General features: G+C 62.4%; 211 protein-coding genes, 1 tRNA gene, 4 pseudogenes and 2 riboswitches (2 of these 218 running past the window's edge). Of the genes and pseudogenes, 99 read left to right on the top strand and 117 right to left on the bottom strand.

Annotation, left to right across the window (positions count from 1 at the left end; all coding sequences use genetic code 11):
* The 3 genes from AB4Y40_RS23755 to gltP form a co-directional block, all read right to left on the bottom strand.
* A protein-coding gene (locus AB4Y40_RS23755) for a methyl-accepting chemotaxis protein (RefSeq protein ID WP_368689853.1) crosses the window boundary here: on the bottom strand, nt 1-994 show its 5' portion. Its footprint begins 533 nt before the window's first position; the window shows 994 of its 1527 coding nt (coding positions 1-994); it begins with the start codon at nt 992-994; the stop codon falls past the left edge of the window.
* A gap of 1596 nt (nt 995-2590) precedes the next feature.
* A complete protein-coding gene (locus AB4Y40_RS23750) occupies nt 2591-3874 on the bottom strand; it encodes an aminotransferase class V-fold PLP-dependent enzyme (protein WP_368689852.1) in 1284 nt (427 codons plus the stop codon).
* 48 nt (nt 3875-3922) lie between these two features.
* Complete coding sequence (gene gltP / locus AB4Y40_RS23745) at nt 3923-5248, bottom strand: glutamate/aspartate:proton symporter GltP (protein WP_368689851.1); 1326 nt, start codon at nt 5246-5248, stop codon at nt 3923-3925.
* A 171-nt stretch (nt 5249-5419) separates the two neighbouring features.
* Here gltP and AB4Y40_RS23740 point away from each other — a divergent pair, with 171 nt between their 5' ends.
* On the top strand, nt 5420-6328 hold the full coding sequence (locus tag AB4Y40_RS23740) for a LysR family transcriptional regulator (RefSeq protein WP_368689850.1): 909 nt from the start codon (nt 5420-5422) through the stop codon (nt 6326-6328).
* Between the two features lie 698 nt (nt 6329-7026).
* A complete protein-coding gene (locus AB4Y40_RS23735; protein ID WP_368689849.1) occupies nt 7027-8256 on the top strand; it encodes a porin in 1230 nt (409 codons plus the stop codon).
* A 4-nt stretch (nt 8257-8260) separates the two neighbouring features.
* Here AB4Y40_RS23735 and AB4Y40_RS23730 read toward each other — a convergent pair whose 3' ends face one another.
* Complete coding sequence (locus tag AB4Y40_RS23730; protein WP_368689848.1) at nt 8261-9085, bottom strand: TetR/AcrR family transcriptional regulator; 825 nt, start codon at nt 9083-9085, stop codon at nt 8261-8263.
* Between the two features lie 183 nt (nt 9086-9268).
* On the opposite strand from AB4Y40_RS23730, the gene AB4Y40_RS23725 reads away from it, so the two are divergent.
* From AB4Y40_RS23725 to AB4Y40_RS23665, 13 genes are all read left to right on the top strand, one after another.
* Nucleotides 9269-10462, top strand: a complete 1194-nt coding sequence (locus AB4Y40_RS23725) for an alpha/beta hydrolase (protein ID WP_368689872.1) — start codon at nt 9269-9271, stop codon at nt 10460-10462.
* Nucleotides 10463-10494: 32 nt separating this feature from the next.
* Nucleotides 10495-12189 carry an AMP-binding protein gene (locus AB4Y40_RS23720; RefSeq protein WP_368689847.1) on the top strand — a complete coding sequence of 565 codons (1695 nt, stop codon included), beginning with the start codon at nt 10495-10497 and terminating at the stop codon, nt 12187-12189.
* A gap of 3 nt (nt 12190-12192) precedes the next feature.
* Entirely contained in the window at nt 12193-13062 is an 870-nt protein-coding gene (locus tag AB4Y40_RS23715; RefSeq protein WP_368689846.1) for a VOC family protein, read from the top strand.
* Nucleotides 13059-14216, top strand: a complete 1158-nt coding sequence (locus AB4Y40_RS23710) for an FAD-dependent monooxygenase (RefSeq protein ID WP_368689845.1) — start codon at nt 13059-13061, stop codon at nt 14214-14216. The genes AB4Y40_RS23715 and AB4Y40_RS23710 overlap by 4 nt, the downstream gene beginning before the upstream one ends.
* Nucleotides 14213-14671 carry an acyl-CoA thioesterase gene (locus AB4Y40_RS23705; RefSeq protein WP_368689844.1) on the top strand — a complete coding sequence of 153 codons (459 nt, stop codon included), beginning with the start codon at nt 14213-14215 and terminating at the stop codon, nt 14669-14671. The genes AB4Y40_RS23710 and AB4Y40_RS23705 overlap by 4 nt, the downstream gene beginning before the upstream one ends.
* Nucleotides 14672-14678: 7 nt before the next feature.
* Nucleotides 14679-15437 (top strand): Asp/Glu racemase, encoded by a 759-nt coding sequence (locus tag AB4Y40_RS23700; protein WP_368689843.1) that lies wholly within the window; start codon nt 14679-14681, stop codon nt 15435-15437.
* A gap of 90 nt (nt 15438-15527) precedes the next feature.
* On the top strand, nt 15528-16808 hold the full coding sequence (locus AB4Y40_RS23695; protein ID WP_368689842.1) for an MFS transporter: 1281 nt from the start codon (nt 15528-15530) through the stop codon (nt 16806-16808).
* Between the two features lie 29 nt (nt 16809-16837).
* Nucleotides 16838-17002: a hypothetical protein gene (locus AB4Y40_RS23690; RefSeq protein ID WP_368689841.1), complete on the top strand. Its 165-nt coding sequence runs from the start codon at nt 16838-16840 to the stop codon at nt 17000-17002.
* A 450-nt stretch (nt 17003-17452) separates the two neighbouring features.
* Nucleotides 17453-18025, top strand: coding sequence for a TIGR01841 family phasin (gene phaP / locus AB4Y40_RS23685; RefSeq protein ID WP_368689840.1), 573 nt, complete (start codon nt 17453-17455; stop codon nt 18023-18025).
* A 917-nt stretch (nt 18026-18942) separates the two neighbouring features.
* Nucleotides 18943-19248: a hypothetical protein gene (locus AB4Y40_RS23680; RefSeq protein ID WP_368689839.1), complete on the top strand. Its 306-nt coding sequence runs from the start codon at nt 18943-18945 to the stop codon at nt 19246-19248.
* 302 nt (nt 19249-19550) lie between these two features.
* A complete protein-coding gene (locus AB4Y40_RS23675) occupies nt 19551-19916 on the top strand; it encodes a hypothetical protein (RefSeq protein ID WP_368689838.1) in 366 nt (121 codons plus the stop codon).
* 1186 nt (nt 19917-21102) lie between these two features.
* Nucleotides 21103-22533, top strand: a complete 1431-nt coding sequence (locus AB4Y40_RS23670; RefSeq protein WP_368689837.1) for a sensor histidine kinase — start codon at nt 21103-21105, stop codon at nt 22531-22533.
* A 257-nt stretch (nt 22534-22790) separates the two neighbouring features.
* Complete coding sequence (locus AB4Y40_RS23665) at nt 22791-23462, top strand: response regulator transcription factor (RefSeq protein WP_368689836.1); 672 nt, start codon at nt 22791-22793, stop codon at nt 23460-23462.
* Between the two features lie 722 nt (nt 23463-24184).
* Here AB4Y40_RS23665 and AB4Y40_RS23660 read toward each other — a convergent pair.
* Both AB4Y40_RS23660 and AB4Y40_RS23655 read right to left on the bottom strand, forming a co-directional pair.
* On the bottom strand, nt 24185-24406 hold the full coding sequence (locus AB4Y40_RS23660) for a hypothetical protein (protein ID WP_368689835.1): 222 nt from the start codon (nt 24404-24406) through the stop codon (nt 24185-24187).
* Nucleotides 24407-24871: 465 nt separating this feature from the next.
* Nucleotides 24872-25282, bottom strand: a complete 411-nt coding sequence (locus tag AB4Y40_RS23655; protein WP_368689834.1) for a response regulator transcription factor — start codon at nt 25280-25282, stop codon at nt 24872-24874.
* A 473-nt stretch (nt 25283-25755) separates the two neighbouring features.
* On the opposite strand from AB4Y40_RS23655, the gene AB4Y40_RS23650 reads away from it, so the two are divergent.
* The 5 genes from AB4Y40_RS23650 to AB4Y40_RS23630 all read left to right on the top strand — a co-directional run bounded on the left by AB4Y40_RS23650 (nt 25756) and on the right by AB4Y40_RS23630 (nt 30213).
* Nucleotides 25756-26271, top strand: coding sequence for a hypothetical protein (locus AB4Y40_RS23650; RefSeq protein ID WP_368689833.1), 516 nt, complete (start codon nt 25756-25758; stop codon nt 26269-26271).
* A gap of 1 nt (nt 26272) precedes the next feature.
* Nucleotides 26273-26401, top strand: coding sequence for a hypothetical protein (locus AB4Y40_RS23645; protein WP_302057933.1), 129 nt, complete (start codon nt 26273-26275; stop codon nt 26399-26401).
* A 161-nt stretch (nt 26402-26562) separates the two neighbouring features.
* Nucleotides 26563-27027: a cytochrome ubiquinol oxidase subunit I gene (locus AB4Y40_RS23640; RefSeq protein WP_368689832.1), complete on the top strand. Its 465-nt coding sequence runs from the start codon at nt 26563-26565 to the stop codon at nt 27025-27027.
* Nucleotides 26933-28078 carry a substrate-binding domain-containing protein gene (locus AB4Y40_RS23635; RefSeq protein WP_368689831.1) on the top strand — a complete coding sequence of 382 codons (1146 nt, stop codon included), beginning with the start codon at nt 26933-26935 and terminating at the stop codon, nt 28076-28078. The genes AB4Y40_RS23640 and AB4Y40_RS23635 overlap by 95 nt, the downstream gene beginning before the upstream one ends.
* On the top strand, nt 28075-30213 hold the full coding sequence (locus AB4Y40_RS23630; RefSeq protein WP_368689830.1) for an ATP-binding protein: 2139 nt from the start codon (nt 28075-28077) through the stop codon (nt 30211-30213). Before AB4Y40_RS23635 ends, AB4Y40_RS23630 begins: the two co-directional genes overlap by 4 nt.
* Before the next feature lie 105 nt (nt 30214-30318).
* Here AB4Y40_RS23630 and AB4Y40_RS23625 read toward each other — a convergent pair whose 3' ends face one another.
* The 8 genes from AB4Y40_RS23625 to AB4Y40_RS23590 all read right to left on the bottom strand — a co-directional run bounded on the left by AB4Y40_RS23625 (nt 30319) and on the right by AB4Y40_RS23590 (nt 41884).
* On the bottom strand, nt 30319-31278 hold the full coding sequence (locus tag AB4Y40_RS23625; RefSeq protein ID WP_368689829.1) for a LysR family transcriptional regulator: 960 nt from the start codon (nt 31276-31278) through the stop codon (nt 30319-30321).
* Nucleotides 31279-31509: 231 nt separating this feature from the next.
* Entirely contained in the window at nt 31510-32145 is a 636-nt protein-coding gene (locus tag AB4Y40_RS23620; protein WP_368689828.1) for a TetR/AcrR family transcriptional regulator, read from the bottom strand.
* Between the two features lie 286 nt (nt 32146-32431).
* Nucleotides 32432-33295: a 4Fe-4S dicluster domain-containing protein gene (locus AB4Y40_RS23615; RefSeq protein ID WP_368689827.1), complete on the bottom strand. Its 864-nt coding sequence runs from the start codon at nt 33293-33295 to the stop codon at nt 32432-32434.
* 10 nt (nt 33296-33305) lie between these two features.
* The gene (locus tag AB4Y40_RS23610; RefSeq protein ID WP_368689826.1) at nt 33306-36284 is read right to left on the bottom strand and encodes a molybdopterin-dependent oxidoreductase; all 2979 of its coding nucleotides are present in this window, start codon (nt 36282-36284) and stop codon (nt 33306-33308) included.
* Between the two features lie 172 nt (nt 36285-36456).
* Nucleotides 36457-37161 (bottom strand): OmpW family protein, encoded by a 705-nt coding sequence (locus tag AB4Y40_RS23605; protein WP_368689871.1) that lies wholly within the window; start codon nt 37159-37161, stop codon nt 36457-36459.
* A gap of 677 nt (nt 37162-37838) precedes the next feature.
* Nucleotides 37839-39827, bottom strand: a complete 1989-nt coding sequence (locus tag AB4Y40_RS23600) for an acyl-CoA synthetase (protein WP_368689825.1) — start codon at nt 39825-39827, stop codon at nt 37839-37841.
* Entirely contained in the window at nt 39824-40780 is a 957-nt protein-coding gene (locus AB4Y40_RS23595) for a fumarylacetoacetate hydrolase family protein (RefSeq protein ID WP_368689824.1), read from the bottom strand. The genes AB4Y40_RS23600 and AB4Y40_RS23595 overlap by 4 nt, the downstream gene beginning before the upstream one ends.
* Before the next feature lie 33 nt (nt 40781-40813).
* Nucleotides 40814-41884: a VOC family protein gene (locus tag AB4Y40_RS23590; RefSeq protein ID WP_368689823.1), complete on the bottom strand. Its 1071-nt coding sequence runs from the start codon at nt 41882-41884 to the stop codon at nt 40814-40816.
* Nucleotides 41885-42219: 335 nt separating this feature from the next.
* Here AB4Y40_RS23590 and AB4Y40_RS23585 point away from each other — a divergent pair, with 335 nt between their 5' ends.
* The gene (locus AB4Y40_RS23585) at nt 42220-42975 is read left to right on the top strand and encodes a TetR/AcrR family transcriptional regulator (protein ID WP_368689822.1); all 756 of its coding nucleotides are present in this window, start codon (nt 42220-42222) and stop codon (nt 42973-42975) included.
* Nucleotides 42976-43043: 68 nt separating this feature from the next.
* Here AB4Y40_RS23585 and AB4Y40_RS23580 read toward each other — a convergent pair whose 3' ends face one another.
* The 6 genes from AB4Y40_RS23580 to AB4Y40_RS23555 form a co-directional block, all read right to left on the bottom strand.
* A complete protein-coding gene (locus AB4Y40_RS23580; RefSeq protein ID WP_368689821.1) occupies nt 43044-43784 on the bottom strand; it encodes a membrane integrity-associated transporter subunit PqiC in 741 nt (246 codons plus the stop codon).
* Nucleotides 43781-45376, bottom strand: a complete 1596-nt coding sequence (locus AB4Y40_RS23575; RefSeq protein ID WP_368689820.1) for an intermembrane transport protein PqiB — start codon at nt 45374-45376, stop codon at nt 43781-43783. Before AB4Y40_RS23575 ends, AB4Y40_RS23580 begins: the two co-directional genes overlap by 4 nt.
* 8 nt (nt 45377-45384) lie before the next feature.
* On the bottom strand, nt 45385-46770 hold the full coding sequence (locus tag AB4Y40_RS23570; protein WP_368689870.1) for a paraquat-inducible protein A: 1386 nt from the start codon (nt 46768-46770) through the stop codon (nt 45385-45387).
* Nucleotides 46771-46943: 173 nt separating this feature from the next.
* Nucleotides 46944-48419 (bottom strand): efflux transporter outer membrane subunit, encoded by a 1476-nt coding sequence (locus AB4Y40_RS23565; protein WP_368689819.1) that lies wholly within the window; start codon nt 48417-48419, stop codon nt 46944-46946.
* Nucleotides 48420-48421: 2 nt separating this feature from the next.
* Nucleotides 48422-51589 (bottom strand): efflux RND transporter permease subunit, encoded by a 3168-nt coding sequence (locus tag AB4Y40_RS23560; RefSeq protein WP_368689818.1) that lies wholly within the window; start codon nt 51587-51589, stop codon nt 48422-48424.
* Complete coding sequence (locus AB4Y40_RS23555; protein ID WP_368689869.1) at nt 51586-52674, bottom strand: efflux RND transporter periplasmic adaptor subunit; 1089 nt, start codon at nt 52672-52674, stop codon at nt 51586-51588. The genes AB4Y40_RS23560 and AB4Y40_RS23555 overlap by 4 nt, the downstream gene beginning before the upstream one ends.
* A 514-nt stretch (nt 52675-53188) precedes the next feature.
* Between AB4Y40_RS23555 and AB4Y40_RS23550 the strand changes: the two genes are divergently transcribed.
* Complete coding sequence (locus tag AB4Y40_RS23550) at nt 53189-53959, top strand: TetR/AcrR family transcriptional regulator (RefSeq protein WP_368689817.1); 771 nt, start codon at nt 53189-53191, stop codon at nt 53957-53959.
* Between the two features lie 106 nt (nt 53960-54065).
* Here AB4Y40_RS23550 and AB4Y40_RS23545 read toward each other — a convergent pair whose 3' ends face one another.
* Nucleotides 54066-54248: a hypothetical protein gene (locus AB4Y40_RS23545; RefSeq protein WP_368689816.1), complete on the bottom strand. Its 183-nt coding sequence runs from the start codon at nt 54246-54248 to the stop codon at nt 54066-54068.
* A 531-nt stretch (nt 54249-54779) separates the two neighbouring features.
* On the opposite strand from AB4Y40_RS23545, the gene AB4Y40_RS23540 reads away from it, so the two are divergent.
* Nucleotides 54780-57320 carry a DUF3772 domain-containing protein gene (locus tag AB4Y40_RS23540; protein WP_368689815.1) on the top strand — a complete coding sequence of 847 codons (2541 nt, stop codon included), beginning with the start codon at nt 54780-54782 and terminating at the stop codon, nt 57318-57320.
* Nucleotides 57321-57381: 61 nt separating this feature from the next.
* Here AB4Y40_RS23540 and AB4Y40_RS23535 read toward each other — a convergent pair whose 3' ends face one another.
* On the bottom strand, nt 57382-57621 hold the full coding sequence (locus tag AB4Y40_RS23535; protein WP_368689814.1) for a hypothetical protein: 240 nt from the start codon (nt 57619-57621) through the stop codon (nt 57382-57384).
* A 343-nt stretch (nt 57622-57964) separates the two neighbouring features.
* On the opposite strand from AB4Y40_RS23535, the gene AB4Y40_RS23530 reads away from it, so the two are divergent.
* The 8 genes from AB4Y40_RS23530 (at nt 57965) to AB4Y40_RS23495 (ending at nt 67680) form a co-directional block, all read left to right on the top strand.
* Entirely contained in the window at nt 57965-59386 is a 1422-nt protein-coding gene (locus AB4Y40_RS23530) for a cytochrome ubiquinol oxidase subunit I (protein ID WP_368689813.1), read from the top strand.
* Nucleotides 59387-59399: 13 nt separating this feature from the next.
* On the top strand, nt 59400-60389 hold the full coding sequence (cydB, locus tag AB4Y40_RS23525; RefSeq protein ID WP_368689812.1) for a cytochrome d ubiquinol oxidase subunit II: 990 nt from the start codon (nt 59400-59402) through the stop codon (nt 60387-60389).
* A 30-nt stretch (nt 60390-60419) separates the two neighbouring features.
* Nucleotides 60420-61163 carry a (Fe-S)-binding protein gene (locus AB4Y40_RS23520; RefSeq protein ID WP_368689811.1) on the top strand — a complete coding sequence of 248 codons (744 nt, stop codon included), beginning with the start codon at nt 60420-60422 and terminating at the stop codon, nt 61161-61163.
* Entirely contained in the window at nt 61160-62533 is a 1374-nt protein-coding gene (locus AB4Y40_RS23515) for a lactate utilization protein B (protein WP_254317433.1), read from the top strand. Before AB4Y40_RS23520 ends, AB4Y40_RS23515 begins: the two co-directional genes overlap by 4 nt.
* The gene (locus tag AB4Y40_RS23510; RefSeq protein WP_368689810.1) at nt 62530-63129 is read left to right on the top strand and encodes a lactate utilization protein C; all 600 of its coding nucleotides are present in this window, start codon (nt 62530-62532) and stop codon (nt 63127-63129) included. The genes AB4Y40_RS23515 and AB4Y40_RS23510 overlap by 4 nt, the downstream gene beginning before the upstream one ends.
* 13 nt (nt 63130-63142) lie before the next feature.
* Entirely contained in the window at nt 63143-65239 is a 2097-nt protein-coding gene (locus AB4Y40_RS23505) for an FUSC family protein (protein WP_368689809.1), read from the top strand.
* 65 nt (nt 65240-65304) lie between these two features.
* The gene (locus AB4Y40_RS23500) at nt 65305-66507 is read left to right on the top strand and encodes a porin (protein ID WP_368689808.1); all 1203 of its coding nucleotides are present in this window, start codon (nt 65305-65307) and stop codon (nt 66505-66507) included.
* 171 nt (nt 66508-66678) lie between these two features.
* Nucleotides 66679-67680, top strand: coding sequence for a LysR substrate-binding domain-containing protein (locus AB4Y40_RS23495; RefSeq protein WP_368689807.1), 1002 nt, complete (start codon nt 66679-66681; stop codon nt 67678-67680).
* A gap of 87 nt (nt 67681-67767) precedes the next feature.
* Here AB4Y40_RS23495 and AB4Y40_RS23490 read toward each other — a convergent pair whose 3' ends face one another.
* The 5 genes from AB4Y40_RS23490 to AB4Y40_RS23470 form a co-directional block, all read right to left on the bottom strand.
* Nucleotides 67768-68535, bottom strand: coding sequence for a response regulator (locus tag AB4Y40_RS23490; protein ID WP_368689806.1), 768 nt, complete (start codon nt 68533-68535; stop codon nt 67768-67770).
* A gap of 219 nt (nt 68536-68754) precedes the next feature.
* The gene (locus AB4Y40_RS23485; protein WP_368689805.1) at nt 68755-71184 is read right to left on the bottom strand and encodes an ATP-binding protein; all 2430 of its coding nucleotides are present in this window, start codon (nt 71182-71184) and stop codon (nt 68755-68757) included.
* 23 nt (nt 71185-71207) lie between these two features.
* The gene (locus AB4Y40_RS23480) at nt 71208-71576 is read right to left on the bottom strand and encodes a response regulator (RefSeq protein ID WP_368689804.1); all 369 of its coding nucleotides are present in this window, start codon (nt 71574-71576) and stop codon (nt 71208-71210) included.
* A gap of 221 nt (nt 71577-71797) precedes the next feature.
* Nucleotides 71798-72025: a hypothetical protein gene (locus AB4Y40_RS23475; RefSeq protein ID WP_368689803.1), complete on the bottom strand. Its 228-nt coding sequence runs from the start codon at nt 72023-72025 to the stop codon at nt 71798-71800.
* A 221-nt stretch (nt 72026-72246) separates the two neighbouring features.
* Nucleotides 72247-74346 carry an FUSC family protein gene (locus AB4Y40_RS23470; RefSeq protein WP_368689802.1) on the bottom strand — a complete coding sequence of 700 codons (2100 nt, stop codon included), beginning with the start codon at nt 74344-74346 and terminating at the stop codon, nt 72247-72249.
* Between the two features lie 493 nt (nt 74347-74839).
* Between AB4Y40_RS23470 and AB4Y40_RS23465 the strand changes: the two genes are divergently transcribed.
* A complete protein-coding gene (locus AB4Y40_RS23465; protein ID WP_368689801.1) occupies nt 74840-75802 on the top strand; it encodes a LysR family transcriptional regulator in 963 nt (320 codons plus the stop codon).
* A gap of 40 nt (nt 75803-75842) precedes the next feature.
* On the opposite strand, the gene AB4Y40_RS23460 is transcribed toward AB4Y40_RS23465, so the two are convergent.
* Entirely contained in the window at nt 75843-76763 is a 921-nt protein-coding gene (locus AB4Y40_RS23460; RefSeq protein WP_368689800.1) for a LysR family transcriptional regulator, read from the bottom strand.
* Between AB4Y40_RS23460 and budA the strand changes: the two genes are divergently transcribed.
* The 3 genes from budA to AB4Y40_RS23445 all read left to right on the top strand — a co-directional run bounded on the left by budA (nt 76749) and on the right by AB4Y40_RS23445 (nt 80083).
* Entirely contained in the window at nt 76749-77642 is an 894-nt protein-coding gene (gene budA, locus AB4Y40_RS23455) for an acetolactate decarboxylase (protein ID WP_368689799.1), read from the top strand. The genes AB4Y40_RS23460 and budA overlap by 15 nt on opposite strands.
* 71 nt (nt 77643-77713) lie before the next feature.
* Nucleotides 77714-79399, top strand: coding sequence for an acetolactate synthase AlsS (alsS, locus tag AB4Y40_RS23450; protein ID WP_368689798.1), 1686 nt, complete (start codon nt 77714-77716; stop codon nt 79397-79399).
* 90 nt (nt 79400-79489) lie between these two features.
* Nucleotides 79490-80083 carry an NAD(P)-dependent oxidoreductase gene (locus AB4Y40_RS23445; protein ID WP_368689797.1) on the top strand — a complete coding sequence of 198 codons (594 nt, stop codon included), beginning with the start codon at nt 79490-79492 and terminating at the stop codon, nt 80081-80083.
* 194 nt (nt 80084-80277) lie between these two features.
* On the opposite strand, the gene AB4Y40_RS23440 is transcribed toward AB4Y40_RS23445, so the two are convergent.
* Nucleotides 80278-81153: an FUSC family protein gene (locus AB4Y40_RS23440; RefSeq protein ID WP_368689796.1), complete on the bottom strand. Its 876-nt coding sequence runs from the start codon at nt 81151-81153 to the stop codon at nt 80278-80280.
* Between the two features lie 534 nt (nt 81154-81687).
* Nucleotides 81688-82152, bottom strand: coding sequence for an SDR family NAD(P)-dependent oxidoreductase (locus AB4Y40_RS23435; protein WP_368689795.1), 465 nt, complete (start codon nt 82150-82152; stop codon nt 81688-81690).
* Between the two features lie 137 nt (nt 82153-82289).
* Here AB4Y40_RS23435 and AB4Y40_RS23430 point away from each other — a divergent pair, with 137 nt between their 5' ends.
* Both AB4Y40_RS23430 and AB4Y40_RS23425 read left to right on the top strand, forming a co-directional pair.
* Nucleotides 82290-82619, top strand: a complete 330-nt coding sequence (locus tag AB4Y40_RS23430) for a hypothetical protein (RefSeq protein ID WP_368689794.1) — start codon at nt 82290-82292, stop codon at nt 82617-82619.
* A gap of 268 nt (nt 82620-82887) precedes the next feature.
* The gene (locus AB4Y40_RS23425) at nt 82888-83460 is read left to right on the top strand and encodes a cupin domain-containing protein (protein WP_254339465.1); all 573 of its coding nucleotides are present in this window, start codon (nt 82888-82890) and stop codon (nt 83458-83460) included.
* A 34-nt stretch (nt 83461-83494) separates the two neighbouring features.
* On the opposite strand, the gene AB4Y40_RS23420 is transcribed toward AB4Y40_RS23425, so the two are convergent.
* The 16 genes from AB4Y40_RS23420 to AB4Y40_RS23345 all read right to left on the bottom strand — a co-directional run bounded on the left by AB4Y40_RS23420 (nt 83495) and on the right by AB4Y40_RS23345 (nt 104473).
* On the bottom strand, nt 83495-86650 hold the full coding sequence (locus tag AB4Y40_RS23420; protein ID WP_368689793.1) for a multidrug efflux RND transporter permease subunit: 3156 nt from the start codon (nt 86648-86650) through the stop codon (nt 83495-83497).
* A 16-nt stretch (nt 86651-86666) separates the two neighbouring features.
* Nucleotides 86667-87224 (bottom strand): GNAT family N-acetyltransferase, encoded by a 558-nt coding sequence (locus AB4Y40_RS23415; protein ID WP_368689792.1) that lies wholly within the window; start codon nt 87222-87224, stop codon nt 86667-86669.
* 5 nt (nt 87225-87229) lie between these two features.
* Nucleotides 87230-87757, bottom strand: coding sequence for a GNAT family N-acetyltransferase (locus AB4Y40_RS23410; RefSeq protein WP_368689791.1), 528 nt, complete (start codon nt 87755-87757; stop codon nt 87230-87232).
* Between the two features lie 44 nt (nt 87758-87801).
* Nucleotides 87802-89163 carry a metallopeptidase TldD-related protein gene (locus AB4Y40_RS23405; protein WP_368689790.1) on the bottom strand — a complete coding sequence of 454 codons (1362 nt, stop codon included), beginning with the start codon at nt 89161-89163 and terminating at the stop codon, nt 87802-87804.
* Nucleotides 89163-90599, bottom strand: a complete 1437-nt coding sequence (locus tag AB4Y40_RS23400) for a TldD/PmbA family protein (RefSeq protein WP_368689789.1) — start codon at nt 90597-90599, stop codon at nt 89163-89165. The genes AB4Y40_RS23405 and AB4Y40_RS23400 overlap by 1 nt, the downstream gene beginning before the upstream one ends.
* Nucleotides 90596-92227 (bottom strand): ABC transporter ATP-binding protein, encoded by a 1632-nt coding sequence (locus AB4Y40_RS23395; protein WP_368689788.1) that lies wholly within the window; start codon nt 92225-92227, stop codon nt 90596-90598. Before AB4Y40_RS23395 ends, AB4Y40_RS23400 begins: the two co-directional genes overlap by 4 nt.
* Nucleotides 92227-93339: an ABC transporter permease gene (locus AB4Y40_RS23390; protein ID WP_368689787.1), complete on the bottom strand. Its 1113-nt coding sequence runs from the start codon at nt 93337-93339 to the stop codon at nt 92227-92229. The genes AB4Y40_RS23395 and AB4Y40_RS23390 overlap by 1 nt, the downstream gene beginning before the upstream one ends.
* Nucleotides 93293-94348 carry a microcin C ABC transporter permease YejB gene (locus tag AB4Y40_RS23385; protein ID WP_368689786.1) on the bottom strand — a complete coding sequence of 352 codons (1056 nt, stop codon included), beginning with the start codon at nt 94346-94348 and terminating at the stop codon, nt 93293-93295. The genes AB4Y40_RS23390 and AB4Y40_RS23385 overlap by 47 nt, the downstream gene beginning before the upstream one ends.
* An 8-nt stretch (nt 94349-94356) precedes the next feature.
* Entirely contained in the window at nt 94357-96255 is a 1899-nt protein-coding gene (locus tag AB4Y40_RS23380) for an extracellular solute-binding protein (protein ID WP_368689785.1), read from the bottom strand.
* Between the two features lie 163 nt (nt 96256-96418).
* On the bottom strand, nt 96419-99175 hold the full coding sequence (locus AB4Y40_RS23375; protein WP_368689784.1) for a TonB-dependent receptor: 2757 nt from the start codon (nt 99173-99175) through the stop codon (nt 96419-96421).
* A gap of 292 nt (nt 99176-99467) precedes the next feature.
* Nucleotides 99468-100673, bottom strand: coding sequence for a tetratricopeptide repeat protein (locus AB4Y40_RS23370; protein WP_368689783.1), 1206 nt, complete (start codon nt 100671-100673; stop codon nt 99468-99470).
* Nucleotides 100674-100687: 14 nt separating this feature from the next.
* The gene (locus AB4Y40_RS23365) at nt 100688-101119 is read right to left on the bottom strand and encodes an ExbD/TolR family protein (protein ID WP_368689782.1); all 432 of its coding nucleotides are present in this window, start codon (nt 101117-101119) and stop codon (nt 100688-100690) included.
* Nucleotides 101120-101128: 9 nt separating this feature from the next.
* Nucleotides 101129-101554: a biopolymer transporter ExbD gene (locus AB4Y40_RS23360; RefSeq protein ID WP_254339487.1), complete on the bottom strand. Its 426-nt coding sequence runs from the start codon at nt 101552-101554 to the stop codon at nt 101129-101131.
* A gap of 14 nt (nt 101555-101568) precedes the next feature.
* A complete protein-coding gene (locus tag AB4Y40_RS23355; protein ID WP_368689781.1) occupies nt 101569-102480 on the bottom strand; it encodes a MotA/TolQ/ExbB proton channel family protein in 912 nt (303 codons plus the stop codon).
* 75 nt (nt 102481-102555) lie between these two features.
* Nucleotides 102556-103263 (bottom strand): energy transducer TonB, encoded by a 708-nt coding sequence (locus AB4Y40_RS23350; protein ID WP_368689780.1) that lies wholly within the window; start codon nt 103261-103263, stop codon nt 102556-102558.
* Between the two features lie 988 nt (nt 103264-104251).
* Nucleotides 104252-104473 (bottom strand): hypothetical protein, encoded by a 222-nt coding sequence (locus AB4Y40_RS23345; protein WP_368689779.1) that lies wholly within the window; start codon nt 104471-104473, stop codon nt 104252-104254.
* A gap of 458 nt (nt 104474-104931) precedes the next feature.
* Here AB4Y40_RS23345 and AB4Y40_RS23340 point away from each other — a divergent pair, with 458 nt between their 5' ends.
* Nucleotides 104932-105744 carry a helix-turn-helix transcriptional regulator gene (locus AB4Y40_RS23340; protein WP_368689778.1) on the top strand — a complete coding sequence of 271 codons (813 nt, stop codon included), beginning with the start codon at nt 104932-104934 and terminating at the stop codon, nt 105742-105744.
* 433 nt (nt 105745-106177) lie between these two features.
* Nucleotides 106178-106918, top strand: a complete 741-nt coding sequence (gene phbB, locus AB4Y40_RS23335) for an acetoacetyl-CoA reductase (RefSeq protein WP_368689777.1) — start codon at nt 106178-106180, stop codon at nt 106916-106918.
* A gap of 211 nt (nt 106919-107129) precedes the next feature.
* On the opposite strand, the gene AB4Y40_RS23330 is transcribed toward phbB, so the two are convergent.
* Complete coding sequence (locus AB4Y40_RS23330) at nt 107130-107513, bottom strand: winged helix-turn-helix transcriptional regulator (protein ID WP_368689868.1); 384 nt, start codon at nt 107511-107513, stop codon at nt 107130-107132.
* A 218-nt stretch (nt 107514-107731) separates the two neighbouring features.
* Between AB4Y40_RS23330 and AB4Y40_RS23325 the strand changes: the two genes are divergently transcribed.
* The 6 genes from AB4Y40_RS23325 (at nt 107732) to AB4Y40_RS23300 (ending at nt 114092) form a co-directional block, all read left to right on the top strand.
* Nucleotides 107732-108907 (top strand): NAD(P)/FAD-dependent oxidoreductase, encoded by a 1176-nt coding sequence (locus tag AB4Y40_RS23325; RefSeq protein ID WP_368689776.1) that lies wholly within the window; start codon nt 107732-107734, stop codon nt 108905-108907.
* A gap of 3 nt (nt 108908-108910) precedes the next feature.
* Entirely contained in the window at nt 108911-109738 is an 828-nt protein-coding gene (locus AB4Y40_RS23320) for a pirin family protein (RefSeq protein ID WP_368689775.1), read from the top strand.
* A 414-nt stretch (nt 109739-110152) separates the two neighbouring features.
* Nucleotides 110153-110560, top strand: a complete 408-nt coding sequence (locus tag AB4Y40_RS23315; protein WP_368689774.1) for a hypothetical protein — start codon at nt 110153-110155, stop codon at nt 110558-110560.
* A 1359-nt stretch (nt 110561-111919) separates the two neighbouring features.
* A complete protein-coding gene (locus AB4Y40_RS23310; RefSeq protein ID WP_368689773.1) occupies nt 111920-112345 on the top strand; it encodes a PRC-barrel domain-containing protein in 426 nt (141 codons plus the stop codon).
* Between the two features lie 231 nt (nt 112346-112576).
* Nucleotides 112577-113392: a hypothetical protein gene (locus AB4Y40_RS23305; protein WP_368689772.1), complete on the top strand. Its 816-nt coding sequence runs from the start codon at nt 112577-112579 to the stop codon at nt 113390-113392.
* Between the two features lie 127 nt (nt 113393-113519).
* The gene (locus AB4Y40_RS23300) at nt 113520-114092 is read left to right on the top strand and encodes a hypothetical protein (RefSeq protein ID WP_368689873.1); all 573 of its coding nucleotides are present in this window, start codon (nt 113520-113522) and stop codon (nt 114090-114092) included.
* Nucleotides 114093-114268: 176 nt separating this feature from the next.
* Here the strand turns inward: AB4Y40_RS23300 and AB4Y40_RS23295 are convergent.
* The 3 genes and pseudogenes from AB4Y40_RS23295 to AB4Y40_RS23285 all read right to left on the bottom strand — a co-directional run.
* A pseudogene (locus AB4Y40_RS23295) lies at nt 114269-114388 on the bottom strand (AI-2E family transporter); the annotation flags it as partial.
* Nucleotides 114389-114576: 188 nt separating this feature from the next.
* Complete coding sequence (locus tag AB4Y40_RS23290; protein ID WP_368689771.1) at nt 114577-114987, bottom strand: hypothetical protein; 411 nt, start codon at nt 114985-114987, stop codon at nt 114577-114579.
* A gap of 57 nt (nt 114988-115044) precedes the next feature.
* Nucleotides 115045-115227, bottom strand: coding sequence for a hypothetical protein (locus AB4Y40_RS23285; protein WP_368689770.1), 183 nt, complete (start codon nt 115225-115227; stop codon nt 115045-115047).
* Nucleotides 115228-115548: 321 nt separating this feature from the next.
* Between AB4Y40_RS23285 and AB4Y40_RS23280 the strand changes: the two genes are divergently transcribed.
* The 4 genes and pseudogenes from AB4Y40_RS23280 to AB4Y40_RS23265 all read left to right on the top strand — a co-directional run bounded on the left by AB4Y40_RS23280 (nt 115549) and on the right by AB4Y40_RS23265 (nt 118640).
* Nucleotides 115549-115860, top strand: coding sequence for a hypothetical protein (locus AB4Y40_RS23280; protein WP_176369011.1), 312 nt, complete (start codon nt 115549-115551; stop codon nt 115858-115860).
* Nucleotides 115861-116460: 600 nt separating this feature from the next.
* Nucleotides 116461-116813 (top strand): annotated as a pseudogene (locus AB4Y40_RS23275) (DUF3772 domain-containing protein); the annotation flags it as partial.
* A gap of 387 nt (nt 116814-117200) precedes the next feature.
* The gene (locus AB4Y40_RS23270; RefSeq protein ID WP_368689769.1) at nt 117201-117515 is read left to right on the top strand and encodes a hypothetical protein; all 315 of its coding nucleotides are present in this window, start codon (nt 117201-117203) and stop codon (nt 117513-117515) included.
* Nucleotides 117516-118058: 543 nt separating this feature from the next.
* Nucleotides 118059-118640, top strand: coding sequence for a YMGG-like glycine zipper-containing protein (locus tag AB4Y40_RS23265; protein WP_368689768.1), 582 nt, complete (start codon nt 118059-118061; stop codon nt 118638-118640).
* A gap of 355 nt (nt 118641-118995) precedes the next feature.
* Here AB4Y40_RS23265 and AB4Y40_RS23260 read toward each other — a convergent pair.
* From AB4Y40_RS23260 to fdnG, 7 genes are all read right to left on the bottom strand, one after another.
* A tRNA-Sec gene (locus AB4Y40_RS23260) sits at nt 118996-119091 on the bottom strand.
* A 46-nt stretch (nt 119092-119137) separates the two neighbouring features.
* Nucleotides 119138-121066: a selenocysteine-specific translation elongation factor gene (gene selB, locus AB4Y40_RS23255; protein WP_368689767.1), complete on the bottom strand. Its 1929-nt coding sequence runs from the start codon at nt 121064-121066 to the stop codon at nt 119138-119140.
* A complete protein-coding gene (selA, locus tag AB4Y40_RS23250; RefSeq protein WP_368689766.1) occupies nt 121063-122529 on the bottom strand; it encodes an L-seryl-tRNA(Sec) selenium transferase in 1467 nt (488 codons plus the stop codon). Before selA ends, selB begins: the two co-directional genes overlap by 4 nt.
* A gap of 15 nt (nt 122530-122544) precedes the next feature.
* Nucleotides 122545-123477: a formate dehydrogenase accessory protein FdhE gene (gene fdhE, locus AB4Y40_RS23245; protein ID WP_368689765.1), complete on the bottom strand. Its 933-nt coding sequence runs from the start codon at nt 123475-123477 to the stop codon at nt 122545-122547.
* Nucleotides 123478-123604: 127 nt separating this feature from the next.
* Complete coding sequence (locus AB4Y40_RS23240; protein WP_368689764.1) at nt 123605-124231, bottom strand: formate dehydrogenase subunit gamma; 627 nt, start codon at nt 124229-124231, stop codon at nt 123605-123607.
* Nucleotides 124218-125153 carry a formate dehydrogenase subunit beta gene (gene fdxH, locus AB4Y40_RS23235; RefSeq protein WP_368689763.1) on the bottom strand — a complete coding sequence of 312 codons (936 nt, stop codon included), beginning with the start codon at nt 125151-125153 and terminating at the stop codon, nt 124218-124220. The genes AB4Y40_RS23240 and fdxH overlap by 14 nt, the downstream gene beginning before the upstream one ends.
* A 13-nt stretch (nt 125154-125166) precedes the next feature.
* Nucleotides 125167-128238 (bottom strand): formate dehydrogenase-N subunit alpha, encoded by a 3072-nt coding sequence (gene fdnG, locus AB4Y40_RS23230; protein ID WP_368689762.1) that lies wholly within the window; start codon nt 128236-128238, stop codon nt 125167-125169.
* 195 nt (nt 128239-128433) lie between these two features.
* Here fdnG and AB4Y40_RS23225 point away from each other — a divergent pair, with 195 nt between their 5' ends.
* Together AB4Y40_RS23225 and AB4Y40_RS23220 are read left to right on the top strand one after the other, a co-directional pair.
* Entirely contained in the window at nt 128434-129843 is a 1410-nt protein-coding gene (locus tag AB4Y40_RS23225) for a YihY/virulence factor BrkB family protein (protein ID WP_368689761.1), read from the top strand.
* A 220-nt stretch (nt 129844-130063) separates the two neighbouring features.
* Nucleotides 130064-131242, top strand: a complete 1179-nt coding sequence (locus AB4Y40_RS23220; protein ID WP_368689760.1) for a porin — start codon at nt 130064-130066, stop codon at nt 131240-131242.
* A gap of 230 nt (nt 131243-131472) precedes the next feature.
* Here the strand turns inward: AB4Y40_RS23220 and AB4Y40_RS23215 are convergent, their stop codons facing one another.
* The 3 genes and pseudogenes from AB4Y40_RS23215 to AB4Y40_RS23205 all read right to left on the bottom strand — a co-directional run bounded on the left by AB4Y40_RS23215 (nt 131473) and on the right by AB4Y40_RS23205 (nt 134348).
* Nucleotides 131473-132372: a LysR substrate-binding domain-containing protein gene (locus AB4Y40_RS23215; RefSeq protein WP_368689759.1), complete on the bottom strand. Its 900-nt coding sequence runs from the start codon at nt 132370-132372 to the stop codon at nt 131473-131475.
* Between the two features lie 245 nt (nt 132373-132617).
* Entirely contained in the window at nt 132618-133067 is a 450-nt protein-coding gene (locus tag AB4Y40_RS23210; protein WP_368689758.1) for an HU family DNA-binding protein, read from the bottom strand.
* A 323-nt stretch (nt 133068-133390) separates the two neighbouring features.
* Nucleotides 133391-134348: pseudogene (locus AB4Y40_RS23205) on the bottom strand (PLP-dependent aminotransferase family protein).
* Nucleotides 134349-134539: 191 nt separating this feature from the next.
* On the opposite strand from AB4Y40_RS23205, the gene AB4Y40_RS23200 reads away from it, so the two are divergent.
* From AB4Y40_RS23200 to AB4Y40_RS23180, 5 genes are all read left to right on the top strand, one after another.
* Nucleotides 134540-134977: a carboxymuconolactone decarboxylase family protein gene (locus AB4Y40_RS23200; protein ID WP_368689757.1), complete on the top strand. Its 438-nt coding sequence runs from the start codon at nt 134540-134542 to the stop codon at nt 134975-134977.
* 227 nt (nt 134978-135204) lie between these two features.
* Complete coding sequence (locus AB4Y40_RS23195) at nt 135205-135888, top strand: DJ-1/PfpI family protein (protein WP_368689756.1); 684 nt, start codon at nt 135205-135207, stop codon at nt 135886-135888.
* 172 nt (nt 135889-136060) lie between these two features.
* Nucleotides 136061-136393, top strand: coding sequence for a DUF4148 domain-containing protein (locus tag AB4Y40_RS23190; protein WP_254318105.1), 333 nt, complete (start codon nt 136061-136063; stop codon nt 136391-136393).
* A 292-nt stretch (nt 136394-136685) separates the two neighbouring features.
* A complete protein-coding gene (locus tag AB4Y40_RS23185; RefSeq protein WP_368689755.1) occupies nt 136686-138182 on the top strand; it encodes a DASS family sodium-coupled anion symporter in 1497 nt (498 codons plus the stop codon).
* A gap of 41 nt (nt 138183-138223) precedes the next feature.
* Nucleotides 138224-139276, top strand: coding sequence for an Ldh family oxidoreductase (locus tag AB4Y40_RS23180; RefSeq protein ID WP_368689754.1), 1053 nt, complete (start codon nt 138224-138226; stop codon nt 139274-139276).
* A gap of 83 nt (nt 139277-139359) precedes the next feature.
* On the opposite strand, the gene AB4Y40_RS23175 is transcribed toward AB4Y40_RS23180, so the two are convergent.
* On the bottom strand, nt 139360-140532 hold the full coding sequence (locus tag AB4Y40_RS23175; RefSeq protein ID WP_368689753.1) for a 4-hydroxybenzoate 3-monooxygenase: 1173 nt from the start codon (nt 140530-140532) through the stop codon (nt 139360-139362).
* Between the two features lie 234 nt (nt 140533-140766).
* On the opposite strand from AB4Y40_RS23175, the gene treF reads away from it, so the two are divergent.
* From treF to AB4Y40_RS23150, 5 genes are all read left to right on the top strand, one after another.
* On the top strand, nt 140767-142680 hold the full coding sequence (gene treF / locus AB4Y40_RS23170; protein ID WP_368689867.1) for an alpha,alpha-trehalase TreF: 1914 nt from the start codon (nt 140767-140769) through the stop codon (nt 142678-142680).
* A gap of 374 nt (nt 142681-143054) precedes the next feature.
* Nucleotides 143055-144377: a hypothetical protein gene (locus tag AB4Y40_RS23165; protein WP_368689752.1), complete on the top strand. Its 1323-nt coding sequence runs from the start codon at nt 143055-143057 to the stop codon at nt 144375-144377.
* Nucleotides 144378-144388: 11 nt separating this feature from the next.
* The gene (locus AB4Y40_RS23160) at nt 144389-144931 is read left to right on the top strand and encodes a Pycsar system effector family protein (RefSeq protein WP_368689751.1); all 543 of its coding nucleotides are present in this window, start codon (nt 144389-144391) and stop codon (nt 144929-144931) included.
* Nucleotides 144932-144940: 9 nt separating this feature from the next.
* The gene (locus AB4Y40_RS23155) at nt 144941-145915 is read left to right on the top strand and encodes an adenylate/guanylate cyclase domain-containing protein (protein ID WP_368689750.1); all 975 of its coding nucleotides are present in this window, start codon (nt 144941-144943) and stop codon (nt 145913-145915) included.
* A gap of 127 nt (nt 145916-146042) precedes the next feature.
* The gene (locus tag AB4Y40_RS23150; protein ID WP_368689749.1) at nt 146043-147692 is read left to right on the top strand and encodes a HEPN domain-containing protein; all 1650 of its coding nucleotides are present in this window, start codon (nt 146043-146045) and stop codon (nt 147690-147692) included.
* A gap of 94 nt (nt 147693-147786) precedes the next feature.
* Here the strand turns inward: AB4Y40_RS23150 and AB4Y40_RS23145 are convergent, their stop codons facing one another.
* Complete coding sequence (locus AB4Y40_RS23145) at nt 147787-148305, bottom strand: hypothetical protein (protein WP_368689748.1); 519 nt, start codon at nt 148303-148305, stop codon at nt 147787-147789.
* 391 nt (nt 148306-148696) lie between these two features.
* Between AB4Y40_RS23145 and AB4Y40_RS23140 the strand changes: the two genes are divergently transcribed.
* From AB4Y40_RS23140 to AB4Y40_RS23115, 6 genes are all read left to right on the top strand, one after another.
* Entirely contained in the window at nt 148697-148903 is a 207-nt protein-coding gene (locus AB4Y40_RS23140) for a ribbon-helix-helix protein, CopG family (RefSeq protein ID WP_368689747.1), read from the top strand.
* 142 nt (nt 148904-149045) lie between these two features.
* Complete coding sequence (locus AB4Y40_RS23135; protein WP_368689746.1) at nt 149046-150473, top strand: P-loop NTPase fold protein; 1428 nt, start codon at nt 149046-149048, stop codon at nt 150471-150473.
* 230 nt (nt 150474-150703) lie between these two features.
* The gene (locus AB4Y40_RS23130; protein ID WP_368689745.1) at nt 150704-151942 is read left to right on the top strand and encodes a Shedu immune nuclease family protein; all 1239 of its coding nucleotides are present in this window, start codon (nt 150704-150706) and stop codon (nt 151940-151942) included.
* 610 nt (nt 151943-152552) lie between these two features.
* Complete coding sequence (locus AB4Y40_RS23125) at nt 152553-152852, top strand: hypothetical protein (protein ID WP_368689744.1); 300 nt, start codon at nt 152553-152555, stop codon at nt 152850-152852.
* A gap of 3 nt (nt 152853-152855) precedes the next feature.
* Entirely contained in the window at nt 152856-153116 is a 261-nt protein-coding gene (locus AB4Y40_RS23120) for a hypothetical protein (protein ID WP_368689743.1), read from the top strand.
* A 13-nt stretch (nt 153117-153129) separates the two neighbouring features.
* On the top strand, nt 153130-153345 hold the full coding sequence (locus AB4Y40_RS23115) for a hypothetical protein (protein WP_368689742.1): 216 nt from the start codon (nt 153130-153132) through the stop codon (nt 153343-153345).
* A gap of 882 nt (nt 153346-154227) precedes the next feature.
* Here AB4Y40_RS23115 and AB4Y40_RS23110 read toward each other — a convergent pair.
* The 6 genes from AB4Y40_RS23110 to AB4Y40_RS23085 form a co-directional block, all read right to left on the bottom strand.
* The gene (locus AB4Y40_RS23110; RefSeq protein WP_368689741.1) at nt 154228-154914 is read right to left on the bottom strand and encodes an aspartate/glutamate racemase family protein; all 687 of its coding nucleotides are present in this window, start codon (nt 154912-154914) and stop codon (nt 154228-154230) included.
* 61 nt (nt 154915-154975) lie between these two features.
* Nucleotides 154976-155731, bottom strand: coding sequence for a gamma-glutamyl-gamma-aminobutyrate hydrolase family protein (locus AB4Y40_RS23105; protein ID WP_368689740.1), 756 nt, complete (start codon nt 155729-155731; stop codon nt 154976-154978).
* Between the two features lie 45 nt (nt 155732-155776).
* Entirely contained in the window at nt 155777-156910 is a 1134-nt protein-coding gene (locus tag AB4Y40_RS23100) for a M24 family metallopeptidase (protein WP_368689739.1), read from the bottom strand.
* Nucleotides 156911-156953: 43 nt separating this feature from the next.
* A complete protein-coding gene (locus AB4Y40_RS23095) occupies nt 156954-158714 on the bottom strand; it encodes an ABC transporter permease subunit (protein ID WP_368689738.1) in 1761 nt (586 codons plus the stop codon).
* 39 nt (nt 158715-158753) lie between these two features.
* Entirely contained in the window at nt 158754-159830 is a 1077-nt protein-coding gene (locus AB4Y40_RS23090) for an ABC transporter substrate-binding protein (protein ID WP_368689737.1), read from the bottom strand.
* A 45-nt stretch (nt 159831-159875) separates the two neighbouring features.
* Nucleotides 159876-160955: an ABC transporter ATP-binding protein gene (locus AB4Y40_RS23085; protein WP_368689736.1), complete on the bottom strand. Its 1080-nt coding sequence runs from the start codon at nt 160953-160955 to the stop codon at nt 159876-159878.
* Nucleotides 160956-161265: 310 nt separating this feature from the next.
* On the opposite strand from AB4Y40_RS23085, the gene AB4Y40_RS23080 reads away from it, so the two are divergent.
* On the top strand, nt 161266-162162 hold the full coding sequence (locus tag AB4Y40_RS23080; RefSeq protein ID WP_368689866.1) for a LysR substrate-binding domain-containing protein: 897 nt from the start codon (nt 161266-161268) through the stop codon (nt 162160-162162).
* 231 nt (nt 162163-162393) lie between these two features.
* Here AB4Y40_RS23080 and AB4Y40_RS23075 read toward each other — a convergent pair whose 3' ends face one another.
* The 35 genes from AB4Y40_RS23075 to AB4Y40_RS22905 all read right to left on the bottom strand — a co-directional run bounded on the left by AB4Y40_RS23075 (nt 162394) and on the right by AB4Y40_RS22905 (nt 190578).
* Nucleotides 162394-162846 (bottom strand): D-Ala-D-Ala carboxypeptidase family metallohydrolase, encoded by a 453-nt coding sequence (locus AB4Y40_RS23075; protein WP_368689735.1) that lies wholly within the window; start codon nt 162844-162846, stop codon nt 162394-162396.
* Nucleotides 162843-163361, bottom strand: a complete 519-nt coding sequence (locus tag AB4Y40_RS23070; RefSeq protein WP_368689734.1) for a hypothetical protein — start codon at nt 163359-163361, stop codon at nt 162843-162845. Before AB4Y40_RS23070 ends, AB4Y40_RS23075 begins: the two co-directional genes overlap by 4 nt.
* 4 nt (nt 163362-163365) lie before the next feature.
* A complete protein-coding gene (locus tag AB4Y40_RS23065; protein WP_368689733.1) occupies nt 163366-163848 on the bottom strand; it encodes a hypothetical protein in 483 nt (160 codons plus the stop codon).
* Complete coding sequence (locus tag AB4Y40_RS23060) at nt 163845-164342, bottom strand: phage tail assembly chaperone (protein ID WP_368689732.1); 498 nt, start codon at nt 164340-164342, stop codon at nt 163845-163847. The genes AB4Y40_RS23065 and AB4Y40_RS23060 overlap by 4 nt, the downstream gene beginning before the upstream one ends.
* Before the next feature lie 11 nt (nt 164343-164353).
* Entirely contained in the window at nt 164354-165376 is a 1023-nt protein-coding gene (locus AB4Y40_RS23055; RefSeq protein ID WP_368689731.1) for a hypothetical protein, read from the bottom strand.
* Nucleotides 165377-165378: 2 nt separating this feature from the next.
* Nucleotides 165379-168714, bottom strand: a complete 3336-nt coding sequence (locus tag AB4Y40_RS23050; RefSeq protein ID WP_368689730.1) for a host specificity protein J — start codon at nt 168712-168714, stop codon at nt 165379-165381.
* A gap of 3 nt (nt 168715-168717) precedes the next feature.
* Entirely contained in the window at nt 168718-169275 is a 558-nt protein-coding gene (locus tag AB4Y40_RS23045) for a tail assembly protein (protein ID WP_342923179.1), read from the bottom strand.
* A gap of 3 nt (nt 169276-169278) precedes the next feature.
* Nucleotides 169279-170037 carry a C40 family peptidase gene (locus AB4Y40_RS23040; RefSeq protein WP_368689729.1) on the bottom strand — a complete coding sequence of 253 codons (759 nt, stop codon included), beginning with the start codon at nt 170035-170037 and terminating at the stop codon, nt 169279-169281.
* Entirely contained in the window at nt 170034-170696 is a 663-nt protein-coding gene (locus tag AB4Y40_RS23035; RefSeq protein WP_368689728.1) for a phage minor tail protein L, read from the bottom strand. Before AB4Y40_RS23035 ends, AB4Y40_RS23040 begins: the two co-directional genes overlap by 4 nt.
* Nucleotides 170697-170706: 10 nt before the next feature.
* Nucleotides 170707-171159: a phage tail protein gene (locus tag AB4Y40_RS23030; protein ID WP_368689727.1), complete on the bottom strand. Its 453-nt coding sequence runs from the start codon at nt 171157-171159 to the stop codon at nt 170707-170709.
* Nucleotides 171156-173249 (bottom strand): hypothetical protein, encoded by a 2094-nt coding sequence (locus AB4Y40_RS23025; RefSeq protein ID WP_368689726.1) that lies wholly within the window; start codon nt 173247-173249, stop codon nt 171156-171158. The genes AB4Y40_RS23030 and AB4Y40_RS23025 overlap by 4 nt, the downstream gene beginning before the upstream one ends.
* Before the next feature lie 255 nt (nt 173250-173504).
* Complete coding sequence (locus AB4Y40_RS23020; protein ID WP_368689725.1) at nt 173505-173834, bottom strand: hypothetical protein; 330 nt, start codon at nt 173832-173834, stop codon at nt 173505-173507.
* A complete protein-coding gene (locus AB4Y40_RS23015) occupies nt 173835-175289 on the bottom strand; it encodes a hypothetical protein (protein WP_368689724.1) in 1455 nt (484 codons plus the stop codon).
* A complete protein-coding gene (locus AB4Y40_RS23010) occupies nt 175286-175645 on the bottom strand; it encodes a DUF3168 domain-containing protein (protein WP_368689723.1) in 360 nt (119 codons plus the stop codon). The genes AB4Y40_RS23015 and AB4Y40_RS23010 overlap by 4 nt, the downstream gene beginning before the upstream one ends.
* 16 nt (nt 175646-175661) lie before the next feature.
* On the bottom strand, nt 175662-176165 hold the full coding sequence (locus AB4Y40_RS23005; RefSeq protein WP_368689722.1) for an HK97-gp10 family putative phage morphogenesis protein: 504 nt from the start codon (nt 176163-176165) through the stop codon (nt 175662-175664).
* Nucleotides 176162-176527, bottom strand: coding sequence for a phage head closure protein (locus AB4Y40_RS23000; RefSeq protein ID WP_368689721.1), 366 nt, complete (start codon nt 176525-176527; stop codon nt 176162-176164). Before AB4Y40_RS23000 ends, AB4Y40_RS23005 begins: the two co-directional genes overlap by 4 nt.
* Nucleotides 176528-176537: 10 nt before the next feature.
* A complete protein-coding gene (locus tag AB4Y40_RS22995; RefSeq protein WP_368689720.1) occupies nt 176538-176987 on the bottom strand; it encodes a head-tail connector protein in 450 nt (149 codons plus the stop codon).
* Nucleotides 176984-178027 (bottom strand): hypothetical protein, encoded by a 1044-nt coding sequence (locus tag AB4Y40_RS22990; protein ID WP_368689719.1) that lies wholly within the window; start codon nt 178025-178027, stop codon nt 176984-176986. The genes AB4Y40_RS22995 and AB4Y40_RS22990 overlap by 4 nt, the downstream gene beginning before the upstream one ends.
* Nucleotides 178014-179498 carry a phage portal protein gene (locus AB4Y40_RS22985; protein WP_368689718.1) on the bottom strand — a complete coding sequence of 495 codons (1485 nt, stop codon included), beginning with the start codon at nt 179496-179498 and terminating at the stop codon, nt 178014-178016. The genes AB4Y40_RS22990 and AB4Y40_RS22985 overlap by 14 nt, the downstream gene beginning before the upstream one ends.
* 3 nt (nt 179499-179501) lie before the next feature.
* Complete coding sequence (locus AB4Y40_RS22980) at nt 179502-179648, bottom strand: hypothetical protein (RefSeq protein WP_368689717.1); 147 nt, start codon at nt 179646-179648, stop codon at nt 179502-179504.
* Between the two features lie 73 nt (nt 179649-179721).
* Nucleotides 179722-181218, bottom strand: coding sequence for a phage major capsid protein (locus AB4Y40_RS22975; protein ID WP_368689716.1), 1497 nt, complete (start codon nt 181216-181218; stop codon nt 179722-179724).
* 2 nt (nt 181219-181220) lie between these two features.
* Nucleotides 181221-181799 carry an HK97 family phage prohead protease gene (locus AB4Y40_RS22970; protein ID WP_368689715.1) on the bottom strand — a complete coding sequence of 193 codons (579 nt, stop codon included), beginning with the start codon at nt 181797-181799 and terminating at the stop codon, nt 181221-181223.
* 11 nt (nt 181800-181810) lie between these two features.
* Complete coding sequence (locus tag AB4Y40_RS22965) at nt 181811-183481, bottom strand: terminase large subunit (protein ID WP_368689714.1); 1671 nt, start codon at nt 183479-183481, stop codon at nt 181811-181813.
* A gap of 25 nt (nt 183482-183506) precedes the next feature.
* Nucleotides 183507-183986 carry a phage terminase small subunit P27 family gene (locus tag AB4Y40_RS22960; RefSeq protein WP_368689713.1) on the bottom strand — a complete coding sequence of 160 codons (480 nt, stop codon included), beginning with the start codon at nt 183984-183986 and terminating at the stop codon, nt 183507-183509.
* A 30-nt stretch (nt 183987-184016) separates the two neighbouring features.
* The gene (locus AB4Y40_RS22955; protein ID WP_368689712.1) at nt 184017-184685 is read right to left on the bottom strand and encodes a hypothetical protein; all 669 of its coding nucleotides are present in this window, start codon (nt 184683-184685) and stop codon (nt 184017-184019) included.
* The gene (locus tag AB4Y40_RS22950) at nt 184669-185193 is read right to left on the bottom strand and encodes a ParB/Srx family N-terminal domain-containing protein (protein ID WP_368689711.1); all 525 of its coding nucleotides are present in this window, start codon (nt 185191-185193) and stop codon (nt 184669-184671) included. The genes AB4Y40_RS22955 and AB4Y40_RS22950 overlap by 17 nt, the downstream gene beginning before the upstream one ends.
* Before the next feature lie 216 nt (nt 185194-185409).
* Nucleotides 185410-185703: an HNH endonuclease gene (locus AB4Y40_RS22945; RefSeq protein WP_368689710.1), complete on the bottom strand. Its 294-nt coding sequence runs from the start codon at nt 185701-185703 to the stop codon at nt 185410-185412.
* 198 nt (nt 185704-185901) lie between these two features.
* On the bottom strand, nt 185902-186486 hold the full coding sequence (locus AB4Y40_RS22940; RefSeq protein WP_368689709.1) for a hypothetical protein: 585 nt from the start codon (nt 186484-186486) through the stop codon (nt 185902-185904).
* A 249-nt stretch (nt 186487-186735) separates the two neighbouring features.
* Nucleotides 186736-186960, bottom strand: a complete 225-nt coding sequence (locus AB4Y40_RS22935; RefSeq protein WP_368689708.1) for a hypothetical protein — start codon at nt 186958-186960, stop codon at nt 186736-186738.
* On the bottom strand, nt 186957-187457 hold the full coding sequence (locus AB4Y40_RS22930; protein WP_368689707.1) for a hypothetical protein: 501 nt from the start codon (nt 187455-187457) through the stop codon (nt 186957-186959). The genes AB4Y40_RS22935 and AB4Y40_RS22930 overlap by 4 nt, the downstream gene beginning before the upstream one ends.
* Complete coding sequence (locus AB4Y40_RS22925; RefSeq protein ID WP_368689706.1) at nt 187454-188005, bottom strand: hypothetical protein; 552 nt, start codon at nt 188003-188005, stop codon at nt 187454-187456. The genes AB4Y40_RS22930 and AB4Y40_RS22925 overlap by 4 nt, the downstream gene beginning before the upstream one ends.
* Nucleotides 187986-189047 (bottom strand): hypothetical protein, encoded by a 1062-nt coding sequence (locus AB4Y40_RS22920; RefSeq protein ID WP_368689705.1) that lies wholly within the window; start codon nt 189045-189047, stop codon nt 187986-187988. The genes AB4Y40_RS22925 and AB4Y40_RS22920 overlap by 20 nt, the downstream gene beginning before the upstream one ends.
* A 19-nt stretch (nt 189048-189066) precedes the next feature.
* Complete coding sequence (locus AB4Y40_RS22915) at nt 189067-189291, bottom strand: hypothetical protein (RefSeq protein ID WP_368689704.1); 225 nt, start codon at nt 189289-189291, stop codon at nt 189067-189069.
* Nucleotides 189292-189351: 60 nt separating this feature from the next.
* Nucleotides 189352-189906 carry a hypothetical protein gene (locus tag AB4Y40_RS22910; RefSeq protein WP_368689703.1) on the bottom strand — a complete coding sequence of 185 codons (555 nt, stop codon included), beginning with the start codon at nt 189904-189906 and terminating at the stop codon, nt 189352-189354.
* A 357-nt stretch (nt 189907-190263) separates the two neighbouring features.
* A complete protein-coding gene (locus AB4Y40_RS22905; RefSeq protein ID WP_368689702.1) occupies nt 190264-190578 on the bottom strand; it encodes a hypothetical protein in 315 nt (104 codons plus the stop codon).
* Between the two features lie 501 nt (nt 190579-191079).
* Between AB4Y40_RS22905 and AB4Y40_RS22900 the strand changes: the two genes are divergently transcribed.
* From AB4Y40_RS22900 to AB4Y40_RS22845, 12 genes are all read left to right on the top strand, one after another.
* On the top strand, nt 191080-191301 hold the full coding sequence (locus tag AB4Y40_RS22900; RefSeq protein ID WP_368689701.1) for a hypothetical protein: 222 nt from the start codon (nt 191080-191082) through the stop codon (nt 191299-191301).
* On the top strand, nt 191298-191531 hold the full coding sequence (locus AB4Y40_RS22895; RefSeq protein WP_368689700.1) for a DNA-directed RNA polymerase subunit alpha C-terminal domain-containing protein: 234 nt from the start codon (nt 191298-191300) through the stop codon (nt 191529-191531). Before AB4Y40_RS22900 ends, AB4Y40_RS22895 begins: the two co-directional genes overlap by 4 nt.
* Nucleotides 191528-191737, top strand: a complete 210-nt coding sequence (locus tag AB4Y40_RS22890) for a hypothetical protein (protein ID WP_368689699.1) — start codon at nt 191528-191530, stop codon at nt 191735-191737. The genes AB4Y40_RS22895 and AB4Y40_RS22890 overlap by 4 nt, the downstream gene beginning before the upstream one ends.
* Entirely contained in the window at nt 191734-192120 is a 387-nt protein-coding gene (locus AB4Y40_RS22885) for a hypothetical protein (RefSeq protein WP_368689698.1), read from the top strand. The genes AB4Y40_RS22890 and AB4Y40_RS22885 overlap by 4 nt, the downstream gene beginning before the upstream one ends.
* A gap of 1167 nt (nt 192121-193287) precedes the next feature.
* Entirely contained in the window at nt 193288-193956 is a 669-nt protein-coding gene (locus AB4Y40_RS22880; protein WP_368689697.1) for a hypothetical protein, read from the top strand.
* Nucleotides 193953-194432 carry a hypothetical protein gene (locus AB4Y40_RS22875; protein ID WP_368689696.1) on the top strand — a complete coding sequence of 160 codons (480 nt, stop codon included), beginning with the start codon at nt 193953-193955 and terminating at the stop codon, nt 194430-194432. The genes AB4Y40_RS22880 and AB4Y40_RS22875 overlap by 4 nt, the downstream gene beginning before the upstream one ends.
* Before the next feature lie 833 nt (nt 194433-195265).
* Entirely contained in the window at nt 195266-196177 is a 912-nt protein-coding gene (locus tag AB4Y40_RS22870) for a YqaJ viral recombinase family protein (protein WP_368689695.1), read from the top strand.
* Between the two features lie 83 nt (nt 196178-196260).
* Nucleotides 196261-197238 (top strand): hypothetical protein, encoded by a 978-nt coding sequence (locus AB4Y40_RS22865; protein ID WP_368689694.1) that lies wholly within the window; start codon nt 196261-196263, stop codon nt 197236-197238.
* Between the two features lie 4 nt (nt 197239-197242).
* The gene (locus tag AB4Y40_RS22860) at nt 197243-197464 is read left to right on the top strand and encodes a hypothetical protein (protein WP_368689693.1); all 222 of its coding nucleotides are present in this window, start codon (nt 197243-197245) and stop codon (nt 197462-197464) included.
* 18 nt (nt 197465-197482) lie between these two features.
* Entirely contained in the window at nt 197483-198037 is a 555-nt protein-coding gene (locus AB4Y40_RS22855; protein ID WP_368689692.1) for a hypothetical protein, read from the top strand.
* Nucleotides 198038-198040: 3 nt separating this feature from the next.
* The gene (locus tag AB4Y40_RS22850; RefSeq protein WP_368689691.1) at nt 198041-198511 is read left to right on the top strand and encodes a hypothetical protein; all 471 of its coding nucleotides are present in this window, start codon (nt 198041-198043) and stop codon (nt 198509-198511) included.
* Nucleotides 198505-198990: a hypothetical protein gene (locus tag AB4Y40_RS22845; protein WP_368689690.1), complete on the top strand. Its 486-nt coding sequence runs from the start codon at nt 198505-198507 to the stop codon at nt 198988-198990. The genes AB4Y40_RS22850 and AB4Y40_RS22845 overlap by 7 nt, the downstream gene beginning before the upstream one ends.
* Nucleotides 198991-199074: 84 nt before the next feature.
* Here AB4Y40_RS22845 and AB4Y40_RS22840 read toward each other — a convergent pair whose 3' ends face one another.
* A complete protein-coding gene (locus tag AB4Y40_RS22840; protein WP_368689689.1) occupies nt 199075-199413 on the bottom strand; it encodes a hypothetical protein in 339 nt (112 codons plus the stop codon).
* On the opposite strand from AB4Y40_RS22840, the gene AB4Y40_RS22835 reads away from it, so the two are divergent.
* From AB4Y40_RS22835 to AB4Y40_RS22820, 4 genes are read left to right on the top strand one after another with little or no spacing between them, the layout of a single operon-like run.
* Nucleotides 199403-199636 carry a hypothetical protein gene (locus AB4Y40_RS22835; protein ID WP_368689688.1) on the top strand — a complete coding sequence of 78 codons (234 nt, stop codon included), beginning with the start codon at nt 199403-199405 and terminating at the stop codon, nt 199634-199636. The two genes, AB4Y40_RS22840 and AB4Y40_RS22835, sit on opposite strands and share 11 nt — an antisense overlap.
* Nucleotides 199636-199851: a hypothetical protein gene (locus tag AB4Y40_RS22830; protein WP_368689687.1), complete on the top strand. Its 216-nt coding sequence runs from the start codon at nt 199636-199638 to the stop codon at nt 199849-199851. Before AB4Y40_RS22835 ends, AB4Y40_RS22830 begins: the two co-directional genes overlap by 1 nt.
* Nucleotides 199844-200110, top strand: coding sequence for a hypothetical protein (locus AB4Y40_RS22825; protein ID WP_368689686.1), 267 nt, complete (start codon nt 199844-199846; stop codon nt 200108-200110). Before AB4Y40_RS22830 ends, AB4Y40_RS22825 begins: the two co-directional genes overlap by 8 nt.
* Nucleotides 200111-200123: 13 nt before the next feature.
* Nucleotides 200124-200405, top strand: coding sequence for a hypothetical protein (locus AB4Y40_RS22820; RefSeq protein ID WP_368689685.1), 282 nt, complete (start codon nt 200124-200126; stop codon nt 200403-200405).
* 48 nt (nt 200406-200453) lie between these two features.
* On the opposite strand, the gene AB4Y40_RS22815 is transcribed toward AB4Y40_RS22820, so the two are convergent.
* Entirely contained in the window at nt 200454-202196 is a 1743-nt protein-coding gene (locus tag AB4Y40_RS22815) for a recombinase family protein (RefSeq protein WP_368689684.1), read from the bottom strand.
* A gap of 37 nt (nt 202197-202233) precedes the next feature.
* Here AB4Y40_RS22815 and AB4Y40_RS22810 point away from each other — a divergent pair.
* The 4 genes and pseudogenes from AB4Y40_RS22810 to AB4Y40_RS22795 form a co-directional block, all read left to right on the top strand.
* Nucleotides 202234-202452, top strand: a pseudogene (locus AB4Y40_RS22810) (trehalase family glycosidase); the annotation flags it as partial.
* Nucleotides 202453-202551: 99 nt separating this feature from the next.
* Nucleotides 202552-203235 (top strand): HAD family hydrolase, encoded by a 684-nt coding sequence (locus tag AB4Y40_RS22805; RefSeq protein WP_368689683.1) that lies wholly within the window; start codon nt 202552-202554, stop codon nt 203233-203235.
* A gap of 252 nt (nt 203236-203487) precedes the next feature.
* The gene (locus tag AB4Y40_RS22800) at nt 203488-204402 is read left to right on the top strand and encodes a glycosyltransferase family 2 protein (RefSeq protein WP_368689682.1); all 915 of its coding nucleotides are present in this window, start codon (nt 203488-203490) and stop codon (nt 204400-204402) included.
* An 89-nt stretch (nt 204403-204491) separates the two neighbouring features.
* Entirely contained in the window at nt 204492-206462 is a 1971-nt protein-coding gene (locus AB4Y40_RS22795) for a PAS domain S-box protein (protein WP_368689681.1), read from the top strand.
* 33 nt (nt 206463-206495) lie between these two features.
* On the opposite strand, the gene AB4Y40_RS22790 is transcribed toward AB4Y40_RS22795, so the two are convergent.
* On the bottom strand, nt 206496-207329 hold the full coding sequence (locus AB4Y40_RS22790) for a class II glutamine amidotransferase (protein WP_368689680.1): 834 nt from the start codon (nt 207327-207329) through the stop codon (nt 206496-206498).
* 55 nt (nt 207330-207384) lie between these two features.
* A complete protein-coding gene (locus AB4Y40_RS22785; protein WP_069266235.1) occupies nt 207385-208062 on the bottom strand; it encodes a MarC family protein in 678 nt (225 codons plus the stop codon).
* A gap of 245 nt (nt 208063-208307) precedes the next feature.
* Here AB4Y40_RS22785 and AB4Y40_RS22780 point away from each other — a divergent pair, with 245 nt between their 5' ends.
* Together AB4Y40_RS22780 and AB4Y40_RS22775 are read left to right on the top strand one after the other, a co-directional pair.
* The gene (locus AB4Y40_RS22780) at nt 208308-208523 is read left to right on the top strand and encodes a DUF3311 domain-containing protein (protein ID WP_368689679.1); all 216 of its coding nucleotides are present in this window, start codon (nt 208308-208310) and stop codon (nt 208521-208523) included.
* Nucleotides 208520-209995, top strand: a complete 1476-nt coding sequence (locus AB4Y40_RS22775) for a sodium:solute symporter (RefSeq protein ID WP_368689678.1) — start codon at nt 208520-208522, stop codon at nt 209993-209995. The genes AB4Y40_RS22780 and AB4Y40_RS22775 overlap by 4 nt, the downstream gene beginning before the upstream one ends.
* Nucleotides 209996-210056: 61 nt before the next feature.
* On the opposite strand, the gene AB4Y40_RS22770 is transcribed toward AB4Y40_RS22775, so the two are convergent.
* Both AB4Y40_RS22770 and AB4Y40_RS22765 read right to left on the bottom strand, forming a co-directional pair.
* Nucleotides 210057-210674 (bottom strand): glutathione S-transferase family protein, encoded by a 618-nt coding sequence (locus AB4Y40_RS22770; protein ID WP_342922571.1) that lies wholly within the window; start codon nt 210672-210674, stop codon nt 210057-210059.
* A gap of 13 nt (nt 210675-210687) precedes the next feature.
* Complete coding sequence (locus tag AB4Y40_RS22765; RefSeq protein WP_368689677.1) at nt 210688-211053, bottom strand: hypothetical protein; 366 nt, start codon at nt 211051-211053, stop codon at nt 210688-210690.
* A 103-nt stretch (nt 211054-211156) separates the two neighbouring features.
* On the opposite strand from AB4Y40_RS22765, the gene AB4Y40_RS22760 reads away from it, so the two are divergent.
* Complete coding sequence (locus AB4Y40_RS22760; RefSeq protein ID WP_342922569.1) at nt 211157-211603, top strand: MarR family transcriptional regulator; 447 nt, start codon at nt 211157-211159, stop codon at nt 211601-211603.
* Between the two features lie 2 nt (nt 211604-211605).
* Here the strand turns inward: AB4Y40_RS22760 and cobM are convergent, their stop codons facing one another.
* From cobM to cbiE, 3 genes are read right to left on the bottom strand one after another with little or no spacing between them, the layout of a single operon-like run.
* Nucleotides 211606-212337 carry a precorrin-4 C(11)-methyltransferase gene (gene cobM / locus AB4Y40_RS22755; RefSeq protein WP_368689676.1) on the bottom strand — a complete coding sequence of 244 codons (732 nt, stop codon included), beginning with the start codon at nt 212335-212337 and terminating at the stop codon, nt 211606-211608.
* Nucleotides 212334-213077 carry a cobalt-precorrin-6A reductase gene (locus AB4Y40_RS22750; RefSeq protein ID WP_368689675.1) on the bottom strand — a complete coding sequence of 248 codons (744 nt, stop codon included), beginning with the start codon at nt 213075-213077 and terminating at the stop codon, nt 212334-212336. Before AB4Y40_RS22750 ends, cobM begins: the two co-directional genes overlap by 4 nt.
* Nucleotides 213074-214300, bottom strand: a complete 1227-nt coding sequence (gene cbiE, locus AB4Y40_RS22745; protein WP_368689674.1) for a precorrin-6y C5,15-methyltransferase (decarboxylating) subunit CbiE — start codon at nt 214298-214300, stop codon at nt 213074-213076. Before cbiE ends, AB4Y40_RS22750 begins: the two co-directional genes overlap by 4 nt.
* Before the next feature lie 94 nt (nt 214301-214394).
* Nucleotides 214395-214571, top strand: a riboswitch (cobalamin riboswitch).
* An 86-nt stretch (nt 214572-214657) separates the two neighbouring features.
* Here cbiE and cobG point away from each other — a divergent pair.
* From cobG to cobJ, 4 genes are read left to right on the top strand one after another with little or no spacing between them, the layout of a single operon-like run.
* Nucleotides 214658-216043, top strand: a complete 1386-nt coding sequence (cobG, locus tag AB4Y40_RS22740; RefSeq protein WP_368689673.1) for a precorrin-3B synthase — start codon at nt 214658-214660, stop codon at nt 216041-216043.
* A complete protein-coding gene (locus tag AB4Y40_RS22735; RefSeq protein WP_368602864.1) occupies nt 216036-216662 on the top strand; it encodes a precorrin-8X methylmutase in 627 nt (208 codons plus the stop codon). Before cobG ends, AB4Y40_RS22735 begins: the two co-directional genes overlap by 8 nt.
* Nucleotides 216663-217394 (top strand): precorrin-2 C(20)-methyltransferase, encoded by a 732-nt coding sequence (locus tag AB4Y40_RS22730; RefSeq protein ID WP_368689672.1) that lies wholly within the window; start codon nt 216663-216665, stop codon nt 217392-217394.
* Nucleotides 217382-219091: a precorrin-3B C(17)-methyltransferase gene (gene cobJ, locus AB4Y40_RS22725; RefSeq protein ID WP_368689671.1), complete on the top strand. Its 1710-nt coding sequence runs from the start codon at nt 217382-217384 to the stop codon at nt 219089-219091. Before AB4Y40_RS22730 ends, cobJ begins: the two co-directional genes overlap by 13 nt.
* A gap of 7 nt (nt 219092-219098) precedes the next feature.
* On the opposite strand, the gene AB4Y40_RS22720 is transcribed toward cobJ, so the two are convergent.
* Entirely contained in the window at nt 219099-220616 is a 1518-nt protein-coding gene (locus AB4Y40_RS22720; RefSeq protein ID WP_368689670.1) for a diguanylate cyclase, read from the bottom strand.
* Between the two features lie 266 nt (nt 220617-220882).
* On the opposite strand from AB4Y40_RS22720, the gene AB4Y40_RS22715 reads away from it, so the two are divergent.
* Nucleotides 220883-221851 (top strand): flagellar brake protein, encoded by a 969-nt coding sequence (locus tag AB4Y40_RS22715; protein ID WP_368689669.1) that lies wholly within the window; start codon nt 220883-220885, stop codon nt 221849-221851.
* Nucleotides 221852-221858: 7 nt separating this feature from the next.
* On the opposite strand, the gene AB4Y40_RS22710 is transcribed toward AB4Y40_RS22715, so the two are convergent.
* The 4 genes from AB4Y40_RS22710 to cobW form a co-directional block, all read right to left on the bottom strand.
* Nucleotides 221859-222383, bottom strand: a complete 525-nt coding sequence (locus tag AB4Y40_RS22710) for a VWA domain-containing protein (protein ID WP_368689668.1) — start codon at nt 222381-222383, stop codon at nt 221859-221861.
* Nucleotides 222384-222523: 140 nt separating this feature from the next.
* Entirely contained in the window at nt 222524-223561 is a 1038-nt protein-coding gene (locus AB4Y40_RS22705; protein ID WP_368689667.1) for an ATP-binding protein, read from the bottom strand.
* Nucleotides 223558-227352 carry a cobaltochelatase subunit CobN gene (cobN, locus tag AB4Y40_RS22700; protein ID WP_368689666.1) on the bottom strand — a complete coding sequence of 1265 codons (3795 nt, stop codon included), beginning with the start codon at nt 227350-227352 and terminating at the stop codon, nt 223558-223560. The genes AB4Y40_RS22705 and cobN overlap by 4 nt, the downstream gene beginning before the upstream one ends.
* Before the next feature lie 27 nt (nt 227353-227379).
* Nucleotides 227380-228471 (bottom strand): cobalamin biosynthesis protein CobW, encoded by a 1092-nt coding sequence (cobW, locus tag AB4Y40_RS22695; RefSeq protein ID WP_368689665.1) that lies wholly within the window; start codon nt 228469-228471, stop codon nt 227380-227382.
* 213 nt (nt 228472-228684) lie between these two features.
* A riboswitch (cobalamin riboswitch) is annotated at nt 228685-228955 on the bottom strand.
* Nucleotides 228956-229097: 142 nt separating this feature from the next.
* On the opposite strand from cobW, the gene AB4Y40_RS22690 reads away from it, so the two are divergent.
* The 3 genes in view from AB4Y40_RS22690 to AB4Y40_RS22680 are tightly spaced (at most 4 nt apart) and all read left to right on the top strand, a layout consistent with a single transcriptional unit that may run on beyond the window.
* Nucleotides 229098-229592 (top strand): cobalamin biosynthesis protein, encoded by a 495-nt coding sequence (locus AB4Y40_RS22690; protein ID WP_368689664.1) that lies wholly within the window; start codon nt 229098-229100, stop codon nt 229590-229592.
* Nucleotides 229589-230191, top strand: a complete 603-nt coding sequence (gene cobO / locus AB4Y40_RS22685) for a cob(I)yrinic acid a,c-diamide adenosyltransferase (RefSeq protein ID WP_028205563.1) — start codon at nt 229589-229591, stop codon at nt 230189-230191. Before AB4Y40_RS22690 ends, cobO begins: the two co-directional genes overlap by 4 nt.
* Nucleotides 230192-230195: 4 nt before the next feature.
* Nucleotides 230196-230686, top strand: partial view of a cobyrinate a,c-diamide synthase gene (locus tag AB4Y40_RS22680; RefSeq protein ID WP_368689663.1) — the beginning only. Its footprint extends 820 nt past the window's final position; the window shows 491 of its 1311 coding nt (coding positions 1-491); the start codon lies at nt 230196-230198; its stop codon lies beyond the right edge, outside the window.

Raw genomic sequence — 230686 nt, 5'->3', positions numbered from 1 at the left:
CGACATCTTCGCCTCGCACAGCAACGCTCGATGCGGTAGCGGCCAGCACGGCGGCCTGATTCGCGTTATCGGCGTTTTGTTGAACCGTCGACGTTAACTCTTCCATGCTCGCAGCCGTTTGCTCGAGAGCCGCCGCCTGCTCCTCCGTGCGCTGCGAGAGATCGGCATTACCCGCGGCCAACTGTTGGGTCGCTTCGCCGATGGAATGGCTGGCCTGCTTCACATTGCCGACGATTCTCGCCAACTGCGCAATCGCCGCATTCACGGCTTCCGCCAGCAAACCGACCTCGTCTCGCCGGCGCACATCAATTGCCACGCTCAGATCGCCCTGTGCCAGCGCTTGCGCGCCATATACAACCTCCTGCATGGGTTGGACGATTGAGCGGGTGGCCAAAATGGCCAGCGCCAGCGCGACGACGCAGGACAGCACGGCCGCGGTCCATAGCATGAGGCGCGCCGCTGCATAAGCGTCCACGGATTCTTGTTTAGCCTCGTCCATCGCCGATCCCGAGTGCCTGGCAAAGCCATCGAGAGCTGCGAAGTACGATTTCAGGATCGGCCCAAGGGCTGCCAGATCGTCCTGTGCACGGGGATCGTGCGCTCCCAGCTTATCGAGAACAGACACGAGTGCCACGTGGTAAGCCTCACGTGCATGCAAGACCGGCGCATAGGCGGCTTTGCCTCTGTCCGTCACCACATGTTGGCCCAGCTCTTTGTACGTTTCAGTATTCTCGTTGATCAGCCTGCGCATTTCGGCCAAATCTGACGCCTGCTGTTCGGGTGAATCGAGCAGCGTAGCGTAGGCCATCCGCGTCACGGTAAGGGAATTTTTTTCGATGAGCGTCAGGCGCTGCTGCTGACGCAGATGGAAGTCCACAATTGCATGCAGGTCATCGCTCATGCGCGACATCTTCACTTGTACAACCGAGCAAGTTGCAACCAGCAACAAAAGCACAACACCGAACGTCGCCATCAATCGACTGCCGATCTTCATACCGACTCCGTGAATTGCAATGGATCATATATCGGCATCGGCGGTTCGAAATTAAGGGGTACCAACGTTCCTTAATAGTCACAGGTGAAACTCGAATGCGTCACTTCGTTACCGACGTGCCGAAGTGACGCTGTCCTTTCACTCGACTGCGGTCCGACGCGGCCGACCGTAGGCACCCGATGTCGCCGCCCAACCCGATACCCGTACTCACGTCAGCATTGCGGCAACGCGAGCCGTATGGCGGTCAGAGGTGCAATGCTTTGGTTCGAGTCGTTACTCCTGATAGGGCATCGAATGCCGTGCCACCAAGGCCGACGCCAATCCCACCGCCAGTACCCCGGCAACGATCGCCTCACGCCGCCCCGGTGAAGGCGGCTCGCTCACCTGCCGTAGCGCCAGCCAGCCGTGCTCGGAGCGTGGTTCACGCTGGATGGCATAGCTGACGATCGAGGCGGCAATAAACGGGCAAGGTTGCGACGAGCGCGTAGAGCACGGCGCCAAGGTGCGCGAGGCCGCCCCCGCTCGACCGCCACGAACGCAGACACGGTAACGACAGGTACGCCCAACCATTTGGTGTCGCCCGTCACCCGTTCGACGATGAAGATCGGCACGAGCAACGCGGCTGCGCGCAACAACATATTCCAGTCAATCAACGACTCAGCATTCCCGACGAATTCCTGTAACGATCGGCGTGCCGCCATGCGTCCGTTGATCCGGCCGCTGCAACGGTGCTTGCCACCGGAATCGGTGCCCGGCGCATACCAGCACGTGACTCAAGGCTCGCGGCGGCCACCGAAATGACGCGCGAGGGATCACACAGGAAGCGCAATCATGAAGCTGCGTTTTGCGCCGTTTCCTGCGCCCACGTTTGCAAATTGCGAGCTTGTCTCCACCTCGCCGCCCTCGATCGAAATGCCTGCCTGTGCCTCTGACACACCGCCGCAAGGGTTGGAAAGTCGTTATCGCATTGCGTCGACAACCTGCCCGGTTGGGGGGCTGCGCGTTACCATGCTGGCACGACATCCCGTTTCGAAAGGAACAGGGATCGCGAATGGGTGATAACTTTATCAGTATAACCCCTTGCACGTGGGTCGCGCTAGTGACGCCAAAATTCGTCATGCAGCAGCTGCAAGGGCGTCCTCGACGGGCTTCATGTGAAGGGACTTGTCGGCATCGTCGCGGTACGAGTGCCAGTGTCGTGCGGATTTATTTCGCAGGAAGGTCGACAGACGCTGCGGATACCTGGCGTCGCATCTACGATGTACTTCGGCCACTCGTTCGTGCAAGCTGAATGCTCCCTCATTGCCAGGTCCTGCCGCTGGTGAACGCTGGCTCATGGCCGCCGCCGTTCCGTCGGCGAATGCGCCCAACCGCCCCAATGCAGCCGCTCAAATCGGAGGTTCGTAGGCGGGTATCGGCGGAAGAACGTCCATTCGCCCGGATACGGTCGCCCGTGCACTCCGGCCTGGAGTTGCGGTTCGTCGACGCGACGAGAACTGGCAATCACTGCGGCCGAGGTGCGAACTTAGCCGCCCGCAGCTGGCCATTCGACGCGCCGAGCACCGGGGACAACGTCTCGATGAGTCGCTCTCTTGCTCAGGCCCGACTCGCCGTCGCAAGCTCCTCTGTCACTGCAAGAAACCTCGCTACGTCACCCGGTCCGTGGCAATGCAATGGAGAGATGCGCACGGCGCCGTCAAGACGGAACGATTTCAACATGCGCCCCGAGTAATGGCTCGTCGCGATTCGCTCATATACGGTCACTCCACGCTCCTCATAGGCGCGCACGGCGGTGGTCGGGTCCAACCCATCGAAGCCTATGCCTGCGATCAGGTCGCGGCGCGTCAAGTCGTCGTGGTCCCAGAACACTCGCACGCCGTCAATGGCTCGCAGTCCACGCTGTCCTGCAACCCCGTCGAGCAACAACGAAAGCAGCGCACGCTCGTGCTCCTCGATACGCAGCATGCCCTTCACGAGCAGTTCGCGCCGGTCTTCGGCGTCGCTGAATTGCGCACCGATCCACGCGACGTAGTCGACGATTGCGCTCACGACAGCGAAGTGCGCCGGCGCGGGACTTCCCAGTTCCCAGACGCCCTTCTCCCTGGCATCGAGCCGATGATGCGGCAGCTCGGCGAGTCGTTCCGACAGCCACGCGACGCCCGCTCCTCTGCAGCCAAAGAACTTGTAAGGCGCAAAACTGATGCCGTCGACAGGCGTCTTCTGCAGGTCGATGACCGCGTGCGGCGCATGCTGGACCGCATCGACGATGATGTACAGATCCGGCTTGCGCGCCCGCGCCCGTTCGACGATGGCCGCGATATCCAGTTTCGCGCCTGAAATGTTGGAAGCGTACATCACGCTCAGCAGCGCGGTGTCGTCGTCGATCAGGGAGACGATCGCATCTGCATCGATACCGCCCGTCTCGGCGTTGCTCGGCGCGATGCGCAATGCCTTGCCCGTGCGTTCGCAGTAGAGCTTCATCGCATCGAAGGATGATGGATGCTCGAGAATGGTCGTCACGGCGTTCGTTCCCGGCACGTTCTCCATAACGGCGCGCACCATCTCGAACATCGCGGCCGATGCCGTCAGCGAGAGATACACACTGCCGTCTCGCGCGTTAAAGATGCGGCGAATGTCTTCTTCTCCGCGGGTCTGGATGTCCTGCAAATACCGTGCGCGCTCGTGAATGCGCTCGGGACAATCCGGCAGCGCATCGATGCGAGCGAACGCTTCCGACGCCGCCTTCAGTCTGAACGATCCGCCGGCGTTGTCGAAGAAGAGGCGCGCACGCCCATCGACATCGCAATCGACGTAATGAAAGCGGCTCTTGATCTGCTCCATGAGCGATTCGGCAAACAACTGCCCCTGGCGACTGCTCATCTTACTTGCTCCTCGTTCCATGATTTCCCTGTCTGTCTTCACCGATGCTCACGCGTCCAGCGAGGCGACGTAAGCCTTACCCTTCTCCGCGTCGTACTGGCCTTCCCATTTGGCGATGACGAGAGGAGCGAGCGCATTGCCGACCACGTTCAGCGCAGTGCGTCCCATGTCCATGATGCGATCGACGCCCGCGATGAACGCGAGCCCTTCGAGCGGCAGACCCGCGCTCGCGAGCGTCGTCAGCAAGATGACAAACATGAAGCCAGGGACGCCCGCCGCCCCTTTGGACGTGACGACCATCGTCAGCACGAGCACGATCTGCTCTTGCAGGCCGAGATGCACGCCATAGAGCTGCGCGACGAACAGCGTGCCGATGCCGAGGTAGATTGAAGCGCCGTCGAGGTTGAAGGTGTAACCCGTTGGCACCACGAAGGTCGTGATGCTTTTGGGCACGCCGAGGTCCTCCATCTTTTTCATGAGTTGCGGCAGCACCGTAGCCGAACTGCAAGTGGAGAACGCGATGATGAGTTCATCCTTGATGACCCGGAGCAACGTGAAGATGTTGAAACCGAAGAGTCGCGCGGTCACACCCAGCACGAACACCGCAAACAGAATGATCGCGAGATACGTAACCGCGACGAGCTTGATCAGCGGAAGCAGCGAACCGAAGCCGAAGCTCGCGACGGTCACAGCGATCAACGCGCACACGCCGAAGGGCGCATACCGCATGACCATGCCGGTGACCTTGAACATGGCATCGCTGATACCTTTGAAAGTCGCAAGCACGGGCTTGCGATATTCGGCGGGCACCGATTGCAAGCCGAGCCCGAAAAGCACGGAGAAGAAAATCACCGGTAACAGATCGCCGCGGCCCATCGCCATGATGACGTTGTCGGGAATGATGCTCAGCAACAGCGCCATGAAGCCGTGATGTCCCTGCGTCTGCTGCGACGTTTGCTGATAGCGCGAGATGTCGGTGTGGCCGAGTTGCGACAGATCGGTGCCGAGTCCCGGGTGCAGGACGTTGCCGAGCACGAGGCCCAGCACGATGGCGATCGTCGTGACCACTTCAAAGTAGATCAGCGTCTTCAGGCCGATGCGCCCGAGCGAACGGCCGTCGCCCACGCCCGCGATGCCCATCACCATGCTTGTGAAGACGATCGGCACCACGACCATCTTGATCAGGCGGATGAAGATGTCGCCGGCCGGCTGAAGAAAGCCGTTGATTGCCGATTCGCGAAACTCGGGAAAACGGTTGAGCACCGCGCCCACCGCAATACCGACGACGAGACCGATCAGGATTTGCCAGGCGAGCCCGACGCGCCGCTTGCGCTCCGCGCGCTGGGTTTGAGGTGTTTCCAAGACGGATTCCATGCATCCTCCAGACACTTGCCAGTTGATATGGATAGGCCGCTTCTTACTAGCGCACCCTGGCGAGCCTCGCCCGGGACTCGTTACAGCAAAAGGTAACCAGCCGAAAAGAACTAAAAAAACGATTTTTTTCTATGAGAAACTATCGCTTTAAGTGATGACAATGCCGAGCTCATGCTGACCTTCAAGCAGATGGAAGCGTTGTACTGGATCGTTCAGCTCGGTTCCTTCGAGGCCGCGGCGACGCGCCTGAACACGACCCAGTCGGCGGTATCCAAGCGCGTGCAGGAACTGGAGCGTGCGTTCGACGTCGCGGTGTTCGACCGCGCGAATCGCAGTGCGCGTCTCACGGAGAAAGGGACGGACTTCTTCGAGCACGCGAAGGAATTGCTCGAACGCCGCGACCGGATCGTCGAGCGCATGAGTTCGAAGGAATCGCTGGTGCGACAGATTCGCATCGGTGTCACCGAGCTCACGGCGCTGACGTGGCTGCCACGTCTCATCGCGGCGATTCAAGCCGAGTATCCGAAGGTCAAGGTCGAAGCGGAAGTCGATCTCAACGCGACGTTGCGCGAACGGCTGGCGGCGGCGACGGTGGACGTCATCATCGTGCCGCAGACGCACGAGGTCGAGGCGTTCGCTGCCACGCTCGTCGGTCAGGTCGAGAATGCATGGATGAGCGCGGCGAGCCTCGCGCCGGGCAAACGTGCCATTCCGCTGGCGGAGATCGCGAAGTTTCCGCTGATTTTGCAGGGCGGCTTATCCGGAACAGGCTACGTCTACAGCCGGTTTCTGGAAGAACAACGCGTGGCCTTGCAGAAAGTGCTGGCGAGCAACAGCCTCATCGCGCAGATCGGGCTGACGATTTCCGGGCTCGGCGTCAGCTACTTACCCAAAGCATGCCTCGCGCGCATGCTCGAGCGACGCGCGCTCGTCGTGGTGCCCACGCGGCCCGCGCTGCCACCTGTGAGATACATCGCCATGCATCGGGCAGAACAGTCACATTCGTTGAGTGCCGCGGTGGCGCGCCTGGCTGCGCAATCGTGCGATTTCTCCTCAAATCTGCTTGATCCCGGAAGCTAGCCATGAGCGTACGCAGTCAAGATCGCCGACTTACAGACCGAGCCTCGTGTGTTTCTCAATAGTCAGTAAGGTAGGAGCCGCCGGAAAAGAGGCCATCGGCGCCAAGCGGCCGCATACGAGTAACTAAATGAGGCAAGTGGCCACTACCCGGCTAAGTTCAAGTGCGGGCAGGTCGGCCTTTGCCGACAATCGGGTATCGGCTTCGGTCAGGCAGCTGCTTGAGATTCTCCCTCCCGACGTTCGTCGGTAGCTGTTGTCGCTCGCAATTTCCGCTAGCGGCGTCCACAGCGTTTTCTTACCATTGCCGCGGGCGTACCGGTCGCCGGGGCAGCCTCCGCAGCCGACCTTTCAGCCTGCCTTCGAGTGCAGCTCGACTCCCCCTTGCCGCAAGTCGCCTAAAAGGCCGCTGCCGTTGCGGTTACGCATGGCCGCACTTGCCCCTCTTCCTCTCGCCTCCAACGAACGAATACGGCCAATTCGACGCTGTTTTGCCCTCTTGGCCCCCGAGGCTTAAGGACAGCGGACTACCCGGGTAAACGATGTAACCCGAGCGACCCCTCAATTATTGACACGGCTCTCAATTATGCTAAATTTCTATCGCATAATTGATTCTGTATCAAATAAGCCGATGTGACAGCGCGGTCAGATGGCACTCAAGACAACAACAATTCGTATAACTACTTATATGGAGATGCAGCATGCTTCGGAGACACGCAGCGCTTTGTTCCTTTACTGCCATTCTTGCCGCGCCGGCCTACGCTCAGAGTTCGGTGACGCTCTATGGAATTGTCGACATCGGCTTGACGTATACGAATAATGCACAGACAGGCGTCGTGGGCAGAAAGCCCGTCGGTGGCTCACAGTTCGCCTTGACAGACGCTCACGCGACCGGACTTAGCGGCAGCCGTTGGGGCCTGCGCGGCTCAGAGGACCTCGGTGGCGGGCTGAGTACGATATTCGTTCTGGAAAACGGCTTCCTTGCCAATAGCGGCGCGCTGGCACAAGGCGGTGCTGAATTCGGTCGCCAGGCTTACATTGGGTTGTCCAATCCGCTCGGCAAGGTGACGCTGGGCAGGCAATACGACCCTCTCATCGATTTTGTGCAGCCATTTGCGGCTTCGGGATCGTGGGCCGGCTATATGGGCGCCCACCCCGATGACCTCGACAATCTGACCAATACAAACCGGATCAACAATTCGATCAAGTTTTCCACGGCCAAATTCGGCGGCTTCAGCGCGGGCGCACTGTACAGCCTGGGAGGTGTCGCAGGCAACGCCACGCAAAATCAGATCTGGTCTCTTGGCGCGGGCTACACGGGCGGTGCTTTTTCGTTCGGCGCAGGCTACCTGAATGCGCGCGACCCGAATGTATCCTTTTACGGGAATACCCCGAACAAGGGGACAGCGACGGCGAACAACATCGGTTCGGCCGGAAGTCCCACAAGCGCGCAGTCGTATCCGGTCTACGCTGGATATGCTTCGGCAAAAACGCTCGAAATTCTGGGCGCCGGCGCTTCGTACACGCTTGGCGGCGCAGCTTTTTCATTTGCCGCGACCAACACACGATTCAACCACCTCGGCTCGACGTCCGGCCCGAATCCGCTCGGCTACAGTGGCGATGCCGTGTTTACCAGCTTTGATTTCAACGTGCGATACAGCCTCACTCCATACCTGCAACTGGGGAGCGGCATCGACTACACGCACCGAAACTCGGTAAAGGGCGACGACGGCGCGAAGTACCTGCAACTCGATCTCGCGGTCGATTACTTCCTGTCCAAGCGAACGGACCTTTACCTTCTGACCGCGATGCAACGCGCGATGGGAACGGATTCCCTGGGGCAATCCGCCGTAGCGTCAATCGCCGGTTTCAGCCCATCCACAACCAATAAGCAAATTGGCGTACGCATCGGCATTCGCCATAAGTTTTGAGGCTTTAGCCGGCGCTCGCTCCGCGCAGCTTACGGGGTGCGCGCGCAGTTTGCAGCTTTGCGGCGGCTGGCGCGCTCTGCGCCTGCCAAATCGCAAAACCGTCAAGCAGCAGTTTCAGACCCTCATCGAAGGCCTGTTCCGAGCTAAGCCGTGAGAAGGCCGCACCTACGATCTTCGCAGCCGGATAACGATCGTCGGGCACCTCGTCGAACTTCCCGCGCAGATAGGTCGAATGTTCCGCAGGCGACTGGCGACCCGCCGCTGAAATGCTCGACGACAACAGGTATTGCGCAAGCAGGTGATACGCGAGCGCTGCGCGATCGGCGGCGAAGCCACCTTGCAGGAAGGCGGATGTGATGTGATTGAACAGCGCCATCCCGTAGTCGATCTCGCCCGGCGCCACCGCCTGAAACAGGCGAAAGCGGTTGTGTGAAGCCACATAAAGGCTCACCCCTGGCATTTCCCTGGCAAGCGAGTAAGACGTGCGCGCGATGATCTCCACATCGGAGCGCCAGTTTCCCGTCAAGGCTGGCAGCGCTTCGAGACGCCGCCGGTAGTAACCATTCAGGACGCCGGAAATGAGGTCGTCGCGACTGCCGAGGTAGTAATGAATCAGCCCAGGGGCGACTCCGAATTCCTTCGCCAACTGCACCATCGATACCTGATCGAGCGGCAGGGTCTTCGCCATTTCGCTCGCGCGTTCGATGATGACGTTGCGCGACAGCAAGGATTCCGCGCCGATGGGCGCTGCGGATTTCGGCGGGCGTCCGCGCCTGCGCGGTGGCAGTTCTGCGGGGGTTTCTGGCTTCCTGGTGGTACGTGCGGTCATCGATGACAGTCGTGGCTCGGGCAAGTCCCAACAGTGTACCTTCAAATTTTATTTGACATAGTCTCAATTAATTCATAACCTGATCTGCATCAAGCTCAAATTCTCATCGGAGGAGACGTGGATCAGGTGGAAAAAGCGGTCGTGACCGCTGGTTTGCGCGGTGCGAACTGGGACCCGGCACTCATGCGCCGCCCTCATACGGTCGTCCCTTACGCGCTGCAAACCGCAGACGGCCAGAAGACGCTCGGCTTTCTGTTTTCGGCGACGGGCGAGGAAAAGACGGTCGTGTCGATCATGCATCCGCGCGAGATGTCCGTGACGCACTACCTCGTACCCGCCGTGCTCGACGCCGGCTGCGCGTGCTGGGTACAGGGTCCGCGTTCTATCGGCAACGATCTGCGGCTCGAACACGAAATCGCCCTGCTCGACGTGGCGGCCGGCATGCAGCATCTGCGTACACTCGGCTATCGCGATATCGTGCTGCTCGGCAACTCGGGCGGCGGCGCGCTGTACGCGTTCTATAACCAGCAGTCGCAACTCGTTTCCGCACAGCGGTTGGCACGCACACCAGCGGGACGGCCCACAGGGCTTGCCGAGGTTGAACTGCCGGGCGCGGACGGCTTCATTCTGGTCTCTCCGCATCCGGGACAAGGTGCGATCCTGCTGAACAGTCTCGATCCAAGCGTTGTCGACGAGAACGACCCGATGTCCGTCGATCCCCTGCTCGACCCGTTTTCACCCGACAACGGCTATGACCCTGTTACGCGCACGGCGCGCTACACAAAAGCGTTCGTCGAACGCTACCGCGCAGCCCAACTGTTGCGTGCAAAGCAACTCGACGAAAAAGCGCGCAGCCTGATCGAACGAAAGCTGGATGCGCGCCGCCGCCTGAAGGGCGAAGCGCCCTCGTTTGCCGATCGTCGCGTCGCTGCGCATGCGCCGATCTTCCCGGTCTGGCGCACGGACGCCGATCTGCGCGCGTGGGATACCTCGCTCGATCCGTCCGATCGCAAGCCCGGCTCGCTGTGGGGCAACGATCCGTTCGCGTCGAACTGGGGCAGCGTTGCCTTCGGGCGCGTGGTCACGCCGGAATCGTGGCTTTCGACGTGGTCGGGACTTTCGTCGCAGGCATCGTTCGAGAAATGCGCCGCGTCGATCGTCGCCCCCACGCTGCTGCTCGAATACACGGGGGACCAGTGTGCGTTCCCGCAGGATTTCGAGGTCATCTTCAATGGCCTCGGCGCCGCCGACAAAACCCGCATTCGCGTGCGCGGCAACCACCACGGCATGGCACTGCAACGCGACGAGCCGTCGGGACGCGAGATCGCGGGGCGCCATATCGTCGAATGGCTGAACACGCGCTTCGGCGCACACTGAATACTGGAATTCGCATCACGATGGAGACAACGTTGGAACAACAGACAATCCGACCCCGCGTCGCGTTGCCGGGCGTGCGATACCCCGACGAAGCGAGGCTGCGCGCGTATCTCGACGCCGGCGTGCTCGGCACGCAGTCGCTGACATCGGCGCTGCGCGAAGCGTTCGAGAAACATGCCGCGAAGCCCGCGATCGTCGGCCCGGAGGCCGAGTACAGCTATGCGCAACTCGACGACCTCACTAACCGCTTCGGCACTGCGCTGCTCGAGCTCGGCGCGCGGCCGCTCGATCGCGTAATCCTGCAGTGCGGTAACTGCAACGAGTTGCTGATCGCATTCATTGGCTGCCTGAAGGCCTCGCTGATTCCGCTGTGCGCGCTCCAGGCCTTCCGCAAGCATGAGATCACGTATCTCGGCAATCTCTGCGAGGCGACGGTACACGTGATCCAGGGTGATGACCCGAAGTTCGACGACGTCGCCTTCGCCGAGGAAATGCGCGAGCATGTGCCGTCCCTGAAGATCGCGATCCAGGCGCGCGGCGTGCAACGCGGCGAAGCGCTCGCGTTGTGGTCGCTCATCGAAGGCATGCCCGCGGATGAAGCGCGCGGACGGCTTGCACAGATCGAGGATGATCCGTTCCAGGCCGCAGTATTTCAGCTCTCAGGCGGCACGACCGGCGTGCCGAAGATCATCCCTCGCTTTCACAACGAGTATCTATACAACATGCAGGCTGTCGCGGCGTGGAACGGCTATACGAGCGACGACGTGCTCTTCATGCCCACGCCGTTCATGCACAACATGAACATGGTCTGCTTCTTCGGGCCGATCCTCCTTGCGGGCGGGCGAGTGACGGTGTGCCCCGATATCTCCGCACAAACGCTCTCAACCACGATCGAGCACTACGACCCGACCTGGTACGGCCTCGCGGGCCCGATACTTTCACGCGTGGCAGACCAGATGAGGCGTGCCGCTCCCGAAACCAAGGCGCGCCGCAAGCTGATCGGCCCGAAGAACGCGCCGCGCCTGCGCGAGATGCTCGGCTCGCCCTGCTATCACATCTTCGGCATGACCGAGGGCGTGATCATGTTCACGCAGGCAGGCGATCCGGATTACGCGCTCGACGAATCCGTCGGCCGCCCGGTGTCCACGTGGGACGAGGTGAAAATCGTCGAAATAGGCGGCGAAAAGGAAGTTCCCGACGGCGAAACGGGCGAAGCGATTTTTCGCGGACCGTACACGATTCGCGGGTATTACAAGTCGGAAAAGGAAGACGTGCATCGCTTCACCGCCGACGGTTTTTATCGCTCAGGCGATCTCATGATGGCCGAGGTGATCGACGGAAAGCGTTACTACTTTTTCCGGGGTCGCACGAAAGACGTCGTCGATCGCGGCGGCGAAAAGATCAACGCGGAAGAACTCGAGAACGTCATTAACTGCTGTCCGAACGTGCATGCGTCGGCAGTCGTGGGCATGCCCGATCCGGTTTACGGCGAGAAGGTCTGCGCGTTCGTCGTGCTCGACCCGGCAGCCACGACGCTCACGCTCGCCGAACTTACGGCCTTTCTCGAAGCGGAAGGACTCGCAAAGTTCAAATGGCCCGAACGACTCGAATTGATTGACGAATTTCCTGTCACCGCGTCCGGCAAGCGCAGCAAGGTGTTGTTGCGCCAGCAATTGATCGAGCGCCTCCAGCATGAGGGCGCTGCATTTACCTCCAATCGAGGATAAGTCATGAACCAGCCCATCCACTCGTACCAGCTCACGGGCCCCGTGCTGCGCGGCGTGCATCACACCGCGCGCCCCACCTGGAAGCTCGAAGAAACCGTGCATTTCTATCGCGACCTGCTCGGCCTGCCGCTCGTGCACGCGATCTCCGCGCGCGGTTGGGGTCCAGTCGATCATGCCGACTTTCTGCACTTCTTCTTCGACAGCGGCAACGGCAGCACGATTGCGTTCTTCTACTACATCGGCACCGAGCGGCCTGAACGGCTTGCACCAAGCGATCACTACCAGGTGAGAGCGACGCATACCGCGTGGCAGGTTACTGACGCGGCCGAGCTGGCCGCATGGCGCGCGCGTGTCGAGCAGGCAGGAATCGAACTGCGCTATCAGGTACGTCACGAAGTGATCGAGTCGATCTACTTCAACGATCCGAACGGTTACCCGATCGAAATCACCTACCAGACGCGCCCGTTCGACACCATGGATGCCGCGGACGCCGCCCGCACGATCGAAGCCGCAATCGACATGGAACGGCGAGGCGCGGCCGGCGAACCATTTGCCTCGATCGAACCTGTGTGGCAGTGCAAGGGGCGGCGTCTGGAAGTTTCTGGCGAGGCTGGGGTTGCGTCGGTCTTCGTACTCGACGTACCCGAATTCCGGCCACTCGTCGACGCAGCGCGCGGGTCTGGCATTTACCGCACGACGACGACCGGCGACGGCTATATCCGCATTGACGGCAATCCCGGCATCACGTTCACCCGCAAGGCGCTCGGCTTCAAGCCCGCGGTGTGGTACGGCGCGCTCACGGGCGGCCTCGCAGGCCGCATCGAGCAGTTCGATACCGACCGACTCGTGATCAGCCCGATGGTGCAACAATGAAAGTCGATATCGTAGGCGGTGGCCCGTCCGGCCTCTTTCTCGCCATCCTGCTTGCGCAGAGCGCGCCTGGCGTCGACATCGAAGTGTTCGAGCAGAACGCGCCCGATGCAACGTTCGGCTTCGGAGTCGTGCTCGCCGACACAGGTCTCGCTCGCCTCAGCGACGCTGCTCCCGAAGTCTGCGCCGAGCTGGTAAGGGCGATGAAATTCAGCACACAGCAGACCATCGTCAGCGACGAGAGGGCCATCACAGTGCAGCGTCCGGGCCAGGGGGGCGGGGCGATCGCACGGCTGCGACTGCTTTCGATCCTGCAGGAGCACGCTGCCCGCCTTGGCATTCGCGCGACTTGGTCCTCACGCGTGCTCGACGTCGCGACGCTCGACGGCGACATCGTTGTTGGTGCAGATGGCATCAATTCGCTTGTGCGCGCGAGCGATGAAGTGGGATTTGGCACGACCCGGCGAGACCTGAGCAATCATTTCGCGTGGTTCGGCGTGCAGAAGGCATTCGCGTGTCCCGCGCTCGTGTTCCGACGCCATGAAGGCGGCTATTTCGTCGCTCATTACTACCCTTATTCCGAAGACATGAGCACCTTCGTGGCCGAATGCGACGACAACACGTGGCACGATTTCGGCCTCGAACACACCAGCGCCGAAGAACGCCGCGCGTTGTTCGAACGCGTCTTTGCGCCCGAACTCGCGGGCCATGGTCTTGTCTCGAACAACTCGATCTGGCGGCAGTTCCCGGTGATCCGCAACGCGAACTGGTTCAGCGGCAATCGTGTGCTGATCGGCGATGCCTTGGCCAGCGCACACTTCTCGATCGGTTCAGGCACGCGTATCGCGATGGAAGACTCGATCGCACTCGCACAGTCTATCGCGGCACACGCTGACGACGCAGGGGCCGCGCTGCACGCGTACGTCCAGGCGCGCCGCGAAGCAAAGGATCGGCTGATCGGCGCGTCGGAAGCCTCGTATGAATGGTACGAACAGATCCGCGAATGGATGAACGCATACACCCCGCACGAGTTCGTCTACCAGTTCATGACGCGCACGGGGCGCGTCGACGCAGCACGTCTGCGCGAGCAGTATCCCGCACTCATGCGTGAGCTGGCGAGCGCAGGCGCGGTGCCGGCCGGCGAGGCCATGCAATGACGCACAGCTACGAGTACGTGCTAGGCGTCACACCGTTCGTCGTGCGGCGAACGGTACGTTGGGGCGATTGTGATCCGGCCGGCGTCGTCTACACGGGGCGCTTTCCGGACTATCTGCTCGGCGCCCTGGCGCTCTTCAAGGATCACATCGCGGGCGGCTCGGGGGAAGCACTCGGCCAGCCTTACGGCGTGGGTCTGCCCTGTCGCGGCATGACGTTCGACTTCGGGGGCACGCTTTGGCCCAACGACGTCGTCGATCTCGAATGCTACGTCGGCGAGATCCGCACACGCAGCTTCGACTTGCACTGTGAAGGCCGCCGCCCTGGCGGCGAACCGGTCTTCAGTGCGCGCTTCTCCCCGATCTGCGTTCACGCCCACGTGCGCGAGAGCACGGACATTCCCGCGCCGCTGCGCGCGACGTTGGCACGCCACGGGCGCGCCGTCACAACAAGGTGAACAGGACATGAACTACCGCATCGGGCAGATCGTGCCCAGCTCGAACATCACGATGGAAAAGGAGATTCCGGCGATGTTCGCGTCATACATGAGCGACCATCCCGAACACACATTCACGTTCCATTCGAGCCGCGTACGTATGCATAAGGTGGTCGCCGACGAACTTGAACGCATGAACCGCGACATGGGCCGCTGCGCCGTCGAGCTTGCCGATGCACGCGTCGATGTGCTCAGCACCGCGTGCCTCGTCGCGATCATGTGTATGGGCCACGGCTACCATCGCGCCGCGGCGCAGGCGCTGCGCGAGGCCATCGACGCGAACGTCGCGCGGCCGGTAGTGATGACATCAGCGGGCGCGCTCGTCGACGAACTCAAGAGCTTCGGTGCGAAGCGCATTGCGTTGATGGCACCGTACAGCGACGCGCTCACGCGGCGCGTCGTCGAATACATCGAGGCGGAAGGCATCGAGGTTCAGGACGCGATCAACTTCTCAATCGAAGACAACCTCGAAGTGGGCGCGCGCGACCCGCTCAAGCTGCTCGACGACGTGAAGCGCCTCAATACACGCGGCGTCGACACGGTCGTGCTGTCCGCCTGTGTGCAGATGCCGTCGCTGCCCGCGTTGCAGCTTGCGCAACGCGAGCTTGGCGTGCCGGTCACGTCTACGGCGGCGTGCACGGTCCGCCAGATGCTCAGGCTGCTCGGACTTCAGCCGCAGCTGCAAGGCGCCGGCGCGTATCTCGGCGACCGCCGCGGTCTCGACTGACCCGCAGCGCACAGGCGCCACCGCGTTCACCATCCATCCGGCGAGACCGGCCACAGAGCCGCGCCGGAAAAGAGCCATGAGGAGACAATCATGAGCGTCACTCCCGCAGCGCCCGTTGCAGCAACCCGTATCGCAGAACCCGGCAAGCTACAGCTCGCCACCATCGTTGGCGGGGCGGCTATCGGCATGGCCATCGGCTATGCGCCCGCCTTCAACGCCACCGCGGGCGTATTCGCGCCCGACGTCTTGCAAGAGTTTCACTGGACCCGCGAGCAGGCCGTCGTTTCGTACGCGGCATCGATGGGCGGCCTGGCGGTGGCGAGCCCGTTCGTCGGCATGCTGATGGACCGCTTCGGGGTGCGCCGCGTGATCCTCGTTTCGGCGATCGTGTTCAGCCTCGCCGTGGCGGCCATGAGCCTGCAGAATGGCAGCACGATGGCCTGGATCGCGCTTTCACTGCTGATCGGCGTGGCCGGCGCGGCGACTTCGGTGCTCGGGTATCTCGCGATCCTGCCGCAATGGTTCGACAGACGACTCGGTCTCGCCACAGGCTGCGCGATGATCGGGCTGGGCATCGGTGCCGCGATCGCCCCCACTGCGACGCAGCACCTGATCGCCGCGTATCAGTGGCGGCACGCCTACCAGATCATCGCGGGCGTCTCGCTCGTGGGCTCGCTGATCGCATATGCGCTCCTCAGCGAGCGTCGCCCAGCACCACACGCGCAGGCACACGACGACCGCTTCGCCAGCCGCACCGACGACACCCGCCCCTTCTCGCCGGTTAAGCTCGCCGTTATCTTTCTCGTCGCGTTTTTCGCTTCGAGCGCCACGCTCTCGCTCAATCCGCATCTGCCTGCGCTGCTGATGGACCGCGGTTTATCCGCCTCGTCTGCTGCACATTGCGCGTCGCTTATCGGAATTGGAATTCTCGTCGGACGCCTGCTTTCGGGTGTCCTGATCGACCGCTTCCATGCACCTCTTATCGGTACAGGATTTTTTCTCGCCGGCACGGCTGGCTATCTGCTTCTGATGAACGCATCGTCACTGCAGTCCGCCCTGCTCGCATGCGCATGCATCGGCCTCGCGATAGGCGCCGAAGGCGATCTGCTCTCGTACCTGGTACGCGCCTATCTGGGTCTGCGTCGTTTCGGCCTGCACTATGGGATCGCATTTGCGGGGTATGCCCTCGGCGCGGTAATAGGTCCGCTCGCGGCCGGCCGATATTTCGATATGAACGGCAATTACGAGTTGCCGCTGCGACTCGCGCCGGTATTGCTCGTTGGCGCGAGCGCGCTGCTTTTGTCGCTTGGTAGATACCGTGCCCTGTACTCGGATCGTCCCGGTCGCGACTTAGCACGCGTAGACGCTTGACAAGCGCAAAATGCGAAAGGACGAACTCGATGGTGCGTCAGACCGCCAGAGGGAATACGAAGACGCCAATCGACGCCGTTTTAGCGCCTGTGGTCGTGCCTGCTGGCGACGCGACAAAGCTTTCGCACCAAAAGGGGCTCAAGCTGCTCGAGCAGAAGAACGCCGGGTTAGCGCACGACACCGTCGTTCCTTGACCTCACCCTCCAGTGCCTTGACGCGTTCACTCTGCGACGAGCTCGCCCCCCTACTTACCGCTCTCACCTTTGTTCCGCTTTTCCCACCCAGCAATGACCGGTTCGTGCAGTCGAGTTCTGAGGCGGCGGGTTCCGAAGCGCGCACAAAAACGGATTGCTACGCGCTTTGCTGCGTCGCAAATGTCTGCTGAATGAATTTTTGCGCTTGCGGCGTGAGCGCATTCCTTATTCGGGTTTCCACCTGGTGAGCGCCCCCAAACCAAAGCCCGCCGGGCGTTTGTAGATTTGTTTTCGCGACCTGAAGCGGCTTGCACGAACAAACCATTGACATATGCCAGCTCGAACCTAGAATGGATATTGCTGCATCGCACCACTGACTCTCTTCTGTGTCTTGTTGTCCGCGAGCGGATCTCGTGGAATTCGGCACATCCACCTTTCATGGAGCCATTGATGAGCAGTCTTACAACGGAACAGCTCGTCGCCGCGCGGAAAGCCGGCGTCGAAACATCGTTTGTTTTCCTGAACAAAGCCTTCGAAGGCATTGATAGATTGGCCGAACTGAATGTGCAAGCGGTCAAATCGATCCTCGCTGAAAATCAGGAATTTGTCATCAAGGCACTTTCGGCCAAAGATCCCCAGGAAACGTTTTCGCAACAGTCGATCCTGGCGCAACCTGTCCTTGAGAGGGTGCAGTCATACTGGCACCACGTCTACGAAATTCTCTCCAGCACGCAAGCCGAATTTTCTGCGCTCGCCGAAGCACAGTGCAAGCAGTTCCAGAGCGATGCGCGCTCTTTCATCGACGGGCTAACGGCAAATACGCCAGCGGGAAGTGAAGCCGCAGTGACGGCATGGAAGACATTCATCACGACCGCAAGCGATACGGCCAATTCGGTGTACGAAACTGTGGCGAAAGCCACAAGACAAGCAGTGGAAACTGCTGAAAGCGATCTCAACGCTGCGTCTACTGCCAAACGGACCCGCCAGAAGCTTGAATCTGTCGAATCCATTGCAAAGGAGTAGGCCTTTTGGCGCCGACAGCTCGCGCCAGAACGGGAACGCATTCCTGGTTACTGTTTTGCACATGACCTCCTGGAGCTAAACGGCATCGCAGGATTTCGGGCACCGGCATGGGATACCTGATGCAGTCCGTGCATGTCGGTGCTCTACGGCGCGGGACGCACCCGCAACGTCGTGCGGGCGGCCCCTGCCGCTTCGTCACTTTGCGCCATGCAATTTGAAAAGTCACCATGACGATACCTGTTCTAACCACGCACCGAGGCTATCGGCTGAGGGCGAGCGCTGCGCCGATGCTCGACGGTCTCAATCGGGCAGACCTGGTCATCGAGCAACCAGGAAATTCTCCGCAGAAATTTGCCGCCCTGGATTACTTCCACGATGCTGAGCATGCTTTGAAATACGCCGTGGCGTGGGGGCGAATCTGGGTCGACATGCAGACGTGTAGCGAAACCGCCGTTAGGTGGCGTTGCGAAGTCCATTCGCCAGTCCATGCGTAGTGTTGCACGGTGTCCGCGTTCGCCTCTTATAAAGGGTTCTTCCGGGAGCGCCGCAGCGGTTTCATTCAAGGCACTGCGCGCAACCTGCCACACAATCTGGAAAAACGGCGAGCGCGCCCTCCTTCTATATGGCGCTTTGCACAGCGAGATGTCATATCGAACCCATGACGGAATGCGGGGAATGAAATGCTTCTAATGAAGACAGCCAAAAAGCTCACTCTTCTTTGACGCCGCCGTCGGGTCGTTGTGAAACTGTGAAATATGGAATCCTGATCAAAATGCGTTCGAATCGATCAGTGCAGTTGGCCGCCGCCTCTTCGGGGTCGCTCTTTCCGGTCCGGCGGCTAAAAGATCGCTGGATGGCAAACACGCAATGCGGGTAGACACCATTGAAAGTACAACCAGACGCAGGGGGAACCGAACATGTGGCGACTGCTTGCAAGCCTGATTGCACATCAGGCGCCGACTCCCGAGAAGCAGGCTGAACGCGAGGTGAAGGACCTACGCATGGACCTGTTTCAGGCGGAGCAACAAGTAATGCATGCACAGATTCGTGTGGATTACTACCGGGCTCGCCTGGCCTTCATAGAGGATGTGGCGCGCAACGGAATCGAGCAGGTGTCTGACCAGCGCAAGGGGCGCCGCGAACAACGTGAAAATGCCGTCCGGCCTGGGTTCAAGCTCCAACAGGCGCAAACGAACGAGAGAATTGTCGGCGTTGGGCAGTAAGGATGACATGCTCGATCTGTCGCGCAAGTCCGATCAATATGTGCGGACCCTGCCTCATACCGGGAGCAGCCGATGCGCGAGACTGATTCACGGGAAGTAGCAACGCCCCCAGCGAGGCCTCTTCTACTGCTCGCTACGAAGATCGTTCCGCCCCGGCTTCTCGCTGGTCTTATTGATCGTCCGGGCCTTATCCGGTTCGTCGCGGACGCGGAGAACAAACGGCTCATGGTGATCAAGGCGCCGGCCGGCTTCGGCAAGACGTCCCTCGTGCTGACGTGGCTCCAGCCGCTACGGCACGGGGCGTGTTGGTCGCCTGGCTTTCGATCGACGCCGAGGACGACGAGCCCGTGCGCTTCGTCTATCACCTCGCTCAGGCGCTCCGATACGCCTGCGGCAACCTGGGCGAGTCGGCAATCGGGCTCACGGTAGCGGGTTCGCTCGCGCCGGCCCAATCGATCATATCTGCGCTCATCAACGAGCTGGCCGAGGTCGGTGACGAGGTCAGCAACGTGACGTTTCCCTTCTTCGTTGCTGCGAGCAGTGGACTCGTGTTTCAGCGCCGTTGTCATGTACCTTCGGCGCATGAGCACGATCTTCTCCGCCACCGGTTCGGAGTGTCGGTTCAGGACGTTGCGTCAGGTGAGCGGCCACGCTTTATAAACCCTTGAAGCGCCTCGACTGCTCCCAGGTCCCCACGCTCCTGTAGCTTCATGGCGAGTGCGCGCGCAAATATTTTCAGGTCCTCGCGCCCGTGTGCGGCCTCAAACTGGTGAAGCGTTTCCCTGATGGCCGCCTGCATGCTTTCTTCGTGCAGCATGCTCGCGATGTGGGAAACGCCCCGCGCCAGCTCCATTTCATGCTCAGTCAGCCACAGCGCATCAACAACTGCCCTCTTGCGACGACCTCTTGTCATATCAATGCTCCTGGCCTATGCCTGGTCAACTGTTGGTTCGCTTCGACAACCCAAGAGGCGCATCCGCGCAAGTGACGGTGACGACGGATGAGTCCGCGCCGCACTAATCGAGCATCCAGGAGAGTCGCGGCCGCCCGTGCAGTGGCAGCGAACATCGTATTTTTGACGGCAGTTGATGTGCGCGAGCTTTCGGCGGAGGAATCGTCATCCGTGGCGCCAGAGTTGAAAGTCGCAGTCACTCATGCCAATCCACTTCGCTGCAGGTTGAGCTGACACTGGCCCGCCTGAGCGCCACGTCAATACGTGCTGTCAGATCCTGAGCAGGATGATGATTTCGAGGCCTAACGTTAGTGTCAAACAGTCGCGATCAATACGTAGCGCTTACGTGGTGCCGCGTTCCGCATTCACCGCAACGAAGGCGCGCGCCTGTGGGGGCGGTTTCTCAATAAATCAACATCTGCCCGGATTGCCGCATTTTTGTTAATTACACTCATTTCTGATTATTTTGTCAATATAAAATGAGGGCTTGAGCGACTCTTACTAGTTCCGGCGCTTCGAGCAGGAGTTCATGGTAGATAGCGTCAAGCAGCACGGCCGGTCGGTCCTGCAGACCGTCGTCAAGTTTTTCTCCACTGGGCGTCGGGATTCACTGAGCGCCCAATGGCGAGAAGATTTTCGGGCAAACCATCTCCGCGTCTCCTCCAGAGCTCGTGCCCGATAACCGGGACACGTGCACCAACTCGAACCAGCCGCGACCCACACCAAGCGATGAGGCGAAGACGGCTCTTGCCGCGCTGCAACACGAAGGAACTCGTTCGGTACCTGATTTGGTTCTGCAAGCAGACGCGCGTTCGTGAAACAGTACATCGCGCCCTATACTGTTTCGAGGACGCGGCGGGTCTTTCATGTCGCGGTTGGTGCACTTATCCGAACATTTGCGAATGGACCGGCTTCGTTTCCGCAACTGGCAGATGGCGATTGCGATGTCCGCATTGGCGTCGCTCATTTTCATCGCCGATACCGTCACAGTCCTCGACATCGCTGTAGCCACCCTGTACGTGCTTGTCGTGTTGCTGTCAGCGAGGTCCGGGTCGACTCGTACGGTAATGTGGGCGGGCGCGGCATGCATCGCGCTCACTGCGATCAGCTGGATTCTCACGCAGCCGGGCGGCCCTGTCATTGAGGGAGTCATCAATGAAATCATAAGCGTGGTCACGATTGCAGTGGTGACGCTTCTCATGATGCGCAATGTGCGGACCGAGCAGAGGCATCGATATCAGGCAAGCCTGCTCGAACTGACTCGCGATGCCTTCTTGACGTGGGACATGAGCGGGAAAGTGCTCTACTGGAACCCTGGCGCGGAAGCGCTGTACGGGTTCGACCGAGAGGCAGTCCTCGGCAAAATCGTCCACACCGTGCTCAACACGGAATTCACTGTACCGCTAGAACAGATCATCGACTGGCTGCTCCAGCACGATAGCTGGGAAGGCCAATTCGTCCGGCGTCGGGCCGACGGCGCAACTTGCATCGTAAGCGGCCGCCTGACGTTGCAGCGCGATGCGGCCGGTCGACCTTCGATGGTTCTCGAAACCAACAACGATATTACCGACCGCGTGCGCCTAGAAGATGCGCTCGAGCAGGCGCGCTCCGACCTCTTCCGGATGAACCGCGTACTCGTCCTTGGCGAGATGACTGCGTCCATCGCACACGAGATCAAACAGCCGATTGCCGCGATGATGACGAGCGCGACGGCGGCGCTGAACTGGCTCGGTCACGTTCCCCCGGACACGCAGAAGGCGGCGCAGGCCGTTGCGCGAATCGTCAACGATGGCGACCGCGCGGTCGAGGTGCTCGCGCGTGTACGTTCGCTCGTCAAGAAGGCGCCGCCGCGCTCGGAGCGCTGGGATATGAACGAAGCGGTAAAAGAAGCAACCGTGCTAACTCGGGCCGACATCGCGCGCAACCGTATCCGGCTCATGCAGGAAATCGAAGATGCCCCTCTCTTTATCGACGGCGATCGCGTCCAGGTCCAACAGGTACTCATCAATCTGATAGTGAACGCGATAGATGCAATGCGTGACGTGGACGACCAACACCGCGAAATGACCATCGCGACAGGCGTCGATCCGAAAGGCTATGCGTTCATCGAGGTGCGGGATACGGGCGCCGGGATACAGGGCGCAGAATCCGCACGCCTCTTCGAATCATTTTATACGACGAAACCGGAAGGCATGGGGCTGGGTCTAGCGATCTGCAAGTCCATCGCGGAGGCGCACGGCGGACGCATCGAGGCCAGTCCGGGGCAGTCCCGCGGCGCAGTGTTCCGGCTGACCCTGCCTGCCGAACGACACGAATGCACCGGGGCGGCGTAAGAGCTGTGATGGCTCAGCGGTAACAGCGGCCGGCCGTAGCGTTCGCGGTGCCGAGCATGCCACGACGCAACCGGAATTCAATTCGAGCATACGATCCGGCCAGAGCCGGCGCAGAACTGCGTTCGCACATTTACCCCCTTCCCTGGTTATCGCCGTACCATACTAAAATGGTGGTTCTTCCTCGAACAGGTCACGACGTGCGTGCGACAGGCACGCCAGATACTGCAGGCCTCGTCCGCGCCTACCAGGGACTTTCCATGGCTACCGATAGACATGTTCCGTCGGCTACGAGTGGTATCCGTGGCTCGACAGTCTTCGTCGTCGACGATGATGAGTCCATCCGTCTCGCGTTGCGCGACTTGCTGGAGTCGGTCGGGTATGGCGTCGAAACATTCGGCTCTGTCCGGGAATTCCTCGATTTCCGCAAATCCGGTGGCCCCAGTTGTCTTGTACTCGACGTCAGGCTGAAAGGGGAAAGCGGTTTGGCATTCCAGCAGGCGATGGCTCGCGAAGGATTGCATATGCCGGTGCTTTTCATGACCGGTCACGGCGACATGGAAATGTCGGTGCGAGCGATGAGAGCTGGCGCATTCCATTTCTTCCCGAAGCCGTTTCGCGACCAGGACATGCTCGACGCGATCTCCGAGGCACTTTCAAAGGACGCGCAACGCCTCGAAAAGGAGCAAAGCCTCACGGCGCTACGCGCGGCCTACGACTCCCTAACGCCGCGTGAACGAGAAATCCTGGCCCTGGTCGTGCGCGGCATGCTGAACAAGCAGATCGCCGTGCAGCTCAACGTCAGCGAAATCACCGTGAAGATACATCGGGGACAGTTGATGAAAAAAATGGACGCGCATTCGCTTGCGGATCTCGTGTTCAAAGCCGCTGCGCTCGATATCGGCCCGAAGCCTGGGCAGCCGCATACCTGAGAAGTCTCCGCCATGGATGGGCGGAACACACTCAAACACGCCGGTCCCGTGTGCCCGGTTCAGATTGGTTTGCAAGCTCGGGCTTCGGTGCTAGCGCATCCACTGATTCAGAAGCGTCACGGCCTGGCTCGCCTGCACTTGGGAGCGCACCTGGTCGCTCGTGAACGCACTCACGACGATTGTCGGCGTCCCCATCCCCAGAGCAACGTCACGCCGACCCAACGGCGGCCTGACCGTTGCGCCGGCGTGCCCTGGAACAGGACGGACCGGAAGGGGGTCGAGGGAAACGTAGGGGTGTCCAGAAATGGCGGCAGCGCGCAGTCTTCTGGCGCGCCGCCGGCTGATCCTCATTTCGTCATATCATTCAGTGCCAGCCGATATGCGCCTTTCTCCTGGCTTTTTTCATGTACCTGATTCGTTCGCAACGCTGTTCATTTGCCCAGGCGTTACAGCCGAATAGCGTCACGGCCGAGATCTACTCGAGCAGCGCGATGACGCCCTTCGCCTGCTCACCGATCGCGAGATGCCCGGGCTGAAGAACACCGAAAACACCAAGATCTGCAAAATCTCGTTTTCCGCCATGGCTTGAGCATATTTTTTGGCGTCTATGAATCTGTCAGACTGCGTGCCGGATAATACACGCTAAGGACAACTGGCTTTTCTTCGAGGTCTTACATCGATTTACGAACAAAGTGGCGCTATCGCGCGGTCTGTAGCCACCCTCAATGCAAGGTTCCGAACATCACGTCAGCGCACTCGCAGGGCGTAAGGCCCCAACGGAAATAGTTTTCAAGACGGTGTGCAGTAAAGTTGTCAAGAACGTACATAGGCTGAATGTAGCCAACCAAAACAGAATGGTGATACCAGGCTTCAATCCAGCTGTGCAATTCCGCTACGTCCTTCAGTTGCTCGGCAGTTTGAGATTCAGCGCAGTTCTCCAACATTTTGCTTTCCTTAGTACAAAAGATAATGCAATTCGTGGTCTTCTTGCCGGAGCGTGTCGACGGACCGGATTCAACCCCTTTGATGCATACGAATGAGCCGCCATATGAAAACGCTCAACGCGAACCCACCGCCCTATCGCACCTGCCATAAGACAAGATAGTCTTGCCAGATCGATGATTCCATTCTACTAACGGGTAGCGCCGCCTCTACGTGCGCATCGAATGCTATACGCCGGTATAAGGCGCAGGGAGTTCTCGTGCAATACGTGCGCACAACGCAGCGGCGGAAAATGCGCCTTTCACGCCAGGCAGGCTGCGATTTTCCCCAAGGTCGCACATTCGCTCGCGGACATCGTGTTCAAGCCCGTGGCAATGGAAACAGGGCGCAGTATCAACGTCTGCTTGCTGACGGGTGGTAGATGATTCAAAGGAGGGGGCGCAACTGTCGACTTTCCGGTTCCCGGGTCAGAACCGGATGTTTGCAAGTTCGCGCTTAAGAGCCATGGCGTCCACTGGTTTATCGAGGAGCGCGACGGCCGCACTTGCCCGCACCCGCAACCGCAGCTCGTCACTTGGGAACGCGCTCACGAAGATTGTCGGTGGCGCTGCGCCCAGCGCTACAAGACGATCGAGCAACTCCAGGCCGGTCATGCCGGGCATACGGATGTCGGAAATCAGGACGCCACCCTCGGTGCGCAAGCGGGCGGTGCGCGCAGCCAGATACTCGTCCGGCGCAGCAAAGACCTGCGTCGGATAGCCGAGCGATTCCACAAGGCTCTCGATTGCAAGGCGCGAGGATTCATCGTCGTCAACAATCCAGACGGTCCCCTGAGCCCGGCTCGGGGGCGGAGCGCTAGTTGGACGGCTTGAGGGCATGAGTTTTCCGCCGAAGTACCCGCGAATCCAATCTATCCGGCCAATAGCTGCTTGTCCATAATACCGGCGTATATCGCGCTATCCCTCCGGAATGTATAGCCAGGCGCCTGGCGCAGCGTTGCGACCCGCTGTGTGCCCCCGGTTCGAAACCGGCTTTTGTCCATTCGCGCCCGTACCATCCGCACACTTGCTTCACCCCGTTGGCAATGCGGGTCATACGAACGTATAGATGCCGCAAGCAACGGTAGGCGAAGGTCGATACGCTAGCAGAATGGAATCGATACCGATCTTCCTTCTATCTTGGCAATCATAGACGGTGTTGCTTCGGCGCCTGATTTATGACGTCGTGACAGGTCCCTCTCCGTCTACCAGGAGCCGATGCGTCGCAAGCTGTTCGCTAACTGGCAGCAAGCAATTCGTGAGTCACGGCGCGCAGGTGTTCCCGTCAAGTATGTCGGCGAAAGGGTTGAGCCATGTTCAGCAAGCGCACACGTCATGGCGATCTGCCACAGCCCGCGCTCGATGCCCGCAGCGGCATCGAGCCATCCGGGCTGGCGACCACCGTTTCAGCACTTGTCGTTTGCTGGTGGGAGTTGATCGAGATAGCGCTCGACTTCACATCGACAGACGACGCCGCGCTAGCCACGACGATAGGAACACGATTAATCGTGGTGGTGTGCGGGCTCGCAGTCGTACTCAACTCCCGGATTGCACGCTCGGTCTTCTGTTTTCTTTGCGCGATGAGCGCGCTCGCGATCGCCCCTGCGCTTGCAGCGGTTCACCTTACTGGACCGCTGCTCCAGCCAGCCGTCGCTTTCATCGACTGCGTAACGAAAATCCTGTTTCTGGCCAGCAGCCTTCTCTCGTCTATAGGCGGCCGCCGTCCAGATAAGCGAAATATTAGTCCCGCGTTCGCACCAGCCGTAGTGTCGCCGCGCGTCCCGGATGCGGACAGCACTACTCACCAACCTTCTATTCGAGCTAACTGACATGTCCAACAGACTGCACAACTGGATCTACATCGGCGCCAACGCATACGACGAATACACGTTCGTCCCTTGGCTCAACAGGAACATGTACCGCAGAACAGTTGACCTCAACCAGGTCTGCATCCAGTAACTCTTTCTGTTTTTTCCCGGTCGCCTGACGTTGCTGATCTGACGTGGAATGCGCTCATAGTCACAGCTATCAGGCCGCCTTCCGTTGTGGCTTTATGGCGTAAATCACTGCTCCCCCGTTCGAACAGTTTCCCCTCACCTCGCTCTGAAAGGAGCGCTCTTATGGAAGCCTCAGCCCTGCTGTTGTCGAGGATACAATTCGCGGCGACCGTTTCCTTCCACATCATCTTCCCATCGTTCACCATCGGACTGGCTGCGCGGCTGGCCGTACTCGAACCGATGGCACTCGCGACCGCAAACCGTGTCTACCGTGAGGTATTCGGATTCTGGCTCAAGATATTCGGCGTTGCTGTCGGCATGGGGGGTGTCTCCGGAATCGTTACGGCATTCCAGTTCGAGACGAACGGGAGTGAACTGTCGAGAGCAAGTGGTCCCATCCCGGGCCCACTGTCAAGTGATTCTACCGACAGATGCGCTCACGACCTCGCGCGGACTGTCAGTCGATCAACCTGCAGGCAGCAGGGGAATCAGCATGAGGAACTTGCTTTTATCGTGCGCATGCGCAATTGCCTGTGCATTCGCCGCGTCGGCCAGCATCGGGCAGGCTCTGCCGGAGCCGGTTGCTGAAGCCCCGTATGACGCCGCCAACATCTCTGTCGCGGCAGCGCGGCAAGTCGCCGACACCGCCGCGCAACCCACCCCGCCCTGGAGCGGGCCGCACAACGGACCGCGTGCACAACCGGGCAAATACATCGCGATCGACGCAGAGGATCTGCGCAATGGCGGCATTCTCGGCGTCGTCGACGGTGTTGTCGACGCGGCCAAGGTAATCGGCTGGAACGTCAAGATATTCAACTCGGAGGGACAGCCCGACCTGCGGCTGAAGACGCTTGCCAACGCGTTCGCAAGTCGCCCCGACGGTCTCATCGTGGTGGGCGGCGACGCCCAGGCGCTGCTGCCGGGATTACAGCCGTTTGCCGGCCGAAAGCTGCCGATCGTCGGCTGGCATGTCGCGCCTCAGGCAGGTCCAGTGCGAGGCACGCCGGTGGCGATGAACGTGTCGACGGATCCGCGCGAAGTTGCGCGCGTGACCGCGCTCGCGGCCATCGCGCAGTCGGGCGGGCACCCGGGCGTCGTCATTTTCACGGACTCGAACTTCAGGGTGGCGCAAGACAAAGCCGATGCGATGGCCGCCGTCGTGCGGGCGTGCAAACAATGCAGGCTGCTGGAAGTGCGCGATGTCCCGATTTCGCGCAGCGAGCAATTGATGCCGGCTACGACGCGCGAGTTGCTCGCGCGTTATGGCAAGCGTTGGAGTTGCGCACTGGCCATCAACGACATCTACTTCGACTACGCCGTCCCGGTGCTCACGCAGGCGGGCTTGCCCACCAGCGCGATGGTTATGCTGTCGGCAGGCGACGGTAGCGAGTCAGCGTTCCTGCGCGTGCGCACCGGCACTTTCCAGACGGGAACGGTCGCCGAGCCGCTGTCTCTGCAGGGCTGGCAGCTAGTCGACGAAATGAACCGACTGCTCGCTGGAGAACACGTCACGGATTACGTGTTTCCGGTGCACCTCGTGACGGCTGCCAACGTCACCGCGGACGGCGGCGAGCGGCTCGTTTACGACCCCGCGAACGGCTATCGCGACATCTATCGTCGCATCTGGCAACGGCCATGAAACGCCTGCTGCCTCAATCGCTCACCGCGCAATTTGCTCTGGTGGTCGCGTGCCTCGCTGCGCTGGTGCTCGCGGTGGGCGCCACGGCCCTCTACTCGTTGACCTATTCGGCCAATGCGGTTCGCGGACTCGCGCAGGCCAAGCTCGAGCGCGGAGAGGATGCTCAAGCGCTGGTGCAGCGCACACTGACGATCGAGAGGATGGCGCTGCAGTTGTCGAGCGACCACACCGTCGATGCGCTGCGACAAACCCATCTGCATATCCTCGAACAGCTGGAAGTTTTCGACCGTCTGGTGGACCGCCTCGCGTCGGCCGCCGCGGGCAACGACGTCGGTGTCGATGTGCTGGCGCTGCATCGATCGAGCCAGCGTTTTCGCAATACAGTGAACATCGAGGCGCAGATGCGCGCGACGATGCTTGCGTCGACAGGCCTGCCGGGAGCCGGCACGCAGGCCGCCGGCCCCATGGCCGGCCTCGATGACGAGGTACGACGCCAGGCCGACGCGCTGTCCGCCGCGGCGCGCCAGGTGGCGGACGATTTCACGCTCGACTACCGCAAGACGATCGAAAACCTGGCACAGAACTCCGAGAGCCTGCGCGCGTGGGTCGTCGGCGAAGTCGCTGTGAGCCTGTTGCTCACCTGGTTGATCGTGCGGGTGTTTCTCGGCCGTCACATCGTGGCGCGGCTGCGCCTTGTCAGCCACTACCTGCGACACGGCGATCGGGAGGCCGCAGGCGAAAGCGACGGCGCGCAAACCCGAGTGCCTGTGGAGGGCGCCGACGAGATCGCCGACATGGCGCGTGCAGTCGAGCAGTTTCTCGAAGATCGGCGCGAGCGCGCGCGGGCCGAGGACGCGCTCAAACGGCTGAATGCCGAACTGGAGACGCGCGTCGCGCAGCGCACCGCCGAACTGGCAGCGGCTCTTGCGGGCCAAACCGCGGAGATGGCCGAACGTCAACGCGCCGAAGAAGCGGCGCGAGCTAGCGAGCACTTCCTGGACAGCATCATCGAGAATATTCCGGTCATACTCTTCGTCAAGGAAGCCGTGTCGCTGCGTTTCCTGCATGTGAACAGGGCCACCGAGGAACTGCTTGGCTACGGGCGCGAGGAACTCATTGGGAAATCGGTTCACGACCTGTTCCCCGCGCAACAGGCGGAATTCTTCGCGCAAATGGACCGCGCCGTGCTGGAGGCACGGCAGTCGGTGGACATACCGGAGGAAACGGTTCAGACCCGCGATGGACCGCGCCTCGTGCACACCATCAAGATCCCAATCGTCGACGCGACCGGCAAGCCTCAATTCCTGATCGGCATCTCGCGCGACATCACAGAGCAAAAGCGCGCGGAAGCCGCATCACATGAGAGCGAGCGGCGATACCGTGAAGCGCAGATGGCGCTCGCGCATGCAAACCGGGTCACGACGATCGGACAGTTGGCAACGTCGATGAGTCACGAAATCAAGCAACCGGTAGCCGCTATCATGACCAACGTTCACGCGGGGCTGATCTGGCTGCATGCGGCGACGCCCAATTTGCCGAAGATCGAGCAAGCGTTCGCTCGAATCCTGAAGGATGCCGAGCGAACTGCGGGAATCCTGGACCGGATCCATGGCCTCGTCGGGCAAAACCCGCCTTCCACAGAACGTTTGCGGATCAATGAGGTCATCGGCGAGGTAATCGCGCTGATGCGCGCTCAGGTTGCCGGAAGCGGCGTATCGGTGCGCATGCAGCTTGCAGACGATTTGCCGATCATCGAAGGTGATCGCATCGGACTGCAACAGGTGATGCTGAACCTCGTGGTCAACGCGGTCGAAGCCATGAGCGGGCTCGAGGATCAGCGGCGCGAATTGATCGTCGACACTAAAAGCGACGAGTCCGGCGACGTTATCGTCTGCGTGCGCGATCGCGGCCGAGGCCTGGCGGCCGATAGCATCGACCGCATCTTCCAGCCTTTCTACACGTCCAAAGCCGGCGGAATGGGCATGGGATTATCGATCTGCCAGTCGATCATAGAAGCACACGGCGGACGCCTATGGGCAAGCTCCAATGCGCCACGCGGCGCTGTGTTCCAGTTCACGCTGCCAGGCGCGCGAAGGCGCGAAGCGAACCGGAGGGAAGACGCTTCACCAACGTGAAAAAGCGGTGTCATTTTTCCGCCTCTGTCGACAGTTCGCGGGGCCGATCCTCGATACAGTCCATCGCCTGGATGCCATTCACGACCAGGTTGGTGATGACTTGCGTTAACTGGATGCGGTCGCCTGGAACCACGGGCCGTCAGTCGTCGTTGAGCGGCGGGGAGCCTCCATGCCCTGTTCAAAGAACTCTGCGGTATGGTCGATGAATGCTCTGACCTTTGCGGGTAACAGCGCTCGCCCGATATAGGCCAGTCGGACTTCCGCCGCTGAGTCAATGATCTCGAAGTCTTCCAGCAGACGTACGAGTCGACCCGCCTTGATGTCCTGCTCCACAAGCGCAAAAGGAAGCAGGCCCACACCGAATCCCTCGAGAATGATGTCGCGATTGAATATTGGGTTATTCGAGGCAATCTCGTATGTGATTGGCACCGCGACGTTTTCCTGATCTATTCGAAAACTCAGGGTTGGCTTGTGCATCGAGGGCGGCACCGTGACGAACACATGATCAGCCAGGTCGGCAGGATGCCGCGGCGGCGGACGTCTGCCCAGGTACGCCTGCGTTGTGACGATGACCAGCGGCAACCGCTGAAGAAGACGCGTCACGGCAAGATCCGTCGTCAACATGAACGGTAGCACGATGCCCAGATCGTACCCGTCGGCCGTCAGGTCGACAGATCGCTCGGTCAATGTGATATCGAGACTGACATTTGGATGTTTGCGTTTGAAAGATGCAATCAATGGCGCAAGCCATGTCAACGCAGCGGTAGTGTGCGCGACCACGCGTAATACGCCCGCGGGTAGTCGTCCGTGACCTGCAGCGCACGCTTCCAGGCAGTCGAGATCGTCGAGAACGCGACAGCAACCCTCGTAAAAGTGCTCTGCGGCTTCCGTGAGCGAAAACTGCCGTGTCGAACGGTGAAACAGTCGCGTTCCCAGACGCTCTTCCAGTGATGCTATTGAGCGTGAAACAACGGATGGTGACAGGGCCATCATTTCGCCCGCGCGTCGGAAGTTTCTCACTTCGACGATCGTGCGGAAGAGGCGCAAGCTTTCTATATATTCCATGATCTACTTTTTCTGGCAACCGCCTTCACGGTCCCAGTCGGGGCGATCCCGCCATCGTTGAAGAGATAAATCGTCCACGGCAGTATCGCTCGCGGTGGAGTGTCCGCCAAGGCTTGCGACGGGCATACTCCATACTTCGGCAGCAAGATTCATCACGCGTATGCCTCTGCAAGGTCTAATCGCAGCCCGTCTGGACTCGTCAGCGAATTGAATATTTACGGCATTTCTGCCCTAGGCGTCGGCGGTGCTTTTTTCCATTGGCTGCCGATACAGTGCGGACGATGCGAATTCCTCCAGCACTGTCTGGATCAGCTGGTCGGCTGCACTCTGCGGATAACACAGACTGAAGAGCTGCATGCCATCGCACAGGCTCACGAGGCCTAGCGCGAGCGCGTCCGCACGCAGTGGCAATGCGTTGTCGCTTTCCTTCAGGTGCGTTCGAATATAGGCGCTGACCTGTAATAGCCTCGCGCGTCGCAACGCATGAAGCCGCTCCTGAAAGGCGCTGTCGCGGCGCGCAAGAAGGTACGCCTCAACCCAAAGCGGAAAGCATTCGAGGTCACGGTAAGAGCGGGCGAAATGAGCAATCGCGCGTGCCGTGGCTTGCTCAGGCGTGGTGCCCTCGAGGATTGCCCGCAGATTCGCCTGCGCCTCATCGGCATCGCGCCGCAACAGCTCCGTCAGCAGGTCCTGTTTGCTCGTGAAATTGGAGTAGAACGCGCCCCTTGTGTACCCGGCGGTCTCGCAGATGTCCTCCACGCTCGTCGCAGCAAAACCCTTCTCAAGGAACATGGTCCTTGCGGCGACGTACAGGCGCTCCCGGGTCAGCTCTTTTCTGCGCGCGTGGCTCAAGCGTTCGGGCTTCATGGCGTGGTTTGAGGCTATCTCACGGTCCGCGCTCGCCTGCGCAAAGGCGAACCTGTGAAATCGCTGTTTCTCGATGACCCCGCTGAAACCTGCTCATGCAATCCAACGGATATGCGACATTAAACTCATAACTGATCATTTAGTCAATATATAAATTGAGGGCGCGAGCGAGGCCGGCTCGATTGATACACACAGCCATGCCTACTGCGATTGCGACCAGTTGTCCCCGCCGGCTCAAGCCAGCGGCCGCACCTGCGGTCCGCCAGTTGGCGCGAGATTGGCGGCATCAGTTGGCCTCGACCGCGCTGTGCGACAGCGCGAGGCTGATTTCACCCAGGTACACGCTTTCGCCGACCTTGCACTCGCGTGATGCATTCCCCAGAGCATGACGAATCTCGATCCGGTACATGCCGCTATCTTTCGCGAGACCACCGAACCGAAAATCGCCGAATGCGTCCGTGACCGTTTCTGCAACGCACTGGTCGCCCGAGTACAGGACAATCGCTGCACCAGAGACGCATTCAACGACGCTCCCGACCTTGGCACTGACGCTTCCGCCTATGAAGCAGCTTTTCCAGCGTTTCAAGCCGCTATACCACACGCGCGGTTTTGTTTCGAGATTGGGCCGCAAAACCTCGAGCCCTTCACGCCGGGCTTTTTCGGCCATGGCGGCATCATCGAGCTTGACGACCTCGAAGACGCCGGTGGGGCAAGCCTGCTCGCAGCGCGGATGCTGCCAACCCTGGTCGAGCAGATGAGCGTCAAAAATCCACGTTTGCGGCAGTTGCAGTTCTTCGTTCCAGACTATCGCCTTGTATGGGCAGGACTTGACGATGTCTTTGCGCCCTCGCGCCTTGTCCGGGTCAATGATGACGATGCCGTCGGATCGCTTGCGGATCGCATCGCCGCCGACGCGCATGCAGGGTGCGTCGTCGCAGTGATTGCACATCACCGGCAAGTACGTCGTTTCGACCATGTGGGACTCGCCCTGCACGCGGCGCAGGATGCGAATGGGGCTTTCGGCACTCGCCGCGGCAGGCGCGGCATACCCAGGAAAGTCATTGCCAACGTGCTCATCCCGTGCAGCGATGACGCAGTTCTGGCAGTTCTCGCATTGCCCGACCTTGATAACCAGATTCCACTTGCTCATCGTGTGCTCCTCACGCTGCGCGACGGATCATGAAAGCGTCCGCGCCTTTCCACTTTTCCACCTGCACAAGACACGAATTCGGACTCATGCTGCTTGTCCCCGCCGTCTGGGGCCGATCTGGGGTCAGCAGGTTCATGCAACCGCCAATTTCGACGCACTCGCCGTCTATTTCTATCAACTGGAACTCAGCACTCGCCTCGTACGACTTGACTACTCCGGCGGTGACCAGAGGCGACACATCAGCCGCGCAGATCACTGCGCCCCGGTCGTTGTACACCTTGACGAGATCGCGATGGGCAATGCCTCGGGCCGCCGCGTCGACGGGACCGAGTCTCAGCAGCCAGAAGCGATGTCCGCCGATCAACGCACGATGATCTTCGATGCTGTTGACCGACGAGTTCTTGCCGTCGCAATGGGTGTGGAAACTGTAACGGCTATGAGTGGCGATCAGTTGCAGTGGATACCGCTGTAGCAGTGGAGAGCGCAAGCCCTCCCAGGACGGGATGTATCGGTTCAGCGGCGGCCGCTCCGGGTTGTCCGCCGTGTGCCGCTTCAGCAACTCGGGTACGAACTCGAGCTTGCCACTAGGCGTTTGCAGGCCCATGCCGAATTTTTCGGCATATTGCGACGGCATCGGATGCGGTTCCTGTAGATCCTTGCGCCGGCCTTCCGCGAACCAGCGCATATCCACTGGATGTCGCAGTTCCGCTTTTTCGGTCGGCACAACGAAGTAGCCCTTACGGCAGAACTCACGCCACGAAATGTGATCCCGCAAATCCGACGAGCTGAATACGCGCTTGACCCAGTCCAGCTCACCGCAGCCCTCGGTGAACACACTGCCAAGGCCCAGGCGGGTCAGAATAGCGGTGAAGATGTCATAGTCGGAGCGCGACTCGCCCAAAGGTTCGATGCATTTGTGCTGCAGCGTAATCATACGGTGGTTGACCGTGTTGAAGCCGTGATGCGCATAGCCACCGGAATTCGACCATTCGCCGATGTCCCACCGCTCCAGCGATGTGCATGCAGGCAGAATGATGTCGGCGAACTGCGCCTCGCCCTCCATCCAGATAGACTGGTTGACCACGAACTCGATGCTCGGGTGACGGTACGCTTCGGCCCAGCGCCCCGATTTCGTGACCGTGCTGAAGGCAGAGCCGCCATAGCGATAGATCATGCGGATCGGCGAATAACCGGGCATCGGGTAACTGAACGGCGCGAACTGCGCTTCCTGGGACATGCCGTCCCAGAGGTAGCCAGTCGCGTGGCCGTTGATGATGGCATCGGGCAACTGCTGCCGCGGGACCATCTGCTTGACCGGATTCATGGTCAGGATGTGCGGCATACGCTGATAGTTGTTCACGGCGTTCGCAGTCCACGCGAGGTCGCCCGACATCCCACCGTCCGCGTAGCCCGGAAAGTAGAAATTCAGATCGTGCGGAACACCGATTTCGAGGCAGCCAAAATTCACGCCCGGCTTGCCCCAGCCTTGCATCGCCATCATCATGATCATGCAACGCGCCCATTGCGCCCCCGTCGCACCGCGTCCAGCGCCACCGAATCCCGCGCCCGTCATTCCGACGGCGAGATATACCTTCCTCGTTCCCCACCGCCGCGCGAGGGCGCGAACGTCTTTGGCCGGCACGCCAGTTTCCAGCTCCTGCCATTCGGGCGTTTTGGGCACGCCATCCGTCTCGCCCGTCAGGTAGGCCTGCCATTCCTCGAATCCGGTCGTCCGGTTAGCGACGTAATCCTTGTCGTACAGGCCTTCCGTCAGCCACACATACATGATGGCGGTGGCGAGGGCCGCGTCCGTTTGAGGTCGGACCGGAACCCATCGCCCGCCCAGCAACTGGGCGGTCGGATTGCAGTGCGGATCGATATGGACGAACTCGATTCCCAGTTCCTTGGCCCATAGACGTCGCGGCGTCCCTTCGAATCCGGCGTAGGCGCCATTCGTGCTTTCCGGGTCGCTAGACCAGAAAACGATCATTTCGGCATCCTTAAGGCAATCCTCGATTCCCCCATAGCCGGAGGGCACGCCAACGCGCATCGAGTTGCCGAAGTGATGCATGGCGCCCCAATACCAGCCTTCCCAGCTGTCCGGATTCGCGGCCACCCGTGTGAAGCCGATCAGGTTGGCGAAACGCGTGAGCGCGCTGAGGTAGTAGCCGATGTTGCCCCACTGATGGTGCGACGACATGGGGAACGTGATGGAGCCCGGTCCGTGAACACGTTTTTGCCGGTTGATCTCTTTCGCGACGATGTCCAAGGCCTCGTCCCAACTGATCCGCACATAGCCGGACTTGCCGCGGTTCTGCGGGTTGCGTTCGCCATCAGGTTCGAAATCGACCCGCTTCATCGGGTGAAGGATGCGCTTGTCCGAATAGACGAGCGACTTGATCGCCAATGCGTGCGGCGCAACGAGGCCGCGCCGGGGCGGGCTGAACCGGCGTCCGCGCGCTTCGATCTCCCAACTCGGAGCATCCTTGCTGTCGAGATCGACAGGCGTCACGCGAATGATGCGTCCATTCTTCACGTACACAAATAACGGGCCGCCGTTGGTGCACGTGGTGTAGCGCTGCGTGCCGTCATGCATGGGCGTGCCCATCGGCAGGCTGATGGTTTGCATCATGCTCAGCGTTTGCATGAACCACACCAGCAACTCATCGTCGCCTTCCGTAACCACCTTGAAATTTTTCGCTGCGTGAATGATCTCCAGGTAGTCCGGAGTGGCGGAAAGAAATTTCAGGGCGGTTGCCACATCCTTGAAGAGCATGCGCACGTCGGGCTGCGGATGCCTGCCGGCACACGACCGGATGCGGCCGTTCTTGAGCTTGATGACGCGGCCGATGCTTTGATCCATGAGCCCGATCCACGCGACGAGATCGCGCTGCTTTAGCCGGTCGCGATAGGCAGGGAAGCGGCGTGCCGTCAGGTCGAGGACCTTGGGCATGGCAAAGAGAATGGTCTTGAGGATCTGTCGTTTCACTTTTTGATCCAATGGTAAGGCTTCGCAGGTGCAAGCATCATGGAATTGCGGACCGGCTCCCTGAACGGGCAAGCCGCTCAGGCGGGCGCAATCATGTCTGCTGGTGGTTTTGGGAGCGTTGGCGGCACGACCCGCCGCCTCGATCGATGTCTGGGAACGCGGGTCGTACTCGCTAGAATGTGTAGCCGACATTCAAAAATACGTTAATGGGTTCGATTCGGAGCGTCGACTTCGATACGATCTGCGTTCCGTTTGCGGTCTGTCCGTATATGGTCATGTTCGTCTTGAGCGGCATGTAGCCAACTGATGCTCCGACGGACCAGTGTTTGGAGAACGCGTAGCTTGCCCCGATCTCGAACACGGGGTTCCACGACGCACTGAGGGTCGCACGTATCGATCCGCCAGGACCGACACTATCGGTAATGAACTGGTTGTTGGTTGCGCGAACCTGGGTGAACCACGTGTAGTTCACGCCCAGTCCGACGAAAGGACGAAATTTCGACTGAGCCTCGAACAGGTGGTATCGAAGCTCGATGGCGGGCGGCATCGGCCTCGTCGTGCCGAGGGTGCCGTACTTCGAGAGTGTCCCGTCGCCAACAAGATTCACTGTTAGTGGCAGGCCAAAGAGGGTGGCGATGCCGATGTGGTCGGTCACGTAGTATTCGGTGGTGATGCCGAGCGTATTCGTCGACGACGCGTGCGCACCACTACCCGTTAATTGCTGATTGACCGGCATACCGCCCACGCTTTCCACGGTAAGCGGCGTGGCATGGCCCTGTGGCGCTACGTAAAGCCACCCCGTCGCCAGCGTAAAGCTTCCGGCCGATTGCGCATTCGCATTTCCAGCAAGCGCAGCCGAACAGATAAAACCCGCCATAACGGCAGGTCGAACATTTTTCCCGTAGTTCCTCACGCGTCTTCTCCTGCCTCATCGGCTAAATATCTTTTTATCGTGCTCAGGGCTTTAACGAGCCGCCCATTGATCCGGCTCGTTGGATCGGTCCTCGTAGGTATAGACCAACTCCAAAAATCATCTCCTTTTATATAGGTATACTAAATACAATGAATTGATTTACCCGGATCCCCGCGTTGCTTTCTGCCTGTGCAACGTATCGAGTCCTGGGCTGCGTACGCCTGTTACTTCTCTTTGCCGTTCTGCGCGGTTGCCAGGTTTGACAAGTTGCCCGGCATGCTAGTGAACTCGCATCACAAGGCGCTCGGCATGCGGCGGGAACACGTTCCACGAACCGTCGCGGTGCCGGAAAAAAAACATCCCAACCGGCCTTGTCGGCAAAAGTAGCTCGATATGCACGCAGTTCCACGGATGCGACTGCGCACGACCTAATCGGGTAACTCGCACCGGGGCTCCGGAATCCAGCGCAAGCCATTTTTCAACAACCGAACGCAAGGATCTCTCTGATGCAATGTCCATCTTCTTCCCCAAACCAAAACCGGTGACATTCGCGATTCAGGCGTGCCATCACCGCGCATGCGAGTGACTGGACGCCTGTGTCGATGCGAGAAACCATGTCACTTTGAAACTCTGTGCGTCTCTTACATTGCGTTGCCGTCAACGCTGCCTCTGGAGCCCTCCGCGACCGCAATTGAGAACGCGAACGGAAAGCGGCCAAGCGCGGCAGTCGCCAATGGTTCGAGTTCGGCGTCGGAGAGTTCGACATGAACGGAAATCCCACGCAAGGCTTCTTCAACGATGCTGACGGTTGCCCCCTCAACACCAGCTTCCACGAGCGCCGACTGCAGGGCATCTACGGTTTCGATCCGCTTAAGCGCGGGTTTGAAGATCTTGCCAACAGCCGTCAGGGGCATCGTTTCGACGATCCGTATGCCTTTGGGGAACGCGGCTCGCTCGCTGATCTCATCACGCAGGAACGCTGTCATTTCTGCTTCATTTGCCGTTATGCCAGGCTTGAGCTGGACATAGGCGACGGGCAGTTCGCCTGCGTGCATATCAGGGCGCCCTACAGCTGCAGCAATCTGCACTGCGGGATGTCGGTGCAGCGCTTCTTCGATCGCTGCAGGATCGATGTTGTGTCCGCCTCGAATAATGAGTTCCTTCTTCCGGCCTGTGAGCCAGAAGTAACCTTCCGCGTCGCAGCGTCCGAGATCGCCGGTATTCAGCCATCTGCTGCCATCAGCCAGGTCCATCCAGATGCCGTTGTTCTGCTCCGGCCGCATATAGCCGATGAACACGTTCGGGCCGGAGATCAGCAGTTGACCAACCTCGTCCGCAACGCAGTCCCGCACATAACGGCCCGATTCATCGGCCATCACGGCTTTCATGGCCTGGCCCGGCAGACGAAGGCCAATGGAGCCGACCCGCCGTTCGCCAAGCGGAGGATTGACGCTGCTAACGCAGGTGCCCTCCGTGAGGCCATAGCCCTCGAGGATCCTGATCCCGGTTCGAGCCTGGAAAGCACGCAGCAATTCCACCGGCATCGGCGCGGCGCCGCACAACCCGTATTCGAGCGAACTGATATCGCGGCCGCCAATGGGTACGTCCAGCAACGACCCAAAGAGGGTTGGCACGCCGCTAAAAAAGTTGATCCGGTAATGCTCGACGATATCCCAGAAGCGTTTGACGACGCCATCTCCGCGATAACCTTGCGGCGTGCCCAGCACGACATGTGCACCGCGTGAAAACGGCAGCAAACCCGTCACCATCACGGCGTTCACGTGGAAAAGCGGCAATCCGCAGAAGATCGTCTTGCCTGGCGCAACGCTTTCACCGAGAAATTCTCCGGCGCTCCATGCATTGGCCACCTCGTTGCCGTGCCGGCGCATCGCAATTTTTGGCAGGCCTGTAGTGCCGCCCGTGCAGAAGTAGGACGATACGTCATCCCGGTTCATGCGGTGCGGGGTGGAGAGCGCGATGCCCGGCTCCCGCGCGATGGCTTCGCCGAAGTCGTGGATGCTGATCTGCGAAGGAACCGCGCCTCGCACGCCCTCCTCGCCATGCAACCTTGAGCACTCGCCGCGCTGAAGCATTCGAGCCGCAAATCGCTGTTCGCCGGGTGCATGGTCGGCGAGGTTGACCAGCACGACATGCTCGAGCGAGGCAATCTTGTGCAAGACCGCCTGCACTTTCGGCCAGAGGTCCGTGCCGGGATACGGCGCCAAAGTGACAATCACGCTGGCGCCTGAGGCATTGAGCAGCTCGCCGATCGCGTCGCTTTCGAGCAGCGGATTGATCGCGCAGACAACGCCGACCGCCTCGCCGCCCCAGATCACAAAGTGCGTTTCGGGCAGATTCGGCAGTACATAAGCGACGACCGTGTTTCGCTGCACACCCAGCCGCGACAACATGTTTGCCGTGCGCGTGATGTCGCGCACCAGTTCGCTGTAAGTCCATCGCTCGGGGGTCGCGTAGTCGTTCGTGGTTGCGAAGAACGAAAGCGCGGGTGCAGATGGATTAATGGCGGCGCCCCGGCAGATCAATTCGTAGGTGCTCGACGGTAGATCCGCCGGCTGCTGCCCCTGCGATTCGATAGCGAGGACGTCCTGCTCGTTTGCGACGCCTTTCATGCGGCCTCTGCGATGACGACATTACGCTGGGTGCCAAGATCGATCGAGCCATCCTGGCTGACGATACGTGCTTCGACCACATCGCCATCCTGAAGGTACTGCGGTCGCTCGGCTTGCAACGCGAGGAAAAGACGCCATTTCTCCGCTTCGGGCAGCTGTGCCGCGGCGCGTTGCTTTTCCGGCGACGGAATGATCAGCGCGCAGCCGGACGGCGTACCCGTGGCGAGCAAGTCACCGGCATGCAGGTCTTGAACGCCGGACAGCTCGGTCAATGTTTCTGCCGGACCATAGACAAGACCCGAAGTGGAATCGTTCTGTCGGACCGTTCCGTTGACCGTCAGCGTCAGCACGAGCTCCTTGAGCTTCGGCATGTCGTGCTTCTCGAGCAGGCAAAGGTACGGGCCGACGGGGCCGAACGTGCGATAGCTCTTGCCCTTGTAGAACTGCATCTGCGGAATCTGGATATCGCGCGCGGAATAGTCGTTCACGATCACGGCGCCGGCAATGTAGTCGTGCAGGTTCTCGTCGGTAATCGTTGCCCGGGACGTGATGTCGCGTTTGAATACAAGACCGACTTCGATCTCGTAGTCGAGGAACTTCACTTCGTGCGGCTTCACCAGCTTCGAGTCCGCAGCAACGATGCAACTCGTGGCCTTCGTGAAGATCATGTTGAATTTCTTCGCGTCCGGGTCCATGCCGGATTCGATCATATGCTGGCGATAATTCGCGCCCTGGCAGATGAACTGCTGATTGGCGGTCACAGGCGAGAGCCACTGCACATCCGCTTCGGGAATCGTGGGGCCATTCAGCGTCATTAACCGCTCGACCGGATTAGCATGGACAAACTCAGCGGTCGTCTTGAACTCACCGGGAATCGGCGTGATAGCGTTTTGAGCCACTACGCCCCACTGGGCGCGACCATCGTGCAGATAATGCAGAACGTGAATTGCCATGTTGGCGGTCTCCGGGTTCGAAAAAGGGGTGCGTCAGGCAAAAATCTTGAACAGTGCCCGTAGCCTCGCAAGCGTGACGTCGGGGCTTCGGCGCAGGTTTGCGATCAGCGCCGCTATGTTCGCGGGCGTCAATCGGGGCTTGGTGAAGCTGCGCGGCATTGTCGGCCCCCACTGGGCCATCGCCTCGCGACTGACGCCATGGATTCCCGTCGGGGTATCGCTGGTGAAAAGATCACCGTCGCAGTAGTGCTCATGCTTGTCTCCCCAAGGGTCCTGCCAGTAGTCGAAAATCTGGCTCCCGAGGATATGTCGGCCGATGCCCCACGCATGCGTCCATCCGCTCGTGCGCAGGACGCGCTGACCCATACCGACCGCGTCCGCATCGACGAGCTCGTAGGCGCTATGGCTGTATGTCGGGGCGAACGCCTGTGCCAGCGCAAGCGTATGATGGTCGGCGGGTCTGTTGCCGAGATCGAGCCGCATGAACGCGACAGCCGGTGACCCATCGGGCAGCACCTGCACGTCGCTGGGGATAAAACCAAAATGGCGCGTGTACCACGCACAGGTTTCCTGATAATCAGCGAGTTCCAGCACCACGTGCCCAAGCCTGATGACTTCAGGCGCGCCCTCGGGCGGTCGCTGCGTGCCGTTGACGCGAACAGCGGCATCGACGGAATTGAACGGCAACGGCAGCCGGTGCGGCAATGCGGAGGCGGGCGCCTGGCCCCAGATCGCATCGACACGGAAACCGGACGGATCCTGCAACTGCACCACGTAGCCGCCGCCCGGCAGCGCAGAGTGTTCCAGCTCCGATGCTCCCGGCACCCTGGCCAGCGCGTCCAGTTCGGCTTCGCTGCCGACCTGCAGGCCGAATCCGACAAATCGCGCTTTGGACGCCTTGCGTACGACATAACAGAAGTGCGACGCGGCCGTACCGCGCAGAAGCAGCATCTCTTCGCCACGCGTTACCGTTCGAAACCCGAAGTCATTGAGAAACCGTTCAGCTTGCCCGAGGTCCGGCCGATCGAACATGAGATAGGCCAATGCGTTCGCTTTCGCCGTTGGATTCGGGTGACGAGCCGGCTGTGCAGTAGTCAGTTTCATGGTGGACGGTAATCAGGCAGTTGGGATCGGTGATGCAGACCGCAGCGCTGGCGCGCCGCACCTCGGGAGCACGTGAGCGCTCGCAGGCTCACCGGACGGCCAATTTGCCGGCGCGGGGGGGATAGCGGGTCGTAATGCCCGGATGGGCGGATGGGGAAGGTGATGCCGGCCGCTTGGCGCAATGCCGATTGCGATTGCTGTCTCCACAGTCACTCCGTCTGTTTTAGTTAGACCGGCTCTCGACAGCCGATGATGACATTAAACTCATCGATGATCGTTTTGTCAATAAAGACATTCGAATCTATACTGTGGTCATGACCAGACCTGGATCCATCATGACAACCACGACCAAGCGCGGGGCAGCCAGGCGCTCTCCGCCGGCGGCGCCCGCCACCCCGGCCCCCGTCATCGAAGAAAAAGAGCCTCGTGGTGCGCGCCGCAAGCGCGAGACGCGCGCACGTCTGCTCGACGCCGCCCTCAGGCTGATGGCCGAAAAGGGTATGGAAGGCGTGGCGATCAATGAAATCACGGAGGCCGCCGATGTCGGCTTTGGCTCGTTCTACAACCACTTCGAGTCGAAGGAGGCGATCTACGCGACGCTCGTCGACAACGTGTTCGAAGAGTTTGCGAACGTGCTCGATCGCATCTCGGAGGGCTTATCTGATCCTGCGGAAGTGGTTGCCGTAGCTGTGCGCCACACTGTCCTGCGTGCGCGGCACGATCCCGTGTGGGGACGCTTTCTGATACGGGAAGGGTTTTCCGCGCGCGTGACAAGTCGCGGGCTGGGGCAGCGGCTCCTGCGCGACATTCGAGCCGGCATTGCGGCAAAGCGATTTGTCGTTGGCGACCCGCTTATCGGATTTCTCGCAGTCGGCGGCACGGTGCTCTCCGTGATTGCGGCCGAGTTGAACTTCGCCGCGCCCGGCGCGAGCGCGGCGAGCGCGCTGGAAGAACTGGGTTTCAGCGGCGAGCACTTTCCCGAGCGCACGGCAGCCATGTTGCTGCAGATGCTCGGCCTGAAGCGGGCGGAGGCGGAAAAGATTGCCGCGCGTCCACTGCCCATCGTCGAGGAAGCCGACGAGGCAGCGTGAGTTCGGCCGGTCGCGAGGGGAGCCGGTCTGGCAACCGGCCCCGTTCCGACTGGCGACACGCCGCGAATTTACACCCCAGAGCGCGGAGCCGCCGCCCCCTCGACCGCGGTTTGCGCGCCGTCTAAAAATTGCGGGCAGGACAGCGTCGTCATCCCCGTTCTGCTGGACGCGCCCGCAGGTCTAAACGGCCGATCCGCCGCGGTCCCAGCGAACTCCCGCACGACCTCGCCTATCTGATCAGCGATCGCGTTGATCGCATGACGATGCCCGTCGACGATCGCCTGATACCCGCCAGACACGGGCTCGCTCACTACGCTGTGGCAACTCAGCGTCTCCAGGCCCGCAGACCTGCTTACACTCCATACGACATCAACGAGTACGTGGGACCCCGGCCACGATTCAAAGCGCTGAACGTCGACGCCGACCTGATAGACGGGAACCTCCTCACCACGGCCAACTGCGTTGGCGACGGACGCGCCGGCCTGCCGGCTCACGCGAGCCGCAAGTGCATCGCGAATCTCGTCCGGAAGGGCCGACGACCAGCGATCGTCTTCGAGCACCTGCACCTGGGCCGGGTTGATCTGCACCACAAGCTGACTCCTGGCGACGGCGGCCGGCACCTTCACTGGGCGTACATCGATCCGCAAAGCGGGGCTTGTCGTATTCTTTGCGATGGCCGGCTCGGCGTCGGTTTCGAGCGTATAAAAGCGCGTCGCGGGCGTTGCGCACGCCGTCAGAAGGGCCAGCCCAACGACAGAGACGAGTGTCCTCACCATGGTCCGGGACGAGCGGGTTTGCATTGCGATCATTGCTGGTCTCCTTTTTTGCCAAACAGCAGCGCCTGCGGATGGCGCTCCAGGTATTCGGAGAGCGCATTGAGCGACTGCAGCGTACGCGTGAGTTGCTGCATGGCGTCCTGAACGTCGGACTGCATCGGCGCCGTCTGCCGCAGCGTCGATTCCGCGGTCGCGAAGGTCTTTTGTGCGGCAGCGAGCGTGTCGCGTGCTTGCGGCACGACCTCGGTGTCCATATGCCCGAACAGCTTGCTGGCGTTCTCCAGTGCACCGTCGAGGTTGGCGCCGATCCGGTCGAACGGCACCTGGTTCAGTTTCCTTGCGATGTCCGCCACCTGCACCTGGAGCTCGTCGAGCGTATTCGGCACGGTCGGCAGTTCGATCGGGTTGCTGTGCACGTCGACACTCGCGCGCGGCGCCTTCGGGAACATGTCGAGCGCGACATACAACTGTCCCGTCAGGAGATTGCCGGTCCGCAATTGGCCGCGCAGCCCTTCCGTCACGAGATGCTGCAGCATCTCGTGACCGCCGGGCGTGTCCGGCGCCGGCAGTGCCTCGCTGGAGCGCCGGCTGAGCCGGTCAGGGTAAAGCGCCATCGACACCTTCATGCTGAAGCTCTTCTGCTTTTCGTCGTACTCGATACCAATCTCGGTCACCTGCCCCAGCGCAATCCCGCGAAGGTCGACAGGCGCGCCAACAGACAGTCCACGCAAAGACTGATTGAAACGCATGACGACATTGAGCGGCTGGCCGTCGGGCTCGCGCATGGCGTCCGATTCGTCCGCGGCGAGTCGGAACTCTGCCCTGTCTGCTGCCGGTCGGCCTGCGTCCTGCCCGGCCGGAGACTGGAACGCCAGCCCTCCGACGACGACAGTCGCGAGTGATTGCGTATTGAGCTTCAGCCCGTTGGAATCGAGACGCAGATCTACGCCGCTTGCATTCCACCACCGCGTATTGCTGCCGACGTACTGGTCGTACGGCGCATTCACGAAGACGTTCACGATGACGCCGGCGCCGTGAGGATCGAGGGAGTAGCCAATCACCTGACCCGCCTGGATGCGATGGTAGAAGATGGGGGCGCCGATATCGATCGAGCCCAGCGACTCGCCTCGCAGCGTGTACTGGTGCCCAGGCTGTCCCGTGGTGACAATCGGCGGGCTTTCGAGACCGAGGAACGCGGTTTGCCTCTCGGTCGAGCGCCCGATGTCCGCGCCGATGTACGCACCAGAGAGCAACGTACCGAGCCCGGAGATGCCGTTGGCGCCAATGCGCGGGCGTACGACCCAGAATCGCGTGCCTTGCGTCGCAAATTTCTCTGCGTCCTTGCTCAACTGGATACTCACGATGACGCGGCGCAAATCGGCGGACAGTGCAATGGCTTGCACGACACCGACTTCAACGTCCTTGTACTTTACCTTCGTCTTGCCTGCCTCAATGCCCTCCGCGTTATTGAAGGTGACCGTCACGACCGGCCCCTTTTCTGCAACGGATTTGACCACCAGGGCAACCCCGATCAATGCAGAGATGAGTGGTACTAACCAGATGAGGGATGGCAGCCAACGTTTGCGCGGCTTGAATTCAGGTCCGGATAGATTGGAAAGATGCATCGTCTGTTTCAGGATATGCGGTTGGTGGGGAGACAAGCACGAGGAACTTCATCGTTCGCAGTTGGAGCGTCACGCTGCCCCGCGTCCACGTTGTCCCAGTTGAGCCGCGGATCGAATTGATGCGATGCGAGCATGGTCAGGATCACAACCGCTCCGAAAGCGAGAGCGGCCGGTCCCGCAGTGATGACGGCAAGCGAGCCGAAATGAACCAGTGTGACCGTCAGTGCAACGACGAAGACGTCGAGCATCGACCATCGGCCAATGCGCTCGACGAGCCGGTACAGGATGGCTCTTTCACGAGCGCGCCATCCCGAACCGTGAGAAGCGGCTACCGTGAGAAGCGTGAGAACAACGAGCTTGAGAACCGGCACGAGAACGCTGGCGACAAAAACGACGACAGCAAGGGGCCAGTCTCCCGAAGTCCAGAAATACGCGACGCCGCCAAGGATCGTGTCGTCCTCCGAACCACCCACGGATGAGGCGTGCATGATCGGCAGCAGGTTCGCCGGAATATAGGCAAACGCGGCGGCAAGAAGCAGACTGGCCGTTCGCGTCAGGCTGTCCGGCCTGCGTTCGTGCAGCACATGCTGGCATCGGGAGCAGCGCTGGTGGGCTTCCCGATCGATACGCGTCTGAACGAGCCCGCATGCGTGACAGCCGACGAGGCCGGCGCGCCGTGCCGTAATGGCGGGCGATGAGCCGGTTTTGCGCGCCCCCGATGGCCGCGTGAAACGCCCTCGCCCTGCACTGACTCTCGACCAGCGAACGTCCGCGATTCGAGCACACCTGATTTCGTCACGGACCGCCCAGAGCCTGCTCGGGTCGAATGAAGCAACAACGCCCAGCATGACAGTCAGCGCGCCCGTTGCGAACAATCCCGGTCCCGGGATCACTTCCGCGATGCTGACCATTTTCACGATCGTCACCAGCACCCCGAGCATGAACACCTCGACCATGCCCCATGGTCGAACGAGCTGCACGAGACGCACCATCGCGTTGAACCGGGGTGGCAGTTTGCCTAGCCGGAGCGGCACCAGCACATATAGCAATGAGAGCAGTTCGATCAACGGGAAGAGTACCGCCGAGCAGAACACCATGATCGCGACGACGCGCATGTTGCCGGACCAAAGGGAGCGCACGGCGCCAAACAACGTCGCCTCGGATGTCATGCCGTTCGCGCGTAGCTCGATCACAGGGAAACTCTGCGCGATGCCAAAAACGATCAATGCGGCGAGCGTCACAGCGCAAATCCAGTCAAGCGGCCATCCGCTGCCCGGTAGCGCTGTCATGCCCGCACCGCAGCGCGAACAGGCTGCGCGGCGCCCTTTGACACTGGAAGGCCTGCGAAACAGCAGATCGCATTCGTGGCAGGCAATTAGTCTCTGATATTCCATACGGAAATAAAGCGGAAATCCGGTGGCATTCATACTGGCGCAACGGCCGAATCACGCGGCCGGCGCGGCAGCCCGTCAATTGATGTGTCCAACGGCCATCGCGTGGCTCGAGCCACTGCTGAACGGCGAGGGCGGTCCTGGCGGATCGCCCTCGCGTTGCACGAACGCCTGGGTCAATGCGTTGATGCGGTCGTCTGCTGAGTCCGCTGAGCCGAGGGCAGCTCCCCCATCGCCTGGAACAGTGCAGCTGTATCGCTCATGCGCTGGCCCGCCGCGCGCACTGCGCCGATCTCTGCGTTCAGATACCGCGACTCGCTCGCGTGCGTTGCCGCCGAAGGCAGCGAGCCCAGGCGGTGGCGCGACGCCGTGTCCTCGAATGCCGTCCGCGCGGCGTCAGCGGCGACTTCGCTCGACGCGAGGGCCTGTGCGTCGTTATCCAGCGCGGCGAGTGAATTCGCTACGTCCTGGAACGCCGAAAGCACAGTGGACTTGTAATGCAGCACGGTGGCGTCGTAAGTATCGATCGACGCGCGGCGCTGCGCGAACAGCGCGCCGCCATGGAAGATCGGCTGCGAGAGGCTCGCGCCGATAGCCCAAAGGCCGCCCGCGCCCGAAACCACTGCCGGCCAGCTGAAACCGCCGCGACCCATTGCGCCCGTCAGCGACAGGCTCGGGAAAAGTTGCGCCGTTGCCTCGCCCACATCGGCGGCGGCCGCCTTGACGGCGGCGTCGGCAGCCTGGATGTCCGGGCGCGAGCGCAACAGGTCCGAAGGCACGGCGACGGGCACGTGCTCTGGCAACGACAGGCTGTCCAGATCCGGCACGCTCGGGGCGTTGTCCGGTGTACGGCCGATCAGCACCGCGAGTGCATGAACCGCAGTCGCGCGTTGCTGACGCAGTGCGGGCAACGTCGCCGCGATGGAGGCCGCATCCTGTTTCGACTCGAACGCCTGGGCTCGCGAGACCGAGCCGAGCGCGTAGCGCTGCGCGTCTTCGTTCGCCGCATCGTCCGACACGGCGACGAGCCGCTCGGTGAGCGCGATCTCCCGATCGAGTGCTGCCACATTGATCGTGGCAGCCACGATGTTTGCAGCGAGCGCACGGCGCGACGCTTCTAGTTCGAATGCCTGCACATTCACGCGGGCCGCGCTCGCGGAATTCGCATAGCGCGTCTGGCCGAACAGGTCGAACGTGTAATGCGCTTGCAACTGCCCGGCAAAGAAGTTGTATTGCACCTGCTCGGGCAGGCCAAGCTGGGGCGCCACCGGTGAACGGGCGCGCTGGACCTGCGCGGTTCCGTCGATCGACGGCAGCGTCGATGAGCCGATCTGCGCGCGCAATTGCTCGTGCGCCGCGGCGAGCGTACGCTGCGTTGCCGCGAGCGTCGGGCTGTTGCGCAGTCCTTCGTCCACAAGCGCGTCCAGCGCGGCGCAGTGGTAGAGCTGCCACCATTGCGGCCCAGGCGTGGCGCCGACATCGAAGGTTTGCGCAACGCCACCCGCTGCCACCGTCTTCGCAGGCTGCGTCTCGGCACCGTAATGCTCGGGAGACGGCATGGCCGGTGGCTCGCCGCTGGGCCCGAACGAGCACGCCGTCATGGCGAGCGCCGCCGCAGCAGCGAGCACGGATGCCTTATATGTAAAACTCATGATCAACCCTCCGTATGCTCGACGACGACCTCGTGGGTGCCGCGCTCGTCACGACGGACCCTGAAGCACGTCGCGTAGAGCGCGGGCAGGAAAAACACCGTCAGCACCGTGGCGGTGGTGATGCCGCCCATCAGCGCGGTCGCCATAGGCCCGAAGAAGCCGGAGCGCAGCAGCGGAATCAGCGCGAGCACGGCGGCGGCGGCAGTCAGCATGATCGGCCTGAAACGCCGCACCGTTGCGCCGATAATGGCGTCAAAGCGCGCGTGCCCCGCCGCGATGTCCTGATCGATCTGGTCCACCAGAATGACGGAGTTGCGCATGATGATCCCGAACATCGCGATCACACCGAGCAACGCGACGAAGCCAAACGGTTTGCCAAACAGCAACAGCGCAGTCACCACGCCGATCAGACCCAGCGGTGCGGTAAGCACGACGATGAAGGTGCGCGCAAAGTTTTTCAGCTGGATCATCAGCAGCGTCAGTACCGCGATAATCATCAGCGGCATTTCCGCGTTGATCGACCTCTGGCCTTTCACGCTCTCTTCCACTGCCCCGCCCACCTCGATCCGGTATCCGACAGGCAGCTTCGCCCGCACGGCCGTAAGTGCGTGCTCGATGTCGCGCGTTACGTCGATCCCCTGCGCGTCGCCGCGCACGTCGGCCTGCACGGTGATGGTCGGCTGGCGGTCACGCTCCCAGATCACGCCGTACTCGAGCGTGTCGCGCACACGTCCGAGCGAGCCGAGCGGAACCGGACCGTTCGGTGTCGAAATCGCAAGGCTCGTGAGCTTTGCGGGGTCGACGCGCTCGCTCTTCGGCGCACGCAGATCGACGTTGATCAGCTTGTCGCGCTCGCGGTACTGCGTCACGGTGTAGCCCGACAGCGTCATGGCGAGGAAGCTCGAAACGTCCTCTGACGTGACGCCAAGCTGGCGCGCGCGGTTCTGGTCGATCTCGAACGAGATTGAACGTTCTGCCGGTTCGTCCCAGTCGAACTGGACGTTGCGCGTGCGCGAGTCTGCACGGACCTTCTCTGCGACCGTTTCCGCGACCGATCGCACAGTCGCGATATCGTCACCGCTCACGCGGAACTGGATCGGGAAACCCACGGGCGGACCGTTTTCGAGGCGTGCCACACGTGTGCGAACACCGGAAAAGTCCTGCTCCAGTTTCGCGTCGAGCCAGTGCATCAGTTCCTCGCGTGTTTCGACGTCTTTGGCCGTGATCACGAACTGCGCGAAGTTGGGCTGCTGCAGCTGCTGGTCGAGCGGCAGGTAAAAGCGCGGCGCGCCCGTGCCGACGTAGTCGACGAAATGGTCGATCCCGGGCTTGCCATCGAGGACCTTCTCGAGGCGCTTTGATTCACGTAACGTCGCCTCGAACGAAGCGCCTTCCGGCAGCCTGAGGTCGACCAGCAGTTCGGGCCGCTCGGAGTTCGGGAAGAACTGCTGCGGCACGCGCGTGAATGCCGCCATCGCAATGACGAAGAGCACGACGGTGACCCCGAGCACGATCCAGCGTCGGTCGATACACGCCGCGACCCAGCCCGACAGACGCCGGTAAAAGCCCGTGTTGTAGACATCATGTTCATGGCCACCGCTCGCATGAGCCTTGCTCTCCGGAAGCAGATGGAAGCCCAGCAACGGCACCAGCACGACTGCAGCGAACCACGAAACGACGAGCGCAATGGCCGATACCTCGAAGATCGAGCGTGTGTATTCACCCGTGCTCGATTTCGCGAGCGCGATCGGCAGGAAGCCCGAGACCGTGACGAGTGTGCCCGTCAGCATCGGGAATGCGGTGCTAGTGTAGGCAAAGGCCGCCGCGCGCATACGGCTCCAGCCCTGCTCCAGCTTCACGGCCATCATTTCGACGGCGATGATTGCATCGTCGACGAGCAGCCCGAGCGCGAGCACGAGCGTGCCGAGCGAAACCTTGTCGAGCCCGATTCCGAATAGATGCATGCACAGCGCCGTCACGGCCAGCACAATCGGAATCGTAATGACGACGACCATGCCCGTGCGCAGGCCGAGCGAAACGAGGCTGACAACCAGCACGATCGCCACCGCTTCGCCAACCGCCTCGACGAAGTCGTCTACAGAGTGCTTGACCGCGTGTGGCATGCTCGAGACCGGCTCGAGCTTCACGCCGGCCGGCAGCGACGCCTGCAATTCCGCAGTCTTCGCGTCGAGTGCCTTGCCGAGGTCAATGACGTCGCCCCCCTTTTGCATCGTTACACCGATGCCGAGCACAGCGTGGCTGCCAACGCGCATCTGCGTTACGGGCGGATCGTCATAACCGCGCTTGATGGTTGCAATATCGCCAAGACGGAACGAGCGGTTGTTGACGGTGATCAGCGTGTCCGCGAGCGCCTGTTCGTTCTTGAACGCGCCGCTCGGCCGCACGAATACGCGGTCGTCCGCCGTCGTAATGGTGCCGACGGGTGCGACGGTGTTCTGCGCGTCGATTGCATGAGCGAGTTGCTGCGGCGTGATCGACAGACGCGTGAGTTGCGCGTTCGATATCTCGACAAAGATATGCTGATCAGGGTCACCGAAGTAATCGACCTTCGCGACGCCCGGCACGCGCAGCAGAACCGTGCGCAGCTGATCCGCATAGTCATGCAGTTGCGCAGGCGTAAAGCCATCGCCTTCGAGCGCGTAGATGTTTGTGTAGACGTCACCGAACTCATCGTTGAAGAAGGGTCCGGCCGTTCCCCTCGGCAGCGTCGCCGCGATATCGCCCACCTTCTTGCGGACCTGGTACCAGGTCTCGGGCACCTCCTTGACAGGCGCCGAGTCCTTCATCGCGAAGAAGATCATCGACTCGCCGGGGCGCGAGTAGCTCTTGATGTTGTCGACGTACGGCGCCGCCTGCAGCTGACGGCCAATCCGGTCCGTGATCTGATCCTGCACTTCGCGGGCGGTCGCGCCCGGCCAGTACGTCTTGATGACCATCGTCCGGAACGTGAACGGCGGGTCTTCCGATTGCGCAAGATGGGTATAGCCGATCACCCCAAAAAGCGTGGCCAGCCCGATCAGAAAAATCACGAGCTGCTGGTGCCGCAGCGCCCATGCAGAGAGGTTAAAGCCCGTACCGCTAGCGCTTTGCTCGCCAGAAGCGTTCGCCGGCGCGCTGTCGAGCGCGTGTTCGTGGTCGCGCGCGTTCATACCGAAGCGTCCTCTGAATGCAGCGGAGGCACCACTTGCACATGCTGCCCGGAACTCACGGCATGCACGCCCTGCAGGACGACGCGGTCGCCATCGTGCAGTCCCGAACTGAAGGAGACGGTGCGTTCGTCGTACCGCTCGATCGTGACCGGGCGCAACTCGAGCGTGTCGCTGCCTTTACGCACCACCCACACGGCCGGATTCTCACCCTTGTGGAAGAGCGCCGTCACCGGCAGAGTGAAGACCTGGCCGGCATCGTCCGCTACGCTGAATGCCACATTCGCGGTCATGCCAAGACGGACCTCGGGACTCGGTGCGGTCAGCGTGAGCTTCACACGCCACGTGCGGCTTTGCGGATCGGCCGCTGCCGAAACCTCGCGCACCCGCGCTTCGAAAGTCTTGCCGGGCAGCGCGGGCAAGGTGACGCGCGCGTTGCTGCCGACGGCGAGAGCGTTCAGCGTTCTTTCAGGCGCGTCACAAGCGACATCGACGTCGCCCGTCCAGTCGAGGTGATACACAGCCTGGGTTGCCTGGACGTTCTGGCCGGTATCCACATCCTCGGAAGTGATGACGCCGTCGTGGTCCGCGGTCAGCGTCGCGTAGCGCAGATGATCCGTTGCGAGCGCCATCTGGGCGAGCGCGGAAGTGCGCTGCGCAAGCGCCGAAGCGTAGGCATCCTCGGTCTGCTCCAGTTGCGCGGGAGCAATCAGGTTCGCACGCGCCTGAGCCTGATCGCGGTCGAGCTGCTGCTTTGCAAAAACGAGGCGATGCTCGGCGGCGTCGAGCTGGGCGCGCGCATTGACGAGGTTGTTCTGCAAATCCGTCGGGTCAAGCAACGCAACCACCTGTCCCGCCTTGACCGTATCGCCGATATGCACTCGCCGCTCGATGACCTTGCCGCCCACCCGGAACGACAGAGGCGTCGAATAACGCGCCTGGACCTGTGCCGGCAGCGAGTTGCTCTCAGCGTGCCCATCCGGATGAACCGCAAGCGCAACGACGGGCTTGGCCTCCGGGACGACTGCATCAGTCTGGTGGCATGCACAAAGAGCGATGGCGCTGCACGCCGCAACGACGACAGTCAACTTGTGCGTCGATGGAACGAAGGAAGGTAGGAGGGAGCGCACTCGTTTCAGCGCGACAAGACCGGGTTGTTTCACGATGTTCACAAGGCAGGTGATGAATACAGATAGAAAAGTCATCTGCGCCGATGGCTAGTCGCGCCTGCAAGAAGCGCGCGTTGCCCGTAGCGCGAAAACGAAGCCATTGATGCGGAACGGATCCTCTTCGACGAACCCCTGGACCGGCGGCCCGACCTTTGTTTACAGGCCATCGCAGCTGATCGCCAGACGTGTCTCGAAGCGGATCGGCACCATCTGATAGGCGCATTCGCTAATGCATGTGCGCTTTTCTGCGTGGCGCCCGCGGACTTTGGCACCAGGTACCTACCAGCGTCTCGGAGACGCTTCCGATTCCCGTGGGTCCCGCCTGTTTTCCGCTTCCACCGTCGCACGGATGAGATTAAACCCAATACTGATGCTCTTGTCAACCATGACATTTGCATCTAAAATCTGACAATATATGGTTCCAGGAGTTGACATGCCCAACGTCCCGATTTCCCGCACGAGTCGTCGGCAACTGGCGAAGGCGCCCGTTGCCGGTCGCGAGTCCACCGCGACGCGATCGCCGCGCGTGGCCCGACGTAAGCTTGAAACGCGGCTTCGTTTGCTCGATGCCGCGTTTGCGCTGGCGACGGAAAAGGGAATGGAAAGCGTCACGATCACCGAGATTACGAACGCCGCCGACGTGGGATTTGGGTCCTTCTATAACCACTTCGATTCAAAGGAAGGGATCTTCGCCGCGCTCGTCGAATGGTCATTCGAGGAATTCGCGACTACGCTTGATCGTCTCGCAACCGGGTTGTCCGACCCGGCCGAAGCGATCGCTGTGTCGGTACGTCACACGCTTTTGCGGGCCTACCGGGAGCCGGTTTGGGGGCAATTACTGATACGCGAAGGGCTATCCACGCGGGTACTGAGCAGGGGGCTGGGTCAGCGGCTACTGCGGGACACGAAGAGAGGGATTTCGGAACGACGCTTCATGGTCGCGGACGAACTGATGTGCGTGTTTTCCGTGATCGGTACTGTCGTCGCTGCAATAGCTGCTGAGCTTCACCTCTCTGGATCTTCAAAGCGGGCGGTTCGCGCACGAAAGACCCTTCGATCCAGGCACGAAAAGTTCGCCGACAGTACGGCGGCCATTGTGTTGCAGGCGTTCGGCCTCAAACGCACCGAAGCCGAAAGGATTGCTCATCGCCCCTTCCCTGCGCCCCCTCAAGCGGCAAGCGTTTCAAGCGAATCGGCGGCATGACGCCAGGCACGCAAATATCGCCTCTAACGCTTCAACAATGCTTTAGGAAAGCTAATGCCTCACATTCGAATATTGCATCTTTTGCGGCCACGTGATCCGATCGAGTTCAGTGCACCCGCGCGCCATTCAGTGCAAGCAGGCGCTCCAGTTCCAGCAGCGCCTCGCCAAGCAGGTCAATGGCGCCGTTCGACGTGGACGCCGTAGCAGCACTTCGAAGCGCGTCCTGTACGATCTGGTGAGCGCTTTCTGGTTTTGCTTCACCAATTGCAGCGATGTATTGCTTTTCCATGAGTACTCCTTCTCATGACAATGTGAATCCGACACCTGATGGACGAGGTGATGACGGGAAGTATATGCGCCGCAGACGTTGAATCGACGCTCGCAATTGTTTGTTTCCATCTCGCCAACGCGCGAGCAAAGCCCGCCCCGCCCGCCGGATAAATTCGGCGTAGCGCACAATGCGGCGAGGCGCATGGTGATGTGTCAAACGTGCTACAAACCAGACGCAGGGTATGCCCGGGCGTCCCCCACCCTGTTTCTCATATCGTATCGACGAAGGGCCACGAACTGGCCGGATCATAACGGGCAAAGCTCGCAGTTGTGTTTTCCGTAGACCGCCCTGACGCGACCTCGAGCCGCGACCGGACGCGGCAACGGCCGCACATTCTCACGCACTTTCATCATTTATGATACACTCGTCATTTACGACGTCGGACTGCTAACGTCTGTTCCATTACGGCGTGGGCACATTGATGGATGGCGCCTGCTGCCCCATCTGGCATGCAAAGACGTTCTGCGCGTCTCTTCCCATGCCCAAGCTATGCGACAAGTACTTCTGGTCACTTTCCGCCTCATCGTCCTTGCATTGTCTGGCCTGGTTCCGGCCTTTGCATGCGCGGCTGGCACCCCGCCTCTCGCGCCCGACAGTGGCTATTTTGTGCCCATCGCTGGCGTCGGTTCCGACGCGGCGGAAGCACTCAATGCGCTTCAGGCCAAGGAAGACGCGATCAGGCAACGCGCATCGACGGCAACCGGTGATGCCGAACTGATCGAACTGGACTCGCTGAGCCGGCGTATCGTCGACGACGTCGACAGACTGGTCGCAACCTCGTTGGAGCCCGAGCTCGAAAGGACGCATGCGCAGCTCGATGTGCTCGGAGCTGCGCCCGTTGCCGGCGCAAGTTCAGAAACACCCGCCGTCACCCAGCATCGCAACGCACTCACGACGCAGAAAGCGCGGCTTGATGCGCAAGTCAGGCAGGCGGAAGGCATCAAAGGTAATCTGGTCAACGTCGACGCACAGATTGCACGATTGCTTCACGAACATCTGAAAGACCAACTGGCGCTTCGCACCGGCAGCATTCTGAGCGCTGCGTTCTGGGCGCCCGTCGTCCACCCGGATGCGGCTGACTATCAAAGTCTGCGAGCGTTTGGCGAGCAGGTCGAAAAGCAGATGCAATCGATGTGGCAGCCGGGACGCCACATCACGATCACGTTGCTTTTACTGATCGCGTTGGCGTGCGCAACAGTTGGTGTTCGCGTTCTTGAGCGAACGGCAGGATCGGTTTGCCTTCGGCGTCTGCCAGAAGGACGGCTGCGGCGCAGCGCTTTCGCGATATCGACCGTGTTTGCGACGCTGGCAGCCACGATGGTGGCGGTACACCTCGCTGGCCTGGCCATAACCAGTCAACAAAGTTTGTCGCCCGCGCTTCAGACTTTCACTGACGAACTTGTCAAACACATCGTCAATTGTGCGTTGGTCGTCGCGCTTGGCAGGGCGTTTCTGTGCACCAGGCATCCAACCTGGCGCCTACCTGCCATCGCCGATCCCGTTGCGCACGCGCTCAGATCTTTTCCACGGACTTTGGCCGCGCTCCTGCTGTTTTCAGGAGCGATAGAGCAAGTCAACAGGGCCGTCGATACCAGCCTTCAACTCACGATTTTCACTCGCGGTCTAGTCGCGTTGATCGTCGCGTTGACCATCGGTACTTCATTGCTGCACGCGAACCGGGTACGCACCGCACTCGCTGCGGTCGGAAATTCGCCTGACGGACGGTCGACAATTGCGGGCTTGATTCATGCTGCCGTCTGCGTTGTCGTCGTGGGGGCCCTGGCCGCATTGCTCTGCGGGTACGTTTCCGTTGCGCGTTTCCTGACCTATGAACTCGTGTGGTTCGACATCGTCCTGTGCAGTCTCTATTTTCTTGTGATGCTTACGCGTGATCTATGCGAAAGCGTCTTTTCGCCGGCGCATTCAAGCGGCAATACGATCAAGCATCTGTTTGGTCTCGAAAATGCCCATCTCGCCCAGATTGCGACGGTCCTTTCCGGAGTCTGCCGAAGCGCGCTCATCGTCGCTGCGGTCGTTGCGCTGCTCACAGGTGGTCTGGGAACTACGCCCGCCGATCTCATCGACAGCATTTTCGAGGTGCTAGGCGGGGACTGGCTGCGTGCGCTCAATATCGTCCCCGCTCATATCCTCAGCGCCATACTCACATCCGGCGTTGGTCTGTACGTTGTGCGGTCCGTGCGCAAATGGTTCGACAGGGAGTTGTTGCCGAAGACAGAAATGAGTCCTGGCATGCGCACGTCCCTGCTGACGTTGTTTGCGAACATTGGTTACGTACTCGTCGTACTGCAGACCTTGTCCGTGCTAGGTGTCAGATGGCACAACCTTGCATGGATAGTGAGTGCATTGTCGGTGGGAATCGGTTTCGGCCTGCAGGAGATCGTGAAAAACTTTATCTCCGGACTCATCTTGCTCGCGGAGCGGCCGGTGAAGGTGGGCGATATGATCAGTATCGCCGGCATCGAGGGCGACATACGACGCATTAGTGTACGCGCCACCCAGATCCAGCTTGCAGACAAGTCAACCGTGATTGTGCCGAACTCACAGCTCATATCGCAGAATGTGCGCAACGTCACGATGGGAAACACCACACAAGGCGTCACCTCCCTGGTGCTCACATTCGCGTTGGATGTCGACCCGGAGCGGGTCCGCGAGATTCTTCTCGACGCCTACAGGGATCAGCCTTCGGTTCTGGAGCATCCGTTGCCGTCCGTGATGTTCAGTCAGTTGACGCCCGATGGCATTACACTCACGGTCACGGGGCACGTCAGGAGTCCCAGGATCGTTGCCGACACCAGAAGTGAACTTCTGTTCGCCATCCTGAAGCGGCTGCGTGCCGCGGACATCCCGTTGTCGAATCCACGAACGGTTTTGGTCCACGGACCGCTCGTTTGCGCCCCCGATGGGCACGGGGCCGCTTCGAACGGACCACCGCGTAGCAGTTTTTCGTTAGCCGGCACCACCAGCGTATCGGCGAACGCCCGGAATACAGCAGGCAGCGTTGAGGTATAGCTACGCAGCCACCCTTGGCTTCAATCTGTCAAGAAACGAAACCCGAGCCCGGGGAAACGATTCAGGCGCGTTCGAGCAGATGGAGTAGCGCCCTGCCCGAGTCGGTCAGCGCAAAGCGGGCATCCACGACATCCACCAGCCCCGCGTTCTGAAGCGCGAAATAATCTGGCGTGCAGACCGTTGCCTCGACAGGCGCAGAGGCGAGCAGCAGCAGTACGGCGATTTCGTGCAGACTTAATGCGCGCCGCAGACGCGGCGCGGCGCTGGCGCGTGGCTTTGGAGTTTTCCCTTCGCGTTCCATGTCCAATCCGGATACTCAGTATGACCTGCCGACGGTTTCGAACGGTTTCGTCGGTCAGTGCCCGTGAATGATGGGTGCGCGTCGTTTCGCAAACGTTGCAAAGGCCGAGGGCTAGGTTACGTCTGTAACCTGCGCCCTGCCCTTGCGCCATCTAACCCGTCGCTCAGACGCCGTGAAGGGGTGCGCGTGCGCGATTCGCCTCCGCGCCACGGTGAACGCGACGACTATCCTGGCTTTGCTACACGAGCAGTTACGGATGTAATGCACGAGCGCCGGATCGCAACCGGCCAGCAATACGCGAGACCCAAACTCCAGTCAACACCCACTTGACTGGAGCAAGCACGTGGAAGCCTCTGCACTCCTGCTATCGCGGATACAGTTCGCCGCGACGGTTTCTTTTCACATCATCTTTCCGTCCTTCACCATTGGCCTCGCCGCCTGGCTGTCCGTGCTCGAGGCCATGCGCCTCGCGACCGGCAACCCTGTCTACCGGCGCGTGTTCGACTTCTGGTTAAAAATCTTCGGCGTCGCGTTCGGCATGGGCGTCGTGTCCGGCATCGTCATGGCGTTCCAGTTCGGCACCAACTGGAGCGAGTTGTCGCGCGCAAGCGGCCCGATTCAGGGCCCTCTCCTGACCTATGAATCCTTGACGGCGTTCGCACTCGAGGCCACTTTTTTTGGTGTGATGCTGTTCGGACGTAACCGCGTCAAGCCGTGGTTCTATCTGATGTCATGCATGCTCGTGGCACTGGGAACCACGCTCTCGGCGTTCTGGATCCTCGTCAACAACTCGTGGATGCAGCATCCGGTGGGCTATATCGTGCAGAACGGTGTCTATGTGCCCACCGACTGGGCCGCCATCGTCTTCAACAGCGTCGTCTGGGTTCGCTTTCCCCATATGCTGCTCGCGGCCTATCTGACCACGGCGTTCTGCGTCGCGGCCGTCGGCGCGTGGTACCTGCTCAAGGACACGAGCCGCGTGGAGGCCACTGTCATGTTCCGCATGGCACTTGGCCTTGCCGCCGTGCTCGTGCCGCTGCAGATCCTCTTCGGTCACCTCACAGGCGACTATATCCATGATTACCAGCCCGTGAAGTTCGCGGCCGTCGAAGGCCGCTGGGTCGACGAACAGCCGGCTGCCGAAGTGATCTTCGCGGTACCCGACGTCAATGCCGAACGCAACCGCTACGAATGGAAGATCCCGGTGCTGGGCAGTCTCATTGCCTCCAGCACACTCGATTCGCGCGAAGTCGGCCTCAAGGACTTCCCCCTCGCCAATCGGCCACCGATCCTCGTTCCCTTCTTCGCATTCCGGATCATGGCGGGCTGCGGGATGCTGATGCTGGCCCTTGCCTGGATCGGCACCTATGTGGCACGGCGCGGCAAGCTGGAGGAACGCAAATGGCTCCTGTGGCCAGTCGCCCTCAGCTTCCCGCTTGGCTTCGCCGCAGTCCTCACCGGCTGGTTCACCGCTGAAGTCGGTCGTCAACCCTGGACCGTCTGGGGTGTGCTGCGCACCGCAGACGCGATGACGCCCGGACTCTCGGCTCACTTCGCCCTCGCGTCGCTGATCATGTACGTGGCCGTCTACGGCTTCATCTTCTGCTTCGGCGTCTACTACATCCTGCGCATCATTCGCGGCGGTGTTTTCAGCGGCAAGGTGCTCACCGTCTGGAACGGGCACGTCATTCCGCAGACCTACGAGCCGCGCTTGCAGACGAGCGCCGTGCACGCCTCGTCGCGCATCTCGTCGTCCAACCACTAATCGGGAGAAAATCATGCTTGACTGGATCTGGCTGGTCGAACTCGCCTTCGCACTCGCCGCCTATATCGTGCTCGACGGCTTCGACCTCGGCGTCGGCATTCTCAGCGGCTTCGCCGCAAGCACCGCGCGGCGCGACCAGATGGTCGCCTCCATCTCGCCCGTCTGGGACGGCAACGGGACCTGGCTCGTGATCGCGGGCACCATAATGTTCGGGGCGTTCCCGGCGATCTATTCGATCGCGCTCCCGGCGCTCTACGCGCCGCTCTCGGCCATGCTGGCCGGCCTGATCATGCGCGGTGTCGCGATCGAATTCCGCCACAAGGCGCACGGCTCGCGCTGGGTGTGGAATCTGCTGCTGTTCGCAGGCTCGCTGCTCGCCGCGTTCGCGCAGGGCGTCGCGCTCGGCGCCTACGCCAAGGGCGTGCCAGTCGAGAACATGCACTACGCCGGTAACGGCTTCGAGTGGGCCACTGCATTTCCGCTGTGGTGCGGTCTCGGCGCAGTGCTCTGCTATGGCCTCCTCGGCGCCGGCTGGCTGGTCCTCAAGGGCGAGAACGATCTGCGCCAGTTTGGCTGCTCGGCTCTCTCCCGTCTGACGCCGGTAACGGTCCTTGTTCTCGCGGCGATGTTCGCCGCCACGCTCTTCGACCATCACGTGATCGAAGCGCGCTGGCAGCTTCACCCGGCGCTTTTCGTTCTGCCGTTGCTGACCCTTGCGACGCTGATCGGCCTGCCGCTCGCCGCGCGCCGCGGTGAGGGACGCACGCCCTTCGTCCTTGCGGCGCTCAGTTGCGCGCTGCTCCTCGTGACGCTCGCAGCGTCCTACCTGCCGTATGTCGTCCCGTTCGATCTCACGATCGAGCAGGCAGCCGCACCGGCTTCCAGCCAGACGTTCATGTTCTGGGGAGGCGGACTCTTCGTTCTCCCGATCATCGTCGCCTATACGTACGTGGCGTACGCCGTTTTCCGCGGCCGCGTATCCAGCGACCATGTCTATCACTGAATCGACTATCTTGTTTGAGGAACTGCTGCCATGAAGGTCGCCCTGTTCATTCCGTGCTTCATCGACTCGTTTTTCCCCGATGTCGGCATCGCCACGCTCGAGCTGCTCGAGCGCCTCGGCTGCGACGTCGACTATCCACTCGACCAGACCTGCTGCGGTCAGCCCATGGGCAATAGCGGCTGCGAAAAACAGGCCGCCGCCACCCAAAACCTCTTCGTGCGGAACTTCACCGGCTACGACTACATCGTCTCGCCGAGCGGCAGCTGCGTGCACCACGTCCGCGACCATCTCACGGCAGCGGACCAGACCAGCGACGCGCAGAAGGTGCGCCGCAACAGCTACGAACTCGTCGAGTTCATCCACGACGTCCTGCACGTGCGCGAATTCCCATGGGCCGAGTTTCCGCACAAGGTGGGGCTGCACAACAGCTGCGGCACGCTGCGCAGCCTGAAGACGGCGAGCATGTCGGAAATCGCGGGGCCTGTCTTCTCCAAGCCGATGACGCTCCTCAAGGGCGTAAAAGGCATCGAGTTCATCAAGCCGGACCGGCCTGACGAATGCTGCGGTTTCGGCGGCACGTTCTGCGTCTCGGAGGCGCCCGTGTCGGCCCGCATGGGCGGAGACAAGGTGCGCGATCACAAGCGCAACGGCGCCGAGTACATCGTTTCGGCCGACTCCTCGTGCCTGATGCACCAGAAGGGTTGCGCGGACCGCCTCGGACTTGGCCTGAAGTTCATCCATATCGCCCAGATCCTGAATGGAGCACGAGCATGAAACGCGTCGATCATGTGGGTTTTTCGAAGAAGTTCATCGCGGACGAAAAGCACATCGAATTCCACGACAAGCGCCTGTGGGGCTTGCGCAGTGCCCGCGACATCGAAGTCCACGGTATTCCCGAGTGGGAGGAAATGCGTTCGCTCGCCTCGGCGATCAAGGAGCACACGCTCACGCATCTGCCCGACTACCTCGAGCAGTTCGAGCGCAACGCCACCGCCAATGGCGTGACGGTTCACTGGGCGAAGGATGCCGAGGAGCACAATCGCATCGTGTACGAGATCCTGAGCGGCCGCAACGCCCGGGTTCTCGTGAAGAGCAAATCGATGCTGACCGAAGAGTGCGAGATGCGCCCGTATCTCGAGGAGCGCGGCATCACCGTCGTGGAAACCGACCTCGGAGAGCAGATCCAGCAGCTCGACGACGAAATGCCTTCGCACATCGTCGTACCGGCCGTCCACAAGCTCGCGACGGACGTCGCAAAGATCTTCGCCGACAAGCTCGGCACGGACCCGAACGAAACCGACATTCCGAAGCTCGCCGAAGCCCAGCGCAACGCCACACGCCCGCTCTTCCTGAACGCGGACGCCGGCATGACCGGCTGCAATTTCGCCGTGGCCGAAACCGGCGGCATCACGGTCTGCACGAACGAGGGCAACGCCGACCTGAGCGCGAACGTGCCGTCGCTGCATATCGCCTCCATCGGTATCGAGAAGCTCATTCCGAAGCTGGAGCACCTGGGCCTCTTTATCCGGATGCTGTCGCGCAACGCGCTCGGCTCGCCGATCACCCAGTACACCTCGCATTTCCGTGGGCCGCGCGAGGGCGGCGAGATGCACTTCGTGCTGGTCGACAACGGCCGTTCCGAACGCCTTGCGATGGACGACTTCTGGTACTCGCTCAAGTGCATCCGCTGCGGCGCGTGCATGAACACCTGCCCGGTGTATCGGCGCAGCAGCGGCTTGAGCTACGGCGGCGTGTACTCCGGTCCGATCGGCGCCATCATCAACCCGACTTACGACCTCAAGAAGTACAGCTCGCTGCCATTCGCCTCCACCATGAACGGCAGCTGCACCAACGTCTGTCCTGTGAAGATCAACATTCACGAACAGATCTACAAGTGGCGGCAGATCATCGCCGAAAAGCACGAGCTCCCATTCGTCAAGCAGGAAGCGATGAAGGTCGCGGGCCAGGTGCTGTCGCATCCGAAGCTTTACCGCGCCGCCGTCAAAACCGCCAACAAGGCCGTTTCCACGCTGCCGCGCGTCGTTCTTTACAACCCGCTCAACGAATGGGGCAAGCAACGCGAGGTGCCCGAAGCGCCGACCGAAACCTTCCGTGACTGGTACCTGAAGAGGAACAAGAAATGAGCAGCCGTGACCTGATTCTCTCCCGTCTTCGCGAAGTGGCGCCCGCGCCGCGTCCGCTGCCGGAAGTGCCGTTGTTCGACCAGCATCTGCCGCCCACGCTCGAGACGTTCAAGAAGTCGCTCGCGCGCCTTGGCGGCACGTGGTGCGACGCGCCTTCCGACGGCGATCTCGAAGCCCTGATCCGTTCGCGCTTCCCGCAGGCGCGCGTGGTCTGCTCGGCCGTGCCCGAAGTCGAGGGCACCCGCCGAATCGGGGACGTCGAGCGTCCACACGATCTCGAAGATGTGGACGTGGGCATCGTCCGTCCCGCCTTCGCGGTCGCGGAGACTGGCTCGATCTGGCTGAGCGAGCATGAGTATCGCGTCAATGCGCTCGGCTATCTCTCGCAGCATCTCGTGGCGCTCGTCGATCCGTCCGATATCGTCGACAACCTCCATCACGCCTATCACCGCCGGGAGTTCTTCGAGGCGCGCTACGCGTGCCTCATGAGTGGCCCGTCCGCGACGGCGGATATCGAGGGCGTGCTGATCCGCGGGGCGCAGGGCATCCGGTCGCTGACCGTGATCCCCGTGCCTCGCACGAACGCGGCACGATAACCGGACCCACAAAATGCAACTCTTCGCGAGCGGCCGCGACCAGCTGCTGCGTTTCTGGCACCACGGCCGCCACCGGCTACCCGTGGCGGACGCCTTGCGGGGCGGCGTGATCTGCGTCGCGCCCGCCGTGCTGGCCGCCATGCTGCACATGCCGCTGCTGTGCTGGTCTGCGATCGCCGCGTTCTGGACGTGCCTCGCAGACGAGCCTGGGCGGCCGGGCTTTGAACGCCATTGCAAGGGGCTCGTGTTCGGCGTGGCCGGAGCGCTCGCGTCGGCCTGCGCGATCGCGGCGCATGCGCTTCCCGTGCTGTCGATTGCCGTGGTCGGCGCGGTTGCCTACGTGGGCGCGTCCGTGCGTGCACGAGGTCCGGCGTCGGGCCTGCGCGGCCTGCTTACCGCAACGGCCTGCTCGGTATCCGCATGTTTCCCGGCGCATGGCCTCGACGCCGCGACGCACTACGCCGTCTTCTATCTGATCGGATGCGTATGGGCGACGCTCGCGGGCGGCGGCCTTTGGCAGACCAGCCGCACGAAGCGCGCGCAGCAGGCAACGCTCGCCTATCTGTATGCGATGTCGTCGCTTGCCAGCCGCCTCGGGCAGGCGGCCCACGGCAACCGGGCGCAGCTCGAGCACGGGCGCGCCGAACTGCGCACGAAGCTCGATGCGATGACGGTGGCCGTCGCGAACTGCAACGGCGACGCCCCTTCGGCGTGCGCCGGGTGGGTCCACGACGCGGAACAGGCGATGGCCCTGCTCGCGGGCCTGGAAACACTCCTCGCCGGTGGGCACGATGCCGCCCGGCGTGAAGCCGCCGCCCTGCTCGCGCCCGCCTACGGCCAGCTCGCCGCGCAGATCGACGCGAGCGCGACGCGCCTGCGCAACGGTTCGAGCGCATTCCGGGGCGCGGTCGAGCAGTGTCAGGCCCGGCTGCAACAAACCCTGCGAGCGTGCGAGCCTGCGTGGCTCGCGACCCACGGGTCTGCTGAGGGATTGACGTGGCTGCGTGCCAATCTCGATCTCGTCGAGCGCCTGTCCGTTCTGCTCGCTCGCGAAGCGCGCATGGATGCTGCTCCGGGCATCGTGGCAGCTCCACTCGCGGCGCCGCGCAAACGTCCGCGCCAGGGCCAGCTGACCGCGCTGATCGCGGAGTTCGCCGCCCAGAATGCCTACACGCGGTACGCTGCGCGCCTGTCCGTGGCGGCGATGATCGCGGTTAGCCTCGCACGCTTCTCGGGCATGCAGCAGGCTTACTGGCTGGCGCTGACCACGATGTTCATCCTTCAGCCGACGCTGTCGCAAACGGTGAAAGTGTCCGGCCTGCGCATTGGCGGGACATTGCTTGGCGCGGTGCTGGCTTCGGCGCTGTCGTTGTTCGTTCACGACCCGCTGCTGCTCGCCCTCATCGTCCTCCCGCTTGCCACCGGAACGTTGGCCGCGCGCACGGTGAGCTACGTCTCGTACATCCTGTTCCTGACCTCGCACTTCATCCTGGTCGCGCATCTCGGCACGCCCGTCGGCACACCGTGGGCGCTCGCCGTCGCGCGGATCGAGTTCAGCGCGGCAGGCGTGCTCGTCGGCTTCCTCGTCAGCCTCTTCGCCTGGCCCGACCGCGAACACCATCGGCTCGGCAGCAGCGCTGCGGGCGCAATCGAGGGCACAGCCGCGTATCTCGAGGCGGTGGCGGGCCGTCTCGCCCAGCCCGCGCCGCGAGAGCCCGAAGCACTGCGGAAGCTGCGCCGACGAGCCTGCCTCGAAATCGACAAGCTCGAAGCCACGATCGCCGCCACGCGCTTCGAGTCGTTGGTCGTGAACCAACAGGCTGCGTGCGCGAGCGTGCTGATGCAGCGGCTCAAAACGCTGGTCGGGGCGCTCTGCCCGCTCGAATACGTTAACGCGATGCTCAATGACGCAGACCTCGCGCGGCTCGCCGAACTCGCCCAGAACGCGCAGGCTTTGATTACCAGTGACGCGTCCTCCGCCGATATCCCTCCGTCAAGGGGCTTCGGCGCCACGCCGCAGGCATCGTCCTGCCACGCGCGCGAGATCGAACGCGAAGTCAGCGAAAGCGCGTGTGTTGCACACCTGCTGCGATCCCGCGTGCTGCGCTGAGGGTAGTTGTCCTTATCTTCCGGGCAACGCATGTGGTCCATCCGGACGCAGCCTATACCAAGACCATGTTCAATACCTTTTCCGAATCCACGTGGAAAGGCGCGAGGGGATGGCTGAAAGCCGTTTCCTGCTGTGCCTTTGCGCTGGGCCTACCGGCCGCCGCTTACGCCCAGGGTACGGTGGCCATCACCGGCCTGATCGACGGCGGCCTCGCATACGTGGACGATTTCGGCGGCAGCCAGGGCACGCGCGCGCTGCAGGCGAAATCGGGCGACATCAACGTCAGCCGCTGGATCCTTTCCGGTAACGAACCGCTGAATCCTGACTTGAGCGCTCTGTTCGTGCTGGCAAACGGCTTCTCCATCACAAACGGCGCAACTGGACAGCAGGGGCGCATGTTCGGCTTCCAGTCATATGTCGGGCTCGCCTCTCACGCTTCCGGCACCGTCACGTTCGGGCGGCAGTTCGACTCGATGCTTCAGTTCGTCCAGCCTTTCGCGCTGGGCGGCACGCCCTATGGTGGTGTCGCTTTCGCGCATCCGTTCGACAATGACGATCTCGCCAACTACACGCGGACCAACAACGCGGTGAAGTACACGAGCCCGATGATGAACGGGTTCCAGTTCGGCGCGACGTATGGCTTTTCCAACGAGGCGGGGGCGTTCTCGAACAACCGCGGCTACAGCGTCGCGGGCACCTATGCGCACGGAGCCTGCTCGGCGGGCGCGAGCTATGTGCAGTTCGACGGCGAAAGCAACCTCGCAACCGCCAACACACAAGGCGCGGAGCCCGCCGGCGCGCCGTTCAACGCGACGCGGCAGCGCACGGCGGGCCTTGGCGGCGCCTGCAAGTGGGACCGCCTGCACGTGTCGGCCATTGTCACCAGGACCCAACTCGACAACGCAACGTCGATCAACAATGTCGCCGACACGCCGATCGCGCTGCGCGGCGAGGATATCGTCTTTCGCAACGCGGAACTGAACGCGCGCTATGCCCTGACGAACCAATGGACGGTGGCCGCAGCCTATACCTTCACGAGCGGATCGTTCGACTCGCCTTCGGGCCATGCGAGCCCTACCTGGCATCAGTTCGGCCTGATCGGAATCGATGCCCTGTCCGCGCGTACCGAAACTTACGCCGAAGCGATCTACCAACGCGCGAACGGGCTTGCGGGCACCGGCATTCCCGGTGCACAGATTTCGAACTTTTCGCACGCCGCGGGTCCGGACCAACTCGTACTCGCGCTGGGCATCCGTCACAGGTTCTGAGCCCACCTCCCCTGAAGCCCGGTTTCAATTGCAACACGGCGGCGGCTGCGCGAAACAACGCAGTAATCGCGCACCCGCACACTTTCGTGCATTCCGCGGCGATCCGCACGGCACGCCGGCACCGCGCCGGGGCCAGACGAGCCGCCAACCTCCAGCCCACGGGAATGGTTTATGAACCTCTTGCAGAACATGCGGACATTCGTGCGCGTCGTCGACACGGGCAGTTTCACGGCGGCGGCGGATTCGCTTGACTCGAGCTCAGCGTCGACATCCAGGGGAGTCAGCGAACTGGAGCAACACCTCAAAGTCCGTCTGCTGACCCGCTCCACACGCCGCATCGCATTGACCGATGCCGGGCGCACCTACCTCGAGCACTGCCGGGAGATCGTACACGCGGTCGACGAAGCTGAACAAGAAGTCTCCGAGGCAGGGAGTCGTGCACGCGGCATGTTGCGCATCCATAGCTTCGCGAGCTTCGGGCAGCATTACATCGTTCCCGCCATTCACGCGTATCGCCGCCTGTACCCCGAAGTGAGAATCGATCTCCAGTTCTCGCAGACCTTGCCCGATCTGTTCGATGGCACCTGCGACACCTCGATCCTCGCGGTCTCCGGCCTGCCGGACTCGGAAATCGTGATGCATCGGCTGGGTTCGACCTGCAGCATCCTTTGCGCGTCGCCAACCTATTTAAATGCGCGCGGCACGCCCCGGCATCCCAGCGACCTGATCGACCATGACTGCCTCGCCCTCAGCACGCTCACGTTCTCGTCGCGCGAGTGGATGCTCGAAAAGGCGGGCGGCGGCGACACCGAAAACATCGCGATCAACAGCGTGTTTCGCATCAATATCGCTGAGTCGCTGGCGGCGGCAATCCGCGCGCACATGGGCATCGGCCCCTTGCCCGTATACTCCGCGCTCGCCGGCTTGCGCGCGGGCACACTCGTGCGCGTGCTGCCCGAATACACGCTGCAAAGCAAGGACATCTGCGCGCTCTTTCCGTCGCGCCGCTACGTCGACGCAAGAACGCGGACATGGTTGGACTACATGCGCGAGTTTTTGCCCCCCGCGCTCGCACGCGATCACGCATCGCTCGCGAGCCTGAGCAACCATCGCGACTGGCAGCCGGCACGCCCGGCTTTCACGCCCGAACACGGCGCACGCGCGACGTTCTAAGCCGACCACGAGGAAGCGGCAGCGCTGACGGTTGGGTGAAGCGCGCGGGCGTGGGGAAAGCCTCGCCACGGCCCATGTGCGCCGCGCTCAGACCTCCACGGCGCCACCGTCGTCCCAGGTAGCGGCCTTGCTCAGCCTTTCCACCGCGACAGAGAAAACATATCCGGCGCCCCGTTCGGTCTTGATGTATTTGGGCCGCGACGCGTTTTCCTCGATCTTGCGCCGCAGGCGCAGAATCTGCACGTCGATCGACCGGTCGTAGACGTCGTCGTACAGCCGGCTCGCTTCGAGCAAATGTTCGCGCGTCAGCACCCGACCCGGCGAAGCCAGAAAAGCGTTCAGAAGACAAAATTCGCCGTTGGTGAGCGGCACGTTCTCGCCCGCGGGTGAAGTGAGCTTGCGAGTGCCGAGGTTGAGCTCCCAGCCCGAGAAACGATATGCCCGCGCGTCGAGCTGACGCCCGCTCGCAGCAACCGCGGCGGTGGAGCGGCGCAGCAGCGCGCGCACGCGCGCGAGCAGTTCACGCGAACTGAAGGGCTTGGTCAGGTAGTCGTCGGCGCCGAGTTCCAGCGCCATCACCCGGTCCGCTTCATCACGCCGGCCCGACACCACAATGATGGGCAATGTGGACTGTTCGCGAATCCTGCGTGCGATTTCGATGCCGTCCTCGCCTGGCAGGCGCAGATCCAGCACCACGAGATCGATCGCATGTTCCTTCAGCGCCTCGGCCATTTGCTTGCCATTGGCCGCGACGCTTACGCGCATTTCGTTTTCGCCCAGATAGGCGGCGATCAGATCGCGCACCGCCTCATCGTCGTCGACCACGAGGACGTGAGGAAGATTGATGTCGTTCATGGTGGACAAGCTCTGGTTAAACGGAAAAATTATAGCGGCATTTGGCCGCCCGCCGACCGGCCGGGCGGCGCGCAGTACGTCTGATGATTGCTACTCCACTTTCGCGCAATGTCCCGATAATCCGGAACCCGATGCAGACGCTTAGTGATTCTTATCAGATCCGGTTTCCGCTTTTCACCAGGCCACCACAGACGGCACCCGCATGGCCGCAGTACACGCTCAGCCCGGCGGCTCGCGTGTCAAGGCGTCGGTGACTGCCTCGGTCAAATCGGCACGCATCAGCGGTTTCTTGAGTATCGCGCGTACGCCGAGCGAGCGCGACTCCTCCTCAACGAGGTGGGTGCCGTAGCCGCTCATCAGCAGGACCGGCAGTTCGGGGCGCACCGCGCGGATCTGCCGGATCAGGTCGATGCCGGTCATTTCCGGCATCGTGTGGTCCGTTATCACGAGATCGAAGCGCAGTGGTTCGGCGAGGAAAGCCTCCAGCGCCTCGCGTGGCGAAGAAAATCCGAGCGGCTCGTAGCCGAGGTCCGCCAGCAGATCCTCGCAGAGCTCGACCAGCGCGCGCTCGTCGTCCACCAGCAGGACCGTCTCCCCGTTTCCGCGACGCGTCCCGGTGGCGGGCGTCGGCGGTGCGGCCGGCCGCTGCGCGGACAAGGGTAAATAGATGTTGAACTGCGTGCCGCGCCCGAGTTCGCTGCGCACTTCGATGGCGCCGCCATACTCCTTGACAATGCCGTCCACCAGCGAAAGGCCGAGACCTGTCCCCCCTATCGTCTTGCGGGTCGTGAAGAACGGATCAAACATGCGCTCCTGTACATCGGGGCTGACGCCGGCGCCGGTATCCGCCACGCCGATGCAAACGTAGTCACCGGGCTGGAGCGTGCCCGAATGCAGCGCGCGGACTTCACCGGTCGCGACTTCCACCGCCGACACGGTGATTGTCCCCGGCCCCTCCAGCGCATGACGTGCGTTGCTGCACAGATTCATCACCACCTGATGGAGGTGCGTGGGGTCGCCTAGCACATAGGCCTGCGGCGCATCGAGCTGGAGAACGACCTTCACCTCAGGCGGCACGCTTGCCTTGAAGAGATCCACAGTCTCGACGAGGACCGGCTGGACATGCACCGGCAGCCGCGCCGTCATCCCGCTGCGGCTGAATGCGAGAATCCGCTCGACCAGCAGGCTTGCGCGCATGCCTGCGTTGAGCACCTGCTGGGCGTCGCGCCGCAGCGGCGAGTCGGCGCCGAGCGCGCGGAAGACGCGCTCGCCGTAGCCCAGAATCGCGCTGAGGATGTTGTTGAAATCGTGTGCGATGCCGCCTGCGAACGTGCCGAGCGCCTCGAGCTTCTGGGACTGGCGCAGTTGCGCCTCGAGTCTCAGGCGTTCGGCCTCGGCCTCGCGGCGCGCACTCACGTCGTCGATCACGGCGACCAGCGTCCCGCCCAGCGCGCCGGTTTCGGACAGCCGCGAGATGGTGATTTCCGTCCAGATCACCCGGCCGTCCCGGTGGAGATAGCGCTTCTCGAACTTGACAGTGGAGCGCTCGCCGCGCTCGAGCTCCGCGACTTTCGCGCGCGTGAGTTCGACGTCGTCGGGATGTGTGATATCGGAGGGGGCCAGTTGATGCAGTTCATCCAGCGAATACCCAACCATGCGCTTGAAAGCGGGATTGGCGACCATGTAAGGCTGATTGGGCAACAGCATCACGATACCCACCGGTGCCTCGTCGAACACGGCGCGCCAACGCTGCTCGCCGGCCCGCAGTTCCCGGTTGGCCAGCGCCTGACGGCGAACCTGACGCACCATCACATACAGCAGCACGAGAACGAACGACGAGATCGCCAGCGTGCGCGCAAGTGTCGCCCACGTGTTGCGGCGCCACTCGCGCAGGATATCCGCGCGCGGACGGCCTACATCGATGGTCAGCGGATAGCCCGGCACCGCGGATTGCGCGGTCTCGAGGTCGTTCAACGCCTCTTGCCCAAAAGAAGCGCTCACCGCGCAGCGAAAGCCGTTTGCGGCGTCCTTGCTTGCCACCGTGAAAATCAGATGTTCGTCGCGCGCCGTGGCCGCCAGCCGGGCGAGCAGTGCGGCGCAGTCGATGTTCGCCACAACGGGAACGACGCCTTGCCCGTTCTGCGCGGCGAGGCGAACGAGCAGCGGAAATGTTGCTGCGCCGGCCGCAGGCGAGGCGGCGGCGTATGCGGACGACGGCCAGCAGGAGTGCGCCCATGCGCCCCTCGCGCGCGCGCCGTCGCCGAGGTCGTGCTCGTCGTGTTCGTATCCGCAGCCGCCCGCATTGAGGGACCGAATTTGAGGCATGCGCGCGCGTGCTTGCTGCTCGAAGGCCGCGAACCCGTCTTTGCCGGTCAGGTTGGGCGTCGAATCTGCCTCGTACTGGAGCGTCGCCGGAATCCGGTCAATCGTGCTGCCGATCTGCTCGGCCAGTACGCGCGCGACGAGTTCCAACGTACGATGGCCCGCGGCAAGCGTGGTTTGTCGATTCTGGTGAACGCTGTAGAAGGCGGCCACGCAGACGAGCGTGACAAGTAGCAGGCCGCCCGCGACCGTCGTGCGGTAACGGCTGTGGATCGGCCAGCCGTCGTATGCACCGGCGGACCCGGCGGGTCCGGCGGGTTCCGGCATGAACGGAGTTCGCGCGGCAGGCTTCACAGGACAGGTCCGCCCATGAGTTGTCTTACATTGGCAACGAGTGCGTCGCAGTCGAGCGGCTTCGCGAGCACCCGGTCGGCGCCCAGTTGCCGCGCGACAGAAGCCGCCGTGGCCGCATTGAACCTGAAACGGCCCGAGATGGCAATGATCCGCGCGTCGGGATGACGCGCGCGCCAGGCGCGCACGCTATCCGCGCCGTCCGTCTTCGGCTCGCCAAGGTCGACCACCAGCAGTCGAGCAGCCGCCCCCGCGTGGCGCGCCGCGAGCGACGCCTTCGCCGCGAACCCTGCATCGTGCAGGGTCGCGACGATCAGGTCGCGCATCACCGGGTCGTCCTCGATAACAAGAATTTCGTCCGCGCTCACAGTTTTCCCTTGCCTCGCCGCCATGCGCACCTAGCGCAGGCTGGCGATACGATGCTAGGTGAGCGCGGTTACCCGCCGGTTTCGGGCCGCACGCCGCCAGATTACATCTGAAACGTCTTCTCACAGAGCCTCGCGCTCGGCGGCCGCGCATGGCGACGCACCGGTAGAGCGCTCCGGCGCTGCGCTACGTTGCGGGCATGGACGGCACGACCCAAGACCGCTCAGCTGCCGAAGTAGATATTGCAGAACGACACGGGACCGACGCATTCGTCCTTCTTCTGGGTCTGCTTTTCCGGCGTGGCGCGGCCTGCGGACTGCGCCGCCGACTGCGTGCCGTTGTTCGACGCGGCCTGGGTGCTCACGGCACCGGCCTGAGGTTGGTTGCCCTGCGCATGCGCGACGGCGGCGCATAGGGTCAGCGAGAGAACGAGGTACTTCAGGGATTTCATGGCTGGACTCCAGACAAGCAGCAAAACTTGCTGCGACGGTGAAAACTATAAGACGCCGTGGCGTCTCAATTAAGCGGTCACTGCGGAAGGGATCCTTTCGCAGATGGCACATGACTCGCGAAGGCGCGGGCGTGTGCCGACATCGTTGGCGTTCTCGCGGCGGAGCGGGCGCAATCGTCTATCGCGCGACTGTCATCTGCGCGATTCGAGCGCGCCGCGCGTCAAGACCTGTCGCCGGCCTGGCGATGAAACGGCGCGTCCGGGTCGAGCAGCGCACTGCGCATGAGGTGGAGGTCGCCCCATAGCTGCTGTAGCGCGGCCCGACGCCGCCCTTGCGCGGTTCTTTGCATCTCCCCGGCCACCTTTTCCAGCGCGCGGCTCGCTGCGCGGACGGCCAGCGCTGTGCGTCGCGCATCGGGTCGTTCGAAGAGGTCCGCTGCGCGCCGGCCGGCCTGTTCGACCCACAGTAGCCAGCGGGGACGGTCCGATGGGCGCAGGGGGGCAAGTGTCGCGAGGTCCGTGCGCAGATCCAGCAACGTCTGCCCCACTTCGAGCGTCGCGAGAAGCCAGTGCCACGCTTCGTCGTGGCGCCGCGTGCCTGGTGTCAGGAGCAAGCGCAGTTGCGATGAGAGATCGTGAGTGCGCGAGCGAAAGCGCGCATCGGCCCCGTCCAGCCGGGTTTCCCATGCGAACGCCACTTCGCGGCGCAGATCGCGCTGGATGCGACCCACGACCCAGGGCGCCTGGAACGGAAACACGATCGTCGCCACAATTACGGCGATGAACAGCGCCGTGACCGCGGCGAGCCCATTGTTGAGCAGCGCGTCCGGGGCGTAGCCCATCATGTTGTCCGGGCCGGCCAGCACCACGAAGAACACGCACAAGCCGATACCGTAACCCGACGTGGCCGGCCGGCTCGCGAGGAATGCGCTGCCTGCGACGATCGGCGCGAGCGCGACGCAGAGCAGGGGAAAACCGTCGATGGCGGGATAGACAAAGCACATGTAGACGTAGCCGATCGCCACGGCCCCTGCTGCGCCCAACGCGATCTGCATCGCCAGCTTCTCGGGGCGCGGTGCGGCCGAGGTCAGACCCGCAGCGATCGCGGCCGCGATCACTGCCAGTCCGCCGCTCGGCCAAGCCGTGAACAGCCAGAGCGCGCCAACGGCGCCCACGGTCAGTGCGTTGCGCACGAAGGTGAGCGCGACCACGTAGGAGCTGGTCCGCGGTGGAGTGGCCGGCGCGCGCGGCGAAGGGTTCGGGCCCGCCCCCGCGGCACCCACTTCGAGGTACTCGAGCAGGTTGCGCAGAAGCCGGCGCAGCGCTTCTCGCATTGTGCGTACCTCGACGGCCGAAGAGGTCGGCCCCTGACCGGCTTCGGCCGCCGCTTCCTCCGCAACGGGTGCGAGCGAGGCGGCGAGACGCGCCAACGCCATTACGGACTGCGAATCGGGCGCATCGTCGGAAAGGCCGTCTCGCAGCCGGTCGATCAGACCCGCCGCCTGCAGCAGCGACGGCCGCATGTCCGCTATCAGCGCCGCCGCGCCGGTGCTGTCGAGTCGTTCGATCTGCTGCTCCAGCATGTGCAGTCGGGAACAGATCGCTGCATATTCGCTGTCGATCGCGGCGAGCCGCTGGCTGCGCATGCGCAGGTTCGGGTCTTCGTACGAGGCGAACGTGCGAGCGGCCTCGAACCCCGCGATGCTGCCCGCAAGGCGCGCGAAGCGCTGCCCGAACGTGACATGATCGCAACGGCCCGCAAGCACGTCCGCGCACAGTTCCAGAATCGCACTGCGGCGCTGGCGCTGGCCGTGCATGAGCGCGGCGCTCGCGCGAACCGGGAAGACGAGCGCGCTGATCGCCGCCGAACTGAGGATACCGATTGTCACTTCCGCCGCGCGCGTGAGCGACGCTATGAACAACGCGTCGGGATGCGTCACCACCGGTATGCCTACGAGGACCGCCGTATATCCGGCGAGCACGAACGCGTACCAGCGAAAATGCCGGAAACGCACCGCGAGTGCCGTGCACGTAGCGGTCCACAGCGTCAGAACCGTCAGATACAACTCGGGTTGCTGAGGAAATAGCGCACCGAACACCACGGCGGCCACCGCGCCCGCCGCCGTGCCGAGCACACGGTAAAAACTCTTGGCGAGCACCATGCCCGTCACGGGCTGCATGAGCACGAACACCGTCACCATCGCCACGCGCGGTGCTGGCAGTTCGAGCGCCATCGCCACGCCGAGTGCGACGAGCGCCGCGCACGTGGTCTTGAAGAGGTGCAGCCAGATCAGGCCGTCGCGCGCAGCGAAATCGGCCATGGCGCGGCGCAGACGCGTCGAAAACAAATCTCGTGGAGCGCCACGTCGTTCGGGCGCTGACGATTCGGAAACCGGTCGGGAAGTCACGATTGCATACAGGGGCGTCGCTTGCGACCGGCCAAGCCGCGCGCTTTGATTTGCGATGCGCCCGGTTCGCGTCGGCACAGGGTGATGGAGCCGAACGCACGCCCCGTCTCTCGCGCGGCGTGCACTGGCGAAACAGAATCGGCCGCCGCCGTTGCAGCGCCATTTCGGAGACCGGGCGCTTTCGTTACAGTTGAAACAACAATGGGCAATGCCTCACATCGATCCGAACTTCGTTTCATTTGAAACGCGCCGCATGCGTCGCTGAAATGGCATCGAAACTGCAGCCCACAAGAATGCGCACACAGTTGCAGCCCTCCGGCTTTGCCGCACACACCGGGGCCGATTGGTCGATGCTGCGCTTGCGGACATCGGCGCCTCCAACAAACCCACGATTGCACACTGTCGCATGAATACCTTGCACAACATGCAGATCCTCGTCCGTGTGCTGGATACGGGCAGCTTCACGGCCGCAGCGGCCTCGCTCGACGTGAGCCTCGGCACCGCGTCACGGGCAGTCAGCGAACTGGAGGAGCATCTGCGCACGCGCCTTCTGCACCGTTCCACGCGCCGAATTTCCCCGACGCCCGAAGGACTGGCCTACGCCGAACGTTGCCGAAGGATCCTGGCCGACGTGGTGAGGGCCGAAGACGACACCGCGCGCGCCGCCGACCACCCGAGCGGACTACTGCGCGTGCACAGCTTCGCGAGTCTCGGCCATCGGCACGTCATGCCCGCGATCCAGGCCTACCGTGCACGCTATCCCGACGTCCGGGTGGAACTGAGCCTGTCGCAGACGCTGCCCAACTTCTTCGACGGCACTTGCGATGCATCGGTCATCGCGTTTTCGCCGACACCGGACGCCAACCTTGCGTCGCACCGTCTGGGCTGGTCGCACAGCATTCTTTGCGCTTCACCCGGTTATCTCGCCGCGCGCGGCGTGCCGCAAACGCCGGACGATCTGAACGCGCACGACTGCCTGACGCTTCGTACGACGACGCTATCTTCGCGAGCGTGGTGCCTCGAAGGTTCTGACCGAGTGCCCGTTACGCTCGCGGTCGACAGCGTGGTCAGCATCAACATTGCCGAATCGCTTGCAACGGCCGCCCGCGAGAGCATGGGGATCGCGCCGCTCCCCGCCTACGCCGCACTCGACGAGTTGCGCGAGGGTACGCTCGTTCGAGTGCTGCCCCAGTACACCATCGATACGCGCGAAGTCTGCATTCGTTACCCCTCGCGCCGGTTCGTCGACGCGCGGACACGATCGTGGATCAATTTCATTTGCGACTGGCTCCCACCTCGTCTCGAGAAAGACGATGCGGTATTGAGCGAACTTGCATCGGATACCGAAACGCTACCCATCGCGGTCTAAACGGAACAATCGATACCGAGCGGCGGTATCCCTTCTCCCCTCACACAAGCGACAAGGACGCGTCGCCGCGGTGCCGCATGCCCGCGCACTTCGCCGCGTCCACGAAATCGCGCACCACCTTTGAGCGGTCGTCGTAACGGTAAGCGAGCAGAACACGAGCCGTGGGCTGCGTACCCTCGATTTCGTGGTACGTCACGCCTTGCGGATGAAGGTCGCGAATCGAATTCGGCACGATGGTCACGCCGAATCCCGCCGCCACCATGCTGACCGCCGACGCCACCTGCGTGGACTGCTCGCCCAGTTGCGGGCTGAAGCCGCAGTCCTGGCACGCGGCGATCACGTCGTCGTACAGCACGGGCGCGATGGCGCGCGGGAACATGATGAGACGTTCTTGCGCAAGGGCATCGAGCGGCACTCTGTCCTCGCGCGCCAGCGCGTGCCGCGCGGGCAGGACGACCAGCATGTTCTCGTCGAGCAGCGGCTCGAGCTTCACGAGCTCCGTCGCCTGCAAGGTCTGGCGAATGATGGCGACGTCGATCCGCTTCTCGACGAGATCGTCCATCAGCGCCGAGATATTGCTCTCCGACGGCGAAATCGACACCTGCGGGTGCGTTTGCCGGTAGGACGCCATGACATCGGAGATGACCGGATGAAACACGATCGAGCTGGCGAGACCAACCCGTATGCGCCCGCTCTGACCTCGCGCCGCACTCAGTGCACGACACTTCGCCTGCTCCACGAGTTCGAGGATACGCACGGCGTCTTCGTAAAGCACGCATCCCGCGTCCGTGAGTTCGACACCACGCGTGAGGCGCCGAAAGAGCGGCGCACCCATTTCCCGTTCCAGCTTGTGAATCTGCTGGCTGATCGGCGGCTGCGCCATGCCAAGACGCTCTGCTGCACGCGTGAAGTGCAGCTCTTCCGCAACGGCGACGAAGTACTTCAGATGGCGAAACTCCATATCGAACTCATATCGAAAAAGACTGTTTGCGATATTAGACGCCACGGCGCCTGGGAAACATACTTTCTCCACCGCAACACTCTTTCAGGAAACCGCATGATCAACCCAAATCCATGCTCGTGTGTCAGCGACATCGCACGATCATTCACACGTTTTGTGCGGGACGGCCAAACGGAAAGCGAGTTGTACCAGACCTCGCTGATGAGCGCCCTCATCGACGGCGTGTATGACGGCGACATGACGATCGAAGAACTGCTCAAGCATGGCGACTTCGGCCTCGGCACTTTCAACGAACTCGACGGCGAACTCGTCGCATTCGACAGCGAGGTGCACCAGTTGCGCGAAGACGGCAGCGCCCGCGCGGTCAGCCCCGATCAGAAAACCCCGTTCGCCGTCGTGACCCACTTCCGCCCGACGATGTTCGGCTCGCTGACCGAGCCGCGCACGAAGCACGAGGTTCAGGCCGTCATCGACGAGCTGATCGGCTCGCCCAACGTCTTTTGCGCGTTCCGCATCGACGGCCGTTTCTCCCGTGTCGAGACGCGCACGGTGCCGCGCCAGACCATGCCGTACCGTCCGATGCTCCAGGCGATCGAGGGTCAGCCCATCTTTGCGTTCGAGGAAACCTCCGGCACGCTCGTCGGCTTCCGCTGCCCCGAATACGTGCAGGGCATCAACGTTGCCGGCTTTCACGTTCATTTCATCACCGACGACCGCAAAGGCGGCGGCCACGTGCTGGACTACCGCCTGATCGAAGGCAAGGTCGAGGTGGCGCGCATCTCGAGACTACGCATCGATTTGCCTAAGACCGACCACTTCGAGCGCGCCACACTGCACTCCGAGGACATGGCAAGCGCCATCGAAGCAGCGGAAGGCTAAGCGCCGAACACGAGAATCGCGCATCGGCACCGGTGGCGCGACCCGATTCAACATCTGATATGGATAGCATCATGCTCAGGAAAACTAATCAAGCAAACCAGACATGGACTTGCGGCGCCGACCTCGTCGTCGCCAACCTCGAAGCCCGAGGCGTCAAGCACGTCTTCGGCATTCCCGGCGCGAAGATCGACCGCGTGTTCGACTCGCTCGTCGACTCGACGATTGAGACCGTCGTGGTCCGCCACGAAGCGAACGCTGCGTTCATGGCAGCGGCCGTCGGCCGCCTGACGGGACAGGCGGGCGTCGCGCTCGTCACCTCGGGCCCCGGCTGCTCGAACCTGGCCACGGGCCTCGCCACGGCCACCTCCGAAGGTGACGCCATGGTCGCGATCGGCGGCGGCGTGAAGCTCGACGACCGCCTGAAGCAGGTTCATCAGACCATGGACACGGTGGCGATGTTCAAGCCCATCACGCGCTACGCCGCGGAAGTGGTCACCGGCTCGACGATCTCCGAGGTGATGAGCAACGCCTTCCGTGCTGCCGAAGGGTCCCGCCCCGGCGCGTCGTTCGTCAGCCTGCCGATGGACATCGTCAACGCGCCGACACAAGGCGACGTGCTAACCGAGTACGTGCCGCCTGCGCTCGGCGCCGCGGCCGCCGAGGCGCTCAGCGAGGCCGCCGGGCTGATCCGCAACGCACGCAATCCCGTGCTGCTGGTCGGTCTGCTGGCGAGCCGCCCCGAGAACGCCAAGGCGATCCGCGAGTTCGTGACCCGTACCAACATCCCGGTAGTGGGCACGTATCAGTCCGCAGGCACCATCGACGCTGATAATTTCAGCCGCTTCGCGGGACGCGTCGGCCTCTGGAACAACCAGCCGGGCGACGTGCTGCTCGAACAGGCCGACGTGATCGTGACTGTCGGGTACAGCCCCGTCGAGTACGATCCGCCACTCTGGAACAAGGACGCGACCCGCCCGCTCATCCATGTGGACGTGCAACCCGCCGACACCGACCGCTATTACCGGCCTGCGGTAGAGCTGATCGGCGACATCGCGAAAACGATGACGCAACTCGCCGCGGAAGTCCCGTCGCGCACGACCTCGCCGCAGTTCGAGAGTGTGCTGACGACGCTGGCCGGCGCGCGTCTCGCGCTTGCACACAAGGCAGCCACGCTTGGCGGTAGCCCCGTGCACCCGCTTCGCATCGTCAAGGAGCTGCAGGACGTGGTGGGCCCCGACACGACGATGTGCGTCGACATGGGCAGCTTTCATATCTGGATCGCGCGTTACCTGTATAGCTTCCGTGCCCGCCAGCTTCTCATCTCGAACGGCCAGCAGACGATGGGTGTCGCCCTGCCGTGGGCCATTGCCGCGTCACTCGTGCGCCCCGGCCAGAAGGTGATTTCGGTGTCGGGCGACGGCAGCTTCATGCAATCGAGCATGGAGCTCGAAACGGCGGTGCGCCTGAAGAGCAACATCGTCCACGTCATCTGGGTCGACAACATGTACAACATGGTCGAGATCCAGGAAGTGAAAAAGTACAAGCGCCGCTCCGGCGTGGAGTTCGGCCCGATCGACTTCAAGGCCTATGCCGAATCTTTCGGTGCCAAGGGCTTTGCGGTCGAATCGGCCGACTCGCTGCGCGCGACGCTGCGCGCCGCCATGCAGACGGAAGGTCCCGCCGTAGTCGCGATTCCCGTGGACTATTCCGACAACCCGAAGCTCATGGAACCGCTGCGCACGGACTACCTGATCTAAGCGCCGACGTGACGACGGCCGCCCGCGAGAGCGGGCCGGCCGTTGCTGAACCTTTCAAGTGGAAGCAGCGCTGTGGGCGCAATGAGAAGCATGAATACACCATATGCAGCATCGCCCGACCCGGCCGCCGTGGCAACGGCGGGTAAAAAGCGTGTCGGAGTGGTCTGGGTCGGGAATATGGGGGCGGCCATTGCCGCAAATCTTGACCGCGCGGGATTCGCGACGGTACTGCTCGACCGCGACCTGAGCAAGGCTGAAGGAGCCGCGCGGGGAAAGGCAATTGCGACGAACGACTGGCAAGACCTGGCCGACTGCGAGTTCGTCATCACGATGCTACCTGGCGACGGCGCGGTGCTCGACGTCGCACTCCAGCTCTCGAACGTGCTCCTTACCTACGCGGTCCATGTGTCGATGAGCACCATCGGTAGGGAAACGGCGCGTGAACTCGCCGATCTGCACCACGCGCTCGGTCAGCAATTTGTGTCGGCGCCCGTGCTCGGAAATCCGCAGCTCGCGGCTTCACGTAATCTTCTCGTGTTCGCGGCCGCCGACAGCGAAACGCTCGACCGCTGCATGCCGCTTCTCGAATGCCTCGGCCGGCACGTCGTCGTCATTGGCGAACACGCCGAAGAGGCCAACCGGATCCAGCTCGCCATCGTACACCCTCCTGTAGGTGCCGCGTAGCCGCATCATGAGGAGGGCACTGCCCATACCGTTACGAGGCGGCCCGACCCAGGGTGTCGCGTGAGCTTTCTGGCGTTCATCGTTCGCCGAAGCGAGCGCGCAGGCACAGTATCAACACGGCGTCGCAAGCCGCCTCGCCGTAGGCGGACGCGTGCCAGGAGTCAATGCAAGCCGACGCGCGAAAGCGTCCGCTGTCACTCCCGAGCCAGCACGGCACCCGCGCGCGCGGTCGTGGAAGGCATAAGCAGCAAGGCTGCCGCGAGCGAGACGAGACATCCGGCGCAGACTTCCTCGATACGCAATTCTGCAAGCGGCACGATGGCGACACCAAGCTGGCCGTAAACGAGCCCGACAAGCATCGTGATAAAGAACACGCCGCGGGCATACGCATGAAGAATGTAATAGGCCCAGCCGAAAACCGACAAAGCCATGGCGGCCACGAGAATCCAGGCTTGGTGTCCGCACACGGTAATGAGCAGCACGCTGGCCGCCGCGCCGCTCAGCGTGCCAGCAATGCGCTTGATGACACGTGCGCGCGTGCCCTGATACGAGGTCGTCCCAAGAAAAACGACGAACGTGCTGATGACCGCCCACATCGAACGGTCTTCCGACAACTCGCCGCCCATCAATATGGCGAGGAGGGCCGCGACGGTGGCGACGAGAGCCGGCCGCCATGCGAGCCGGTGAAATCGATGCGCGAGCACGGTGGAAAGGGGCCGTTCGGTCTGCCGTCCGGTCACGTGGACAGCCACGTAACGCACGGCCGCGCGAGCCCGTGCCTTCGCGGCCACGATGGTATGGGGCAACGCGAACATGAACGACGGCGCCGGCGCGCGGCCCCGCTCCATCGGGATGACGACGCGCCCAACGAATGCGACGATGAACGGAACCACCGCCATGGCGGTCAGCATCTCCTTCAGCCGCGTGGGGGAAGGATGCAGATACAGGCCGAGGTAAAAGGACACCAGCATGAGCATCGCTGCGCCCACCGCGCGGGCACCGAGCGATTGGCACAAGATGCCCACGAACACAATGAGCAGCGCTCCGGCGTCGCGCTGCGCGGGCTGCAAGGCGAGCGCGGTGGCGCCGGCGAAGGTGGCGCAGTTGCACATATAAAAAATGAGGAGCGAGGTGAGCCAGCTCGACCAACGCGCTTCGCGCAGAAACAAAGGCGCAATCATTGCGAACAACGCGCCAGGTACGGCAAGAGTCGGCGTTTCATCATGATGGAGCGCCCAGGACACGCCCACGCCCGCCGTCAGCAGGCAAGCGAGCGTCGACCGTGCTGCACCGCGCAGGCGCGCAAAATCGGGGTCCTCGACAAGTGCGCGCTGCAACGCGCGTGAGAAGGCGGCGGCGATCATGGTCGACGATATCCGTGCGTGTCGGCAACCGGGCTTATGGCCGTAGCCGATGTCCGGGCGTTACAGCCCGGCGTTGGGATGGACACCTGATGCGCACGCCTCCCGGGATCTCCGGTCTGGCATGCGCCCGGCGAGGCGTACTTCCGGGCTACACCTGATCTCCGTCGAGGGCGCGACGCGAGCCAGGACGCCCGGGTTTTCCCGGATGATAGCCGATCAAAATTACGCCAATGGCGCCCATCATCGGAACTGCGAAATAGAACTGCAGGTAGCGGTTGCAATCCCAGTCCATGATCGCGACCGTGTCGCCCCCGCTACCTGAATGGGTCGTACCAGTGACGTAGCTGAGTCGTCGTCAAAGCCCCACACGATCGCCCCTGCTGTCTGGCCGCCATCCACAATGAACTCGGAACCGATCGTGAGACCGCGAACGCCGAATTTCGGCGCAACGTAGGCCGGCAGACCGGTGTTCCCGAGCATCCCCGCCGCAGACGAAATATTGACGATCGAGCCGCTGCCCGCGCTTCTCATCGCGGGAATCGTCGCCCTGATGCCTTGGAAAACGCCAGAGAGGTTGACCGCGAGCGTTTTTTCCCAATCGTGGTCGTCCAGATGCTCGATGAGTCCGTAGGTCGAAATACCCGCGTCGTTGACCAGCACATTCAGCTTGCCGAACGCGTGAACGGCGTGCTGAACCCGTTGCATCCTACGCCAAAGCCGCCGAAGGCATTCGGCGAATGCAGCGCGCGGAAATGATGCCCGGGAGTCCGTCGGCCTCGCGCGCAGATGTTCGCTGATAGGGACACTCCGGAACCCCGAAACGCCAAGCCGCGGGTCAGTAAATGTCTAGATTGCTGCCCAGCGATGGTCGGTTAACGGCCCCGATCGCGTCCGAAGACCGCTCGCAGCACGACTGCTTGGCGGATTTACTCGGCAAGGTTCTTCGCTCGCACCACCGAACCCTGGCTTCGCATGACGGCGAGGAACCCGAACTGCACATTGAACGCGAGATCGCCTGGTTAAAGCGTGGCCGGCGACGAATCATCTCGATGTCGGAAATGATTTCACGGACCAAACTCACGGGGCATCTAAGCCATTGCCTGCAACGTTTGGCGATTTTTAGCGCGCCGTCGAATAGTGGTACCCTGCAGATTTCACACTATCGTTCATGAGCCGCAGAGGGCGGGCCCCTGCGATGAGCGGTTCCGTGACCTGCAGTCAAGGCGTGAACGCCGACGTATGCACGAGAATTAGAATTAGATTCCAACGGCATATCCCATCGCTTATTGGCCGATTTGTCTCTGGGATTGCCAGATATACACCGTGAGACCACCCTTGCGATAAAAATTATTGGACACCTAATGGCGTACGGCAAAGCCGGGCTTTCACCTAGTCCCGTGTTCGGACTCAAACATATTCAACAGACAACAAAATTCCGCCATGGTTTCGAAACCCGTTGAATCACTGAACGTCGTCTCCGTAGGCAGCAAGATTCGCGGACTGCGCAAGAGACAAGGCCGTACTCTCGAAGACATCGCCACCGCGGCGCAGCTCTCCAAACCCTTTCTCTCGCAGGTGGAGCGCGATCGCGCCACTCCCTCGATCACCTCGCTCGTGAGCATCGCCAAGGCGCTCGGCGTGCCGGTAAGCTATTTCGTCGATGCGCCCACCGAAGCGGGCTGCGTGTGCCGTGGCCAGGATCTGAAGTTTTTCGGTTTCGCAAATTCCGCCGACCTCTATGCACGCCTCACTAATCCTTCTGGCGGACGCCAGCTCGAAGCCATTCTCGTGCGTATGCCACCCGGCGAGCGCTCCAGCGAAGTCACCACGCACGCAGGCGAAGAGTTCCTGCATGTGCTCTCTGGTGAAGTGACACTCACGCTAGAAGGTCAAACATTCGTGGTCCGCGCGGGCGACAGCGCGCACTACGAATCGACAGTGCCGCACGCCTGGAGCAATATGTCCGATCAGGAGACCGTGCTCGTCTGGGTGGGGACGCCGCGTCTGTTCTGAGCTGCGGCCATACGAGCATATGTGCGCGTAGCGGTCAGGGTTCCTCTGTTTCCGTCTCCTTCGTGCGTTGCGCAGCTTCCTCTCTTCGGCGCGGCGGTACGCGATGCACGGGTCTTGCCGCCACGCGCGACGCCACCGCGTAGTAAAGCACTGGCGTGAACACGAGCCCGAACAGCGTCGCCGCAATCAAGCCGCCGAGGACTCCCGTACCGATGGCGTGCCGGCTCTGCGCGCCGCCGCCCTGCGAGAAAGCGAGCGGCAGCACGCCGAGCACGAACGCCGCCGAAGTCATCACGATAGGCCGCAGACGTTCGACGCTCGCGTCCACAACCGCGGCGCGCAGCGGCACCCCGCCCGTACGGCGCACGGCCGCGGCCTGCACGATCAGGATGGCGTTCTTCGCCGCGAGGCCGATCACGGTCACCATGCCCACCTTGAAATAGATGTCGTTGGGCAGCCCGCTCAGTAGCATCGCGCTCACCGCGCCGAGCGCGCCGAGCGGAACGACCAGCAGTACCGAAAGAGGCGTGATCCAGCTCTCGTAGAGGGCCGCCAGCACCATGAACACCGCAAGCAGCGAAAGGCCGATGAGGAGCGGCGTCTGGCGCGCGGCCTCGACTTCTTCGAACGCGGCGTCGGTCCATTCGCCATACACGCCTTCGGGCAAAGCGAGCGCGAGCCGCGCCATCTCCGCCATTGCTTCGCCCGAGCTATGCCCCGGAGCCGCGCGCCCCGTCACGTCGAGCGACGGATAACCGTTGTAGCGGCTCAGCATCACGGGGCCGAGCGTCCAGTGCGTGGCCGCAATCGACGACATCGCCACGGACCCGCCGAATGTATTTTGCACAGGCAGGTCGAGCAGCTGGCTGGCGTTCATGCGCGTGGGTGCGTCGGCGGCGACGATGACGCGGCGCATGCGCCCTCCTGCTGGAAAGTCGTCGACATAACTGGAGCCGAACGTGCTGCCCAGCACGTCCGCGATGCGGTCGAACGATACGCCATATGCGTAGGCCTTGTCGCGGTCGACTTCGAGTTCCACGCGCGGCCCGTCGGGCAGGTCCTCCGAGTGGACCTGCGCCACCATGCGGCTCTTGCCGGCCGCGTCGATCAGTTGGTCACGCGCGGCCTTCAATCCGTCCATGCCGACGCCCCCGCGATCTTCCAGCCGGTACGTAAAGCCCTCGGAGTGGCCGATGCCCGGCACCGCGGAAGGCAGCATAGCCTGCACGTCGCCGTCGAGGATGGTGCCGAATTGCTCGTTTAGCGTGTCGCGCACAGTCTGCGCGTCGATTTCGTCCTTGCCGCGCTGACCCCACGGCTTGAGCTCGACGAACGCCATCGCCACGTTCTGCCCGCTGCCCGCGAAGCTCCACCCCACCACGCTCGTCACGTTGCCTACGGCCTGCTGCTTGCCAAGCATCGCTTCCACGCGCTTTACCACCTCAAGCGTGCGTGCCTGCGTGGCGCCCGCGGGCAACTGAATCATCACCTGCAACTGACCCTCGTCCTCACTCGGCAGGAAGCCCTGCGGCAGCTTCCAGTACAAGAGCGCCCCAAACGCGCACAGCACCACGTAGATCGCTAGCACACGCGGGCCGCGCCGCAGTAGCGCAGCCACGACCGCCCGGTAGCCGCGCGAGGCCCGCGCCGCTTGCGCCGTCAAACCGCGCTCGGGCTTCGACGTTCGCTTCGGCATCCTTAGCAGACTCGCACAAAGGGCCGGCGTTAGCGTGAGCGCCATGAACGACGAACACAGCATCGACGCGATCATCGTCACTGCGAACTGCCGGTAGATGCCGCCTACGTTGCCGTTGAAGAACAGCATCGGCACAAATACGGCGGTGAGCACCGCCGTCACACCGACGATCGCGCCGCCAATGCGCTTCATCGCGGCGCGCGTGGCTTCGCGCGGTGCAAGCCCGCGCTCGTGCATTGTGCGTTGCACGCTCTCCACGACAACGATGGCATCGTCCACGAGTATGCCGATAGCGAGCACGAGGCCGAACATGGTGAACACGTTGATCGACATCCCGGCCCAATACAGTGCTACAAATGCGCCCATGAGCGTGACGGGGATCACCATCGTGGGCACGAGGGTGGAGCGCAGGTCGCGCAGGAACAGCCACATCACCGCGAATACGAGCACCACGGCTTCGATGAGCGTGATCACCACTTCGTGAATCGCCACGCGCACGAAGTATGCGGTATCGAATGGAATTTCGATCGCTACGCCCGGCGGCAGACGTCTGGACAGCTCGGCGAGACGCGCACGGATCCTGTTCGAAGTCTCCAGCGCGTTGCCGCGTGGGCCGAGATGGATTCCCACGGTCGCCGCCGATCTGCCGTTCAGGCGCGAGTAGAACGAGTAGTCGGCGCGGCCGAGTTCCACGCGCGCGATGTCGCGCAAGCGCACGAGCGAGCCATCCGGCTTCGCCTTCAGCACGATCTGTCCGAACTCGTCGGGCGTTTCGAGTTGCCCCTTCACGCTCACCGACTCGGTGATTTGCTGTCCGTTCACGAACGGCGCGTTCCCGAGCGTGCCCGCCGTCACCGGCGAGTTCTGCGCGGCAATGGCCGCGTTGACCTCGGCCGCCGTGAGGCCGTATTCGCGCAGCTTCACCGGATCGAGCCAGATGCGCATGGCCTCGTCGGCGTCCCAGAGCTCCGCCGCGCCAACGCCCGGTGCACGCTTGAGGTCGCGAAGGATGAAGCGGTTCAGGTAGTCACTGAGTTGCGCGGAATCGCGCGTGCCGTCGGTGGACGTGAGCGCGACGAGCATCAGGAACGTATTCGACGCCTTCTCCACGTCGATGCCCTGCTGCACCACTTGCTGCGGCAACCGCGCCTCGACCTGCTTCAGACGGTTCTGCACGTCCACGAGCGCGATGTCGGGATTGGTATCCGACGTGAAGGTCACGTCGATTTCCAGGTCCCCCTGCGCATCGCTGGTCGTTTCGTAGTACTGCAGGCCTTCGGCGCCATCGAGGCTCTCCTCGATCACGCTCGCGACGTTGTTGCCCACCTCCTCCGCCGACGCACCCGGATATTCCGCGCTGATGACGATGCGCGGCGGCGAGAGCTGCGGATACTGTGCGACCGGCAGCATGGGAATCGCGAGCACGCCCGCGACCATTATCGCGAGCGCGATGACCCATGCGAAGACCGGCCTGTCGATAAAAGAGAAGGGCACGCGCTCGCCGGTACGGTTAGGGGAACAAGGGGGAAGCGAACGGTGGTGCTTCCGCGTAGCGCGCCATATGAAGCGTATCGGCAAGTACGCCGGCGCGCATTGCGGCACCGCGCGAGCGGCCCTCTACGACGAAGCCGAACTTGCGATAGAGCGCGATCGCGGCTTCGTTGTCGGCGAACACTTCGAGTTCGAGCCTGCGCAGGCCCAGCGAATGGTCGGCACAGGCGACGATCGCCGCCATCAGCGCGCTGCCCACGCCACGACGCTGCCAGGCGTCGTGCACGCCGAAGCCCACGCAAGCGCAGTGTGAGCGGCGCGCCTTCGCGACATCGAGCTGCGATTGTCCCACCACGCGTCCGTCGATATCGGCGCAAATCGTGATGCAGCCGGGCGCCCGGCTCTCATACCACGCGCGCAAGGATTCGGGGGTGCGCCACCCGCTCAATAGCGTGCCGTGGCGCACACCTGGCTGATTCATCAAGTCGGCGATCGCCTCGAAATCGGCGGGCTCGCAGGTGCGCACGCGAATAGTACCAAGTGACGCGAACGCGGGCGATGGTGTCGGGACGTGCATGGGGATCACTCCGGGGTGAGGGGCAGCGGATCGTGCAGGCGCGCCATCAAGAAGAAGTCGGCGAGTACTCCTTCGCGCAATACTGCGCCGCGCAAACGCGCCTCGACTTCGAAACCGCACTTTCGGTAAAGCGCGATCGCGGCAGCATTGTCGGTATAGACGTGAAGCTGGAGCCGCCGTAGGCCCAGCCAGTTGTCGGCGAAGTCGAGGATTTGCTCCATGAGGAGCGTTCCGACGCCCCGACGCTGCCAATCGTCGTGTACGTTTATGCCGATCTCGCCGACGTGCGCGCGGCGCAACTTCTGCGGATGCAGTTCAGCTTCGCCCACGATTGTCTCGCCCACCAACGCGCCGATGATGACGGCCGGCGATACCACGTTCGCGATCCACTCACGGGTCTGTGCGACCGAACTATACGGTGGCTCTGCATTGCCCCGCACTATTGACGGGCTGTGCCCCAGCGCATGCAACGCTTCGGCATCGCCGGGGCGCAATGCGCGCACGACGAGCCCCTCGGGTAAGCGCGACTGCATTGTTGTTCCCTTCTTGATTGAGACGTCAGGGACGGTCAGGCAGGCTACAGCGTCAGTTCAAACGACTTCACCAGCACCCCGGGAAGCTGCATGCCGCCTGTCGCGCGTTGACCCCACGTGTCTTCGGACAGGCGCAGCTCGGGCTGCGCACCCAGACGCTCGAGGCGCTCGCCCAGCAGGCCGTACAGACTGTCGTCGAAGCGCATCGCGTCTACCGGCGCAACGACACGCCCCGCCTCCACCCAGAACGTCGCAAAACGCGTCATGCCGGTCAGGCGGCAGCCCATGCGATCCGAGAAGTTCACGTACCAGAGGTTGCCGACGTACAAACCCGTGCCTAGCGCCGCGAGTACATCCGCATCCGCGAGGTCGCCGCCCGGCATCGAAAGCGACGACGCCGCCTCGCTCGCCAGTGCACCGTTAGGGAGCAGGCCGTACTCGCGCGCCGTCCGGGCGTTTGTCAATTGCGCGACGCTCCTCCCCTCACGCACGAGCGGCACGCTTTCGCGCAAATAGCCGTCGTCGTTGAAAGCAGGTGTAATACCAAGTCCGAGCTCTTCAGTGATCGAGACGCGCGCGTCGAGCGAAAGCTCGCCGCCATGCAGCCGGTAAAGCGGGCTCTGCGACGTCGCCTGCGCGCGCGCTGAAAAGCCGCCCCACGCAGCAACGCCCAGCAGTTCTTCGAGCGCCGCTGGCGCGAGCCATGCACGGTACCGGCCCGGCCCGAGCGCTCGCGGCGCGAGCGCTAGCACGGGCAGGCGTGCCGCCGCCTCCTGCACCTTGCTGGCAAACTTCGCATCGTCCCAGTTCTCGCCCGCATATGTCGTCTTGATGGCGCGGCCGCCCGGATGATAGAGCGACCAGCTGAAGCAGAAGTTTTCGACTTCGTGCCAGCCACGGCTGCCGCAACTGGATGCGAAGCCGCGCGCGAGCATGCCGCCCGCGTAGAAGCCAACGAAGTCGAGCCCGCGCGCGCATTCGGCCACCACATGGATGAGCGCATGCGGGTCCCGCAGCCGTCCCGTGCGCCGCGTCGAACGCTGCCACGCTGTCGTGTCGTAGAGCAGATGCGGATCATCAGGTGCATCACGCAGGTCCGAGCGAAGCGTTTGCAACGTCGCGCCCACATCGCGCAGATCCTGATCAGCGTTGCCGCAGATGTCGAGCGTGGAATACGCCTGGCGCGCGCCGTCGATCATCCGGAGCGTGAGCTTGCCTTGGGAGACGAGTCCCATTTGCCGGACTTTGCCGCCGTTGAAGCGAATGAAGTCCGACTGCTCTGCGGCAAAAGAAGTGAGCGCCGTTTCACCGGCCAGCAACAACCGGTCGATCGCATCGGCGAGCATCATGAAATGCGTGTGCCAATCCACCGCCACGCGTTCGCTTGCAAAAAGTGTGTCGCTCATCAGGCGCCTCCAAAAACGTCTACGTTGCTGAAGACGCACGCGGGTGACGCGTGCCCCACACGAATGACCTGCGCGGGCTCTCCCTTGCCGCAATAAGGCGTGCCGTAGACCTCTCGGGTGCTCGCGTCGCCTACGGCGACGAGACTGCGCCAGAAGCTCGCCGAAATGCCGCGATAATTAGGCCGCTTGACGACCTGCGTGAGCTTGCCGTTCTCGATGAGCCGGCCATATTCGCAACCGAACTGGAACTTGTTGCGATGGTCGTCAATCGACCAGGACGTATTCGAAGTCATCAGAATGCCGTTTTCGATGCTTGCAACCATCGCGACGAGTGTTTCAGTACCGGGCTCGATGTTCAGGTTCGCCATGCGGTCGATAGGCGGGCGATTCCAGTTGGCCGCGCGCGAGTTCGCGACTCCCGGCAGTCCGGCGCGCTGCTGCGAGAGTGCCCCACCGAGCGGCCGCTCCAGCACCCCGTTGCGGATCAGGTATTGCTTGCTCGCCGAACTGCCTTCGTCGTCGAACCCGTAGGTAGCGGCTTCTTCGCGCAGCTCCGGGTCGAACGTCACATTCAGCAACGGGGAGCCGTACTGATAGCTGCCGAACATCTCCGGCTTCACGAAGCTCCAGCCAGCGAAGTTGCGCTCGTCGCCGAGAATCCGGTCCAGTTCGAGTGGATGACCGATCGATTCGTGAATCTGCAACATCATCTGGTCCGGCATCAGCAGCAGGTCGCGCATGCCCGACGGGCAATTCGGCGCCGCGAGCAGTTGCAGCGCCTCGTCCGCCACACGGGCGCCAGCGCCATTGAAGCCGTGCCGTGCGAGTATCTCCAGACCTCCCTGCCCGAGCGCGCCGTGGTCGCCGGCAAGCGTTCGCACCTGCGTGTCGCCGTTCGCATGCGCGGCCACGCTCAGTCCTGGCATGAGGTAGCGAAAGCGCTGCTCGATGCGCACACCGTCGCTCGTGAGATAGAGTTGATCCGTGTGCACGACGTGCATGCTCGCTACGCGCTCGACGATGCGCGCGTCGAGGTTCGCCGACGCGCATTCGTGCGCGAGTTGGCCGAGCCACTCACGGCGGGTGGGAAGCGGCGCGTCGATGTTCGGCGAAGCATAGCTGCCGCTCGCAACGGGCCGGGCAATGCGGCGGTGATCGATCAACGAGACTTGCGCACATGCGAACGCCCGCGCCGTGGCGATATCGAGTGCACACTGGAGGCCCTCGGCACTGAGATCGGCGGTAGCCGCATAGCCGGCACCGGCGCCGGCCCAGGCCGTCAGCATAGCGCCCCGCTCGCGCACCACACGCAGCGGCTGCGCGACGTCGTTGCGCACCACGTGGTCCTCGACAACTTCGTCCATCATGCGCAGCGACCAGAAATCGGCGCTGCTCTTCAGCGTGCGCGCGCCCTGCACCCAACGCTCTTCGATCATGCGAACTTCTCCTGTAGCACCGCCGGCTCGTCGAGCATCGACGACGCCAGCAACGATTGCGTGTAAGGATGAGACGGCGCGTGCAGCACGTCGAGCGTGTCGCCCTGCTCGACGATGCGGCCCGCTTTCATCACGATCACACGATGCGCCATCGCGCGCATGACGGCCAGATCATGCGTGATGAACAAATAACTCAGCTTGTACTTCTTCTGCAAGTTCGTCAGCAACGCGAGCACCTGTTTTTGAATCGAGACGTCGAGCGCGCTGGTTGGCTCATCGAGAACGATCAGTTCCGGTTCCACCACCAGTGCACGGGCAATGGCGATGCGCTGTCGCTGGCCACCAGAAAATTCGTGGGGGTACCGCTGCATCGAATCGGCGGGCAGGCCCACTTCCTCGAGCAGTGATGCGATACGCATACGCCGCGCCGGTCCGTCAACCTCCGGTCTGTGCACGGCCAGCCCCTCCCCGACTATCTGCTCGATCGTCATGCGCGGAGAAAGCGACCCGAACGGATCCTGAAACACCACCTGCATGCGCGAGTACAGTGCGCGGCGGGCCCTCGCCTTGCGTTGCGCCGAGAGCGCGACCCCGTCGATGCGGATCTCGCCCGCTGCCGCGCCTTTCAGGCCGAGCACGGTGGCCGCGAGCGTCGATTTGCCCGAGCCCGACTCGCCGACGATACCGAGCGTTTCGCCGCGCCGCAGCGTCAGGTTCGCTTCGTGCAAGGCACGGAAAGTCGAGCTGCCGAACACCGAGCGCCAACCCTTGACCGCCGTGCGGTAATCCACGGCGAGGCCTTGCACTTCGAGGATGGCCGGCGCATCCACCGCGACCGGAGCCAGCTCGCGACGCGGCTCGCTATCGAGCAGGCGCTGCGTATAGGGATGCTGCGGGTTCGAGAAAAGCTCTGCGGTCGTGTTCGTTTCGACGAGGACGCCCTTTTCCATTACCGCCACGCGCTGCGCAAAGCGCCGCACGAGATTCAGGTCATGCGTGATGAGCAATATGGCCATGCCACGGGCTGCGGCCTCCTGCTTCTGGAGGTCGATCAGCAAATCGACGATCTGCTGGCGCACGGTCACATCGAGCGCCGTGGTGGGCTCGTCGGCGAGCAAGAGGCGCGGGCGGCACGCGAGCGCCATCGCGATCATCGCACGCTGGCGCTGTCCGCCGGATAGCTGATGCGGAAAGCTGTCGATGCGGCGCTCCGGCTCGGGAATGCCGGTCCGCCGCAAGAGCTCGATGCCACGCTCACGCGCCGCGCCGGCGCTCAAACCCTCGTGCAGGCGCAGGCTTTCGGCGATTTGCTTGCCTACCGTGTACAGCGGGTTCAAGGCAGTCATCGGCTCCTGAAAGACCATGGCGATATCGGCTCCGCGAATGCCGCGCATCTGCTGCCCGGTTTTCTGCAGCAGATCCTCGCCGTCGAACAGAATGCGTCCCGTGAACCTTGCATGCTCGACGAGGCCGAGGATCGATAATGCCGTCACGCTCTTGCCCGAGCCCGACTCGCCGACGAGCGCCACGCGTTCGCCGCGCTCAATCGAAAGACTCAGTTCGCGCACCGCCTGTTTCTCGCCGAAGCGCACGCTGAAGCGCTCGATTTCCAGCAAAGGACGATTCATTATTCACCTCCGCCGAATGCCGAGCCACGCGTACGCGTATCGAGTGCGTTACGCAGAGCATCGCCCATGAACGTGAGCAGCAGCAGCGTGATCACGAGCGCCGCGAAAGCCGAGAGCGAAATCCACCATGCCTCGAGATTGTTCTTGCCCTCCTGGAGTAGCTCGCCAAGGCTGGGCGTAGGTGGCGGCACGCCGAGCCCGAGGAAGTCGAGACTCGTGAGCGAGAGAATGGCCGCACTCATTCGAAATGGCAGGAACGTGATGACCGGAGTCAGGCTGTTCGGCAGCACGTGGCGCCACATGATCTGCCAGTTGGAGAGGCCCATCGTGCGCGCCGCCTTCACGTAGTCGAGCGAGCGGTTGCGCAGGAACTCAGCGCGTACGTAATCGGAAAGCACAAGCCATCCAAACATGGAAAGCAGGATAAATAGCAGCCAAAGCGTAGGCTCGAAGATCGAGGCGAAGATGATGAGCAGGTACAGATCAGGCATCGAACTCCAGATTTCGATGAGTCGCTGCCCGATGAGATCGGTTCGTCCTCCATAGAAACCCTGCACCGCGCCCGTCAACACGCCCAACGCGATGCCCGAAACCGTTAGTGCCAATGCCATCAGCACCGAAAGCCGGAAGCCGTAGAGCAAGCGCGAAAGCACGTCGCGGCCGAACTGATCGGTACCGAGCCAGTTTGTGGCCGAGGGCGCGGACGGATACGGTCGCGCCGCGAAGTAGTCGATCGTGTCGTAATGAAAATGATTGGGCGGGTAGATCGCGAAATTGCCGTTCGATTCCAGACGTTGCCGGATATACGGGTCGAGATAATTGGTCCTCGCCGGGAAGTCGCCACCGAAGATCGTTTCCGGATAATCCTTCACGATCGGGAAGTAGTATTGACCGTCGTAACGCACGACGAGCGGCCGGTCATTTGCGAGCACCTCGCCGAGCATGCTGATCGCAAACAGCGTGACGAAGATGACAAGGCTCCAATAGCCGAGCGGCTGTGCGCGAAAGCGTTGCCAGGTGCGGCGCCACGGCGAGACCGACGGCGCGTGCGGAACGGCTGCGGAATCAGCGGTCCAGGCGGTGGAACTGGATGCGGGGGTCGACGAGGACATAGCAGACGTCAGCAATGAGTTTGGTTACGAGGCCAATCAGCGTGAACAGAAACAGCGAGCCAAGGACGACGGGGTAATCGCGGCGGATAACCGAGTCGTAAGAGAGCTGGCCCATGCCGTCCAATGAGAACAGCGTTTCGATGAGCAGGTTGCCGTTCAGAAAAGCACCCACGAACGCGGCGGGCAGGCCAGTGACGAGCGGAATGGCGGCGTTGCGCAATACGTGCTTCCACAGCACGTCGCGCTCGGGCGCGCCCTTTGCCCGCGCGGTCAGCACGTACTGGCGGCCGATCTCATCGAGGAAGGTATTCTTCGTGAGGATCGTGACGATCGCGAAGTTGCCGACCACCGAGGCCGTTACCGGCAAGACGATGTGCCACAGGTAGTCGAGCACCTTGCCCGCGAGGCTCAGGTCCGCGAAGTCATCGGACGTGAGACCCCGCATAGGGAACACCTGCCAGAATGTGCCACCACCGAAAAGCATCAGCAGAAGCACGCCGAGCACGAAACCCGGCACCGCATAGCCGGAGAGCACGAGTACGCTGGTCACGGTGTCGAATCGCGACCCGTTTCGCACCGCCTTGGCGATGCCGAGCGGCACGGATATCACGTAAGTTAGCAGCACTGTCCACAAGCCGAGCGTGATGGAAACCGGCAGCTTCGAGCGGATCACGTTCCAGACGCTGTCGTGCTGGTAGTACGACTGACCAAGATCGAACGTTGCGTAGTTCTTGAGCATGAGGAAATAGCGCGTGAGCGGCGGCTTGTCGAAGCCGAATTCCTTCTTGATCTGCTCGATCTGTTGCGGATCCACGCCCTGGCTGCCGTGATAGCCGCCTCCTCCTGCGCCGGTCTCGCCGCCGCGCGTCGCATTGCCATGGCGCAGTTGCGCCATGATCTGCTCGACCGGGCCGCCGGGCACGAACTGCGTGACGACGAACGTGAGCGTGACGACGCCGATCAGCGTCGGCACCATCAGCAACAGACGTCGAAAAATGTAGGCGAACATGGTGATCCTCAGTGGACAGCCGCTTGCGCGGTCTGGGCGACCTGTGCGTTTTTCGGCTTGCGATACCAGTAGTCGATGATCCAGTCCTGGGCCCCGAACGATACGGGCACGACTGACGGATAACCGAGCGACGTCTTGTATGCGATGCGTGCGTTAGGTGGGTAGTACTCCGTCACGAGGTAGTACTCGTTCAGCAGCACACGATCGAGAGCACGCGTTGCCGCTTCGAGATCGTCGAGCGTGTTCGCGGCCTGCACCGCCTTCACGAGCGCGTCAACGGCCGGCGAGCGCACGCCCGGATAGTTTTCCGAGCCCACCTGCGAGGCAGCCGCGCTGCCGAAGCGGCGTTCAAGCTCCGCGCCGGGAATCGTCACCGGGCTGTAGAGCCAGGTGGTCATGTCGTAGTCGAAGTTGTCCAGGCGCTTCTGGTACAGCGCACTGTCGATTTCACGCAGATGCGCATTGATGCCCAGCGTCGCGAGGGCCTGCGTATAAGGGAGGATCACGCGGTCCATGCCCGGCTGGTCGTCGAGGATCTCGATGTTCATGGGCTCGCCAGCGGCATTGCGCAGCGCGCCGTCACGATAATGCCAACCCGCCTGCGCAAGCAGATCGCGCGCCTCGCGCAGATTGCCGCGCAGCGAATCGGGCGGCAGCGTCGTGGGCTGCGTGATCATCGGCCCGAACACTTCCGGCGGCAGGCTCGCACGCCACGGTTCGAGCAGCTTCAACTCCTTCTCGCCCGGCACGCCGGTCGCGCCGAAGGGACTTGCTTCGAAATAGCTGTGCAGGCGCAGGTACTGCCCGTAGAACATCATGCGGTTCATCCAGTCGTAATCGAACGCGAGGGAAAGCGCGTGGCGCACGCGCGCGTCCTGGAGCATCGGCTTGCGCAGATTGAAGAGCATGCCCTGCATTTGTGCCGGTCCGTCCGGGAAATTGGTCTGCTTGAGCATGCCGTTACGGAAGTTCTTGCCCACATACTTGCGCGCCCATTGGGTCGCGCTGTCTTCCACGTGCACATCGGCATCGCCGGCCTTGAACGCCTCGAGTTGCGTGTACAGGTCGAGGTAGAGCTTGAACGTGATGCGCTCGAAGTGGTACATGCCGCGGCGCGTGGGCAGGTTGACGGCCCAGTACGCGGGATTGCGGCGATACGCAATCTGCTTGTCGTTCTTGCGTTCGGCGATCAGATAAGCACCGCTCGCGATGGGCGGCACGTTAGAGAGTTGGTCGAATGGAACGCGCGTGCCGTCGGGTTTCATCCCCCACTTCGGCGAGAAGACTGGCAAGTCGCCCGCAATGAGCGGCGCGTCACGCTCCGCACGACGGAACTCGAAACGGATCGTCGAGGGGTTCACCACGACCGTTTTCTTTATCACCGAAAACTGCGCATTGAAGAGCGGCGAAGCTTGAGGGCTCGTGAGCGTGTCGAACGAATATTTGACGTCGGTGGCCGTTATTGGATCGCCGTTCGAGAAACGCGCAGCCGGGTTGATATGGAACGTCGCTGACAAAAGGTCGGCCGCGACTTCAACGTTATCGGCGATCAGCGGATATTCGGAGGCCAGTTCGTCCCAACTGCGCTGCATTAGCGTGTCGAACATCAGATTCTGGATGTCCGGCGCGGGTGCACCTCGCACAAGGAATGGGTTCAGTGAATCGTAGCTTTGAAAATCATTGTAGTTTTCGAAACTCAGGACGCCATTGGACGATGCATCTGGGTCCGCGTAGTCGAAATGCGTGAAGCCGGCGGGATACTTAGGCTGGTCGTACTGTGCGAGCGCCGTAGCCGCTTGCACCGGCACCCCGTAAAGCGCACCCACACCAGCTGCCAAGACCAGTGCGGAAGCAGCACCAAACCAATGCGGCGACAATCGTGACAACCTCAACTTCTTCAATCTCATCGTCTGTCTGCATGAGGACGTGCGCCGGCGTGTGGCCGATGCACAGTTCGTCGGTTCGACGCGGCAGGGGTCTGCCGCCGTCGCTCGCCACTACGGGAAACATTCGAGGCAGGCGGCCACGGCCGCCTGCTTCGTGCACTGCTCACCACGTTGCGCCGAATGTTTAGAACTTGTAGGTCGCTCCGATCTGCGCGAAGCGGCCAATATAGTTGTACAGCGACGTGTCGTAGCCCGTCTGGTCGAGCGCGCTGCTGGCAAAGATCGGATCGAACGGAGGCGTGCGGTTGAAGATGTTGTTGATACCGCCGTAGATCGTCCAGTGCTTGATGCCCGTGTAGGTGACCATCAGGTTGAACTGGCTATACGAGCCCACCTTGTCCGCTACCGCCGTCGGGGCCGCCACGGAAAGCGCCTGCGCGTACGGGCCCGTGAACATCCAGGTGAGCGCCGCATTCCAGCCGTGATATGCCCAGTCGAGCGTCGTATTGCCCTTCCAGCGCGGGAAGCTGCCGCCGAACGGCTGCGTGATGGTGTAGTTGTTGCCTGCACCGTTGATCGGACCCGTGGACTGCCCCAGCGTAAAGTCCTTCACGTACGCCCAGTCGGCCGTCAGCGTGAACGTGCCCGCCTTCGTCGGCAAAGACTGACGGAGGGTGCCTTCGAAGCCGTTCGTGTCGAGGTAGCCGAGGTTCTCGTACGGGAAAACTTCATACACCACCTGGCCTTGCGCATTCGTAACGACCTGCGACGGCGAAGCCGCCTCGCCGATGACGTGATCGACACGGATCTTGTACCAGTCGAAGCCGAAATCGGTCGTGCGCGTCGGCGACGTCTGGAAGCCGAGGTTGATGTTGCGCGTGCGCTCCGGCTGCAGGTTCGGATTGCCCTCGGTGATCGTCGAAACCGTGCCGGTGGCCGACTGCTGGATACCTAGCGTCTGCGAAGTGCTGTTTTCGACGAACGTCGGTGCGCGGAAGCCGCGGTTATAGGAGCCGTACATCGTCAGCGCCTGAACGGGCTGATAGCGCAGGGCGAAACGCGGGGAGAACGCGCCACCAAAGTCGCTGTAGTGGTCGTAGCGGCCCGACTGGCTAAACGTCAGGTTGTGGATGATGGGCACGTCGAACTGGTAGTACACCGCCGCGACGTTGCGCTGGCCGTTGACGGTTTGCAACATCGGGTTCGCCACGAGGCCTTGGGAAAACTCCGCGCCCGGGTTGATGACTTCGCTCTGGTGCAGGAACTGCGCGCCGAAGCCAACGCCAACATCGCCCATCGGCAGGTGGTACACGTTTGGCGTGGCCAGCGTCGCGTCAACCGTATCGAGCTTCGAGATGCCCTGGTTGTTCGCGTTCATGTACAGGCCATTCAAGCCGTTCGGCGTCGCGGACGGATTGGCGAAGTCGTACGTGCCGTTCTGATAGATGTTATTCAGCGTCGCAGCGTTGAGCTGGTTCGTGTAGGTGTTCGAAACGTTGCTCTGCGAGTGGCTATACGCAGTCGACCAGTCCCAGTCGCCATACTTCGGCACAGTGAACGAACCGTGGATGCCCGTGGACGCGCGCCAGAAATTCGCGTCCGTTTCTTCTGCCACGGTACGCGGAAACGAATAGGTGAGCGGCGTATCCACGCCATATGGGTTGTACCGATTGCTTGCCGGCACGACGTTGTTGAATGGCGTCAGACCGACGCCCGGCGTATACACCAGCGTCGGCGTTTGCGGGCTACCCACTGTGTTGTTCCATAGACCGTCGTTCTGTGTCGTCTGGTTATAGCTTTCCCACAAATCGGCAAAGGCAGTGGTCGTGTCGTCGATCTTGAAGTCAGCATGCACCTTCGCGCTCGCGCGCGTGGTCTCAGGCGCGATCGACATGCTGTTGGCGGTGTTGAACGCGCATACCGTTCCACCCAGCCCCGCAGCCGCTCCCAGGTAATTGCTCGCAGCCGGATGGACCGAGCCGCCATATGGGCAGTTAGTCAGCGCTTGCGCCGTCGTGGGACTCGTCTGCCAATAGGACGGCGCGAGCAGCGAGAGGCCGCCCGGCTTGTTCGTGAAGTCCTGCGCCGCCGTGGAGTCGCGGTCGGCCAGCGTCGAGCCCGCTGAATGATAGACGCTCGCGGACGCGGTGACGTTAAAGCGGTCCGCATTGAGGTCGCCGAAGCCCGCCAGAACGCCGAACTTCGTCGTGCCGTTACCGCCGCCGTCGCTCACCGAACTGCCGTAGCTGCCGTCGAGCTGAAGACCGCGGAAATCGTGCTTCGTAATAATGTTGACTACGCCCGCGATGGCGTCCGAGCCGTATTGCGACACGGCGCCGGTTTTCACGATCTCGATGCGGTCGATCGTGTTGAGCGGGATGGTATTGAGGTCGAAGAAGCTGTCGGTGCTGTTCGAATAGAAGGCGAACGGCGCAACGCGCTGACCGTCGACGAGCACGAGGGTGTACTTCTCGCTCAAGCCGCGCAGTGCGATACCCGACGCGCCCGCTGAGAAGTTGCCCGCCTGGCCCTCGCTCCAGCTATTGGCGGAGTTGGCCGAGGCCGAGCGCAGGTAGTCGGCCACGGTAGTCGCGCCGCTATTCTGAATGTCCTTCGTGGTGATCGTCTGCACCTGCTGGAAGCCCGTCTTGTCCGATTGCCGGATCAGCGAACCGGTCACTTCGAACTTCTTCATCTGCTTGACGGCTGTTTTGTCCCCAGTCGTGGCGGCCGCATTGCCTGTTTCGGTAGCATCTGACTGCGCGCTCGCGCCTGATTGCGGCGTTGCCGCTGGCGCGGTTGCATTATCGGCCGCGACAGCCACACCGCCGTTAGTCGCCGCCTGGCTCTGCGCAAATACCGGTACGGCGAACGCAGCCGAAAACGCGAGTTCAGCCCAGATTATCCTTCGAATGGCCACCGCCAGTGCCCTTTGTTTCACAGTTCCCCCTTCTCTCTCGTCGGTCACGTCTACTTCGTTATGCGAAGCAAGGTCTCGTGAACCCCCGCATTAGATTTGACGACGCTGTCGCATCGCGCCACTTTTTACCTGGATTCGCCCTCCCCAGGGCTCTTCCATTTACAGCCGACCACTTACCCCAAAAGCCTCGTGCTGCTTCACTTCTGTCACATCCACCCCTGCCGAGCCAAACCGGGCCACGCCATTCCTTATTTCTTACGTATACCTAATTAACTAATTAGCTTTGGTGCGTTGTTGCGGTTCGCTCAAACACTCACTGCTTCGATGCCACCAGCACCCAGAGCTGCGCCAGATCAGCGCTGCCATCGTTGCCCCGTACTGCATTGAAAGCCTGGATGGCTCGTGCTTTCTGCCCCGAGGCAAAATAAGCCTCGCCGAGGCGCAGTCGCGCTAGATCCTGGTGATCAAGGCCGCCCTTCACAATGAGCGATTCCATGGTCGCAAGACCCTGCTTCGCCTGCCCCGCATATACCTGATTGAATGCCGCATCGAACGGTGCGACGGCATTGGCCGGGTCGGGTGCGGCATTGGCGCGCTTTGCCGCTAGTGCCCGCAGGCGACGTTCGCGATCGGCTCCAGCATCGTGACCCAGCACGCCAGACGCAAAGCCCTGATCGATGACCTGCTTGCCTTCGGCCGTAGATCCGGCAACGATCGCCAGTTGCGTCATCTCCATGTAGTCATCGGCGCTGGAGAGCGAACCCGTCGCGCGGCGCAGGCGATACGTGTCCAGATCGAGTGCGCCGAGATAGCCAGGCTTGCTGCGAATTGCGTGCAGCAGGTCGTCCCAATATGACTGCTTTGGGTGATAAGCCACGAGCTTTTCGAGCGCGCCGCGATAAGCTTCCTGGTCGTTCGCATGCTGAGCGCAGGTACCGAGCAGCTGCAGTTGCGCCTCTTCCGGCGTATGGCCACCGCGCAGCTGGGCTTCGACGCTCGCATTCAGCAGACGCGTCGCGCTGGCATAGTCGCCCGAGAGGTAGTAGGACTCGACCAGCAGCTTGGCCATCTGGGGATCGCTGCCGCCAGCCTTCTGGTAGCGCTGCGCGACCTTGATCGCCTGGGCATAGTTCTTCTGCTGGAAGTAGATGCCCGCAAGCGCCGCCGTCGTGCGCTGCGCGTCCTCGCCCTTGAGCTGCCCGCTCGCGAGCAGCGATTCATACGCCTGCGCGGCAACGCCGTTCTGGCCTGCCGCCATGGCGGCGGCGCCGCGCATCTCCTCGACCATGTACGTTTCGTACGACGTCTTGTTCGGTACGGCCGCGGCCTGCGCAATCTTGTTGAGCGCGTCCTCGTAGTGGTGCGCGCGGTACAGCTTCTGCGCGTCGTTCAGCGGCTTCGCCACGTCGGGACGTAGCGTGCCCGCCGCCCGCGCCGCTGTCGGCACCATGGCCAGCGTCGACAATCCGCTCACCGCGAGTGCAAGCGCCGCCCTCTTGAATCGATAAGGAATGCTCATCGCTTTCGAATGCCTCACTGCATGTACTGTTCGTTGCCGATCAAGCCGATCTTCGTTGCGCCTTCGCGCTGGGCCGCGGCCATCACTTCGGCCACGTCCTTGTATGGCGCGAGCCGGTTCGGACGCAGGTGAATTTCAGCCTGCTCCGGTTCGGCCGCGACCTGCGCCAACCTGTGCTCCAGCGTCGCCTGGTCGGGCACCGGTGTGCCGTTCCATGTCATGGTGCCATCGAAGTCGATGTCGATCTGCACCACCTCCGGCTGCACGGCCGGCGGCGGCGGATTGCCCACCGGCAAGTTCATCTTCACCGCGTGCATCTGGATCGGAATGGTGATGATCAGCATGATCAGCAACACCAGCATCACGTCGATCAGCGGCGTGGTGTTGATGTCCACCATCACTTCGGGTTCGCTTCCGCCACCGCCCGACGATACGTTCATGCCCATAACCGCCCCTTAACCGCCGCGCGCCGGCGGCTCCGTAATGAATGACACCTTCGCGATTCCCGCCCGCTCGCACGACGTGATCACGCGCCCGATGGCCTCATAGCGCGTCGCCTGGTCGCCGCGGATATGCACTTCCGGCTGCGGCGTCTGTACGGACACTGTCTTCAGGCGTGCCAGCAGCGTCGGCGCATCGACGTGTTGCTCGTACCAGAAGAAGTCGCCATCGCGATTGACCGCGATCTCGATGCTCTTCGGTTGCGTCTGCAGCGGCGTCACCGTCTGCTTCGGTAGCTGGAGCTGCACCGTATGCGTCACCACGGGAATCGTGATCAGAAAGATGATCAGCAACACCAGCATCACATCGACGAGCGGCGTCGTGTTAATGGACGAGATGACCTCGTCGTCATCGCCCTCGCCTCCCACGCTCATGGCCATGGCGTACTCCTCGCTCAGTCGGCCATGACGGCGGCGCGCGGCGCGGAGCGCGCGACGCGCTTGCCGCCAGCCAGCAGAACCGTATGCAGTTGAGCGCCGAAGCCGCGGACACGCTCCATCACCGCCTTGTTGCGTCGCACGAGGAAGTTGTAGCCGAGCACCGCCGGCACGGCCACGCCCAGACCGATGGCGGTCATGATGAGCGCCTCACCGACCGGACCGGCGACCTTGTCGATCGAAGCCTGACCTGCAATACCGATAGCCGTCAGCGCGTGATAGATGCCCCACACCGTACCGAACAGGCCGACGAACGGCGCGGTCGAGCCCACGGTGCCGAGGAATGCCAGGCCGTCCTGCAGGCGGTTCGACACGTTGGTGATGGCGCGCTCGACCGAAACGTCGATCCACGTGTTTCGATCGACGGCCTCGAGCAGCGCCTCGTCGTGATGCTCGCCGGCCTCGATCGCGGTTTCCGCGATGAACCGGAACGGCGACGACTCCTCGAGCTGCTTTGCGCCTTCTGCTAGCGACGGCGCGCTCCAGAGCTGCTCGTCTGCGCTCTTCGCACGACGGTTTGCGCGGAACTGCTCGAAGAACTTGGTGATCATGATGTACCAGCTGCCCATCGACATCACCACGAGCAGCAACAGCACGAAGCGCGCGACGAAGTCGCCGTTCTTCCAGAGCGCGCCGAGACCGTACGGGTTCGTGACCGTCTCCGAGGTGGCCGGTGCCGGGGGCGGCGCCGGCTGGTCCGCGCTCGCAGCGGGTGACGGTGCGGCGATGGCCGCAGTGGCGGGCGCCGACGCGACTGCAGTCGGGGCGCTAGCCTGCGCGTTGGCAAGCTGCGGTGCGACAAAGGTATCGACCGTGGCTACCGCGATCAACATGCTTGCCGCGAGTGCGGCGTAGGAACGCTTTTTCATGCCTGCTCCAATTCATCCGTTGAACATCTAAAAATCCGGGTAATGACTCGCCACCCGATACATGGAGCCCGAGCGTCAGTTGAGACTGAACGAGAACGGAACCTGCACGCGTACCGGCTGGCCTTGCGAAATGCAGTTGAACTTCTTGACTGCGTTGAATGCAGCGGCATCCAGACTGTCGTCATTGGCCGACTGCGCCACTCGCTCGTTCGTAACGTGACCTTGCGGATCCACCACGAATTCGATGAGCACGTCGCCGGTCACACCGTTGTCCTGTGCCTCTTTCGGATAGCGGATCGACGAACGGATCTCATCCGAGTTTGGACACACGACGCCCACTTCGTGGCTCACCGGCTTCTGCACGGGTGCAGGCGGCGCGGGCGGCGCAGGCGGTGCGGTGACAGGCGCGCTGACCACGGGCGCAGCCTGATGCACGATCGACTGCTGCGGTGGTGCCTGCACCGGCACTTCGGGAGGCGGCACGAAAGGCGGCGGAGGAGGCGCGAACTTCGGCGGCGGCAGTTGCACGGTAGGCAGCGGGGGCGGCGGCGGAGGCGCCACGGGCTGGATGATCTTCGTTTCGATCGGATGCTGAGTCACCTGCACGACCTTGTTTGCAAGACCATTGACCAACGCGTAGATGAGCACAATGTGCAATACGATTACCGCGCCAATTCCGCCGTAGCGGCGCACAGGGTTCTGCTGCCTACGCCCGAATTCGCGTGGGCGGCCTGATCCGCCCGAGCGCACGCCTTCGGCTGCCGCTCCCACTTGCACTTTCATCACCACCTTCGCTCCCTCGGCGCAGTACGCCCCAATCCTGCCGCAGAAAACCCTCGTCACGTCATGACCACTAGTCCGCGTGACCGAAATTCACTCGATGTGAAATTACATTAGCACTACGAATTACAAAAACGATTCTGTACGGCAATTTCGAGCCGCTCCGGGAAACACAATGCTTTTTTCCTTGCGACTATTTGATAGTCGTCCTAACTCAATGCCTTTCGTGCCGACACCGATCCGGCCAGCTGTCCGCTCTTGCTTTCCGCCTGAACCCTTCTGGCGCCTGAGGACAGCAGCTCTATGTGTCAGTTTTGTTGAAGCGGATTGAAGATAGCAAAAAAAAATGCCGGTGAGAAAACTTTTTTTGATGGAGCAATATCATGTTTAGGCATTTGCTCTCTTATTGCGAATTCCGGCACCAATGTGGCTCAAGCGCTTTCCCGGCAATCATCGCAATGGTGCAGATCTTCATTAATTACAAATTCATCATTGAATGATTTCACGTTTACATCGTTAATTCGGGCGCCTCTGATCTCGGCACATGCGAGCTTTCGGTGAGAGTGTGCGGAGCCTCGATCTGGCCACGCCTGGTCCCCGGGCGTGGCCAGACGGCCCGCACTCTTGCGGGCAGGCATCGAAAAAGGGGCGTGCGCTCCAGAACTGCCTGCGGGGCGCGGAGCACCGGCTTTCAGACGAGCGGTCAGATATCGGCCATCGATCCAGGCATTGCGCCGGCGCCAGGCCGAAAGCGATGCGTCCAGCCAGCGTTTATACGAACGCAGCCATTTGCCTCACGCAAGCGCTGAGCGCGGTCTCGCAGACTCTCTGCGGCTGCGGCCGATTGCCCGACCAGCGCCGCGTTGTGTTGGGTCGTCCGGTCGAGTAGCAATTGACGGCAAGTGCGACATCGTCGCGATCCGGCCGCGCGAACCGACATGTACCCCTCGAGCTTGCCGTCGCGCACGACTGGGGTGGCGTTGGCGCGGACTCAGTATTGGACGCCGTTCTTGCGCCGGTTCTTGACCGGCGCACTCCACGACATTCCCGCGCGCCGTGTCGACCACTTGTCGGCAAACGCTTCGGGCGGCATGTCGGGATGCCACACGATGTTGGGGGGCTCGCCGATCAATTCGCTTTTGTCGAAGTCTCTGCCGGCAATGAAACCTGGATTGGCATAGCGAATGCGGCTCTGAGCGTCGGTGACGGACATCAGCATCACATCGTCCGCGTGTGCGTATTCGCGCTGTGTAACCGCCCGTTGTCATGCATGGTTTAGTTTTACTATCTTTCTTGCTATGGGGGATATCTTCGAGCGACGATTCCGGTCGCGATCACGAGGTCGCGTCTCTCGCGGCTCGTTCACATTATCGGTGCCAGTGGGGCGGAATGACTTGAATGAAACTGCTCCTTTCTCGTCGGGGAAACCCTTTTTTCGAGAGCGAGGCTTTGTTTTTTTCTTGCTGTGACGGCCTGTTAGAATTCGCCCCTTGCGGCGCCAAATGAATTTGAGCCCCCCCCCAGAAAGTGCCTGATGACCTGGTCACGCGGCTTCAGCTAGCGGGCGGCGGCCCGGAAAGGATCTTCTGGAATTACCTCAGGTAAATCTTTCGGGAAACCCAGAACGTGCCTTCTTACCGCATGCCGACGACGTGTTCGGCGAATTTGGTTATGGACAATCCGGTTGCGTCTCTTTCGATCTTGGCGGATCGCATCATTTACACTTCGCCGAGTTTCGCGGCGAATTGGACGTCGCGCCCTGTCATGGTGCTGGCAGTCTCTACAGGGGAGACGCTGCGGATCGCAACGGCGCGGGAGTGCCACATCGGGCGGATCCTCCTTGTCGCCCCCAACGTCAGTCGCTCGATTGAAGCACGCAATGGAGGGCTTTACAGTGTTCAACTGGAGTTGACGAACGCGTTTTTCCAGCACCTGCTTAAACACGTATTGAAAGGAAGGCAAATCGTTAATCTTTCGGAACTAGCCGACGATTTCGTGGTGCGAACTGCTGAATCAGCGCTGGGTCAACCACAAGACTGTGAACAGATTCGCGCCGGTTCGGAGCAGATTCTGAACACGCTGTTTCCCCTGGCCGCGAGATCGCAACCGATCGATGCGCGCGTCGACGCGGTCGCCTCCTGGCTATCGACGCACGTTCCGGTGCGCACGAATCCGCAGCAACTGGCTCATTTCTGCGGATTATCGGAGAGCCGCCTCGCCCATCTCTTTGCGTCTGCGACAGGAAGTTCGATTCGCGAATATCTGCTATGGGTGAAAATGCGCAAGGCGGCAGAACTCTTCTCCACAAGGTCGACACTCACCGAAATGGCCCATGCCACGGGATTCGCCGATCTGGCGCACTTGAGCAGAACATTCAAGCGATACTTCGGGCTCACGCCGTCTTTTCTTTCCAATCCCGCGCATGTGCGCGTACAGATCGGCAAGGAACTTGCCGGCGACCGAACTTTCACCGCGACGCGTTGAAAGCGTCTGAGAAACGCACGTCATTGCGCGACATGCGCCGATAATTTCCAGCCACTCAAGGTCCCGCATAAGAATTCGAAGGTAGCACTTGAAATTGAAAAAAATTCCGGTTAGCGTAAGCATGCGCCCTCAAAGCCCTAGCGCGCGATAACTAAAAGTCATACGTGAGAGTCTCGATCCGAGATGAGCCAACGATCGTCACCTAAGACCCTGCAAAAATCGATTGCACCCGCGTGAGCGAAGAAGTCGTGCGCGTGACCGTTTCCACACATGGCGTCGGTCACATCTAAGGCACAGCACCTTCGGATGTTTTGACCCACACGCAACAAAGCCGCTTCCCCCTGAATCACTCAGTAGAACGTAGCGTTGCAAGTCTTAAACGACGTCCGTTATTTTTTACCGGAGTCACCGTAACCCACCTGGAGCGAATGATATGGCGAAGCGGATTGCTTATGTAACCGGCGGCATGGGCGGAATTGGAACGGCGATATGCCAGCGTCTATACACGGACGGGCTCACTGTCGTCGCAGGATGCGGGCCGAAATCTCAGCGACGAGAGCGGTGGCTGGCTGAGCAAGCCGAACGGGGTTTCTCGTTTATCGCGTCGGAGGGCAATGTCGCTGACTGGGAGTCGACCGAGGCTGCCTTTGTAAAGGTGAAGAAGGAGGTCGGCGACATCGACGTGCTGGTCAACAATGCAGGCATCACTCGGGACGGCGTGTTCCGCAAGATGTCCAGGGAGGACTGGAACGAGGTCATTGCGACTAACCTCACGAGCCTGTTCAACGTGACCAAGCAGGTCATCGACGAGATGGTCAACAAAAAGTGGGGCAGAATTATCAACATCTCGTCCGTGAACGGTCAGAAGGGGCAATTCGGCCAGACTAATTACTCGACCGCCAAGGCCGGCATCCACGGTTTTACGATGTCGCTTGCTCAGGAGGTCGCAACCAAGGGGATCACCGTGAATACAGTGTCTCCGGGCTACATCGGGACTGACATGGTTCGCGCAGTGCGCCCTGAGATACTGGATGCCATCGTTCAGAGCATTCCGGTCCGCCGTCTCGGGGAAGCCCCTGAAATTGCCTCAATCGTCTCCTGGCTTGCCAGCGACGAAGCCGGGTTCGCGACGGGAGCAGACTTTTCGCTAAACGGCGGCCTGTACATGAGCTAGCCGTCATCGGCACCTGCAGCTACGGCCGCGAATACGCTGTCTCCTGCGCCCGCAAACGGCGCTGGAGACATTTGGGCGACCGGCGCAGGAAGGCTTATCAGCGCTGGAATGGCTCGACACCTGGTACCGGCTCACAGGGCATGCCGCGTGGGCCGGTGAAACCGCCATCTGACGCCGGTTCCGGTTCCACCATGCCCGGTAGGCTCGGCCATCAAGTGCTTTCATCGAGTCCATGCCGAATATCAAAGGCCTGCCTCGCTTCCTCGATCGCGGCAAGATGCTCGAACGCCCAAATGCCAAGCGCTTCTACAGGCGCCTTCAATGACTGACCCAACTCCGTCAGCGAGTAATCGACCCTCGGCGGAACGGTCGGGAATACGGTGCGCATAACCATACCGTCTCGCTCGAGTCCGCGCAAAGTAAGCGTCAACATGCGCTGCGAGATGCCGCCGATCGCTCTTTTCAATTCGTTGAAGCGACGAGGGCCGTCCGCTAGCTGCATGACGACGAGCATGCTCCATTTGTCGCCAATACGCGAGAGCACCGTGCCCACTGTCTGGCAGGCCGAGCTTTCCTCAGAGCCTACGTGTTGCATGGTCAGCGCCGATAAGGAATTGCCATTCTGTGGCACCTGCTTCTCGGCTGGCTGCTTGCCCGAGTGAATTTTCCTGGTCGGTAACATACATGTGCCTTCTTGTAGTGTCTTAAACAGTACTGTATTTTTACCAGGTTATCAAAGGTAACCTTTAAGTGTACATGCGCGGCGCCTTGCGGTCGGAGTTCGTGTGCCCATTCGCAAAAGAAGGATCTTCTATGCCGCTTTCTTCAAAAACCGTTGCGATCTTCGGCGGCGGAATCGCCGGCGCGTCGCTGGCTCGCCGGCTAAGCCCGGATTATCCGGTTACGCTCGTGGATCCGCTCGACTACTTCGAAGTGCCCATGTCGGCGCCGCGTAGCCTCGTTGCGCCAAACTTCGCCGAGGCGGCAATCATCCCGTTCTCGGCAGCGCTGCCGACAGTCAGGCACATTCGCGGACGGCTGATCGAGTGGTCCGCGGATGCGGCAAAGGTGCAAGAGAAGGATGGCCACATGTCGACCTTATCAAGCGACGTTAGCGTCCTGTCGACCGGCAGCCGTTTTTCCAACCCGCTGATGCGCTCGGAGCAAGGCACGCTCGAGGAGCGCAAGACCTTCTATCGCCGCTTCCATGCGCGCCTGCAGCGAGCGCAGAGCGTATTGATCGTTGGCGGCGGCCCCATCGGGATCGAGGTCGCAGGGGAGCTCAGCGAGGCGTTTCCAGACAAGCGGGTAACCGTGCTGGAGGCAGGGCCGAGAATCCTCGGAGGAACCACGCCAGAACTCGCCGCCCACGCGCAACGGGTATTGGCCGAACGCGGTGTCAACGTCATCGTGAACGAGCGACTGTCGGGAAGTCAGTCGACCGACGACGTGTTTGCCCCCGGCGGAGAAACGACAACCGACCGCGGCCGCACGCTTTCCTATGATCTGCTGTTGTGGTGCATCGGCGGGCAGCCCAACACTGCGTTTATGCGGGGACGGCATCTCGAACTGCTCGACTCGGCAGGACGGATCAAAGTCGATCCGACTTTACGCGTTTGCGGACAACGCAGCGTGTTTGCACTCGGCGATATCACGGACTTGGCCGAGAACAAGATGGCTTGGCACGTGCAAGGTCAAGTCAAAGTGGCCGAAGCAAACATCCGGTCGGTGCTCGAGGGGCGTTCAGATGCACTCAAGCGTTACAAGGCCAAGACGAACGATCCGACGATGGTCGTCACGCTAGGAAGCCGGGCGGGTGCGTCGCAATTGCCTGGAATCGGATTGGTCACGACAGGATGGCTCAACAGGATGGCCAAATCCGCGCACATGCTCGTACCCAAGTATCGCAAGACGCTGGGAGTGCCAAAAGCCGATGTCCTCATACACCAGACCGGTATCAGGCAGACGGCCGCGGCAGGAGACAGGTGAATCATGTTGTTGATCGATCGCGTCGAAACGGTGGGCGCCAAGCAAGCGCGTGGCCGCAACCATGTGGCACGCCTTGTCATCGACCCATACCACGTCACTGCAAACAGCCCGTTCCTATTGATGGCTGAAGACTGGTTTGCGAAGCCGGGCGGTTTCCCCACCCACCCCCACCGCGGTATGGAGACTGTTACGTATGTCGTTGCAGGGGAATTGCACCACGCAGATCACACCGGCGCGCACGGTGTATTGAAAGCCGGGGATGTTCAGTTCATGACGGCGGGCCGCGGCGTTTTGCACAGTGAACTACCGGGCGAGGAAGGTGTGCATACGTTACAGCTATGGTTGAACCTGCCCAGCGCGCTAAAGAGGGTGCAGCCCAGATACGCCTATGTTCGCTGTTCCGATGCGCCAACTGTGGAAGCTCCGGGGGTGCTAGCTCGGGTCTACGCGGGCAAGTTGGGCGACGAGACCGTACCGTTCGGATCGACGTGGCCTATAACGTTCATTCATTTGACGCTGGAGGCTGGCGCTTCTTATGACCTTCCCATACCGGGAGGCGATCGCTGCTTTGCCTGGTTGATGGAAGGGGCAGCGCAGTTGGGTGCGGCTCGCCAGGTGGTTGCACGGGGAAATGTAGCCTGGGCCTCGCAATCGCAACCGACGTCGCAAGCGGAGTCGCTTCCGATCGTCGCCGATACTCAAACCGAGCTGCTGATTTGCTCGAGTGCACCGATCGACGAACCCGTTGCCATCGGCGGCCCGTTCGTGATGAACTCCGATAGCGAAATTGCGGAGGCGTTCGCTGACCTTGAGGCAGGGCGCTTTGTCTAGTTGTGCTGGAATTCAGAGTTTGGGGAAAATCGTACGCCAAGACGATTTGCCCTTGGCAAGCAGGGCCCGCGTCGCACCATTGCGGGTCAACGCGGGGGCGCTTGTCTGCGGCCAGCGGCAGGAGCGGGAAGCGGATGCGGACCGAATTCCGACCAGGCCGTGCCACCATGTACACGACGAAAATCGCATTCGCGTCGATCCACAGCGCCTCGTAATGCGGCAGAAGCCACGCGTATTAGAGGTCGGATGTAAGGAAAGCCCATCGGAACCACGCACCGTTTCGCATGACCGCCCGTGTTGAGGTCTGTCTCGGCCTCCCGCTACGCAGAGAACCTCGGCACATTTGTTTTTTTGTCTTTTTTTGGCCAGCGAAGCTCCAGCTATCCAGCTACCCTGGGACAAAGGAGACAGACGGTGAAGGCCATCCTTATCGACCCATATGCAACAACGATCAGAAAGATCAGGTGCAACGGCGACTACGAGCAAATATCCCGACTCATAGAATGCACGCTGTTTGATGCAGTGCCGCTGCCCAACGGGGACGCGATCTACGTCGACAGCGAAAGGCTCCTCACGCCCATTGCGGAGCGGCGTTTCTGGGCCATTCGGAAGTTCTACCCGGGAGAGCTCTTTCCGGGTAAGGGCCTCCTGCTGGGCTCGGACAGTATTGGCAATTCCATCGCACCACAGATGCCGATCGAGAAGATCAAGGTGCTCGTCACCTTCCTCCGAGAGGCGCCCTTGCAGGAGACGCCGCCTGACGGATCGCTCGCCACGCGCCTAATCGGCGTTGCGCGCATGCGGGCGAAGCTTTCCAGATAAGCGCCAGGTGCCGCGCCGCGCCCGCTTCGGAAGAAAAGGCCTCCGGGGGAGGCATGTCACGGCTCGCGCAAACGTCTCGCTCACGGAGAACTGAGATAATAAGGATTACACGTTTTTTGCTTGACCTGCTGAAGCTTACCTCTACTTTTCAATGCGAGTGCAAGGGCGCACGCACGTTATTCCGCTTCAAACGCAGCGGAGCCACGCACGCGGTGGCAAAGACGCACGGGTATATACGCCCTTAGCTGAAATCGGACTACAAGATTAGTTGTGTGAGCGGCGGAAGTTTTCGTCAGAAATGAAGACTCCATTACTATAAAGATATTCTTCTCTCGCGTGACGGCGCTGAACTTTGTCGAAAAATCTCCGCGCAATGTGCCCGTTGAGACAAGCCCTCCTATTAAAACAGGAGCGTACGTCCGCGTCGTCCCGACATTGTCGACTTCCAGGCGGAAGCTTTATGGCTACCTCTACACTGCTGACGTGTGGAGTTCACCAATTAATGTCGCTGTTTTCCAACCAATTCTTGTCGTTTGAGCCGCGAAATCCGCCTCCCACACCCCGTAATGGCAGCGAAGACAGGCAACTACTGTCGCTTTGACACATGACCGCTTAAAAAGACGTGGATCCAGCCCTTTATTCACCAACAGCGCTCGCGTTCTTAACACTCACGACCACTGCTTTCACCAGCGTAATCGCCTTGAGGCCAGATCGCCTCGCGACGTCATCGCCGCTTCGATTCAAAAACATAGGACTACAAACCGAAAAACGATCATTTAATTTATGTTAAATCACATAGCCATCCTAGATAGATAGCATTGAAGCGTATTCCGCACCGTCCCCGTCAGGCCGTCGCCGCTATTCCCAGTGAATCTTCCATGCGGGCGACGGTGCGACCGTTCGCCTGATCGAGGGTTTTGGCGACTTGCGACTATCAAATTGCTCGGTGGGAACGGCCCGAACGGGCGTTGCCTGACGGCGCCGATCAGCACTTCTTATCCGAATCCGGGACGACTGCAGACAGCAATGCGCCCGGTTGCAGCAGGCATCAATCAGTCGTTGCTTGTCCACGCGGTCGAAGCTTGCGTCCGCAAGATGAGTTGGGGACGCAATCGTGAACCTTCTCAAGCACGGAAGCCAGGTGGGCGCAAACTGGCGCTTACAGATCATCGACCAAGCGTCGTTGGTTCTCAACGTTGCGAACACGGGAACTATGAGTTGGCGCCACGGGGCTTGTAAGCCGACAGCAAGTGGATAAACTGCCGCCCAACGATCTGGCATACGGGCTCTCGGCCGGCGTCGCCCCCGGGGGGGCCGAAGAACGTGCAAGAAACCGATTCTAACCATCGAGTGAGCGATATGGCTTTGCACAAGGCAGTATTGGTAGCAGTGGCACTTGCAGCATGTATCGATGCGCACGCACAGTTCGCCGGCACACAGCCTCTGAGCGTCACTATTGAGCAGTCCCAGGCGCTTTTGCAGGGATGGAGCGTCAAGAAGAGCGTGCTGGGAAAATCGGTCTACAACGACCAGAGCGAAAAAATCGGCGCGATCAAAGATCTGATCGTGGCCCCGGACGGCTCCGTCTCGGCGGCCATCATCGCTACAGGCGGCTTCCTCGGCGTCGCCACGCATGACCTAGCTGTGCCCATCGCCGCACTCGACGTGCGCGGCGGCAATCTATATCTGCCGGGCGCCACCAGGGACGCCCTGAAGGCAACGCCTGATTTCCAGTACGCAAAGGTGCAATCGCCGCCTAAGCCGAAGAAGGTTCAGGCGGAGTGACCTGTTTCCAGCAGTCCTAAGCTGAGGTCGTTGCGGCTGGCAACGTCGGTCGCAACGACCCATCGCCGGACTCGTGCGTCGCGCTCAACCGCTTGCCCCTTCAGTCCCCCTTACGCTGCGCATTCAACACTCAGCCCCAGCACTGTTCGGATGGAGGTATCGCGGAGTCGCCCCGTCCGAACATGCCGCGCGTCTGGACGGCCCACCGCCTTTCACGGGTTACCCAACACCATGCAAAAATCCCTCGGACTTGCCGTTGCCACCCTGCTCGCCGTCGCCGCTATTGCGCTGTGGACCCTGCTCGCCCGGTTCGAACCATCCATCAAGTCCACTATCGAGACGGACGGCGCGCTTGCGACCCAGACGCAGGTGCTCGTGGGTAGCGTCGAATTCTCGCCCTTAACCAGCGTGGGCGCGCTTGATGGACTTACCGTGGGCAACCCCACTGGTTTCTCTTCGCCCTACGCCGTCGTGGTGGACCGTATCGCCTTGCATGTGGAGAGCAGTTCACTTCTCGGCGGCGGCCCTGTCATTGTTGATTCCGCCACAGTGATCGCACCGCAGATTACTTACGAGGCGCAAAGTCCCACCGACACCAGCAACCTGGAGACCATCAAGAACAAAGCCCAAGCCTATTCCGCCACCCCGGCCGCCATCCAGGGCGGCAGCAACGCGCGCAAGGTCATCATCCGCAACCTTACCGTCATGGGCGGCACGCTATCACTTGACATTCACCTGCCTGGAGGCGCGCTTACGGTACCGCTGCCTACGCTGCATCTCGCCAATATCGGCGTGACCACGAACGGCGCCACTCCGCCGGAGATCATCGGTGCCGTGTGCGAGGCGCTCGCGGACGAGGCGAAAAAGGCGGTCACCGAGGCCATCGCCCAGAAGCTCAAATCCGTTATCAGTATGCTCAAGCCGCCCGTTGGTGCGTTGCCAAAGCTGCCTTCCCCTCCGTCCCTGCCCTCCCCTCCGTCGCCTCCGTCCCTGCCATCGCTGCCCCCCCCACCCGGCCTACCCTTGCCGCCCCCGCCTGGCTTTTAGGGCAACCCTGAGTTCCCCACTTCCCCGTACTCATCACGCGGCCGCAAGTCCGCGTGATGGCTGAATATTGGCGCCCTTTGGGCGCTTTTATTGGCTTCATAATGTAGTCACTAAAATATATTGAAGTATGCGATTTTTCGACTATATCTTCGTGCATGGCATCCAGAACCGGCACCGCTCATGTCGTCACTACGTCGCGCACCTACAAGGGCGAGGTGTACCGCACCTGCTGCGACGTAGCTACCGCGAGGACGGCAAGGTCAAGAACGAGACGCTGGGCAACCTCTCGCATCTGCCCGAGTCGCTGGTCGAGATCATTCGGCGCTCGCTGCAGGGCGAGACGTTCGTCCCGCTGGGCCAGGCGTTCGAAGTCACCGGCTCCCTCGCTCACGGCCATGTGCACGCCATGGAGTTGGCCATGCAGCGTCTGGACTTCGCGTCGCAGCCAGGCACCAAGCCCTCACTGAGCGCGAACGGGTGTTGGCGATGGTGGGCTTACGGGCCAGGCGGTGTCCGACATAGAGGCAGCGTGAGTCTGATCCAGGCTCTTACGTTGAACTGCGGGAACCTTCGGTGGCGATGGAAAGCGAAAGGCACAAGCTCGAAAGGCGAGGCCGACAGTAGCGATGCGCCACCAAGGGGCGGAGCAGCTCGTAGTAGTGTCGAAGCCGCTGTAATGGCGGCGGAGCGAAGGGGCTGAATTATCCAGGCAGTGGGTTGTGTCAACCGCGTAGGCGGGAGGAGGACAGCACAATGACCAAGTCGTATGACATTCCTAACGCGCTTGTCTGGGAAGCATATCAAAGTGTTAAAGCAAACGGAGGATCGGCAGGCATTAGATCGCGAGACTCTGGAGAATTTCGAGAGCCGCCCAAGCAAAATGTACGTGATCATGGCACCGAGCAGAAACGGCGTCAGGACGGGACGCAGGATCCATAGCAAGACGCCGGCCGACAAGGCAACGGCTCCCCAGAACAATGATTGGCGATGAGGCAATCATAGGTACGACCTTTCGGCGTTAAAGCATCTGTTCGGCACGCGAGCGGCGCCGCAAACTGGGTTGACTCGCATGCGCTGCCTTTACCCTGCCCTGATCACCACGCATTTGCGGGCACCGCATGGCGACAGCGGCAACACGCCCGCAGTCCACAGATGTGATGTTATCATCACTTGTGGTTATGTCGTCAACTATGGTCTGATCTGCCCTCTTCCGCGGCATGCGTTGCCGCTCGCAGGACCGCACTATCTCCGAGATGGAACCGCTTGCCAGCCGGTGAAACCAGTGAAACCGGTTTACTGAACTCCCTCCCGTCCGGCTGCACACATGCCGAATACCTGACGACAGCTACCCATTCGTATATTTTCCCGCCACGCGGCATCGCCTTGATCTGTTCAACCAGGCCGCGGGGTTCCCGCGGCCTTTCCCAAAGGTCGCCGTAGTAGCGACATTTCTGATCCACCGACGCCAGTACCATGAAACCACCGTTCGAGTCAGTGGCCGGAGCGCCCACGACTGTGGTCTCGATTGACGCATCGGTAGCCGCATTGGCATGGACCATTATCGGCAGGAGCAGCGCGGCAAGTGACTTCTTCATTGATACCTCACTGGAGGGTTGCATCTGTTCTGGGGCGGCCACGTGAACCGATGAAGTTCAGTGCATCTGCTCGCTATTCAGTGCGAGCAGGCGCTCCAGATCCAGCAGGGCCTCGCCAAGCAGGTCAATGGCGCCGTTGGGCGTGGACGCCGTAGCAGCACTGCGAAGCGCGGCCCGTACGATCTGGTGAGCGCTTTCTGGTCTTGCTTTACCGATCCTCGCGATGAATTTCTTTTCCATAAGTACTCCTTCTCTGGACAATAAGAATCCGGCACCTGATGGATGAGGTGACGGCGGGAAGTATATGCGCCGCAGACCTTGAATCGCCGCTCGAAATTGTCTGTTTCCATCTTGCCAACGAACGCGGCGATGGGCTGGTCCGTGCGAGCTTCCGACGTTGCGCCCGGAGGAACTGTTCGTTGCCGCGCAGTTGCTTGTCAGTGGTTAGTAATTCGATAGACTCTCGCTCAACGAACTGGCGGCAAGACACTGTGCTGCGCCAGCACGTTATTTCAGAAATCCGCGTTCTCTTGTATCCGACGCGCTAGTGGAGAGACCATCATGGCAAAGGCAAGAAAGTTCATCCCAAGTACCGTTCTCGCGTCTGTGCTATCCGTACCGGCTGTTTCATTCGCACACAGCACTGGCTCGCCAATGAGCGAACAAGTGCGCGTTCCGGTTCGGCAGCAGGGTCCAAGCTACCTGGACAGAACAACCGCCGCCGCCGGCTATCCGATGGACTTTGCATGCGCCAAGGCGCGGATGCAAGCTCAACAACAGGCGTTTGAACAATATGGGGGCGTGAGAGGTTCGTCCGCAAAGCATTCGTCAGTGCAACCCGTTTCCGGCAGCAGCGTGATATCGGATATTTGAAGTTAGCGGCGCGACAGTTCAGGTGGCCGGTTTCGCAGGCCGGCGAAGTTAACTTGATTCCTCAAAAACCAGAAGATAACCATGAAACGACTTTATTTGGCAGCGTTCGTTGTCCTTAGCAGCTCGTCAGTATTCGCCCAAAGCGTAACGTGTCAGCAGCTCGCTTCGCAGCAGCCCTCGTCACAGCAGCCCTCGTCACAGCAGCTCTCGTCGCAGCAGCTGGCGCAGGCAACGTCTCAAGCCCGGAGCCAGCTTTCGTCACAGCAGCCTTCGTCGCAGCAGCTGGCGCAGGGAACGTCTCAAGCCCAGAGCCAGCTTCCATCACAGTTGCCGACACAGCTCCCTAAACTGCCGACGCCCCCCTCGTCACCGCTTCCGCAATTCCCCCAATAGAACTGATAGAAGCTGCTCGCGGCCGCGAAGTCCTGCGCAAATGCACACGACACTCGCGGCCGCTATGGATGTTTGTCTTGCAGTTGCCTCTTTCATCGACCACCCGACGAACACTGGCGGGGCAAACGAGACGTGGCAACACGGCGACGACCTTTGGCCGCGCCTGGCGTTGACTGATAGCTGTCGCGATTTCGTCCACATTGCACTCGCGGTCTAGTCGCGTTGATCGTCGCGTTGACCATCGGCGCTTCGTTGTTTCATGCGAACCGGGTACGTACGGCAATGGCCGCAGCCGGAAATTCACCGGAAGGTCGGTCGACACTTGCGGGTCTGATTCACGCTGCCGTCTGCGTTGTCGTAGTAGGCGCCCTGGCTCTGGGCGGCGACCGGCTGCGTGCGCTCACTATCGTCCCCGCTCATATCTTCAGCGCCCTGCTCACATGCGGCGTCGGAATATTTCTGGTGCGGTCCGTGCGCAGATGGTTCGACAGGGAGTTGTTGCCCAAAACAGAAATGAGTCCCGCGTGTGGGCGTCGTTGCTCACGTTGTTTGCGTACATAATCCCTTTGTCGAACCTGCGAACGATTTTGCTCCATGCACCGCACCGGGGTGCCTCCGCAATGGGCGTGGCGGGGCTGCGGGCGAGCCGTCCAGTGGCAGCTCTTCAGGCGCAACGAGCGTATCGGCGAACGCCCGGAATACTGCGGAGCGGCGTCGAGGCGTAGCGCAGGTCTTTCCGGCCAAGGCGCAGCGACGACGGCTCGCGCACTATCTGGCGACGAACGTTGCATACCCGGAAACAATGAATTTATGTAAGCCGTTTGAAATACGCGGATACGAATATTACGCTCCTCGAGACCATAGGCAGAAAGATCCCCAGATTCTCCCGAGGTCATTTCCAGATAATCCGCGTCATTGTCTCCGACGCCCAAGATAGGAAGTTCACCATGGCGAACGCATCCATGCCCGTTTTCACGGTCGTGTCAGTCCTCCCTCTTTCCACTGTCAGATCCGCAGAGAACAACGATCCTTTGGCGCGTGAACTGGCGCGCAAAGCCAGCGTTCAACTGCAGCAGGCGGACTGCGAACGCATCGATGGCTATTCGCCCAGTCCTGCGGACATGCACGTGACTTTGGCGAGCCTGGCGGCTCGACAGCAGGCGTTCAGCAGAGCCAGCGCAGTGAAATACGATTCATCGCTTTCCGGCGCAACGACTGCGTCGCGCCTGGCCTCCTATCGTTCGATTTATCAGGAAAGTTGATTGGACGTCGAAGCGCGCTATCGGCAAACCTTTCCAGTCTTGTCAAGTCTTGCGTAACGCGACGCCGGTGTAGGACGTCGAACAAAACTGTGCTTCCGTCAGCTGCATCGGTACGTCGGGAAGTTAGTGGTCCTTCGCGTTCCTGTCTGGAATCGCCAGCCGTTGTGCGCCGGATCGCGACTATACCCGCTTCATTGAATAGAGACACTGCTGTGCGATTGAGGATAGTTATACATTTTTTGACAACTATAGCCGCATGCTTGTGTGGCAATGCGCAAGCGCATACGCGCATCGGGGTAGTGGTAGGGGTGCCGCCTCCGGTCATGGTCGCGCCCGCGCCGATGTTCTACGCAGCGCCATCCCCCGTCGTCGTCCAATCGATCCAGCCATCGCCGACGACCGCGTATGTTGAAAAGGCCCAGGAAAGTCCGGCGGTGGGCTCGTGGTGGTATTGCCCAGCGACGAAGAAATATTACCCATACGTCAAGGTATGTTCGAGCGGTTGGGTAGAGGTGCCTGCGAAACCGGCCGGGACGAAATGACATGAGCAGGAACAATTTGATTTCCCCGATTCCGAGCGCGAAACGGAGCTTATTCGTCGTAGTTGCCATGACTATCGCAACCGGTATCGTCGCGCTCGCCGGTTGCGCTGCCACGCCGATGGCCCCCACAGTGATGGCGCTGCCCGGCACCGGCAAATCGTTCGAACAATTCCGCAGCGATGACGCGATGTGCCAGCAATTCGCTTCCGGGCAGACAGGCGGCGCCAACACTCAATCGGCCTCAGGAAGCAGCGCGCTCGGCGGTACGGCCTTCGGCACCGCGCTTGGTGCCGCCGCAGGTGCCGCGTTCAACGGCCGCCGTGGCGCGGCAGTCGGTGCAGGTATGGGCTTGCTCGGTGGCAGCATGATCGGCGCCGGCATAGCACAGCGCGCCGCCACCAGCCTTCAAACTCGCTATGACCAGGCGTACATTCAATGCATGTACGCAAATGGCGAGCGTGTGCCAGTCCCGGCCGCCGCCGCTGTATCTCAGACTCGCGACGAAGCACCGCCACCTCGGCCGGCCTACAATGCGCCACCTCCGCCGGCCTACGACACGCCCCCGCCACCGGGTTACTTGTGAGTCTCCTGTTGAGGCTAGCGGCCTGGCACGCGTTCCCCGCCGTGGCGCACAGCTGCCTTGAACCGTTTCCAGCCACTTTGGGGACAGCGCGTCTCCCGGTCTTCGCGGGCGCGTGCTCGATCTGTTGGTTTTCTCCAGAGATCGACGCAAGATCAACCTATTGCGATAAGTATTCTTCTCTCGCGTGACGGCGCTGAACTTTGTCGAAAAATCTCCGCGCAATGTGCCCGTTGAGACAAGCCCTCCTATTAAAACAGGAGCGTACGTCCGCGTCGTCCCGACATTGTCGACTTCCAGGCGGAAGCTTTATGGCTACCTCCGCAACTGATGGGGATCGGGGTCCCCATAAAAAAACTGGCGGAAGGCAGCCAGAGTCGAACTGACCCGGGAGCGGCTGACGCCCCCAACCGGGTTTGAAGCCCGGCCGTACCACCGGATACGAATGCCTTCCTTCACCAAATCCAACCAACCGCAACCGCACACACATATCGATGTGCCTACAACCATTCGCGCATCCGGCTATCGTGCCGTAGCAGATGCGTATCGCGCTGAAAGCGAGTATATCCAACGCGGTCGAAGTACTCCAGAATCTGGATCGCGCGTTTGCGGCCCAATGCCGTGGCGTCGCGAAACGCCGCGGCGTTGACTGCGCCGCCCTGCTCCGCGGCAATCTGTGCGACGGCACGCGCGAGCGTCTGCACCACGTCGCGATCGTAAAAGAGATCGCGCACGACCTGATACACCATACCCAGGCGCGCGAGCTTGCGCAGCAGCGCACGCACCTTCTCTTCCGGCTGCCGCGTCTCGCGTGCCAGATCCCGCACCCACGGCGGATCGAAACGCCCTCGCGCGAGCAGCGGCATGAGGCGCGCGGCGAGCGCTTCATCATCGGCGTCGAGCGTCACCGCGTGCGAGGGCAGATGCAGCCACGGCCCGCTGCGCGCCACACGCCCCTCGCGCTCGAGCGCTTCAATCGCGGCGCGCCACACCGCATCGCTCACGAGCGGCGCCGCCATGCGGCGCAACCGTGCCGCGTCCGGCCCCTGCTCATCGGGCGAGCGCGCATGAAACTCGGCGAGCGCTTCGACAATGCGCCCGGTGAGCCTCGTCCAGTGCGCGTGTGCGATCACTGCGCCTTCGTCGTCGCGTCCTTGCGGTGCGATGGAAATCGCATCGGCGGGCAAAGCGAGCGCAGCTTCGTCGTAACCGGTCAACTGCACCAGCGTCGCGCGCGCAATGCCGCGCGGCGCTTCTTCGATCAGCGGCGCCAGGCTCGCTTCGTCGAGCCACGCGCGCAATGCGTCGAGCCATGCACGCCGTTCCGGCGTCCGGCGCCGCCGCGACGGCCCGAACGGATCGAGCACACGCCCGCCACCTACGGTGTGATTTGCCTGCGCGTTGCGGACGATGAAGCGGTCTCCCGGCAACGCGTGCAACGGCGCTTCGAACACGAGCTGCACGCGGGCAGCCGCGCCCGGCGCGAGCGTTTCGCCTTCGAGCAACGCGACGTTCGCGACGCGATGCGTCGTGCCGAGATGCACATGCAGCGGCGACCAGTGCTGCAACGTAATGCCCGCGTCGTCGAGCAACTGCAGTTCGACGTCGAGACGCACGGCCGGCTCAGCCAGGCCCGCATCGACGATCCAGTCGCCGCGCGCAATCTGTTCCTTGTCGATGCCCGCGAGATTGAGCGCGCAACGCTGGCCGGCGTGGCCCGCCTCGCCTGCCTGTACCGCGCGATTCTGCGCATGCAGGCCGCGCACGCGCACAGGCGTGCCGGCGGGCGCGAGCACGAGCGCGTCGCCCGCCTGGACGCGCCCGGCGAATACGGTGCCCGTCACCACCGTCCCCTGGCCCGTCAGCGTAAATACGCGATCCACCGCGAGGCGAAAGAGTCCATCGTCTCGTCGCGCCCGCCATGTACTCGCGCGCTCGCGCAACCAGACGTCGAGGCGCGCCACACCTTCGTCATGCGGCTGCGTGGCATTGGTCTCGAATACAGGGGCGTCCGCCAGCATCGTGTCAGCGAGCCACACGGCGATTTCGGCACGCACGGCGTCGAGCCGCGCCGCACCCACGCGATCGCATTTGGTCAGCGCGATGGCGCCTTGCTGCACGCCCAGCAGTTGCAGAATGGCAAGGTGCTCGCGCGTTTGAGGCATCACGCCGTCGTCGGCCGCAATCACGAGCAACGCGAAGTCGATGCCGCACGCACCCGCTGCCATCGTATGGACGAGCTTTTCGTGGCCGGGCACGTCGATGAAGCCCAGCACGTCGCCGTTGGCGAGCGGCAGGTACGCATAACCCAGTTCGATCGAAATGCCGCGCGCCTTCTCTTCTTTCAGGCGGTCGGTGTCCACGCCGGTCAACGCGCGGACCAGCGTGGTCTTGCCATGGTCGATGTGCCCCGCCGTCCCGACGATCACAGACGCAGCTCCGCGAGTTGCGCCGCGAACACCGCTTCGTCCGCGGGTTCGAGGCAGCGCAGGTCCAGACGCAGCGCGTCGTCGGCAATGCGGCCAATCACGGGCCGCGGCAGCTCGCGCAAGGCGCGTTCGAGCCTGAGCAGCGCGCGGCCACTGCCGCCCTTCCCGGCATGGCGCACGACGAGCCCGCTGCTCGGCAGCACGTCTACGGGCAGCGCGCCGCTGCCGATCTGGCTGAACATCGGCTCGACGCTCGCGGTATACCCCTCGCCGATGGCGCGCTGAAACGCGGGCAGCGCGCGCTGCGCGGCCTCCTGCATTTGCGAGGCGGGCCGTGTGAGCAGACGCAGCGTCGTGAGCCGCTCGCGCAGGAATTCGGGCGCCTGATAAAGCCGCAACACCGGTTCTAGCGCAGCGAGCGTGAGCTTGCCGACCCGCAACGCGCGCTTGAGCGGGTGCTTCTTGATCTTCGCAATCAGTTCCTTGCGGCCGACGATCAGCCCCGCCTGCGGGCCGCCCAGCAGCTTGTCGCCGCTGAAGGTCACGAGGTCCGCGCCCGCTTCCACGGTCGCGCGCACCGTGGGCTCGGCCGGCAAGCTCCACTGCGCGAGATCGACGAGCGTCCCGCTGCCCAGATCGACCGCTACGGGCAGGCCGTGCTGACGCGCCAGCGGCGCGAGTTCATCGAGTTCGACACTCTTTGTAAAGCCACTGATCGCGTAGTTGCTGCAGTGGACTTTCATCAGGAGCGCGGTGTGCGCGTTGATCGCCGCTTCGTAATCCTTGAGATGCGTGCGATTCGTCGTGCCGATCTCGCGCAAGCGTGCGCCCGCCCGGCTCATGATGTCGGGAATGCGAAACGCGCCGCCGATCTCGACGAGTTCGCCGCGCGAAACGACGACCTCCTTGCGATTGGCGAGTGCGCTCAAGAGCAGCAACACGGCCGCCGCGTTGTTGTTCACGACGGTCGCGGCTTCGGCGCCCGTCAGTTCGCAGATCAGCGAGTCGATCAGGTCGTCGCGGTCGCCGCGCTTGCCGCTCGCGAGATCGAATTCGAGGTTTGCGGGTTGCGTGAGTGCCTGCACCACGGCTTTGACGGCCTCGTCGGGCAGCAGCGCGCGGCCGAGATTCGTGTGCAGCACCGTGCCCGTGAGATTGAAGACGGAACGCAGGCGGCTTTGCGCGCGTTCGGTCAACCGTTGCGCGGTCGCTTCGATCACGCGCTCCAGCGAAAATGGTTCGGCATCCTTGTTTTCATGTGCCAGCACGCCAGTGCGCACATCGCGACGCCAGCCGTCCTGCGTGGCGCGTATCGCGTCGAGCACCTGGGTGCGTCCGTACTGCGCGATCAGCGGCTGCGCTTGCTCCGAGGCAATCACACGCTCGACCGCTGGCATTTGCGCGAGCAGCGCATGCAGGGCGTGCGCATCGTGCTCCGCTGTTTGTCCCACGGCTTCACTCATGGCGTGCGCGGCTCCTTACTGGTCGCCAGGCCCTTCGGGCCATAGCAACGGATTCGGGCTCGCGCGACGGTAGCCCGCATCGCTCATCAGCAGATCGAGCGTGAGGCTCGCCAGGTCGTCGGCCAGCGGCTCGAAGTCGAGGTCCTTCTCCTGATAGCCGATCTTGCGGTAGGTGTGGCATTCGTCGCACGATTCGGCCTTGAGTGCAGCATTGCCGCCTTCGATGCCGTGATACGCAATGCCCTTGGTCGAATCGCAGTGCGTGCACTTCACGCGCACCACGTGAGCCTCGGTGCCGCACAGGCCGCATTGCGCAAACCGGTAGCCCTGATACACGCCGCCGATCCGCACGATGCTGGCAACGGGCGGCGATCCGCACACGGGGCACGCGCCCGGTGCGTCGACATAGGGCACGTCGCGCACGTCGATGCGGCTCGCGAGGTCGGTCCACACCACCTGCAGCGCGGCCATGATGAACGGCGCGGTGGCGGGTGCGACTTCGGTATAGCGCTGGGCGAGAACCGCATCGGCCTGGGCGTCGAGTTGCGTATCGGTCATGGCGCGCAGCTCGCCCAGCACGTTCGCGAGCGCAGGCGCGACCGCCCCTGCGGCTTCGACCCGATCGGCGAGACGCAAGAGCACGGCGCGCCACTGCGGGTCGCGCTCGCCCGAAAGCGCCGGCAGAATCGGCATGGAGTGATGCTGCGCGTTCGCAATGGCTTCGCGCGAGGGCATGGACGCGCTGCAATGTTCGAGGGCCTCCTGCTGCGCGTCGACGAGCGCCGCCATGAGCCGCACGTAGCCGCCAATGGGGTTGTGGTCCGCGAGATGGCGCAGGCGCACGGCGCGCGTGCTGAAAAAGGCGACGCGTTCGGGCAGACGGATGCGCGGAATGGCCGAAGGATCGAGCGATTCGATTTGCTGCGGGTCGAGAATGCGTTGCGTCACGACGGGTCGGCTCCAGAACGGCTTCACAAAGAAAAAACCGCCGTGCCCTCGCGGGCGCCGGCGGTTTGCCGCTCGCGCCGCCACTGCCTAGGCCAAACGGCGCGGCAGGCGGCGCGCAGCCTGTGCCTTACTTGATGCTCTCGCGGAACCAGCGCGGATGATGCTTTCTCGCCCAGCCCCAGGTGACATAACCGCGCGTCATCGCGCCGATCGAGCCCTTCACCCATATCGCTGCATAAATATGAATGATGATTCCGCAGATCAGCACGAATGCCGCTACCGCATGCACCAACGCTGAGAGCCGGATAATTTCGATCGGAAAGTAGACCGAAAAATATCGCCGCCAGATCACGATGCCGCTCAAGAGCAACAGCACGAGGCAAACCACCATCACAAAGAATAACAGCTTCTGGCCCGCATTGTAGCGGCCGATCTCGGGCAGCCTGTCTTCGCGGTTGTTCAGCACGTCGTCCATCTGTTTCATCCACTGGATGTCGTCTTTGTCCAGATAGTTGTGATGCCAGAAGCGCAGCGCAAGAATCAGGAACGAGACGAACATCACCACGCCGATGAACGGGTGCAGAATGCGCGTCCACTGGCCGCCGCCGAGCACCGCGTACAGAAACGCCATGGCCGGGTGAAACATCGCGAGGCCCGAGAGCGCGAGCAGGATGAAACAGATTGCGGTGATCCAGTGGTTGCTGCGCTCGTTGGGCGTGTAGCGCTCGATCAGTTGCGGTTCATCGTCTTTCATCGCCGCGCTCCTCGGGGGGTTCGCCACGCATGCGCCGCGCCTCTTCGCGCGCAGCGGCTTCGTCTTCAGCCGTCACTTCGTTCGGGCCTACCCGCGTGTAATGGAAGAAACCGGCCAGTGCGGTGAGCGCCATGATGGCGAGCCCGATCGGCTTGGCCACGCCCTTCCAGATCCGCACCATCGGGCTGATGTGCGGATCCTGGGGCAGTCCGGCATAGAGCGACGGCCGGTCCGCATGATGCAGCACGTACATCACGTGCGTACCGCTCACGCCCGGCGGGTCATAAAGCCCGGCGTTCTCGAAGCCGCGCTCCTTGAGATCCACGATGCGCTCGGCCGCGTGCTGCTTCATGTCTTCCTTGGTGCCGAAGACGATCGCACCGGTCGGGCAGGTCTTCACGCATGCAGGCTCCTGCCCCACGGCCACGCGGTCCGAACAGAGCGTGCATTTATAGACGCGGCGTTCGCTCGACATGCGAGGAATATTGAACGGACAGCCGGTAATGCAATTGCCGCAGCCGATGCAGTTTTCCTGGTGGAAGTCGACGATGCCGTTCGTATACTGCACGATCGCGCCCGGCGCGGGACACGCCTTCAAACAGCCGGGGTCCTCGCAATGCATGCAGCCGTCCTTGCGGATCAGCCATTCGAGGTTGCCCTGCGAGTTCTCGTACTCGGTGAAGCGCATCACGGTCCACGAGTGCTCGGTTAGATCGTGCGGATTGTCGTAGACGCCCGTATTGACACCGATTTCGTCACGCAGATCGTTCCACTCCATGCACGCGGTCTGACACGCCTTGCAGCCGATGCATTTGGAAACGTCGATGAGCTTCGCGACCGTGCCCGTCACCGGCTCGCGCACGCCGGGCGGCTCCGAGGTGGTCGCGGAGAGGCGTTTGACGTCAAGTGATTGCCATGCCATGTCGTCGCCTCCCCTATGCCTTTTCGACCTTCACGAGGAACGACTTGAACTCGGGCGTCTGCGAATTGCCGTCGCCCACGGGCGGCGTGAGCGTATTCGTCAGATAGCCCGGGTGCGTGAGTCCCTTGAAGCCCCAGTGCAGCGGTACGCCAACCTGATGCACGGTCTTGCCCTCGATGGTCAGCGGCTTGATGCGCTTGGTGACCACCGCCACAGCGACCAGGTAGCCGCGATTGCTGGACACCTTCACGCGCTCGCCCGCCACCACGCCCACCTCCTTCGCGAGCGCCTCGCCGATCTCGACGAACTGCTGCGGCTGAATGATCGCGTTGAGCCGGGCGTGTTTCGTCCAGAAGTGGAAGTGCTCGGTCAGCCGGTACGTGGTCGCCACATGCGGGAACTGCTGCGCGGTGCCAAACGTCTTGCGGTCGTCGGGGAACACGCGCGCCGCCGGATTGCTCGTGGCGAGCGGGTTGTTCGGGTGGAACGGGTTATAGCCGAGCGGATTCTCGAACGGTTCGTAATGCTCAGGGAATGGACCTTCGTTCATGCCGTCGCGGGCGAAGAAACGCGCCACGCCCTCGGGGTTCATGATGAACGGCCCCATGCCCTGATCGGGTGCTTCGTCGACCTTGTAGTCGGGTATGTCCGCGCCCGCCCATGCGCTGCCGTTCCAGGCGATCAGCTTGCGGGTGGGATCGAAGGGCTTGCCCGCCACGTCGCACGAGGCACGGTTGTACAGCACGCGCCGGTTCGCCGGCCACGCCCAGGCCCAGTTGAGCGTCTGCCCGATACCCGTGGGGTCGTCGTTGTCGCGCCGGCCCATCTGGTTGCCCGCCTGGGTCCACGCGCCGCAGAAGATCCAGCAGCCGCTCGCGGTGGTGCCGTCGTCCTTCAACTGCGCGAAGGCCGCAAGCTGCTCGCCCTTCTTCACGAGCACCTTGGTGGGATCTTTCGCGTCGGTCAGGTCGGCGAGAGCACGGCCGTTGTACTCCCTCGCCAGTTCTTCCGGCGTGGGGCTCGCGGGATCCGAATACGGCCAGTCGAGCTTGACGATCGGATCGGGCAGCTTGCCGCCGTCCTTCTGATACGCGGCGCGGATGCGCAGGAACAGGCCCGACATGATCTCGAGGTCGCTCTTCGCCTCGCCCGGCGGCTCCGCGCCCTTCCAGTGCCACTGCAGCACGCGGCTCGAACTCACGAGCGAGCCGTTTTCTTCCGCAAAGCACGTAGTGGGCAAACGGAACACTTCGGTTTGAATCGACGCCGTATCGACATCGTTATAGTCGCCGTACTTCTTCCAGAACTCGGCCGTCTCGATGGCGAGCGGGTCCATGATCACGAGCCACTTGAGCTTGCTGAGCGCCGAGACGGTCTTGGCCTTGTTCGGGGAGGACGCCATGACGTTGAAGCCCTGGCAGATATAGCCGTTGACCTTGCCCTGATTCATCAGCTCGATGGTCTGCAGCAGGTCGTACGGCTTGTCGAGCTTGGGCAGCCAGTCGTAGCCCCAGTTGTTGTCCTTCGTGGCCGCATTGCCCCACCACGACTTCATGAAGCTCACGAAGAACGCGCCGTAATGCTGCCAGTAGCTGAGCTGGTTCGGCCGCATGGGCTGCGACGCGCGCTTCTTGATGTAGTCGTCGTAGTCCTGCTCCGCTTCGAACGGCAGCGTCATGTAGCCCGTGAGCAGGTTCGACATGAGCCCGAGGTCGGTCAGCCCCTGGATGTTCGAGTGACCGCGCAGCGCGTTCATGCCGCCGCCCGCAATGCCGATGTTGCCCAGCAGGAGCTGCACCATCGCGCCGGTGCGGATATTCTGCGAGCCGATCGAGTGATGGGTCCAGCCGAGCGCATACATGATCGTGGCCGCGCGGCCCGGCACGGCCGTGCTCGCCAGCATTTCGCACACCTTGAGGAATTTGTCCTTCGGCGTGCCGCACACTTTCTCGACCATCTCGGGCGTGTAGCGCGAGTAATGCTGCTTGAGCATCTGGTACACGCAGCGCGGATTCTGCAGCGTGTCGTCGGTCTTCACGAAGCCGTCGTCGCCGAGCTCGTAGTTCCACGACGACTTGTCCGGGTACGCATGCTTCTGCGCATCGTAGCCCGAGAAAATGCCGTCGTTGAACGCGAAGTCTTCGCGCACGATGAACGGGAAGTCCGTGAAGTTCTTCACGTACTCGTGCTGGATCTTGTCGTTGGTGAGCAGGTAGTTGATCACCGCGCCGAGGAAGGCGACGTCCGTGCCGGTTCGGATCGGCGCGTAGAAGTCCGCGACCGATGCCGTGCGCGTGAAGCGCGGATCCACCACGATGAGCCGCGCGCCGCGGTGCGCCTTCGCCTCCGTGACCCACTTGAAGCCGCACGGGTGCGCCTCGGCCGCATTGCCGCCCATCACCAGAATCACGTCCGCATTGCGAATGTCGACCCAATGGTTCGTCATCGCTCCACGGCCAAACGTCGGGGCAAGACCTGCCACCGTCGGGCCGTGTCAGACACGCGCCTGGTTGTCGAATGCGAGCAGGCCCATGCTGCGGGCCACTTTGTGCGTGAGATAGCCGACTTCGTTGCTGCCTGCCGATGCAGCCAGCATGCCCGTGGTCAACCAGCGGTTCACGGTCTTGCCGTCGGCGGTTTTCTCGACGAAGTTCGCGTCGCGATCTTCCTTCATCAGTTTCGCGATCCGGTCGAGCGCCTCATCCCACGAAATGCGTTTCCACTCGTTCGAGCCGGCCGCCCGGTACTCGGGGTACTTGAGGCGGCTCTCGCTATGAATGAAATCGATCAGGCTCGCGCCCTTCGGGCACAGCGTGCCGCGATTGACGGGGTGATCGGGATCGCCCTCGATATGGATGATGCTCGTCGTAGCATTCTTCGCGCCATCGCCGAGACCGTACATGAGGATCCCGCAACCAACCGAGCAGTACGGGCAGGTATTGCGGGTTTCAGTGGTGCGCGCCAGTTTGTATTGTCGGACCTCGGCAAGCGCGTTGTCGGGCGCGAAACCCATCAACGCGAGGCTGGAACCCGCCAGCGACGTTGCCGTGACCTTGAGGAACTGACGCCGGGACATCTGCAGCATGATTCGTCCTCGGCTTGGTTGTGGGTTTTTTCAGTATAAGACGTTTTGGGAGACGGATCGCGCTGGATGCTCGCGAGCGTTACACGCGTGCAGCGCGAGTTCGCCCGGGAACCATGCTTGCTAATATTGAATGGCGAAAGAGCCATCTTTGTGACGAAAACGAACCACTGAAGCACCACCGCGGGGCACCCCGTCATGTCAACGCTTTCCACCGAACGACTGCAGTCCGCCGCACGCAAGGAAGCGTCGTGGGTGGTGGGCGCGTTGCGCCAGTTCATCGCCAATCGCTGCCCGTCGCTCGCGGCGAGCATCGCGTTCTATTCGGCGTTTTCGCTCGCGCCGACGCTCGTGATGGTGATTGCCGTGGCGGGCTGGTTCTACGGCGTCGATGCCGCGCGCGGCGAACTTTTCCGCCAGGTCCACAACGTGCTCGGCGACGACGCGGCCGCGGGCATCACCACCATCGTGCAGAACGCGCACCGGGCGGGCGGCAAGGGCGGCGTCGCGGCAATCATTTCGCTCGCCCTGCTCGTGATCGGCGCGTCCGCAACCTTTTCCTCGCTCAATTCCGCGCTGAACATCGTCTGGCCGCCGGACGGGCAGCGTCCCTCCAGCGTGATGGCGCTCGTGCGCGTGCGGCTCATTTCGTTCAGCCTCGTGCTGGGCGTCGCGTTCCTGCTGATCGTCTCGCTCGTGCTCGACACGGCCATTACATTCGTCGGTCAGTGGCTCTGGGGCGATTCTCCTTATGTGATCATCGGCAACCTGATGCAGCTTGGCGTGGGGCTCGTGGTGCTGGCCGTCGCGTTCGGCGCCCTGCTGCGCTTCCTGCCCGACGCCAGGGTGCGCTGGCGCGACGCGATGGTGGGCGGCATCGTCGCGGCGGTGCTGTTCTCGACGGGCAAGAAGCTGTTCGCGCTCTATCTCGCGCACGCGGGCATGGCGACGGCCTTCGGCGCCGCCGGCTCGCTCGCGGTGCTGCTCATGTGGCTCTATTTTTCAGCGGCGGTGCTCCTGCTCGGCGCGGAGTTCTCGGCCGCTCGCGGGCGCATGCACGACCCGCGCGGCGCGTGGGGTTTCCTTGAGGAAACACCGCCCGGCAGCCGCGCCAAACTGGCCTCGGTGCTCGCCGCCTCCACCATCGTCGCGCGGCATGACACGAAGCGTGCGGACCGCCCCGCCGCTGCGCCAGCGCCGTCGGCCGTGCCGATCGGAAACGGCGGCGCAACCGCTGCGGCAATGCCTGCGGCCCTGGCGGCGGCCGTTTCGGCAGAAAAATCGACACGATCGGAAACGCCGCTCAGCGCAATCGGGCGCGCGAGCGCGCACGGCGGCGCGTTCGGAAGGCTGAAATCGGGGCTGCAGATCCGCCGCTCGGTCGTGCGCATGGAGGACAACGCCACCTACGCGGCCGCACTCACGCTGGTCCACGCGGGCCGCACGGTCGCCGCCGCCGACCGCTACGTGAAGCGCCACCCGTGGGGTTCGGTCCTGTTCGTCGCGAGCGCGGCGCTCGCCATGACGGCCGTCGGCAGGCGCCGGCATCCCAACGCCGCCGGGCCAATTGAGGCCGCCACCAAAGGTCGCAGTAAGGCGAAAAAATAACGGTTGTTTACGGAACTTTTATCAAAAACAACAATAATGCTCGATCAACAATCCAATATTCCTTAAAACGGCATAATCGACGGAGGCCCCGTCTGACAAGGGGTTCTGGCCGGTGTCAGGTTTTCGCGACAATCTTTATTTTTTCATTTCAGGTCGCCTGGCCTGCTGCGTTATTCTCCAACGCGCAACAACTACACAATTTCTGCGTGGAGAAAACAGAATGAAACGAGTCGCTCTCTCGACCCTCTCGCTGGCCCTCTTGGCCGCAGCTGGCACCGCGCACGCTCAGAACAGCGTGACCCTCTATGGTGTGATCGACGAATCGATCCAGTTCGCGCACAACACCGGCCCGGTCGGCGGCGCAGCAGGGAACAAGAATTTCTGGGGCCTCGCTGGCGGCAACCTGTCGGGCAACCGCTGGGGCCTGAAGGGCACGGAAGATCTGGGCGGCGGCATGAAGGCGATTTTCCAATTGGAAAACGGCTTTGACATCAACACCGGCAAGCTCGGCCAAGGCAGCAAGATGTTCGGCCGTCAAGCCTATGTTGGCCTGACGCACGAACAGTTCGGTACGGTCACGCTCGGCCGCCAGTACGACCCGCTGGTCGACATGGTCCAGCCGCTGACCGCCGACAACTACTTCGGCAGCACGTTCACGACGCCGGGTGACGTCGACAACAACGACAACAGCTCGCGTACGAACAGCGCCATCAAGTACGTCTCGCCGAACATCCAGGGCTTCCAGTTCGAAGGCATGTACGCGCTGGGCGGCGTGGCTGGCGCAACGGGCTCGGGTCAGAGCTGGGGCGCAGCGGCTACGTACGGCATCGGCTCGTTCAACATTGCCGGCGGCTACTTCCGCATGGACAACTCGGCGTCGGCAGTTGCCCGCACCGGCTGGTCGTCGACCGCAACGTCGGACTCGATGTTCGGCGACAACCAGATCACCGCTGGCTACAACACGGCGAGTTCGGTCGGTATCGCTTCGATTGCAGCGCAATACGTCGCTGGTCCGTTCACGTTCAGCGGCCGTTACAGCAACGTTCAGATGCGTCGCGACAGCGCTTCGTTGTTCGCTTCGAACCAGCGTTTCAACGTCGCGGGCGGCTTCGTCGGCTACCAGCTGAACCCGGCCCTGTTGCTCGGCCTCGGCTACACCTGGACGCACGGCGCTGGCGACACGTCGAACACGTACAACCAGGTTTCGCTTGGCGCGGACTACAACCTGTCGAAGCGAACCGACCTGTACGCTGTTGCGGCTTACCAGCACGCCAACGGCACGCAGCGCAACGCGGACGGCACGACGACGACGGCTGGCGCAGCAATCGGCTCGTACAGCTTCAACTCGTCGTCGAGCTCGCAGGAAATCGTCAGCCTGGGCATCCGCCACAAGTTCTAAGCAACGCTTCATTCCGGGCCTCGGCCCGGCGCCGGAACTGGCTGACGAGCCATTCCGGCGCAGCGAGCAAGACCACGCAGCTAAAAACGACACGCTGCACAAACCAGCCTCGGGCGCAAGCCCTGGCTGGTTTTTTTATGCCCGCGGGGTTTTAGAAGCGATCCTCCAGGGCGTGTTCGCGCACAGCCGCGCCTTGCGCCGTTTACACGCCATTTACACGGACGAAAGGTTCAGCGCAGCCGCGCCAGCGCGGCGGCGGCGTGCCACACGAACGCGTCGCCCAGCGCCGTCGCTGCGCGCTGCGTGCCGCGCACGACATGGAGCGCGCCCGACAGCGTGGGCGTGAAGCGCTTCACGCTCACCCGCACGCTCGCATGCTGGGCGGTCAGCGCGTCGACGAGCGCGATGCCCATCCCCGCTTCCACCATCGCCACGACCGATTGCGCGAGCGCCGCTTCGACGCCGGGCTCGCACGCCACCCCGCATTCGGCAAAGTGCCGGTCGATGGACAGACGCGCCTCGCTCGCCGCGGCAAACGAAATGAAACGTTCGCCCGCGCAGTCTTGTGCATGAATCACGCGTTTGCGCGCGAGCCGGTGTCCGCGCGGCACGATGCAGCGCAGCGGCCATTCGCCCAGATACTCGAGACGCGCGCCAGGATGCGCGACGGCTTGCGCGACGAAGCCGAGATCGCAGCGTTGCGCCGCCACGCGCTCGGCAATATCCGCGGCTTCGCCAGTCAGCAGTTCGAAATCGACACCTTCGTGCTCGCTCGCAAACGCGGCGGCCACGCGCGGCAGGAAGTCGGCGCAAAGATCGGCTGAAGCCGCAACGCGCACGATGCCGCGCCGTTGCGCGCGAATCTGCGCGGCCGCCTGGGCCACGCGCTCGAAGCCGAAGAACGCGCGCTCGACTTCGTCTTGCAGCGTCTGGGCCTCGACGGTCGGCAGCAAACGCCCCTGGCGCCGCTCGAAAAGTGCGAACCCCATCTTTGCTTCGAAGTCGGCAAGCAAACGGCTCACCGCGGGCTGCGAAACGCCGAGCGCCTGTGCCGCGCGCGTGACGGTGCGCCACTGCATCAACGCGCGAAACGCTTCCACCTGGCGCAAACTGAGGTCGGCTGTCTGCATAACACTGTGTTATGAATATTCGAATTAATGGGTCCACGGCATCGTTTACATACGATGCAGATGACGATTATTCCTGAATGATTGGGACATGATACCGGATGTCTGCCATAACATAAGGACATAGCATGGCAGCGCCCGTGCGCATTGCACGCACCAAATGAAAAATCCCCGCGGGCTCGACGCCTACGGGGATTTTTTGGTACTGACGGGAAGCCGCTACCCGAAGGCCGCGGCTTCAAGCGCAATCAGGCTGCTGCTGCGTCCTTCAGCTTCTTCAGGGCGCGCGCCTTGATGCGGACCGATGCGGGCTTCGCCGGGAACCAGCGCTCTTCACCCGTGAACGGATCCTTGCCGAAGCGCTTCTTCTTCGCCGGCACGGCCTGGACGACGATCTTCAGAAGGCCCGACAGCGTGAATTCGCCAGCGCCCTTCTTGTGGACCGAACCGAGGATCGTGTCTTCCAGCGCGGCGAGCACGGCCTTGGCAGCCTTCGGCTCGACGCCTGCACGTTCAGCGACGTGGGTAGCCAGCGAGGCCTTCGTGAAGGTGTCCTTGATCGGCGACGGTGCGCCGGACGCCTTCACGGCGACCTTCTTAGCTGCGGCCGTCTTGGTGGCGGGCGCTTTCTTTGCGGCAACCTTCTTGGCCGGGGCAGCTGCCTTTTTTGCGGCCACTTTCTTTGCGGAAGTCGGCATGTTTCTCCTACCAGTGTTGGTCAGTGAATCGAAGAAGCACTGCGGAATGCACGTGCTTCAACGGCGGATTCTACATACGCGCAAGCGTTTTGCGTGAAGCTTTTGCATTGTCGTTACGATTTTGTTGCGCGGCGCTGACTCCCGATCACATTTTGACGCCTGTTTACAGGGGTAAACGTGCACCTGGCGCAGCCGGATCACTGACGGACGACACGCTTCGGTCGGCGCGGCGTACGGCGCGTTCGTCAGGAAAGCGCCATACGTATGGCGTTTTTGCACGATTTCGGCTGCCGCGCCGGTGTCGCCGCGACGCCAGGATGCAGTCAAAGCGTGGGCAGCAGCGTGGCGAGCGACGTCAGCGCGGCGTCGATACGCTCTGCGTCGACCCCACCGTAACCGAACAGAAAACCGCTCTGCACAGGTGCTTCGAGATGAAACGGCGCGAGCGGATGCAGCCCGATCGACGCGCGGCGCGCGGCCTGCGCCACCGCTGCGGCGTCGAGCGGCGCGACGAGCCGCGCCGCCAGGTGCAACCCCGCCGTGTTCGGTTCGACGGCTTCGAGCCACGGCGCGAGCGGTCCGCGCAGATGCGCGAGCAGCACGTCGCGGCGCTGCGCGTACATCTGATGCATGCGCCGCAAATAACGCGCGAAATGGCCGTTGAGCATGAAGTCGGCGAGCGCCGTCTGCGTGAGCACGCAGCCGTGGGCGTCGCCGATCTGCCGTGCGCGGGCGAGCGGCGCGGCCAGCGCGGCAGGCGGCACCATGTAGCCCACGCGCAGTTCGGGGAAGATGGTCTTCGAAAACGTGCCGACGTAGGCCACGAAGCCGGCGTTGTCGAGGCTCTTGAGCGGCTCCATCGAGCGGCCCTCGAAGCGGTATTCACAGTCGTAGTCGTCTTCGATCACGAGCGCGCCGCACGCCTGCGCCCATTCGAGCAGTGCGACGCGCCGCTCGAGACTCAGCGGCATGCCGAGCGGGAACTGGTGTGAGGGCGTCACGTACACGAGCCGCGCCGACTTCGGCAGCCGCGCGACGACGAGCCCGTCGCGATCCACCGGCACCGGCACGACCTTCGCGCCCGAGATAGCCTTCGGCGAGCAGGCGTTCGAAGACGTCGAGCGAGGTCTTGCGCGAAACGCCGAGCTGCAAGGCGAGATCGCGCGTGGACGGCAGGCGGGTGCCGCCGGCCAGCCGGCCATCGACGATGCTGTCGCGTAGCTGGCGATAGATCTGGCCCGCGAGGTCGCGGCGGCCCGACACGGTGACGTGGAGTTCCATGATGATGCTGCAGGTAGCGCTCGACGAGGGTGAAAGTGGTCACCCGAAATATTGCCAGAATGGCTATGTGAACGCGCCAGCGCAACGCCTAAAGTGCCCCTGTGGTGACGCAATTCGCAAGTTCAACGCATCGTTGTCAGCCTCGCTGTCGACGACTGCGCCACGAAATTCAACTCGACAGGTGAACGCTCATGCAAGCACGTCTGGATTTCTACAAGGCCAACCCGGAAAACACGAAGGCCATGATTGCGCTCGAAGAGCGCGCGAGCAAAAGCTCGATCGAAAAGCCCCTCGCGGAACTGGTGCGCCTGCGCGCTTCGCAGATCAACGGCTGCGCCTATTGCGTGGACATGCACACCGCGGATGCGCGCAAAGGCGGCGAAACCGATCGCCGGCTCGCCACGGTATCGGTGTGGCGCGAAACGCCGTTCTTCACCGAGCGCGAACGTGCGGCGCTCGAATGGACCGAATCGGTCACGCTGCTCGCGCAAACGCACGTGCCCGACGAAGTGTGGGAACGCGTGAAGCCGCATTTTAGTGATCAGGAGATCGCCGACCTCACGCTGCTGATCATCGCGATCAACGGCTGGAACCGCATCGCGGTGACGTTCCGCAAGCTGCCGGCCTGAGTTCGAAGCAGCAAACGCGCCGCGTTCAGCTGCCACAAATTAAGCGGCGGCTGAACGCGGCGCAGGTACCGGTCACCGAGTGCTTCCCGATTGCGGCTCGCGCGCCGCTGGCAGTTTTTGCGCGGTTTTTGGCATGGTTGTGGACCGGGGCGAGATTAGAGTGATTTCCGCATCATCGGCACACCGTCGACCCTTTTCGACCGTCCAACCTTGACCGGGAACACTACATGGCACTGCAGATCGGATTTCTCGCATTTCCCAACGTTCAACAGCTCGACCTGACCGGTCCGTACGACGTGCTCGCCTCGATGCCGGACAGCCGGGCGCGGCTCATCTGGAAGACGCGCGATCCGGTGCGCTCGAGCACCGGCCTCATGCTCACGCCCGACACGACCTTCGAGGACTGCCCGGCGCTCGACGTGATCTGCGTGCCGGGCGGCAGCGGCGTCTCCCAGCTGATTCCCGACGACGAGACGCTCGCGTTCCTGCGCCGCCAGGCGAGCACGGCGCGCTACGTCACCTCGGTTTGCACGGGTGCGCTCGTACTCGGCGCGGCCGGGCTGCTGCGCGGCCGCCGCGCGACCACGCACTGGGCCTTCCACGAACTGCTGGAGCCGCTCGGCACGCTGCCCGTGAAAGCGCGCGTGGTGCGCGACGGGAACCTGCTGACCGGCGGCGGCATCACCGCGGGTATCGATTTCGCATTGACGCTAGCCGCCGAGCTGATCGGCGACGAAGCCGCCCAGGCGCTCCAGCTCGAACTCGAGTACGCGCCCGCGCCGCCGTTCGATGCGGGCGATCCCGCCAGCGCGCCGCGCGCGATCGTGGAAAGGTTGCGCGCGCAGACAGCCGCGTCGCTCGCCGCACGCGCACGCATAGTCGCGGCAGCGGCCGCGAAGCTCGGCGCCTGAACGCCCGATGAGGCCGCCGGGCTTAGCCGCCGCGGTTGCCGGCAAGCCAGGGTCAGCGCTTGCTACCGTCTTTGGTGGGGATCGATTACATTGAGGGACGGGCGCACCGCAGCCGTTGGCGCCCATCCTCCCAGCCCTGGGCAAGTCGTTCAAATCAACATTAGGGGAATCAATGCGCTCCACCACCAGCAAGCTGACTCTCGCCGCGGCTACCGCCGCATTCCTGATCGGCGTTGCCGCGCCGGCGTTCGCTCAAACGGAAGCCAGCGCACCCGCCGCCGCCGCGGCCTCGCAACCGCTCACGAAGGAACAGAAAGCACAGGCCAAGGCTCAAGCCAAAGCGCAGCGCAAGGCCGAGCGCAAGCAGGCTCGCGCGAAGAACAATGCCGAGTTGAAGAAGCTGGAAGACGCGGGCTACAAGCCGGCGCTGAACGACCCGAACTATCCGCAGAACCTGCAGGACGCACAGAAGAAAGCTAACGCTGCGGCTGGCGCCAGCCAGTAATTCGCGTCAGCGGCCGTTTTAACCGGCTGTTTTGCCGGTTAAAACGCCTTCACCCTCAACTCGCCCGCATCACCCGCAGCATGCTGCAACGCTGCGCTTCCCCGCCTTCACGTTCGCGCGCTCCCGCTGTACACACTAAACGCTTCATCAGTCGAATGGCAGTACCATCCGCGAAGCGAATGCGCTGACTCGTTCGCAAGCCGCCACACCGCCGCTTTTCGACGCGGTATGTGCTCTGCCAGAAGCGACACGCGAGCCATGCCGCGTGCATGCCCAACATGGAGTCATCGCCATGAATGCACCCCAGCCAGCCGCCAATGCGAGCGCCGCGCCGCAGAAAAAGGGCATACCCGCGGGCCTGAGCGCGGGCGTGATCGCGCTCGTCGTCGTGCTGCTGCTGCCCCTGCCCGATAGCCTCCCGCCGGCCGGCCAGCGCATGCTCGCCATCCTCGCGTTCGCCGTGGTCGTGTGGCTCACCGAAGCCGTATCGTACGAAGCGAGCGCCATCATCATCACCTCGCTCATGGCGTTTCTCGTGGGCACCGCGCCCACCATCGAAAACCCCGCTGTCGATTACGGCACCAACAAAGCCATCAGCATGGCGCTCGCGGGCTTCTCCAATTCCGCGCTCGCGCTCGTGGCCGGCGCCCTCTTCATCTCCGCGGCGATGACCGTCACCGGGCTCGACCGGCGCATTGCGCTCGTCACGCTCTCGCTGATCGGCACCACCACGCGGCGCATCCTGATCGGCGCGGTCGCCGTGACCATCGTGCTCTCGCTCGTGGTGCCGAGCGCTACCGCGCGCAGCGCCTGCGTCGTGCCGATCATGGTGGGCGTGATCTCGGCGTTCGGCGTGGACAAGCGCTCGAACATCGCGGCGGGCATCATGATCGTGGTCGCGCAAGCGACGAGCATCTGGAACGTCGGCATCCAGACCGCCGCCGCACAGAATCTGCTGACCGTGGGCTTCATGGACAAGATGCTCGGCGCACGTGTCACGTGGCTCGACTGGCTCATTGCGGGCGCGCCCTGGGCGATCGTGATGTCGGCGGCGCTGCTCTTCATCGTGCTGAAGATGCTGCCGCCCGAAGCCGACGCCATCGCGGGCGGCAAGGAAGCCGTCGAAACCTCGCTGCGCGAACTCGGCCCCATGACGGGCCCGCAAAAACGCCTGCTCGGGGTGTCCATCGGCCTGCTGCTGTTCTGGGCGACCGAAGGCAAGCTGCACCCGTTCGACACCACCTCCGTCACTTACGTGGGGCTCGTGCTGCTGCTGTTGCCGCGCTTTGGCGTGATGGACTGGAAGACCGTGCAAAGCCGCATTCCGTGGGGCACGGTGATCGTGTTCGGCGTGGGCATCAGCCTCGGCACGGCGCTGCTCACGACGAAGGCGGGCCAATGGCTCGGCGACCTCGTCGCGCATCACACGGGGCTCGACACCGCCACCCCGTTCATGGCTTTCGCGATTCTCTCGGCCTTCCTCATCCTCATCCACCTCGGATTTGCGAGCGCAACGGCGCTCGCCTCCGCGATGCTGCCGATTCTCGTGTCGGTGCTGCAGTCCATGCAGGGCGACTTCAACCGGCTCGGTCTCACCATGCTGCTCGGCTACGTCGTGAGCTTCGGCTTCATCCTGCCGATCAACGCGCCGCAAAACATGGTGTGCCTCGCCACCGAAACGTTCACGGCGAAGCAGTTCGCGCGCGTGGGCATCGTGCTGACCGTCGTCGGCTACGTGTTGCTGCTGCTGTTCGCCGCGACGTGGTGGCGCTGGCTGGGCTGGATCTGAACGCTGCACCCGAATGCTGCACGGTTAGCAAGGAGCCGCTCATGGAAGTCAAGATCGACGACGCACACCGCTTCGCCACGGCCGTGCTCACGAACGTCTCGGTGCCCGAAGACATCGCCGCCGACGTGGCCGACCATCTGATCGAATCCGACCGCGTGGGCTACGCGAGCCACGGCCTGTCGATCCTGCCGAATTACAAGCGCGTGCTGGCCGCGGGTTTCGTCACCGCCGACGGCCGCGCCGAGCGTGTCGTCGACCGCGGCAGCCTGATCGGCTATGACGGCCACAGCGGCTTCGGCCAGCACGTCGGCAAGGTCGTGATGGAAGACGCGATCGCTCGCGCGCGCGAACATGGCCAGTGCATCGTGACGCTGCGCCATAGCCATCACCTGGGGCGCATGGGCCACTACGGCGAAATGGTCGCGGCGCAGGGCTACGTGCTGCTCGCCTTCACCAACGTGGTGAATCGCGCGCCGACCGTCGCGCCGTTCGGCGGGCGCGAGCCCCGGCTCACGACCAACCCGCTGTGCTTCGCGGGTCCGCTGCCGGGCGGGCGGCCGCCCTTCGTCGTGGATATCGCCACGAGCGCCATCGCCGTGAACAAGGCGCGCGTGCTCGCCGAAAACGGCCTGCCGGCACCCGACGGCTCGGTGATCGACGCGAACGGCCAGCCGAGCACCGACCCCAACGTGCTGTTCGCCGACCCGCCCGGCGCGCTGCTGCCGTTCGGTCTGCACAAGGGCTATGCGCTCGGCCTCGTGGCGGAACTGCTCGCGGGCGTGCTCTCGGGCGGCGGCACGATCCATCCGGACAACCCGCGCAATGGCGTGGCGACCAACAATTTGTTCGCGCTGGTGCTCGATCCGCAGGTGGATTTCAACACGACGTGGCGCTCGCAGGAAGTCGAATCGTTCCTCGACTATCTGCTCAGCTGCCCGCCGCAGGATCCGGCGCAGCCGGTCCAATACCCCGGCCAGTACGAAGCGGAAAATCGCGCGCGGCACATGCAGACGATCACGCTGCCCGACTCCGTGAGAAAGCCTTTCGCCGATATCGCCAACGAACTGGCCATCGCGCCGCTCACGGCGATTTGAGGCTGTCCAACGCGACGCTGTAAACATAAAGGCCGCGCGAGCCCTTTGGGACTCGCGCGGCCGTTTCATGCGTTGCGCTTACCTCACACGGCAACCGCGCCCACGTAGTTTTCGGCCATCGCCGTCGCGGCGGCGCGCGACGTGGTGACGTGCTCCAGTTCCGCAACCTGCAGGCGCTGCTCGAACGGCGTGGCGTCGTCGAGGCGGTGCATCATGCGCGTCATCCAGTACGAGAAGTGCTCGGCGCGCCAGATGCGGCGCAGCGCCGTTTCGCTGTAGCCGTCGAGCAGATCGGTGCGGCCTTCCTGGTAGAACGCCACCAGCGCCGCGGTCAGCACGCGCACGTCCGCCACCGCGAGATTGAGGCCCTTCGCGCCGGTCGGCGGCACGATGTGCGCCGCGTCGCCCGCGAGAAAGAGGCGGCCGTGCTGCATCGTGTTCGTAACGAAGCTGCGCATGCCCACGATGTTTTTCTGGAAGATCTTGCCTTCCAGCACCTGGTGACCTTCGCGCGAATCGACGCGCGCGTGCAGCTCGGCCCAGATGCGATCGTCGGACCAGTTGTCGACGTTGTCCTTCGGATCGCACTGGAAATACATGCGCTGCACGTTCGGCGAGCGCGTGCTGACGAGCGCGAAGCCGCGCTCGTGCCGCGCGTAGATCAGCTCGTCGGAGGTGGGTGGCGCCTCGACGAGAATGCCGAACCAGCCGAACGGGAACACGCGCTCGTAGTCCTGGCGCAGCGCCGCCGGAATCGAGGCGCGCGACACGCCGTGGAAACCGTCGCAGCCGATCACGTAGTCGCAGTGCAGCTCGTGCGCCTCGCCTTCGTGCATGAAGCGGATCGACGGCGTGCTGGTCTCGACGCCGTGAATCGACGTGTCCGAGACATTGAAGAAGAGCTTGCCGTCCGCGGCCACGCGCGCGGCCACGAGGTCCTTGAGCACTTCGTGCTGCGCGTAGACGGTAATGGCTTTGCCCGTGAGGCCCATGAGATCGATGCGCCGGCGCTTGCCTTCGAACGCAAGTTCGAAGCCGTGATGCAGCGCGCCTTCGGCCTGCATGCGGGCGCCGACGCCCGCTTCGGTGAGCACGTCCATCGTGCCTTGCTCGAGCACGCCGGCGCGAATGGTCGATTCGATCTGCTCGCGGCCACGCAGCTCGAGCACGACCGAGTCGATGCCACGCAAATGCAGAAGATGGGAAAGAAGCAGGCCCGCGGGCCCGGCGCCGATGATACCAACCTGAGTGCGCATGAGATGTCTCCTGATGCGGCGTTGCTTGAATTGATTTTTCGCAAGTTTCGCCGCTGCACCCGTTATCGCGCAACGCGATATGAAGAATATGCACTATCCCGATTTCGAATAGCGACGCAGTTGCCAGCCGCCTCGCCAGCCCGCTGCGCGGAACGGAAATTGCTCTTGGACACGCTTCGCCTGCGCTCCTGGTTCGCGCGGGCGCGCTCTTCGCCCATCAAAAACATCAAGGCCATGTCTTTCCCGTTCCGCTCCCGCACGCCCGAATCCACCACGAAATCCCGCCCCATCCCGTTTGCCGCCACGCTCGCCGCCGCGTTGTGCCTTGCCTGGCCGCTCGCGCAAACCGCCCAGGCCGCCGACGCCGCAGCCTCCGCCAGCACGCCCGGCGCCGCGCAGGAATTACAAACGCCGGCGCGATCGGCAAAGCCGGTTCGCTCGCCGGCTCAGCATGACGCGGTAAAAGAAAGCCAGCCCGCCACACCCGCCGACCTCTACGGCCGCCTCTATCACGACGTGCAGCTCGCACAGATCTTCCCCGACAGCAAGACGTTTGCCGACATGCTGCCCAACGAGCGCCCGAGCCAGATCACGGCGGCCTACGAGCGCTGGCGCCAGCAGCACGCAGGGCTGCACGACAACGCCGCGCGCAAGGCCGCGCTCACGCAGTTCGTGAACCAGTCCTTCACGGCCCCGGCGCAAACCGAAGACCACTACGTCTCCGATCCGAACCAGGATGTCGTCGGCCACATCGACACGCTCTGGAACGTGCTGAGCCGCCGCCCCGACGCAAAGCCGAATCCGTATTCGTCGCTGCTGCCGCTGCCTTTTGCGTACGTCGTGCCGGGCGGGCGCTTCAACGAAATTTACTACTGGGATTCGTACTTCATCATGCTCGGCCTGGAAGCGAGCGGCCGCCACGAACTCGCGCTCGACGAGCTGAACAACTTCGCCGCGCTGATCGACCGCTACGGCCATATCGCGAACGGCAATCGCACCTACTACCTGAGCCGCTCGCAGCCGCCGTTTTTCGCGCAGATGGTGAGCCTCGTCGCGCAGAAAGACGGCGACGCCGTGTACCTCCATTACCTGCCGCAACTACGCAAGGAATACGACTACTGGATGGCCGGCGCGCAGACGCTCAAGCCCGGCCACGCCGCGCGCCACCTCGTGCGCCTGCCCGACGGCACGCTGCTGAACCGCTACTGGGACGCGCGCAACCGTCCGCGCGACGAGTCGTACCGCGAGGACATCCTGACCGCGCGCGCCACGCCGCAGCGCGACGCCTCGGACCTCTGGCGCAACCTGCGCGCGGGCGCGGAAACGGGCTGGGACTACAGCTCGCGCTGGCTCGCCGACGGCCACACGCTCTCGACCATCGACGTGACCTCGCTCGCGCCGGTCGACCTCAATTCGCTGATGGTGATCCTCGAACGCACGCTCGCGAAGGCCTACGGCCTGCAGGGCGACGCGCGCGAGGCCGAGCTGATGACGAAGCGCGCGCAACAACGCGCCGACGCCATCGACCGCGTGCTGTGGGACCCGCAACTGCATGCGTACAGCGACTACGACTTCGTGCACCATACGCTCACGCACCGGCTCACGGCGGCGACCGTTTACCCGCTCTATGCGGGCGTCGCGACGAAAGCCCAGGCGCAGGACGTGGCCGCCGCGCTGCGCGCCGGACTGCTGCGCCCCGGCGGCCTCGCCACCACCCAGGTGGCGACCGGCCAGCAATGGGACGAGCCGAACGGCTGGGCGCCGCTGCAATATCTCGCGGTCATGGGGCTGCGCCGCTATGGCGAGCAGGACCTCGCGCAGGAAATCGCCACGCGCTGGATCACCACGAATCTCGCCTACTACACCCGCACGCACAAGCTCGTTGACCATGGAAGTATAACATGCGCAGATACCCCCAAAGCCTTGTGCCATAAGGGTTTGGGGGAAACAGGGGGCAAGTTGGTCGAAAAATACGATGTGAGCGTTGCGCCTGGAAACGCGTCGACGGCAGGCGGCGGCGAGTACCCGTTGCAGGACGGCTTTGGCTGGACCAACGGCGTCCTGCGCGTGCTGCTCCAGATGTATCCGCAAACCACCACGCCCGCAGCCACGACGGCACCTGAGAGGCCAGCGCACGCATCGCCGTAATGCACGCGTCTCGCCATCGAGCCCGGCAGGTTGCTGAAATATTCGTCTTGCAGAGTGTGCGAAAGCCATTCTCGGGCGTGGCCTACTCCTTACCCACGTCGCGCGAGCGGCTTGTAGGGCTTCCTATGCAGTCGGCAACTTTTCGCGCGCCTATCGCCGGAAGTACGTCAGTCCGCTAAATCGAAAGCGAGCGATCTGCGGCTGTCGAAGCCGCCGCACGGTCAGAGTGTACGGAAGCGCACGCGGCCACTGAGATTTGCGCGCCCAGGGCGATGCACATGCTAGCATTTGTCCGATGAGTGACTGATCTCTGGAGGCGCATGTACAAAGGTACGCGTCACACTGGAAGCACATGGAGCTACAAGACTAGCTCGGTGAGTTCCTCCTCGTTCAATGGCGAGGAGGAATGTCGGGCCATCGTTTCGAAATGCAAAAGCACGTTTGTCGCCCTCAGGCTTCTGCGTGACGAAGATTTCGTACAGATAGCCCCGAATACGAAAACGGCACCGCTCACCACGACCGTTGGCACTCGTATGCGCCGAGGTCGCGAGCGGCTTGAAGAGCTTAAGGTTCCACAAGCGCTGATTTTTGCCGCACCCTCCTACCTGCTTATTGCGCCGAAGCTAGATGGACTGCTCGCACGCATGAGCAAAATGAACGTCAACGAGTTGCCGTCCGAGCTGCGAGGCTTGCACGCACATTTTCTCCAAAACCCATCGGCATTAGACCGTCGCCCCCAGGGTCCTCAGTCACAAACGTTGTTCCGCGTTACGAAGGACGGAAAACGCACGGCATTTACGGTCCCGTCAGGTGGCGAAATTGGTCTTAACCGCTCACGCAGAGAGTCTGTCACTTCCCAACGTCCTCATGCAGCGCCGGAGAAAACACCCTCTCGCATTCCGGCGGTTGTTCCGCAACGCTCGACTGCGGTTCAGAAAGAGTCGCCTCCCATCGTTGACACGATTTTTCGAGGTGACCTGAAACCCACCTCAGCCCAAAAAGCTGTCCTAGACTCCCTTTTTTCTGGTCCGCTTACCCTCAAGGCGCTGCTTAAGAACTCGGCCCATAAGCCGCACACGCCCCACGAGGCGTCATTGTTCTTATTGCAGCATCGCAAGGAACTTGAGCCTTATCTTTTTACGCGCAACCGCAGCGACTCAGTTGACTTGCTGAAGCGACTCATCAGTCAGTGGGCGTCCCGCATCCCGACGGTGATAGAGCTTCAATTTTCCAGTGACTGCTTCCTCTCACCATCGAATCAGATTTCGCTGCCGATTCCCCGACTCAGCGCCGTAGCCGTTCACAACGAAACCAGGTTGATCGAAGCGCGACATCGCGCGCAGTCGTGCTACAAACCTGCCTTCGCACTCGTTCACTCGACGCTCGGCTATCTCATAGAGATAGTTTTCCAGTCTCGGGGTAGTCGGCCGCCCGATTACCCTGCGCTCGAAGTTGAGAAGACCCGCCTGCCTGTGCCCCGCGAAGTTGAGAAGCCACCCCGGAAAAAGGCAAATCGCGCGGAACCGGCGAGTGAACGGCTGGATGTTGAAAACTTCGTCGCGCTTTTTGGAGCCCTGGACCAGAGGCGGGCGAACGAGACTCGAATCGCGCAGGAATTCGTAAAGCCAGATTTTGGCGCGCTCGAGGGCAAAGCCATGCAGGGCGGTCTACCTTCGCTAGGAAAACGGAGAAAATAGCCGAGCCCACCATGGCAAAAAACGATCAAGAAGAACAGTTTGAAAAGCTGATGTCCTCAAACCTCGGACGCGTTCTCGACTTCATCAAGTTTGCAGAGACAAAAAATGCGGCATTACTTACGTTCTGCTCAGCCTGGCTGCTTGGAATTGCAAGCCTGTTGTCCTCTGGGAAGAAGGTGCCCGAGTTCGTCAACAGTGGGCTTCGCCTGTCCTTTATATTCTTCGCGATAGGCGCGCTCTTTGCTATTGCATCGTTCGTACCGAAGCTTTCTATCAAGGCGATTCTGAAATCGCCTCCTGCGACGTCCAATATGCTGTTCTTTGGCGACATCGCAAAGATGACTTTCGAGGCGTTTTCAAAAAACTCAGCCGCTCGCTACTTTCCCGAAATCGATCATTCTACAACTGACGGTTACATCACTGACCTATCAGCGCAGATTTTTATAAATAGCCGCATCGCCTCAAGGAAAATGCGCCTTTTTAACTGGGGAGCGCGCTGCATCTTCGTCGCGCTGGTTATGCTGGTTGCTCCGGCGGCGGGGCAAATACTGTGATCAACAATAATGAACCTTAATGAACTCCGCGTCACAATTGAAGACGAGGTTGAGGCGATTCTCTCTTCAAGGTTCGCCATTAACGTGACCAGTACGCAGACAGTTCCTCATTCCGATGATGGTGCAATTACATTTCCCAATCTCGATGAGATGCGGCAATCATGCAAAATCGTTGAGACTTGTGTTTTATTCATAGATATTCGTCGCTCGACTGAACTGAACCTACAACATAGACCCCAGACGGTATCTCGCCTTTATTCGTCGTTTGTTCGGGCAATGGTCCGATGTGCGGAGCAATACAATGGACACGTCCGGGGGATCATCGGCGACCGCTTAATGGTCATCTTCGACGTTGCGGATTGCTTCACGAACGCGGTCCGAACCGCACAAGCGATGAATACCGTTTCGTCCCGGATCATCAACCGCCATTTTAGGCAGAATGAGGTCTCGTGCGGGATCGGAATTGACTTTGGCCGCATGCTAGTGACAAAAACCGGGTTCCGACGTCATGGAGTCGAGAGACATAATTACAGGTCACTGGTTTGGCTGGGGCGCCCAGCAAACGTCGCCTCGAAACTGACCGATATTGCGAATAAGAATGCCACGTTCCGAGAAGAACCGGCTGTCAATGTTGGACGACACTATCCGTTGACCAATCAGTTCTCGTGGAACACAGAATCAGTTCAAGACTTTATAAGCGGCTTGAAGAGCGAATATTTTCTGCCGAACGTTAATCTATTTACCCACTCCGACCAGTACGTGTTTGCTGCGCATCCGACTACCCGAACGGTACAGGTTAGCCAGAAATCGCCCCCAATACTTATGACAAGGGTTGTGTACGACGGCTATCGCGCGAAACACCCAACCGAAAATTCTATCGTGAATCATTGGTACAAACGCTGTTACGTTTCCGTACCTGGCTACGATGACGCAGTATTTGGCGGTGACGTCATATTAACTGACTTGGCGCCCGCTCCCAACTAGCCTTCGTATTCGGTGCTGCTCGGATCGATCCCGCTGAACACCAGACGAGCGATAGTTCACGTTGTTGGTCCGGTCGTTGAGGGGCCTTATAGGTCGAAAATACGAGACACAGTGATAGTTTAAATCCATGAATCCAGAAATCGACTTCACCAAGGACTATAGCTACGACGTCTCGGTATCCCACACCGAACTCGGGGAACTAGGGAATGGCAGGCTCACTTTCGGGCCGGGCAAAGGCACGACCGTCCAATTCAGATTAAGCAGCATCAAGCTCACCGACCGACAAGCACTCGATGAGGTTCACGCAGTCACTGAGGACGGTCAAAGATTTACCCTCTTTGACTGCCTGTTTGAGCAACTGTTCCTCTCATGCGAATACGTTGTTAGCACAGAAACTCCCGATGCTTTCGTTCTCGCTGAAATAGAGGTTCTGGACGTATCGCCGTGGTTCTTTGAGTACCAGCGCATGAGTGGCGAGCCCGGAGCACAGATCAAGTGGCATAACACACCCGACGAGATAAGTGCGAGCCTAACGCTTGATGGCAATGACCTTGCCGTCAAGGCTTACCCACGTACCGACATCGTTCAGACCGACGACGGGCATTTGATCAAGGATTCAGTGCTCTTTAGCATTGAAAGCGCTTCCCCCTTAAGCATAGATAGCGTGAGACGATACACCCTCGATTTGCTGGCTCTCTTGAGCATACTCCTTGGAACGCCAGCCTCTATCGCGAGTGTTGTTGTCAAGTCTAGTACAGATCGCACTGGATACGCATTCTTTCCATTTTACAAACGCGAACCGGACATGGACGCTCGTAGAAAGAGCGGGATGGACTTTTTCATCAAAAAGTCAATTTTTGAAGACAACTGGCAAAGCATAGTCCAAAATTTCTATGCATCAAAGTTGCGCGATCCGCTATGGTTGCGGCTCTCTGGAATGAAGCGATATAACGACTTTTGGGAATACAAGGTCCTCGGCTATGTCACCCTGTGGGAAGCATATGTCTCATCTCAAACACAAAATCTTGGCAAGAAGAATATTCCAATACCAAAGAAGGCAGTCAAGATTTTTCGCGAGAAGATAGATAAAAATAATTTCGCCCTAACGCCCGATCAGGCCACGGGAGTGAAGGATTTGGCAGACTCAATATTCCAGACTCGGGAATACACACTTCAAGAGAAAACTGAGATCGTCCTGTCTCACGCCGACGCCGATATAATCGGAATCATTGACCTGCCTCCAGACGCCTTTGCCACGCTAAGAAAGATCCGAGACGAGATAGCACACGGGGATATCATCACCGTCCCGGCAGATGAGCAGCCTCTCCTGTCCATTCGTATCGAGAAGCTCACGCTGCTATTGACGTACTTCGCATTTGTTGAGCTTGGGCTGAAAAAGGACGACTTTCTCGTATGTCTAAAAAGGACATGGAACAGAATGGTCAGGGGTGCCAATCTAAATGAGGCACGCCTAGACAAGGTCATGGGGACAGCCGAGTTCATTACCCTGTCCACAGAAAACCTCCTTGCGTTACAGCCACTAGCTAACGGACAGGCGTTTCGCTGTTTCTACAGGAGCGAGAATGGGGTGATTACCTTTTCCCAAGAAGACACGAAGGCTTACCTCGCCAAGCTCCATTCAAAAGCAGTGGGCAACAATCCGAACTACAGCGAGATATTCGACAACTACAAAAAGAAAATCCGACTGATACCCAACCTGTACTTTGAGGACGAACAGCACCATCTTCATTTCAGCGGAGTGTTCCTCTTCGAGTGATGCCAGTTTGTATCCGCTGAAAGTGCGGCAGCCCCGGTCTAAGCAGGTCTAAGCCTCACACAGCAGTCGGTAAGCCCAGCGTCGCGCGGGCTGGTCAGCGCCGTCTCTTCGAGTCGATTGTCCCGATGCGGTTGAGTTCCGCCATCAAACGGCGGCGTAGACGGGCAAGAGCCCTACGGCCGTCTTCGACGGTCGCGCTGTCTTTAGACAAGTGCCAGTATTCCTCCGCAGCTATCGCCTCCAACTCGGAGAATGTGTAGCGGTCGGTCTGAACTTCGAGCGCGAACCGCCGACACCCTGGGTTCTCCTTCCAGGCGCGCCGAAGTTCCTCGTAGGTTGGCGTGACGAATGGGGGGAGCCCGAAACGACTACGCTCGCCACGCTGGCGTGCTTCTTTGGTCCAGTCAACCTCGCTGTCTGGTGCATCGACGAGGGCACGGGCCGCAACGCGATGGCGGTCACGTTTTGAGTGCTCAATCTTGTGCGAGCGCTGGTCCGAGTAGGCCCAGAAGTCGGCACACGCCTCCGCATCGGTCATCCAGACGGCAGTCTGCTCAAAGCGCCCGAGCTTCTCGTCCCAGTACGCCCACTTCCACTCCCACATCGGTTCCATTCACTTTCTCACACCTGTATATATATACAGTATAGAGGAAGCGCACTGCATGCGCGACGCCTCAATACGTACCTTCCAGCCACATCGGGGTCATATCCCCAAGCAGTTGGAGGCCGATCAAGACATTCGATGCCAGCCGATGAAAGTTCAACGTTGAACTTTCAACGCCGTGACCGTCGCGCCGTGTCGTAAACACCACGTAAGCGATACCGCTTAGCGTCCGAACGGGCAGTTAAACAAGTAGCGCTAATGCGTATTTTTTGGCATGCCGGTATGTATTCCGGCACACCATGTCACACGGAATCTGGTTTGGGGGGCACGGTGAACATACCGGTTATCAACTTTTGCGGACGTTGCTATAGTGCGGACTCGTTAACCAAACGAGGCTCACATGTCAGTGACGAAACGCGCTGCCAGTACGGGGGAGATAGAGGAAGACGAAGGCGGCGCCCGCATCAAGATAAGTATTACTGTGCCCCCCGAAGTGCTAGAGCGCATAGATCACTATCGCAAGCGACGCGGCGGGTTGAACCGCTCGGCCCTGTTCTCGCTCGCGGCGGACTGGTTCATGGATGAGCACCCACTGAAAAAAAATTAGCGTTCGGTCCGGCCAAACAATTCGCGCTACACCCCTTCTGCGCTTGCGGTAGCGCCCCCCTGCATCAGGGAGATACAGCAACGTAAGCGGATCGACGGTTGACGGCGCTAATGTCTTCACCTCCATTCCAGAAAAGAACGATATGGCAGACGGACAAGCAATACCAAGTCAACCCTTTGACGACGATCAGCTCGATAGAAAGAAGGCTGCTGAATTCCTTACTAACTACCTCGTCGGGCGGCATAGAGTTGCAGGCAGTGTGCCGGGAAACGAAAGCTTTGTATTGAACGTAAATGCCGAATGGGGCCTTGGTAAAACGTACTTCCTTCGCGAATGGGCAAAGATGTTACGTTCACAAGGGCACTTCGTTGTTTACTTTGATGCGTGGGAGAACGATTACTCAAGCGATCCGTTCGTAGGCTTTATGTCTGCAATCAACGCCCAGCTTACAGCCAGTCTCCCCACGAGGGGGAAAATTGCAAACAAGGCGAAGGCGATGACCCTCGCGGGGACCAAAGTAATAAAAACAGCGGCCCCCGGCATCGCGCTGGCAGTCATCAAGCATTTATCGGGCGTAGATTTCCACGATGTTGCGAGCCATATCGAGGAAGCTGCGAAGGGTGCGGGCGAGGAAATTATTTCCATAATCAAGGCCGATCTTGAAAAGCAAAACAAAGACCTGAAGAATGCAATCGAAGAATTCAAAAGTTCGTTTGCCTCCTTCGCAAAGACATACGAAATCAGGGCAGCGGCCAAGCTGCCGATTTTCTTGATGGTGGATGAGTTAGATAGATGTCGCCCGTCCTACGCGATTGAACTTCTCGAAAAGATAAAGCATGTTTTCCGCGTTGCGAATGTTTACACCGTGGTTGCGACGGACTCGGAACAATTGGCCCACTCGATAAAGGCCGTGTACGGCGCCAGGTTTGATTCGCGCAAATACTTGCGGCGCTTTTTTGACCACGAGTCGCGCCTCGATACTCCGCAGTTTGGGCAACTCGCCGCAGCAATGCTTACCCAGCGGAACATGGCCGACGATCCGCGAATAATCAACGTCGTGCAGCGTCCTGACGTGACGCCATCCCACGCCGACATTTTGGCTCGCATTGGCGAAATGATGAAGCTCTCAACGCGAGACTTTATGCGATCCATTGATATACTGGATACGATCCGTATCACGCAATCGGGTGAAATCGACCTAGTTTTCATGAGTTTCCTTATCATGCTGTACGTCTCACATCCAGAGTTGTTCGATGCATATGACCGGACCCGAGCGGTGCCAGCGCTTCGCAAGGAATTGGGCCAGCATGTGGATCAGGACGTTAGATGGCCCGAGATACAAGAGTCAGGCGCACACGGCCAGCGTCCCATTGCGGCATCGGTATTTGACTGGTTGTTGAGGTACATGGACGGCGTATGGCACGAAAAGCCGCGCGAAAACACAGATTCATGGATTGTGGTGCGCCAAGCGATAATTGGACTCGTTGCAGGGCCAAGCAAGGCGGCGAAGCAACTAAGCCTTCAGCAATATCACAAGCTCGTCTCTATGGCAGGACACTTTAGTATTTAAGTGTCCTGTGCCGATTTACCGCATCGCGCTATCTAAGCACCTACGCTGGCTCGCCAAAGCGAACACCGGCGCTGTCCGTCGAATGTCTGCAGTGGGTCGGGATCCCCTGCCACAGTTGGAATGCCTGATGGCCCTGCAAAGTCAGTACTTCGACAAAGCGTGGGTACTTTTGACCAGAGTCTTCGGTAGCCCACAACTAGACGCGAAATCATCCCGCACTGAGAGGAAGCATGTTGAATTTCCGTACCACGAAGACTGGCGTCGATTGCGACTACCAGCCGGAATTTGGCACTCAAAATCAGTGGGTCTGGGAGGAAATGAAGAGCGGGAAGTCCGCGGAGGTATCTCGCGTATTCTCCTTTCGAGAAGCAGACCTCAAGAATCCGCCCACCAACAAAACAGACTTTACTGAGTACGTCTATACATTTCGCTTTGGCACGTTTGAAGACGAGTACTTGCGGATCCCCGGTCGTGTCTTTTCTATCGAGCGAGATGTCCTCGTAAGCCGCGAGCTTCGGCTCAAACGTTCGATCTTTGTCGCGGAACGAAATGTGTCAATTATGAAGCGACTCTCCGATCTTCTCGATAACGACGAGCCTATTGTTATCGGAGGCAGCCGCGCCGGGACCATCCCACTGCCCGTCTATCAGGAGTTGCTCAAGAAATTTCCGACCACACACGAGCTTAATCGCTACGCTGCTGCACGCGTTCACACCATCCTCTCGCAGTATGTGGACGGCATGAAGGATGCACGGGAGCGTTACGAGTCCTACCTCGATAAGCGGTCAGCACTGAACGGAACACTTTCTGCTGAAAAGCCGCCGGAACTCAAAGCGTTGAAGGAACAGGAGGTTCTCAAGTACCGCCTTATCCATGACGAGATTCAACAGAGTCTGCTGAGCGGTAAGAACCTGTCCGAGAAAGAATGGCAACAGCGGATGGTTTCATTCCTTCTACTGTTGTTTCCAAAGTACATCAGGGTGCTTCAAAACATCACAATTAACGACTACTACAGCAAGTCCGGCAAAACGTCCAAGCGATATATCGATATCGGGCTAGTGGACGCGAGCGGGAACCTCGACGTCATTGAACTCAAAAAACCTTTCGAAGACAAAATTCTTCGCCAAGGACTGTACCGAGGTAACAACATTCCGACTGCCGAGTTGACCGGTAGCGTCATGCAGGCAGAGAAGTATCTCTTTCACCTGTCGAAATGGGGTGTCGACGGAGAGCGCGCCCTCACCAAGGCCTACGCCTCCGAGCTTCCTCCTGGATTTGATATCCGGATATCAAATCCGAAGGCAATCATTATCGTCGGCCGCAACCAGCTTGGCGGAAAGAAGATGACTGATAGCCAGCAACTCGATTTTGAAATCATCAAGCGCAAGTACGCGAACATGATGGACATCATCACTTACGATGACTTGCTAGGCCGCCTTCAAAACACCATCTACGCGCTGGAACACTGACAACACGCCACTCCGGCCAGTGACGTAGGGCTTTCTGTGCCGGAGGGCGGCGCTTCGCGGCAGACTACATCCAGCACGACGTGTAGAGCGTGCCCCTGGCCAGACGCGCCGCACGCTCGAGGCCAAGCGCGAAACCAAACCCGAATCGCCACTCACCCAACCGCGCCCCGGGCGAACATCCGCTTCGGAGCATACCTAGTGACCGCTTCGGATCGATCAGGCTCATCGGGCCGACGCCGCGACCCGGCGCGCTAGATGCTCCACGATAAGCCAAATCGCCAGAGAGCCAATCCCGGCAACGCATCTGGCTGTTGACGACGGCTATATAGTAGGCGCTTCGCTAGCTGCCGCGTCGTGTATCTAGTTATGAGAGAGCGCACACGCGCGCCGCGGCGCTCGCTGCTCGCACTGCTGCGCGAGCTTTCCGCTCCCCCTCAACACGCACGCTCGCGTCCAGCACGTGCGATGGCATGTGCGCGCCATATCGAGAATTACTCTCAACCAGAGCCTAGAGCGGTTCACCAACGGGTATTTTCCCTGCATACGCCACATGCCCGTAGGCTACAGGTGAAGGGTTAGAGGTAGCCCGGAACTGAAAGAGGCAAGCGAGATGGTTGATAAGTACAACGGATGGACTAACTATGAAACCTGGGCGGTCCATTTGTGGCTCACGAACGATGAAGGCACGTATCACTACTTCTGCGAAGTCATCGACGAACTGAAAGCCAACTTCGAAGAGGGCGACGAGGACGCGCATGCGGAGATTGTTGGGGAGCTTGCCAGGCACCTCGAAGCTGAGCACGAGGCGCACATGCCACCGATGCCGACGAGCGTGTACACCGACCTGCTCACTCACGCACTCGGGATGGTCAACTGGCACGAGATCGCAGCAGCGATGATGGAGGACTGAGCGATGAGCAAGACAACCGAGGCACTGCGCGGGCGCGGTCGCCCGAGCGCGTTAGTCCCGGGCTCGGTCCCGTATCGCATCAGTGAACTGCAGGTCGGCGAGGCGTTCGTCGAGCTTGAGCAGCACGCACACACGCGCCGGTATCTGTGCACCTGCGCAGAGAACGTACCGGGCGCAGCGTTCGAAGTCACGCTGTGCTACGGACTCGCGCACGGATTCGAGGAAGCGCCTTTCCGGCTCTTTCGAGTCACGCGCACCGCTTGAGATGGAGGTAAGCATGCGTTACGTTGCGAAGCTCTCGGCGCTGGCCTCTACCGTGTACGGGTACGGCGCGACCGATGATGAGGCAGTGCGCGACGCGATAGCCGCGCTGGGGTTCCTGCCCGAGCACACTGCGCGGCTCACCGTGTACCACGAGCATGACGGTGGCGAAGTCAACCTGAGCTACTTCACGCACTACGGCACGTACATCATCGACACGGGAGGCGCATGACTCGATGACGCATTCGCGCCCTGAAAAGCCCCGCCAAAGCGGGGCTTTTTTATGGGTGCTCGACCACACGTGCGAAGCGCCCAGAACGTCGCGCAGTGCCCTGGCGCGCTCCACCCAACACAAACACGCGCGCCCGACCGGCCAGCGTCGCTGGGGCGCTCGCATCGCGTCGCTGGTCGTCTCTCGCGCACGCCTGACGCATGCGCGCGGCACTCGCGAGCGGATGGCGCGCCTGATTGCTGGAATGCACACGATCCTCCCGGCGTCGCCCCGACACAGCGCAACGGGTCTGTAGTCTCACGCCAGCCCGCCGAGCGGCGGGCTCTTTTTTGCCGTCGCAGTTTCCGGGTGGGCTCTGTCCGACCCGTAGCGGTCCGTCGACCCATCTGACCCATCGCAACATCCATGGCAGCTTCAAAAGCACAACGGCCGTTCATCGATTCGCGTAGAGAGACGCGGTTGGGCCTGCTCGAACGAATGGTTGGGCGAACGCGCTGCTAACTGCCTCAAACCGGCCGCTCATTGAAGCCAAGGTGAGCCACGGCTATGACGTGCCGATCCACAACTCATGAGAGATGTCATCAGACCGCAATGTGGGCTCGTCGATCCGAATGGGTGGCGGGAGAGGGGCACCTTCGGTGACGGCTGTCGGGTGACAGAGAAAGTGAAAATTGTGCCAGGTAAGTGAAAAACTGCTGACACAGATAGTGAAAAGCCTGCACTTAACCAGGCCGGTACGGCTAGGCGAAGTTAGCTCGAACTCCGGCACGATTCGATTGAACGCATGGAACGTGAATAACCGCGTCCGCTACCGAAAGCCAGCGACCACGAGCACCGGGCGCTGGCTTTGGATCGGCGTCTGGAAGTCACCGCCTCAGCTTGCTACAAGCACGGACTCATCTCGATCATTAATCGTCCCAAGCTAACGTAATCAGCGACGGGAAGACCGGTCGCCTCTCGCACTGCATCTGCGGCCAGCGGGAAGCCTGCGCACTCCAATACGATCGCTCCGATCGCTGGATTCGCCTTCATCAGAGACTCCACGGCTGAAACGATATCGCCAGTCACCACTTCCGGGGAGATCACCGGATTCGGCTCAGCGAGCTCACGCCATGTCTCGGAACCTTCAATTCCGCCGACAGCAACACTTATCTCACGCGTTGACCAGCCTGCACCAGCGAAATGTCGCTCTTCCAGCTTCGTGGAATCATAGGTCAGAATCCCCACCACCTTTCCGGCCGGTAGCGTTCGAGCAAGAAGTGGCACCAGCAAGAGACTTGAGAGCGCGAGCGGAACGTTGATGGCGGCTGCCACGTCGTTCTGAAAGGGAGCGCTGAATCCACAGTTTGCGATGATCGCCGACACACCTTCGCTCTCAAGCTGCTTGGCGCAAGCGATGTACGCCTCTTTGATAATCGCGCTCGAAGATCCCACGACCGAATTCGTGGTCGCCCCCGGCACTGTCAGGCGCTTGACCGGGAAGCCGAATGTGCCGGGCGCGCTGAGCGCGCCCGGATGCATCATGGGCCTGTTTTCCAGCTCAAGAATCCCTAAAACTTTTTCTGTCATTTTGCGTTTCACCCAAAAGCCCTCTAAAGGGACCGTCCATCATACTGTTCGAGGGCGGCCCTTAGCGTGCGGCTCGTGCTCGACAGCGACTTCGCACAGCGTCCCCAAATGCTTTGAAAAGAGGCGACGATACATCATCTCGTTGAAACTCCCATTCAGGGTGCCATTGAACGCCCACAACAAACGTGGCTTGCGGCAGTCGCACTGCTTCGATGACACCGTCCTCCGCCTTCGCTTCAATTTCGAGGTCATCCGCAAGATCCCTGATACGCTGAGTGTGAAGAGAATTCACACGTGCCGACGTTCGACCGATGATCTTGGTGAACAGTCCACCACTAGCAAAGTGGATCTCATGTCGGGCGCCATAACGCACGGAAAGATCCTCGGAGTCTGCTGCAACGTGCACGGCGAAGTCTGGGTCCTTATCCATTTGAGTCTGAAGTGTGCCGCCTAAAGCCACGTTCAGCTCCTGCATACCTCGGCAGATCGCTAGTACCGGAATATCTCGTTGAATTGCAAGGGCAACCAATCGCAGGCAGGTCGCGTCGCGGCGCGGATCAAACGGCCCGTCCGAAACGGTATCACTGTCGTACAGCGACGCATCAAGGTTCGATGCGCTTCCCGTCAAGAGAATCCCGTCGAGGGATTCGACTACCCGTTCAGCCAGCGCCTCGCCTGACGCCGGCAGAATAACTGGGACTGCTCCAGCACCAATGGACACCGCTTCGACATACTTATCGTGAACGGTATGCGATGGAAATCCTTCGATTGTCTGGTAGCACGCGGACACCCCAACTAGCGGAAACGTTTCAGACATGTTAGCAATCCTGACAGGTATGTATCGAAAAAAGCAGCTTGGAGGTCACGAGATGAGCAATTCGCGTGGGTAGCGGGTGATCGGCTCATAGCCGTTGTCGGTGACGGCAATCGTTTCGCTCACGCCAAAACCATCGACGAACAGGTAGGTGTGAAACGTCATACCTGGCTCGAAATACCAGTCCGACACAGGAGCCGCCTCAAGATACTCTGCGCCATTGGGGTACAGCATCAGTCCGACCGAATAGAACGTTTTGTAATGGTATTCGCTCACCTTCCCAGTAGCCTCTGCGCCTCGCCGATAAATCGCGTCGGCCGCCCGTACAGACGCATTCGGCCGAACTTGCGCAAGAGCCTCATCTTGAATCTCGAACAACCGCCGAGCGAAGTCGATCTCGTCACGTGACGCCTCGCCCACCTTCAATGGCCGGAAGAATCGTGCGTGATAATTGTGTACATGGGGACACATTTCCAGTTGCACCGTGTCACCGCGCTCCAAGACGCGATCGGTGAACACGCAATGGATCGAATGTGCCGCTTCGCCGGAGGCAATCGGACCCGGCTCAGCACGATCACTTCCAGCGCGAACCATCGCTGCTGCTACCGCGGCGCCAATTTCTCGTTCGCTCGCACCGACGCGTGCGACACCGCGCGCGGCGTCCATTGCTGCCTCAGCAGCGCGACCAGCTCGTCGCATATAGTTCAGCTCCGCCGTGGATTTGATGATGCGGCGACGACGAACCAGGTTGCCTACGTCCTCGATTTGAAGATCTCCGGGCAGCACGGCCTTGAGCGCCTTGAATCGGGAGGCATTGAGTTGCCAAGAGAACATCTCCACGCCTAGGCGCTTTTTGTTGCCTAAAACCGATGCAACCGCCTTCGCCACCAACTGCTCTATGTTGTCGCCATCAGACCAGCGAAAGCTTTTCTCGAAGGCGCAACTTTTCTCAAAATGGTAGATCTCCGCGCGTCGATAGACGATGACGGGCTCGCCCTCCGCCGGCACCACAGCACAATGAAACCCGTTGTACCCCCGAGGCGAGAGATATCCCGTCAGATAGGCGACCGACTCCGGCTCCAGGGCGATCAGTGCGTCTAATTCCTTCTCGCGCATGTCCGCCTGCACATTCGTCACTCGTTGCCGATATTCACTTTCGCTGAAGATTAGATTACGTGGCATTGGATCACTTTAATTAGGTAGGTTGAAGGTATTGATGTGTGCTCTAGCCTGCCTTCTCTCCAGCGCCCGGGGCGACGCGTCGCGCAATTGCCAGCAAAACGATGGACAAGATGATGATTGCGGACGAAGCCGCTGCCATAGTCGGGTCAAGGTCGAAGCGGATACCTTCCCACATACGCATCGGCAAGGTCTTTGCCGAGTCGCTGCTCACGAAAAGCGCGATGATGATGTCGTCGAACGACGTAAGGAACGCGAACAGCGAGGCCGATATGATGCCTGGCCGAATAGCAGGAAGCGTAATTTTGGCGAACGCGACGATGGGGTGGGCACCGAGACTTTGGGCTGCAACCTCGGGTCGAGTGTCAACGCTCTTGAGCGACGCCATCACAAGGATAAGGACGATCGGAACTGCGATTACGGTGTGCGCCAACGTGAGTCCGGTCAATGTCCCGATAAGCCCCAACTTCGCAAACTGAAAATAAATTGCGACTGCGGTTATCAACGTAGGAACAACTGAGGGCGAGACAAGGAAGGCAGTGATCACAGCCTTTCCCGCGAACTTACCTCTCACCAGCGCGATCGCGGCCAAGCTGCCAATCAGCGTGGAGATCACTGCTACCGCGATAGCCACTTGAAGGCTCGTCAACGTTGGCTTGATCCAATCGGCACGTGTGAAATAGTTCTCGTACCATCGTAGCGATAGGCTGGGCGGTGGGAAGTCGAGGTAGGGAGAGGCCGAAAAGCTGATCGGGAGGATGATGAGTATGGGAAGCACGAGGAACGTGACAATGAGAATTCCGGTGATCCATGCAGCCGCTCCTGGCCGGTTTGACAGCTTCGGAGACCGAGCCTTAGGAGCCCAGTTGGAGGTCGACGCGGTGGGAAGACGGCCCATGATCTGGGTCGCGATGCGCAGCAGGTTCGATCGGGAGCGGCCAGCGTTACGAGATCTCCTCGCACTCACCATCACAACTAGGCGGTACAGACCATAAAGAAGGAAGGTCGCGAGCAGGAGAATCACGCACATTGCCGAAGCAGCCTCCCAGTCAGAAAGCTCATTAACGGCGCGCTCGATCAACATGACGAATGTCACATCGTGCGGTCCACCCAACAATGCGGGTGTCACGAAGAATCCCAGCGTCAAGATGAACACCAGTAGAAAGCCGGCGACCATGCCTGATTTTGTCAACGGGACGAAAATCAGAAAAAAAGCAGCAGCGGGCCTCGCCCCCATGCTTTTCGCTGCATCGATGAGCCGCCAGTCAACCTTCTTCATCGCCGACAGCAGCGGGAACACCATCAGCGGTAACATGATGTGCACCGTTCCGACATAGACGGCAAACCTGTTGTAAAGGATGCTCAGGGGCGTTGAGCCGAGTCCACTGTTGAGATACAGGTCATTGACTACACCGTGACGTCCGAGCAGAACCATCCACGCAAAGCTTCGGATAAGTGTGCTTGTCCACAGCGGCAGAACTACGAGCGCAGTGACGATCACGCTCCAACGCTTGCTGAGCCTCGAAATCAGGTAAGCGATCGGATAGCCGACCAAAAGACAGATCAGGGCGACGAAGAAAGACAGTCGAAACGTCTCAAAAAGCACGAGCACGTTGTAGCTGTCGGAGAGCACTCGGACGTAGTGCGTCATCGTCCAATCGCTCTGTCCAAAGCTGATTCGGAGAAGCCGGACGAGGGGCCACCCGTAAACAACGCCAAGAACGAGAATCGCGGGCACCAAAAGCAAGATCGGTGACAGCCGCATAGTCGATCGTGAAACGCCTTTTTGTGAGATGAAACTCGACATGTCTTTCAGATCCTATGGAATTGCGTTGCCCTTTGCGGATTACTGGCGGATCCAGTTGTTCCACATGTCGGTGTTGCGTTCGAGGTTCGTTCTACCTTGACTGCGTTGTGCCCACCACTCCGCGTTGAGCTTGAATTGCAGCTTCAGATTGTCGGGATGGGTCGGAAGCTGGCGAGCAATCTCAGCCGGCAGCAAGTCAAGTGAGCGTCGATTGGGAGGCCCGTAGGGAACCGCACGACAAAGTGCTGCAAGCGGCTCTGCTCGCGAAGCGAATTCGATGAATTTCAGTGCGTTCTCGCGGTTCTTCGCGCCCTTCGGGATAGTCCAGAAGTCCGCGGTTAGTTCGCCCTGGTTGAAGTCGTAGTCAACCGGCGCACCCTGCTCTTTCAGTTGCACGATTCGGCCCTGTGACGCGAAGCCGATATCGGCTTCTCCACTGACGAGCGATTGAGGGACCATAGTGCCGCTGGTCGCCCACTTCAGCACCGAGGGACGAATTTTCGACAGGCTGCGGTACGACCGCTCAAGATCGAGCGGATAGAGTTTGTCGGTAGACACGCCGTCGGCGAGAAGCGCAAGCTCGTTCGGACGGACGACGTAGCTGCCTGCGGGAAGGATGCGTGAACCTGGGAAGGTCTTTGCATCCCAAACTTCTGCCCAGGAACGTGGGTGATGCTCCTTGGTGAATTTCTTCGTGTTATACGCGATAACATATGAGTAGCTGATCGTCGCTACGCCGTAAGGGTGCATGGAGCCCGGAAGAAGCTCGCTCATCACTTCTTTGTTCAGCGCGCTGTAGTCGACCTTTTCCAGCAGATTCGACTCCGACATCGTGAGCATGTCACCGGGCACCGCCTCAATCACGTCCCAGTCAACCGATCCGCTCATCACCATTGCACGGACCTTAGCCAAGCTCGGGCCCGTCGCCTCGATCACTTTGATCCCAGTTTGCTTTTCGAAGGGCTTGAATAAGGCTTCGCGCTGGGCGTCCTGGAACGTGCCACCCCATGAGGCGACTGTGACGGTGCCAGCGTCCTTTGCAAAAGCCCGGCTACTACCAAGGCCAACTGCCAGCGGCGCGGCTGCACATCCCGCTATAAATTCTCGTCGATTCATTTTCGAGTCTCCATTTGAACGCCTGACCGCAGCGGTTTGCTTTTATTAGCGGTCCGTCGCGAACACCATGGTGTCCGTCACTTTCCACGAAACTTGAGTGCGATCACCCATAACCGGATGTCGCGTGTTTTTTAGATTGTTCAGCTTCACCATGAGCGTTTCTGAGCTCTCGGTCTTGATGCTGTAAGTGACTGCATCGCCTGCATAGGTAGACTCGACAATCTGACCAAACGCATGATTGTCATCACGGGTTGCGGCATCGAAAGCGAACCTCTCCGGGCGGATAACGACCGAAACGGTGGAACCAACCGGCGCATCTGTAGGTTGCCCCGACAATTCCATGCCACCCTTCGTCCTGACACGACATCCTGTTTGAGTAAGCGATGTGACGACGCCTTCGAGCTTTGTGGAATGGCCAATGAAGTCCGCGACAAACAGAGAGTTCGGTTTTTCGTAAAGCATCTCCGGCGTGTCCAGTTGCACGACTTCGCCGTTGTTCATTACCGCAATGCGATCCGACACTGCCAGCGCCTCCTCCTGGTCGTGTGTCACCATTACAGTCGTCACACCGAGTTTTCGCTGCAGGTTCTTCAGTTCGTTCTGCATGCTCTCTCGAAGCTTTCGATCAAGGGCGCTGAGTGGCTCATCGAGAAGAAGAACGGGTGGATCGAAAATAATCGCTCGTGCTAGCGCGACACGTTGCTGTTGACCGCCGCTTAACTGATTCGGGAGGCGGTCGGCAAATGCAGAGAGGTGCACGAGTTCGAGTGCACTGCGGACCTTCGTAGCAATCGCGGCTTCCTTCACCCCCCGCATGCGTAGCGGAAAAGCGAGGTTATCCTCGACAGACAGGTGTGGGAACAGAGCGAGATGCTGAAAGACGACGCCGATATTGCGCTTATGCGGCGGCAACATGTCGACGCGGCGCCCTTCGATGTACACCTCCCCCGATGTCACATCCGTGAATCCGGCGATCGCCATCATCGTGGTCGTCTTGCCTGATCCACTGGGTCCCAGAAGGGTAAGAAACTCCCCAGGGGCGATGTCAATGGAGACGTTCTTGAGGGCGGGAAAATTCTCGTAGAACTTTGAGATCCCGCAGAGGCGAACCCCTTGATTCGTCATTCCGGGCGATTCCGCCGCTGACCGTGGCTGGACCAGCGTATCCGCGGGGGGCTGAGCGACCATCATTAAGTGCCTCCAAAAGATTCTAATTCGTGCCAATACGCACCGGCGCGAGGGCTCCCGCAGCGCGGCCGTCGTCGCCTCGACGAACAGCCCAAGGCGAGTTTCGCTGCATCCCGCGCTCAGTTGCATTGAATTCAATTGATACCCCGAAAAACTGCGCGGATGCTCGTCTACGGAGCTAAGATTACCTGTCGGCAGGGCCCCTGGAATGAGGCCAAAATCAACAGTTGAATTTTTTTTGTGTATCATGGAACTTGAAACGAACGATACGGAACCGCCGTTGCGCGCCATCCGCGCCTTCGAGGCCTTTGCCGAGCGTGGTTCAATCGCAGGAGCTGCGGCTGAGCTTAATGTCACGCCCTCGGCGGTTAGCCATCAGCTACATGTGCTGGAGACCCACATGCAGACTGCGCTAACTGTGCGCAAGGGCCGCGCCCTATATCTCACCGACGAGGGTCGCGATTATTACCGGTCAATTCACAGTGCATTCACCGTTCTGCGGACGGCTACCCGTCAAGCGCAAGAGCGTTCAATGCTGACCCAATTGACCATCGGGGTGACCGGCATTTTTGGAAGCAACTGGCTGTTGCCGCGAATAGGCCGATTTACCGATGCGCATCGGGACATAGGTATCAGCGTCGTATATTCGATGCACGGCAGTTACCCAAGCGATTCGACAGATCTATCGATTCGCATGGGAACGGGACGCTGGCCCGGGTACCAAGCCACCCGCTTGCTCTCCGGCGTGCTAGTGCCCGCATGTACACCGGCCTTCGCGCGAAGGTACGGTCCGTTCCGTCATGCCCGCGACATTGCTCAGGCGCCGTTAGTACATGATGGGAATCGAGCGCGATGGGCTGCGTGGTTCGCGCATGCGGGCGTACGAACTGATCGCCTGACAGGCCCACTGCTCGAAGACGGCCAATTAACACTGGCAGCGGTTCGGGCTGAACTCGGCTTTGGACTCATGCGCGCGAAGATTATTGAGCGAGAGCTGGCGGAAGGCGTACTGGTCGCGCCGCTCGATCTGACGCTCGACATCGGTCTGGATTATTACCTTTGCGTTCGCGAGGACATGCCAACAGGGGACGCAGTTGCAAAGTTGAGCAAATGGCTCTTGTCTGAAGTACGCCAATCCGGCTGAGTCGCGAATAACTCCCCTCGCATGGATGTCATGAACAGAAACGCTCTCGCAGGTAGGGCGTTTTGACGACGTAGCCGGTTCCCTGAGAGGTACATTGCAAGCTGAGCGGCCGGTTACCGAGCGGAACCGACGGCTGAATGTCTGTGCGATGGTCCCAGCGAATGACCCTTCACAGCCGACTACAGCCTTAATCGGTCTTCCCGGATATTCTCGGAGTACCTCTATTTTGCTTCACGGCAGCCCCGACGTATATGTGACGGAGCCGCTCCCAAAGTGAGCCGTGAGAACCTGCCGCCGTACATCGCGGCCTTCGGCGGCTATCGACAGGTGGACCCAAGTGCCCTCGAAAATTAGTTGCTCGAAGGGTATCGACGCGTCGGCATCGATGGCGCGGCACACCTGCAACGGGGAGCCGAAGCCGGGGCAAATGAAGTCGGCAGCGCGCCCGCTCATGTGGTCGCTCGTCGCGGACCCGCCGACAAGACGGTTGACACCGGGCGCGCGGTAGGCCGACGAGATGAGCATCGGTCTGCCGTGGAGCAGCGTGCGCACGAGTTCGAGCACATCGGCCAGCCGCACAAGGTTGTCGAGTTCCGCGGGGCCGGGTTGATTCGAGATGCCGTGCCGAGTGGCCGTCTCGGACTGTATAAGCTCGTCGAGCGAGAAGTGCGGGGATAGCCTCATGGCCGCTTGCTCCGACGCACGAGCACCGAATCGGCAAACCAGAACGTAAGCACGCCAGCGAAGATCGCGGCATCGTCATCATCCCACACGATGGCAACCAGCGACGTGACAGTGGCGCTCGTCGGGCCCGCCGCCTGTATGACTGCATCGCGAATCACGATGAGCTTGAAGGCGACGTAAAGCAGCAGCATCAGGTACGTTGCAACCGGGCGCACGCTGAGATTGAGCGCATCGGCCCACCGCACGCCGGTCAGGTGCGACTGTGCGATCACCATCGACTCAGCCCTCGCCTGCTCAACCGCAAGCCGCCCGTCCGCCTCAACGTTCTCAGCGCCGAGCTTCGCGATGTCGAGCCGCGCCGCGAGTTCGGCGCGCACTTCCTCAAGATGCAGTTCCGCGAGCCGCACGGCGTTATCTTTCTGCTGCCCGCTGGCCCATGCACCCAGCATCTCGGGGAACAGCCGCAGCACACCGCCTCCTACTGCGCCGAGCAGCGCAAAGACGGTCGAATGCATGGCTTTACTCCTGCGGAGGAAGGATAGGCGGGTCTGGTGGGGGCGATGCCGTGACGGGAATGAATTCGTATGCAGTCTGCGGAGGTGCAAGCGGAACATCAGGCCACTCGATGTCCTTCGGGTAGCCTGGCTGATTCGGCACGTCCAGCACCTTCTGCCTGATGTCCTGCAGGAGTTGCACGCGGGCCTCATCCCCCTTGTTCTGTGCCTCCTCAATCTCGTGATTGAACTGCATGAGCATCGATTCGATGATCGCCTGCGCGTCCTTCTTTAGACCGTCCTCTTCGAACTGCGCGCGATACTTCTCGCACAGCGCTGGCAGTTCATCTGGCGTCGGCTGCGGCGCATCGAGGGTCCACGACATGATCGATGAATCGGCGTCCTGCTTTCCGTCGATGCCCACATGGTAGGAGAGAAAATAGTTTTCGCGCGTCGAGCCGGGGTACGCCTGCGAGAGCGCGAAGGCCAGAAGGTTGATGTCGATCATTGCTGTGCCTCCGCAGGCAGTTCAGGCCAGTCAACGTCGAACGGAAACCCGCTTTGCAGAGGGAGATCGCGCAGCGCCTTGCGATATGCCTTGAGCGCCGTCACCTTCGCAGCGTCCTCGGCTTCCATCGCCCGCGTCAAGAAGCTGTCGGACTGATCGAGACGTGCATTGCGCTCCCAGCGAACGTCGCGCGCGCAAACGGTTGCCTTTGCGGTGTTCACATGCGGCGCGACGGCCTGCATCAATTCGGGGAGCGAAGGCTCGGGCACGCCGTCGATAGTCCACTGCGCAATAAATGCGCTCGACAACTGCACGTTCGTTTGAGGCTCGACCATGTGCGCAACATAGAAGTCGCGCCCATGAACCGCGTTCGGGTAGAGGATCGAGATCGCTGCAATCAATTCGTCGTGCGTCATCCACTGCTCGCGCGGCACTCCCTCTCCCGCCTTCTGCCTTGTGAGCGCGTCCGATTGTTGTTTCGTGACCGTAGCCATGTACCCCTCCGTTATTGATTTCGCAGAACGATGCCGCGCGCCCACGTTTCCCACACCGCACCGCGCAGACCGACCATCACCCACGGGCCGGGACAGGTGACCTCGCCGTGACCGCTTGAGCCCTGCACGATGCGCCCGAATTCCGCGAGTCCGCTATCGTGCTGACACTGCGCGTGCCTCGTCGCAAAGCTGCCCCCCAGACCGTTGATGCGATTGTTGATATCACCGATCACGTTCGATAGCCAGTTCCCCGCCCACGGCATGTAGAGATTCCCATCGCTCACCCACGCAGCGCCCCAACGCATCCGGTATTCGCCCATGCTATTCAGGCTTCCGCCATCGTCAATATCAGCGATGACTGCGTTATAGGCATGATTGATCCATTGCATCCCGCCGCCAGCGGGTCGGCCTCGCAAGCGAAACCACGTGCCATCCTGCGAGCGCAATTCAAGTTCGCCATAGCCCGTACCCGTCGCGCCTAGCGGCATTCCACCAAGCGAGCATCGATATCCGGTATTGATCGATTCGCGCGCCGAAAATGTACCGTTATCGGAACAGTTCATGGTCACTATACTTCGAGCGGAATTAATCCATTCCAGCCCACCGATACCCGACGCGTTATACGAATAACGCATTAACGTACTACGGTCATTCGCCCATCCGGAAAACATAGAGAGGCCATGCGAATGAAGCGCGTCAAAGTCGTTGCGAATGAACTGGAGTTCACCGTACATCTGATCGCCGACCCGGTTTACCTTGCCAGCAAGGCCGTTATTTGCGGCGTTCACTGCGTTGCGAAGGTCCAGCAGTGGATCGTCAAGCGGGCCGATATCAACCCAGCTTGTATTGTCGTTTCGACGGCGCATCAACCGGCCGCTCGCCGTGTTGCCCCACCACATGCCGGGGTAGAGTTCGGCCGGTTCGGTCGGCCCTGCGTTGTCGCCAATGAGCGCGAGGATGATCGCGTTCAACTGGATGCGCATGTCGAGGCCGGTCGGATGCGCGGGGACCTGATAGTTGTCTACCTGAGCCATGACTATTCCTTCGGAGCGTTATCGACTTCGAGTTGCGCGCGCTGCGCAGTGAGTTGTAGATTTTTCCCACACATCTTCGAGTACCCGATACCCTGTAGGCCTATGTGCTCGTATCCATAGCCGCGCGCAATCCAGTCGCAGGTCTTTTCAACCCACGCGCCAGAGGCGTTATGGAAGAAGATCGAGAACCCTTCAGGGCTCTGGTTCGTGATGCCCCACGCGTCGCCTGACTGCAGCCCTTGCGCAATGATGTTGATCGCAGGTGTCTCCTTGAACGGTACAGCGAAGCGAATGTAAAGGCCGGTGTCCGGCACGACGATATTGTTCTGCGATTCGAGCCGGTCTGGGACGTCAATGGTCACGCCAAGCTCAACGATGCCGATGCCCCACGTTCTATCTGGAACGTGCAACGCGAGCGCAAACTGCGCAGAGCGAAATGTCAGGTCGGCCACAACGAGACGTGACCACGGACTCCAGTCCTCGGCCTCGGCAATCGCCGGATCGACGTTCGTGAGCCGCGCCATCACCTGCCCGCCGCCTTCGTCAACCTTCAGGCCATCGACGTCAAGGCGCGCATCCCAATCGGGCCACCGGTCCACCGTATCGAACAGGCCGTAGAGCGCGCCCTCGATGACCGAGAGGCAGCGCACCGTGAACACCTTGCCCATGTCAATCGCAGGCGAGGGCGAGAAGTAGTAAGCGGCCTCGGTCGATACCGCATAGCCTTCGTCGTCAGTGGCAAGGTGCAGCGCGCCGTATCGAACGAACGTGTTGACGTGCGCGCCGGGGAACTCGGGATGCTGATACCGCTCGGCCACGAGGACGAAGTCGCGCAGCGGTCCCGTTGTGCTGATCACATAGGCCGCGTTCGCAGAGAACTTGCCCGAGGAGTTGACGAACTTCCCGAGATACGTGCCGCGCAGCAGGGGAGAGAAGCCATTCGACTGCCCGCCTGCGAACCGCGTCAGTTCGCGCGCCTCCTCCCACGTGACCTCTGTCGTGAGCCGGTTCGAATAGCGGATGACGACCTGACCGCCAACCAGCACGTCAAGATTCTCTGCAGGCCTCCATCGCAGGTTTGCAGAGTCGTTCAGCATGTCGAGCGCGAACTCCTGCACGTCCTCAGGAGGCCGGTTCAGCGCGACGATCTCAACCGTTATCGAGGCCCATCCGCTGCTCACGCCGAGCGCATTGATCGCGCGCACGTTGAAGAACCACATGCCGGGATTCATCGGCTGAACGTCGATGCTCGACATGAACGAATCGACAAACGTAGGCGAGTTGTCGCGAAACTGATAGCTGAGTTGGTAACGCACAGCGCCGATTGGCGCGAGCCATGAAAACGTTGCGCGCGCACCTACGACAACCGGGCTGATGAGATAAAGACTCTCGGTGATGCGCAGCTCGGTTGGCACGCCGATATGCCACGGATTGAGCACGCCGGTAGGAATAGGCTCAAGACGGAGGCCCTGTTCGATTGCGGCGAACTTGTCAGGCCGGTAGGCCACGCCCTGAATCTCGACGTTTCCTTCCTCATCCTCGACAACCGAGATGCAACGCCACTGCTCGTTCTGCGCGTTGCTCGCAGAGATAGACCAGATTCCCATGCGCGCGGGAACCATACGGAACGTGCCGTTGATCAGGATGCCGTCAGTAGACCTGCCGGGATTGTGAACCGGCACGCGCTGCAGCGTGCCATCAGGCAGGAGCACCGAGAGCGTATAGCTGACAAACGGATCGAACGTAACGGCCTCGTCAATCTGAATCCAGTTGTCTGTTGCGGCGAGAATGCGCCCGCCCATGCGAAAACCTGCCCGCACAGGATCAGTCGTGAGAAAGATGTCGCCGGGGCGCGCGAATGCCGCGTTGATGCCTGTCTTGAATGAGACCGTCTCGGATAGCATCTGCTCCGTCAGGAGCATCCATCGACCGACGCGGCTAGCCTGACCTCGCGAAGTGCATCCGAGCGCGTTGACCTGAACTTCCCGCACGCCCCAGCGATTCACGGCGTCGCGGTCCTCAACATACTCGATCTCCTGCGCGTACCGGTTCGACGGATTGCTCCACGTCACGAGCGCGACCGTGTGCCTCTGGTTGAGCGGTGTGCCACGGTAGGTAAAGCGCCCGTCGACGACGTTCGCAGGGTTATAGGTCGCGACGGGTTCTCCCGGCATATCCGCAATGACCGTCATGAGGCCTGCGGACCAGAAGATCATCCCGTTAAACACCGATGCAAAGTTCTGCAGCAGCGTTATCGCATCCTCGCGCGTCTGGATGTAGACATTGCAGGTGAATCGAGGCTCGACGCCTCCGAAGCCGTTCGGCACGATGCCGTCGCAATATTGCGCAATCGCATAAAGCGACCACTTGTCGACCATAGCGGGAGAGATATAGTCGCCAAGGCCGACGCGCGCCGAGGTGATGAGGTCGTAGACCACCCATGCCGGGTTATCGGTCCATGCAATCTTGAACGTGCCATCCCACACGCCGTAATACGCGCGCGTCTCCGGGTCGTAGTTCGACGGCACCTGTATGCGGCGCATCCTGATATCAAACGCCAGCTTCGGGATTTGCCGGAACGTCGAGGCGTCAACCTGCACACCGCAGATTGAGGAGTGCGGATACATCAGGTTGGAATTGATAACCTCGGTCATCGTCTCCCACTGAAACGAGTTCACGAGATAGACGGTGTTGGAGTCGGGCGTCAGACGGCGCACGCGTACATCGTAGGAGGTGCGCCCCTGGCCGAAGCGGGAGGACAGATTGATCAGGTAGGAGCGCTGATAGCGGCTGGTCGTCTTGCCCTGCACCGTGTCCACGATCATCTGCTGGAAGCCTCCGCCGTCTACCTGGACATCGACAGCAAGCTGCACCTCCGTACCGGACACGTCGCCAGTGCCTGTGTCCGTAGAGGACAGGGACGGGAAGCCGATAGTGACGCGCACGGCGTCGATGTTGGGGTTGACAATGCCGCGCACAACCGGTCCGCTCACCGTGACCGTGACGCCAACAGAGGTCTCGGACTCCGTTGAGGAGAAGCCGTTGATCGGAGCTTGCCACGGCTGGCCGTCGCGCCATTCGACTGCAGCGCCGACGAAGTTCCATGAGCCGTCAGGGTTCTGAAGCGGCGTGTCCTCGATAAAGATGCCGCGAGGACCGCCGACAATGCCCTCTGTCTCTCCCTCACAGATGAGGTTGATGACGCGCGCGTACTGGATCGAGCGCAGCGAGTCGGGCGACTCCTGCGGAGAACGCGAGCCACCTCCGCCCCCGCCGCCCTTGCCGCCGCCACCCCCGCCGCCGGCGCCGATAACGGGAACTAGGCTGCGGGTGTCCATCGCTTACACCATGATCTCGTTATTTGTGGAGAAGCCCACGCTGATAACCTGCGAGCCGACGCGCATGCGGCCGTAGCCGAGCGGAACAGGCCCGCCCTGCCCCATCGTGTTTACGGCGCCGTCGAAGGCAAGCGACGGCTCGTTGTCTGCGCGTTCCGGCGTCGCCGTAGCAGCAGGACGCGGCGAGAGGAGTTGCGCGATGCCAGAAAGCGCGAGCGCCGCCCCCAGGCTCATGACTGCAGCGCTTGCGATGGGCAGAAAGAAGCCGATTGCGATAAGGGCGATGCCCGCGAGTATCTTTCCGAACGCGCCAGCGCCATGCACAAGTGGCACGATGGCGAGCGTGCCCTTCGACTGCGGGAAGTCGAGGTCGTGCTCGTCATAGTCCTGCTCGTCGCCGCGCACGAGGAAGTGCCTCGTCGCGTTCTCCTGAAAGTACCTTCGCAGGCCGGGGAGTTGCACCATCAACGCGTGAATGGCCTCGCGCGGGCTATGCACGTCGAGCGTCCATTGCTCTCCGAACAGGCGGCGCAGGCTCCCGTAAAACCTCACCGTAACCATGTGCTAGTCCCTCTCGATGAAACTACGGTGGCGAAGGATCGCAGTCGTGCGACGCTGGTAGAAGCCATCGAACACAGCACGACACGAGAGCTGATCAATCAGGTGATGGAGGATGACGTTGCTACCGACATACACTGCGGCGTGGTTGTCGCGTGGCGTGCGTATGCGCATGAGCAACACGTCATGCAAACGAAGCAGGCGCAGCGCAGGAGCGTCAAGCGCTCCCTCGTGGATCGCGGTGAACCCCTCGCGCGCGAAGTTATCGCGATAGAGGTCCGGCCCATCTGTGCGCTCCCACCAGCCCCACAAACGCGGGTAGTCGTTGAGCGCGATGCCGAGTTCGGTGAAGTAGTAGTCGCGCACGATGCCGTAGCAGTCATGGACGCCATGCACGAACTTGCGACCGATAAGCGGCGCGACATACGGCGCCGCGCTGTTGATCGTGAAGGAACCCTCCGGGTGGTTGACGATGATCCACGGCAGGCCCGAGCGCGCCATGCTCTCCCTGTCGGCAGCGCTCGGTGTCGGCGGCTCGAACACATGCGAATGCGCATACGCAACCGGTTGCCCGAAGTCTTCGGCCTGCGCGGCGTCCTTCGGGTCAATGACAAACTGATCCTTCGCGCGCGCTAGGTTCCTGCACGGCACGTACTGAAGCGCGCCGTCGCGCTTCTCAATGACAATGCCGCAACACTCGCGCGGCGCTTCAGCATCGGCGTGAATCCTGATCAAAGGAATGACCGTAGAGAAGTCGCGCGTCATCTGTATGCTCCTGCGCCGGGGAACGCGCCGAAGGGAAGCCACGCATGAACGCCGAAATGGGCCTTGCAATCCGCGAGGCTCTTGTCGCAGGTGTCGCCTGCGTTGATCGCTGGGCCTGCATATCCGCAGCCGTCGCCGCGATACTTCCACGGACACGCGTTGCGGATCACCTGCCTGCGCGGCAGTTGCACACCCTCCACGTCGAAGGCCGTCGCGAGTTCGAACTCGATGACCTCCATGTCCTCACGCGTTTTGCAGTTGATGAAAAACACATCGTCAGGAAAGGCCTCGTTCGGGTCCGCGCTCGGATTGCCTGCAGGGAAGTTCACGGCATCGAGGTATCGCGCGAGCGTGCGCCTGCGGATCACCTTCGCGCCTACCATGTCGTCGTACGTGCGGCACATCGCGGAGATGATCGACGTGATGTTCGACACCGCGAGCGTCGGGCGCGGCAGCGTGCCTTGCGACTTCCACTCGAAGCCTGTCGCCTGCACCGGGAAGCGCTGATAGACGGCGCCCTGCCAGATAACGTCTCCGTCGATCTTGTTCGTGCCTGCATGGAAGCGAACAATCGGGGCACCGAACTGCGAGATGTCGAGAACGTATAGCTCAATCACCGCGCCGGGTCGCAACTCCTGCGCGGCTCCTCGGATATTCATGGGGCCTCCGCTACGCGTGCTGCTGCACGAAGCGGGCGCTGACTGTCATTGCGCGCGCGCCGTCCGCAAGCGTCTCGCCATACGTCCACGACCAGTCCGGGCAGATAACGTCAAGCACCTTTGACGTGCGCGGAGGCGTCCAGTTGAAAATATCGACGCCGTTTCGCTCAGAGAGGAAAGCGAGGATTGCATCAGCGTCAACCTTCTTCCGGTTGGCGAATTCGAGGTTCCATTCCTGATCCTGCGTGTTGAGGCCTGCAGGCCTGCGCTGGGTATAACCATCGCCGAACTGCGTTTCGATCACGCGCGGTTCGAGAGAAGCATTCGCAGCCGTCGGGCACCAGTAGAAAATCGCGCCGACCGCGTGCGGCGCAACCTCGGCGAATAGCCTGCGCCAGTCCTCGTCAGTCGTGATCCTGCGGGGCGATCCCTGCTCGTTGAGCAGCCAGTAATAGTTGATCATGATGCGAGCAGGCCTCCGTTTCGCTTCTCGGTCGCGATGACCTGACGCGCAACCATTGCCATGCGCTTGCCGAGTTCGATCGCCTGCGCGGTGTCGCCCTCGACATCCGTTCCGCCTGTCTGCGTGTTGATCGTGATTGAGACATTCATCGGCGTGTCGCCGCCGCCATCGCGCACGATGCGCCCCGGCGCGCTCGGCACGAAGAACTCGGATGCGAAGGGGGATTCGTTCACGCGATAGAACTGCCCCGGATAGGTCGGGCCGCCGACCGCGCGATTGCCACCGAAGGAGAGCGCGCCTGTGTCGCCTGTGCCGATGTCTGCGCTTGAACCGAAGAAGCCGCCAAAGATGCCGCCCATGCCACCGCCGAAGCCGCCAGAAATGCCCCTGAATAGCGGCTCAATCACGTTCTTGTAAAGGAGCATCTTGGCAATGTCGCGCAGGATCGAAGCGGCCATTTCGCCAAATGACTTCTTCGCGTCGCCCGCGCCGCTGATGAAGTCGATGAACGTGTCGGACGCCTGCTTGCCCCAACCGAGCATCGCATCCTTCATCTCGTCAGCCAGCTTCCGCATCGGGTCAATGGCGTTGAAGGTTTTGTCCTTCAGCGCGTCGATAGCCGCGCCGAGTTCGCCTGCCGATAGATGCCCAGCGAGGTTTGCCTCGACAAGCCGCTGCACGGTGCGCACGTAGTCGCGCGTCGGGTCGAGCGCATCCTTCGTCGCGTTGGCGAAGTCGAGGAGCCCCTTCTTGCGCTCCTCGTATGCCGCGCGGCCTTGCTCCCATTGGGCAACTTCCTGTTCGAGTTCATAGACCGCTGCACGCTGTGCCTGAGCGAGATCGAGTGTCGCCTGCTTTTGCGCAGTCAGTTGCGCGACCTGATCCTGAGAGAACTTCGAGAGGCGCGGGTCAGCCAGCAGCAATGCCATCTCATCGCCGTTCGCCTGCGTGCGCCTGAACTCCTCCTGCAGCGACTTGAGCATCTGCGCAAACTCATCGACGCCCGCCTTTTCGACCCTGCCTGCGCGCGCTGCCTTGTTGAGTGCATCGTTGAAACTCAGCACCTTCTTTCCGGCGTCAGCGGCCTCATTGCCGAGGTCTTTCTCTGGCTGGCCCCGGTTGCGCTTGAATTCGTCGCGACGCTTCGTGACGTTCGCCATCGCGTCAGCAGTGGCATCAAGGCCCCGGCGCAACTCCTCAGTCATCTCCGCATTCTTCTTCGCATTCTCCGCAAGCTGCTCCGCAGACAGTTTCCCTATCTGCGTCGTCCCCTTCATGATGTTGAACCACTGCTTGCCTGCCTGCACGAGACCGCCTGCGCCGATCATTGCCTTTGCGGCAAGCGCAGCAGCATCACCGATGGCTTCGATGATCGTGATAAGCGAGCCGCCAGTCTGGATAGATTCGATCATCCAGCTAACGACTTCCTGCAGGGACGGCAGCAACTCCGCGGCAAGTTGCCGCTTCATTGCGTCGCCTGCTTCACGCAGTTTCGTCAGCTCGGTTGTGAACTCTGCAGCAGCCTTCGCAGCCTGAGTGGACACGACAAGGCCGAGCGCTTCCGCCTCGTTCTTCGCATCCTCGAAACCCTGACGCCCCTTGTTGAGCATCGGGATAAGTTCGTCGCCTGCGCGACCGAAGATTGCGCGCGCAACGGCTACCTTGTCTGCGCCGTCCGCGAATCCCGACATCGCCTCTGCAATATCAGCCATCGCCTGTGCCGGGCCTTTCCGGCGCAGGTCGTCGATGCTCAGGCCGATTGCGCGGAACGCCTGCGCCTGCGTCGAAGCAGGGTTCTGTCCGTCCACCATCGCCTTCGCCATTTGCCGCATCGAGGTCGTAAGCGTCTCGACCGACACGTTTGACGTCTTGGCCTGATATTGCAGAACCGACATCGCCTCTGCGGTCGTGCCGTAGCGCTCCGCAAGCTTGCCCAGCGCATCGGTTTGATCGAGAGCGGCCTGCATCGATGACGCGAAACTACGCGCGAGGCTCATCGCCATGCTCGCGCCCATCGTTATGCCGATTGCCCGCGTCGCGTTCTGAATGCTCTTGAGTGACGAAGAGATAACGTCATTCGCCTTCTTCATGTCACCACGAAGGCGCGCGACATCCGCTACAAGGTCAAATACGAGACTGCCCGCACTTGCCATTTCAGTTCCCCCAGGCTGCTATCTCATCCTCGACATCAATCAACTCAGGCACGTCATCGCGCCTTGGATCTGGAGGAGAAAGCAACAACGCCCAGCAAAAGAGTTCATGCGAATCCATGCGACCCCGCACCTCGCCCGCTGTCATGCCGAGCTGCTGGGCGACTGCGAACACGAGGCGAGTGACGGGGTTGCTCAGTTTTTTGCTACGGCCTCCCTGTTCAGGCCGCACACACGCACAACGGAGGAGCGCAGGTCGAGCCAGTCACCAAAGCACTGGCCGGGGAGGTTCGCGAGCAGGCCAGCGGTAAAGCGCTCGCCCTTCTCGCCGCGTGCGCATTCGGCAACGAGTTCGCGATACGGGGCCTCGTCGTCCTTCCCGTTGACCTGATTGCCAAACACCTTCTCGATAACGTGCGGCGGCGGCGACGTCATCGTGACGATGCCGAAATTGCGCGTCGGCACCTTCTCGGAGAGAGGCGCAGGGATTTCGAAGAGGATTGGAGGTTTAGCCAAGTCGTTCATTTAGGCGCTCACGGTGATCTGCTGCGAGTAGAGGGCATCGCGGTTCTGACCCGCAACGCTCGGAATGACGCTGACCGTATAGGTGCCTGCAGCGGTGTACGTATGCGAGGCCGTGGTGTCGGTGATCGTTTCCGCAGCGCTGCCGTCATTCCAGAGCACGCTGAACGACTCCGCGCTGCCTTCCGTCTCCGTGACCGTCAGCGTCACGTCATGCGGAACCGAGCCTGATGTCGGCACAACGCTCACGCTGGCCTCGTATGCAGGCCTCACCGAGATCGAGCCTGCTGAAATCGGCGTCAGCGTGACGCCATCGACGCGCGGCGCGACGGTCGGGTAGTACAGGCCCGCCTCCTCGTAGGTGTGCGTCGCCGTTAGCTCGGCAATCTGCTGAATGGTCGAGCCATCTCCCCAGTTGACGTTGAAGTGTTCAGCGGGGCCGTTCGTCTCATCAATCGTGAGCGCCACATCGAGCGGCGCGTCGCCCGTCGAAGGATCGATGCGCGCCTCGGCGCTATACGGCAGGCGCTGTACCGTCACGGTGTTTTGCGCAGCGAACGGAGCCGTCTCGTATCCGGCAATCACGGCAACAACGGAAGGCCTGAACTGGCCCGCGCTGGTGTAGGCGTGCGTTGCCTGATGGTTGTTGGTCGTCTGGACCGCAGAGCCGTCCTTCCAGTCGATCTTGAACTGCGAGGCCTGCCCGCCTGCTTCGTTGAGCGTCAGCGTCACGTCGAGCGGCACGTTACCCGAGGTCGGCACGACTACAGGGATGAGCACATAGTCGAGCGTCTGATCGCCGGGTGGCATCGTGAGGACATCGGGGCCGGTGATTTTCAGCGTCGCTGAACCCTGAATCGCCTGATCGACGCCGCCGCTCTCGTTAATGCTCTGCACGATCACCGGGACCGTCCGCACGGCCTTGTTCCGGTAAATGATTTCGAGCATGCGTTCCATACCGTCTTTCTGCGCCTCTCGCAGCGCCTGATAGGCGGGGTCGGTCGCATTGATAAAGAAGTCGAACGTGAGCGTGCCGGGGTCGCTGAAGCCTGCGAGGAACGACTGTTCGTCGTCGCAAAGCGTGGTCACGTTGATCTCGGCCGCTGCGGTCTGATTGATCTGGTAGGAGACCACGCAGAGGTCCGTAAACGCGCGCATGATGAACGCAGCAGTCGGGTTGAAGTCGCCGGGTTCGCGGGAGGTGTCCGAATTCGCGAGCGTCGCAGCACGCGAGTTGATGTCGATGCCCTGCACCACCCAGGAGCGATTGTCGATGCTTGCGAAGCCGGTGCCGATGATGTAGACCGGCGCGCCTTCACGCAGCGCAGACACATCGCTAAAGATCGCCGTCGCCGGGGCCGACTTCGAGAGGCTGGTAATAAATCCCGTTGCCGCAGCAGGTGCGTTGGGGTTCTCAAGCATAAACTTCGTCTTTTGCGCGCTGATTGCCTTCTTCACGATTGCACCTCTTCCGGTTGGGACCACGTTGAAACGACGACACTCACGCGATGAATTCGCGTGTCCGGTTCAAAAAGGTTCTGACTGTTCTTGATGATTGGATCGCCGTCGCAGCCGTCAACGATGTCTGCGATGCGTTGCATGACTTCGAGCGCGTCGCCATAGGTGCGCGCGTAGGAGTCGATCTGATAGTCGAGTTGCGTTGCCTTCGCATCGCCACAAAGCGTGAGGCTCGGCGTGCCGCTGACCAGCGAGAGAATCACGTATGGCTCGCGTGCCTCCATTGGCGCGAGCATCAGAAACACCTTGCCGGGGAGCGCAGGCTCGACCAGCCTGAACAGTTGTGCCTCGTTCACGGTGCGCCTCCCTCTTTCAGAATGGGCGATACGTCACGCCGTTTCGCTTGCAATAAGCCTCCATGCGCTTGCGCAGTGTTCTCGCGAAGCGCTCGGTCGCAACGGCGGTTTTGGCATTGACTGCAGGTCGCAGGAAGGGGCGCGCGATCATGCGCGAAGTGCCAAACTCCAGAAAGCGCGCATAGAAGGCATCGTCTCCAAACGGTTTCAATACGGGCGTGCCAGATGTCCCGCGCATCGTTCGCTTGCCCTTCTGCCTCGGCCTGCGAATCTTGATGTCCACGCGCGCCGCGAATTTGGTGCGGCGGTTGCGCCCGCGCACGAGGGCTCTTTCGAGCGTGCCGGTGTACCTGACTGAAGTTCCGAAGTTGCGGCGCACGTTCTCGCGCGCCTGCTCCAGAATCGGAAACGCGGCACCCATCAGCGCGCCGTAGAGCATCTTTCGTTCGACCTCCTCAGGAAGCGTCGTGAGAAAGCGCTCCATCTCAGCGAGGCCCCTGACGTCGAACGAGAAGTTCACGCCACGCCTCCCTGCGTCACGATGCCGTCACCGCACATCAGCTGCATCTCGGCCATGCCTTCGAAGTTCGGAATCACGGCGTCGATGCTGTAGACCGTTTCCTTATGCAGCGCGCGCATGGAGGAGGTCACGCCGTCGCGCCAGCGGATGCGGATGCGCGTTGTCACGCCGGGGCGGTACTGGTCCGACGCAAGCCACTCGCGACCGGAGAGCGCCTCTATCGAAGCCCATACGGTTGCGACGTCCAGCCACGCAACGATGATCGGTTCCCCTGTGTTAGGGTCCACCTCGACCTTCGGGGCCTGCAGCTTGATGCGATGGCGCAGGCGTCCAGCGCGCATACCTGATGTGCGGGTTGCCATGACAGGAGCCTCAAGCGATAGTGGGAGTGCGGCGCGGATAGAGAATGTTCAGGACGTGCTTCGGCAGAAAGCCCATCTCCAGTTGCGCGGCCTCCACGCCGTCAGGGTCACGGATCACGTAGCCGACGCCTGCGAGCGTGGCGAGCTTCACGCTCGGCGGTATCTCGTCATCCCTGAAATTGCGCCGCCGCTTGAGGTACGTCATGACCATTTCGCTCACGCCCGCAATGGCAATCTTCAGGTTTGGCACCATGTCATCGGTATCGATACGAAGCCATTCCTTCGCTTGCTCGACACTGCAAAGCATCTGGATTTCGCGCCGGTATCTTTCCTCGTGCTCGTCGTCGGGCGGCAGGTCGATCGAGAACCACAAGCGGCCCCATTTGTCATCCCACACAAGCGGCGCATAGATCCAGTCCAGATAAAGCCTGTGATCGGACATCCACCATTGGCGTGTCATGACCTGCCTCCATCGCGACCGTCGCGCCCGCGTTTTACCGCAAGCGTCCATGCGCCTGAACCTGCATCCGGTTTGTCGGTCGTGGTCGCGTTGCAATGCCACATCGAACCGGCCCATGTCGCGATGTCGCCAGGCTCATAGGTGCGGCCCTGCTCATACACCCCACGATAGAGCGCGACGGGCAGCGTGAACGCGTGCGGCTCGACCGTGCCATCTGTACGACGCACGAGCATCGAGAAGGCACGTTCGCCGTCATGGATAACATCAACGGCTGCCGTGCCGTTCATGACGCATCGCCATCCGCTCATGCCTTCCGTCTTCGCCTCCGCGCGCCACAGTCCGCCCTCCTGCCATGCGAACGTGCCGCGCGCATAGGTGCGGTTCGAGTCGATGCCGTCGAGCACGACAAGCTCCGCAGCATCGCGTCCGTCAATACCGTCGCGACCGGGCGCGCCGTCGCGACCATCCTTGCCGTCGCGACCGTCGCGACCATCGGTCCCCGGAGCGCCATCCTTGCCGGGTTCGCCGTCACGCCCGTCGATGCCATCGCGACCGGGCGCCCCATCGATGCCATCGCGGCCATCGGCCCCACGCTCACCATCCAATCCGTCACGGCCAACGGCCCCGCGCTCACCATCCACGCCGTCACGACCCGGAGCACCGTCGATGCCATCTCGGCCTGCTGCGCCGTCAGCGCCATTGCGGCCATCGATGCCGTCACGGCCTGCAATACCATCAGCACCGGCAGCGCCGTCCACGCCATCGCGACCAGGTGCGCCGTCCTTTCCGTCGATTCCGTTCGTGCCATTGCCGCCGTCCTTTCCGTCGATACCGTTCGTGCCATTGCCGCCGTCCTTTCCGTCGATGCCGTCGCGCCCGTCGCGGCCCGGTTCGCCGTCTTTACCGTCACGCCCGTCGACCGGCGCACGATCCTCGAGCGAAGCGATGCGCGCGCCAAACGGCGCGAGTGCGCTGCTGACGTGCTCGCTGATCAGCTGAGCCACCACGCCCATGAATTGCCTGGCTTCACTCGGTGTCATGGCGCGCTCCGTCGAGAAGTGCTACCTCGCGCGTGAGGCTGTCCCTGCCGAACTGCAAAAGCTCGTCGGCAGTCACCGCGTTCTGTGCGGGTGGCTGATCGGGTGTCGCTACGGGCGCGGCAGGTGCCGCAGCCGGCCCGAGCGGGCTCCCACGGTCGCGCTCGTCAAGCGCTTCGAGTGAATAGTTCTGCTGCTGGAGGTAGGGTGTCTGTCCACCACGCACGGGGCGAAGGTTGAGCCGCCGACGCCCCTCGTTCGGCGCGAGCAGACCGCCCGTAACGCCTTCCTTGAGCATCTTCATGAGCGCTGCGCTGTCCATGCGCAGGAGCCCGTCGAGGTCGAGTTCGGTACGGTAGCCGTTCGGCAGGTTGAGCCCTTCATCGAGACTTAGCTCATACGCCTCGATGAGCGATTGCAGGCACTGCGAGTAATAGAATTGAAGCAGTGCCTCGACATTGTTGTATCCGGGCATCTTGCCGATGTCGAGCATGAAACCCGGCACATGGAAAACCGAACACACTATCTCGGCGTTGAACTTCGCCTGCTCGACTAGCTGAGAGTCAGCCGCCGACATGCCGATCTGCTCGTACTTGAGCCCGTCACCGAGTACCGCGATGCGCCCACGGTTCGGGCCCGAGAACTTTTCTTCCCATTGCCGCTTGAGGCGGTCGGCGGATTCATTGCTGATCGCACCGGGCGCGACGAGCACGCCACCCGGCATCGCACCGTTCTCGAAAAACGCGGTGGCCCCACCTTCGAGCGCGAGCCCGTGACGCGCAGCGAGCGCGCATGCAAAAATGGGAGACGTGCCGACGAGCGGATGAAAAAGACAATTCATGCGGTCGTGAATCATCTCGCTCGCGGGGACCGTTATCTGTCGCGTGACGTCGCGGCCCTCAACCTCCACGCCTTCGATCCAGTCGATGCCCCAATCTGCGATGCCCGAAAGGTTGTCTGCGTTTAGCTGGTAGTAGACATCGCCGCCAGGTGTCACGACAGGCAACACGTTCTCCGGGTCGAGAATGAATATCCTTCGCACGACTCCGCGTTCGTCGCGTTCCTTCAGTCCGTATGTGTTGCCGCGCGTGAGCTTCGACATGATCCAGTTTTCGGTGAACTGGATGTGATTCTGGTAACTGTTCGGTCGGCGCAGCACAGGCGTATATGCGGGATTGGTGACCGGTAGCCATATCCCGTCATCGTCACGCCGCATCAGCCGTATTTCCAGCTTGCCGATGTCGTTGCTGATAAGCGTGATGCAGGCATAGATCGCGTGAAAGGCCAACAGCGTTTCGGGCGCAAGCTCGATGTTCCGCTGCCATGCCCCTGCGAACGGCTCGCGGATGATGAGGGGCCACCAGCCGCCGCCGTTGCCGTTCCAGTTCCACAGCCGCTCGTCATCGGCGCTGCCGCCTGCAGCAACCTCATTGCGCGGCGCGGCGCGTGTGATCTCCATGCCGAGAATGCGCATGGTTCACGCTCCGTCATCGTCGAGCGCGCGCATGTCGCGCCGTGCATAGCGACCCTTCTCGGGCTTCGCGTCATGACGCGTCACAGGCTGCGGGTCGCGCCTCTTGCCCTTGCGCTTTTTCTGCTGCTTCTGTTCGGCCTGTGGTTTCATGTCCGCGCTCCGATTGAAAAAGGGCGGACCCGAAGGCCCGCCCTGTGCGGTTGATTGATAGGAGGTGCGAGCCTCATGCCTGCGGTTTGTCGCGTTCCTCCTGTGCGCGCCGCTCGCGCCTTCTTTCGTCTGCGCTCGGACGCGTGGCGCCGCCGAGTCCGATCGTGCCTGGCTCAGTGCCACCGCCGGCACCCGGCAGCCCGGGATTGATCATGACGGGTGTGTAGTCCGCGCCGGTGAGATAGGCGACAGCACCGGGGCGGCGCGAGGCCCAGTTGATATAGCGCTCGGCACGCACGCCGACCATGTTTTGCTGCCACAGGCTCACGAGTTGAGCAGCACCGTCGCTCGGCGTGTCGCTCATCTGCAACGATGCCTCGCGTGAGATGTCGATGGTGAGCGCGTCCTCCGCCAGCAGAATTTCGCGCGGCTGGATGAGGATGATCATGTCGCCTACGGTGGTTGACACGATGACGGGCAGACCGAAGAAACGACCGCCGTTCATGTCGATACCGGGGAACTCGCTTTGCCCCAGCGGGTTCTGCATCATGCCGATAGTCAATGCCGTCACGGGCGACATGAGCCAGTAGGCACCAGCGAGCGACAGGTGCGCCTCGACGAACAGCGCGAACAGGTGCGCAATATCGACCCGCAGCGAGTTGCCATCGCTGCCGCTCGCGGCGATGGTCGGGGCACCGTGCGTGACCGATGCGGGGTGCACGTTCGCGACCGCCGCCACGCTCGGGTCGATGAACTGCTCATCGAGAAAGCGGGCAATGGTTTCGATCATGTCGCGACGCACTACCGCTTCGGCAGACGGATCGGAAAAGCGGACTAGTTCTTCGGTGAGCACCACGATGCCCGCTGCCTTGGCGAAGCCCAGCGTGAGCAGTTCGAAGGTCAGCTTGCTCAGCGGCTTCGGCTTGCCTTCACCGACCCACGCTGCGCTTGACGGCGTGAGTTGTGCTGGCATCTTGACGTTGAACGGCACGCGCCGGAAGCCTTCGATGCGACCGATGATCGTGGCAGGCCGAAGCAGTTCGATGAACTCGTCGGCCATGTAGCGGTACGGCACAAGCGCACCGGCCCATGCCGGGTCGGTCGTGGTGCCCGCCGCCACTGCGGCGCGTAGCACCGTCTCGACTTCAGGTGTCGTTTCGCGCCATGCCTGGGCCATTTCCACGGCCTGCATGAGGTTGCCTTTCGAGCGTGCAATCGCGATCACGAAACGCGTGAATGCGGTGCCGCGTTCGAGGTTGCGCTGCACGCTGATGACCGGAGCGACGCTCGCGGTTGCAGGCTGCACGGTTCGAACTGCGGCAGCAGCGGCAGCGGAGCCGATATTGCGCACAGGCGCGGCCTGCGCAAGCTGCGCGGCCTCGACGATGTGCAGGCGCTTCAGGTGCCCGTCGATGGCTTCGATCTCGCGTTGCAGGGTGTCGAATTCCTCCTGCGCTTCAGCTTCGAGCGTTTCGCCCTTGTCGCCCGATAGCTCGATGAGTTCGGACATACGTGCTGCGTGCGCCGCGCGTTTCGCTTCATACGCGGCGATCTGTTCTGCGAGGTTCATGGCTACTCCTGTACGTGAACCTTCCGGATCACGAATGGCTTAGCGCCGACGCGCGCAGGGTTGTGGTCAAGCTGCACCACGACACTGCCCTTGTTGCCTGACGCGGTGGGTACAGTGCGGCGATGCATGGACCTGATGGTGTGAATCGTTGCTTCGGGGTTCGCGGGAATGGTGACGAGACTTAGCTCGACCCATTCCCACTTGAGAAACCGGTAGCCGCCGTGCTCAAGCTGCGACTCTTCGAGCGGCAGGAAGCCGATCGACACGGCGCGCACGAGATTGGCCTTCACCGATTGCCACGCCTCGTCGAGCCGATCCTTGAGCTTACCCGGTTCGTCGAGTCGCGCGAGCCGCGCACGAAACGGAATGCCTTTCTCGTTCGGCTCAGCGAACTCGACATGACCTACCGGCGCGTCGTGGTTGTGTTGCCACAGCAGCGGCATCGGCAGCTTGTACAGCGCGCCCATCGGTTCAACGATGTCGTCATAACGGTCGGGTACAGGTGTCGTGGCGGTGCCTTCAATCACGCGCGCATCATCATCGGCGCTCCTGACTTCGAGCGCCCAGTAGTCACGGTTCATGGTGTGTGCTCCTAGATGACGAACATCTGGTACTCGGGCTCGCGCTCACTCGCCTTGTTGAGCGCGTACCCCACGGCCATTGCGAGCGCAACGATGCCGTCAATACGCCGGCCGTTTTCCTTGCGCTTGCGGAACATGCGATTGTTTTTCGCGTCCTGCTCGATGACCGCACAGGAAACGTTCCACCGCAGGCATGGGTTGAAAACCACGCGCAGCTTGCCGCTGAAAACCAGTTGCTCAAGCAGTTCAATCGAGCGCGGCATCCAAAGCTGCGAATCCTGCGAGCGATAGAACCCCTGACCGTGCGGCACCATGTCGAGCGCGAGCGCGGCCGATTCGAGTTCGTCGCGGAAATACTTGATGCGGTAGGGGTCGTAGGCGATGCCCTCGAAGTGCATGCGCTCGACGTGGTGTGCGAGGCGTTTCACGGCCTCGTCGTACTTGATGACCTTTCCGCGCGTGGCGAACAGATGGCCTTTGCGCACCCACGCGTTATACGGCACATGGTCGTGGCGGGCTCTTTCGAGCATCGTGTCTTCGGGAGTCCAGAACTCGACGAACGCATCAACGGAGTCGTCGGGGTTGCGCTTCGCAACCGCGAGCGCGGTCAGGTCGCGCAGGCCCGAGAGGTCGAGCCCGCCATAGACCACGGCATCGTCGAAGTCCGCGAGCGTGAGCGTTTCACACTCACACGCACGCCACAGTTCGCCCGTGATCCACGGGTTTTCAGCGTCCACCCATTCGCAGAAGTTGAGCCGCCGCACCACCGATTCGAGCGACGGCATGCCGCGCGCCTGCCGCACCTGCTCGTCGAGGTACGACTTCTGGATGGTCACGCCGAGCGACGGGTTCGCCTTGACCCAGCACGCTTCATCGTTGAACGGGTCTTCGCCCTCATCGAGCGCGCAGATGTAGGCGAAAAACGCATCGTCATCGAGCACGCGCTCGGACACCTTTGCGCCGTATTCATGCTTCTCGTAACAGAGTGAGGTGCGGTCAACACCCGAATTGGTAATCTGGAAGATGAGCGGCTGGCGTCGGCCTTTCTTGCCAGCCTGCATGATGTCGATCACCGTGCGGTCGCGGTGCTCGTGCACTTCGTCGATGAGCGCGCAGTGCGGGCGCGGTCCCGACTGTCCGCTTGAGTCGCTTGAGATAGGCCGGAAGAAAGAGCCCTTGGCGAGATACGCGAGGTTGTAGCAGCGCTCGCCGCGCCCGCTCTTGAGCAGTCGGCGCGATAGCTCGGGCGACAGGTCAACCATCGCCACGGCATCGCGAAAGAGAATCATCGCCTGGTCGCGCCGCGTCGCCGCGGCGTACACCTCGGCACGCATCTCGTCATCGGCGGTGAGCATGTACAGCCCGACGCCCGCAGCAAGCGGTGACTTGCCCGACCCTTTCCCGCTTTCGACATATGCCTCACGAAAGCGGCGCGAGCCGTCGACACGCAGCCAGCCGAACAGCGATCCGATGACGAATGCCTGCCAGTCGAGCAGCCTGAACGGCAGACCCTCGAACTCGCCGCCGTTGAGCCGTAGCACGTCACCGAAAAAATTGATGGCGCGGTTTGCTGCCTTGATACTCCACTTGAGCCCGCGAGCGGGCCCGTGTTCGAGATCGTCAAGGTGCCGCCTGCACGCGTCGCGCACATGCGGACCTGCGATCTCTTTCCCGGTTACCACTGAGCGCGCATAGCGCGTCACCACGTCAGAAGTAGTGGCGCGCCTCGTCGCCCGTGTCGCCATTCGGCACACCTGTTTCGATGCGGGTCCGCGCGGCTGGCGTCATGCCAAACTCACCGGCAAGTCGCGACATGACCATGAGCGCCTTGTTCGCGGTGCCGACCAGCGGGTTCTGGATGGCGTTGCCGTTCGACGTTTTGATCATGAGCGCGTGCGTGAGCCCGTCGCGTTCCTTCATGCGCCGCAGTGCCTCTTCGGCGTCAACCCAGCGCGAGTACGCCATGCAGTAGGCCGCGAGCACCATGCCGTCGATGACGGTGAGCAGGCCCGTCGCCAGTAGCTCGGGCACGATGCGCTCCCACTCCGCAGCTGCGGTCGCGTCGAGATGCGGCGGGCGGCGTGGCACACCGCTGCGCGGTTTCGGCTCCCGCTTCGGCAGGCGGCGCCCGCCAGGGTTACCCGTGATGAGCTTGAGCGCTGTCGGTTTCGGTTTCGGTCCCGGCATGGTTGCCTCTGTGAATGTGGAGCGTGAGGGTCAGCGCTGCACTGCCGCTGTGCTGGTGGAACCAGCCATCGCCTGCTTCTCACGCGTCGTTGCTTCCCGCTTCGGATACGGCTTGGCAAGCGGTACGAGCCTCGTGCGCATCTCGTCATCGAGCGGCATGAGGTATCGATGCTTGCCGTGTGTCCTGCGCTTCGGTAGCCGCGACGGGTCCGCGACCTTGCGCGCTCCACCGAACGCGCCGCCGCTGACTTCGCGGTTGTGCTTCCATCGGCCCTCGTGCCAGAACTCAATCGAGTCGGCAGTGCGGCCCGCATAGATCCAGTTGCCGGCCTGATAGATGCCGCCGTGGTGCCCCTGCGCGGTGTCGGCAAACGACACAATGAGCCGCAGGCCCGGATTCGACTTGCGCAGGAACCTGATCGCTATCGACACGATGCGGCTCACAGGCGTCTCGTGACTGCACAGCGCAATGCGCACAAGCTCGCAGCACTCAAGCTGCGTGAGACCATACGGCGCGCCGAGATACGGCGAGCCGCCCCGCGCGAATATCACGCAGCCGATGAAGCGGTCGTTTTCCCACACGCCGATGCGCACGCACGGTGGCATCGGCATGCGGCGTGAGTAGTGCCAGTGCAGCACTGCGTACGCCGCCGCCTCAGGCGTGCACCAGTCGATGCGAAGTTCAACGGGTGAACGCATGGCCGCACTTCGGACAAACGATCGGCTGCTTTGCGTCGAGCGTGCCTTGCCCGCCCGCATCGCCCGGTGTGAAGTCGTGGCCCATGAGCGCGTCCGCGATCTCGGCATCCGAAAAACCAATAGACGGCAGGTCGAAGCCCATCGACTGAAGGTCGGCAAGCTCGATGCTCAGCAGTTCGTCATTCCATCCCGCGTTCAGGGCGAGCTTGTTATCGGCCAGCATGTAGGCGCGCTTCTGGGCTTCTGACCAACCCCGCGCGATCATGACGGGCACCTCCATCACACCCAGTTGTCTCGCCGCGAGCACCCGCCCGTGACCGGCGATCAACCCGCCCGACTCGTCGACGAGGACGGGGATGGTCCACCCCCACTCGCGTATCGACGCCGCAAGCTGCGCGATCTGCTCGTCGGTGTGCGTGCGCGCGTTGCGAGCGCTCGGAATCAGCTTTTCGATGGGCCAACGCTCAACAGCGTCAGCGGGCCACTGACGCGATGGCGCGCGTGTCATGACGCGCAACCATCGCCGCAGCATGGCGAACGCCACAGCGACGCATCTCGCGCGAGCTTGAGCGCTTCTCGCGTCTCTGGCTCTGCGTTCCGCCCCCCCCGCCCTATCCTGCGATCTCGCAGAAAAAGGTGAGCGCGGGGTTTTCGCGGTTTGAAGTATTTTTTTAAAAATGCCCCCCGCCGAGCCGCGCCCGCCGAGGCGACCACGCGGGCCGCGTCACGCGCGCCACGGATGGGCCGGGTCGAGCGGGTTTCCGTCAGCATCGCAGCCGGTCGGGCGCGTGTGGCCGCACTCGCGGGCCGACTTGTCCGCGTGGCACTCGTGACACAGGCTCTGCAGGTTGCCGGGGTCATCGGTTCCTCCGTCTTCGAGCCGCACGATGTGATCGACTTCGGTGGCTTCCGTGACGTGACCAGCACGCAGGCACTCGGCGCACAGCGGATGCAGCCTAAGTTGTCGCGCACGAATGCGCAGCCACTTCCGACCACGGGTGCGGGGCGTGGCAGTCATGGCAGTTCACTCCGGGGAGCAGCGGTACAGGGGGGCGGGGTCAGGCCGGAAAGCTAATGGCGGCGGGCGGTACAGCCAGAAAAAGAAAAAGCCCGAACCGGTGAAGGTTCGGGCTTTCGCTTTTCTCTGGACACACTGCGGGCCTTGGTGCGCATTCTGGTACAAAAATTTTCAAACCGCAAGGTTCATTCGTCGGGCTCACCCTCGCCGTGGGCGCGGTTCGCCATGCACCACCACAGCACGCGTGCCGCCGTCGCGCTGCTGCCCGCGCTGCTCGGGTGGCGACGCCGCATGGCTTCCGCGCGGTCCTGCCTGTGTGCAGCTTCGATCCTCTGTCCGCCCGTTAGCGGTCGCGGTGTGCGTGGTGACCTGTGCGCGGTTGAGCGCGGCTTGCGGTCTGCGTACATCGCCAAGTTCCTCGCGCGACATGAGTTCGCACGCGGCGAACTGTGGCGCGAGCCACAACTTCGCGCGCCGGTAGTCGGCGTCATGTGTCTCGGGCCAGCGCGGATTGCGCCACACCTTCGCGCCCACGTGCAGGTTGTACACCTCGACATTGACGGCGAGCCGCATGCGCATGTCGAGCCGCGCGACGAGCGGGCCGACAAGCTGCGCGGTCGCTTCGAGCACGAGCCGATCAACCTCCTCGTCATCGAAGCCTGTCCACTGCCGCGAGGTCTGGTACAGCCCGCAGGTGGCGTCATCGCGACCGTAGCCCGCGACGGGTTCCCAGCCGTTGTCCCACTCGAACCAGTCAAGCAGGATGCGGTCAACCTTGTCCATGCTCAGCGATCCATGCGAGCGCAGCAGCGTGTGCGTTGCGCCATGACTGCGACGGATGTGTGTTCGTGCGCACGCCCTGCCGGTAGGCGCGACCGATCCACGCACGCAGGTTGTTCGGCAACGCAAACCAGTGCGGGCGGCAACCCCACATGTCGGCGTTGACGGTTACCTCACAGCCTGGCCAAAGGCATCGGTGCGTGTGCGTCGACGGTGGCGGCGTGAGCCTGCCGGGTCCGGGTTGATAGCCGCTCATCGCTGCGCTCCGAATTTCGGGTTCGGTGGCTGCGACGGCGCGAGCGCACTGCGTGCAACCTGTGCGATGGTCCGCAGCGACTTCGGATCGGCGCTGGTCGAGGCAATGTCCTCGATGTGATGCAGGGCATCGCGCATGCGCTCGCATTCGTGCTGCAGGTGCTGCTTCCACGCGAGCGCGTGCACAAGGTGATGCTGCTTGCTTACGGGGTCGGTGCTCATGAGTGAACCAGTGCGAAGGGGTCAAAGGATTCATCGAGCGCGAACTCCATCTGTTGCGCCTGCAACGGCTCGATGATGACGTGTGCGCGAGGGTTGTGACGGTCGATGCCGTGCAGCACGACTTTCTGCCGCACCTGCCTGTCGTTGCGATAGCAGCCACGATGCACGAGCACCTTGCGCTCACCCGTGCCGTGCTTTACCCATGCATGCCGATCCTGCAGGCAGTCGAGAATCACCGACTCGTCGAGGTCGGGCCGCTCGGTTGCGTACCAGATTCGGATAGCGACACGCACGGGGCCTTCGAGCCGCTGCCGTGCCTTCGGCGGAATCTGCTTGATGCATGCCGCCTCATAGTCGCGCGCCTTGTCTGACTTGATGCTCATCGGGCGAGTCTTGAGTTCGCCGGTTTCCTTGTCGCGTGTCGTGCGCGCCACTATCTCTCGCGAGTTCGCCTTGCTCGCAGGCTCCCCGAGTATCGTGAATTCGATGCGGGTCATTCGATCACCTCGTCATCGCAACCGGGCTCGCGCTCGTGCCCGTTGTCGTGCCTGCCGTGCGTCATGAGCCACTGCTCGATGGCCTGTTTCGCGTGCTCGACCTGTCCCGGCGTGACGTCCTCGCCAGAAGCGGCACGTTCGAGCAGCCTGTTCGCCCAGCGGATACCGGCAGCGCTCGTGCCGCGCGAATCCACGAGCACCTGCTCGGCCAGCGCCCGCACCTTCGCGAGCTGGGCCCGCGCCTCTTCGGGCGACGTGCGACGCTCGTCCGTGAGCGCGAGCGCGCGTTGCCGGTACATCGCGGACGGCGGCGCGCATAGCTCGATGAACTCGGGCAGCGTCGGCGGGCGCCTAACGTGCCAGAGCTTCGACACGCCACGCATGAGCCCTTCGCGCGTGACGTTCGCCGCACGCAGGGCCTCGGTCCATGTGTCCTGCATGTCAGCGGCATCGACGCCTTCCCACATGTCGAGGAACTGCGCGCCGTACACGTTTGCCATCTTGCGCCACAGCCACGCGCCGCGCGTCTCAGTGCCGGGTGATGTCATGGCAGTCCTCAGGCGGCACGTCAACCACGCCCTCGCTCGTCACGAGGCCGAACGCCTTCGCGGTGCGTGCGCGGCGTTCCTGCCGCGCTACGGGCCCGCTCGGCTTCACGGGCAGCGCTGGCTTGCTGTCATAGCTGATGAATTTTTCGATGTGCTGCGAGTCGCGCAGGATGAGTTCGATGGAGTTGAATGCGCGGCCAGAATGATTCGTGCCCATGTGCCACGGGTCTTTCGAGCAGCCGCGTATGGCGGTTTGCAGTTCCTCGGGCGTGAAGTCGCGCAGCGCGATACGGATTTTCCGCTCACGCTTGTCGTCGAGCCTCGAGCGCGGTGAGTGCATGACGGTTTGCCAGTAGCCGAACACCTTGCGCACTTCCGCGATGCCGACATGGCGTGCGGTGCCGTTCGCGCTGCCGTGTTCGTCGCCGAGCAGGTCACGCGCAGCGCCGTCCGCGCGAGCAGGACGTATATGTTTTAAAGACTCTTTAGAGTCTTTCTGTTCCTGTTCCTGTTCCTGTTCCTGATTACACGTAGTCTTGCCCGAAGCCTTCGGCAAAGCCTCTGGCGAGTGATTGTCGAAAACCTGAGCGAAGGCTTTCGGATACCCTTTCCCGAGCCCGCCGATAAAGGCGCGCAGCGTTTCGCGTGCTTCCCACTTGAGCGCACATTCGGGCATGAGGTCCCACTCGTTGGCCCACGACAGAACGACGTTCGGCGACTGCGGTTTGTTGTATTCGACAGCCTTCGGAATCCACACGACACAGGCATCGAGATCGACTTGCGCCATTCCTTGCTGCAAGACTTCATCGAAGGCTTTCGCGAAGTCTTCGAGGGACCAGTGAAGCTGCTCGGCCATTGCAGCGGGGCCGGTGTGAAAGAGCCCTGGAATCGGTCCCGTGTGATGTCCGGTCAGCAGGTACACCCACAGGCCCTGACCGCACGGCGGAATCGGTGACAGCCGCTTGAACTTCTCATCACCCCACATGCGCACCTGTATCGTGCGGAAGCGCGAGCGCCCCTGCCGCTCATATCGCGATGCCATGATCGTGCTCCCCGTCGTGTCATTCGTTGCACTCGCATGGCAGGGGCCGCACTGTCATCAGGTTGCGCGCATGCATCTCCTGCTCGGCGTCGGGCATGGCCGCAAGGTCGAGGGCGATCCACGGGCCGGGTCGGTTGCAACGACTTGCTGCCGCCCACTTGCGGAGCGTGCCGTTGATGACGCGTTCGAGATTTTCTGTGGAATCTGGAATAAACCTGATGGCATTACGTCGCGGGGTGCTCATCGTCCTTCTCCTGTGTGGCGCCCACCGCTGCCGCAGCGCGCGCCGTTGTGTGTGTATCCACTAGCAGCCTTCGAGCCGCTGCGGCCTGTGACGCCGAGTGTGCAGGTGCGCGAGTGCCGCGCCGCGCTGCTCGTCCGTCATGCTGACGAACGCCATACGTTTTTTTCCGGGCACCTCGCGCACAAGCGTCTCGGCCATCCTGAGCGTGATCGCGCCGTCGAGAACGGCCAGCACGATGCGCTGGTCCTCGAGAATTTTTTTTGCGCGCTGGTACGAGCGCAACGTGGCCCCGCCCGCTTCCAAGAACTCGACGAGGTGGTGTTGCTTGTGTAAACGCGCGCTGAAACCGCTGTCATAGTGGTCGAGCCATGCGGGCCGCTTGCGCACGGCGTCCACGAGACGTGCGCACACGAGCGCGCACAGCGCACGGTCGGGCGGCTCCGCGCGTGCCACCATCGCCCGTGCCAGCACGAGAGCGGGATGCTCGTGGTGCCGCGGCGACAGGTTCACGTAAGGGCACGGGATGCCGAGGCGTACCGCTTCGCTGACCCGCGCCCGACCATCGAGCACATCACCATCGGCCAGAATCACCGGCACATCGATGGCGTCCCGCACGCTGATGCCTGGGCTCGGCGGCACGAGCAGCGTGAGCGGATGCGGTTTCAGCTTGCGTAATTCAGGGCCCTCGACCGATTCAACTATTGGCGTCTCCACTTTCGGTCCTCAATAAGGAAACATGGTAAGTGGCACTAAAATCCATCTCTCAACTTTCTTATGGCCCATTGCCATTCATTCCGAACAGCATCGCTGCTCGGATAAAACGAACGGCAAAAGCTCCAGCGCTCTCTTGATGCCTCCAAGTGAGTAAAGCGTTAAAACGGAGCGCGCAAAAAGTCGCGCTGGTTCAATAACAACCAACCCGGTTTCTTTTGCTACGGAAGTTCGGTGATGTTGCCGCCGAGCTTCTGGCGATTAAAGGCCAACGTCAGCCTTTCGCCGTCGCCTGTTGGCGGCAGTGAGTTGTTTGTGCAGCAGTGCCCAGCCCCGCGCGTATTCGGGGCACAGTCGGTAAACCGATACCTGGTCATTCACAGCGTGGGCGATGAACGGCGCAACGGCCGGCGGCACGGCCACACCACGGCGCAACCACTGATCGATGCGGCCGTTCGTGCATGGCACGTACTGGTTAACCCTGCGAGCGAGTTCGCCCATCGACCCGCAGAGGTCGATGGCTTCGAGCAGGGCGGCATGCCCCTGCGCAATTTTCAGACTTCGCACCCGTGCCATCACTGGCCTCGTGTACTCCGACGAATGACAGGTTGATGAATCGTAGTCCCATGTTTCGCCGATGACAACATGTGCGAAGTGGCTCCGGGCGTGCGTTTCCGGGCAACGCCAGTGCTGGAAAGGCTTCCAGACCTTCTCAAAATATTTCGGTCTGCGCGCACCTATCATGCCCCGTCTAACCTACTTTGTAGGTGTATACCCGCATACCTCGACGAGCATTCGTGGGCGCGAAGTGGGCGCGGCGTGGGCGCGACTTGGGCGCCAAGTGGGCGCAAGTTGGGCGCTGCGTGGGCGCATTTTTGGCTGTCAGCGGCTCCTAGTCTAGTTTTGAGAACTCAGCAAAAGCACATTATGTGTATCACAGAAACCTTATTTGTCGAGTTGACAGTTAATCATTAAAGCGCGATTAACCCGACGCGCGGGCCGCTTTTCGCACTTTGCGTAATTCAAATAACCGGTTCTATCCTTCCCACAAATTCATGGGCCGGTCGGAGCGAAAAGATGAGCACGTCAATTCGGATTGAACGGGAAACCGACGAATTCGGCGCATTGCGCGTGCTCGTCATCGGCGCGGACCACGACACCGTCCTAAGCGCTGCGCTCGACGAGAAAAACGCGATGCCGGTCGAGCAGTGCCCCGAAGTGTTCGGGCCGCGCATCGACCTCGAATCGGGCGGCTTTCGCGCGCTCGTCACCACACGCCGTCAGCAGGTACGCGCATGAGCGCCGCGACCATCCGCCCCGCACAGGACATCGACGTGCTGTGCCTGCCGAAGCAGATGACGCGTCGCCTGCGCGCGCACGGCATCACCACCGTCGCCGAGCTGTGTGCGAAGCGTCCCGCAGACATTCTCGCCGTGACGTGGTTCGGGCCCGACACGGTACGCGAGATTCGCGAGGTGTTGCAGACCTACGGGCTCGACTTGCGTGACATCGATACGGAGGCAGCGTGAGCGCAAGCATTCGCGTCGAAACGTACAGCGGCAGCCGCCGCGTCATCGTGAACGGGATCACGCTCGATGAGGTACGCGCCACCGCGCAGCGGACCGTCGACGAGGCACCGCCCGAGTCGGACCCGGAGATGTTTGGCCCCGACTTCGATACACGAACAGGCAGCTATCGCGCCGTGGCGTGGCTGCGCACGAGGACTTCGATATGAACCCCAGTGTTTATCAGATAGTGGCGAAGGTGTCGCTTGAGGAAATTAAAGCACTCAATGCCGACATGGAAGACCGTGGCGTGCTGCTCGTTCCCGTCGAATACGATGAGCACGGCAACATCCTCGACGGACACCGCGAAGGCGTGATCGCAATCACAGGAGGTATAGCCATGACACTGACAGCCAAAGGTCGGGCACGCATCAAGCCGTCGAATTTTGCCTTTCCGTCGAAGCGCGCCTATCCAATCAACACGATAGCGCGAGCCCGCAATGCGCTTGCGCGTGTAGCTCAGCACGGCACGCCGAGCCAGCAGCGAACCGTACAGCGCGCGGTCGCCCGCCGTTGGCCTTCAATCGATGTGACCAAGGCAGGCAAGCGGTAGGCAATAAGAGCCCCGCAGGGGTTGGACGGTGTGGACAGGCGCTCACGCGCTGGGCCCGTTATGGCGTTCCGAGTCGTGCTACGGGCAAGACGCGTTAAGGCAGGCGCGTTCTGCTGAGCAGTCGCACCGCACGATGAGGTTAGGCCCGCTTGACTTGGCGAAACAGCGCTTGGCCCGCCATGTCAGGGCCGGGTGGTGCGTGCATGGCAGCACCGGGCTAGTCATGTCGTGACGTGTCTGTGGTTCCGGCATCGCTCGCTGCGCTTGGCATCGCTCGGTCCGGCAAGGTCACACCGTTCTTGGCGCGTCAGGGCACGCGTGGCATTGCTCGGCTTGTTCTGACGTGGCACGGCTCAGCTTGGCACGCGTGTCATCACTGCGCACGTTCAGGCCGCACATCTCCCGGTGCAGGCTCGCGCGGGTGGCATGCGATGCCGAGCCGATGCAGGGCTAGGCACGCGCGACATGGCGCGGTGGCGTCAGGCGGGGGGTGTCTCGGCATAGCGCGGCACGCATGACGTGACACGGCGAAGCGAGCACAGGCGTGGCAGCACACGCGAGGCAGCGCAACGCGCGTCCGGTCTGGGCAAACGTGACGCGGTGCGCACTGGCACGCTCGGCAGCGCTGGGCCCGGTTAGGTCGCGCCGCATTGTGCAGGGCATGAGAAGTCGAGACAGGTAGGCTAGGCGCGGCCTGGTCAGGCCTAACCGGGCGGGATGAGTCGGAGCCCGTCGAGTCGAGGCAGTTTAGGCGTCGCGGGGCGTTTCTGGTCCAGGCACGGTCAGTACCGGCGAGGCACGCAACGCAGCGCGTGAAAGTTGATGGCGCGGCATGAATTGGCGAAGCAGCCATTACGGACAAGGCCGCATGTGAAAAGGATGCATAGAAAGTAGTTAGCACTTCTGTCGAGTTGTACCCGCAGGAGGCCGCACGGCCATGTGACCTCCTGCACCCTTAACGCGTGACACTTACGGAGTTCAAAAATGGCAACGAAGAAAGCAGCACCTGAAGCAGCCGATGCGAGCATCCTCGTCCCGCTGCTCTCACAAAAGCGCATCTCGGTTGCGATCTGCGGACAGACACCTCTCATCCTCAACCGGCTCGCGGAGAAGGCACGCCAGCAGCTACTCCTGCCGAGCCTGCGAAAGAACAGCGCCGAGCGCGCCGTGACGCTCAAGCACGAGCCGATCGATGAATTCCGCTCGGCAGCATACGTGCTCGACAATCCCAGCGACACGCTGCTATGCGTGCCCGGTGGCGCAATCAAGGCCGCAATGGCCGATGCCGCGAAAGACCTTCCCGGCAAGGTCGCCGCCGCACAAATCGGTCGGCTAACCACGGTGCCGGTTGAAATGGTCGGCGTGTACGGCATCCCGAAAATTCTCATGTCGGTCGTGCGGAACAGCGATATAAACCGCACGCCTGACATCCGCAGCCGATGCATTCTCGAACGCTGGTGCCTCGTCTTTCCCGTTGCATTCATCACGCCGAACCTGAGCGACGCCGCGATTGTACGACTGCTTGCGGCGGCGGGAATGATCCGTGGCATCGGTGACTTCCGGGTGGAGAAAGGCGCGGGCTCTTACGGCCAGTTCCGCGTGTGCGACCCCGACGATGAGGAATTCGTCGAGATTCGCAAGCAGGGAGGTCGCAAGGTGCAGGAGCAGGCGATGCATGAGCCGCTTGCCTACAACGCCGAGACACAGGAACTGCTTTCGTGGTTCGGTGAAGAGGTACAGCGGCGTCGGCAGCAGGCGGCAGACACGCCGAAGAAAGGCAAGCGCGGCAAGGCCGACGCTCCTGACGAAAGCGAACTGGCGACGGAGGCGGCATGAGCACCGACCGGCAGCGCACCGTGAGCGACACGCTGCGCAAGATGCACGACAAGGCGGGCGGCGTGCTCATGCCGCGCAATGTGTGGCAGGAATCGAAGCCGGTCAAGCATCCGCTGCATCCCGAGTTCGAGTGGAACGACAGCACTGCTGCCGATCTGTACCGCGACGAGCAGGCGCGAGCGCTCATCCGCAGCGTGCGCTTTGTGAGCGAGGAACAGACCGACACGCCGACACCTGATGTCACGCCACGCGTGTATGCGCATCACCCGCTGCGCGGCGGCTATAGCTCGCTTGACACCTTGCGCGAACAACCGGAAGTGGCCCGCATGGTGATCGCAGAGGCGTTCGCCAATGCGCGCGGCCAACTCGAACGCATGCGTGAGCTTGCGGTAGAGCTTCGCATGGAGAACGACTACACAGCGCTGATGGTGCATTTGCGCGAATTCTTTAATAGCGCTCGTCGGCGCGCAGCTTGAGCAGCACGATGACCTTCGGGTCTGCGAGGTTACGGTTGAGCCCGCAGCGCTAGGCTCGGCAGCGCCGGGACCGGCGAGGTTGGTTATTGCCACGCACGCACGGCTGTCACGCTCGGTCGGGCCGGGTTCGGAATGGCAAGCTCGGGCAAGCTTAGGCATTCGTGGCGCAAGCGCTTGGGTTGGGCCGGGTGTAGCTCGGTTGATCAATGTCGAGCAAGTTTTGGCACGCGCGGTTGCGTGTGTGAGCGCGTCACTTGTCCGGGTCGGGTCGGCACGCGTAGCACGTCCGGTCGATGCATGCCATGTCCAGATCGGTCTTACGTGGCAACGCACGCTTGGCCCGGTTATGCATGGTCAGCCGGGGCACCGCTCGGCACGCGTCGCGAAGTGAGGAAAGGCGAGCCCTGCTCGCGCGAGTCTAGGTTAGGCGTGGCACGCATGGCACGAACAGACACGGCGCGGCGTGCAACGGCAAGGCTGGGCACGCTGGATCGAGGCGGGCCGCTTGCAGTCGTGGTTGGCGACGCTTGCGGTGTACCGGCGAGGCAGCGCGGAGCATGTCGAGGCACGCACGACGGCGCACGTCTAGGACCTGTCTAGGTTAGAAAAGGCACGGCCCGCAAGGCATCGCTAGAGATGACTGGACGAGTTCTGTTGAGGTAACGCAGGAAGAGGCCCGCAAGGGTTTGCGCGGATAGGAAGTGCGGATCTAGTCGGAGCAGACATCGGCTTCGGTCGGCGTGCAACGCAAGGCATGTTTAGGCCCGTTGGGGAACGGCAGGTCGGAGCGAGTGACGGTGTTGCAGGGCAGGCACCTTAGTTCGGAGTACATCATGAATGAACCACGAGCGCAGTGGCTCGAAGAAAGAAAGCGCGGCATCGGTGGGTCCGACGCTGCTGCCGCGTTAGGTCAGAGCCGACACAAGACCGCGCACCAGCTTTACTTGGAAAAGACTGGACAGATACCCGGCGATGTCATGGCGAGTCCTGATGCTGTCGAGCGCATGGAGTTCGGCAAGCTCATCGAGCAGGTCATCGCGGACATGTATGCCCGCCGCTATAACGTGCGGCTGCGAAAACATAACAGGCTCGCGGTGCATCCGCGTTTTCCGTGGATGATCGGCTCTTTTGACCGCACGGTCGATGGTCAACGCATCGGCCTCGAATGCAAAAACGTTGACTCGCTTTCGTACCGCTTCGGCGGCTGGGGCGATGAGCATTCTGACCAGGTGCCGCAAGAATACCTGCTCCAGTGTGCTCATTACTTGGCGGTCAGCGGATACGACGCGTGGGTGCTCGCTGCGTGTGTCGGCGGTAACACCCTGAAAGTTTTTCGCGTCGAGCGCGACAGTGAGCTAGTCGAGTTAATCGAGCACGGCGAAGCGGAGTTCTGGCAGCACATCGAGCGCAACGAAGCGCCGCCGCTCGACTATCAACACCCGACCGCAATTCCCCTGCTCAAGCGACTGTTTCCCGGTAGCAGCGGCGAAACGGTCCGGCTGCCCGCCGAAGCCGAGGCGATGCACTATGCGCGGCTCGATTTCACCGAACAGGCCGAACTGATGAGCAAGGGCGCGGACGCGGCGAAGGCCCGCATCCTGCACATGATGGGTGAGGCAGCGGTCGGCCTGTTGCCGAACGGCGGCGGCTACACGAGAAAGGTCATCAAGCGCGACGGCTACACCGTCGAGCCGAGCACCTATGTCGATTTTCGTTTCTCAGCACGTAAAGGAGAAAAGACATGAATGATTTTAGTGATCCCGAGTTGACGCCGCAGAAGCGCGAAGTGGTTGACACGGCAGCGGCGCGTGCGGATCAGGCTCGCGAGATGTTCGAACTGCGGGTCGTTTACATGACGGCTGCCGAGCACCCGCGCGACGAGGTGCGTGCCGTTGACCTCATCGAGAATGCGTTCACGCGTCTCGGGCTCGCAGAGAAAGCACAGTACGCGTACTCGCGCGGCGTCACCGATATTCGAGGCCCGAGCATCAAAGCGATGGAGCGTATCGCAGCCATCTGGGGAAACATCGACGCGGCATGGCGTGAGCGCTCGCGCGGTGTCGATGCGCGCGGCGTTGCCTACTCGGAAGTCGAAGCCGTAGCCGTTGACCTTCAGACCCGCACGCGCAAGCGCATTGCCTTCATGGTGCCGCACTGGCGCGACACCCGTGAGGGCGGCTATCCGCTGCGCGATGAGCGCGACGTCTACGAGCTTTGCGCGTCGGCCGCGCAACGTCGTGTGCGCGCATGCCTTGAGGCAGTCATTCCGAGCGACGTTGTGGAAGTCGCTATGGTGCAGGCCGACAAGACTCTGAAGGCGAAAGCCGACACCAGCCCCGAAGCGATGGAAAAAATGGTTGTCGCCTTCGCCGAGTTCGGCGTGACGAAAGCTCAAATCGAGAAGCGCATCCAGCGGCACCTCAACGCGATTGCCCCCGCACAGGTGGTCGGCCTGAAGCGCATCTATGCATCGTTGCGCGACGGCATGAGCGATGCCAGCGAATGGTTCGAGGCTGGCAGTGGCGATGCGGCAGGCAAACCGGCTGACGGCGGCGCCAACGCGCCGAAAGGCGGCGGCACAGCTGCGGTCAAGACACGCATGAAGGCAGGCGCGAAAAAGAAAGCTGCCGACGCCGCGGCGTCGAATGCCGTGACCTATGCGGAAGTTACCGACATGCTCAACAAGGCGCGCAGCCTTGACGAGGTGAATGACGCGGGCGACTTCATCAAGCACGTTGCGGACGCGAAGCAACGCGCCGAGCTTGAGCAGGCATTCAAGGCACGCGCCGCCGAATTCGAGGAGTGACGCCATGCTCACAATCGAGGAACGCTGGACGAATTACCGGCTGCGCCGCATCGATCACGGCACCCCACCCGAGCGCCTGCAAGAACTGCGCACTGCCTATTACGCGGGGTTCCGGGGAATGCTTGACGCGACACGCGAACTGTCCGAACTCGATGAGTATGTCGCGCGGTCCCTGCTCGAACGCCTGCACATCGAGTCGCGGCGGTTCGGCAAGGGCATCAGGTGAAACGAAAGGAGAATGGCAATGCTGGAACTCAAGCGGCACCCCGTCAAGATTGCGCACCTTAACCTGCGCACCGAGAAGCACGGCGACGAGGACGTAAACGCGCTCGACATCAAGATTACCTTCGATCTGCCGAACATGCGGCTAAACGATATCGCGGCGGGCCTGCGCGAGTCGCTGTATGAAGCGTCGAGCGACCCCGACCTGCTCGGCCCCGATGGCGATCACCTCACGCACCTGCGTTATCCGCAGCTAGGCAAGGAAGGCAAGTTCCCGTGGATAGCCGAGTGGTCATCGGTCGGCTTCCACCTGCACACCGGCAACGGACGCGGCAAAGGTGACCTGTTATGGGTTGAATCGACGTTCGGCCAACTGGTTGTGCAGCCGAAGGAAGGTGGCACCTGCTCATGCGTCGCGCGTGCCCAGGTGCTACCTACGCCTGACGAAACGGCGAAGCTCGCAAGCCTGCTCAAGCACGACGTACCTGCAAGCACTGACATGTCGAAGGCGGTGACCACCGACCCGAAGAATGCGCGCAAGCAGGCAGCGCGCGACGATGAGGACGATGAGGACTAGGCCATGAGACTCACGACAAGAATGCTCCCCGAGCTTGACGGGCAGGACGTATTTGACATCGCCGCGTGGCACCTGCTGCGGCAGCACGGTCAGGCGATTGCACCGGGCACATCAAAATGCATGTACCGCGCGCCTGACGGCAAGCGCTGCGCGGTCGGGTGGCTCATGCCCGATGATGTGTATTCGCGGTCGCTCGAATTTTTCAGCGTGCGTGACCTTGCCTCGATGATGCTCGACTCGACGCGCCACGAGTACCACGCCTTCGCGGCGTTTCTCATACGCCACATGGTGCTGCTCAGTGACCTGCAACACATGCACGACTCGAACCCGCCCGCGCAGTGGCCCGCGCGCCTGCGCGGCATCGCGCACCAGAACGGCCTGAATGCGCGAGTGGTCGATCAGGGCCTGCACGAGTATGACCCGGCGCGGCTTGGGTCGCTCGATGACATTGCGCTCGGAGAACCGGCATGGTGACCTATCCGACCATCGACGAGCTTGTGACGTGGAAGCGGCAGCGCGTATTCGATCACGTTGCAGCACACCTGCTCGAACAGGGCGAGCGCAGCACGAAAGGCCCGACGCGTAATTGCATGTACCGCGATGGGCGCGGCCACGCGTGCGCGGTCGGCGCGGTAGTGCCCGAGTCGGTGTATGACCCGGCGATGGAAGGCAAAGGCATCACGGCGCTCGAATGGTTTTTCGCCGCGCCGCAGTTTAGCTCGCGCTGCTACACGCAGTTCCGCAAGTTCCTGTACCTGCACGCTGCCCTGCTCATCCGCCTGCTGCAGATTCATGACGAGGTGAAGCCGCTGCAGTGGCCCGAAGCGCTCATCGACCTTGCCGAAAGCATGATGCTCGAAACGCGGGTTGTGTATGCGTACAAGGTGCGAGTCAATCAGGCATCGCATGACATGCCCGAACCACTCAAGGAGGTTGCCGATGTCCTCACATAGTCGCAGGGCGCACGAGAAGTTCTCGGTGCCTGACGTTGAAGGGGAACCCTATGCCACTGATTCGAGGTTATTCGAAGCGCAGCATCAGCCGGAATATCGCGACGGAGATGCGGGCAGGACGGCCGCAGAAGGCCGCCGTCGCCGTCGCGCTCGACATCGCGCGGCGCGCCGCAGTTCGGGCAGGTAAGCCGTCCAAGGCTCCGCATCGCGCTCGTCGAGGTCGGTGAGCGATACAGGTGAGGCAATGCAATGGAGCGCAGCAGCCGTTTCTATCGATGTGTCAATTGCGGTGAGCCATTCAGTGACCTGAATGTCTTCACGTTCGCAGGCGAAGTCGAAGCGATAGTCCACGGCACTTGCGAGATATGCGCCGACGCACTGGCCGACGCGATGGCAATTGTGAGGGATGGCGATGAGCAGCACGACAATCAAGACAACGATGGGCCCGGTGGCTGAGCTTGACCTGTCGGGGCCGCGACCGCTTGTGCTCGTCGATGGTGAGCCGCTTCAGGGTGTCGCGTCGGCGCGTGTGGAAGTGAACCCCGACAACGTGCCTGTGCTCGTGCTGCGCGTCATCCGGTTTGAGGTCAAGGGCGGAAGTTTGCCACACGGCATCCCGCTCTATGCGCGAAGGAGGAACGAGTGATGAAACTTCGCTATTGTTTCGTGGCGCTGCTGCTGCTCGCGTCATGCGATGCACTCAACCCCGGCCACGTCGAGAGTGCACGGCAGGCACTCGCCACGTTCTGCAGGCTGCACAAGGCCGAGATATTCAATGTGCTGCTCACGCCGAAGCAGGTCGAGGCCGGCAATACGGTCTGTGGAGCGATCGGCATGACGCTCGGGGCCGAGAATGACTGATGGTGACTATGACCCCGACGATGACTTTTTCGCACCGCCCGAGCCACGCCTGCTGCGGTGGCGCGTGTGGCTTCACAGCGCGCCCGGTATGTGGGCCACCTACGATGGGTTTGTGGACATCCACGCACCGCGTAACTCGACGCGGCAGGAGCTATTCGTCGCGGCAGTCCGCGAGCTTGCACGCACGAGCTTTTCGGACAGGCCTACGCTCGACTCGTGGCGGCTTGACAGCCTAGAATGCATCGAGCAGCAGGTGTAACAGGAGAATCACGATGAGTACCACCGCTGATGCACCGAACCCGGAAAATGCGCCGGTCCTCAGGCACTCGACCGTGACGGCGTTGATGTGGGAGCGCTTCACGATCACGGGCGACGATGGCAGGCCCGCGACACTTGCGATTCTCGACGAGGACGGCCACGTGCTCGACGCGGGCCCACAGGTCGCACACGAGCTATGGGAACTGGCGGTGCTCGCATATCGCCAGTATCTCGTCGGCGAAGGTCTGCTCCGCATTTACTCGACACCCGAAGGTCTGCTACAGGACCACGACTAAAAAAAGGCGACCCGTCGAGAGTCGCCTTTCTGCATCGAGCGCGTGTGCTTACCTTGTGCGCGGCTTGCGCTCCGCATGCTTGCCTGTTGCCACTTTCTCACTGCTCGGCACCTTCGTTGCTTCGATCAGTTCGCCAGTTCGCCGGTCGAGATCGAATCCCATCACGACGCCTCGTTTCGATGTCACGCGCACATGCATATTTTTGCCGTCGCACTCAAGGCCCTTTGCGAAAACGTCAATACGCTCGAAAGTCTCCCGGACCAGCCGACGTGCGTTCATCCTGGCATCGTAGTCAAGAACCTGTACGCCAGAAATAAGTTGGGTCCATTCCTCTGCGGGTGCTGGCCGCGACGTTGAACTGATGGATAGCTCCCGCTCCAGTTTCGTAATCGCCTGCGTAAGCGTGCGCCGGTTCGCTTCCAGTTCGCGTACGACTTCGCGGAACATGGAAGGCATACCATCCCCGTTAAGCATCTCGTCCTTGATGCCTTGGAGTTTCAGTTCTGTCTTGGCCAGCGCCGCCCGTTTCGCGGAGAGTTGCCTCATGAGCGGGTTCGACTTGTCGTTACCGCTGAAAAGATGATCAAGGTTCATCTGGTTTGCACAAAACCTCATAACCGCCAGTTCAATCGGAACGGCCGTACAACTGGCTCCGCCGCGACACTCTTGTGCCCGAAGCGAATACGAACCGCAACGCAGACGGCGAAAATTCCTGTGCTTGGTGCCGTCTGCCATCGTTGTCGTTAGTGTCTGACCGGACATGAATTCGCCGCAGTACCCACAACGGCATAACTTCAGACCCGTGAGCACCGCAGGTACTTCTCCTTTGCCTTTGCGGACCCGCTTGCCGACGAGTAGCTGGAGCGCTTCAAACTCGGGCTCGTCCATCAGCGGCGGATAGTATCCCTTGAGCGTATATTCCTTGCCGTCAGCGACCACCACCTTGTCGCCCTTCAGCGCCGGGTAGGTAATGAGCTTATGGATTCTGATGGTCGGGCGGTTGTCACTGATAGACATGCCTTCGGCGTTAAGCCGTCTCGTGATCTCGACGGAGCCGAAACCAGCCTTATAGAGTTCGATGACTCTCAGCATCGTTTCTGCTTTTTCCTTCACAAGTTCAAGGCGCTTTGTTTCTTCGCTGTATAGAACCCAGATGGGATCGGTGCCTTTGACTACTTTGCCCTGCGCGTCGATTCGTCGGGGTGAGCCGACCAGGCCGCGATACTCGCCTTTGATCCAGCGCTCACACTTCGACCTGTACGACTTCCGCACGCGGTCGCTCTTGGTGCTACTTTCCTCGTGTGCACGCATTGCCGTACCGAGCGCCATGAAAAGAATGCCGGGGTTCTGTTTTACCGTGTCGCGGTTGTACTCAGTCGGGGTGTCGCCAGTCGTGACAATAGTGATGCCCGACATGACGATACTGGTTAGCAGGTTCTGCGCGATGATCGGCTCGGCGCGTGAGAGTCGGTCAAGCGACTCGACGATGAGCACCGAGCCTTGAGGGACCAGCCCCTGTTCGACTGCTTCGAGAAATACGCCGAGCGCGCCGCGCTTGATGTGGGTGCCCTTGAATGCCGACAAACCCTCGTCGCGCATCGTAAGGGATTCGTCAAGTTCGAAGCCGCGTTTGGCCGCCCATTCCCTTGCGTACTCCGACTGTCGTGCAATTGAGTTGCCTTTCGCCTGTTGGGGGGAGCTAAACCGGAGGTAGCTGTAAACCCTCGGCGGCTGCGGCGCTAGCTCAATTGTGTTGTGGTTGCGGGGTTGCTTTCGCGCTTTGACTAACATGGTCATCCTGCCCAAATAAGGCGGTTCGTTACTAGAGTATAGACATCGGGAATTAACGAGCAAGCTCGTCGAGAAGTACGACGTGAGCGCGTCGGCCACCAAGGCCTCGTCGGCGGGCGGCGGCGAATATCCGCTGCAGGACGGCTTTGGATGGACCAACGGCGTGCTGCGCGTGCTGCTGCAGCTGTATCCGCAGACGGGCGCCGCGCAAGGCGCACCGGCGGCGTCCGACGCGTCTGCGGCCAGCGCGCCCTGAGGCGACGCCGCGCGCCCTCCGCGGCGCACGCCGTCGCCGCGCGGCGTACACTTTTTGCGCCACCACCGCGTAATCGTCGTGTAGCAACAGGAGCCCCCCATGCGCAACGAAACGGCCTTTTTGTTCGACCTCGACGGCACGCTCGTCGACAGCGTGTATCAGCATGTGCTCGCATGGAAGGAAGCGCTCGACGCGGACGGCATCGAGCTTTCGGTGTGGCGCATTCACCGTCGCATCGGCATGAGCGGCGGCCTCTTCATGAACCAGCTGCTGCGCGAGACCCACGAGGCCCACGAGTCGATCGCGCCCGAGCGCATCGCGCGCTTGCAAAAACTACACGCCGACGCCTACCGCCGCCACGCCGACAAGGTGCGTCCGCTGCCCGGCGCTCGCGCGCTGCTCGACGCGCTCAGCGCCGCACAGGTGCCCTGGGCGATCGCCACGAGCGGGCGGCTCGCCACGGCGTCCGTGAACTTGCAGGCGCTCGGCGTGGACCCGTCCGTCACGACCGTGGTCACGCGTGACGAAGTGCGCCACGCCAAGCCCGACCCGGATCTTTTCGTCGCCGCGGCGCTGCGGCTGAACGTGCCGATCGAGCGCTGCCTCGTGGTGGGCGACAGCGTCTGGGACATGCTCGCGGCCCAGCGCTGCCGCGCGCTCGGCATCGGCCTGCAGTCGGGCGGCTACGGCACCGAGGAACTGCAACGCGCGGGCGCGCTGCGCGTGTACGAAGATCCCGCCGACCTGCTCGGCCACCTCGACGAAGTCTGCGCGCGCGATTGAGCGGCGGATCGAGCCGCGAATCGGGTTGATCGCGCGCGCCGCCGCACGCGGCGCGAAAATTGCGCAGTTCCCGGCTGTGCAGTGCAGCACCGCCGCTGTGCCGCCCCGCCACTGGCGCACGCCATGTACTGCATGTCGCGCGCCATCGGCGTATGCTGACATAGGTCAATTCGACAACTCACCGGCCGGCTCCCGCCGCCTGCTGCGATGAACGACTCCGCCCCTGCCCCCGGAACCCCCAGCGCGCCACGCGTGACGGTGGTCGTCCTCACGCGCAATCACGTGCGTCAAATCATCGATACCGTCGCGCGCCTCACCGCCCTTCCCGAACACCCCGACGTCATCGTGGCCGACAACGGCTCCACCGATTCCACCGTCTCCCTGCTGGCGTCGCTCTTTCCGCAAGTGCGCATCGTCCAGTCGCTGGGCGACCACGGCATGGCCGGTTTCAATCGCGCCGTGCTGCTCGCGCGCACCGACTATGTAGCGTGCTGCGACGACAGCACCTGGTTCGCGCCCGGCGGGCTCGCACGCGCGGCGCAGCTGCTCGACGCCCACACGCAGGTGGCCGTGCTCAACGCGCGCGTGGTGAGCGGCGACGAGCGCGAAATTCACCCCGCCTGCCTGATGCTCGCCGCCACATCGCCGGGCGCGGAAGGCGAGGCCGGGCCGGGGCTCGCGAACTTCATGGCCGGCGCGTGCATTTTCCGCGCAGCCGTGTTCCGCGCGCTCGGCGGCTACGAGGAGCGGCTTTCGCACGGCGGCGCCGAGGAGCTGGCCGCGCTCGACATGCTGTCGGCCGGCCACCAGATCGTTTATTGCGAGCAGGCGCTCGCGCATCGCGAGCCGCTTTACCGCTGGTTCACGCGCGCGCAGCAATGCGCGCACGCGCGCAACACCGCCTGGGTGGCATGGATGCGCCTGCCCGCGCGCGATGCGATCGCGGCGACCGGCCGTGCGCTCGCCGTGTTCGCCCGCCAGCGCTCGCTCGGGCCCGCGGGCGTGGCGCTGCTGCGCGGCGCGTTCTGGACCTTGCGCGCGCGCCGCGTGGTGCCGCCCCACGTCGTACTGCTCACCCGCCAGGTACGCCGCGCGGAACGCCACGTGCGCGCAGGCATTCCGGCAATGGCCGAAAAGTACGACCGCTCGGGGCAGCGCGCGTGGTAAGCTGCGGCGCCCGCTGCGCGCGGGACGTCCATTCAAGAGGCCAGAGCCTGTCAAACTTGTGAACAGGCCCCATGACAGACCCGAGGACCATGACGACGCCCGACCCCGGCATCGCCCCGCACGACACCGCGACCGAAAGCCACCACGAACGCCGCTTCGAGGCGCTCGTGGAGCCGATCGAGGACTACGCGATCTTCCTGCTCGACACGCGCGGCTACGTCGCGAGCTGGAATCGCGGCGCGGCCCACATCAAGGGCTATGAAGCGCACGAGATCATCGGCCAGCATTTCTCGCGTTTTTACACCGAGGAAGCGAACGCGCGCCGCTGGCCCGATCACGAGCTGGAGCAGGCCGCGCTGCACGGGCGCTTCAACGACGAAGGCTGGCGCGTGCGCAAGGACGGCTCGATGTTCTGGGCCAACGTCGTCATCACCGCGCTGCGCGAGCGCGACGGCTCGCTCTCCGGCTTCGCCAAGGTCACGCGCGACCTCACTGCCGAGCGCCGTCAGGTCGAGGCACTGCGCCTTTCCGAAGAGCGCTTTCGCCTGCTCGTGGAAAGCGTAAGCGACTACGCGATCTTCATGCTCGATCCGCAGGGCCACGTGGTGAGCTGGAACACCGGCGCGACCAACCTGAAGGGCTACCGCCCGGCCGAGATCGTCGGCCAGCATTTTTCCGTGTTCTATCCGCCCGACGAGGTCGCCGCCGGTCAGCCCGAGCGCGAGTTGCGCCGCGCGAAGGAGTTGGGCCGGGTCGTGACCGAGGGCTGGCGCGTGCGCAAGGACGGCTCGATGTTCTGGGCCAACGTCACGCTCACCGCGGTGCATGACGGCCACGGCCGCCTCACGGGTTTCGCGAAGGTCACGCGCGACATGACCGAAAGCCGCCGCACCGACGAACTCGAGCATTCGAGCGAGCAGATGAAGCAGTTCCTCGCCTTGCTCGCGCACGAACTGCGCAACCCGCTCGCGCCGGTGCGCAACGCCGTGGCCACGATGCGCCTCATGGATGCGCCGAGCCCCGAGATCGAGCGAGCGAGCGAAATGATCGACCGCCAGATCGTGCACCTCACACGGCTCGTGGACGACCTGCTCGACGTCGGGCGCATCACGTCGGGCAAGATCGAGTTGCGCGAGGCGCCGCTCGACCTGCACGAAGTGGTCGCGCACGCCATCGACGCGGCGCAGCCCTTCACCTCGGCACGCGGCCAGCATGTGGACGTGCAGATGCCCGACGCGACGCTCACCATGACGGGCGATCACACGCGCCTCGTGCAGGTGCTGCAGAACCTGTTGCACAACGCCTCGAAGTTCTCGCCCGACGGCAGCCGCATCGTCGTGGACGTACGTTCCGCCGCGCGCGCCGTGCAGATCCAGGTGCACGACGAAGGCCGTGGCCTGCGGCCCGGCACGTACGAGTCGATCTTCGGCCTCTTCAGCCAGGACCGCTCGATGCCGGGGCCCACGGAAAACGGGCTCGGCATCGGCCTCATGCTGTGCCGCTCGCTCGTCGAGCTGCATGGCGGCACCATCTCCGCGAGGAGCGACGGGCCCGGCAAAGGCAGCACGTTCACGATCCGCCTGCCGTTCGCGCGCGAGAGCGCGCATGCGGTGCAGCCGGCGCCGCTCACGCCGGACACCACCGAGCTTGCCGCGCTGGCGGAAGCCGGCGTGCCGCCGCTGCGTGTGCTCGTGGTCGACGACAACCGCGATTCGGCCGACAGCCTCGCCATGCTGCTCGAACTCAAAGGGCACGACGTGCGCGTGGCCTACAGCGCCGCCCACGCGTGCGAGGAAGTGGACGGCTTCACGCCCGACGCCGCGCTCATCGACATCGCCATGCCGGAGATCGACGGCTATGCAACGCTGCGCGCCCTGCGCGCGCTGCCGCCGCTCAAACACACGCTGTTCGCCGCGATGACGGGCTTCGGCCAGGCCGCCGACATCGAACTCACGCACGAAGCGGGCTTCGAGATGCACCTCGTGAAGCCCGTGGACGTCACGCTGTTCGACGAGGTGCTCGCGCTCGCGGCGGCAAGGCAAAGGCGCCGCAGCGCGTGAGGTCGACTTATCGCGCCCTTAAGTTACGGTGCCTTAAGGTGAGATAGGTGCGAACGGCCGGTATTCGACCTCGGGCCCGCGCACGACAATGGCCGTCGATTCCGGCACTTCGGCCCATACATCGGGCGCATCGCCGAGCGGCTCGGAAACGAGCAGATACGCGTCGTCGCCGGCCGCGATGATGCGCGGGTCGTCGGGATACAGTTCGCGCAGATGCCGGAACGCCGTGGTGTGATAAAGCGAGCGGGAATTGCGTTCGCTCGAATACCGCACGGCGACGATCTGCTCGCCGTCGCATGCGCAAACCGTCATGTTGAGCGCCGGCTCGACGCCATGCTTTTGCGCGGTTGCCTCGACAAAACCCGCCATGCGTTCCAGCGCAAGAACAGGATCGACTTCAAGGCCGAATGTCATCGCGAGATAGAACATCGTTTCCGAATCCGTCGACCCTTCGAGCGCATTGAAGCGCCCCGGATCGATCGCGACCAACAGATCGCGCCGCATCAGCGGATAGCTGCGGATCAGGCCGTTGTGCGCGAAGATCCAGCGCCGGTGCCGAAACGGATGGCAGTTCGTTTCCTGCACCGGCGTATGCGTGGCCGCGCGAATGTGCGCGACGAACATCGGCGCACGCACCGCGCGCGCCAGCTCGCGCAGGTTGCGGTCGTTCCAGGCGGGATGCACGCTGCGGTAGCGATAGGGAATGTCGTGCGGGTCCTGATACCAGCCCATGCCGAAGCCGTCGCCATTCGTGGTGGTCGCGCCTTTGGTGGAATGCAGGCTTTGGTCGATCAGCGAATGCCGTGCGTGAAATAGCACGGTTTCGAGTTGCACGGGGTTCCCGCTATACGCAAGCCAGCGGCACATGATGGTCTCCTTCGCGTGAGAACGCTTGTGTACGCCGGCCCGATTGACAGCGCCGCTACTTCGCGGCGCGCAGGTCGGCGATCGGCGTGAGAAAGCCGGTCAGGCCAGTCAGTATGATCTGCACCCCGATGCACAGGAGCAGAAACGACGACACGCGCATGGCCACGCGCGTGCCTTCCACACCCAGGTACTGCGAAAGCCGCGCAGCGCGGCTGTACACGTAATAGATCACGAGCATGACAAGCGCGGAGATCACGAGCGACGCGAAGCTCGAGAGCAGCCACGCCGAAAGCTTGTGCGTGCGGTTGGCATTCAGCGCAATGGCCGTGGCGATGGAGCCCGGGCCGGTGGTGAGCGGAATGGTCAGCGGAAAAAAGGCCTTGCCGGAAGCCGAACTCGCACTCACGGGCTTGACCGGATGATCGACCGCGGGCGGCTCCGGCTCGGGCGCGTTGAGCATTTGCCAGCCGGCCACGGCTACGGCGAGGCCGCCGCCGATACGCAGCGCTTCCATTGAAATACCGAAGAAATGCAGGATGGGCGTGCCGACGAAAAAAGCCCCGACCAGTACGAAGAACGCGTTGATCGCCACGCGTTTGGCGAGCAGGCGCCGCTCTTCGTCGGTAAGCGTCGTGGTGCGATCGAGAAAAACAAAAGCACCGCTCAAGGGATTGATGATGCTGATGAGTCCGGTGAAACCGAACAGGATGTCTGAAATCAGGCTCTCGATCATGGAGTCGATCCGTTAAGGGCATGCGCAAAAAGCGCGCCGGGCTGCCAGAAGTGTAGCCGGATCGGCGTCACGCGTGCCGGATCGATGTCGCTCGATGCCCCCGAAAATGGCGCATTGCACCAAACTTTACGGCAAGTCCTTCAGTATTTTTGGCAGCTTTACGGGGCGCGTTCACAAGCATAGAGTGAGTGGCCTCGCACCCCGACGCGACGTTTCTTTTCTTCTTATATGAAAGAGGAGTTGCCATGTCACTGCGGTTGCTCGCTGCCTTGCCCTTTATCGGCATCCTGTTAGGGGTGCCGTTCGTCAATCGCACCGAGCCGCTCGTGCTCGGCATGCCGCTCGTGCTCGCGTGGATCGTCATGTGGGTCGTGCTGGCCGCGGTGATCATGGGGATCGTCTACCGGCTCGACCCGGTCAACCGGCTTTCGGGCGACGCGGATGCGGAGGTGCGATCATGAGCGCCCTCATCATCATCGCGGCGATGACCTTCGTCGCGCTCTACCTCGGCATGCGCGCCCGCCGCGGGCACGACATGAACCTCGAGCAGTGGGCCGTGGGCGGCCGCAGCTTCGGCACCGCGTTCGTGTTCCTGCTGATGGCGGGCGAGATCTACACCACCTTCACGTTCCTCGGCGGCAGCGGCTTCGCCTATGGCAAGGGCGCGCCCGTCTATTACATTCTGGCTTACGGCACGCTTGCATACATCCTCTCGTACTGGATGCTGCCGCCCGTATGGCGCTTCGCCAAGCAGCACCGGCTCGTCTCGCAGCCGCACTTCTTCGCGCGCAAGTACCAGAGCCCCGCGCTGGGCGTGCTGGTGGCGTGTGTGGGCGTGCTCGCGCTCGTGCCGTATCTCGTCCTGCAGCTCAAGGGCCTCGGCATCATCGTGACGACGGCCTCCTATGGCGCGATCTCCTCCACGGCGGCGATCTGGATCGGCGCGGCCGTGGTCACGGCTTACGTGATCGTTTCGGGCGTGCGCGGCTGCGCGTGGAACTCGGTCGTGAAGGACACGATGATTCTCGCCATTGCCGTGTTCCTCGGCATTTACCTGCCGATCCACCACTATGGCAGCCTGAGCGAGATGTTCCGCGCCATCGACGCCGCCAAGCCCGGCTTCCTCACGTTCCCGGCGCGAGGCCAGAGCGTGACGTGGTTCCAGTCCACCGTGCTGCTCACGGCGCTGGGCTTCTTCATGTGGCCGCACACGTTCATGTCGGTCTACACCGCGAAGAACGAGCGCATCTTCCGCCGCAACGCGATGATCCTGCCGCTCTATCAACTCATTTTGCTGTTCGTGTTCTTCTGCGGCTTCGCGGCCGTGCTCAAGGTGCCGGGCCTCAAGGGCTCCGACATCGACCTCTCGCTGTTCCGTCTCGCGCTGCAGACGTTCGATCCGTGGTTCGTGGGCGTCATCGGCGCTGCGGGCGTGCTCACCGCACTCGTGCCGGGCTCGATGATCCTCACCACGGCTTCGACGCTGCTCGCCAACGACGTCTATCGCGGCGCACTCTCGAAGAGCGCGGACGACGCGCAAGTCGCGAAGCTCGCGCGCATTTTCGTGCCGGTAATCGCGCTCGTGGCGGTCGGCTTTACGCTCAAGGGCGGCGACACCATCGTCGCGCTGCTGCTGATGGGCTACAACTTCGTCACGCAGCTGTTCCCGGCGCTGGTGTGCAGCCTCTTTGCGCACAATCGCGTGACGAAGCAAGGCGCGTTCTGCGGCATCGTGGCGGGCGTGCTCGTGGTGATCGCCACGACGCTCACGCATGTGAGCGTGGCTCAGCTGATTCCGTTCGCGCCGGACGCGCTCAAGGACGTCAACATCGGCTTCCTTGCGCTGTTCGTGAACGTGATCGTGCTCGTGGTGGTGAGCACGGTGACGCAGCCGCGCACGCATGTGGATCATGAGCATGCGCGGGCGCATTGAGATGGCGTAACGCGATAGCGAGGCGGCCCAATCGGCGTGATCCGGTTGGGCCGTTTTCCATTTATGCCGCCTTGCGCGCTTCGGCGATGCGCTGCGGCGCCTCGGGGCGCGCGTAGAGGCGTTCGAGATACGCTTGCAAACGCGGGAAGCCGTCCAGCAGTTGCACTTCGTTGGCCCAGTCCATCAGATACACCGTCACGCAGTCGGCGACGGAAAGCTGGTTGCCGACGATGAACTCGCGTCCTTCGAGATGCTTTTCGAGCACCGCGGCCATGGTCCTGAAGTCCTCCCGCGCGAGTTCGATTTCGGCGGGGCTGCGCTTTTCCGGCGGATACAGGAACGAATGCCGCGTGATTCTCCAGAGCGGCTGCTCCAGCTCGGTGACCGCGAACAGGGTCCAGCGATACGCCTGCGCCCGTTCGTCGAGATCCGCTGGCAACAGCGCCTTCTCAGGATATTTATCCGCGAGATACAGCACGATGGCAGCCGATTCGGGAATCACGCGGTCGCCGTCGATCAGCACGGGCACCTTGCCCGCGGGATTGATGCGCAGGTATTCCGGCCGCTTGTGCTCGCCTGCGAGCAGATTGACCGAGATGAATTCGAAATCGGCGTCGACTTCCTTGAGGCCCCATAGCGCGCGTTGCGAACGGGTGCCAGCAAAGCCGTAGAGTTTCATGGCGCGCCTCCGTTCAGACACCGGGAATCGGCAGAACCGGCATCACTTCGACGCCCTCGCCCGGAAAAATCGAAAAATGCGGGTGCCCTTCGAACAGCTTCGCGGCCTCTTCGTGCGATGCGGCACGCAGCACGGTATAGCCCGTTAGCGCGTTGGACGTATCCGCGATGCCATGCTCGCCAATCGACTTGGTCTTGCCGAGCGGGCCGCCCATATCGACGATCGACGCCTTGTGCTTTTCGACCCACGCGTGCCAGGCCGCTATGCCCTCCTTTTCCTTTGCGTGCCGATCCGCTTCGGAAAGCGCCGCCCAACCCTTCATGCGCGCGTTGTCTTTGGTACCGAGAAAAACAGCGAGAAACAGTTTCTGATCGCTCATGTGTCCTCCAACTGCTGGTCTGGTTGCTGGTCTGAAAACGGGAGCAACGGTATGTCGCTCATCCGGCCTTGACAGCATAGGTTGATATCAACATAATTGCAACATGGCACGCGCAAAGAAACTTCCCTTCGAAACCACGCTATTGGTGCGCGATTGCTGCCTGTGTCTGCATATGCAGCGGGCGGCACGCAATCTCGCGCGCATTTTCGACGACGTGCTGCGGCCGCTCGATCTCACGAACGGGCAGTTTTCGCTGCTGATGTCGCTGAACCGGCCGCATCCGCCCGGCATGAAAGACGTGGCGTCGCTGCTGGCCATGGACCGCACCACGCTCACGGCCGCGCTCAAGCCGCTGGAGCGGCGCGGTCTCGTCGTGATCGAGCAGGACCCGGAAGACAAGCGCAGCCGCTTGCTGAGCCTCACGGACGAGGGGCATCGGCTGCTCAACGCGGCGTTTCCGCTCTGGCAGCAAACGCATGACGAAATCGAAAAGGAATTCGCCGAGGGCGAGGTGGACAAGCTGCGGGCACACTTACGCGCGCTTTCGTAGCCTTAGCGCTTCTGCGCCCCATACAGCGTCGAATCCGCAAACCCTTCCGCCGCGAGCACGCGCCCCACGAGAATGAGCGCCGTACGCTCGATATCAGTCGCCAGCACCTTCTGCGCGATGTCCGCCAGCGTGCCCGTTACGCGTTCCTCGTCGGGCCAGCTCGCGCGATAGATCACCGCGACCGGGCAATCTTCGCCGTAATGCGGCCGCAATTCGTCGACGATGCGCGCGATATGGCGCACGCCCAGGTGAATCGCGAGCGTCGCCTTGTGCCGCGCGAGGTCGCCTAGCTGCTCGCCTTCGGGCATCGACGTTTTGGTGGCGTAGCGCGTCAGGATGAGCGTCTGCGAAATGCCGGGCAGCGTGAGTTCGCTGCCGAGCGCCGCCGCGCACGCAGCGGTCGCGGTCACGCCGGGCACGACTTCATAAGGAAGACCGAGCATGCGCAAGCGCCGGATCTGCTCGCCGATCGCGCCATAGAGCGACGGGTCGCCCGAATGCACGCGCGCCACGTCGAAGCCCTGGGCATGCGCGTTTTCGAGCAGCGCGACGATCTCGTCGAGCGTGAGCGGCGCCGTGTCCACCACCTTATGCGCGCGGTGGCCTTCGAGCACGGCCGGCGGCACGAGCGAGCCCGCGTAGAGAATCACGGGGCAACTGCGCACGAGGCGCTGGCCCTTCACGGTGATCAGTTCAGGATCGCCCGGCCCCGCGCCGATGAAGAAAACGGTCATGCGTGGAAACTCCGCTGAATAGGGTTCGCGAGCGCGTCGATTGCCGCTTGCGCCGACGTGAATTCACGTTGCGCGTCGGGCAGCGGCGGGCGCTGCATCATCACCACCGACAAGCCCAGTTCGCGCGCGACGGCGAGCTTCGCTTCGGTCGCGGCGCCGCCGCTGTTCTTGCTGACCACGACGTCGATGCGCGCCTCGGTAAAGAGCGCGCGCTCGCCTTCTTCCGTGAACGGCCCGCGCGCATCGATGATGCATGCGCGGGCGTGGCCGGGATGCGCTTCGAGGCAACGGATCGTCCAGTGCTGCTGCGGCGGCACTTCGCTCAGATGCGCGAGCGGCTCGCGCCCGAGCGTGAAGAGCGGGCGCGCGAACGGCGCAATCGCCTCGACTACCCCGGCCCAGCCGCTCACCATGCGCCAGTCGTCGCCGGGCTGCGGCTGCCACGGCGCACGCCGCAGCGCCCAGTACGGCACGTCTGCCGCCACGCATGCGCGCGCCGCGTTGGCGCTGATCTGCGCGGCATAGGGATGCGTGGCGTCGAAAACGAGCGCGATGTTTTCGTCGGCGAGAAAGCGCGCGAGCCCTTCTGCCCCGCCAAAGCCGCCCACTCGCACCGCGCAGGCGAGATCGGCGGGCACGCGGCCAAGGCCCGCGAGCGAGTACACGTGCTGCGGGCCGAGCGTGCGCGCGATCGCCAGCGCATCGCCGGTGCCGCCGAGCAGCAGGATGCGCGCCGTCATGGCTTGACGGCCTCGTAAAGCGTGACGGGCAAGGCCTGACGCCAGGTGTCGAAGCCGCCCAGCGGCTGCGCCTCGCCGATGCCGATGCGCGTGAGCGTGCCGCCGTGCTGTGCGCGCCATGCCACGAGTGCCGCTTCGCTCTGCAACGTCACCGCGTTCGCGACGAGCCGCCCGCCGCTCGCGAGCGCCGCCCAGCATGCGTCCAGCACGCCGGGTACGGTCACGCCGCCGCCGATGAAGACCGCGTCGGGCGCGGCGAGTCCTGCGAGCGCGTCGGGCGCGCGGCCCGCGACGAGTTGCAAAGCCGGCACGCCCAACGCCGCCCGATTGTGCTCGATGAAGCGTTGACGCTCGGCGTGCGCCTCGATCGCGATCGCGCGGCAGGCGGCGTGCGAGCGCATCCACTCGATGCCGATCGAGCCGCTGCCCGCGCCCACGTCCCACAGCAGCGCGCCGGGCGTCGGCGCGAGACGCGCGAGCGTGAGCGCGCGCACGTCGCGCTTCGTGATCTGACCGTCGTGGCGAAAGGCGTCGTCGGGAAGACCGGGCGTGAGCGTCCAACCGCGCGCGGGCGTCTGCGCACTATCGCTTTCGCATTCGAACGCGACCAGATTGAGCGCCGCGGCTTGTTCGACGTGCCACGCGTCGGCGCGGCCTTCGATGCGGCGTTCGAGCGGGCCCCCGAGATGCTCGAACACCGCAAAACGCGTGGCGCCGAAGCCCGCTTCGGCGAGCAGCGCGGCGAGCGCCGCGGGCGTGCGCCCGTCCGCGCTCAACGCGAGCACGCGCGAGCGCGCGTAGAGATGGCGGCGCAGCACATCGAGCGGACGGCCGACGAGCGAGACCATCGCCGTATCCTGCAACGCCCACCCCATGCGCGCCGCCGCGAGCGAGAGCGACGACGGCGCGGGCAGCACGCGCATTTCACCGGGCGGCACGCGGCGCGCGAGCGTCGCGCCCACGCCGAACAGCATGGGGTCGCCGCTCGCGAGCACGCATACGGACGCATTCGACTCGCGGTATGCGAGCAGCGCCTCCACGCTGAACGGCTGGGGCCACGCCTCGCGCCGCGCACGCACGCGTGGGGGCAGCATCGCGAGATGGCGTTCGCCGCCCGTCACGATGGCCGCGTCGAACAGCGCGCGCCGCGCGTCGCGCCCGAGCCCCGCGTAGCCGTCGTCGCCGATGCCCACCACCGTCAGCCATGCCTGCTTGCCCTGCATGCGTTCTCCCGCCGTTGCCTGTTTTGTTGCCTGTTTCTCTACGCCGCCACGGGCCCGCAGCCCGATTGTGGGGCGGAACGCGCGTGAAAACGGGCATAATACCGTGTCCGACGGCGCCGTTAAGGCATAAAAGGGAACACAGCAAGCTGTGGCCGCCCCCGCGACTGTGAGCAGCGAGACCGCATCCACCTGAGCCACTGGTATTACCGGGAAGGCCGATGCGGTCGACGACCTGTGAGCCAGGAGACCTGCCGGCCGACTGTTCGCGCGAACCCATATCGGGCGGGGTGTACCGATATCGCTGCCGCTGCCCGCCTGCAGCGCGCCGCTCCAGCGTGATGCTTACCCGGTAATGCCTTGAAACACGCAACGAAGCCCGTCTCGCCCGCTGCCGCATTGGCCGTGCTCCGCCCCTCGGCGTGCCCGGGGCTCGTGCGCGTGGTCGCGGCGCGCGACGGCGGCCTGTGCCGCATCCGTCTGCCCGGCGGCGTGCTGAGCGCCGCGCGTGCGTGCGCCCTCGCCGACGCAGCGTCGACGCACGCGAGCGGCGTGCTCGAACTGACCAATCGAGCGAACGTGCAGATTCGCGGCGTGCGCGCGGGCGAGGAAGCGGCGTTGAGCGCTGCGCTGATCGGCGCGGGCCTCGGCCCCGCCGGCATCGACGCCGCGAGCCCGGTCGAGCGCGCGTGCGCCGCCGACGAATTGCGCAACGTGATGCTGAGCCCGCTCGCGGGCCTCGACCCTGACGCGTTGTGCGACACGACGGAACTCGCCGCCGCGCTCATCGACATGATGCAGCGCGAGCCACGCTTCGCCGCGCTCTCGCCCAAGTTCGCGCTGCAACTGGACGGCGGCGAGCGTGTGGCGATGCTCGAGCATCCGCACGACATCTGGCTCGCCGCGCTGCCTTATGGCGCAACGGTGCGCTTCGCGCTGGGGCTCGCAGGTTGCCCCACGGCGCAGCCAGTCGGCACGCTCGCGGCCGAAGACGTTTGCGCATCGATGCGCGCGCTGTTGCATGCGTTCCTCGATCTCGCGGACGCGGACGCCACCCGCATGCGCGACGTCCTCGCCACTCATTCGCTCGATGCGCTGCTGCAGCGCGCGCAACAGCATGGCGAATGCACGCTGATGCGTGTCGATGCCGCGCTGCACGCGTGGCGCCGCGCGCCGAGCCCCGCCGGCTTGCGCCTCGGCGCGCACGCGCTGCACGCCGACGGCAGCGGCTACGTGGGCGCGCAGCCCGTGCTCGGCCGTATCGACGCGCCAACGCTGCGCGCACTCGCCGCGCTCGCGGAAGACTCGGGCGATGCGACGCTGCGCGTGACGCCCTGGCAAGGCGTGCTGCTGCCGAACGTGCCCGCGCACGCCATGCCCGCCGCGCTCGAACGCCTGCACGCGCTCGGTCTCATCGTCTCGCGCGCCGACCCGCTCGCGCGCCTGATCGCGTGCACCGGCTCGACGGGATGCGCAAAAAGCCGCGCGGACACGAAAGCCGACGCCCAGCGCCTCGCCGCCCTGCTGCCGCCCGGCGCCGAAGCCCACCTGAGCGGCTGCGAGCGCTCCTGCGCGGCCGCGCATTGCGCGCCGTTCACGTTGCTCGCCAGCGCCCCCGACCACTACGACCTGTACCAGCGCGACGATACGCAAAGCGGCTTCGGCCGGCTCGTCGCGCGCAGCCTGACGATCGAAGCCGCCGCGCTGGCACTCGCGCAGCGGCCCCGGAGTACCCAAGATGTCTGATTACATTCGCGACGGCCAGGCGATCTATCGCGAGTCGTTCGCGACGATCCGCGCCGAAGCCGACCTCTCGCGCATTCCCGCCGACCTCGAAAAACTCGCCGTGCGCGTGATTCATGCATGCGGCATGGTCGACGTGGTCGCCGACCTCGCGTTTTCCGCGGGCGCGGGCACGGCGGGCCGCAACGCGCTAGCGGGCGGCGCGCCGATTCTCTGCGACGCGAAAATGGTCGCTTATGGCGTGACGCGCGCGCGCTTGCCCGCGGACAACGCCGTCATCTGCACACTCGACGACCCCGCCGTCCCGGATCTCGCGCGCGAGATCGGCAACACGCGCTCGGCAGCCGCGCTCGAACTGTGGCGGCCGCATCTGGCAGGCAGCGTCGTTGCGATCGGCAATGCGCCCACCGCGCTCTTTTATCTGCTCGACATGATTGCCGCCGGCGCCCCACGCCCCGCGCTCATCCTCGGCTTTCCCGTCGGCTTCGTCGGCGCGGCCGAGTCCAAGGCGCAGCTCGCAGCCGAAAGTCACGGCGTGCCCTTCGTCGTCGTGCACGGCCGCCGCGGCGGCAGCGCGATGGCCGCCGCCGCCGTCAACGCACTCGCTTCGGAGACCGAATAAATGATCCGCAAAGGACGTCTGCACGGCATTGGCGTCGGCCCCGGCGACCCCGAACTGCTCACGCTCAAGGCGCTGCGCCTGCTCAAGGCCGCGCCCGTGGTCGCGTATTTCGTCGCGAAGGGCAAGAAAGGCAATGCGTTCGGCATCGTCGAGGCCCATCTCGAAGCGGAGCAGGAACGCCTGCCGCTCGTGTACCCCGTAACGACCGAAGCGCTCGAACCGCCGCTCTCGTACGAAGCGATCATCGCCGACTTCTACGACGGCGCGGCGCAAATGCTTGCGCGCCATCTCGACGCCGGACGCGACGTGGCCGTGATCTGCGAAGGCGATCCGTTCTTCTACGGCTCGTACATGTATCTGCACGACCGGCTCGCCGCGCACTACGAGGCCGAAGTCGTGCCGGGCGTGTGCTCGATGCTGGGCGGCGCGGCGGTGCTGGGCGTGCCGCTCGTCTACCGCAACCAGAGCCTCGCCGTACTCTCGGGCGTGCTGCCCGAGGACGAATTGCGCCGGCGCCTGGCCGACGCGGACGCCGCCGTCATCATGAAACTGGGCCGCAACTTCGACAAGGTGCGCCGCGTGCTGGGCGAACTGGGCCTCGCGCATCGCGCGCGGTATGTCGAGCGCGCAACCATGGCGAACCAGCGCATCGTCCCGCTCGACGACGTCGATCCGATGGCTTCGCCCTACTTCTCGCTGCTCGTCGTACCGGGGGTGAAATGGCAGTCGTGACGCCGCCCGCGATCGTCATTCTCGGGCCCGGCGCGCTCGCCACGGCGCGGCGCGTGCAGGCGCTCTACCCCGGCGCGCAGGTCCATGCACTGCAGGGCCGCGTGGCAGGCGATGTCGCGTTCAGCGAGCTTGGCGCGCATTTGCGCGAATGCTATACGCGCGGCCTGCCCATCGTCGCGCTGTGCGCGGCGGGCATCGTGATCCGCTGCCTCGCACCGCTCCTCGCCAACAAGGGCGCGGAGCCGCCGGTGCTCGCGCTCGCCGAGGACGGCAGCGCCGTCGTGCCGCTGCTCGGTGGACTCACCGGCGTGAACGTCATGGCGCGCGAAATTGGCGCGGCGCTCGCGGTTGCGCCCGCCATCACCACGAGCGGCGAATTGCGCTTCGGCACCTGCCTGCTCAATCCGCCCGCGGGCTACGCGCTCGCGAGTCTCGCGCAAGGCAAGCGCTTCGTCTCCGATCTGCTTGCGGGCGCTACGACACGCGTGGACGGCCAGGCACCGTGGCTGGAAAACGTCGATCTGCCGCGCGACGTCGCGGCACGCCATGCCATCCGCGTGAGCGCGAACGCCTGGGACGGCAGTCCCGACGATCTCGTGATTCATCCGCGCAGCATCGTCGCGGCCGTGGGCGCGCCACGCGCAGCGCTTGCTGAAGATGTGCGTCGCGCACTCGATGCGCACGGCCTCGCGCCGCTCGCGCTCGCGGCACTGGTCGCCCCTGCTGCGCACACGCGCGATGCATCGCTCGCGCAGGCCGCAGCGGAACTCGGCGTGCCGCTGCGCTTCGTCGATAGCGCGGAGAACACGGCGCAAGCCACGCTCGCCGCCCTCGACTTCGCGGCAAATGTCGAGCGCTACGCGCCGAACGATAACGGCGTCGCCCTCGCCTGCGCGGCCGCGCCGCTCGACCCGCTCACGCTGGGCCGCGCGCGCGGCAAGCTCACGGTGCTGGGCCTCGGCCCCGGACGCCCCGACCTGCTCACGCCCGCCGCGCGCGCCGCGCTCGACAGCGCCACCGATATCGTCGGCTATGCCACCTATGTGGAGATGGCGGGCCCGTTTCGCGCGGACCAGCAGCGCCACTCGACCGACAACCGCGAGGAACTGCAGCGCGCCCGCCACGCGTTCGAGATGGCGAGCGAGGGCCGGCGCGTGGCCGTGGTCTCGTCGGGCGACCCCGGTGTGTTCGCCATGGCGGCCGCCGTGCTCGAAGCGCTCGAAGGCTCGGGTGACGCCGGCTGGCATGCCGTCGAGCTGGCGATCGTACCAGGCGTTTCCGCAGCGCTCGCCACGGCGGCGCAAGTCGGCGCGCCGCTCGGCCACGACTTCTGCATGCTGTCGCTTTCCGACAACCTGAAGCCGTGGACGGTGATCGAAAAGCGCCTGCTGCATGCGGCGCAGGCCGATCTCGTGATGGCGTTCTACAACCCCATCTCGCGCGCGCGGCCCTGGCAGCTCGAGCGCGCGCTGGAGATCGTGCGCAGCGTGCGCGCGCCGCACACGCGCGTGGTGCTGGGCCGCGACGTGGGCCGCCCCGGCGAGACGCTGCGCGCGACGACCCTCGGCGAACTGCGTTCGGCGGACGTCGATATGCGCACGATGGTGATCGTCGGGTCGTCGGCCACGCGCGGGTTCGCTCGCGGCGACGGCAGCGAGTGGATTTACACGCCGCGCTGGTATCGCGAGGATACCTAAAAGAAACTTACGCCTTCAGGGTGGGCAGCGAGTCGCGCGGGTCGGGTGGCGCGCCCTCGAACTCGCGCGCTTTCACCTGATTGCGCCCCGCCTGCTTCGCGGCGTAAAGCTCCGCGTCGGCGGCGCGCAGCAGCGCCTGCGCGCCATCGCTCTTGTGCGGCACGCAGGTGGCGCAGCCAATGCTCACGGTCAGCGTGCCGTATTCGCTATGCTCGTGCGCGATGCCCAGCGCCGCCACCTGCTGGCGCACCGCTTCCGCGATTTTCACGGCGCCGTCGATCGGCGTGGCCGGCAGCACCGCGGCGAACTCCTCGCCGCCGTAGCGCGCCACCATGTCCGTCGCGCGGCGGCAGGCCTCGCGTATCGCACGGGCCACCGCGGCGAGCACTTTATCGCCCTCGGCATGCCCGTAGAAGTCGTTGAAGAGCTTGAACTTGTCGATGTCGATGAAGAGCACCGAGAGCGGCTCGCCCGCGCGTCTCGCATGCTGCCATTCGGATTCGATGCGCAAGTCGAGTGCGCGCCGGTTGAAGAGGCCCGTGAGCGCGTCGGTGACCGCGAGACGTTCGAATTCCTTTTGCGTGGCGAGCCGCGTGCGCATCGAAAATGCGAGTAGCCACGACGAAGCCGCGATCAGCGCGCCGAAGATCAACGCCATCGGCGCATAGATCCGCAGGCGGTGGCGCCATGCGTCGAGTGCGCCGTCCACGGAAGGCGCGACCACCGCGACGAGCGACGTGTGCGGAACGCGCTTGTACGTATAAATGCGTTCGACCTCGTCCGCCTCGCCCACGGCGATGAACGAGCCGGCACTGTTTTTCAGCATCGGCTGGATGTAGTCGAGCTCGCCGATCTGCGCACCCACTTCGTAGTCCGAATAGGGATGGTGCGCGAGCAAGGTCCCGTCGCTGAGCAGGATGAACGCGCTGCCCTTCGGGTCGATGTCGAGCCGGTCGAACAGTTGCTGAAAATACGCAAGACGCATCGTGAGCAGCACGACGCCGCCAAACGAGCCGTCGTACTCGTTCACGCGGCGCGACAGCGCGATCGAATATTGGCCTTCGCGCGTGCGCGAGCGAATCGGGTCCGAAATATACATGCCGACCGAGCGCTCGTGCTGCGCCGTGAAATAGTCCCGGTCTGCGAGATTGACGCCGGGATACGCGCGGCCGTCGCGCGATTCGACGATATGGCCGCTCGCGTCGGCATAGAACGCGTCGTCGAGATACGCGCCGGTCGCCACGCGGCCGAACAGCAGCTTGCGGCGGAGGTCGGGCGGCAGGCTTTGCGTGCGCGGGTCGCGCGCGCTCTCGGCGGCGTCGAGCAGCAACAGGTCGCAGATGCTGAAATTGGCCTCGAGGTCGTTCGACATCAGCGCAACGAGCGCGCCCGAATTGTGCTGCGTGCTGACGATGGCCTGGGTGCGCTGCTGCATCAGCCCCAACAGCACGATGGCGACGATGGCCGCGCCGACCAGCGAGCCCATCGTGCCGACAATGAACGGATGGCTTCCCACCCACTGCATGAGCGCCCGATTCCATTGGCGGAGGATTCGCAAACATCGTGTCCAGAGCTTCATGAGGCGTTTCCTCTTGCTCCGCTCATTGGGTTGATACCGTTCGTACCGCGTGCCGGCCAATTACAGATTGCATTCAGGGGCATCATACTGCGGCTCGCGAAACCGCCTTCGAATCGCGGCACGTACTCAATTTCCCTGCCGCGGCGCCGTAAACCAGATGAACCCGCGAAGTGAATTCGCGACGCGAACCGCTTACTGCCCAGCCTGCGCCGATGACCAACCCGACCACCGAAGCTCAAGCCGAAGCCATCGACGCCGCAACCGATGCTGTAACCGAAGCCGCCCCGCTCACGCCGCAAGCCCTGCCGGTCGGCGAGCCGCTCGCCTGGCCCGTCGTCGATCGCGACGGCGCCCTGCTGCTCGACGCCGGCTCGGTGCTGATGGGCGAAGCGGAACGCGACTTTCTGTTCCAGCATTTCGCGCCGCATCGCGGCGACAGGGAACGGCTCGAGGCTGCACCGGAGAGCGCGACGGCCACGAATGCGCCCAGCGCCGGCGATCCAGCCGCCACCACGCGCGACATGCACCTGACCATCGGCGCGCTGATGGGCCTGCGTCCGCAGATGGGCGCGAGCGGCGCACCGATGCACCCGTGCCGCCTGATCGGCTTCGCGCCCAACGAGGCACTCTTCGTGACGACGCCCTATGTCGACGGCCGCCCCATCGCCATCACGCCGGGCGAAAACGTGGAGATCGTCGCGATTGCGAGCCAGGCCGTCTATCGCTTCGTATGCACCGTGCATGCGCTCAGCCAGTCGCCGCTCGACTACCTCGTGCTTTCGAAGCCCGCCAACATCCGCCGCCTGCGCGAACGCCGCTCGATTCGGGTGCGCGCGCAATTTCCCGTGCGCTATGGCATCGGCGAGGAAGGTGCGGGTTATGACGGCGTGGCGCTCGCACGCGGGATCAGCGCGCTCGGGCTTTCGGTGAGCGCCGCGTGGGCACTCGGCAAGGTGGGCGAGCGGCTGCGCGTGGCCTTCCAGCTGCGCTCGGGCGACAACGCGACGGCGATCGAAACCACTGCAATCATCCGCAACGTGCAGGCGGAAACGGGCGACCCCGCCCACGCGACGCTCGGCCTCGAACTCAACCGCCTCACGACCGCCGAACAGATGGCGATGAAAGTCTACGTATTCGATCGTCAGGACGACGTGCTGTACTGGACCGGCAGCATGCGCTAATGCGCGTTCAGGCGAGCAATGCCTGAGCGTCCAGGCACTCGCCGGCCCAGGCTCGCGCGAGCGCCTCGCAGCGCCCCACGCGCAGCGCGCCAAGTTCGCAATCGATCACCGTGACGTGGTCGGCGTGGCGCGGCCGCTCAGGCCACTGCGTCGTGCGGCCGTCGCTGAACAGCCAGAGATGACGCGTACGCGCCGGGTCGCGGCGCGCGGCAATTTCGAGCACCTGCGCCGCGCGGCCGATGCCCGCTTCGAGCGGCGTGCCGCCGCCCCCGCCGATCGGCTCGATCCAGCGCTCGTTCCACCAGCGCGGCACCGCGGGCCCGAACCTCAGCTCGGCGCCGGCGCCGCCGAAAGCAATCAGCGCCACCTCCACACGCTCGGCGCGGGCGCGATCGAACAGCGCGATCAACAATCCCTTGGCGAGCGCGAGCTGGCCGCGCGCGAGCATCGAGGCCGAGCAGTCCAGCACGAAGCAATGGAGCGCGCCGGAGCCGGTCTTGCGTCTGGCGAAACGGAAATGTTGCGCCTGCAACGACCCGGCGCGCTTGGCCGCGAGCGTGGGCGGCCAGGCGATCCGCTCGCCGCGCTTCGCGACTTGCGCGGGACCGCGCCCCGGGCCTTCTCGCCGTCGAGCGCCGCCCTGTGCGAAGGCGGCGGCCTGTGCCCGACGGGTCAGCGTTTTTTTGCGGGCAGCGGGATGACGCCCTTCACGGCCTTCGCCGCGACGGGCTCGGGCGGCAACTCGCCCCAATCGGCATCCGACGTTGTTTCGGTGTGCTTGTCTTCGCGCCTGGAAGCGGAGGGCGGCTGCTGCGGCTCGGGGGAAGACGGCGCATCGGATCGCTGCGGCATGGCGTGCCGGCGATGCGCGAGCACGCAATCGGCAACCTCGTCGACGTGGTCCGGGCTCACCGCCTGCGCGCCTTCGAACGCGGCGAGCGCACGCGCCGCACGCAGCATCACGAGGTCGGCGCGCAAGCCGTCGACGGCGGCCTCGATGCAACGCTGCGCCGCGCGCTCGTGGACGGCATCGCTCCAGTCGAGCTTGTCGAGCGCTTCGCGGGCCGCCGCGAGACGCTGCGCGAGCGCGCGCTGTTCGGTCTCTCGCGCCGCACAGAACGCCTGCGGATCGGCGTCGAACGCGAGGCGCGCCTTGACGATGCGTTGCCGTTCAGCGACGTCATAAGGCGTGCCGAGTTCGACCATGAAGCCGAAGCGATCGAGCAATTGCGGACGCAACTCGCCCTCTTCGGGATTCATCGTGCCGACCAGCACGAAGTGCGCGTCGTGCGTGTGCGACACGCCATCGCGCTCCACGGTGTTCACACCGCTCGCCGCCGCGTCGAGCAGCACGTCGACGAGCGCATCGGGCAGCAGGTTCACTTCGTCCACGTAGAGCACACCGCCGTGCGCGCGCGCGAGCAGCCCTGGCGCGAAGCGCACCGCGCTCTCGCGCAACGCCGCTTCGAGGTCGAGCGTGCCGATCAGCTTGTCCTCGCTCGCGCCGAGCGGCAGCGTGACGAACGCGCCTTCCGGCAGGAGGGCCGCGAGCGCCCGCGCGGCCGTGGATTTCGCGGTGCCGCGCGGCCCGCTCACCAGCACGCCGCCGATCGCGGGGTCGATGGCCGCGAGCAGCAGTGCGCGCTGCAACGGCGCCTGGCCGACCAGCGCGGTAAAGGGAAACGCGGGACGCGTGGCCGCAGCGCTCATGGTCCTGATCCTTCCAGATGCTGCCCGGCTTCGAGCAGACGGTGTTCGAGTTGTGCGCGATGCTCGCCCGGCTCCTGCCAGAGACCGCGCTGGATCGCTTCGAGCAGGCGCTCGCACACGGCATGCATTGCGTGCGGATTGTGGCGCTGCATGAATTCGCGCGTGTCGTCGTCGTGCACGTAGGCGTTCGCGACGAGCGCGTACTGATGATCGCCCACCACGCGCGTGGTCGCGTCATAGCCGAACAGGTAATCCACGGTCGCCGCCATTTCCGCCGCGCCCTTGTAGCCGTGACGCTTCACGCCGTCGATCCACTTCGGGTTCACCACGCGCGAGCGGATCACGCGCGCGATCTCTTCGTGCAGCGGACGAATCCGCGGCGCAGCGGGATTGCTGTGGTCCGCGTGATAGAGCGCGGGCTGCGCCTGCGAAAAATGCCGCGCCGCCGCGGCCATGCCGCCCTGGAACTGGTAATAGTCGTTCGAGTCGAGCAGGTCGTGTTCGCGGTTGTCCTGGTTCTGCAGGACCACGTCGAGCGACGCGAGACGCGCGCGGAACGCCTCGCTCGCCTCATCGCCCGCGCTCTTTTGCGCGTAGGCGTAGCCGCCCCACGCCTGATACGCGTTCGCGAGATCGGCGTCGGTCTGCCACTGGCGATGGTCGATCATCGACTGCAAGCCCGCGCCGTACGCGCCGGGGCGCGCGCTGAACACGCGCCAGCCCGCGCGGCGGCGCGCCTCGTCGGCGGCCATGCCGTTCGCGACCAGCGCATCGCGCTCGCGCAGCACGCGTGCGCGCAGCGGGTTCTGGTGCTCCGGCTCGTCGAGATCGGCCACTGCCTGCACGGCGGCGTCGAACAAATGCATGACGTTGGGAAACGCGTCGCGGAAGAAGCCCGATACGCGCAGCGTCACGTCGATGCGCGGCCGGTCCAGCGCCTCGACCGGCATGATTTCGAAGTCGGTCACGCGCTGGCTGCCGGCAGCCCACTTCGGCCGTACGCCGATCAGCGCGAACGCCTGGGCGATGTCGTCGCCGCCGGTGCGCATCGTCGCCGTGCCCCAGACCGAAAGCCCCACGGCGCGCGGGTAGTCGCCGTGCTCCTGCAAATGCCGCTCGATGAGCTGATGCGCCGATTTCATGCCGAGCGCCCACGCCGCCTGGGTCGGAATGGCGCGCGTATCGACGGAATAGAAGTTGCGGCCCGTGGGCAGCACGTCGGGACGGCCTCGCGAGGGCGAACCGCTCGGGCCCGGCGGCACGAAGCGGCCTTCGAAGCCACGGCGCAGCTGGCGCAACTCTTCGGGGCCGCAGGCGTCGAGGCGCGGCAGCACGTCGTCGCGCAGGCGCGCGAGCACCCGGGCCGCGTGCGGCAGCGATGCAGGCTCCGCATCGCTTCGTTCGCCTGAGCAAATGTCTTCGATCAGCGTGGCCGCCAGCATTTCGAGGCGTTCGCGCGTGTCGCCGGCATGACGCCATGGCGTATCGCTCACCACAGCGAGTTGCGGCGGACGCGGGCCCTGCCACGGCGCAGCCCAATCGACCGTAGCCGGATCGACGAGGTGATCGATACGCAGGTCGCGCGCGAGCGCGTCGATCAGGCCCGCGTTTGCGCCCTGCCCGTCGCCGCATGCGTAGCGCCCGAGCGCGAGCAGCGTGTCGCGCCGCTGCTGGCCTTGCGGCGATTCGCCGAACGTATGCAGGCCGTCGCGAATCTGCGCTTCCTTCAGCTCGCAGAGGTAAGCGTCGGCGCGCGTGAGCAATTCGTCTTCGCCCGCCTGATCCTGCGGCGCGGAAACGCTCAATTCCTCGTGCAGCCGATGCTCGATGATCGTCGCGAGGATGGTCTTGCGCAGCAGCTTGGCGCGGCGCGGGTCCACCATCAATGCTTCGTAATACTCATCGACCTGACGTTCGAGGTCTTGCAGCGGCCCGTAGTTCTCGGCACGCGTGAGCGGTGGCATCAGGTGGTCGATGATCACGGCCTGGGCGCGGCGCTTGGCCTGGCTGCCCTCGCCCGGATCGTTGACGATGAACGGGTACAGATGCGGCAGCGGCCCGAGCGCCATGTCGGGCCAGCAGGTGTCGGCGAGCGCCACGCTCTTGCCGGGCAGCCACTCCAGGTTGCCGTGCTTGCCCACGTGCGCGATGGCGTCGATGCCGAAGGTCTCGCGCAGCCAGAAGTAAAACGCGAGATACGCGTGCGGCGGCACGAGTTCGGCGTCGTGGTAGTTCGCGTAGGTGTCGTCGCCGCGCGAGCGCGACGGCTGGATACCCACGAACACCTGGCCACAGCGCCAGCCCGCAATCATGAAGCGGCCGCGGCGCACCGTGGGGTCATCCTCCGGCACGCCCCAGCGCGCGATCAGCGCGTTTTGCGCCTCGGCGGGCAGTTGCGAGAAGCGCGCGCGGTAGTCGTCGAGGGAAAGACTCTGCCATGCGGGACGCAGCGCGCGGGTGTCCGGATCGTTGGTCACGCCCTGCGTGAGGATGCGCATGAGCGCGTCGCCGGCTGCGGGCAGATCGGCCACGCGATAGCCTTCGTCGCGCAGCATGCGCAGGATGCCGACCACCGAGGCCGGCGTGTCGAGCCCCACGCCGTTGCCGATGCGCCCTTCGCTCATCGGATAGTTCGCGAGCACGAGCGCGAGCTTCTTCTCTGCATTCGGCAGGCTGCGCAGACGGCACCACCGGCGCGCCAGTTCGGCGACGAAAGCCACGCGTTCGGCGTCGGGCTGATAGCGCACGACATCGACCTGCGTCTCCTTGCAGTGGTACGCAAGGCCCTTGAAGCTGATCGCACGCGTAATCACGCGGCCGTCCACTTCGGGCAGTGCGATATGCATGGCGATGTCGCGAGAATTCAGGCCGTGATTGTCCTTCACCCAGTCTTCGCGATTGCCGCCGCTCAGGATCACCTGGAGCACAGGCGCGTCGCCGGCGAGCGCGATCGGTTCGGGGTCATCGAGCGATGAAGCCGCGAATGCCGTGGTATTCAGCACGAGCGAGACGTCGTGTTCGGCCGCCAGTTGGTCGAGCACGTCGCGGCTCAAGGCGTCCTTGAGCGACGTGATCGCAAGCGGCAGCGGGTTCAGGCCGCGCGCGAGCAGCGCGGCGATCAAGGCATCGAAAGCGGCGGTGTTCGCCGCCTGCAGATGCGCCTTGTAAAACAGCAGCGCGACGACCGGCGCGCCGGGTTGCCAGCGCGCGCGCCATTCGTCGATGGTCGCGACATCGCGCTGCGGGCAATAGAGTGCGGCGGCCGGCAGCGCGACGGGCGGCGCGGGCTCGCTGCCCCAGTCGAACGCGCGCCACGCGAGCGCACGCAGGAACGATTCGGCGTTGGCCGCGCCGCCTTCGCGCAGATAACGCCACAGCAAGCGGCAAAACTCGGGCTCGGCGCGGCTCTTGGCGATGAGATTGGGGTCTTCCTGCAAGTCGCCCGAAAACATCGCGAGCAGTTGTCCGCGACGCCCGGCGAGCGAGACGACCTGCTCGATCCCATAAGGCCAGTACGTTTCGCCGCCCAGATGATCGACCACCACCACGCGCGCGTGCTGCAAGACGTCTTTGACGTAGAAGTCCACCGACGCGGGCTGGCGCAGATACGTGACGTTCGCGAGCCGCACGCCCGGAAAACCGGCGGGCAGACGCGGCACCACGCTCGCCAGCAGCGCGAGCGTGGTGTCCGCCGAACTGAGCACGACGATCTCGGCGGGCTGCTGGTCGATCCGGATAACGCCTTGCGTGTCGTCGACGAAACCGCCCGGCGTGGTGCGCAGCAAATGCATGGAACAGCCTCGTCTAGCTCGGCGCGATCACTTCGCGGCCGCGGTCTGCAGGTTCGCCAATGCGGTATCGAAGGCCGCTTGCAGCGTCGCGCCATCGAGGTCTTCGCCGATCAGCACGAAACGGCTCGCGAGCGGCTGTGCCGCGCTTTCCTGCGCGTTCCAGCGGCGGTCGAAATAGCTGTCGAAGCGACGGCCCACGCCTTGAATCACGAGGCGCATGGGCGCGCCCGGCAACGCGGCAAAGCCCTTCACGCGATAGATCGTGTGCGCATCGACGAGTTGTTGCAGCGCCTCGATCACGCTTTCGCGCGAAGCGGCAGCGCCTGACACCACGACCGAATCGAACTCGTCATGGTGATGATCGGGATCGTCGGCGGAACCGTGATGGTCGTGCCGCAGATGAATGCTCTCCTCGGAGGCCGCCTCGAGCCCGAGCAGCGTATGCAGATCGAGCTTGCCGTGCTGCGCGCGCACGATCTTCACCTGCGGCGGCAGTTCTTCGCGCAGTTCGGCGATGAGCGCGTCCTGGTCCGCAACGTCCAGCAGATCGGTCTTGTTGAGAATGACGAGGTCGGCCGCCGAAAGCTGGTCTTCGAACAGCTCGTGCAGCGGCGACTCGTGATCGAGGTTCGGGTCGGCGCGGCGCTGCGCGTCCACGGCCTGCGGATTTTCGGCGAACTGGCCGCTCGCGGCGGCGGGGCCGTCCACCATGGTCACGACCGCATCGACGGTGAACGCGTTGCGGATCGACGGCCAGTTGAACGCCTGCACGAGCGGCTTGGGCAGCGCGAGACCCGAGGTTTCGATCAGCACGTGATCGACATCGCCGCGGCGTTCGAGCAGTTTCTCCATCACGGGAAAGAACTCTTCCTGCACGGTGCAGCAAAGGCAGCCGTTTGCGAGTTCGTAGAGCTGGCCTTCGGTTTCGTTGCCGTCTTCGTCGCAGCCGATGCCGCAGCCACGCAGGATTTCGCCGTCGATGCCGAGTTCGCCGAATTCGTTGACGATGACCGCGACGCGCAGGCCGCCCGCGTGCTGAAGAATGTGACGCAGCAGCGTGGTTTTACCGCTGCCGAGAAAGCCCGTCACGATCGTGACCGGAATCTTGCGCATTTGCATGAAGTGCTCCTTCGGCGCCAGGCCGTATCGAGGGGCATGGTGCGTCGCGCCTGCCGTTCGTGCGGGTGCCGTGTTGCGCACACGCGCGTATCCATGGAGACGCTGTCACGCGCAACGATGCAACAACCTGCAGGGGACGAACGACCAGAAACGCACCCGGGCCTCGCCCGGCTGACGCATGAAAATCACGGACCCGGCACCGCATCCCCGCAGCGCGAATCCCACGTATCTGGCCGGTATCCGGACTGACGAAACACCGCTTCGCCTTCCCGCGCGAGCGGCCTTGCGGCCGGCTTGCACAGTGGCGTGGACTGCGTAAAGCATGGAAGCGGTTTGCGGCATTCGTGCGAACGCCGCGCTCGTTGTACCGTTGCGGGTGCAGTTCAGGTTGGCCATGCCCGAGGCGGGATGGCTCCCTGATTCCCGTTTAACTGCGCGTGCATTATGAATCGCGCGCGCGAGCACCAGAGTGCGTGCGAGTGTAGGCGCGGGGGGCCTGCGCGTCAAGGAAGGCGTGGGAAGCCGCAAAAGCGTGTGCTATCGTAGCGCGCATCCGGCGCCTGCTGGAACGCGACGCTTTTGCTCGTTTTGCCTCTGCGGTCACGCCTTCGATCGACGCTCTCGCCGTGAATCCTGCCGAACATCGCGCCTCGCGCGCAGCCTCATTCGAAGCCACGCCGGAGCCCGCGCAGCGCGTGCCGCCGCTTGCGCTCGGCATCGGCTGCCGGCGCGGCGTGACGCTCGCGCAGGTCGAAGCCGCAGTGCGCGCCGCGCTCGGCGCGTGGCCGCTCGACGGCGTAACGGCCGTGGCGACGCTCGACGCCAAAGCCGGCGAACCCGCCTTGCAAGCGTTTTGCGCGGCACACGCGCTGCCGCTGCAGACGTACACGCGGGAGCAGCTCGCCGCGACGCCGACACTGGCGCCGCCCTCCGCCGCCGCGCAGGCGCAGTTCGGTGTGGACGGCGTGTGCGAGCCCTGCGCGCGTCTCGCGGCGGGCGGCGCTCCGCTCGTGCGCGGCAAGCTGGCGCTCGACGGCGTGACGGTCGCAATCGCAGGCATTCTGCAAGATCACGAAAACGCGGACGCGAAAGCGCCGCCACCAACCCACTCCCGACGATGAAAACCGATCCCGAATCGCACCAACGCATGACGCAACGCCGCCGCGAAGGCCACGAGAAGAAGCAGGCCGCCGCGACGCACGAAAAGGGCCTGTTGATCGTCAACACCGGCAATGGCAAGGGCAAGAGCACGGCCGCATTCGGCATGGCGGTGCGCATGCTCGGCCACGGCATGAAGCTCGGTGTCGTGCAGTTCATCAAGGGCGCGCTGCACACGGCCGAACGCGATTTTCTCGGCAGCGTTGCGCACTGCGATTTCGTGACGATGGGCGACGGCTACACCTGGAACACGCAGAATCGCGACGGCGACATCGCCACCGCGCGCAAGGGCTGGGACGAAGCGAAGCGCATGATCGAGAGCGGCGAGTACGCCATGGTGATCCTCGACGAACTCAACACGGTGCTCAAATACGAGTACCTGCCGCTCGACGAAGTGCTCGGCGTGATCGCGTCGCGTGCGCCGCACGTGCACGTGGTCGTGACGGGCCGCCATGCACCCGACGCCCTGATCGAAGCCGCCGACCTCGTCACGGAAATGCGCCTCGTGAAGCATCCGTATCGCGAGCAAGGCGTGAAAGCGCAAAAGGGCGTGGAGTTTTGAGCGCATGAGCGCAACGGTTGCCTGCCCCGCGCTCTTCATCAGCGCGCCCGCTTCGGGCCAGGGCAAGACCACGTTCACGGCCGGCCTCGCACGGCTGCACCGGCGCGCGGGCCGGCGCGTGCGCGTCTTCAAGACCGGGCCGGATTTTCTCGACCCGATGATCCTCGCACGCGCGAGCGGCGCGCCCGTGCTCTCGCTCGACCTGTGGATGGTGGGTAAAGAAGCGTGCCGCGCCCTGCTCGCGCAGGCCGCGCGCGAAGCCGACCTGATCCTCATCGAAGGCGTCATGGGCCTGTTCGACGGCACGCCGAGCAGCGCCGATCTCGCGACTGAGTTTGGCGTGCCGGTGGCCGCCATCGTCAGCGCGAAGTCGATGGCGCAGACCTTCGGCGCGATCGCGTTCGGCCTCGCGCGCTTTCGGCCGGAGGTGCCGTTTCATGGCGTGCTGGCGAACCGAGTGGGCTCGCCGCGCCACGCCCAGATGCTGCAGGAGGC

This window comes from Paraburkholderia sp. EG287B (genome assembly GCF_040965595.1).
Classification (GTDB): domain Bacteria; phylum Pseudomonadota; class Gammaproteobacteria; order Burkholderiales; family Burkholderiaceae; genus Paraburkholderia.
The sequence above is the reverse complement of the archived record's forward strand: the minus strand, read 5'-3'. Positions and strand labels throughout refer to the sequence as shown.

Bases quoted from the DNA above. Each gene is read 5' to 3' on its own strand.
- AB4Y40_RS23750 (WP_368689852.1), bottom strand. From the start codon at position 3,874: ATGAGCAGTCGCCAGGGGCAGTTGTTTGCCGAATCGCTCATGGAGCAG.
- gltP (WP_368689851.1), bottom strand. From the start codon at position 5,248: ATGGAATCCGTCTTGGAAACACCTCAAACCCAGCGCGCGGAGCGCAAG.
- AB4Y40_RS23740 (WP_368689850.1), top strand. From the start codon at position 5,420: ATGCTGACCTTCAAGCAGATGGAAGCGTTGTACTGGATCGTTCAGCTC.
- AB4Y40_RS23735 (WP_368689849.1), top strand. From the start codon at position 7,027: ATGCTTCGGAGACACGCAGCGCTTTGTTCCTTTACTGCCATTCTTGCC.
- AB4Y40_RS23730 (WP_368689848.1), bottom strand. From the start codon at position 9,085: ATGACCGCACGTACCACCAGGAAGCCAGAAACCCCCGCAGAACTGCCA.
- AB4Y40_RS23725 (WP_368689872.1), top strand. From the start codon at position 9,269: ATGCGCCGCCCTCATACGGTCGTCCCTTACGCGCTGCAAACCGCAGAC.
- AB4Y40_RS23715 (WP_368689846.1), top strand. From the start codon at position 12,193: ATGAACCAGCCCATCCACTCGTACCAGCTCACGGGCCCCGTGCTGCGC.
- AB4Y40_RS23710 (WP_368689845.1), top strand. From the start codon at position 13,059: ATGAAAGTCGATATCGTAGGCGGTGGCCCGTCCGGCCTCTTTCTCGCC.
- AB4Y40_RS23705 (WP_368689844.1), top strand. From the start codon at position 14,213: ATGACGCACAGCTACGAGTACGTGCTAGGCGTCACACCGTTCGTCGTG.
- AB4Y40_RS23700 (WP_368689843.1), top strand. From the start codon at position 14,679: ATGAACTACCGCATCGGGCAGATCGTGCCCAGCTCGAACATCACGATG.
- AB4Y40_RS23695 (WP_368689842.1), top strand. From the start codon at position 15,528: ATGAGCGTCACTCCCGCAGCGCCCGTTGCAGCAACCCGTATCGCAGAA.
- AB4Y40_RS23690 (WP_368689841.1), top strand. From the start codon at position 16,838: ATGGTGCGTCAGACCGCCAGAGGGAATACGAAGACGCCAATCGACGCC.
- phaP (WP_368689840.1), top strand. From the start codon at position 17,453: ATGAGCAGTCTTACAACGGAACAGCTCGTCGCCGCGCGGAAAGCCGGC.
- AB4Y40_RS23680 (WP_368689839.1), top strand. From the start codon at position 18,943: ATGTGGCGACTGCTTGCAAGCCTGATTGCACATCAGGCGCCGACTCCC.
- AB4Y40_RS23670 (WP_368689837.1), top strand. From the start codon at position 21,103: ATGGACCGGCTTCGTTTCCGCAACTGGCAGATGGCGATTGCGATGTCC.
- AB4Y40_RS23665 (WP_368689836.1), top strand. From the start codon at position 22,791: ATGGCTACCGATAGACATGTTCCGTCGGCTACGAGTGGTATCCGTGGC.
- AB4Y40_RS23660 (WP_368689835.1), bottom strand. From the start codon at position 24,406: ATGTTGGAGAACTGCGCTGAATCTCAAACTGCCGAGCAACTGAAGGAC.
- AB4Y40_RS23655 (WP_368689834.1), bottom strand. From the start codon at position 25,282: ATGCCCTCAAGCCGTCCAACTAGCGCTCCGCCCCCGAGCCGGGCTCAG.
- AB4Y40_RS23650 (WP_368689833.1), top strand. From the start codon at position 25,756: ATGTTCAGCAAGCGCACACGTCATGGCGATCTGCCACAGCCCGCGCTC.
- AB4Y40_RS23645 (WP_302057933.1), top strand. From the start codon at position 26,273: ATGTCCAACAGACTGCACAACTGGATCTACATCGGCGCCAACGCATAC.
- AB4Y40_RS23640 (WP_368689832.1), top strand. From the start codon at position 26,563: ATGGAAGCCTCAGCCCTGCTGTTGTCGAGGATACAATTCGCGGCGACC.
- AB4Y40_RS23635 (WP_368689831.1), top strand. From the start codon at position 26,933: ATGAGGAACTTGCTTTTATCGTGCGCATGCGCAATTGCCTGTGCATTC.
- AB4Y40_RS23630 (WP_368689830.1), top strand. From the start codon at position 28,075: ATGAAACGCCTGCTGCCTCAATCGCTCACCGCGCAATTTGCTCTGGTG.
- AB4Y40_RS23625 (WP_368689829.1), bottom strand. From the start codon at position 31,278: ATGGAATATATAGAAAGCTTGCGCCTCTTCCGCACGATCGTCGAAGTG.
- AB4Y40_RS23620 (WP_368689828.1), bottom strand. From the start codon at position 32,145: ATGAAGCCCGAACGCTTGAGCCACGCGCGCAGAAAAGAGCTGACCCGG.
- AB4Y40_RS23615 (WP_368689827.1), bottom strand. From the start codon at position 33,295: ATGAGCAAGTGGAATCTGGTTATCAAGGTCGGGCAATGCGAGAACTGC.
- AB4Y40_RS23605 (WP_368689871.1), bottom strand. From the start codon at position 37,161: ATGGCGGGTTTTATCTGTTCGGCTGCGCTTGCTGGAAATGCGAATGCG.
- AB4Y40_RS23600 (WP_368689825.1), bottom strand. From the start codon at position 39,827: ATGAAAGGCGTCGCAAACGAGCAGGACGTCCTCGCTATCGAATCGCAG.
- AB4Y40_RS23595 (WP_368689824.1), bottom strand. From the start codon at position 40,780: ATGGCAATTCACGTTCTGCATTATCTGCACGATGGTCGCGCCCAGTGG.
- AB4Y40_RS23590 (WP_368689823.1), bottom strand. From the start codon at position 41,884: ATGAAACTGACTACTGCACAGCCGGCTCGTCACCCGAATCCAACGGCG.
- AB4Y40_RS23585 (WP_368689822.1), top strand. From the start codon at position 42,220: ATGACAACCACGACCAAGCGCGGGGCAGCCAGGCGCTCTCCGCCGGCG.
- AB4Y40_RS23580 (WP_368689821.1), bottom strand. From the start codon at position 43,784: ATGATCGCAATGCAAACCCGCTCGTCCCGGACCATGGTGAGGACACTC.
- AB4Y40_RS23575 (WP_368689820.1), bottom strand. From the start codon at position 45,376: ATGCATCTTTCCAATCTATCCGGACCTGAATTCAAGCCGCGCAAACGT.
- AB4Y40_RS23570 (WP_368689870.1), bottom strand. From the start codon at position 46,770: ATGGAATATCAGAGACTAATTGCCTGCCACGAATGCGATCTGCTGTTT.
- AB4Y40_RS23565 (WP_368689819.1), bottom strand. From the start codon at position 48,419: ATGAGTTTTACATATAAGGCATCCGTGCTCGCTGCTGCGGCGGCGCTC.
- AB4Y40_RS23560 (WP_368689818.1), bottom strand. From the start codon at position 51,589: ATGAACGCGCGCGACCACGAACACGCGCTCGACAGCGCGCCGGCGAAC.
- AB4Y40_RS23550 (WP_368689817.1), top strand. From the start codon at position 53,189: ATGCCCAACGTCCCGATTTCCCGCACGAGTCGTCGGCAACTGGCGAAG.
- AB4Y40_RS23545 (WP_368689816.1), bottom strand. From the start codon at position 54,248: ATGGAAAAGCAATACATCGCTGCAATTGGTGAAGCAAAACCAGAAAGC.
- AB4Y40_RS23540 (WP_368689815.1), top strand. From the start codon at position 54,780: ATGCGACAAGTACTTCTGGTCACTTTCCGCCTCATCGTCCTTGCATTG.
- AB4Y40_RS23535 (WP_368689814.1), bottom strand. From the start codon at position 57,621: ATGGAACGCGAAGGGAAAACTCCAAAGCCACGCGCCAGCGCCGCGCCG.
- cydB (WP_368689812.1), top strand. From the start codon at position 59,400: ATGCTTGACTGGATCTGGCTGGTCGAACTCGCCTTCGCACTCGCCGCC.
- AB4Y40_RS23520 (WP_368689811.1), top strand. From the start codon at position 60,420: ATGAAGGTCGCCCTGTTCATTCCGTGCTTCATCGACTCGTTTTTCCCC.
- AB4Y40_RS23515 (WP_254317433.1), top strand. From the start codon at position 61,160: ATGAAACGCGTCGATCATGTGGGTTTTTCGAAGAAGTTCATCGCGGAC.
- AB4Y40_RS23510 (WP_368689810.1), top strand. From the start codon at position 62,530: ATGAGCAGCCGTGACCTGATTCTCTCCCGTCTTCGCGAAGTGGCGCCC.
- AB4Y40_RS23505 (WP_368689809.1), top strand. From the start codon at position 63,143: ATGCAACTCTTCGCGAGCGGCCGCGACCAGCTGCTGCGTTTCTGGCAC.
- AB4Y40_RS23500 (WP_368689808.1), top strand. From the start codon at position 65,305: ATGTTCAATACCTTTTCCGAATCCACGTGGAAAGGCGCGAGGGGATGG.
- AB4Y40_RS23495 (WP_368689807.1), top strand. From the start codon at position 66,679: ATGAACCTCTTGCAGAACATGCGGACATTCGTGCGCGTCGTCGACACG.
- AB4Y40_RS23490 (WP_368689806.1), bottom strand. From the start codon at position 68,535: ATGAACGACATCAATCTTCCTCACGTCCTCGTGGTCGACGACGATGAG.
- AB4Y40_RS23485 (WP_368689805.1), bottom strand. From the start codon at position 71,184: ATGCCGGAACCCGCCGGACCCGCCGGGTCCGCCGGTGCATACGACGGC.
- AB4Y40_RS23475 (WP_368689803.1), bottom strand. From the start codon at position 72,025: ATGAAATCCCTGAAGTACCTCGTTCTCTCGCTGACCCTATGCGCCGCC.
- AB4Y40_RS23470 (WP_368689802.1), bottom strand. From the start codon at position 74,346: ATGGCCGATTTCGCTGCGCGCGACGGCCTGATCTGGCTGCACCTCTTC.
- AB4Y40_RS23465 (WP_368689801.1), top strand. From the start codon at position 74,840: ATGAATACCTTGCACAACATGCAGATCCTCGTCCGTGTGCTGGATACG.
- budA (WP_368689799.1), top strand. From the start codon at position 76,749: ATGGCGAAACTCCATATCGAACTCATATCGAAAAAGACTGTTTGCGAT.
- AB4Y40_RS23460 (WP_368689800.1), bottom strand. From the start codon at position 76,763: ATGGAGTTTCGCCATCTGAAGTACTTCGTCGCCGTTGCGGAAGAGCTG.
- alsS (WP_368689798.1), top strand. From the start codon at position 77,714: ATGCTCAGGAAAACTAATCAAGCAAACCAGACATGGACTTGCGGCGCC.
- AB4Y40_RS23445 (WP_368689797.1), top strand. From the start codon at position 79,490: ATGAATACACCATATGCAGCATCGCCCGACCCGGCCGCCGTGGCAACG.
- AB4Y40_RS23435 (WP_368689795.1), bottom strand. From the start codon at position 82,152: ATGCAACGGGTTCAGCACGCCGTTCACGCGTTCGGCAAGCTGAATGTG.
- AB4Y40_RS23430 (WP_368689794.1), top strand. From the start codon at position 82,290: ATGTCTAGATTGCTGCCCAGCGATGGTCGGTTAACGGCCCCGATCGCG.
- AB4Y40_RS23425 (WP_254339465.1), top strand. From the start codon at position 82,888: ATGGTTTCGAAACCCGTTGAATCACTGAACGTCGTCTCCGTAGGCAGC.
- AB4Y40_RS23415 (WP_368689792.1), bottom strand. From the start codon at position 87,224: ATGCACGTCCCGACACCATCGCCCGCGTTCGCGTCACTTGGTACTATT.
- AB4Y40_RS23410 (WP_368689791.1), bottom strand. From the start codon at position 87,757: ATGCAGTCGCGCTTACCCGAGGGGCTCGTCGTGCGCGCATTGCGCCCC.
- AB4Y40_RS23405 (WP_368689790.1), bottom strand. From the start codon at position 89,163: ATGAGCGACACACTTTTTGCAAGCGAACGCGTGGCGGTGGATTGGCAC.
- AB4Y40_RS23400 (WP_368689789.1), bottom strand. From the start codon at position 90,599: ATGATCGAAGAGCGTTGGGTGCAGGGCGCGCGCACGCTGAAGAGCAGC.
- AB4Y40_RS23395 (WP_368689788.1), bottom strand. From the start codon at position 92,227: ATGAATCGTCCTTTGCTGGAAATCGAGCGCTTCAGCGTGCGCTTCGGC.
- AB4Y40_RS23390 (WP_368689787.1), bottom strand. From the start codon at position 93,339: ATGTCCTCGTCGACCCCCGCATCCAGTTCCACCGCCTGGACCGCTGAT.
- AB4Y40_RS23385 (WP_368689786.1), bottom strand. From the start codon at position 94,348: ATGTTCGCCTACATTTTTCGACGTCTGTTGCTGATGGTGCCGACGCTG.
- AB4Y40_RS23380 (WP_368689785.1), bottom strand. From the start codon at position 96,255: ATGAGATTGAAGAAGTTGAGGTTGTCACGATTGTCGCCGCATTGGTTT.
- AB4Y40_RS23370 (WP_368689783.1), bottom strand. From the start codon at position 100,673: ATGAGCATTCCTTATCGATTCAAGAGGGCGGCGCTTGCACTCGCGGTG.
- AB4Y40_RS23365 (WP_368689782.1), bottom strand. From the start codon at position 101,119: ATGGGCATGAACGTATCGTCGGGCGGTGGCGGAAGCGAACCCGAAGTG.
- AB4Y40_RS23360 (WP_254339487.1), bottom strand. From the start codon at position 101,554: ATGGCCATGAGCGTGGGAGGCGAGGGCGATGACGACGAGGTCATCTCG.
- AB4Y40_RS23355 (WP_368689781.1), bottom strand. From the start codon at position 102,480: ATGAAAAAGCGTTCCTACGCCGCACTCGCGGCAAGCATGTTGATCGCG.
- AB4Y40_RS23350 (WP_368689780.1), bottom strand. From the start codon at position 103,263: ATGAAAGTGCAAGTGGGAGCGGCAGCCGAAGGCGTGCGCTCGGGCGGA.
- AB4Y40_RS23345 (WP_368689779.1), bottom strand. From the start codon at position 104,473: ATGTCCGTCACCGACGCTCAGAGCCGCATTCGCTATGCCAATCCAGGT.
- AB4Y40_RS23340 (WP_368689778.1), top strand. From the start codon at position 104,932: ATGGACAATCCGGTTGCGTCTCTTTCGATCTTGGCGGATCGCATCATT.
- phbB (WP_368689777.1), top strand. From the start codon at position 106,178: ATGGCGAAGCGGATTGCTTATGTAACCGGCGGCATGGGCGGAATTGGA.
- AB4Y40_RS23330 (WP_368689868.1), bottom strand. From the start codon at position 107,513: ATGCAACACGTAGGCTCTGAGGAAAGCTCGGCCTGCCAGACAGTGGGC.
- AB4Y40_RS23325 (WP_368689776.1), top strand. From the start codon at position 107,732: ATGCCGCTTTCTTCAAAAACCGTTGCGATCTTCGGCGGCGGAATCGCC.
- AB4Y40_RS23320 (WP_368689775.1), top strand. From the start codon at position 108,911: ATGTTGTTGATCGATCGCGTCGAAACGGTGGGCGCCAAGCAAGCGCGT.
- AB4Y40_RS23310 (WP_368689773.1), top strand. From the start codon at position 111,920: ATGGCTTTGCACAAGGCAGTATTGGTAGCAGTGGCACTTGCAGCATGT.
- AB4Y40_RS23305 (WP_368689772.1), top strand. From the start codon at position 112,577: ATGCAAAAATCCCTCGGACTTGCCGTTGCCACCCTGCTCGCCGTCGCC.
- AB4Y40_RS23300 (WP_368689873.1), top strand. From the start codon at position 113,520: ATGCGATTTTTCGACTATATCTTCGTGCATGGCATCCAGAACCGGCAC.
- AB4Y40_RS23290 (WP_368689771.1), bottom strand. From the start codon at position 114,987: ATGAAGAAGTCACTTGCCGCGCTGCTCCTGCCGATAATGGTCCATGCC.
- AB4Y40_RS23285 (WP_368689770.1), bottom strand. From the start codon at position 115,227: ATGGAAAAGAAATTCATCGCGAGGATCGGTAAAGCAAGACCAGAAAGC.
- AB4Y40_RS23280 (WP_176369011.1), top strand. From the start codon at position 115,549: ATGGCAAAGGCAAGAAAGTTCATCCCAAGTACCGTTCTCGCGTCTGTG.
- AB4Y40_RS23270 (WP_368689769.1), top strand. From the start codon at position 117,201: ATGGCGAACGCATCCATGCCCGTTTTCACGGTCGTGTCAGTCCTCCCT.
- AB4Y40_RS23265 (WP_368689768.1), top strand. From the start codon at position 118,059: ATGAGCAGGAACAATTTGATTTCCCCGATTCCGAGCGCGAAACGGAGC.
- selA (WP_368689766.1), bottom strand. From the start codon at position 122,529: ATGAGTGAAGCCGTGGGACAAACAGCGGAGCACGATGCGCACGCCCTG.
- AB4Y40_RS23240 (WP_368689764.1), bottom strand. From the start codon at position 124,231: ATGAAAGACGATGAACCGCAACTGATCGAGCGCTACACGCCCAACGAG.
- fdxH (WP_368689763.1), bottom strand. From the start codon at position 125,153: ATGGCATGGCAATCACTTGACGTCAAACGCCTCTCCGCGACCACCTCG.
- AB4Y40_RS23225 (WP_368689761.1), top strand. From the start codon at position 128,434: ATGTCAACGCTTTCCACCGAACGACTGCAGTCCGCCGCACGCAAGGAA.
- AB4Y40_RS23220 (WP_368689760.1), top strand. From the start codon at position 130,064: ATGAAACGAGTCGCTCTCTCGACCCTCTCGCTGGCCCTCTTGGCCGCA.
- AB4Y40_RS23215 (WP_368689759.1), bottom strand. From the start codon at position 132,372: ATGCAGACAGCCGACCTCAGTTTGCGCCAGGTGGAAGCGTTTCGCGCG.
- AB4Y40_RS23210 (WP_368689758.1), bottom strand. From the start codon at position 133,067: ATGCCGACTTCCGCAAAGAAAGTGGCCGCAAAAAAGGCAGCTGCCCCG.
- AB4Y40_RS23200 (WP_368689757.1), top strand. From the start codon at position 134,540: ATGCAAGCACGTCTGGATTTCTACAAGGCCAACCCGGAAAACACGAAG.
- AB4Y40_RS23195 (WP_368689756.1), top strand. From the start codon at position 135,205: ATGGCACTGCAGATCGGATTTCTCGCATTTCCCAACGTTCAACAGCTC.
- AB4Y40_RS23190 (WP_254318105.1), top strand. From the start codon at position 136,061: ATGCGCTCCACCACCAGCAAGCTGACTCTCGCCGCGGCTACCGCCGCA.
- AB4Y40_RS23185 (WP_368689755.1), top strand. From the start codon at position 136,686: ATGAATGCACCCCAGCCAGCCGCCAATGCGAGCGCCGCGCCGCAGAAA.
- AB4Y40_RS23180 (WP_368689754.1), top strand. From the start codon at position 138,224: ATGGAAGTCAAGATCGACGACGCACACCGCTTCGCCACGGCCGTGCTC.
- AB4Y40_RS23175 (WP_368689753.1), bottom strand. From the start codon at position 140,532: ATGCGCACTCAGGTTGGTATCATCGGCGCCGGGCCCGCGGGCCTGCTT.
- treF (WP_368689867.1), top strand. From the start codon at position 140,767: ATGTCTTTCCCGTTCCGCTCCCGCACGCCCGAATCCACCACGAAATCC.
- AB4Y40_RS23160 (WP_368689751.1), top strand. From the start codon at position 144,389: ATGGCAAAAAACGATCAAGAAGAACAGTTTGAAAAGCTGATGTCCTCA.
- AB4Y40_RS23155 (WP_368689750.1), top strand. From the start codon at position 144,941: ATGAACCTTAATGAACTCCGCGTCACAATTGAAGACGAGGTTGAGGCG.
- AB4Y40_RS23150 (WP_368689749.1), top strand. From the start codon at position 146,043: ATGAATCCAGAAATCGACTTCACCAAGGACTATAGCTACGACGTCTCG.
- AB4Y40_RS23145 (WP_368689748.1), bottom strand. From the start codon at position 148,305: ATGGAACCGATGTGGGAGTGGAAGTGGGCGTACTGGGACGAGAAGCTC.
- AB4Y40_RS23140 (WP_368689747.1), top strand. From the start codon at position 148,697: ATGTCAGTGACGAAACGCGCTGCCAGTACGGGGGAGATAGAGGAAGAC.
- AB4Y40_RS23135 (WP_368689746.1), top strand. From the start codon at position 149,046: ATGGCAGACGGACAAGCAATACCAAGTCAACCCTTTGACGACGATCAG.
- AB4Y40_RS23130 (WP_368689745.1), top strand. From the start codon at position 150,704: ATGTTGAATTTCCGTACCACGAAGACTGGCGTCGATTGCGACTACCAG.
- AB4Y40_RS23125 (WP_368689744.1), top strand. From the start codon at position 152,553: ATGGTTGATAAGTACAACGGATGGACTAACTATGAAACCTGGGCGGTC.
- AB4Y40_RS23120 (WP_368689743.1), top strand. From the start codon at position 152,856: ATGAGCAAGACAACCGAGGCACTGCGCGGGCGCGGTCGCCCGAGCGCG.
- AB4Y40_RS23115 (WP_368689742.1), top strand. From the start codon at position 153,130: ATGCGTTACGTTGCGAAGCTCTCGGCGCTGGCCTCTACCGTGTACGGG.
- AB4Y40_RS23110 (WP_368689741.1), bottom strand. From the start codon at position 154,914: ATGACAGAAAAAGTTTTAGGGATTCTTGAGCTGGAAAACAGGCCCATG.
- AB4Y40_RS23105 (WP_368689740.1), bottom strand. From the start codon at position 155,731: ATGTCTGAAACGTTTCCGCTAGTTGGGGTGTCCGCGTGCTACCAGACA.
- AB4Y40_RS23100 (WP_368689739.1), bottom strand. From the start codon at position 156,910: ATGCCACGTAATCTAATCTTCAGCGAAAGTGAATATCGGCAACGAGTG.
- AB4Y40_RS23095 (WP_368689738.1), bottom strand. From the start codon at position 158,714: ATGTCGAGTTTCATCTCACAAAAAGGCGTTTCACGATCGACTATGCGG.
- AB4Y40_RS23090 (WP_368689737.1), bottom strand. From the start codon at position 159,830: ATGAATCGACGAGAATTTATAGCGGGATGTGCAGCCGCGCCGCTGGCA.
- AB4Y40_RS23085 (WP_368689736.1), bottom strand. From the start codon at position 160,955: ATGACGAATCAAGGGGTTCGCCTCTGCGGGATCTCAAAGTTCTACGAG.
- AB4Y40_RS23080 (WP_368689866.1), top strand. From the start codon at position 161,266: ATGGAACTTGAAACGAACGATACGGAACCGCCGTTGCGCGCCATCCGC.
- AB4Y40_RS23075 (WP_368689735.1), bottom strand. From the start codon at position 162,846: ATGAGGCTATCCCCGCACTTCTCGCTCGACGAGCTTATACAGTCCGAG.
- AB4Y40_RS23070 (WP_368689734.1), bottom strand. From the start codon at position 163,361: ATGCATTCGACCGTCTTTGCGCTGCTCGGCGCAGTAGGAGGCGGTGTG.
- AB4Y40_RS23065 (WP_368689733.1), bottom strand. From the start codon at position 163,848: ATGATCGACATCAACCTTCTGGCCTTCGCGCTCTCGCAGGCGTACCCC.
- AB4Y40_RS23060 (WP_368689732.1), bottom strand. From the start codon at position 164,342: ATGGCTACGGTCACGAAACAACAATCGGACGCGCTCACAAGGCAGAAG.
- AB4Y40_RS23055 (WP_368689731.1), bottom strand. From the start codon at position 165,376: ATGGCTCAGGTAGACAACTATCAGGTCCCCGCGCATCCGACCGGCCTC.
- AB4Y40_RS23050 (WP_368689730.1), bottom strand. From the start codon at position 168,714: ATGGACACCCGCAGCCTAGTTCCCGTTATCGGCGCCGGCGGCGGGGGT.
- AB4Y40_RS23045 (WP_342923179.1), bottom strand. From the start codon at position 169,275: ATGGTTACGGTGAGGTTTTACGGGAGCCTGCGCCGCCTGTTCGGAGAG.
- AB4Y40_RS23040 (WP_368689729.1), bottom strand. From the start codon at position 170,037: ATGACGCGCGACTTCTCTACGGTCATTCCTTTGATCAGGATTCACGCC.
- AB4Y40_RS23035 (WP_368689728.1), bottom strand. From the start codon at position 170,696: ATGAATATCCGAGGAGCCGCGCAGGAGTTGCGACCCGGCGCGGTGATT.
- AB4Y40_RS23030 (WP_368689727.1), bottom strand. From the start codon at position 171,159: ATGATCAACTATTACTGGCTGCTCAACGAGCAGGGATCGCCCCGCAGG.
- AB4Y40_RS23025 (WP_368689726.1), bottom strand. From the start codon at position 173,249: ATGAAGAAGGCGAATGACGTTATCTCTTCGTCACTCAAGAGCATTCAG.
- AB4Y40_RS23020 (WP_368689725.1), bottom strand. From the start codon at position 173,834: ATGAACGACTTGGCTAAACCTCCAATCCTCTTCGAAATCCCTGCGCCT.
- AB4Y40_RS23000 (WP_368689721.1), bottom strand. From the start codon at position 176,527: ATGGCAACCCGCACATCAGGTATGCGCGCTGGACGCCTGCGCCATCGC.
- AB4Y40_RS22995 (WP_368689720.1), bottom strand. From the start codon at position 176,987: ATGACACGCCAATGGTGGATGTCCGATCACAGGCTTTATCTGGACTGG.
- AB4Y40_RS22990 (WP_368689719.1), bottom strand. From the start codon at position 178,027: ATGACACCGAGTGAAGCCAGGCAATTCATGGGCGTGGTGGCTCAGCTG.
- AB4Y40_RS22985 (WP_368689718.1), bottom strand. From the start codon at position 179,498: ATGCGCATTCTCGGCATGGAGATCACACGCGCCGCGCCGCGCAATGAG.
- AB4Y40_RS22980 (WP_368689717.1), bottom strand. From the start codon at position 179,648: ATGAAACCACAGGCCGAACAGAAGCAGCAGAAAAAGCGCAAGGGCAAG.
- AB4Y40_RS22975 (WP_368689716.1), bottom strand. From the start codon at position 181,218: ATGAACCTCGCAGAACAGATCGCCGCGTATGAAGCGAAACGCGCGGCG.
- AB4Y40_RS22970 (WP_368689715.1), bottom strand. From the start codon at position 181,799: ATGAACCGTGACTACTGGGCGCTCGAAGTCAGGAGCGCCGATGATGAT.
- AB4Y40_RS22960 (WP_368689713.1), bottom strand. From the start codon at position 183,986: ATGCCGGGACCGAAACCGAAACCGACAGCGCTCAAGCTCATCACGGGT.
- AB4Y40_RS22955 (WP_368689712.1), bottom strand. From the start codon at position 184,685: ATGCGTTCACCCGTTGAACTTCGCATCGACTGGTGCACGCCTGAGGCG.
- AB4Y40_RS22950 (WP_368689711.1), bottom strand. From the start codon at position 185,193: ATGACACGCGCGCCATCGCGTCAGTGGCCCGCTGACGCTGTTGAGCGT.
- AB4Y40_RS22945 (WP_368689710.1), bottom strand. From the start codon at position 185,703: ATGACTGCCACGCCCCGCACCCGTGGTCGGAAGTGGCTGCGCATTCGT.
- AB4Y40_RS22940 (WP_368689709.1), bottom strand. From the start codon at position 186,486: ATGGACAAGGTTGACCGCATCCTGCTTGACTGGTTCGAGTGGGACAAC.
- AB4Y40_RS22935 (WP_368689708.1), bottom strand. From the start codon at position 186,960: ATGAGCACCGACCCCGTAAGCAAGCAGCATCACCTTGTGCACGCGCTC.
- AB4Y40_RS22930 (WP_368689707.1), bottom strand. From the start codon at position 187,457: ATGACCCGCATCGAATTCACGATACTCGGGGAGCCTGCGAGCAAGGCG.
- AB4Y40_RS22925 (WP_368689706.1), bottom strand. From the start codon at position 188,005: ATGACATCACCCGGCACTGAGACGCGCGGCGCGTGGCTGTGGCGCAAG.
- AB4Y40_RS22920 (WP_368689705.1), bottom strand. From the start codon at position 189,047: ATGGCATCGCGATATGAGCGGCAGGGGCGCTCGCGCTTCCGCACGATA.
- AB4Y40_RS22915 (WP_368689704.1), bottom strand. From the start codon at position 189,291: ATGAGCACCCCGCGACGTAATGCCATCAGGTTTATTCCAGATTCCACA.
- AB4Y40_RS22905 (WP_368689702.1), bottom strand. From the start codon at position 190,578: ATGGCACGGGTGCGAAGTCTGAAAATTGCGCAGGGGCATGCCGCCCTG.
- AB4Y40_RS22900 (WP_368689701.1), top strand. From the start codon at position 191,080: ATGAGCACGTCAATTCGGATTGAACGGGAAACCGACGAATTCGGCGCA.
- AB4Y40_RS22895 (WP_368689700.1), top strand. From the start codon at position 191,298: ATGAGCGCCGCGACCATCCGCCCCGCACAGGACATCGACGTGCTGTGC.
- AB4Y40_RS22885 (WP_368689698.1), top strand. From the start codon at position 191,734: ATGAACCCCAGTGTTTATCAGATAGTGGCGAAGGTGTCGCTTGAGGAA.
- AB4Y40_RS22875 (WP_368689696.1), top strand. From the start codon at position 193,953: ATGAGCACCGACCGGCAGCGCACCGTGAGCGACACGCTGCGCAAGATG.
- AB4Y40_RS22870 (WP_368689695.1), top strand. From the start codon at position 195,266: ATGAATGAACCACGAGCGCAGTGGCTCGAAGAAAGAAAGCGCGGCATC.
- AB4Y40_RS22865 (WP_368689694.1), top strand. From the start codon at position 196,261: ATGTTCGAACTGCGGGTCGTTTACATGACGGCTGCCGAGCACCCGCGC.
- AB4Y40_RS22860 (WP_368689693.1), top strand. From the start codon at position 197,243: ATGCTCACAATCGAGGAACGCTGGACGAATTACCGGCTGCGCCGCATC.
- AB4Y40_RS22855 (WP_368689692.1), top strand. From the start codon at position 197,483: ATGCTGGAACTCAAGCGGCACCCCGTCAAGATTGCGCACCTTAACCTG.
- AB4Y40_RS22850 (WP_368689691.1), top strand. From the start codon at position 198,041: ATGAGACTCACGACAAGAATGCTCCCCGAGCTTGACGGGCAGGACGTA.
- AB4Y40_RS22845 (WP_368689690.1), top strand. From the start codon at position 198,505: ATGGTGACCTATCCGACCATCGACGAGCTTGTGACGTGGAAGCGGCAG.
- AB4Y40_RS22835 (WP_368689688.1), top strand. From the start codon at position 199,403: ATGAGCAGCACGACAATCAAGACAACGATGGGCCCGGTGGCTGAGCTT.
- AB4Y40_RS22830 (WP_368689687.1), top strand. From the start codon at position 199,636: ATGAAACTTCGCTATTGTTTCGTGGCGCTGCTGCTGCTCGCGTCATGC.
- AB4Y40_RS22825 (WP_368689686.1), top strand. From the start codon at position 199,844: ATGACTGATGGTGACTATGACCCCGACGATGACTTTTTCGCACCGCCC.
- AB4Y40_RS22820 (WP_368689685.1), top strand. From the start codon at position 200,124: ATGAGTACCACCGCTGATGCACCGAACCCGGAAAATGCGCCGGTCCTC.
- AB4Y40_RS22815 (WP_368689684.1), bottom strand. From the start codon at position 202,196: ATGTTAGTCAAAGCGCGAAAGCAACCCCGCAACCACAACACAATTGAG.
- AB4Y40_RS22805 (WP_368689683.1), top strand. From the start codon at position 202,552: ATGCGCAACGAAACGGCCTTTTTGTTCGACCTCGACGGCACGCTCGTC.
- AB4Y40_RS22795 (WP_368689681.1), top strand. From the start codon at position 204,492: ATGACGACGCCCGACCCCGGCATCGCCCCGCACGACACCGCGACCGAA.
- AB4Y40_RS22790 (WP_368689680.1), bottom strand. From the start codon at position 207,329: ATGTGCCGCTGGCTTGCGTATAGCGGGAACCCCGTGCAACTCGAAACC.
- AB4Y40_RS22785 (WP_069266235.1), bottom strand. From the start codon at position 208,062: ATGATCGAGAGCCTGATTTCAGACATCCTGTTCGGTTTCACCGGACTC.
- AB4Y40_RS22780 (WP_368689679.1), top strand. From the start codon at position 208,308: ATGTCACTGCGGTTGCTCGCTGCCTTGCCCTTTATCGGCATCCTGTTA.
- AB4Y40_RS22775 (WP_368689678.1), top strand. From the start codon at position 208,520: ATGAGCGCCCTCATCATCATCGCGGCGATGACCTTCGTCGCGCTCTAC.
- AB4Y40_RS22770 (WP_342922571.1), bottom strand. From the start codon at position 210,674: ATGAAACTCTACGGCTTTGCTGGCACCCGTTCGCAACGCGCGCTATGG.
- AB4Y40_RS22765 (WP_368689677.1), bottom strand. From the start codon at position 211,053: ATGAGCGATCAGAAACTGTTTCTCGCTGTTTTTCTCGGTACCAAAGAC.
- AB4Y40_RS22760 (WP_342922569.1), top strand. From the start codon at position 211,157: ATGGCACGCGCAAAGAAACTTCCCTTCGAAACCACGCTATTGGTGCGC.
- cobM (WP_368689676.1), bottom strand. From the start codon at position 212,337: ATGACCGTTTTCTTCATCGGCGCGGGGCCGGGCGATCCTGAACTGATC.
- AB4Y40_RS22750 (WP_368689675.1), bottom strand. From the start codon at position 213,077: ATGACGGCGCGCATCCTGCTGCTCGGCGGCACCGGCGATGCGCTGGCG.
- cbiE (WP_368689674.1), bottom strand. From the start codon at position 214,300: ATGCAGGGCAAGCAGGCATGGCTGACGGTGGTGGGCATCGGCGACGAC.
- AB4Y40_RS22735 (WP_368602864.1), top strand. From the start codon at position 216,036: ATGTCTGATTACATTCGCGACGGCCAGGCGATCTATCGCGAGTCGTTC.
- AB4Y40_RS22730 (WP_368689672.1), top strand. From the start codon at position 216,663: ATGATCCGCAAAGGACGTCTGCACGGCATTGGCGTCGGCCCCGGCGAC.
- cobJ (WP_368689671.1), top strand. From the start codon at position 217,382: ATGGCAGTCGTGACGCCGCCCGCGATCGTCATTCTCGGGCCCGGCGCG.
- AB4Y40_RS22720 (WP_368689670.1), bottom strand. From the start codon at position 220,616: ATGCAGTGGGTGGGAAGCCATCCGTTCATTGTCGGCACGATGGGCTCG.
- AB4Y40_RS22715 (WP_368689669.1), top strand. From the start codon at position 220,883: ATGACCAACCCGACCACCGAAGCTCAAGCCGAAGCCATCGACGCCGCA.
- AB4Y40_RS22705 (WP_368689667.1), bottom strand. From the start codon at position 223,561: ATGAGCGCTGCGGCCACGCGTCCCGCGTTTCCCTTTACCGCGCTGGTC.
- cobN (WP_368689666.1), bottom strand. From the start codon at position 227,352: ATGCATTTGCTGCGCACCACGCCGGGCGGTTTCGTCGACGACACGCAA.
- cobW (WP_368689665.1), bottom strand. From the start codon at position 228,471: ATGCAAATGCGCAAGATTCCGGTCACGATCGTGACGGGCTTTCTCGGC.
- cobO (WP_028205563.1), top strand. From the start codon at position 229,589: ATGAAAACCGATCCCGAATCGCACCAACGCATGACGCAACGCCGCCGC.